The sequence below is a fragment of the Mesorhizobium australicum WSM2073 genome, assembly GCF_000230995.2.
Taxonomy (GTDB): domain Bacteria; phylum Pseudomonadota; class Alphaproteobacteria; order Rhizobiales; family Rhizobiaceae; genus Mesorhizobium; species Mesorhizobium australicum.
On the sequence record NC_019973.1, the window covers coordinates 4620039 to 4843839 of the forward strand.

Genomic DNA, 223801 nt, shown 5'->3' on the forward strand with positions numbered 1-223801 from the left:
CGGCGCTGCCGATCGTCGCCAGGCAGTTGCTGATCGGCCCGATCGAGCTGCTCGCGGCCGCGGCGATCATCTTCTTCGCCCTGCCCGAGGTGCACAATCCCGGCTATTTCGTCGTGCTGGGCGTCTTCCTGGTCTCCTTCTCGGTCGCCCAGATTTCGCACGCGCCAGGCGGCCTCGGCGTTTTCGAGGTGGTGTTCCTGGCCGGGCTTTCCGACATGGACCCGGTCGGCGTGGTGGCGGCGCTGCTGGTGTTCCGGCTGTTTTATCTCATCGTCCCGCTGTTTCTGGGCCTGGGCATCGTGCTGTTCTTCGAACGCTCGCAGTTCAGCCGCAAGGAGAGCTGAGGCTTGGAGGTTCGCACGCCACCGGAAAAGCTGGTGTTCGGAACCGGTGATGAAACCTGGCAATTGAACCGCAAAGCAGACTTGACTATTTTCCACTGGCGGCTACAAGGCAGCGCTCAAGCGGCTCAGCCGTTCGGCCCGCGCGGTTTTCACTTTTTACAGTGATAGTCACGCCTGCTGGGGAATAGGTTAACGGTAGACCCACGGACTCTGACTCCGTTAGTCCTGGTTCGAATCCAGGTTCCCCAGCCAACACCTCTTTAATCGTTGTTTTCAGCTGCTTAGCGAACATTAGAAATTGCTAAGTGTTACACCCAAATGGATGTCTCACCCGGGGGCATCAGCCCTTTCCCTTCATTTCGTGGTAATCTCGATAGAGCTTCGCGACATAGTTTTCGCGGTAGCGCAACAGGTAGAGCGCGAAGAGGCAGAACGCAACCACGCTCGCATAAGACAAGATGCCCGTCGAATAGCACCAAAACGTTTCACATTCTCTCCAGCCGCCGAATCTTCCCTTCCACTGGCCGGCCGAGACAAGCAAAATAAGCCGCCAGCTTGCGAAGGCGAGGCACGCCAGCACCACGGCATAAGAAATGATCTTCGTTTTCTTGTTCATTCCCTACGCTGCAACAAGATTATGAATTCTCGGTTTCGTGCAGCGCCTCGGTCCGGTCGAGTATGACGGGAACGGCGAGGCAAGTGAAAAGCCCGCCGTGGCGAGCGGCGGGCTTCTGGTCGGCGTCGAGGATCCGGCCGGTTAGGGTTCCAGCGTCACCACATCGTCGGCCGGATTACCGAAGATCCAGGTTCCCCAGCCAAACTGGATGTCCTACGGATGATTTCGCCCCGGTCGGCTCGCATGAGGCCGCCGCAGCTGCCGATTCTGCAAGTCCACGAGGTGAGATTGTCGTTCGCAGGAAGCTGACGCGTGGGCGCGTGCTGCCATTCTTCGAGGGCCTGCCACGCTGCCTGGTCGGGATCGAAGCCTGCAGCTCATTGCATTGTTGGGCGAGAATTGACTGCACGTGGCCGTGACGTGCGGCTGCTGTCGGCACAGTATGTTGAAGCCCATACTCCATGGTCGTGTAACTTCATCGTGACCCGATCTCCAGGGAGGAACAATCAGAATGAACTCCAAGTTGGGGGCCAGCCAATCAGCTTGAGGCAGACCACGACCAACCAATGGAGCATGTCATGAGATTTCCACGCTGCACGACCACCGCGGCCGCCACTTTGATGTTCGCGGCCTTCCCTGCGCTCGCCCAGACGAACGGAACACCTGCACCAACCCCGGCGACCCAACAGCCCGGAGCTGGGCAACTGCCGGATGTGAGCGGACAGACGGGTGGGCCGACGCATGAAATGATTCGCCAGATGATTGAGCAAGCCGTCCAGGAGAGAATGCAACAGGATCGGAGCTTTAACGAAGGTGACAATCGGCAAGAGGAAGGTGACAACCGTCAAGAGGAAGCTTCCCGTCATCGAGACGGTTGGCAGCGGCACCGCACTGGCGGGCCGGCCGGTGAGCATGGAATGGTCGGAAATCATGGTCCTCGCATGATGCGCGGCACCGGGATGCGACTTGTACTGGCGCTTCTGGACACGGATGGTGACGGATCGCTGTCCGAGAACGAGGTCCAGGAGGCTGTCGGCAGAATCTTCTCTGCAATCGACCAGAACGGTGACGGGAAGATCGACATGGATGAAATCCAGTCCTTCTCGCATGGCTCTGGCGGTCGTGAAGAAATGCCGTGATTGGCTAGTGTCTTAGCTTGAAATCCGGCTAGTCAAAAAGCGGCTCGGAGTTTGGCGAACACCACAGGCGCCATGAGGGGCTTTGGGGAGAGGCAACACGGCCGTGGGCGCGTTCTCCCCCGGAGCCCGCTGCCGGTTCCCAATCGCCCATCCAGCGACCTAAGGTCAAGTTGAGCGGGCATCCGGCCAGATGTCCTCACATAGATCCTTTCAACGCAGTCATCCGTAAAGCAGCCGGATCGGGCGAGGCCCGGGCCAGCCGTCAGGATCGCAGACACAGTCGGGCCAGCCCGTCACCGACAAGCCTTCCATCAAGAACTGCAGTGTTACTTTACCAGCAGCGCGCCGTGTTTCGCCCAAAGTTGCTCACATTGCTTCGCCCTCAAGCATGGCGCTCCCGCAACTTTATGAAAGATTATCGCAGAACGAACGTCGTAGCCCAATACCGACGCGTTTGCCAAAAAGTGAACTGCCTCTCCAAGACGGCGAAGTTCAAGGGCGGCTTCTTTCTTGTTCGCTGCGTCGAATACACCGAGGACCTGCACTTCATCATCACGTGAGCCCAACACGGCGGCCATGGCCTCGTCACTCATCACCCCCACGACTGTTCACGCGGTTGCTGCTGAAGAAACCCACCGCTACCCAGTACGCTGATGCTCGATGCATGCCGGCAACGGTTTCTTCTTTCATCGTCGCTGGCTCTTGCCGAGAGCCAAATAGCGGCGGCCTTTGTCAGACCAATGAGGCACTCACCTGCAAACTCGGCCGGTTCGTCGCTCGTGGTGTCGAATACCGCCCATGTGTCGCACGGTTCCAGAACGGGTAAGAATTTCATATTAGTCTCCGCTAATTTTTCTCCCAACATTAGCGGAACCACTTTGTTCCTGGAGCTTCGATGCCGTGCTCACGCGTACCCGTCTCGACGGATGCCGGCAGCGAAGGGCCTCGCCGGCGAGCGGTCGCGTCCAGGGCCGTGACTCTCAAGCGTGGACAACCAGGAGGCGTAGAACCGTTGACGTCGCTTTGATCGGACTGGCCTCTGGAGATCGATGCGATGCCCTACCAGCAGGACATGCAAGCAGCGCCATCCAGCCGGGTCGTATACAGCTTGGTTAACAACCATCGGCCCTTAGCGATCTTACCATGCGAACGACAATGGGATCGTAGGGGAGCTTTTCGTCACGACTATAGGTGGCCGTAAACAATGCCGCGCGGCCGTCGCATACTTTGACGGCCCGGACATACAGTATCTGACCGTCCTTCAGCCCAGAATAGCTGGCCCATTGCGGCGTCACTCGCTTATAGGTCAACCTCCAGCCGTCGTGCTCATTCACTGCCATGCGATGCTCTATCTCGGTGCGAAAACTCGCCTTGCCGAGTTGCGCCCCCCATACTGCGAGAAACGCTTTGTTTTTGCCCTCGAAGGCTGCCCCTTGGTCGGAGCGCTGGGTAAGTACAAACCCCGGGGGGACATCGAACACGAAGCCGAGATGTTTGATCCCGAAGCCCTGCCATCCCTGAGCACCGAGCAGCGACGTGGGCACCGTGGTGACAAGTAAACTCAGCAGAATATGGGGACCATATCTCATAGCTGTTCCTATTGCTTCGGCGTCCCGCTCCCTGTCCGTGGCACGTCGTCTAGTAGGGTCGGCTCGACCGAGTCGTTCGTTCGGTGATCTGCTGGCAGCTTGCCGTTTGGGGTCATCTGGTTAACGGCGTCCGGCAGATCCCTGGTGATCCTCGCAATGAGCTCCTCGCGCGAGAGGCCAGTCTGCGTTGAAAGTGCCTCCAGCGTCTGCGCGTCGATAGCCTTTTCCACCTCATGAGGCTCGATCGGCTCGTTCGGCCCGGTGCCAACCCAGGAGTCCACCTTCGGGCCAGCACCTGCATTTTTAAAACGGTCGAGAATATCGCCAAGCGCGGTGCCGGCAACGCCCCTGGACACCTGGTCCAGTATCCCCCCTTGCGGATTGTTTGCATCGCGCTCTCCCGCTCCACGGATCATCTCTGCGATCGTGTCGCGGTTTTGATAAGCCAAGACCCCCAGCATAGCGATCGCAAGTCTTCCAGGATTGGCCACTCGTTCCTCCTGTGGTCTCGAGCTTGGAGAAGCTCTCGGCCTGCCAAAAGTTCCGCATTGGCCACCAAACCTTAGGTGGATACCTCCGGACGTGCACATGAGGTGGGCAAACGCGCCAGGAAGTCGATGCCTCACAAACCCGAAGCTAGTATCCTACTTTGTCCGTAAGCACCCGCAATTCAGGCTGAGGCGCGACCCAGAAAGTTCGAAAAGCTTCCAGGAACCCCAGCCAAGCATTTTTCAATGAAAATGGTCACTTAGCGAAAATCGGAACCGGAACACTTTTCTGATGCATAAATCCGGCACATCGCTGTCGCCACGCTTCGCGAACAAATCCTGCAAGGCCGCCTGATGGTCACTGACACCGAGTTCATCGTCGAAAGCATCAGCCAAGGCTGCGTGATGCTTGCCGATGGCGAGTTCTTTATCGACAGGCTGGTGAAGTATGTCGGCAATGGGAGGATCCGCTGGCATGTCGAATTCCGTGGACATCGCATCGAGCTGACGACCGGCCAGCTCAAGAAGCAGCCTACCTTCCGACGGAAGATGCTCGAACAGGCCGGCGTGCTGCCGCCCCAGTGTCCCGGGGCCAACTACAGGCGATGGGTTCTCGATCTGAGGAGGAACGCCATCGAGCTTCCCTGGCGGGAGAGACCGGTCGATGCCGGTTTCTCGGTAGACAGGCTTGTCGGTCATGGGGGCGACCGCTGGACGGTTGAATACCAAGGCAAGGCTATCAAGTTCACGACGACCAAACTGCGCAGGCAAACCAGCTTCCGCAAGAGGATGCTGCTCAAGGCCAAGGTGCTGCCGCCCCGGATGGACCCGGTTGCCTATCGGAAGTGGGTGGACTGGCTGATTCAAAACGCCGCCGAGGTCGCCCCGCGGGCCGGCGATGCCGTGATAACCGAGAAAAGTTGGCTTGACGACCTGCCGGAGTTAGGCGGCTGGCAAGACGAAGCGGCGCCCGAAGCAACCGACTAGGACGGCGCGCTGCCGCTCTTCACACTCACCCCAAACCATGGTGTTTGCCACGGCTACGAATTTCGGAACACATTGATCGCGAAGAATCTGGCCAGGGCTTGGCTCGTGGCGAACCAGACTTGAATGAGACCCCATGGATCGCTTCAATCTCGGCGCCTACCGCCGCCCGATCTCCACCCGCTCCACCGAAACCCAGCGCTGGTTCGATATCGGTCTTAACTGGTGCTACGGCTTCAACCATGAGGAAGGCATCAAGTGCTTTGAGAAGGCACTGGAGACCGATCCGGACTGCCCGATGGTTCATTGGGGCATCGCCTATGCAGCCGGGCCTTTCTACAATCTGACCTGGAAAGAGCATGGCGAGGCCGAGGCAAACAGCGCGACGAAGCGTTGCTTCGAGCATGTCCAGCTCGCGCGCGCCAGTGCGGCTGCAGCCAGCGAGGTCGAAAGACAATTGATCGAGGCGTTGGCCTGCCGCTTCCGGAAACCGCACCGGGTGACGCCACAGGAATTCGAGCAATGGGACGACGCCTATGCCGCCGCGATGCGGCGGGTCTATCAAAATTTTCCCGACGATCATGATGTGATGGCGCTTCTCGTCGAGGCGCTGATGATGCGCACGGTGCGGCGCCTGTGGAATCTCAAGACCGGTGAACCGGCGCCGAATTCCGATGTCGTCGAGGCGCTGGAGGTTTGCGAGCGGTCAATCCTGCTGGCAGACGAGGCCGGCACCGCCCAGCATCCGGCGATCGTCCATCTGCACATCCATCTGCTGGAAATGTCCACCATCCCGGAACGCGGCATGCGCTCGGCCGATCTGCTCGGCGAGATGTGCCCCGATGCCGGGCACATGAACCACATGCCGGGGCATATCTATGTGCTGTGCGGCGAGTATGAGAAAGCGAAGCTCGCCAGCGAAAAGGCGGTTCGGGCCAACGACCTTTATATCGCCTACGCCAATGAGCCGACCTATTATCTGCTCGGCTGCTGCCACGATCTGCACCTGATGATGTTCACCTGCATGTTGTCGGGCCAGTACCAGCCAGCGCTGTGGGCCGCCGACAAGGTGCGCAGCCTGGTGACGCGTGACGTGGTCGCCATCCAGGATCGGCCCAAACTCACCCAGACCGTGGAAGGCTACCATGCGATGAAATCGCACGTGCTGGTGCGCTTCGGTCGCTGGCGGGAAATCATCGACGAGCCGGCAACCGAAGAGCCCGGCCTCTATGTGCTGACGGCGGCCATGCAGCATTACGCCAAGGGCGTGGCGCATGCGACGCTGAGGCAATTCACCGACGCCGAGCGCGAGCGTGAACGCTTCCACCAGCATCTCGAAGGCATTCCAGCCGAGCGGCGTTTTCTCAGCAACCCGGCCCGCGCCTCGCTCGCCGTCGGTGCCGCCTTGCTCGACGGCGAGCTTGCCTACCATCAGGGCCTGCACGAGCAGGCCTATGGCCATCTCAGGCACGCGGTCGAGCTGGACGACAATCTGTCCTACACCGAGCCGTGGGCGTGGATGCACCCGCCGCGCCATGCGCTGGCGGCGCTGCTTCTCGACCAGGGCCACGCGCAAGAGGCGGAGCAGGTCTATCGCGACGATCTCGGCCTGAGCGGCAATGTGCAGCGCTGCGCCCGGCACCCGGACAATGTCTGGGCGCTGCACGGGCTGGTGGAATGTTTGGGGCGGCGCGGCGAGAGCCAAGAGCTGCCTGCACTGCAGGCAAAACTCGCCACGGCGCTGGCCAAGGCCGATGTGCCGATCAGCTCATCGTGCCTGTGCCGGACGGGCGTGCAATCGGCACTCAGCTGTTGTCCTTGATGCCCATCGCACCCTTCCCGGGCAGTTCAATCATGGAATGCTGAAGGGCACCGATTCAGCAACCGTTCCATCGATGGCCAAATCAACCCGATAGGTGCCCTCCGGCCATCCCGCCGTTGGTTTGCTGAGTTGTGAATCAGCCTGATTGTTGGCTCCTACGTCGAGGTCGACCTTGTCGATCGTATAGTTCTCCGGCGCGGCGCCGTGGGAATCAACCGAGACCCAGGAGAACGTGATTTTCGAGGTCGGCGCGATATCCACAAGGTCAGCCGAGACGTAGATCGCCGGTGTCTCGACAGGGAAGTTGCTCTGAGGCGTTCCCCCGTCCTTCGTCGCGGAAAGGACGATGTTGGTGAAGCCCGCCGCCTGGGCCGGCATACCGAAACTGAGCGCCGCCAAGGCGGCAATGGCTAGAACTAGAGCTGATTTCAAGACTTATTTCTCCTCGGGCTTGGGTGCTGGCCCAGCAAATCGGGGTCAAAGCGGGTTGAGGACGGATGCCGTCAGCCCAGCCATTTGTCATAGTCGGCCACCAATAGATGCAACGGCGGTGTGTCTTCCTCGATATCGGCGAAACGGCCGATCGGCTCGCGGAAGACGTTGTCCGTGCGATCGTCATTGACGGTCGACACCTCGCCGATCAGGACATCCTTGCCCTCGGCCCAGAAGGCGTGCCAGACGCCGGGCAAGAGCGTGACGCTTTGGCCGGGATCAAGCTTCAGCAGTCCGCCCGCCGGCAGCCTGTGGATAGTTCCGTCGACCGGCACCGAAACCTCGGCCTTGGGGTCGATGCCGCCGTCGCGATCATGCATGAACAGTTCAAGCACCAGCTTGCCGCCGCCGCGGTTGATGATGTCTTCGGCCTTGATGTTGTGGCGGTGCATCGGCGACATCTGCTCCTTGCGCGAAATCATGATCTTCTCGGCATAGAGCATGCCCATGCCCTTCTTCATGTCCTCGTAGCGGCCGTTGCGAACGGTGAACAGGAACAGGCCGAGATCGTCGAACTTGCCCTGGCCATAGTCGGTGATGTCCCAGCCGAGCCGCGAGGTGAAGATGGCCGAAGAATCGACCTGGCGCGCCTTCATCTCTTCCGGCGACCAGTAGGCGAAGGGCGGCATGATATAGCCGAACGAGCGGATGAAAGCGTCGGCTTCGCGGATGATGTCGTTGATGGCGGAGCGTTTCATGATGATGACCCTCGTGTCGATTTTTCCGACAATCGCATAGCCGAACGCCGGTGCGGTGTCGATCCACCTTGCCTGTTCGAGCCCTGTCTGTTCGAGCCTTGCGCGGGCCAGTCATGGCCAACAGATCGCGGCCCGCTGGCCGCGTGACATCGCGTGCTTTGAGGCTCATAACCCTTGCGAATTGCACAGGGATAGCCGATGCCGACCATCCATGACCTCGATACGCCTTCGATCCTGATCGACGTCGCACGCGCCGAAGCCAACATTGCTCGTGCACAGGCTCATGCCGACAAGAACGGACTGAAGCTCAGGCCGCACATCAAGACGCACAAGCTGCCTTATTGGGCGAAGAAGCAAATGGCGGCAGGTGCCGTCGGCATCACGTGCCAGAAGATCGGCGAGGCCGAGGTAATGGCCGACGCCGGGCTGACCGATATCTTTCTTCCCTACAACATCCTGGGGCGCGCCAAGCTCGAGCGGCTGAAGGCGCTGCATGGCCGCGTGACCCTGTCGGTCACGGCCGACAGCATGGACACGCTGGAAGGGCTCGCGGCAGCTTTCACCGATGCCGGCCATCCTCTGTCCGTGCTGGTCGAATGCGACACCGGCATGGGTCGCTGCGGCGTACAGACAGCCAATGAAGCGGTGGCGCTGGCAAGGCTGATCGACAAGGCTGGTGGCCTCACCTTCGGCGGACTGATGACCTATCCGGCCGCCGGCCGCGCGGCTGAAGCCGAAGCCTGGCTCGCCACCGCCAAGCAGGCGCTGGCTGCCTCGGGGCTTGCCTGCGAGCGCATCTCCAGTGGCGGCACGCCTGATATGTGGCGCTCCGTCGACGCATCCGTCGTCACGGAGTATCGCCCGGGAACCTACATCTATCTCGATCGCTACCAGGTCGCCAAAGGCGTCGGCACCTTGGACGATTGCGCGCTGACGGTGCTCGCGACCGTGGTCAGCCATCCGACAGCGACCCGCGCCATTCTCGATAGCGGCAGCAAGGCCCTGTCCAGCGATACGCTAGGGCTAAAGGATTTTGGAGAGTTGATGGGCGTCCCCGGAGCACTGGTGACGGGCCTGAGCGAGGAGCACGGCACGGTCACGCTTTCTGGCGACGGCAGGCTGCGCATTGGCGAACGCGTGCGCGTGGTGCCGGACCACTGCTGCGTCGTCACCAACCTGTTCAACGAGGTCAATCTGATAGACGACGAGAAGGTTCTCGAAACGCTGCCAGTGGCGGCTCGCGGGCTGATGACATGAGGTTTTAGACCGGACGCTCCGCCTGCCGCGCTGCCACCCGCCGCATGGCTATCACCCGGCGGCGGCGGATTTCGGTGCGCATTGCCATCAGGTGCAGCGCGAAGAACAGCACGGTAAAGCCGAAAGCCATCACCAGCAGAGGCCAGAGCAGGCTCGGGTCGATGGTAGGGCCGCCGAGCCGGAACACCGAGGCAGGCTGGTGCAGCGTGTTCCACCAGTCGACCGAGAATTTGATGATCGGGATATTGATGAAGCCAACCAGCGTGATGATGGCAGCGGCCCAGGCGGCGCGGCTGGCATCATCCAGCGCACGGGTCAGCGCGATGATGCCGAGATACATCAGGAACAGCACGAAGACAGAAGTCAGGCGAGCGTCCCACACCCACCAGGTGCCCCACATCGGCTTGCCCCAGATCGAACCGGTGATCAGCGCCAGCGCGGTGAACACCGCTCCAATGGGTGCGGCCGACTTCAGCGCGACATCGGCCAGCGGATGGCGCCAGACCAGCGTGCCAAGCGCGGAGACCGCCATCAGCGTATAGCACATCATGGCGAGCCAGGCGAAAGGCACGTGGATGTACATGATGCGAACGGTGATACCCTGCTGGAAATCCTCGGGCGCGGTGAAGCTCATATAGAGGCCAATCGCGAGGATGAGCGCGGCGAGCGCCGCCAGCCACGGCACAAGCTTGTCGGCAAGCCCGACGAACCGCGTCGGATTGGCAAGATCGGTCAGGCCGCTCAGGCGTGAGGTGGTGTCACTCATGCGACTTTACATAGACCGCCGATGCGTTTGGGGCAATCGAGCGGCGGTGTCGCAGCTCTGGTCTTGCCTCCTCCCGTTCGGGAGAAGGCGGAACCGTTAACGGCTCAGGCGGCCTCGCCCTGCACCGACCGGCTGAGGCGCCGGACTTCCTCGTCGTTGAGCAGGCCGCCGGCGCGCAGCAGGCTGGCGAAGCGGCCGTTGCGCAGCGACAGTTCGGCAAAGCCACCCATCTCGACCACCCTGCCCTTGTCCATGAACACGACCAGATCGGCGTCGCGGACGGTGGTCAGGCGGTGGGCGATGATGAAAGTGGTGCGGTCGCGGCGCAATTCGTCGATCGCTTCCTTGACGCGGTCCTCGGTCTCGACGTCGAGTGCGCTGGTCGCCTCGTCGAGCACCAGGATCGGGGCATCCTTCAGCACGGCACGGGCAATGGCGATGCGCTGGCGCTCGCCGCCCGAGAGCTGGCCGCCACGTTCGCCGACCACCGTGTCGTAGCCATTGCTCTTGGCCAGGATGAAATCCTGCGCCGCGGCCGCGGTGGCGGCGGCATGGATCTCGTCGTTGGTCGCATCGGCGCGGCCGACGCGGATGTTGTCCTCGATCGAGCGGTTCAAAAGCCCGGCGTCCTGGAACACGGTGGCGATCGAATGGCGCAGCGACTTGCGGGTCACCGTGCGGGTATCGATGCCGTCGATCAGGATACGGCCACTGGACGGCGAGAAGACGCGCTGCAGCAAGTTGATGAGCGTGGTCTTGCCCGCACCCGTCGGTCCGACGATGGCGACGGTCTGGCCGGCCTGCACCTCGAAGGACACGTCGCTGACGCCCTGCCCCGAATTGGCGAACTCGAAGCTGACATCCTCGAAACGAACATGGCCGGTGACGTTGGCAAGGTCGCGCAGACCATCCGGCTCGGCGGTATCGGCGGCCGAGTCCTCGAGCTTGTAGAAATCCTCGAGCTTGGCGCGAGCTTCCGAAATCTGGTTCGCGAAAGCCGACATCTGATCGAGCCGTGAGATCAGCAGCGTGGCGAAGCCGGTGAAGGCGATGACGTCACCGATGCGCAGCTGGCCATGAGTGACCAGGTAAGCGCCGATCAGAAGCACCACCATCATCGAGATCGTCGACGACAGCCGATTGAGCGCATTGGCGATAGCCCACCAGTCGAGCACCGGGTTCTGCGCGTCGAGCAGGTTCTTGACGTAGCCACGCAGCGCCTCGGCCTCGTAGCCGAGACGGTTGTAGCTCTGCAGCACGGCGACGTTGCTCACCGAGTCCGTCACATGCGCGAATACCTTGTGATAGTGGCGCTCGACCGCAGCTTGGCCTTCCTTGGTGCGCTTCATCACCAGGCGGCCGATGCCGACATAGAGCACGCCGAGCACGAGCAGAACCATCGACATGCGCACATCCATGCTGAGCGCCGTCGGAACCAGCAGAACGAGCGCGACAGCGGTCGACAAGTGCTGGCGCATGAATTCAAGCCAGAGGCTGAACAGAGTCTCGACGGCGCGCAGCAGCGTGTGGAGGGCATTCGAGGTGCCACGCTGATGATGCCAGGCGAGCGGCATGGTGATGACGCGCTCGAACGACTGACAGAGCACTTCGCTGCGCCGGGCGTGCGCGAACCGGTCGGCGCCGCGCGCTACCAGGACGAAAGCCATGACATTGAAGGCGCCGAGGCCGGCCCACACGGCGAGCGTGGAGAAAACCGAACCGTGCGCGGAAATCGCGTCGATGACCCGGCCGAACATGATCGGCTCAAGGATCGCGATGGCTGCAAGAGCGACGTTGGCCGAACAGATCAGCGCGACGCGCTTCTTGTCGGCAGCCAGATACCCCAGCGCTCTCCAATAGATCTGCAGAAGTGACACTTCAGCTACTCCGCCAACGTTCTATTGTGCCCAATACCAATATTGTGCACCGCACCATTTCCTGACACGTAACGGTTGATGCGTCGCAAAACAATGCCCGTCTATCTCTTCCGTTCCCATTTAGCGAACAAAAGATGACGACGATACGAAATCTGGCGTGATCACCTAACAGTTTGAGATAAAAGGTGAAATGTCAGCCTTGCGGCAAAATCATGGCAGTGGTCGAGCTGTGCCACATTTTTAATCACGGCAGGCCGGCATGACTTCGTCCGGGCGGCTGGCCAACGTCGTCGGCACCCCACGCGCAAGTAAACAATGCACGGCATCGCGCGTCCTGGAGGACGCGCGATCTAATCACTAAATGGTTGATTTCATGCCGGTATCTTGACCACGACCTCGGTCTGGTCACCAGCTTTGGGTGCGAAGGACGTCGATTTTGTCTTCGAACCATTGACTTCGAGCGAGATCGTCTTGGCCTTTTTGTCGCGAATGACCTGGACCTTGATCTCGGCGCCCAGCATCTTGAGTGAAGCCTGGTAGCCATCCCAGTGGCTGGGCAGCTTCGGCCGGAATGTGATCTGCTTGCCGCGCCGTTCGATGCCCAGGATGCCTTCGACCGCCGCCCGATAAAGCCAGCCCGCCGAGCCGGTGTACCAGGTCCAGCCGCCGCGACCTCCCTTGTCATCGCCGGCGTAGATATCGGCCGCCACCACGTAGGGCTCGACGCGGTAGTGCTCGGCCGAGGCCTCGTCGAACGCGTGGTTGACCGGATTCAGCATTGAGAAGCAGCGATAAGCTTCATCGGTCTGCCCCATCTCGGCCAGCGCAATGACGAACCACGTCGCCGCGTGGGTATACTGGCCGCCATTCTCGCGCACGCCAGGTGGATAGCTCTTGATGTAGCCGGGGTCCTTCTGTGTCTTCGAGAAGGGTGGCGTGAACAGTTTGACGATCTTGAGACGGTCGTCGACGAGCAGCTTCGTCGCCTGCTGCATGGCCGTGGTCGACCGCGCCGGGTCGCCCTCGCCCGACAGCACGCTCCAGGACTGGGCGATGGAGTCGATCTTGCACTCCTGCGATGTACGCGAGCCCAAAGGCGTACCGTCATCGAAACTGCCGCGCCGGTACCATTCGCCGTCCCATGCCGTGCTTTCGAGTGCCCGCTTCAGCGCGTCGGCATGCTTTGCCCAGGCCTGTGCGCGCTTGGTGTCGCCCTCGGTCTTGGCGACCGCGGCGAAGTCGCCCAGCGTCTTCAACAGGAACCAACCCAGCCACACGCTCTCGCCCTTGCCGTGTTCGCCGACACGGTTCATGCCGTCGTTCCAGTCGCCGCCAAGGATCAGCGGCAGGCCGGCTGGACTGCTGCGCTTGATGGCAAGGTCGAGCGCACGCGCGCAGTGGTCGTAGAGCGACACTGTCTTCTTCGAGATTTCCGGGGTGAAGAAGGCGTCGTGCTCGCCTTCACCCAGCGCCTGTCCGTCGAGGAAAGGCAGTTGCTCCTTCAGGATGGCGGCGTCGCCGGTCACCATGAGATAGCGGGACGTGGCGTGGGCGAGCCACACCACGTCGTCGGAGATCAAGGTACGCACGCCGGCGCCGGTGCGCGGCAGCCACCAATGCTGCACGTCACCCTCCGGGAATTGCCGCCGCGCGGCGTTGAGGATCTGGTCACGCGCCAGCTTCGGGTCATGCGCCAGCAAGGCGAGCGTGTCCTGCAACTGGTCGCGGAAGCCGAAGGCGCCGCTTGCCTGATAGAAGGCCGAGCGGGCGCGGATGCGGCAGGCAAGGCTCTGATAGGGCAGCCAGTGATTGACCATGGCATCGAGTGCCTTGTCCGGCGTCTCCACCTGGATGGTGTCGAGGAAGGCGCGCCATTCGCGTTCATTGTCGGCCAGGCGCTGGTCGAAATCCTTGCCCCGGTGCGTCTGCACCAACGCGCTCGCCTGCGCCGCGGAATCGGCATCGCCGAGCAGCCAGATGAGCGTGACGTCGGCGCCGGCCGGAATCTCGACGTCGCGAGCGATCGCCGCGCAAGGATCATCTCCGGCCTCGACTCGACCCGACAGGGCCGAACCGCTCAGCACCGCCTGTGGCAGCTCGCTGGACCCGTGCCGGCCGAGGAACTCGGCCCGGTCTGACGTCACCGAGTGGACGCCGGTGTCGGCGGCGAGGAAGGCCACCCGCTCGCTGAAATCGAGCCCGTAGGGATTTTGCGCCAGCAACGCGCCGGTGGCCCCGTCGCGGGACGGCACTATGGTTGCCGCGGTGCGCGACCGATGCCCGCCAAGCACCCATTCGGCGTAAGCATAGACACGCAGCCTAGCCGGCACCGGGCCGGAATTCTGGATGCGCAGCCGCGTGATCTTCACCGGATCGATGGGATCGACGACATGGGTCAGGTCCATCGACAACGGTCCGCGCTTCGAGCGGAAGGTCGAGAAGCCCTGGCCATGCCAAGCCTCGTAGGTCATCGCGGGATCGCGCACCACCGCTGCGAGCGGAGAGAACGCCTTGCCGCTGGCCTGGTCGTAAATATAGACGCCCTCGCCCGGCCGGTTGGACACCGGATCGTTCGACCATGGCGTCAGCTGGTAATCGCGGCTGTTGCGGCTCCAGGTGAAGGCCGCTCCCTCGGCCGAGGTGTGGAAGCCGAACGACGCGTTGGAGACGACGTTGATCCAGGGTTGCGGCGTCGTGCGCCGGCCAGCCAGGCGCACCACATAGTGCCGCCCGTCGCCGTCGAAGCCGCCGAAACCATTCCACAGGCTGAGGCCGGAGCCATCGGCGCTGACGTCGGCCACCGCCTGCGAGGCAAATGCATGCATCTGCGGTGCGAGCGCCGCGATTTCGCGCGAACCCGGCAATCCTGCCGGCTGCAAGCCATCGCGCGCCTGCAGCGCGGCCGCCTCGGCCCGTTCGATCTGGTCGAAGATGGTGCCGTTACGTGTATGCAGCACAACCCGGGCGACGGCGAGCAGCGTCTTGTAGGTGGTTTCCTCCATCAGGTCGCGGCGCACCGCGAAAATGTGCTGGCGGGGTCCGAGTTCCTTGCCGCGCAAGCGGCTGTTTTCGCACAGCGTCTCGACCGCGCGCTGCAGATCCTGGACATAGGACGAAGCCTGCTCGTTGACCACGACGAAGTCGATCATCATGCCGCGGGTGCGCATGTATTCCTGGAAGCGCAACGCCTGGGCTACGATCTCGAGATCGGCAACGTCACCGATCCTGACCAGGAAGATCGGGTAATCGCCCGAAATACTGGTCGGCCACAGGCTCGACTGCTTGCCCAACCCGGAAGCGATGGACTCGGCCGGCAACCGCAGGAACGGGTCGGGATAGACCAGATAGCGCGCCAGCTTCTGCACATTGGCCGCGTCGGTCAGACTGAGGCCCATATGGCGGGTCTGCACCTGGCTACGCGTCCAGGCAAGCATCGCCTGCCGGGCAAAGCTCTCCTGATGGTCGAGCCGGCTTATCGCCTCCTCCAGCTCGGCACGGTTTGCCCCGACGACGGTCCAGAAGGTCAGCGATACTTTCTTGTTGGCGGGTACGCGCACCTGACGACGCAGCGAGGCGATGGGATCGAGCGTGAAGCCGGAATGGCCGCCAAGCCTGGCGCCTGGATCGAAGGCGGCGGCATCGACGATGGTGCGGCCACGGCCGATGAAGGCGCGCCTGTCGGTCTCGGCCTCGGCATCACGCGCCGGTCCCGACGGATCGGTGACGAAATGCACCAGCGTCACATCCGGTTCGCTGGTTTCACGCTTGCGGCGCGTGGCGAAGATCGCGCCGTTGTTGGCGGCGATTTCCGTTTCCACGAACATTTTCGAGAAGGCCGGATGCGCGTTGTCGGAAGCTTCCGAACCCAGGACCAGTTCTGCAAAGGACGTCACCTCGATGTGACGGTCGGATGTGCTCTCATTGTAGAGCGTGATGCGACGGCCTTCGCCATTGCCCTCGGAGATGACGATGCACTCCACTTCGGAGCGCAGCGTGCCGACCAGCTTCACGAAGCTCGCCTTGTCATCGGAAAACAGGGCCTGCGTCTTTTCCTCGGCCGCGCGCCTGGGTTCCGAAGTCGCGGACCACCAGTCGCCAGTGGCGGCATCGCGCAGGAAGATGTAGGAGCCAAGCCGATCCTCGACCGGATCGGGCTGCCAGCGGGTGACGGAAAGATCGCCCCAGCGGCTGTAGCCGGAGCCGGTCGCGGTCACCATCACCGAATAGCGGCCATTCGACATCACATTGGTCGAACGCAACGCCCGCGCGGGATCGAGCACGATGCGGGTGTCGGGGCTCTCGGTCTCCGTCTCGTCCTTGGAGCGCTCGTCGGCCTCGGTGCGGACGGTGGCGGTCGGAATGTCGCGCGGCGCCCTCTCCTGCAGCAGCAATTCGGCCGATTCAATGACCGGATCGCTGTGGAAGCGATCGCGCAGGCGACCTTCGAAGATGGCGTCGGCGACGGCGGCGATCGACATGCCCGAATGATGGGCATAGTAGTTCAGCACGACCGCGTGGTTGGTGCCTTCCGGTACGCGCTGCGGCGTGAAGTCGACCGCATCGTAATAGCCATGACGGCCAAGCGCGCCGATCTCGCGCAGCCGGGTCAGATTCTGCACCGCTTCGCGCGGGTTGAACTGCGCCGCCATGATGGTCGCGTAAGGCGCAATCACCGTGTTCTGGCCAAGGCCACGCTTCAGCCCAAGCCCCGGCACGCCGAAATTGGTGTACTGATAGGTCAGTTCCCGGTCGCGGGCGTTGTAGGCCGCTTCCGAAATGCCCCACGGCACATTCTTCTGCCGGCCATACTGCATCTGGCGCTTGATGATCAGCTTGCTCGTCTGGTTGAGGATCGAGCCTTGCGGCTCCTTCATCACCAGCGGCGGCATCAGATATTCGAACATCGAGCCGGACCACGACATCAGCGCGCCCTGGAAGCCGATCTCGACGATCGGGCGGCCAAGCCTGAACCAATGTTCGGTCGGCAGATCGCCCTTGGCGATGGCGAACAGGCTGGTCAGCCGCGCCTCGGAGGCGAGAAGGTCGTAGCAGCTTTCGTCGAGCTGATGTTCCTCGACCCGGTAGCCGATCGACAAAAGCTTGCGCTCCGGCCGCATCAGGAAGGCGAACTCCATCTCGAAGGCGAAACGACGGGTGCGCTCGCGCAAGGTGAGCAGCTTGGCACGCAGAGCCTCGACGGCGTTCTCGTCGCTGTGGGCGTCGTGGACGTGCGCCTCGCAGGTGGTTTCGAGCCGTGCCGTCCAGTCGACGATGACGTCGCTTTGCGGCGATGCGGCTTCGGTGTGAATGGCGGTGGCGAGCTTGCGGATTTCGCCGGCCAGCACCGCCAGGTTGATGGTGCGGATGGAGGCCATTTCCGGCTGTGCCTTGATCGTCTCAACCGCGCGACGCATGCCGTCGAGGCGATCGACAAGGCGTTGGCGCAACGGGCGCAACTGGCGGCGGTCGTCGGGCAGTTCATCGAGGCTTTCGCTCAGGATGGTCACCGTATCGAGGATGCCTTCGAAATCGCCCTGCAGGTGGACGGAAGGGGCTTCCGCCCATTCGGCGCAGGCAGCCGCCACCGCCACCAGGTGGCCGGCGAGATTGCCGCTGTCGACAGCCGAGATGTAGAGCGGATAAAGCGGCTTCAGCGTCGTGGTATCGTACCAGTTGAAGAGATGGCCACGATGGCGCGGCATGCTCTCGATGGTGGTCATGGTGGCGTCGATGCGGGTGATGGCATCGGACAGGCTGATCCAGCCGAAATCGCGTGCCGAGACGACCGAGAGCAAGTAGACGCCGATATTGGTCGGCGAGGTGCGCGGCGCCACGACTGGCGCGGGGCTCTCCTGGAAATTGTCCGGCGGCAGATTGTGATGCTCTGCCGTCACGAAGCTCTCGAAATAATGCCAGGTACGGCGCGCCACGGTGCGCAGCGTGTGGATGTCGGCTTGCGATATGCGCAGCCGATCCTCGGTTTCAGCGGAGCGGCTGATCCAGCTGGCGATCGCCGGCGAGCCGATCCAGAACAAGGCAAAGAAAAAGGCGACAAAGGCACCGGTGGAATCGGCCAGCACCGGAATGGCGAGGCCGACAAAGCCGATGATCACGGCGCCGTACATCATTCCGTAGTAGGAGCCGACATCGTTGTCGCCGGCCTTGTGCGCCTGCGAGGCGGTGCGCCATTCCAGGAGGTTCTGCCGGCTGACGAACAGCCGGTAGAGCGTGCGCACGATGGCATCGCCCATCATCCAGGCGTTATGTGCCATCAGCACGATCTTCAGCGCCACCATGGCGGTGCCGAAGGCGACGTCGCGCGCCAGCGCCGAGAAATGGCCGCGCGGCGTCTGGTCGCCGCTCTTGGGCAGGATGGCGTTGACGACGTCGAAGGTCGGCGCCATGAACAGGCTCAGGATCAGCAAGGCCTGCCACTGCGCGGCCTGCGTGAAGGGCAGCAAGGTCCAGCCGGCGATCGCCGCCATCACCCAGAAGATCGGCGTCAGCGAGCGGCGCAGATTGTCGACCATCTTCCAGCGCGACAGGGCCGGAACGCCGGAGCGCGGGTTGAAGATGTACCCCAAAAGCTGCCAGTCGCCGCGCGCCCAGCGATGGTGGCGCGAGGCATCGACCGAGTAGCGGGTCGGGTAATCTTCGACCAGTTCGACGTCGGTGACCAGCGCGGCGCGCGCCAGCGCGCCTTCGAGCAGATCGTGGCTGAGAATGGTGTTTTCCTCGATGCGGCCCTGCAAAGCGGCCTCGAAGGCATCGACATGATAGAGACCCTTGCCGGTGAAGGACCCGTCGCTGAAGACGTCCTGATAGAGGTCCGAAACAGCGAAGACATAAGGATCAAGGCCGCGATTGGCCGAGAACACGCGCTGGAAGAACGAAGCTTCGTCGCCGCTGGTGAGCGAAGCGGTGATGCGCGGCTGCAGGATGGTATAGCCGGCGGTGACGACGCGCCTGGTGGCGTCGAAATGCGGACGGTTGAGCGGATGGCAAAGCTTGCCGACAAGGCTCGATACCGCATCGCGGGTGGTGCGGGTATCGGCGTCGAGCGTCATCACATGGACGACTTTTTCCGGCAGCGGCACTTCGAGCGGCAGGAAGGTGGTATCGCTGTCGCCGCGCAGCAAGAGATCGAGTTCGTGCAGTTTGCCGCGCTTGCGCTCCCAACCCATCCAGGACCCTTGAGCGGCATTGTAGAGCCGGCGGCGGTGCAGGATGTAAAAGCGCGGCGCGCCTTCGGAGGGATAGCGCGCATTGAGGCGGGCGATTTCGGCGCGAGCGAAGTCGAGGATCTCGGTATCGGCCGCATCGATCTCGATCTTGCTGTCGGGCCAATCCGAAAGCAGCGCGAAATGGATCTCGTCCGCCAGATTGGCAAGGTAATGCACTTCGATGTTGCGGATGTTTTCCTCGACATCGTCACGGGAGCCGATCAGCGACGGCACGACCACCAGGGTGCGCGCCTCGGGCGGCACGCCGTGCCTGTAGTCATAGCCGATCAGGCGTGTCGGCTTGAGGAAGAGCGAGACCACGGTGTTGAAGAAAGCGAGCGCGCCTTCGCTGGCCGGCACGGCAAACAGGGCCAGCATCAGCACGATGGACGGAACCGACAGGCCGAGATTGGAAAGGGCGTTGCCCGACAGGACGAGCAGCAGGACGGTCAGGGCGAAGACGGGCAGGACGATGCCAAGCCATCCGGTCTTGGCGAAGGTCCGCTTGACGATCTGGCTGATCGTGGGCCGATAACCGATCGTCTTTTCGAGTTCCAGCCGACGCGGGCCAACGAGATAGAAACCGACATCGGTGTGAACGGATGCAGCTTGGGCATCAACCCCCTCACCGCTCTCCGGGACGGTTTCGCTGACAGCATGGCCGGCTAGTTCGATGGCTTTTTCGGCGACACGGTACTCCGACAGGTTCGAGCGGCGTGCCAGTTCCTCGATCGCGGTGCGGTATTGATCGCGCGAGAAGAAGTCGAGCGCGGCGAAATCAGTGCGCTCGCGCAGCACGGTATCGATGCGGCTGACGCCTTCGAACCACACCGTCCAGTCGACGTCGTTGATGAGGCGCAGGCCGCGAACGATGTTGCCGGTGGTCACATTGCCGCTGGACAGCGTCTGGTGCTCGGAAATGATGATTTCCTCGGCATCCGAGCCGGTCTTTTCGAGTTCGCCTTCCAGCCACTCCAGCGCCTTGCCGGCATTCTGCGATCCGTCACGCAGGCGATAGAGCAGCTGAGTGGCGAAGGTGGTGTCCTGTGCATGCGCGCTGAAATTGGCAAGGATCGCCTGCCGGTCCGGATTGTCGTCGGTCGCCAGCACCTTGTCGGCCACGTCGTTGGCGATCTGGCGCATCTGGCGGGTGCGGTTGACCCTGACCGCCAGGCGGCGGAGGTTTTCGATGAGCACGAAGCGCAAAAGGGACGGCAGTGCCCAGAGTTCGCCGATTTTCAGCGGCTCGACCGACTGAAAACCCTGGACGATGGACTTGAACATGGTCGCCGAGACGGAACTGTCGGAATGCGCGACATAGGTCCAGGCCAGCGCCAATGCGCGCGGCACGGTGCCGCCATCGGGCAGTTTCAGCGTTGGCAATTGCCGGTAGAAGCGGCGCGGCAGGTCGCGTTTGACCTGGAAAATGGTTTCCTCGATCAGATAGTTGTTGTCGAGCAGCCATTGCGCGGCCGGCGTGATGGTTTCGCCCCTCCCCTGCGCGGCATTGGTCGACCGGTAGACCTCGAGGATCTTCTTGGCGCTGTCACGGATGCGGGCCTGGAAGTCGAACGGGATCAGGCCGAACAGATCCGTCAGATCGCCCTTGGCAAGGCTCTCGCCGAGCAGCCGGAGCCGTTCCTCCGGCAGGAATACCGATCGTATCGGCTCTTCCGTGACGGCCGGGAAGCTCGCGCTTGTCTTCTCGATCTGGGCTGGGTTCGTCTGAATATTCATTGAAAATTCCGTAAGCGGGCACTCAGCGGCGTCACCGCCACGGCAATGGCCCTAAAACCGGTTCAAATGCAATCGGCTGCATCAACCCCTATGCCGAAAGTTTGTTTCCGCACCACGACGGAGCGTCATCTTTCGACCAACTCAAAGACGAGCGCCCCTCGCTCCCGTCGGGACCGATCGACGGAGAGGATTCGGGCTTTTTCGTGATGCCATCGTCAGTGTACGCTATATTTCGCCGGCATCGCGATCATGTTTGGAAACAGGCGGTAACCGTTGGCGGCAAACCCGTCAGGCGGCCCTGATTATGCGGACCACGAAAAGGGTCGCATCCGGGGCGGGCTCAACCCGCAAGATAGGCACATCCGGCCCGAGCAGCAGGGTGTCGAGCGGCTCGAGGCGGATAGGCGTGGCGCCGGCGAAAATGGCATGGCCTCTGTGGCAAAGGATGAGGGTGGAACAGGCCTCGGTCGAGATTTCCACAGGCGCCGAAACCGGCAGGCGTTCGACTTGATGCAACATGCGGCCGCGGCGGGTCATGACGTTGAGATCGGTAATCGGGCCCGCGATCAGCGCGGCACTCGTGGGCTGGTCGGCTGGAAAGGAAAAAGGCTGGGAAGCCGCTGTCATCCGCTCGGGCGGACGGCCGGCGACATTAAGCACGATCCCCTCGCCTTCCAGAACCGACAGGGTGCGGTCGATGCCGGCAAAGCTGGAGAACGGCCCGCTCGTCTCGACCCGGGCCATCGAGACGCGCCAGTCGAAATCGTCGAGCCCAGCGCCAGCGGGCGAGACGGCGATCTCGGTCGTCGTACCGCCGCCGTTCTTCCACGGCATGACGCGGTAGTCGGCGGCACGAAGAACGCGCATGGCTTAGCCCAAAATGCCAGGCAGGTTGAGCTGGTGCTCCTTGGCGCATTCGATCGCAATGTCATAGCCGGCATCGGCGTGGCGCATGACGCCGGTCGCCGGGTCGTTCCACAACACCCGTTCCAGGCGCCTTGCAGCATCCGGCGTGCCGTCGGCAACGATAACCATGCCGGCATGCTGCGAGAAACCCATGCCGACGCCGCCACCATGATGCAGCGACACCCAGGTGGCGCCCGAAGCTGTGTTGAGCAACGCATTGAGCAGCGGCCAATCGGACACGGCGTCCGAACCGTCCTTCATCGCTTCCGTCTCGCGGTTTGGCGAGGCGACCGAACCGGAATCGAGGTGATCGCGGCCGATGACGACGGGCGCCTTCAGTTCGCCCTTGGCCACCATCTCGTTGAAGGCGAGACCCAGCCGGTGCCGGTCGCCGAGGCCAACCCAGCAGATGCGCGCCGGCAACCCCTGAAAGGAGATCCGCTCGCGGGCCATGTCCAGCCAATTGTGCAGATGGGTGTTGCCGGGAGTGAGCTCGCGGACCTTGGCGTCGGTTTTGTAGATGTCCTCTGGATCACCGGAGAGTGCTGCCCAGCGGAACGGGCCGATTCCGCGGCAAAAGAGGGGACGGATATAGGCCGGCACGAAACCGGGGAAGGCAAAGGCGTTTTCAAACCCTTCATCCTTGGCGACTTGGCGAATATTGTTGCCATAGTCGAGCGTCGGCACGCCGGCGTTCCAGAACGCCACCATCGCCTCGACATGTTCGCGCATGGAGGCGCGAGCCGCCTTCTCGACCGCCCTGGGGTCGCTGACACGCTTTTCGCGCCACTCGGCAATCGTCCAGCCCTTCGGCAGATAGCCGTTGATGGGGTCGTGGGCAGAGGTCTGATCGGTGACCATGTCGGGGCGGATGCCGCGACGGAACATTTCGGGTACGATCTCGGCGGCGTTGCCGAGCAGGCCGACGGACTTCGCCTCGCCGGCCTTGGTCCAGCGCTCGATCATTTCCATGGCTTCGTCGAGCGTCTCGGCTCTCTCGTCGACATAGCGGGTGCGCAGGCGGAAATCGATCGAGTCGGGATTGCATTCGATCGCCAGGCAGCAGGCGCCGGCCATGACGGCGGCCAACGGCTGCGCGCCGCCCATGCCGCCGAGGCCGCCGGTCAATATCCATTTTCCCCTGAGATTGCCGCCATAATGCTGGCGGCCGGCCTCGACGAAGGTCTCGTAGGTGCCCTGCACGATGCCTTGCGTGCCGATGTAGATCCAGGAGCCGGCCGTCATCTGGCCGTACATCATCAGGCCCTTTTTATCGAGCTCGTTGAATTTATCCCAGGTCGCCCAGTGCGGCACCAGATTGGAGTTGGCGATGAGCACGCGTGGCGCGTCCGGGTGGGTGCGAAACACGCCGACCGGCTTGCCCGACTGCACCAGCAGCGTCTCGTCCTCGCCAAGCATCTTCAGCGAAGCAACGATCTGGTCGAAATCGTTCCAGGTCCGCGCCGCCCGGCCGATGCCGCCGTAGACGACCAGTTCGTTGGGGTTTTCGGCAACGTCCGGGTCCAGGTTGTTCATCAGCATGCGCAGCGGCGCTTCGGTGGTCCAATACCTGGCATTGAGCTTGTCGCCGCGCGGGGCGCGCACTTCGCGTATGTTGTGACGGGGATTGTTCATCATTGTCCCTTTCGGACGAGGCGGCGCGTCAGTGCCCGGCCCAGTCAATGGCGGTTTGAAGAATTCGCGTCAGCGTGGCGCGGATCGGAGCGGCGAACGCGGCGTCGTAGGGCACCGGCCAATTGTCCGGCGTGCCCTTCCCCTCGGGCTCGCGCATATAGCCTCGATTGGAGAGTTCCATCTGCAGCGCGTGCACGCCCTGTAGCGGCTGGCCAAAATGGCGCGTTATCCACCCACCCTTGAAGCGTCCGTTGACGACAAAAGTCTCGCCGGTTTCGGCCATGATCTGGTTGACCATCGCCTGCAACGTCGGATCGGCGCTCTTGCCGTCATTCGTGCCGAGATTGAACACCGGCAGCGTGCCTTCGAACAGGCGTGGCAGCACCGAGCGGATCGAATGGCAGTCATAGAGGACAATCTTGCCATGCAAGGTGCGCAACCTGTCGATCTCGGCCTGCAAGGCGGCGTGATAGGGTGCAAAGAACTTCAGCCGGCGCTCGTCGATCTCCGATGGCCCCGGCTCTTCGCCGTCGCGGTAGAGCGGGTCGCCGTCAAAGGTTTCGGTCGGGCACAAGCCGGTGGTTGCCTGGCCGGGATAGAGCGAGGCGCCGGATGGATCGCGGTTGACGTCGATGACGGTGCGCGAGATCGCGGTGTGCACGACAGTGGCGCCGAGACCGGCGGCGAAATCATAGAGATTGTCGATCCACCAGTCGCAATCACGACGGCCGAGCCAAGGCGAGACCAGCCGGTTTTCGAGGCCGGCGAGGTCGATACCGGTGTGCGGGATCGACACCAACAGCGGCGCCGTGCCGCGCGTGACCGTGAGCCAGGGGCTGGCCGTCATCACGCCGCTCCGGCAATCGAGGGCAGTGCCACAGCGCTCGCGGCTTTCACAGCCGCACCACTGCGCACCATGGCGATCGCCTTTTCCATGTCGGGATGGAAATGCCGGTCGTTATCGAGATGCGGCACCTCGGCGCGAACCAGCTTGCGCACGGCTTCCAGTGCTGCGCTCGACGCCAGCGGCTGATGGAAATCACAGCCTTGCGCGGCGGCCAGCAACTCGATGCCGATCACCGCGGTTGCATTCTCGACCATGCCGATCAGGCGGCGTGCGCCATGCGCGGCCATCGAGACGTGGTCTTCCTGGTTGGCCGAGGTCGGGATGGAATCGACGCTGGCCGGATAGGCCTTCTGCTTGTTTTCCGAAACAAGCGCGGCCGCCGTAACCTGCGGGATCATGAAGCCGGAGTTCAGACCGGGCTTGGGCGTCAGGAAAGCGGGCATGCCTGACAGCGCGGGATCGACCAGCATGGCGATGCGGCGTTCCGACAGCGAGCCGATCTCGCAGACGGCCAGCGCGATCATGTCGGCGGCGAAAGCCACCGGCTCGGCGTGGAAATTGCCGCCGGACAGAGCAGTATCGTCTTCTGCGAAGATCAGCGGGTTGTCGGTGACGCCATTGGCCTCGGTTTCGAGCGTATCGGCGGCCTTGCGCAGGACATCGAGTGCGGCGCCCATCACTTGCGGCTGGCAACGCAGGCAATAGGGATCCTGCACACGCTCGTCGCCGACCCGGTGCGACTCGCGGATGGCGCTGCCGGCCATCAAATCGCGCAGTGCGTCCGCGGTCTCGATCTGGCCACGGTGCTTTCTCAACAGATGAATGCGCGGGTCGAACGGCGCGTCGGAACCCTTTGCCGCGTCGGTCGAAAGCGCGCCGGCGACAAGCGCCGACTGGTAGAGCACCTCGGCATCGAACAAAGCGGCCAGTGCATAGGCCGTCGAAAACTGCGTGCCGTTGAGCAGCGCAAGGCCCTCCTTGGCACCCAATGTCACGGGCTCCAGCCCGTGCGAGACGAAGGCAACCTTGGCCGGGAAACGGCCATGCGGAGTAAAGCATTCGCCGACGCCGATCATCACCGCCGTCATATGCGACAGCGGGGCAAGGTCGCCGGAGGCGCCGACGGAACCTTGCGCCGGCACGACCGGGATGACGTCGTTGGCCAGCATCGCTTCAAGCAGCTCGATGGTCTGCGAGCGCACGCCGGAGGCGCCCTGCGCGAGGCTCGCAAGTTTCAGCGCCATCATCAGCCGGGCAACGGCAACGGGCATCGGCTCGCCCACGCCCGCGGCATGCGAAAGCACGATGTTGCGCTGCAGCGTCTCGAGATCGTCGGCGGGGATGCGCACGCTGGCCAGCTTGCCGAAACCAGTGTTGATGCCATAGACCGGCTCACCCTTGGCAACGATGCGCGCGACAGCTTCGGCACTCGCCTTGATTTTCGGACGGCAGGCATCGTCCAGTTTCGGCACGGCGCCACGGTATATGGCGCGCCAGTCGGCCAGCGTCGCATTGCCGGGCTTCAGGGTCAGTTCGGTCATTGTCCTCTCCAGATGCGGGCATGCAGCGGGTTGAAGCCCATGCGGTAGACGAGTTCGGCGGGACGCTCGATGTCCCAGATCGCCAGATCGGCGGATTTGCCTGATACCAGCGTGCCGGTCTCGCCGAGCAGCCCCAGCGCACGCGCGGCTTCGCGGGTGACGCCGGCAAGACATTCGTCGACCGTCATGCCGAACAGGGTGGCCGCCATGTTCATGGTCAGAAGCAGCGAGGTCAGCGGCGAGGTGCCGGGATTGTTGTCGGTGGCAACAGCCATTCTGACGCCATGCTGGCGAAACAGGCCGATCGGTGGCTTCTTGGTCTCGCGGATGAAGTAGTAGGCGCCGGGCAGGATCGTCGCCACGGTCCCCGCCTTGGCCATCGCCACCGCGCCTGCCTCGTCGGTATATTCGAGATGGTCGGCCGACAACGCGCCATAGCGGGCGGCAAGTTCAGCGCCATGCAGATTGGACAGCTGGTCGGCGTGGAGTTTGACGGGCAAGCCAGCCGCCTGGGCGACATCGAAAACGCGTGCCATCTGCTCCGGCGAAAAGGCGATGCCTTCACAGAACCCATCGACGGCATCGGCCAAGCCTTCCTCGACGACGCCGGGAAGGATCATTTTGGCGACGAGATCGATGAAGGCATCCTTGTCGCCCTTGGCTTCGGGCGGCAGCGCGTGGGCTGCGAGACATGTGGTGCGAACCGTCACCGGGCGTTCATTGCCCAGCTGTCGCGCGGCGCGCAGCGATTTCTTCTCGTTTTCGAGATCGAGACCATAGCCCGACTTTACTTCCACTGTGGTTACGCCCTCGGCAATCAGCGCGTCGAGGCGCGGCAGCGTCTGGGCAACCAGGTCGCCCTCACTGGCAGCACGCAGGAATTTGACCGACGAGACGATGCCGCCGCCGGCCCTGGCGACTTCCTCATAGGTGGCGCCGGCCAGCCGCATCTCGAATTCGTTGGCGCGGTTGCCAGCATGGATCAGATGGGTATGGCAGTCGATCAGGCCGGGCGTAATCCAGCGGCCCTCGCAATCGATGATCTCGCCTTGGGCAAAAGCCGAGGGCATCTCGGATTGCGGACCGGCATAGATAATGCGGCCGTCGCGCGCGGCGAGCGCACCATGCTCGACGATACCCAATCCGGCAGAATTTTCAGCCATGGTCGCCAGACGCGCATTGCGCCACAGGCGAAGCCCCTCTGCGTGGTTTTTGCTGCTCTCTACGGCCATCATCTTTTCCGTTTCAATCGGTGGCGATTATGTATATACATATTGAAACGCACTGCAAGTGCCATCATCACATACGAGACCGGAAAGCGGAGAGAAAAGTGACCGATATCTTTGCGGAACAGGCGCTTCTTCCTAACGGCTGGCACGACAATGTGCGGATCACTTTTGCCAATGGGCGCATTACGGCCGTGGAGCCTGAAGCCGCCGCTTTGCCCGGTGATGAACGCCATTCCATTCTGCTGCCAGGCATGCCCAACCTGCACAGCCACGCCTTCCAGCGCGGCATGGCCGGCCTTGCCGAGTTGCGAGGCCCCTCCGCCGACAGTTTCTGGAGCTGGCGCGAGGTGATGTACCGCTTCGCGCTGTCGATGACTCCCGACCAAGTCGAGGCGGTGGCGGCGCAGCTCTATGTCGAAATGCTGGAGGCCGGTTTTTCCCGCGTCGGCGAATTTCATTATCTGCACCATGATCGGGATGGACAACCCTATGCCAACCCAGCCGAGATGGCCGAGCGCATCGCTGCCGCGGCTGGCGAAACGGGTATCGGCCTGACGCTGCTGCCGGTGTTTTACGCCCACTCCTCTTTCGGCGGCGCAGCTCCGAATGAGGGCCAGCGCCGATTCATCAACGATGTGAATCGGTTCGCCCGGCTTGTGGAGAAAAGCCGTGAATCGGTTCGCGCGCTGAATCAAGCTGTCGTCGGCGTCGCGCCGCACAGTCTGCGCGCCGCGACGCCTGAAGAGCTGATCGAAGTCACCGCCATGGCGCCAAACGGACCGATCCACATCCACATCGCCGAACAGGTCAGGGAAGTCGAGGACTGCCTTGCCTGGTCCGGCGCGCGTCCGGTCGAATTTCTGCTTGGGGCTGCCGCTGTCGACCAGCGTTGGTGCCTGATTCACGCCACCCATATGACGGATGCCGAGACCATCGGCATGGCGAAGACCGGCGCCATTGCCGGCCTTTGCCCGATCACGGAGGCCAATCTCGGCGACGGCACCTTTGCCGCGCCATTGTTCAGGGAGCATGGCGGCCGCTTCGGCATCGGCTCCGATTCCAATGTGCTGATCGGCCTGCCCGACGAATTGCGCCAGCTCGAATATTCGCAGCGCCTCGCGCACCGCGCCCGCAATGTGCTTGCGGTAGCCGGCGGCTCAACAGGCCGCGCCCTGTTCGACGCAGCGCTTGACGGCGGTGGCGTCGCCCTTGGTGCCGGCGCCTCGCAAATCGCGACTGGGGCATCCGCCGATCTCGTCTCGCTCGACGTCGGTAATCCCTCGCTGGCTGGCAAGACCGGCGACGCGATCCTCGATGCCTGGATCTTTGCCAATGGCAGCAAGGTCGATTGCGTCTGGGTGCATGGCAAGAAACAGGTCAGCGCTGGCAGACACGCCAAGCGCGGGGCTATCGCCGCACGGTTTCGCAGCGTGATGACTGCGCTTTCCGAGGGTTAACGCAGATGAGCATGGCTGAACGGACGGACATAGACGACAGCGAGACCGTCTCGCTGCATCAGCGCATCCTGTCCGATATCCGCGAAAAGATCCTGTCCGGCACCTGGGCGCCCGGCCACCGTATCCCGTTCGAACATGAGCTGACCGCCGAATACAAATGCTCACGCATGACGGTGAACAAGGCTCTGTCGCAGTTGGCCAAGGCGGGTCTGATTGAACGCCGCCGCCGGTCGGGCAGTTTTGTCCGCCAGCCGCAATCGCAGGCAGCGGTGCTGGAGCTTCACGACATCAGGATCGAGGTCGAGGCGCTCGGCCTGCCCTATCGCTACGAACGGCTGGAACGCCTGAGGCGGCGCAGCAACGTGGAGGACAGGGCGTTGCTCGGATTGTCCGCCGCGGGTTCGGTGCTGGCGGTCGAAGGCCTTCATTTTGCCGGCGAACGGCCATTCGCACTCGAGCAACGTCTGATCAATCTTTCGGCGGTCGCGGAAGCCGGGGACGAAGAGTTTCTGGAAATCGCGGCGGGTCCATGGCTGATCGGCCGCGTGCCGTGGAGCGAGGCCGAACATCGGATACGCGCCGTGGCCGCCGATGAGACTATCGCCGACGTGCTCGATATCGATCCTGGCGCGCCTTGCCTGGTCGTGGAGCGCCGCACCTGGAGCGCGGAGCACCCGGTTACACACGTGCGCTTCATCTATCCGGCGGAAAGCCACACGCTGGTGGCAAGGTTCACGCCGTCGCAGGGGTAAGCCGATCTCCCGCTTGGGGAAGATCGGCACCTACAGCCGCTTTACAGCGCAGCCGTAATAATAATCTCGACCAGATATTCGGGGCCGGCGAGCTTCGCCTCGCCGGTGGCGCGAGCGGGTGTGTGGCCCTGCGGCACCCATTTGTCCCATTCGGAATTCATCTCGGCGAAGGTGCCCATGTCGGCCAGCCAGATGATCGCCTGGACGATCTTGGTCTTGTCGGTGCCGGCCTTGGCCAGCAATTCGTCGATGATCGCGAGGATGTCGCGGGTCTGCGCGGCGACGTTGCCGCCGGGCTCGCCGACCTGGCCGGCCAGATAGACGGTGTTGCCGTGTATGACGATCTGGCTCATGCGCGGGCCAACATCGATGCGACGAATGCTCATTGCGAGGTTCCTTCGTTTGAGGGTTGCGCTTGTTTAGAGTCGGCGTGGGCTTCGGGCAAGGCCGCCGGCGCCAAATCTCCTTGGACCAGCGCGGAAGAAACTCACGGCAAGTTGAGCCGCCGGGTCGCAAATCCACCGGATTGGCCTGTTGACTAATGTAATAACATCACATATCCAACGGCCACTATCGCGGCCAGGCTCGACTTCCCAACGGAACGATATGACCCAGACCTGCCTAACCTTCCGTGACCTGACGCTGGGCTACAACAGCCATCCCGCGATCCATCACCTCGATGGCACGATCCGCAAGGGTTCGCTGACGGCCGTGGTCGGGGCCAATGGCTCCGGAAAATCGACGCTGATGAAGGGTATTGTCGGCGTGCTGAAGCCAATGGCCGGCGAGGTCATCCGCGCGTCGGGCGTGCGGGCAGCTTATCTGCCGCAGCAGTCGGAACTCGATCGCTCCTTTCCCGCCCGCGTCGTCGATCTGGTCTCGCTTGGCCTGTGGCCGAAGCGCGGCATGCTCGGCCGCTATACCAGGGAAGATCGCGAAGCCGTCAGCCAAGCATTGATGGCCGTCGGCCTCGGCGGCTTCGAGAAGCGGCCGATCGACACGCTGTCGGGCGGCCAGCTGCAGCGCACGCTGTTTGCCCGCGTGCTGTTGCAGGATGCCGACCTGATCCTGCTCGACGAGCCCTTCAACGCGGTCGACGCCAAGACGGTCGGTGACCTCATTGCCCTGATCAAGCGCTGGCATGGCGAAGAGCGCACCATCATGGTGGTGGTCCATGATCTGGACCTGGTGCGCCAGAATTTTCCCGAAACACTGCTGCTTGCCCGCCAGCCGGTTGCCTGGGGCGATACCCGGGAGACGCTGAAGCCTGAGAACCTGCTGCGCGCGCGCCGCTTCCACGAAGCCTGGGAAGAGAACGCCCCCTGGTGCGAGCCTGACGAGCACGCTCATGGCCATGATCATGATCATCATGGCCATGATCACGACCATCACCATGGCGCCGGACCGAGGGCCGCCTGATGGACGCGCTCTACAGTCTCTTCATTGCTCCCTTCGCCGATTTCGGCTTCATGCAGCGGGCGCTGTTCGGCTCGCTGATGCTGTCGCTCGGCGCCTGCCCCATCGGCGTCTTCCTGATGCTGCGGCGCATGAGCCTGTCGGGTGACGCCATGGCGCATGCCATCCTGCCAGGGGCGGCCGCCGGCTTCCTGTTCTATGGCCTTGAAATCCTGCCTATGACCATTGGCGGCCTGATCGCCGGCGTCATCGTCGCGCTCGGCGCTGGCGCTGTCTCGCGCTTCACCATCCAGCGCGAGGACGCCTCGATGGCCGCCTTCTATCTGATTTCGCTCGCCATCGGCGTGCTGATGGTGTCGATCCGCGGCTCCAGCGTCGATCTCATGCATGTGCTGTTCGGCACGGTGCTGGCGCTCAACAACGAGGCATTGATGCTGATTGCCGGCATCGTCGCGGTGACGTTGGCCAGCCTGGCCATCTTCTGGCGGGCGCTGGTCGCCGAATGCCTCGACCCGCTGTTCCTGCGTTCGGTCAGCCGCATGGGCAGCCCGGTGCATTTCATCTTCCTCGGCCTCGTCGTGCTCAATCTCGTCGGCGGCTTCCAGGCGCTCGGCACTTTGCTATCCGTCGGATTGATGATGCTGCCGGCGGCAGCCGCGCGATTCTGGACCGCACGCGTCGAGCCGATGTGCGTGCTGGCGGTGCTGATCGGCTTTGCCTCCTGCATTGCCGGATTGCTCTTGTCCTATCATGCGTCGTTGCCCTCCGGCCCGGCCATCATCCTGTCGGCCGGTGTCGTTTATTTCGCCTCGATCCTGTTTGGCACGCGCGGCATCCTGCGCGGTCGCATCATCCATCACCGCCACAGAACGGCCTGATCCGCCTCACCCTCTAAAAGGAACCCCGCTTATGCTGAAAACGATCCGTGCCGGCCTGACATTGAGCGTTATAACATTAACTGCCTTTGGCGCATCATCGGCCTTCGCTGCGCCGCTGAAGGTGGTCGCCAGCTTTACGGTCATTGCCGACTTTGCCAAAAACGTCGGCGGCGACCGCGTCGCGATCACCACGATCGTCGGGCCGGATGGCGACGCCCATGTCTATGAGCCAAGCCCTGCCGACGCGGTCGCCATGGCGAAGGCCGACATCGTGCTGGTCAACGGCCTGCATTTCGAAGGTTTCCTGCAGCGGCTGGTCGATGCCAGCGCCACCAAGGCCTCGATCGTCACGCTGACCAAGGGTGTGACGCCGATCGACTTCAAGCCTGAATTCGCCGAAGCCGACGCGGCCGAAGGCGCCGGCACCGGCAAGACGGTCACCGATCCGCACGCCTTCCAGTCGATCGCCAATGCCAGGATCTATGTGAAGAACATCGCCGAAGCTTTCTGTGCGGCCGACAGCGACGGCTGCGTCAGCTACCAGACCAATGCCGCCGCCTACACCAAGAAGCTCGACGCGCTGGAAGGCGAAGTGAAGGCGGCGATCCAGTCGATCCCCGAGGCAAAGCGCGTCGTCATCACCTCGCATGACGCCTTCGGCTATTTCGAGCACGAATACGGCCTGACTTTCCTCGCCCCGCAAGGTATCTCGACCGATTCCGAGCCGTCGGCCGCCGATGTCGCCAAGTTGGTCGAGCAGGTCAAGCAGGACAAGGCTGCGGCCATCTTCGTCGAGAACATCACCAACACTCGCCTGATCGAGCAGATTGCCAGCGAGACCGGCATCAAGGTCGGCGGCACGCTTTACTCGGACGCGCTGTCGCAGCCCGACGGCCCCGGCTCGACCTATATCGACATGATGCACAACAACATCCGCCAGATCAAAGGCGCCATTCTCGGCAGCTGAGTTTGATCTGCGGCCAGCCGGGCCGTATCGGCCCGGTTGGATTTTCTGGCGCGCGATGTCTATTTGGCAGAGAATTCCTTCGATGCGGATTGCCGCCCCCCTCCCGGAGTGGCAAGACTGCCGTCAAAGAGATCGCGAGGATACGAGCCATGGAATACCGCCAGATCAGTGAAGACTATTCGGTCTCGGGCCAGATCCAGCCCGAGGACGTTGCCGCCATCAAGGAAGCCGGCTTCAAGAGCGTGATCTGCAACCGGCCTGATGATGAGCAGCCGGGACAGCCTTCGGCGGACACGCTCAAGGCCGCGGTCGAGGCCGCTGGCCTCGCCTTTCGCTACATTCCGGTGATCAGCGGCCAGATCACGCGAGAGAATGTCGACGACCAGGCCGAGGCGCTCGATGAGCTCGACGGCCCGGTGTTCGCCTATTGCCGCTCCGGAGCCCGCTGTACCAATCTGTACGGGCTGATCCAGCAGTCGAAGGGTTAAATCGGCAGCGCGCCGGTCTCCTTCAGCGTCTCCAGCACGATCGCCGTCTTCACATGCTGCACGGATTCGTGCGGCAGGAGCACGCCGTTGACGAATTCCGACAGTGATTTGAGGTCTGGCGTTACGACCTTCAGGATGTAATCCATCTCGCCGGTCAGTGCGTGAGCCTCCTGCACCTCGGGCAGCCGTGCCACCAATTCGCCGAAGCGGCGCGCATTGTCGCGATTGTGGGTGGCCAGTGTCACCGAGATGACGTTGACCAGCGAGAAACCGAGCTTGTCGCGGTCGAGCACCGCTCGATAGCCCTTGATGTAGCCGTCCTCCTCCAACCGTTGGCGGCGGCGCGAGCATTGCGAAGCAGAGAGGTTCACCCGCTCGGAGAGATCGTTGTTGGTGAGCCGCGCGTCGCCTTGCAAAAGCGCCATTATCTTGCGGTCGAACTGATCAATGCGCGCGTCATCCACGATTTTTGCCTTCACCATGCACGGTTCGCGCATGACATCACCATTTCAAGCTTTTGAATGCAAGCACCGTGCGTGGGCTCCGCGCTATTATGGTTTCGAACGGCTTTTCAGGCCGAGCAGCTTCCGGAGGATATCATGGGTCCTTTCCCGCACGACGCCCCGCCCGCCACGATCAGCAAAGACAACCCCGCTGGCACCGACGGTTTCGAGTTCGTCGAATTCGCGCATCCGGAGCCGCAGAAGCTGGCCGAGCTGTTCACCCGCATGGGTTATGTCGCGGTAGCCAGGCATCGCACCAAGGACATCACCGTCTGGCGCCAGGGCGACATCAACTATGTCGTCAATGCCGAGCCCGGCTCGCATGCGATGAAATTCGCCGACAAGCACGGCCCCTGTGCTGCCTCGATGGCCTGGCGGATGGTCGATGCCAAGCACGCTTTCGAGCATGCCGTCTCGAAGGGCGCCATGCCTTACGAAGGCGACGACAAGGCGCTCGACGTGCCTGCTATCGTCGGCATCGGCGGCTCGCTGCTCTATTTCATCGACAGCTATGGCAAGAAGGGCTCGGCCTACGACGCTGAATTCGAGTGGCTCGGCGAACGCGACCCCAAGCCGCAAGGCGTCGGCTTCTATTTCCTCGACCACCTGACCCACAACGTCTATCGCGGCCAGATGGACAAATGGTGGGATTTCTACCGCAATTTGTTCGGTTTCAAGCAGATCCATTTCTTCGACATCGACGGCAAGATCACGGGCCTGGTCAGCCGGGCGATCACCTCGCCCTGCGGCAAGATCCGCATTCCGCTCAACGAGTCCAAGGATGAAACCAGCCAGATCGCCGAATATCTGAAGAAGTACAATGGCGAAGGCATCCAGCACATCGCGGTGGGAACCGACGAGATCTACGCCGCCACCGACAAGCTCGCGGAGAACGGGCTGAAATTCATGCCCGGCCCGCCCGAGACCTACTACGACATGTCGTATGACCGCGTGAACGGCCATGACGAGCCGATCGAGCGGATGAAGAAGCATGGCATCCTGATCGACGGCGAAGGTGTGGTCGACGGCGGCATGACCAAGATTCTTTTGCAGATCTTTTCGAAGACCGTGATCGGGCCGATCTTCTTCGAGTTCATCCAGCGCAAGGGCGACGAAGGCTTTGGCGAAGGCAATTTCCGCGCGCTGTTCGAATCGATCGAGCAGGACCAGATCAAGCGCGGTGTGATCAAGGTTCAGGCGGCAGAGTAATTTCTCCGGCTCCGCTTGCGGCTCGACTAATTATGACCTAAATTTTGGTCATAAGAGGTCGAGCCCATGAATGTTTCCATTGCAGAAGCCAAGGCAAAACTGTCGGAACTGATCAGCCGTGCGCAAGCTGGCGAAGAGATCGTGCTTACACGTCACGGCAAGATCGCGGCTCGGCTGGTGCCACCGCTCGGCGAAAATCTCCTGCCCCGTATTGGCGCCTTAAAGGGCAAGATTTGGATAGCGGACGATTTTGACGAACTCGGTCCCGAATGGGACGAATACGTCAAATGACTGCCGGCTCCTTTCTTGCCGATACGCAAATTATCCTTTGGTCTATTAAGGACGACCCTCGACTCAGCGAGGAGCACCGGGCTGTCCTTGCATCGGACGCGACCGTTTACGCCAGCGCGGCAAGCGTTTGGGAAATCGCGATCAAGCGATCGATCGGCAAACTCGACGTTCCGGACGACCTGCCGGCGTTACTCCCGAGAATGCAATTCCAGCCGCTGACCATCACGTTTCAGCATGCGCATGTTGTCGGCCGCCTTCCCCGCCACCATGGCGATCCGTTCGACCGGCTGCTGATCGCCCAAGCGCAGGTCGAGAATCTCACCATCCTGACAGCGGACAAGCAATTTGCTCTCTATGACGTCGCGCTGGCATGACGTTTCATAATCCCAGCCGTTCGACCTCCGCTGTTCTCAACTTAACGTCATAATCGAGCAGGAACTCGTCGAGCTGCGGCGGTGCTACGGAGGTACCCGCGAGCATGGCATGCACCTGGCCCCGATGGTGGATGTCGTGCAGGAAGACGTGCGCCAGGATATCGCCGGTCTTTTCCGGGATCATGCCGTCCTCGCGCCGGTCGGTGACGACGCTGCGATCGAGATCGGCCTTCGACAGGCCATCGCAGAAGGCGATCAGCCGCCGGTCGGCCGCAAGCTGAGCCAGGTAAAGCTCGGGCGCGGCATCGAAAGGCACGAAGTCATCGTAGGCAGCCGCACCGAGGCGGCCGTCTTCGAGAAAATCGAGATAGAGATGATCGACCGCGAGGACATGGTTGAGCGTTGCCTTGATCGACGGGAAAAAGTTGGTGCGCTCGGCCTCGAATTCACCGGGCTTCAGCGCAAGCACGGCGCGATAGAGCCGGTCGTTCGACCAGAGATTGTTCTTCGCCATGCGACGCAGATGATCCAGCAGGTCCATCACTCAAACCTCTCATTGTGCCTACCGCTGGTATTTCTCGACCTTCTGCTCGATGGCGCCGAAGATCGAATGCCCTGATCTGTCCTTCATCTCGATGCGCACGGTGTCGCCGAAGCGCAGGAAAGGTGTCTTGGGCTCGCCTGACACAATGGTCTCGATCATGCGCTGTTCGGCGATGCAGGAATAACCGGCTCCGCCCGCAGAGACCGGCTTGCCCGGGCCGCCGTCGAGTTTGTTGGACACCGTACCCGAGCCGATGATGGTGCCTGACACCAGCGGCCTTGTGCGGGCGGCGTGAGCCATCAGCGCCGGAAAATCGAAGGTCATGTCGACACCGGCATCGGCGCGGCCGAACGGCTTGCCGTTGATGTCGGCAAGCAGCGGCAGATTGACCTTGCCGCCGTCCCAGGCATCGCCCAGCTCATCCGGCGTCACCGCGACCGGAGAGAAGGCGGAGGACGGTTTCGACTGGAAGAAGCCGAATCCCTTGGCCAGTTCCGGCCCGGTCAGCGCGCGCAGCGTGACATCGTTGACCAGCATGACCAGCCGGATCGCGGCGCGCGCTTCCTCGAGGCTGGCGCCCATCGGCACATCGTCGACGATGACGGCGATCTCGGCTTCCATGTCGATGCCGAAGGCCTCGTCCGCTAGACGGATCGGATCGCGCGGGGCAACGAAGGAATCCGAGCCACCCTGGTAGATCAGCGGGTCGGTCCAGAAGCTTGCCGGCATCTCGACGCCGCGCGCCTTCCGCACCAGTTCGACATGGTTCACATAGGCCGAGCCGTCGGCCCATTGATAGGCGCGCGGCAGCGGCGAATGCGCGTCATGCTCGTGAAAACGAGCCGCCGGCAACGCATTGTTCTCCAGCGATTCCGCTATGGTCGCGAGATGCGGCGAGATCCTGCGCCAGTCGTCGAGTGCGGCCTGCAGCGTGCGCGCCAGGAACGAGGCGTCGGTGTATTGCGTCAGGTCGCGCGAAACGACGACGAGTTTTCCGTCGCGTGTTCCGTCCTTCAGCGTGGCAAGCTTCATGCGGTTCCCTCTCCTGATGCGGCCTTGGCGCCGCTTAACTCCACAACAAGGCCGTCGCGAGCGATCGTCAAGTCGCCAGCCCATGTTTTCCTGACAGCGGCTATCCAGTCGACCTCGCCGATCTCGGTATCGTCGGCTGGAATGAGGTGATTGAGCACCAATCTTTTGACGCCGGCATCGCTGGCGATACGGCCTGCCTCCTCGGCAAAGCTGTGACTGGCGAGCAGATGTTCCCTGAGCCGCGCGCCATTGCCGGTTCTGGCAACCAGCCGCTCGATGCCTTCTTCCAGCATGGCTTCATGGACGAGGATAGCAGCGCCATCGGCAAAATCGGCCAGCGGCGGAAAGAAAGCAGTATCGGCCGAGAACACCACGCTGTTTCCCCCATGCTCGAAGCGCAAGGCGAAGCAATCGGTCACAGGCGGATGGTCGACGCGCAGTGCCGTCACCTTCAGTCCGCGCTGCTCGACCACATGCCCTTGGCCGAATTCGTCGACAGAAACCAACTCGCGAATATCGGGGCGGCCCTCGTCGGCGATGCGGATCTCGATGTCGAATTCCATCGCCTGACAAAAGCGCCGCCAGTAGTGGCCAAGCCCAGGCGGCCCGAACACGGTGACCGGCGTCGCCAAGCCAGCCGTCCATGCGGTGTGGATCAGCGGCCCGAGTTCAAGCACATGGTCGGAATGCAGATGCGTGATGAAGATCAGGTCGAGTGCCTTCAGGCTGACACCGGCATCGACCAGACCGCGCGTCACGCCGAGCCCGCAATCGACGACGATGGCTCGCCCGCCGATTTCGAGCAGCGTCGAGCTCGGCCACGGCCCGCCCGGCCGCAGTGCCGGACCGCCTTTCGACCCGAGCAGCACCAGCCGGTCCGGCATTGGCTTGCCGCTCAAGACCAGTCGCCCTCGGGCGTGCCATTGAACCGCTTCTTCAGGTCGGCCCAGCAATCGATGTAATTGTCCTGCCGGGTTTCGAGTTCGGCGCCGTAGCGGGTCAGCATCTGCGGAAAGCGGGTTTCGAACATGAAGGCCATGGTGTTGTCGAGCTTGACCGGTTTCAGGTCCGCGCGCGAGGCTTTTTCGAAGCCAGGCGCATCCGGGCCATGGGCCAGCATCAGATTGTGCAGGCTGATACCGCCGGGGACAAAACCTTCCTCCTTGGCGTCGTACTGGCCATGGATCAGGCCCATGAACTCGCTCATGATGTTGCGATGGTACCAGGGCGGCCGGAACGTATTTTCCGCCACCAGCCAGCGCGGCGGGAAGATGACGAAATCGATGTTGGCGGTGCCTTCCTCGCCGCTCGGCGCCGTCAGCACGGTGAAGATCGACGGATCGGGGTGATCGAACAGCAGCGCACCGACCGGCGAAAAGCTCGCCAGATCATATTTATAGGGCGCGTAGTTGCCATGCCAGGCAACGACGTCGAGCGGCGAATGGCCGATCTCGGTGACGTGAAAATTGCCGCACCATTTCACGATCAGCCGGCACGGCGTCTCCTTCTCCTCGAACCAGGCGCAAGGCGTCTTGAAGTCGCGCGGGTTGGCCAGGCAATTGGCGCCGATCGGGCCGCGGTCAGGCAGCGTCAGCTTGGCGCCGTAATTCTCGCAGACATAGCCGCGCACTTCGGCGTCGACCAGTTCGACCTTGAAGACGAGGCCGCGCGGCAGCACGGCGATTTCACCGGGCCGAAGCTCGATGACGCCCATCTCGGTGATGAAGCGCAAGCTGCCCACCTGCGGCACGATCAGCAGCTCGCCGTCGGCGTTGAAGAAATGATCGTCGGTCATCGAGCGGTTGGCGACATAGACATGGGCAGCCATGCCGGTCTGGCCAAGCACGTCGCCGGCGGTGGTGATGGTGCGCATACCCTTGATGAAGTCGGTCGGCTCTTTCGGCATCGGCACCGGATTCCAGCGGTACTGGCCAAGCGCCAGCTCGTGGTCGCCGACATTGGGGGCGCTCTTCCACAGGGGATAACTCGCCGCCTTGAACCTGCCCGTGTGCTTGACGCTCGGCCGGATGCGATAGAGCCAGGAGCGCTCATTGGTGCCGCGCGGCGCGGTGAAGGGCGAGCCTGAAAGCTGCTCGGCATAGAGGCCGTAGGCCGGCCGCTGCGGCGAGTTGCGTCCCTGCGGCAGTGAGCCGGGCAAGGTTTCGGTTTCGAAGTCGTTGCCGAAACCCGGCATATAGGAAAAGGCCATTGCTTCCTCCCGGATTGACCAAATTGGTTTCATTTGTAACCATCGAAAATGTAACTATCAATCTTCCGTTTTTCCCGGATGCGGACAATGGACATTCTCGAACTCGAAAGCTTTCTGCCCTACCGGCTCTACCGCCTTGCAGATGCGGTCAGCCGCGAATTCTCGAAGGTCTATAAGGACCGCCATGGCCTGACCCGGCCCGAATGGCGCACGTTGTCGGGATTGGGACAGCGCGGCACGATGACCGCGACGGAACTTGGCGAGCAGTCGGCCATGCACAAGACCAAGGTCTCGCGCGCCGTGGCTGAGTTAGAACGGCGGCGCTGGCTGGTACGAACACCTGACGAGAACGACCGCCGCGTCGAGCACTTGACGCTTACCAACGCCGGGCTTGCAGCCTATCGCGAGATGGTGCCGCTGGCGCAGAGTTTCGAGCGGGAACTGCTGGCGAAACTTGGCGTGGACGAACGTGCGGCGATTGTGCGTGGGGTGGCGGCGCTTGAGAGGACGTTGGAAGAGAAGTAGCGCTGAAAAAATGGGGATAGGCTGGGGGGACAGCGCCCCCCTCTGTCCGGCAGGACAGAGGGGGGCGCCTCGCGCAGACGTTTCACCGGATAGCGCTATGCGCGCCGTTACCAGTCCATCACCACCTTGCCGGAACTGCCGCTGCGCATCGCATCGAAGCCGGCCTGGAAATCGTCGATGCCGATGCGGTGCGTGATGAGCGCCGAGACGTCGAGCGGGCCCTGCACCAGGGCGATCATCTTGTACCAGGTCTCGAACATCTCGCGGCCGTAGATGCCCTTCAAGTGCAGCATCTTGAAGATGACCTTGTTCCAGTCGATCTCGAAACCAGTCGGGGCGATGCCGAGGATGGCGATCTTGCCGCCATTGTTCATGGTGTCGATCATGTCGCGGAAGGCAGGTGCGGCGCCCGACATCTCCAACCCGACATCGAAACCTTCAGTCATGCCGAGTGCTGGCATGACGTCGCGCAGCTTCTCCTGCGAAGCGTCGACGACATGCTGGACGCCGAGTTTCTTCGCCAGCGCCAGGCGCACCGGGTTGATGTCGGTGATGACAACCTTGCGTGCGCCGACGCACTGCGCCACCAGCGCGCCCATGATGCCGATCGGTCCGGCGCCGGTGACCAGCACATCCTCGCCGACCAGATCGAAGGACAACGCCGTGTGGACCGCATTGCCCAGGGGATCGAAGATCGCGGCAATCTCGTCCGGCACGTCGTCGGGGATCGGCACCACATTGTGCTGGGGAATGGCCAGGTACTCGCCGAAGGCGCCCGGACGGTTGACGCCGACGCCGAGCGTGTTACGGCATAGATGTCCCCTGCCCGCGCGGCAGTTGCGGCAATGACCGCAGACGATGTGTCCCTCGCCCGACACCCGCTGGCCGACCTTGTATTCGGTGACCGCGGCACCAAAGTCGGCTACCGTGCCGACGAATTCGTGGCCGGTCACCATCGGCACAGGAACCGTCTTTTGCGCCCACTGGTCCCAGTTGTAGATGTGGACATCGGTGCCGCAGATCGCGGTCTTCTTGATCTTGATCAGCACATCGTTGGGGCCGATCTCCGGCACCGGAACCTCTTCCATCCAGATGCCCGGTTCGGCCTTGGCCTTCACCAGTGCCTTCATCATGTTCGACATTCTCTTGTCCCTTGAATCTTTGATCCGGAATCGCTTTTCGCTACCGGCCCTTCAGGAAATCACGCCCAATTCCCTGCCGACCGCTCCGAACGCTTCCACGGCCCGGTCGATGTCGGCGCTGGAGTGCGCCGCCGACATCTGGGTGCGGATGCGGGCCTGGCCCTTCGGCACCACAGGGAATGAGAATCCAATGACGTAGATACCACGCTTCAGCATGCGCGCCGCCATCTCCTGCGCCAATGTGGCATCGTCCAGCATCACCGGGATAATCGGATGGTCGGCCCCGGCCAGCGTGAAGCCAAGCTTGCCCATCTGGGACCTGAACCGCGCCGCATTGGCATATAGGCGCTCGCGCAATCCGTCGCCATTGCGGATCAGCTCGAACACCTTGATCGAGGCGCCGGCGATCGCCGGCATCAGCGTGTTGGAGAAGAGATAAGGCCGCGAGCGCTGGCGCAGCCAGTCGACCACCTGCTTCTTGCCCGAGGTGTAGCCGCCCGAAGCGCCGCCGAGCGCCTTGCCGAGCGTGCCCGTGATGATGTCAACCCTGCCCTCGACACCGCAATGCTCGGGCGAACCGCGCCCGTTTCCGCCGACGAAGCCGACCGCATGGCTGTCATCCACCATGACCATGGCGTCGTATTTTTCGGCCAGGTCGCAGACGCCTGAGAGATTGGCGATGATGCCGTCCATGGAAAACACGCCGTCGGTGGCGATCAGCCGGAAGCGGCAATCCTTGGCTTCCTTCAGGCGTGCCTCGAGATCGGCCATGTCGTTGTTGGCGTAGCGAAAGCGTTTGGCCTTTGACAGCCGGACGCCGTCGATGATCGAGGCGTGATTGAGCGCGTCGGAAATGATTGCGTCTTCCTCGCCAAGCAGCGTCTCGAACAGGCCGCCATTGGCGTCGAAGCAGGAGCCGTAGAGGATGGTGTCCTCCAAGCCGAGGAACGATGAAATCGTCGTCTCGAGCTGCTTGTGTTCTTCCTGCGTCCCGCAGATGAAGCGCACCGAGGCCATGCCGTAGCCGTAGCGGTCGAGCGCCTGCGCGGCCGCGGCGCGCAGCTCCGCGCTGTCGGCAAGGCCGAGATAGTTGTTGGCGCAGAAGTTCAGCACTTTCTCGCCGCCGACCTCGATCTCAGCCGACTGCATCGAGGAAATCACCCGCTCGGACTTGTAGAGCCCGGCGGATTTCAACCCTGCAAGCTCGCTGTCGATATGGGAGAGAAATGCTGCGGTCATGATCGGGCCCCGTTTGACGTCGGCAGACTGTCGTCCCGCCCGCACAAAAAATCCATCGTAAAAGCGACCGGATCAGGTGGCCGGGCAGCATCAGCTGGGACGTTCCGACATTGCCCAGGTGACCACCCGGAAACGCATGGGCCGACGAATGCTCAAATGCGGGGCGGCCGCGAAAGAACCCGATAACCATTTCGTGATCTTTCCGCCTCTCGTCCGCGCCGGGCGGCCGTCGATTTCCAGTCCTGTTAACGTTTGCAGTTCAATGGTGCTCGCATAAATCCGTTGGCGAGAGGACCGCCCCCGAACATGTCTCAGCAGCCGGTGCAAACCGTTTCAGGCAAGCTCATACTGCTGATCAAGGCTGGCTACTGGCTGGCGCTGCTGATCATTGCCGCCATGGTCGCGGCCTCCTTCGTCCTGCTGCAGCAGACGATGGCCACGCAGCAGCACAACAACACCTTGCTCGACATCGTCGGTACGCAGAAGACGCTGTCGCAGCGCATCGTCTTCCTGGCCAACGCAACGGGCGCCGCCTCGCGCGACAAGCAGCCGGCGCTGGTCAGCGCGCTGAAGCAGGCCACGGCGGAGTTCGAGACGAACTACGATCTGCTGCTCAAGCAGACGGGCGCGGATCCGCAATCGCCGGCCAAGCTCGATGCGAAGTCGATCCAGAGCGTGCTTTTCGCCAAGCCCTTCCATCTCGACTATTTCTCGGTTGGCCTGATCGCCAATGGCGACCGGCTGGTCTCTGCACTGGAATCGCAGCTCAATCTTGGCGACAATGGCGGCTACAAGGGCGGCGCCGAACGCGTCAATCTCGATGCCTCGGTCGCCAATGCCACGCTGTCGGGCTATGCCGCGCTCGGCCAGCGCATCAGCGCCGATGCCGACGAGCGCTCCGAAAAGCTGCTCTCCCTCCACCGCACGCTGTTCTACGCCACACTCGGCGTCATCCTGCTGGTGGCGCTGTTCATCTTCAGGCCGATGTCCAACGCGATCCTGCGCAAGACGCGTGAGTTGGTCGACGCGCGCAATTCGATGGCCTTCATCGCGGTGCATGACGGCCTGACCGGCCTGCACAACCGCACCTTCCTCACCGACCATTTCGAGACGCTGATCAAGGGCGCGCATCGCCGGCGCGAGCGCCTGGCCGTAGTCCAGCTCGACCTCGATCGCTTCAAGCAGATCAACGATACGCTGGGCCACGCCGCCGGCGACTATGTCCTGGTCGTGACGGCACAGCGCATGCGCGATTCCTGCCGCGCCTCGGATCTGTGCGCGCGGCTCGGCGGCGACGAATTCGTGATGATCCTCAACGGGGCCGGCAGCACCGAGGACATCAACATGCTGGCACGGCGCATCCTGGTGCACATCAACGAGCCGATCGTGTTCCAGGGCACCACCATTCTCCCGGGCGCCAGCGGCGGCATCGCGGTCTATCCGATCGATGCCGACAACGCGCAGGACCTGCTCGTCCATGCCGATCTGGCGCTCTACTCCGCCAAGAAAATGGGTGGCGGCAACTTCTCGTTCTTTTCCGAGGAACTGCGCCGCGAACTCGACTACCGCAAGCAGCTCGAACATGACATCAAGGTCGCCATTTCCGAAAAGGCGTTCCAGGTCTATTTCCAGCCGCAGGTCTCGCTGACCGACGGCACCATCAGCGGCATCGAAGCGCTCGTGCGCTGGAATCATCCCGAGCGCGGCATGATCTCGCCGGGCGAATTCATCCCGGTGGCCGAGAAATGCGGCTTCATGCCGGAGATCGGCCGCATCGTGATCAGCAAGGCGATCAACGAGGCCGCCGAGTGGAACCGTGCCGGGATTGCCTTCGGCCGGCTTGCGGTCAATGTCTCGGGTACCGAGTTGCGCGAGCATGATTTCGATGCGTTTTTGTTCGATACGCTGGAGAAAGCCGGACTGCCGCCGCAGAAACTGTCGCTGGAAATCGTCGAATCCGTCATTCTGGACGACGAGAAGACCGGCATCGCGGCGAAGCTGCGTCATATCAGGGCGGCCGGCGTGCATCTGGAGCTCGATGATTTCGGCACCGGCTACGCTTCGCTCAGCCACGTCAATCCCAACGAGATCGACAGGCTCAAGATCGACCGTCGCTTCGTGCAAAACATCCATGAGAATGGCGACAACTCCAAGATCGTGCGCGCCATCACTGAACTTGCGCGGGGGCTGGGCATCTCCATCGTCGCCGAGGGTGCCGAAACCGAGGCCGAGCTCGATTCGCTGATGGCGATCGGCTGCGACCAGGTGCAGGGCTATTCCATCGCCTTCCCGATGCCGCATGACAAGGCGCTGGAATGGCTGACCGCCCGCATGCCGAAGAAAGCCAGGCTGACGGTATTGCAGGGAAGCCTGGCGTAACCCGGCCAGCCTTGACAAGCAGCCGCGGAAATGGCGGCCTGTCCTGACCGCGAGGGGATAGCGGCTCCATGACATTCTTTCGGCTTGCCCTGGCAGCCATGTTGATGTCGGCGTTGCCTGCCCATGGCGCGGATCGCACCATCTATCTCACCTTCGACGACGGTCCGCTGAACGGTACAAGCAACATCCTCGACGTCTTGGAGGCAGCGCGGTTCCGGCAACGCTGTTCATGGTCGGTATGCATGCCGAGGCCAGTGCGTCCAACAGGCCGGCATTCCTAGCTCTCTACGTTTTTCCGCAACGCCGCAAGCACCTGCGCAAATTCCGCCAGACGCTCGTCGGACAGTCCTTTGCGAAGCCGCTTGTCGAAGACGAGTGCCGCTTGCCGCAACGTCTCGAACAGCGCTTCTCCCGTCTCCGTCAATTCGACCAGGTGAACCCGGCGGTTAACGGGATCGCGCCGCCGCGTCAGCAGGCCCTGCGCTTCCATCGCGTTGAGATGATGGGTCAGCGTCGCGCCCTGGATGCCGATCATGCCGGCGAGTTCGCGCTGATTGGCAAGCTCGCTCGACTTGACAGACAGCAGCGTGAGCCAGACCGGCAATGTGCCGCCTGCTTCAACCAAGGCAGCGTCGAAGGCCTGGGCGACAAGCTTGGCGGTTCGGCCGAGATTCATGCCGACCGGCGGGCGGTCAAATGGTGTCATGATCTGACAGTAGAGCAAGCAGTGGGAATGTGAAACTTGGCTTCGTGATTGACATCTAACCGTTAGATATCTAATTTTACCTTATTGATGGCATCGCAGCATGGTTGCGGCGCGTAGGCGGTGGGCGAATGAGAGGAATGCGGTCATGCAATATGTTTATATCGCCGTCATCGGCCTGCACGTCATGGCCGGCGTCTTCTGGGCCGGCACGACCATCGCGGTTGGCCGCGATCCGGACATCCGGGCAGAGCGGTTCTTCCGGCCGCAAATGGGCGCGGCCGGTTTGGCTTTCCTGACCGGTTTGCTGCTCTGGTATTTCTTTCATGAGGGTGCTTTTGGCTCGATGGAAAAGATACTGGCGCTCGGCATTTTGACGGCGCTGATCGCCGCCGGCGTGCAAGGCGCGCTTGTGGGCTCCGCCAGCAGGCAGCTTGCCGGCGCCGATGCCGCGACCCAAACGGCGCTGCGCGCGAAAATGACCAGGGGCGAACGCATCGCCGGCGGGCTGCTGGTCATCACCGTGCTTTGCATGGCGACCGCCAAGATGTTTTAGAATCGCACGGCCGGTGAAAGCCGATCATGCGCGGCGCGCAACGGACCAGAGCGGCAGGTGGCTCTCCTTGCAAAGGCCGTTGCGCGCCACCCGATCGTGATCAAATCCTGATCCCGAACCTGATCCCGTCATAGATTGCGGCGTGGATGTTGCGCGAGGCAACCGCGTCGCCGATGCGCAAGAGCACGAAGCCGCCATTCGCGTTGCGCTTGGGAAAAATGTCGCCGCCGTTGACCAGCCGCTCATAGTCGACCGCACCACCGTTCTTCGACAGCGGTTTCAGCGAAAGGTACAGATCGTCGAGCGGCGCCGTGCCGTGCTCGACCACCACCTGGTCGACCCTGCGCTCTCCGCGCCAGCCACCGGCGAAATCCGAAGCGAGTTCCGCGATCAGTTGATTGCCTTCGCGCCGCACCGAGCGCAGGCGGGTATTGATGGTGACGGTGACGCCCTTTTCCTGGAAGGCCCTGACATAGGGTACGTGGTTCATGCCGCCCATTTCGGGGGCGAAGAAGCGTTCCGGCGAAACCAGTTCCAGCTTCGAGCCGCTGTTGGCAATCAGTTCGGCCGCGCCCATGCCCTGATGGCCGCCATTGTCGTCGTAGAGCAGCACATTTTCGGCCGACTTGACGCTGCCGGCCATGATGTCCCAGCTCGAGGTGACGAGATTGTCGCCGGAGGCCAGCGGCGGGTTCTGCGGCAGGCCCCCGGTGGCGATCACCACGACGTCGGGCGCCAGCGCCAGAACATCGTCCTGTTCCGCCCAGGTGTCATAGCGGATCTCGACGCCGAGCCGGTCGAGTTCGGCCAGCCGCCAGTCGATGATGCCGATCAATTCCTTGCGGCGCGGGTTCTGGGTCGCCAGACGCACCTGGCCGCCAGCTTGTGATGATGCCTCGAGGATCGTGACTTGATGACCGCGCTCGGCTGCGACGCGCGCCGCCTCCAGCCCACCAGCGCCGGCGCCGACGACCACCACTTTCCGCTTGGGCCCTTCCGTCTTGACAATGACGTGCGGGATATCCGCCTCGCGGCCGGTCGCCGCATTGTGAACGCACAGCGCCTCGCCGCCTTCATAGATGCGGTCGAGACAATAGGTAGCGCCGACACAGGGACGTATCTCGTGCTCGCGGCCCTCCATCACCTTCTTGATGATGTGCGGATCGGCGATATGGGCGCGTGTCATACCGACCATGTCGAGCTTGCCGGTGGTGATCGCATGGCGTGCGGTGGCGATATCGGAAATGCGCGCCGCGTGGAAGGTCGGGAATTTCGTCGCCGCCCTCACCTCGCCGGCGAAATCGAGATGCGGCGAAGACCGCATGCCGGTCACCGGAATGACCTTGGTGAGCGCCGCGTCGGTCTCGATCGAGCCCCGGATGATGTTGAGGAAATCGAGCTTGCCGGAGCCGGCCAGCCGCCTGGCGATCTCGACGCCCTCCTCCTTCGACAGGCCTTTGTCGAAATCCTCGTCGGCGACCATGCGGATGCCGACGACGAATTTCTCGCCGACCGCCGCCCGCACCGCATCGAGCACCATGTTGGTGAAGCGCAGGCGGTTGTCGAGCGAACCGCCATACTCGTCATCGCGATGATTGGTGGCAGGCGACCAGAAGCCGTCCATCAGATGGCCGTAGGATTCGAACTCGATGCCGTCGAGCCCGGCCGCCTGGCAGCGCTGGGCGGCCGACGCATAGTCGGCGACGATGCGCTCGATGTCCCAGTCCTCGATGGTCTTGGGGAAAGCGCGATGCGCCGGCTCGCGCACCGGCGAAGCCGAGAGCACCGGCAGCCAGTCGGCCTTGTTCCAACCCGTGCGGCGGCCAAGATGGGTGATCTGGATCATCACCTTGCAGTCATGCTCATGGCAGGCATCGGTGAGTTCGGCCAACCACGGCACGATGCGGTCGTCATAGACGTGCAGATTGCCGAAGGCAGCCGGGCTGTCGCGCGAAACGATCGCCGAGCCGGCGGTCATGGTCAGCGCCATGCCGCCCTTGGCCTTTTCGGCATGGTAGAGCCGGTAGCGCTCCTTCGGCATGCCGTCCTCCGAGTAAGCCGGCTCGTGGCTGGTCGACATCACCCGGTTCTTCAGCGTCAAATGCTTGAGCTGGTAGGGTTGGAGAAGCGGGTCGTTGCTGGTCATCGTCTTCCTGCCGTTTTAATTTGTGCTATGAGCGGCAAATCCAAGGGAAACCGCATATGATCGATACCAAAAATCTCACCCAGCTCGGCACGCACGTCGAGACGCCACAGAGCCCCGAAGCCGCGGTCCTGGAAACCGTGCCGTTTTCGCGCGGCGACGGGCCGCCGGCGATCGTGCGCTTTACCTGCCCGGAATTCACCTCGCTCTGCCCGGTGACCGGACAGCCGGATTTCGCCCACATCGTCATCGACTACGCACCCGATGCCGCCCTGGTGGAATCGAAGTCGCTCAAGCTGTTCATGACCTCGTTTCGCAACCATGGCGCCTTCCATGAAGACTGCACGGTGATGATCGGACGCCGCATCGTGGCCGCGACCAAGCCGCTCTGGTTGCGCATAGGCGGCTATTGGTATCCGCGCGGCGGCATTCCGATCGATGTGTTCTGGCAGACCGGCGCTCCGCCCGAAGGCGCCTGGCTGCCGGATACCGGCGTCACCCCCTATCGCGGGCGCGGCTAGTTCGGCCATCATTCGCACTGGTACTGGCTGAGCGCCCATTCGCCAGTCACCGACAAAAGGTCCGCTATCTTCCATTCGCCATCGACCTTCTTGAACTTCCATTCGAGGCGGTGCGGGTTACCGGCGACGACGAAGGCGACGATCACCTTGGCCTGGTCGCCATTGATCGCTTCGAGCGTCTTCAGGCTCTTGTCGATCTCGGCCTTGTCGTAGTCCGCATTGTCGAGCGCCATGTTGGGGTCCAGGCACTCGCCCTGCCCGGATTTGCGCAAGGCATCGCTCTTGTCGAGCACGGCTTTCGCCGGATCGATGAAATGGCCGCGCTGAGCAGGATCGACCTCCAGGCCGACCTGATCGTAGAACGGCCGCACCACCGCTGTCGGCGACCCCGGCTGGATTGGAGCGGCAGGCTCGCTTGGCGGCGATGCGACGGGTGGGGTCGGCGGCTCCGCGGCGCCGCCAGGCGGGGTTGCCGGCGGCGTCACGCTGTCATCGGGCGCGGTCCCGGCCGGAGCTTTTGCCGGCGGCGCGCCCAACAGCCCCTGAGCGGCCGTGCCGTTCAAGTCCGCCGCCAGCAGGCACACGGCCGAGAACAAAAGAAGCGTGCGACCGGCCATCGCATCACTCCGGATCTTGGCCCGCCATGCATTCGAGTTGGCTCAGCGTCCAGTCGCTGGTCTTCGATGCAATGTCCGATATCTTCCACTTGCCGTCGACCTTCTTCAGCGACCAGTGCATTTCGCGCTGCGAATCGTCTCCTTCCGGAAAAAGACTGAAACTCGCCACCACCTGCGCCGTATCGCCCTCCACCGTCTCGGACAGCTTCAGTGTCTTGGAAAGGGCCTTCTGGTCGAAATCCTGCGCGTCGAGGCCGGGGTCGAAGTCGATACAGGCGACCTGGTCCGGATTCTTCTTGGTCGCCTGGTCGTTGAGGTCGAACAGTTTCGTCACCGGCTCGGTGAAGCGATCGCGGTATTGCGCGTCGGCCTCGAACTTGACCTGCGGGACATAGAAGAACTTCACGGCGTCGGACGCCGGGCCGGCCAATGCCGCGGCTGGTGCGGCAATCGACAGGATGGCAGCGAGCAGCAGTTTCATGGATTTCCCCGAATGTTTGACTGCGGAAGCAATCAATACCACGCATCGTGCATATCGGCTTTTTTGCGGCTCATGAAGCCTCCTCCGGGCGGCGCGTCTGCTTGCATAGATCAAATCCAACGATCCTTAGTTTCCGAAAGTGGCGATCGGCGCGTTGAGTTGGGAGCGCTCAGGCTTGACACCGAGCCCTGGGATCTGCGGGACGCGTATATGCCCGTTCTCGATCACGATCGGGTTTGCGGGATCAGTATGCCCTTCGATGTACTCCTGCGCGATCCAGGCTCCCTCAAAACGTCTCGGCTCGACGGTAGCGGCGAGGTGGACGCATGCCGCTGCGATGACGTCTCCGCCCCAGGCATCGTCGCAGCTGTGCGGAAGAGATCGTATCGCACACAGGTCGCGGACCGTGGCCATCTTGGTCAGACCACCAAGACGGGTGACCTTCAATCCGAATCCGTCGGCGATACCTGACGAAACTGCCCGAAGCACGGCATTCAAATCCTCGGTACTCTCATCGAGATAGATCGGATGCGTAACGCGCCCTTTGAGACCAGCGACTTCCTCCATGGTGTTGCAAGGCTGTTCGAACACGAACGGGATTGCCTGGCAAAGCCGATCGATGTGCAGCGCCGCGGCAGCGGTCAGGCCGCGATTGGCGTCGACGGCTATGCGGGCCCTGAAGCCAACCGCCTCCCATACTTTGTGCACAGTGGCGACGTCTTGTTCGAGATCCCGCCCGCCGATCTTGATCTGAAGCCGTGGATATCCGGCGTTGACCTTGTCGGCGGCAATACGCGCGGTCTCGTCCGGAGCACCGACGGTCGTCGAGTAGTATGACGGCACGCGATCGGTGAGCGCACCACCGAGAAGTGTTGAAACAGGGACGCCCAGCCGCTGGCCGGCGAGGTCGAGGAGAGCTATGTCCAAGGCCGCCTTGGCATAGTTGTGACCGTTCAGCCGTTCGTCCATTCGTTTGGCGAGGCGGCGCATGGACGCTGTGTTCTCGCCGATAAGTCCCGGCGCTATTTCAGCAATTGCCGCTCTCGCGCCCAGAGCATGCTGGGGTTGATAAACAGGGCCGATCGGGCAAGTCTCACCCCAGCCTGACAGTCCATCCTCGGTGGTGACTTCAACCAGCGTGCTGTCCAAATTCTGCACGGTGTCGCTGGCCATCCGGTAGGCACCGCCTTTAACAGGCAGAAGCATCTGATAGACTTTGATTGACCTGATACGCATTCAGACATTAGCCTCGTTCATGCCTTGCCTGGTCTGGCGCCTTTCGCCATGGTCAAAGACCAAGCGCCACCTTGCGCCCGTCATGAATGGCAAATGCCGCCTGTCTGGAGGCGGTACAATCGCCGATGGAGGTATGCGCAATTCCGCGCCTTTCGAGCTCGATGGACAGGCTGTCCTGCGCCATGCTGGTGGTGGCGAAGACCAAAGCGTCGGCCTCGACCTGCTGCTCGGTCCCGTCGAGCAGCGAAGCGATCCTGGCCACCCTGCCGTCCCAATGAACGACGGCGCTCTCGGTCACAAACCGCACCTTCAGCTTGGCGAGTGCCCGTCGCAGCGGCGCATCGACGGCCATTCGCTGAAGCTCTTTGCCGACCAGGGCGTCCGGTGTCACAAGCGTTACATTGTGACCATCCTCGGCGAGTTTCCAGGCGGTGCCGCAGCCCTTCCAATTGCCGCCATCGTCCAGCAAGAGAACATTTTTTCCCGGCCTCGCCTCGCGCGCCATCACCGCTTCGGCCGAGAGCACCGGACCGCCGCCCGGAATGCTCTCCCAGTGCGGCAAGGCCCGCTGGAAAGCGCCGTCCGGCGGCATCGAGCCGGTCGCGACGATGACGTGATCGGCGCCTTCGCGCTCGACATCGTCGGCTTCGACATACTGCCCGTAGCGGATGTCGACCTGGAGCTGGCCGAGCTGGCGCTCATACCAGTCGATCAGGTCCAGAATCTGGGCACGGCGCGGCTGCAGTCCGGCAAGACGGAACTGCCCCCCAAGGCGGTCGGATGCCTCGGCCAGCGTGACGCGATGGCCGCGCTCGGCCGCCACGCGCGCCGCTTCGAGACCGGCCGGGCCGCCACCCACGACCAGTACGCGCTTCGGCTGGCCGGCCGGAGCAAAGCGGTCGCCGCCCCACTCCCATTCCCGCCCCGCGGAAGGATTGATGACGCAGCTGATCCAGTAGTCACGGCTGCGCCGGCCCCAGCACATCTGGTTGCAGGACAGGCAGCCGCGAATGTCCTGCGGCCGGCCGGCGGCAGCCTTTGCAGCCAGATGCGGATCGGCGATCTGCCCACGCACGATGGAAACGAGATCGGCACGGCCTTCGCTCAGCACGCTCTCGGCGTTCTCGGGCGTGCGGATATGGCTCTCGGCGGTGATCAACGCGTGACGCACGGTGGATTTGAGCACGGACGCCAGGTCGGCACCGAGCTTCTCCGGGTAAACAAAGGTCGGCATGATCTTGTAGAAATCGAAGTAGGAACCCGTTCCGCAAGTGACATAGTCCATCAAGGCATCGCGGTCGTGGAGGTCGATGATCTCGGCCAGCGCTTCGCGCTTCAGCGCCACTTCGACTTCGGGCTCATCATTGATCGCGAGACCGATGATAAAATCATCGCCGCATTCCCGGCGAATCCTGGTCATCACCTCACGGCTCATGCGGGTGCGGTTTTCGAGGCTGCCGCCCCATCGGTCGTCCCGGCGGTTCGACCAAGGTGTCCAGAACTGGTCCAGCATCGAATGGTACGCCGCCCAGACCTCGACGCCGTCGAAGCCGGCCTGGTGGCAACGGCGCGCAGCCTGGACGAAGCCGTCGATCGTTTCTTCGATCTCGGCTTCGGACACCCGATGCGAGCCGTCGGAATCGTGGTAGCTCGGCAGGCCGGAAGGCGACCAACCGGGGTGAAACGAGTTGTCCGCGTCCGCGTGCTGACCGACATGATAGAGCTGCTGGATGGCGATGGCGCCGTTGCCGCGGATCGCCTCCGTCACCTTGCGGAAATGCGGGATGACGCGGTCATCGGACGGGCTGAAATTGCCACGGGTAAGCACGGCGGCCTGATGCACGGGCATCGGCTCGACCACGATCATGCCGGCCCCGCCGATGGCGCGTTCGGCGTAGTAGCCGACATGGCGTTCGGTCGGCAGCCCGTTCTCGGCCATGTTCGCCGTATGGGCTCCAAACACGATCCTGTTGCGCAATGTTTTGCCACGCAAGGTGGCCGGCTCGAACAAACGTTTGAAGACCCGCCCGGACATGCAAATTCTCTCCCCATCGGCGGCATTGCGCCGGCGCAAGGGAGCGCCGGCGCTGTGTGGCTGAACTTCTGGCGTCAGGCGTCCAGCCAGACGTTCTGGAGATCCATTTCGAAGGTCTGGTGGACGCCGTAGTTCTTCACCTTCTTGTTCGTGTGGCTGTAGAGCTTCTGCCAGAACGGCTGGATGATGACGCCGGAGTCCTGCAGGATCTGCTCGACATCCTTCATCACCTCCTTGCGCTTGGCGACGTCGATCAGCGAGAGCGCCTGCTTGAGCTTGGCGTCGAAATCGGGATTGGAATAGGCCGATTCGTTCCACGCCTCGCCGGTGCGATATCCCAGCGCCAGCACCTGGACACCGAGCGGGCGCATGTACCAGATGGTCATCGAATAGGGGTATTTCGTCCAGTCGTTCCAGAAGGTCGAGCCCGGCAGCACCGTGCGCTTGACCTTGATGCCGGCGTCACGCAGCTGGCCGGCGATCGCGTCGCCGGTGTTCTTCTGCCAGTCGTCCTCGATGGTGATCAGCTCGTGCTCGAAGTCGGCCTGCCCGGCGTCCGCCATCAGCTTCTTGGCGCCGGCGGCGTCGCGCTCCTTCTTGGGCAGGGCATAGTATTCGGGATGGATCGGGCTGACATGGTGGTTCTCGCCGACCGTGCCGCGGCCGTTGTAGCCGAGCTGCAGCACCGCGTTGTTGTCGACCGCCATCTGCAGCGCATTGCGAACGCGCTGATCGTCGTAGGGCTTGTGCGTGATGTTGGTGCGGGCAACCAGCGTGGTGGCGGTCGCGACCTCAGACTTCTGCAGCCCCATCTTGTCGAGAATGTCGATGAAGTCGGCGGGCGACTCGAAGTTGAGGTCGATTTCACCGGAATCGAACGCGTTCACCGTGGCGTTGAAATCGGTGCCGTAGTCGATGAATTCGATACCGTCGAGTGGCGCCTCGCCGCCCCACCATTTGCCGTTCTCGCGGCGCTTGACCACCGCCTTCTGGCCGACGTCGTAAGAGACCAACTCAAACGCTCCCGTGCCGATCGGCTTCTTGATCGGGTCGGCGCCATCGGCGTCGAAATTGCGGTGCACGATGAGCGCCGGATAATCGGTGAAATTGGGAATGAGCGAAATATCGGGCTCGCTGAGCTTCAGCTTGACCGTGTTGTCGTCGACCTTGGTGATGGCGCCGTCCCTGGCCTTGCCGGTCTTGGCATCGATCAGCGCACCGACGCGGGCCGCCATCGAGTTGCCGGCGACGCCCTTCTCGCACCAGCGCGTCACATTGTGCACCACGTCATCGGCGCTGAAGGCATCGCCATTGTTCCAGGCGACGCCCTTGCGCACATGCAGCGTGTATTCGGTGGCGTCGTCGTTGATGTCCCAGCTTTCGAGCAGCACCGGCTCGAAGGTGAATTGCCTGGTGTAGCGCACCAGCGGCTCCAGCCAGCAACGCGAGATATTGGCCAGTTCCACCCAATCGTAAGTGCGCGGATCCTTCTGCGCTTTCACCGCCATCGAGACGTGCAGCGTCCCGCCCTTCTTCGGTTCCTCGGCCACAGCTTGCGTCGGCGCGGCGAGGCCGATCATGCCATAGGCAAATGCCGTCGACGCACCAAGCGCGCTGGCCAGCGCCAGGAACTCGCGCCGGTCCATGCGACCCGCCTTCGCTTCCGCCGCCATCGCTTCGATAGCGGGCGGTACACGATCGCCGTTGCTTCTGAAAATCGTCATGTCATTCTCCCCTTGTTGTTCCCGTGAGGTCTTTGCCTGCTTTTTCAACTAACGCTGTCAGGCAGTTTTTCCTCGCGCCGCGCGATCAAATCCTTGAGACCGTCGGCAATGCCCTCGTCGAGTTTCGGCTCCTCATAGTCGGCAAGCATGTTGCGCGCCTTCTCGCGGCCGCGCGTGTCGTGGTCCTTCGCCCCTTCCGCCTTCCATTGTTCGTAGGAGTTGAAGTCCATGATGCTCGGCATGAAGAAAGCCTTCTCGAAATGCTCGAGCGTGTGCTGGGTGCCGAGGAAATGGCCCTGCGGCCCGACTTCGCGGATCGCTGCCATCGCTTCCTTGAAATCGTCGAAAGGCAGGCCGCCGGCATATTTGTACCAGCCGACAAGCTGTTCGCAGTCGGTGGCGAATTTCGAGTAACCGCAGGTGAGCCCCGCTTCCAGCCATCCGGCCGAATGCCAGATGTAGTTGGCGCCGGCGAGGATGGCTGCATGCATCAGCATGTTCGCCTCATAGCCAGCCTGGGCATCGTTGAGCTTCGAGCCGACATGAAAGCCCGATGTGCGCCACGGCAGTTTGTATTTCCGCGCCAGCGCACCCATCAGATACATCATCTGGGCGGCCTCCGGCGTGCCGCCCATGGGAGCGCCGGTCTTCATGTCGACCGTGACCATGAACTGGCCGTAGATCTGGGGCGAACCGGGACGGATGAGCTGGGTCAGGGCCACGCCCGCGAGCGCCTCGGCATTGACCTGCGCCACCGCGCCGACGGCCGACGCCGCGGTAGAGGCGCCGCAGAGCGCGAACGGCGCCAGGATCAGCGGCTGATTGTGGCTTGCATAGACCCGCATCGCATCGATCATGGTGGCGTCCCAGACCAGCGGCGAATTGCAGTTGGTGATCGCCACCAGCACCGGGTTTTCGCGGACGAACTCCTCGCCGAAGACGATTGCAGCCATCGCCATCGTGTCCTCGGCGCGCTCCTTGGACGTCACGATGCCCATGAACGGCTTGTCGGAATGTTTCAGCGCCGAATGGATGATGTGCAGATGCCGCTTCGGCACGGCGATTTCCATCGGCTCGCAGATGACCGAACTCGAGGAATGCAGCGCCGGCGCCATGTAGGCGAGCTTGTGGAAATTGTTGAGGTCGGCAAGCGTGCCGTAGCGCCTGTTGTTGTCGAGGTCGCGTATGTAGGGCGCGCCATACATCGGCACGAAGATCGAGTTCTTGCCGCCAACGCGGACCGTGCGCTCGGGATTGCGCGCATGGAGCGTGAATTCGGATGGGACTTTCGAGACGAGCTCCATCAGCAGCGCGCGGTCGATACGCACGCGCGTCTCCCTGACATCGGCGCCAGCCGCCTTCCAGAGCTCGATGGCTCCGTCGTCGCGGAATTCGCAGCCCACTTCTTCGAGTATCTTGAGCGACTCCTCGTGGATCAGTTCCACCGCCTCATCGGGAACGATCTCATAGACCGGGATCTGGCGCACCAGGGTCGGGAACGAGGCAATCGGCGCGCTCCTCATCGCCTTGCGCCCGAGACGGCCACCACCACGGCGATGGGTTTGCTCGGTCAATTCAGTGGCCGGTGCGTTCATGGAGCCTCCATCCCTTCGATCCCGGTCAACTTAGCGAGGTGAAATTCGACTGTGACGCTGGAAAATCCTGATCTCTTGTATAAGCTGAGCTTATGCGAAGCCTTCGCCACCTCCTGCCCTCCGCCGGCAGCCTGATCGTCTTCGAGGCGGCCGGCCGGTTGTCGAGTTTCACCGCCGCCGGGCGCGAGCTCGGCATGACGCAGGCCGCAGTTTCCTATGCCGTGCGTGGGTTGGAGGAACAGCTTGGCGCCACGCTGTTCCAGCGCCGCCACCGCCAGGTCAGCCTGACCGAGGCCGGCGAGCGCTTCCATGCCGACGTCTCGCTCGGCCTTTCCCACATCCGCAAGTCGGCGGAGGACCTGCGTCTGCAGGCGACTGGCGGCCATGTGACGCTCGCCGCCTCGACGGCCTTCGGCTCGTTCTGGATGATGCCGCGCCTGCAGCGGTTCCGCGATGAATTGCCGGGCATCGATCTGCGCATCCAGACCGGCGACCGAGATCTCGACATCATCGCCGAAGGCATTCCGCTTGCCGTGCGCGGAGGCGTGCCACGCGACTGGCCGGACTACCACTCGCTAGCGCTCTCCGACGAAGAGATCTTTCCGGTCGCGGGTCCCAGTTATCTGACGAAATTCGGCCGGCCCGAGACCGTCGAGCAACTGGCGACACACCGCCTCATTCATCTGGAAGAGCCCTATCGCGAGGCCCCGAACTGGGACGAATGGTTCCAATCGGCCGGAGCCAGTCTCCGCAATGCGGAGCGTGGCTTGCGCATCAATGACTATGCGATTGTGATCCAGGCGGTCATGGAGGGGCAAGGCATCGCGCTCGGCTGGCGCCACCTTGTCGAGCGGCTGCTGTCGACCGGGCTGCTGGTGCCGGTGACGGACCACATCATGAAGACGGGCACCGCGTTCTACGTCATCTGGCCGAAGAACCGCGAGCTCAGCGACAATGCGCGCAAGGTCAGGGATTGGCTTCTGGCGCAGGCGTAAAGTGGCCTCGCGCGCGCCCACCGAATCCGTGTAAGATCAGAGCATGCCCATCCGCCAGCTTTCCGAAACGATGATCAACCAGATCGCCGCCGGCGAAGTCATCGAGCGTCCGGCGAGCGTGGTCAAGGAACTGGTCGAGAATGCGCTCGATGCCGGGGCCAGCAAGGTAGAAGTCGTCACATCGGGCGGCGGGCTGAACCTGATCCGCGTCACCGATGACGGCTTCGGCATTCCTGAACGGGAACTGGCGCTGGCCATCGCACGCCACTGCACCTCCAAGCTCACCGAGGATATCAACGACATTCGTTCCCTCGGCTTTCGCGGCGAAGCGCTGCCATCGATCGGCTCGGTGTCGCGGCTGTCGATCCGCTCGCGCACGGCCTCTAGCGACAGCGCCGCAGAGATCGGCATCGAGGGCGGCCGCGTCCTGCCAATCAAGCCGGCGGCGGCCAATCGCGGCACCACGGTCGAGGTGCGCGACCTGTTCTTCGCCACGCCGGCACGGCTGAAATTCATGAAGGGCGAACGCGCCGAAAGCTCGGCCATCAGCGACATCGTCAAGCGCATCGCCATCGCCTTCCCCACAGTGCGTTTCACGCTGGCCGGTTCCGACCGCACGACTCTGGAACTGCCGGCTACCGATGACAGCGCGGACGGCAGCTTGCGCCGGGTCGCGCAGGTGATGGGCGCCGACTTTCCCGACAATTCCATTGCCATCGACGCGATGCGCGAAGGCGTGCACCTGACCGGCCATGTGTCGATCCCCTCCTTCACCCGCGCCAACGCATTGCAGCAATATGCCTATGTCAACGGCCGCCCGGTGCGCGACAAGCTGATCGCCGGGGCGATCCGCGGCGCCTTCGCCGACGTCCTGCCGCGCGACCGCCATGCGGTGACGGTACTGTTTCTTTCGCTCGATCCGGCCATCGTCGACGTCAACGTCCATCCGGCCAAAGCCGATGTCCGCTTCCGCGATCCGGGCCTCGTGCGCGGGCTGATCGTCGGCGCGATCCGGCAGGCATTGGCCGATGCCGGCATCCGCTCGGCCACCACCGGCGCCGCCGGCATGATGGCAGCGTTTCGGCCGGGCAGCCCGTCCTATGCGCATCCCGGCCCGGCCAATGGCCATCGCAGCTACGACGCGGCCTATCGCGCTTCAGGCGCCGCCGGCTTCGATCCCGCGCGCTCGCCGCAGCGGCCGCTCGACATGCAATTCGACAGCCCGGGCTTTGAACACACCGGCGCAAGACAGGGCGGATTTGGCGAAAATGAGCAAGCCGCGTTCGATGCCGGCCCGCTTGCCAGCGCCGATGCGCGCGCCGGGCAGAGCGAGGCGGCGGAGACGCTGCTCGGCGCGGTGCTGGGGGCCGCGCGCGCGCAGGTGCATGAGAACTATATCGTCGCCCAGACCAGGGATTCGCTCATCATCGTGGACCAGCACGCGGCCCATGAGCGGCTGGTTTACGAGGCGCTGAAGAACGCGCTGCACGCGCGGCCGGTGCCGTCACAGATGCTGCTTCTGCCCGAGATTATCGACCTGCCGGAGGAGGACGCCGAGCGGCTGGCCGTGCATTCCGAAACGCTCGCCCGCTTCGGCCTCGGCATCGAGCGTTTCGGACCGGGTGCGGTCGCCGTGCGCGAGACGCCGTCGATGCTCGGTGAGACCAACGTCCAGCAATTGGTCCGCGACCTCGCCGACGAGATTGCCGACAACGACACGGTCGAGACGCTCAAGGAACGGCTGGACAAGATCGCCGCCACCATGGCCTGCCATGGCTCGGTGCGCTCCGGGCGGCTGCTCAAGGCCGAGGAGATGAACGCTCTGCTGCGCCAGATGGAAGCGACGCCGGGCTCAGGCACCTGCAATCATGGCCGCCCGACCTATATCGAGCTGAAGCTGGCCGACATCGAGCGGCTGTTCGGACGGCGGTGAAACGGCTGCCCGGCGGCCAGCCCTCATTTCCTCCGCTGATATTTCCTTGTCCGTGAATTGAAGACGTAATCGACCGCGGTTCCGGCGCCACCGCCTCGAAAATTCACGGAAATGACGTCCTTGCCTCGCTCCACCCATTTCTCGACGTTCATATAGATGGTCGTCATCAGCATGCCGGCACTGCACACGTCATCATCGGCGAAGGTAATTTCCTGGACAACCTTGCGGCTGCTCTTTTTGATGACACGCATTTTTTCCATGCAGAGGCCGGCGCTGGTATTCGTGTAAATTCCCGAAAACCTGTCGGTGGCTGTCTGCGCCCAGAAGGAAATCTCGACGGTGCCGTCGATCTTCGCCTCGCCGGTGTCATCCAGGCTCGCTATTTTCTTGAGGGTGACGGGATATCTATCCGTGCCCTTGCTCCAGCTTCCGGTCACTGCGTTTCCATTGAGGTCGAGGGAGAATGGGCAGCTTGTGGTATCGACAGCGGGTCTCGGCCCCTGCACAATTATCCGATAGAATTCCTTGTCGTCTGAAATCTCGCAAAGCACGAACTTGGTGCCGGTGACCGTGCCATACAGCGCAATCGGGCTCTGCTTCGCGTCGTAGAAGTAGCTTCCATCGACCTTTGGCGCGCTGCCTAAGCTATCATATGTCTGTATGGAGAAATGGATGGGAGACGGCCCGAGGAAACCCTCGTAGTTTTCCACGTGGTACCAACCCGCGACGGCTTTCGCGTTAAGCAGCAACAAGCAAACGACCGTTGAGATAAAACGTCTTCCCATCCCGACCTCGCAGCGCCCGCGACGACCATCCGCCAAGACCGAGTGACAGTTGCCTTGCCTTGCGGCAGCCGTCAACTGGCGATGAAATCGGTGGTTCCCGACACGAGTCAGGGAAAGATCGCAAGCTTTTGAATCAGCGTTTCAAATTCACCACGATGACACCGCCGAGCGCCAGCGCGCCGCCGAGGATGCCGAGCAGCGTCGGCACCTCGCCCAGCCAGAAGAAGCCGATCAGGGCCGACATCGGCGAGACCAGATAGAGGAAGTTCGAGGCACGCGCCGCCGGCAGGCGCGACAGCGCGGTTGCCCACGCCGCATAGGCAATCAGGCTCGGCACGATGCCGAGATAAATGACGGCGCCGAGGCCGGCAGTGTTGGCGACAGCGGCCTGTTGCAGAGCGGTGGGCAGGAAGGGCGCCAGGCAGAGCGCGCCGAGCACCATGTTGGACGCCGCGATCGTCAGCGGATGATGACGGGCAAACAGCGGCTTCTGGACGATGGTGTTGACGGCCGAGCAGAGGGCCGAGCCAAGTACCAGCAGCGCGCCGGCATTGAAATGAAGGCCATGCCCGTCGGCGACGGCGATGATGCCGATGCCGGCGAAGGAGATGACCGTGCCGATCCAGGCCAGGCCGGAGAAGCGCTCGCCGAGCAGCGCCATTGCCATGATGGCGGTAAAGATGGGGCTGACATTGATGATGAAGCCCGCCGCTCCGGCCGAGACCGTCAGTTCGCCGAAATTGAGCATCGCCGTGTAGAGCGCGACGAAAATGGCGCCGCCAAAGGCGAAGCGCCAGAGATCGCCAATCCTGGGCAGAGCCGGTCGCTTGACGGCAAGGAAGATCGCCGCCGGCACGGCGGCGATGGCAAAGCGCAGGGCGCCAAGCTCCAGCGGCTGAAAGGCGGCGAGCCCGGCCCGGATCGCCGGGAAGGCGGAGGCCCAGCCGATCACCGTCAGCGCCACGGCAATGGCGGCCGTGGTGTCCATCCGCTGTGTCGAATTCAACGTGCCTGTCGTCATGCTCATCCCAGTGCCTCGGATTCTTCAGGTCTCGGGAGCAGGAAACGCCTTTCCAGGTCAATTGACAAACGACCAAATCGAGGGTCACCTGTGAGCATGGATCACAGCTCGAACAGTATGCTGCCCTTGGAGACGTTGCGCGCTTTCGACGCGGCGGCGCGCACGGGGAGCTTCTCGGCCGCCGCCGAAAAACTCAACCTCACACATGGCGCGGTCAGCCGGCAGGTCGCCAAACTCGAGGACTGGCTTGGCCTGAAGGTTTTCGAGCGCGGCGCGCGCGGCGTGACGCTGACCAACGAAGGCAATCGCCTGCATCTCAGGACCACCGAAGCCTTCGCGCTGATCTCGGTCAATTCCGACCGGTGGGTGGAGCCGCGCGGCACCGCGGTGGTGCGCCTGGCCTCCATTCCTTCGGTGAGCGGCCTGTGGCTGATGCCGCGCATGGCGGCGCTGGAGAACGATCCCACCCGCCTGCGCATCGTGCTCGATGTTGACAACCGCCAGGCCGATCTCGCCGACGAAGGCATCGATCTGTCGGTGCGCTGCGGTCGCGGCCGCATCCCGGGCCGTGTCTCGGTGCAACTGTTCGAAGAATATCTCTTCCCGATCGCCTCGCCGGGCCTCGCACGGGAGATCGGCAGCGGCGATCCAGCCCGGCTGCTCAAATTCCCGCTGATCAACGATTCCGACGCTTCGGGCTGGCGCGCCTGGTTGGCCGCGCAGGACATGGACTACCGGCCGCGCCCGCAAGACCGTCGTTTCGAGGATTACAATCTGGTGCTCGATGCAGCGGCTCATGGCCTCGGCATCGCGCTGGCGCGGCCGCCGCTCACCGAGCACCAGATACAGTCCGGCCGCCTCGTCGCCGTTGACGATCGCACCGTGCTCAATCCCGTTTCCTACTGGCTGGATCGTCCGGTGGGCCGGCCGCGCGCGGCCGCCGCGGATCTCGCCAGGCGCATTGCCGAACAGGCCGGGCTTGCTTCGGCAAGGCTGGAAGCTTTCCTGCAGGATGAGGATTAGGCTCTGACGCATCTCGGAGAATACGTGACGGCCGCTGCTGGAAATCGCGTGATACTCGCTTAACGGAACAGCAAAAGCACGATCGTGGTGGTTGCGGCCGAGACGATGGCCGTCACGATCGATATCGTCCACAGCGACGACGGAACTGGCTCGGATCGGGGAGCATGGCCCGCTGGACGGATGGAGGCGCCGCGCGGTTGCGGCGCGTTGGCATTGGCCGCGACCAGCACCGCGGCCGAAGCGACGGCCGGCGAGAATGTGGATAGGGCCGGCGGCGCCGCGAGTTTGGGGGGGCTGTCGTTGGCCGTTATCCGCGGCGGAGCGAAGCCGCGCGAAGCCTGATCGGTGTCCGTCCCTGCCCCACCCGTCGAGGCCCGTGCCAATGCATGGTGGGTGGCGGCGTCAGGTTCCATGACGGCCCGGTAGGCATCCTCGATCTCGGGGGAGGACAGGCGTTGCGAGGTTTGACCGGCCGGCCGCGGTAGCGAGCCTTGCAGCGCCTGGGCGGCGAACTGCGCCGATTGCACCATCGCGGGCGCCGCCGGCTGGACGAGCGCCTTGACCAGAGCCGCGGTCGCGGGATCGGCCCTGGGCGAAGGCACCGGCCCGGGAATGAGCGCTTCTTTCAGCAAAGACGTCATACTGGCATTGGCGATGTCCATGGCGCTTCCTGACAACCATTGTGCCATACCGCAATATTATATGAGCATTGCGCCAAGCTTGACCTTGCCCACGATTTATGGCGATTGAATCCCGATGAACTCAAGTACCGTTGCATGATGAACCGTTTCGAAGGCCCGGGCGGCAAGGAAGCCCGCATCCGCTATCTCGATGGCGATTTCCAGGTCACCAGCCCGGGCTCGTTCGTGCGCTGCGCGGTGACGGGCGAAAACATCCCGTTGGACGAGCTGAAATACTGGAGCGTCGCCAGGCAGGAACCCTACGTGAACGCCACCGCATCGCTGCGCCGCGAAATCGAGGTGCATCCGGAGTTGCGCAAACGAAGTTAAAAGCGGCTCAGTCTATGATAGAATCTGACCCGCTCTCCTTCATTGTTTTACGCAATTCCGGACTGAAGACCGCCACGCACTTTTTCCTGAAGTAGCTTCATCTCCTCAACTTGCGCTGCCGCCAGGCATCGAGCGTTTCCTCGATGATGCGTTCGGGCACGTGATCAAGCTCGAACACAGTGTCGATTTCCAGCACGTCGAGACGGTCGAGAAAGTCCTGCGGGGCGCCGTGACGGAGCCGGGCGGCGTCCTTGGCGGTGGTGATCAGGCCAAGGCCTTCGGCGCGTGCCGTCGCGGCCAGTTCGGCAAGCTCGTCCTCGGCGTAGAAGTGATGGTCCGGAAAGGGCCTGGACAGGACCACTTCGCCGCCGGCGTCACGCACCGTGTCGAAGAACTTTTCGGGATGACCGATGCCGGCAAAGGCCAGGAACCGCTTTCCGGCAAACCCGGCCGTGCTGCTCGGCTCCGTGTGGGCCTCGAAGATCGGCCGGCCGGCACGCGCGGCTCGGCGGACCACGGCGTCGGCGGCCGTGCCCTCGCCCATCTTCAGCAGCCCGCTGGTGAAAACCAGCTGGTCGACGATCTTGGCCCTGAGTGGACCGCCCGGGATGACGCGGCCATTGCCGATCCCGTAGCGGGCATCGACCACGACCAGCGCATAATCGATGTGGATGCGCGCGCTCTGAAAGCCGTCGTCCATGATCAGGAAATCGCAACCGTGTTTTTCCAGCAGCAGCCGGGCGCCGGCGGCACGGTTCGGCGTCACCGCCACCGGGGCATGTTCGGCCAGCAGCAGCGGTTCGTCGCCGACATGCCTGGCGCTGTCATGGCTGACATCGACGACATGCGGCTCGGCGAAGGAACCGCCGTGGCCGCGCGACAGGAACCCGGGCTTCAGATGCATGCGCTTGGCCTGTTGGGCGAGCGCGATCGCCACCGGCGTCTTGCCGGTGCCGCCGACGGTGAAATTGCCGATACACAGAACCGGCGCCTGGATCTTCTCGCGCCGGGCCCGCCGCATGCCGCGACCGGCAACCAGCGCGTAGACAGCCGACAGCGGCGACAGCGCCAGGACCTTCCAGTCCGGCTCTTCCCACCAGAATGGCGGTGCTTCGGAGGCCATTCTAACGCCCGTTGGCGCCCTTCAGGCGCGCCTTGACCACCAGCGGCTGGATATAGGGTTCGAGCGATTTGAGCGTGCGTGCCAGTGCGCCGCGCATCTCTTCGACAGTCGCGATCCCCGCCGCCATCATCTCGTGGCGCGCCACTTCGTTGGTCAGGAGGAAATTGACGGCGCCGGCCAGCATGTCGCGGTCGCGCACCAGCTTGGCGCCGCCGCTGTCGAGCAGGCGCTGATAGGCCTCGCGAAAATTCTGCACGTTGCGCCCGGCGAGAACGGCGGTGTCGAGCATGGCCGGCTCAAGCGGATTCTGGCCGCCTTCGGAGGTCAGCGAGCGGCCGACGAAAGCGATTTCGGTCAACCGGAGATACAAGCCCATTTCGCCGATCGTATCGCCAAGCAAGATATCGGTATCGGCCCCGATACGGTCGCCCTTGCTGCGCCGCGCGACTTTAAGGCCCATGCCGGAAATCTGCGCGGCAAGGGCTTCGGCCCGATCGGGATGGCGCGGAACGACGATCGTCAAAAGGCCGTGGTGACGCCTGTGCAGCGTCGCGTGAACTTCCGCGGCGACCACTTCCTCGCCATCATGGGTCGAGATCGCCGCCCAGGTCGGCCGATCGCCGATCTGCCGCTGCAATGTGCCAAGCGCTCGCAAGTCGACCGGCGGCGGGTTGGTGTCGACCTTGAGATTGCCCGACACCGTCACCGGCCGGGCGCCGAGCGCCCGAAAACGCTCGCCGTCGACGTCGGACTGGGCAACGACATGGGCCAGATTCTCGAACAGGGCCTCGGCGATGTTGGCCCGCTTCTTCCAAGACATGAAGGAGCGATCGGAGAGCCGGCCATTGACCAGCACCTGCGGCACGTGGCGGGCACCAAGTTCGAGGATGGTCATCGGCCATATCTCGGATTCGGCGATGATCGCCAGATCGGGTTTCCAGTGATCGAGGAAGCGGCTGACCGCCGGCTTCAGATCGAGTGGCACATATTGGTGAATGATGCGGTCGCCGAGCCGCTCGTCGACGACCTGGGCCGAGGTGACCGTACCGGTCGTCAGCACGATGTTGACGCCATAGTCGAGGATGCTTTCGACAAGCGGCACGACGGCCAAGGTCTCGCCGACGCTCGCGGCATGGATCCAGATCACCGGGCCCTCGGGGCGCGGCCGGCCGGCGACGCCGTAGCGCTCGCGGCGGCGATTGCGGTCTTCCTTGCCGCGCGAGGTGCGCCAGGCGACGTAAGGCCCGACCAGCGGATAGGCGGCCGCGCCGGCAAAACGGTATGCCGACAACATGGTGCGGGCCCAGCGGCCGCTCACCGCGGGCCATCCACGAGGCGGTAGGCCTCGGCGGTCGCGGCATTGAGGGCGGTGGTGATTTCCTGGCGCTTGCGTTCCATTTCGGCGTCATCGGCATCCGCCGCCACAAAGATCGGCGTGCCGATGGTCACGGCGGAGCGGCCGAAGGGCAGGTTGATGGTGGTCTTGTCCCAGCTCTTTTCCAGCACCTTGCGGCGGCTGGTGGCGATGGCGACGGGCAGCAGCGGCCGGCCGGAGAGGCGAGCCAGGAGAACGATACCGAGCCCTGCATCGCGCGGGGTACCATGGGGAATGTCTGCGATCATGGCGACGTTCTTGCCTGATGTGAGCGACTTTTTGAGGGCGATGAGCGCCTTGGCCCCGCCCTTGTCGAGATGCCTGGCATTGTCGCGCCCGCCCGAACCGCGCACCGCCTCGATGCCGAATTTCTCCAGCATCAGGGCGTTGAGCTCGGCATCGGCGCTACGCGACACCATGGCAACCAGCGGCTTGCGCTTGGGGTAATAGGCCGGCGTCAAAAGATGCTGGCCATGCCACAGAGCAATGATCCCCGGCTCGAACTCGGCATAGGCGCCGCCCGAAAAGCGCGCCGATCCGGCGACCAGGGGGCTGGTCGCGCGAACCAGCCGCACGAACTGCGCGAGCAGGCTGGCAATGGCGTTCTTGACGAATCGCGACTGCGCGAGCGGTTCGCGAATCCTGCGCCAGAAGGCCTTGGTCGTACGGCTGCGGCCCCTGCCCGTGGGCGCGGCCTCGCCGGCTGGCTCTTTCGCCAGATCATGCTCCATCGAAGTCAACCGGCGGCCTTGCTATCGGGATCCAGCAGACGGTGCAGATGAACGACGAAATAACGCATATGGGCATTGTCCACGCTGGCCTGCGCCTTGGCCTTCCACGCCGTGTGCGCGGATTGATAGTCCGGATAGACGCCGACGATGTCGAGCGCATCGAGATCGCGGAACTCGGTGCCGCCAAGTTTCTTCAGTTCGCCGCCGAACACCAGATGCAAAAGCTGTTTCTTTCCGTCTTCCGCGGCCATGTCGGTCCTTCACATATCGTGAGTTTGTGACAGGTCTAGACCAAAGCCGCCGACTTTGGAACCTTCGAAAAACGCTTTCAGCCATCCAGCCCGGCTATGACGTCGACCAGCACGGCCAGCAGTTCGCCGCTGCCGGCCGCGAGCGCACCGTGGCGGGTCACCTCGCCGGCATAGGACGGCGCGTGGCCATGCGGGTCGAGCAGTTGGCCACCTGCCTCGCGCAGGATGAGGTCTGCGGCGGCGATGTCCCAGTCATGCGCGTTCGGCTTGACGAAGGTGCCGTCGAGCGTGCCACTGGCGATCATCGCCAGGCGGTAGGCAAGCGAAGGGCTGTAGGGCGCCCGTTGCAGCCGCTCCTGCCAGCCGGCCGGCATCAGGTCGATCAACTGCTTCAGGCCGGAAATCTCGGGCTTGTCGCCTGGCTTGCGCACCGCAATGCGCTTGCCGTTGCGGAATGCGCCCTGGCCTGGCAGCGCGGAATAGGTCTCGTCCATCGCCGGGCATTCGAGCACGCCGGCGAGCGTGCGGCCATTCTCGACGACGGCGACGCTGACGCACCAGGCGCGCTGGCCTTCAAGGAAGCCGCGCGTACCGTCGATCGGGTCGACAACGAAGGTGCGGCGCGCCGAAAGCCGCGCCGGGTCGTCGGCCGTCTCTTCCGACAGCCAGCCATAATCCGGCCGTGCCGCAAGCAACGTCTGGCGCAGATACGCATCGGCGGCATGATCGGCTTCGCTGACCGGCGAGGTGCCGCCCTTCATCCAGACCTGCGGATTATTGCCGAAGTAGCGCATGGCGATGAGACCCGCCTCGCGGGCGGCGTCGCGCAGCAGCGGCAGGTCCAGATCGGCACCGGCGGTGGTCAGCTCATGCTCCGGCAAGGGTCATGCCTTCGATCAGGAGCGTCGGGGCGGCGGTGCCGAAATTGCGATCAAGGTCATTCGCGGGCATCATGTTGAGGAACATCGTCTTCAGGTTCGAGGCGATGGTGACTTCGGCGACCGGATAGGCAAGCGCCCCATTTTCGATCCAGAAGCCCGAAGCGCCGCGGCTGTATTCGCCGGTGAGCATGTCTACGCCCTGGCCAAACACTTCGGTGACGTAGAAGCCGCTCTTGAGCGAGCCGATCAGGTCTTCCGGCGACCTTTCGCCTGGCTCGATGGCAAGATTGGTGGAAGACGGTGAGACGGAGGAGCCGCCGCGCGTGCCGCGCCCGTTGGTGACGAGGCCGAGCTCCCGGGCCGCCGATGTCGACAGGAACCAGTGATTGAGGACGCCCTTTTCGATCATCAGGAGTTTCTCGCCCTCGACGCCTTCGCCATCGAACGGGCGCGAGGCCTGGCCACGGCGCCGCAGCGGCTCGTCGGTGACGGTGATGGCGGACGCGGCCACCTGCTTGCCCATCATGTCGCGCAGGAACGAGGTTTTTCGCGCGACGGAAGCGCCGTTGATGGCCCCGGCGATATGGCCGGCAATGCCGCGCGCGACGCGCGGGTCGAACACCACGTCGACCGACCCGGTCGCCGCCTTGCGCGCGCCAAGGCGACGCACGGCCCGTTCGCCGGCCCGGCGGCCGATATCCTCGGCCGCGTCGAGATCGGCAAAATGCTGGCGCGAGGAGAATTCGTAGTCGCGTTCCATGCCGGTGCCCTCGCCGGCGATCACGCTGGCCGAGCGCGAAAAGCGCGAGGCGACATACTGGCCGAGAAAACCGTGCGAGGTGGCCAGAACCAGCCCGCCCAGCCCGGCGCTGGCATTGCTGCCGGCCGAATTGGTTACGCCGTTGACGGCGAGAGCCGCCGCCTCGGCCGCAAGGGCCGCCTCCTTCAACTGGTCCGCCGACACTTCGGTTGCATCGAACAGGTCCAGATCGCGCGTCTGTCTGGCGAGCAGCGCGGGGTCGGCAAGACCCTGGTAGGGATCCTCGGGGGACACTTTGGCCATGGCGACGGCGCGCTCGGCAAGGGCCTTCGGGTCGGACGCTGCGGTGGCCGATACACTGGCCACACGCTGGCCGACGAACACCCGCAGCGAAACGTCGTCGCCCTCGGACGCCTCTGTGTTTTCGACCTTGCCAAGCCGCACCGAAACAGCGGTCGAGCGGCCACGCACCGCGACGGCGTCCGCGGCATCGGCGCCAGCGCGTTTGGCGGCCTCGACCAGGGCCGCGACACGGTCCGTCAATTTCGCGGCGTCGAGCTTGTCGGTCATGCACTTGATCCTGTTTTCTTCAGCCTGTCCGGAAGGCAGGTGCTGCCGCACCATCTATTGTTCCACTGCCGCTTGTGCAATGGCCGAAGGGCAATCAGGATGTTGCGACCAAATCGCCATCGAAGCGCCCGCAAAGAGCGGACGTCGCGGTTTTTGCCTAACTGGAGCCTTCGCCATGACGCCTTTCCATCTTGCCTTTCCAGTCCGTGATCTCGATGAAACCCGAACTTTCTATGGCGAGGTGCTGGGCTGTGCGATCGGCCGCTCGTCGGCGACCTGGGTCGATTTCGACCTCTACGGCCACCAGATGTCGGCGCATTTGCGGCCGCAGGCCGCGCGAGCTGCAAGCGACGGCAAGGTCGACGGCATTTTGGTGCCGATCCCGCATTTCGGCGCTGTGCTCTTGATGGACGACTGGCAGCGCCTGGCGACGCGGCTGGAAGCGCGCGACGACATAGACTGGCTGGAGCGGCCAATGGTCCGCTTCAAGGGCGAGCCCGGCGAACAAGCGACATTGTTTATCCGGGATCCCTCGGGCAATGCCTTGGAATTCAAGGGCTTTCGCTCGCTGGAGCAGGTATTCGCGCATTGAGATCAAAGGGGCGGCAGCCCGTCTTCAAGATGCCGGGACCGGAGTCCAGATCACGTCCTCGATCTTCTGCGCGCCGGTCGCCAGCATCACCAGCCGATCGAAGCCGAGCGCGATGCCGCTGGCCTGCGGCATGACGGCCAACGCGGCGAGGAAGTCCTCGTCCAGCGGGTAGCGCTCACCATAAACGCGCTCTTTCTCGTCCATCTCGATGACGAAGCGCCGGCGTTGCTCGGCCGCGTCGGTCAGTTCGCCAAAGCCGTTGGCGAGCTCGACGCCGCAGCAATAGAGCTCGAAGCGTTCGGCGACGCGCGGATCCCTCGGGCTCGGCCGCGCCAGTGCCGCCTCGGCGACCGGGTACTCGCAAAGAATGGTCGCGCGGCCGAGGCCGAGATTGGGTTCGATCTTTTCCACCATCACGCGGCTGAACAAATCGGCCCAGCTGTCGTCAGGCGCGGTGCGCAGACCGGCCTGGATCAGAGCGGCATGCAGCGCGTCCCGGGCCGTGCCGCCATCGGGCGCGACCGTGGCCAGCAGATCGATCCCGGCGTGGCGGCTGAAGGCGTCCGCCACGGTCAGCCGCTCCGGTTCGGAAAACGGATCGCAGTCGCGGCCCCTGAAAGAGAAGTGCGTGGCCCCTGCCCGTGTCGCGGCCAGCGCCAGCAGATCGGCGCAGTCGCGCATCAGGCTTTCATAGGTCTCGCCCACCCGATACCATTCGAGCATGGTGAATTCGGGATGATGCAAGGGACCGCGCTCGCGGTTGCGGTAGACGGCCCCCAGGCTGAAAATGCGCTGCTCCCCCGCCGCAAGCAGTTTCTTGCAGGCGAATTCCGGCGAGGTGTGGAGATAAAGCGGCGAGCGGGCGCCATCCGGCCCGACCGCTTCGGTGGCGAAGGCCGCCAGATGCGCCTCGTTGCCGGGCGAGACCTGCAGCGCCGCCGTCTCCACCTCAATGAAGTCGTTGCGGGCGAACCAGTCGCGCAAGGCAGCCGTCATCCCGTTGCGCAGCATCAAGCGCGGACGGCGGTCGGCATGGACATGCGGCGTCCACCAGGGCGACGCGGCGGTCATCAGCGCGCTTCGGTTCGCCGAGGGGGCTGGCGGTTCGCGCCAAGATGCGCTAGGCCCCCATCCAGCGCCGCGCAAGCCGGCAAACGCCAGTCAACTCTCGCAGGATTTAAAACCGTGGTGAAAGTCATCGCCAGTTCGCTCCGCAAAGGCAATGTCGTCGACAAGGACGGCAAGCTTTATGTGATCCTCTTCGCCGAAAACATCCACCCCGGCAAGGGCACGCCCGTGACGCAGCTCGATATGCGCCGCATCGGCGACGGGGTGAAGGTGTCGGAGCGCTACCGCACCACCGAACAGGTGGAGCGCGCCTATGTCGAGGAGCGCGAGCACACCTTCCTTTACGCCGATGGCGAAGGCTATCACTTCATGAACCCGGAAACCTACGACCAGGTGGCGGTGTCTGAAGCCGTGGTCGGCGACGCGGCGCCCTATCTGAAGGAGGGCATGCCGGTGCAGGTGTCACAGTTCAACGGCATCGCGATCGCCCTGGTGCTGCCGCAGCGTGCCACCTTCGAAGTGGTCGAGACCGAGCCGACGACCAAGGGCCAGACGGCATCGTCTTCCTACAAGCCGGCCGTGCTTTCCAATGGCGTGCGCACCACCGTGCCGCCGCACATCGCGCCTGGCACCCGCGTCGTGGTGATGACTGCGGACGGATCCTATGTGGAGCGGGCGAAGGACTGAGCGAAGCGGAGGCATTGTTGCCGCCTCGGCATTGATGCCCCGCCGACACGGCACAAAGTAGCCTCGCAGTCTCGCTGACCGCGATCACGACCTGGCTGGTGTTCTTGTCCTTTTTGCTTCGACCTTGGCGGAACGCCGTTCAATTGCGACCTCCACCTCCCGCTTCAGCCGATCCTTGATTTCAACCGTCTCGCTCATCAGGGCCTCGATCTTCAGGAAATCGAGGACGCGGTATTTCGATACCGCTGGGCGGACCAGTATGTCAGGCTGGCACTGTTTCAGCTTGTTGGCGATGATCGACTGCATCATCAATTGCGTGGCGCCGAACATCAGGTCGACGGAGGTCGGCTGCTTGCGGTCGGCCTCTTCCGGCGCGCCGACCACGTCGACGCCGATGATGATATCGGCATCCTTCTCGATCAGGTCGAAGGGCACAGGGTTGTAGATGCCGCCGTCGATCAGCAGCCTGCCGTCGCGCGTCACCGGACGGAAGACGGCAGGAATGGCGGCAGAGGCAGCAAGGGCGGAATGCAGGTCGCCATCGTCGAACACGGCGAGCTTGTGGCCGAAATAGTCGGTTGCCGTCACCTTCAGCGGGATTTTCAATCCGGCGAAGGTTTCGGGAATAGCCTCGGGCAGAAACGCCTTCAGGATGCGCTCGACATTGAACTGGCTGACGCGGATGCCATTTTGCATAGCTTCCGCGATCGTGCCCGGCCGCGCCCGCCACATACGGCTCGCCACCTCGGCGCGGCGGCCGAGGATCGAGCGAGCATAGTCGTGGATATCCTTGCCGGTCATGCCCGAGGCCATGCCGGCGCCCATTATGGCGCCGATCGACGAGCCGGCTATCGCCACCGGCTTGATGCCGAGCTCGTCCAGCGCCTCGATGACATGGATATGCGCCAGACCGCGCGCGCCGCCACCGCCGAACGCTATGCCGAAAGTGGGGCTCATCCCTTGCCGGCTCCCGCCAGCGGCGGCCCGACCACCATGATGGTCGGCTCCGCCGTCAGCAGCTTCTTCGCCGCCGCCTTGACCTGATCGATCGTCACCGCGTTGATATAGCCTGCCCGGCGCTGCATGTAGTCGATGCCGAGATCGTCGATCTGCAGCTCGACAAGCGTGGCGGCGATGGAACTCGACGAATCCAGATTGCTGATCGCATAGGCGCCGATCAGATATTTCTTGGTCGCCGCCAGTTCGGCCTCAGTCGGGCCATCCTCGGCCAGGCGCTTGGCGACGTCGCGCACGATAGCGAGCGTCTCGGCCGCGCGATCGGAGCGCGTCCCAGTGGTGACGATCAGCGCATTGGCATGGTCCTGGTTGACCAGGGAGGAATTGACGCTGTAGGCGAGCCCGCGCTTTTCGCGGACCTCCTGGAACAGGCGCGAGGTGAAAGTTCCACCGCCGAGGATCTCATTCATCAGCACCGCCGGGAAGAAATCCGTCGCCTTGCGCTTCACGCCCGGCCAGGCGAGCTGCAGCGATGTCTGCGGCAGGTCGTAATTGACCTCGATATGCTGCGCCAGCTTGGGCTCGATATCGGCTACAGGAGCGAGCGCCTGGTCCCGCGGCAAGTCGCCGAACACCATGTCGAGCTTCTTCTTCAGGGTCTCGGGGTCGATGGCCCCGACCACGGCGACATGCAAGCCGCCGCGCGCGAACACCGCCTTGTGCAGGGCCTCGAGATCGGCCTGCGTGACGGCGGCGATGCTCTGCCTGGTGCCCTGGTCGGAACGCGAATAAGGGTGGTCGCCATAGACGGCGCGCGCCCACCGGTTCTGCGCCACCGTGTCGGGATCGTTCTCGTTGGCGATGATGCCGGACAGGACCTGCGCGCGGATGCGGTCGATCGGCGCCTGGTCGAAGCGCGGCTCATTGACCGCCAGACGCAACAGGTCGAAGGCTTCGTCGCGCTGTTCGGCCAGCATGCGCATGGAACCGTAGATGCCATCGCGGGTCTCGTCGAAGCTCATTTCCGCCCCGGCATCGTCGAGCTTGATCTGGAAGGCTTCCGAGTCGAGCGGGCCGGCACCCTCGTCGAACAGGCCGGTCATCAGGTTGGCGAGACCTTCCTTCCCCACCGGATCTTGCGTCGAGCCGCCGCCGAAGACGAAGCGGACGGCGACCACCGGCACGGAATAGTCCTCGACCAGCCAGGCCGTGACGTCTTTCGAGGAGGTAACGGACTGGATCTCCATGGCGCGGGCGGCAAGTGCCGGCAGAACCAGGAAGAGGACGGAGAGGAAGAAGGTTGCGAGGGCGTGGAGGGCCTTCCCTTCTCGCACGAGGGGAGAAGGGGGAGCCTGGCGGGGCGACGTCAACGCGCCGCTAAACTGGTTCGTCATCATCAATTCCCCGCCTGTTGCTGCGGCAAGAGATAGCCGGTCGTCGAGCGGGCCAATACCAGATAGCGCGCGGCAACGGCCTTGACCTCGTCGGTGGTGACCTTGCGGATGCGGTCCGGCCATTGCTGCACATCCTGGACGTTGCCGCCGGTGGCAAGCGTCGAGCCATAGATGTTGGCCATGGAATCCTGCTTGTCGCGAGCAAAGATCATCGACCTGACATAGCGGTCCTTGGCTTTTTCGAGCTCGTCCGGGGTGACGCCGTCGCTGGCGATGCGCGCCACTTCCGCATCGACCGCGGCTTCGACGTCGGCCAGCTTGGCGTCACCGCGCGGCGCGCCGTAGACGGTGAAATTGGTGTCGTCGAGCATGGTGCCCTGGAAGTACGCACCGGCGCCGGAAGCAATGCCCTGCTTGACGACAAGGGCCTGGTAAAGCCGGCTGCGGTTGCCGCCGCCGAGGATCTCGGCCAGCAGATCGAGCGCTTCGGCCTCGCCGGGCTTCGCAGTGTGATAGGAGGGCACGACCCATTGTGTCGAGAAACTCGGCACGCTGACGCGAGCGTCGGAGAGCGTGACCGTGCGCCTGGTGTTCTGCTCCGGCTCGACCGGACGGACGCGCGGCGGCAGGTCCGGCCCGCGGGCCACCTTGCCATAGGTCTTTTCGGCCAGCGCCTTCACCGTGTCCGGTTCGACATCGCCGGTCACGATCAGCACGACGTTGTTGGGCCGGTAGTATTTGTTGTAGAACGCCACCGCGTCGGTGCGGTTCAGCTGCTCCATCTCCTGCATCCAGCCGATGACCGGGATGCGATAGGGCTGGTTCTGCCATAGCGTGGCATCGACCTCTTCGTCGAGCACGGCCTGCGGATTGTTGTCGATGCGCGAGCGGCGCTCCTCCAGGATGACATCGCGCTCGGTCTTGATGACGTCATCGGTGAGGATGAGGTTGCGCATGCGGTCGGCTTCGAAGCTCATCATCAGCTCGAGCGCCGACGGTGCCACCGTCTCGTGGAAAGCGGTGTAGTCGTAGGAGGTGAAGGCGTTGTTGGAGCCGCCAATGTCGGAGACGGCGCGGTCGAACTCGCCGGCCGCGTGGTGGGCCGTGGCCTTGAACATCAGATGCTCGAAGAAATGGGCGATGCCGGATTTGCCCGGCGGCTCGTCGGCGCTGCCGATCTTGTACCAGACCATGTGGGTGACGATCGGCGCGCGGTGATCGGGAATGACGACCACTTCCATGCCGTTGTCGAGCAGGAAGTCCGTGACCTTGAACTCGGCCGGCACTGTGCTTGGCAATACGGGGCCGTCCGCCAGGACGGGGGCGGTCATGAACAATGCCAGCGACGTCGCCAGCAGCGTGGCCCGAAGCCATTCAGTCCTTGATGTCATCGATGGCTCCGGTTTCATGCAGCGACGATAGGCAAGGCGCTGGCGACAAGCAAAGTGAATTGTTGGTCATGTTGCCGGCAAAGGCGGCGGCAAAGAGGCCACGGCTGAAAGCAGGCCTCTCAGGCAGCTTCGATGAAGCGGATCACGGTCTCGCCATAGTTGCGCTCATCAAGCACGGAAAAGCCCGGGCCTGGCTCGAAGGGAACCACCGCCGTCTCCTCGACCACACAGAGTGCGCCTGGCCGCAGCCAGCCGCCGGCCTGGGCCGACCGCAGGGCTAGCTCGCCAAGGCCCTTGCCATAGGGCGGATCGGCAAAGACCAGGCCGAACGGCGCCAGCGTGCCCGCCTCGCCAAGGCCGGTTGCGTCGCGGCGGAAGATCTTGGTGCGTCCGGTCAGGCCGAAGGCTTCGACATTGTCGCGGATCAGACCACGGCCCTCGGCCGATTCCTCGATGAAGACGCCATAGGATGCCCCGCGCGACAGGGCTTCCAGGCCAAGCGCGCCGGTGCCAGCGAACAGGTCGAGCACGCGCGCGCCGTCCAGTTGCCCGGCAAAGCGATGCGCCAGAACGTTGAAGACGGCCTCGCGGGTGCGATCGGTCGTCGGGCGGATGGCGCTGCTGCGGGGCGTCGCCAGCGGACGCCCGCGAAACTCACCGCCGACGATTCTCATCTTGTCCGGGGGCCCTTGGGGCCGCCGCGCGGCCGCTCGCCGCCACCGGCGCCTCCTGGACGCTCGCCACGCGGCTTGCCGAACGGTTTCGCGCCACCTGGCTTGCCGGCGGGCTTGCCATAAGACGGCTTGAACGAGGCCTTGCGTGCCTTGTTCTCGGCCGCCTTGGCCGCATCGGCCTCCGCCCTGCCCTTGCCGATCGGCCGGGCTCCCGGCGCCATCCAGACATTGGCCTTGCGCTGGCCGGGCGGCTCGATCGGCCGTTGCTCGCGCTCGGGTTTCTTGCCGCCGCCGCGAGGCTTGTCACCGAATCCACCGCGCGGCTTGTCGCCAAAACTTCCACGCGGCTTATCGCCAAAGCCACCGCGCTCCGGTCGCGGACCGCGATCGCCGAAGCTCTTTTCTTGTCTCTCACCCCTGTCGGGGCTCGTCGACAGTTTGCCGAGCGCCTCGTCGCGGCTGCCTTCCCGGCGTTTGCGGTTCTTGATCAGCCCACCCTCGCCGATCGGCCGGCGCTCGCCGTCTCGCGTAAACTTCGGCCGTTCGGGCTCGACTTCTCGGACTTCGGTACGCCGCACCGGCTGATTGGAAAACGGTTTTGTTATCTCGGCGTCGAAATTGGCGCCGGATTCCTCGACCAGGCGCTCGCCGAGCTGGTCGCGCAGCACCCGGCCCTTGATCTCCAGAACATGGCCCTCGGCGAGATCCTCGAGCTGGAACGGACCGTAGGAGATGCGGATCAGCCGCGTGACGTCGAGGCCGAGCGCGCCGAGGATGTTCTTGACTTCACGATTCTTGCCCTCGCGCAGACCGATCGTCAGCCAGGCGTTGGAGCCCTGCTCGCGATCCAAGCTGGCTTCGATGGCGCCGTAGAAGACGCCGTCGACGGCAATGCCTTCGCGCAGGCCGGCGAGCGCGCTTTCCTCGACCTTGCCATGAACGCGCACGCGGTAGCGGCGCAACCAGCCAGTGGCCGGCAGTTCGAGTACGCGCGACAGGCCGCCATCATTGGTCAGCAGCAGCAGGCCTTCGGTGTTGATATCGAGGCGGCCGATGGTCATCAGCCGCGGCAGTTCGGCGGGCAGCACGTCGAAGACAGTCTTGCGCCCTTCCGGATCGCGGTTGGTGGTGACGACGCCGGCCGGCTTGTGGAACAGGAACAGGCGCGTGCGTTCGATCGGCGGGATTTCCATGCCATCGAGATGGATGATGTCATTGGGCATGACGTTGAACGCCGGCGAGGCCAGCACCTTGCCATTGACCTTGACGCGGCCGGCGGCGATCAACTCCTCGGCGTCGCGGCGCGAGGCGAGCCCGGCGCGTGCCAGCCGCTTGGCGATGCGCTCGCCGGCTTCTTCCGTTGCTTCGGCAGGCCGCGAGCGCGGCTTGAAGCCGCCGCCAGACGCGCCTTGCGACCGATCACCGAAATCACGCTTGGGTCTGTCGCCGCCAAAGTCACGCTTTGGACGGTCAGCGAAATCCCGCTTCGGACGATCTCCGAAATCACGCTTGGGACGGTCGAAGCGCTTTTCACCGCCCTCCGCCGATGCAGAAACCGGACGGTCGCCACGCGGCGCGTAGGGCTTGCGTGGTCCCTCCCGCTTTTCATAAGGCTTGCGTTCGCCTTCGGCTGCCATCGGGCGGTCGCCGCGCGGCGCGTAGGGCTTGCGCGTGCCTTCGCGCTTTTCATAAGGCTTGCCTTCGGGGCGCGGTCCCTTGCTGAATGGCCTGTCGCCGCCCTTGAAGTCCCGCTTCGGCCGGTCGCCGTCGGCGGCCATCGGCCGATCGCCACGTGGCGCATAAGGTTTTTTCGCAGCAAAGGACGGCTTCCCGCCCTTGCCGGCACCGCGGCCAGGTGCACCTGCCGATTTCGGGCCACTCCTGCCCGGGCCGGCTTTGCGCGGAGATTTCTTGTCGTTGTCGTCCATGTGGCCTTTGTCCGTTTGCGCTGCTACAGCGTGGCGCATCCGTTCGGCGCGCAACGAACGCTGTAGCACTTTTGATTTGGCGCATGATCATTTCCGAAAATCGAGTCCGATTTTTCGGGTTGATGCGCTCCATAACAGGATCACCGCCGGGTGGCGAGGATATAATGGGAAGACAAACCCCTTGAAGAGGCCGGATTTCATGGCCCTGGCGCTAAAAGAGGCCGAAGCGGCAGCCTTGCGTGGCGAAGTGCCGGTCGGCGCGGTCATCGCCAATGGCGGCGCGGTTATTGCCAGTGCCGGCAACCGCACGCGCGAGCTTGCGGACCCGACGGCCCATGCCGAGATGCTGGTGATCCGTGAAGCCTGCGGCAAACTCTCGAGCGAGCGGCTCACCGGCCACGATCTCTATGTCACGCTGGAGCCCTGCGCCATGTGCGCCGGGGCAATCTCCTTCGCCAGGCTGCGCCGTCTCTATTTTGGCGCGGCCGACGAAAAGGGCGGCGCCGTCGTCAACGGCGTGCGCTTCTTCGCCTCTCCGACCTGCCACCACACGCCCGACATCTATCCGGGCATGGCCGAGACCGAAGCAGGCCTGCTGCTGAAGGATTTTTTCAGGGGACGTCGAGACTGAGCCAAGGCCGCCGCAAGACCTGCGCGACTTGTTCTTACTGCAACCAGTCGAACCAGCCGCCCTTCTTGCCCTCGGCCTTTGCCTTGAGAGCGCGTTCTTTCTTGTACTCGTCTTCGCCGAGTTCGTTCTGCGGCGCGGCATCGGAGGCGACACGGTAGGCCAATGGCGGCTCGCTGAGGTATTTACGCGTGTTCGGATCGCCCTGCTTGCTCTCGGCAAGGCGGCGCTGGATCTCGGCGGCGCGGCCCTTGTCGGAATCGGCGGGTTTCCACGCCGGCGGGTGGCTGGATCCTGATTCCTCCATCGCCCTTTTCACCGAAGCCGGATCCGTCTGCACGTCATCGACGATCTCCGACTGGTAGGCCGGATCATTCTGGTGTGCGGTGGCGTCGGCGCGCAGGCGCGCGCGGCGCTGCTCGGGCGATTCGGGCCAACCGGCGTTTGCCGTCTGGATGCTTTCCTGCGGGGCAGGCAGCGCTTCCTTCTGGCCAGGTGCCGGCTTCACCAGGGTGGGACGCGGCTTGTAGTCGATCGGGTCCTTGCGCTTCGGCGCGAAGGAAACGGCGCCTGTAAGATCGCCGGCCAGTTGCTCGGCGGCGGTCTTGTCGGTGCCGTAGGTCGGAGAGCCCATGCAGCCGGACAAAGCGAGGCCCGATGCGACAAGCGGCGCCAGCAGCGCAAGGCGCGCGTTATATCTTTCGGTCATGCCAAAAAGTCCCACTCTAGACAACCTCTCGATCGCACCGGCCTTGTGTCCGGTCCCCATCGTGCAAGCACTTGCGACGGAAATCCGGCGACAATTTGTCTTCCGGAGTTTCGCGTGTTTACCTCAACCACTCGTTAAGGGCAACGCACGGGCGGGTTTGCACCCGCGCGGCGTGGCATTTGTGCACTTCTTTGGGCGACAGGCACTAGAGCCTTCCCAGCGCTTTCAGTTCGTGCAGCACCGCGGCATCCCGTGCCGAAACATCCGGAAACTCGGAATCCTGCCCGACATCGGCGGTGTAGCGCCAGGAACGCGCGCATTTGACCAAGCCGCGATCCTCCGCTTTCTCGACGACCACGGCAACGCCCTTGACATCATCGAGGGCGAAGGCGGTTCGCGGCGCCTCGCCATGGGCAATGACGAGATCGCTGGTGATGGCCATTTCAGCCATGTCGACGTCCGATATCGCCGCCTCGAGCGCCGCATCGTTGATCGTGACCACGGGGACAGCCTCCAGCGAGGAGCCGATCACCTTCTGGGCACGCGCAATCTCGAGCGCGCCGGTGACGACGCGGCGCACCTGCCTGACCTTGCGCCATTTCTCCGCCAGCGCCTCGTTCCTCCAACCCGCCGGGATTTGCAGGAACTGGTCGAGATGCACCGACATCGCATCGGGATGACGCTCGAGCCACGCCTCCTCCATGGTGAAGGGCAGCATCGGCGCCAGCCATTTCACCAGGCAATCGAAGAGATGGCGCACCACCTGGACCGAGGCCTTGCGCTTCACGCTCCATGGGCCGTCGCAGTAGAGCGCGTCCTTGCGGATATCGAAATAGAAGGCCGACAGCTCGACCACCATGAAATCGAGCAGTGCGCGCGTGATGCGCTTGAACTCGAAGGCGTCGTAGCCCTGGCGTACCACCTCGTCGAGTTCGGCCAGCCGGTGCAGCATCAGCCGCTCAAGCTCCGGCATCGTCTCCAGGGGAACGACCTCACCATCGTCATGGGCGAGCGTGCCCAGCATCCAGCGTATGGTGTTGCGCAGCTTGCGATAGGCGTCGATGTTGGTCTGCAGCACGTTCTTGCCGAGGCGCTGGTCTTCCCAATAGTCGGTCGTCACCACCCAGAGCCGCAGGATATCGGCGCCGGACTGCTTGATCACATCCTGCGGCACGACCGTGTTGCCGAGCGATTTCGACATCTTGCGCCCATCCTCGTCCATGGTGAAGCCATGGGTGACGACGGTGTCGTAAGGCGCCCTGCCCCTGGTGCCGCAACTTTCGAGCAGCGAGGAGTGGAACCAGCCGCGATGCTGGTCGGAGCCTTCGAGATAGACGTCGGCCGGCCACTTCAGGTCGGGCCGGTCTTCCAAGGTGAAGACATGTGTCGAGCCCGAATCGAACCAGACGTCGAGAATGTCCATCACCTGCTTCCATTTGGAGGCATCGTGATTGCCGAGGAAGCGCTCCTTGGCGCCGGGCGCGAACCAGGCGTCGGCGCCTTCCGCCTCGAAGGCGTCCATGATGCGGCGGTTGACGGCCTCATCCTTCAGCACATTGCCATCCTCGTCGGCGAAGACGGCGATCGGCACGCCCCAGGCGCGCTGGCGCGACAGCACCCAGTCCGGGCGCTCCTCGATCATGGCGCGAATGCGGTTCTGGCCGGCGGCCGGGACAAAGCGCGTCTCGTCGATGGCCTTCAGCGCGCGGCCCCGCAGCGTGGTGCCGTCGCCGAGGTCCTTGTCCATGTAGACGAACCATTGCGGCGTGTTGCGGAAGATGACCGGCTTCTTCGAACGCCATGAATGCGGGTAGCTGTGCTTCAGCCGGCCGCGCGCGAACAGCGCATTGCGCTTGATCAGCTCGTCGATGACCGCCTGGTTGGCGTTGCCCTTCTTGCCATTGTCGTCGATGACGCGCGCGGGTCCGCCTTCGCGGTCAGGGCCGAGGCCCGGCGCGTCCTTGGTGAAGAAGCCGGCATCGTCGACGGTGAACGGGATTTCGGTGTCGATGCCACGTTGGCGCAGCGCGGGCGCGGCGTCCATCCAGGCATCAAAGTCCTCCCGGCCATGGCCGGGAGCGGTGTGCACGAAGCCGGTGCCGGCATCGTCGGTGACATGGTCGCCGGCAATCATCGCAACCGGGAATTCATAGCCGCCACCGAGGCCCTTGAAGGGATGCGAAAGCACAAGATTTCCAAGCTGTTCGGCGCTGATGCCGTGAAGACGCTTCAAGATGACCTTGGCCTTGGCCTGGCTTTCCTCTGCCAGCGCATCGGCAAAGATCAGCTTCTCGCCTGGCTGCGGGCCAAACGCATTCTCGGCCGCCGTCACCTCGTAGAGGCCGTAGGCGACACGCGGCGAATAGCTGACGGCGCGATTGCCCGGGATGGTCCACGGCGTCGTCGTCCAGATAACGACATGAGCATCCAGCAGGTCAAGCGACCGACCGCTCAGGTCCGGATCGAGCTCCGCCGGCTGCCCGTCCACCACACTGGCGACGACGAGATTGGCCACCGGAAACTTCGCCCAGATCGTGTCTGACTCGTAGTCCTGGTACTCGATCTCGGCCTCGGCGAGCGCAGTCCGCTCGACGACGCTCCACATCACCGGCTTCGAACCACGGTAGAGCTGGCCGGACATGGCGAACTTCAACAATTCACCGGCGATGCGCGACTCGGCGTGGAAGGCCATGGTCGTATAAGGGTTCTTGAAGTCGCCGATGACACCGAGACGCTGGAACTCTCCACCCTGCACCGAGATCCAGTGCGCGGCGAATTCACGGCATTCCTGGCGGAATTCGTTGACCGGCACCTCGTCCTTGTTCTTGCCCTTGGCGCGGTATTGTTCCTCGATCTTCCATTCGATCGGCAGGCCGTGACAGTCCCAGCCGGGCACATAGTTCGAGTCATAGCCGCGCATCTGGAATGAGCGGGTGATAACGTCCTTGAGGATCTTGTTCAGCGCGTGGCCGATATGGATGTTCCCGTTGGCGTAGGGCGGGCCGTCATGCAGCACGTATTTTGTACGCCCCGCCGCGCTCTCGCGCAGCTTGCGGTAGAGGTCCATGTCCTGCCAGCGCTTGACCAGCACCGGCTCCTTCTCGGGCAGGCCGGCGCGCATCGGAAACTCCGTCTGCGGCAGATAAAGGGTCTTCGAATAGTCGATCGTCGATTGGGTTTCGTCGGTCATTGGTCTGCCATGTGCATGCCGGGCCACGTGGCTTGCGGCGTGAAACTCTATTTTACACGCATGCCGTTCCCAAAAACGGGGCCCACTCGGGGCGACATGCTTTGATGATCTGGAAAAGCGCGAGAGGCCGCGCGCAATATTCCCGGCGGCTCCTACAGCCTTCAGGCTGCTGGGAACACCGGGCTGGTAATTCGTATCGTCGGCGCGTGAAGGCGCAAAAAGCTCGTCATTGCTGGGCTTTTAGCGGAGAAGAGCGCAGGAATAAAGCGTCTCGTTCGATTCGCTTACATCTTGAAGTCGAAGCGGTAGGTGGTCGACACGCCGACCATGAACTGGTTGCGGTCGCCACGTTCCCTGACCAGGCTGGAATCGGCGGCCGGACCCTCCAGGCGCGAATATTCGCCAAACAGGCTGGCAGTCATCGGATCGGTCACCTTCCAGGTCACCGCGCCACCGAGGCCGACGGATTTCAGGCCGCCGCCGGGATTGTACTGGCTCAGGCCCGAGGCCACGGCTTCCTGCGCGTTGACACCGTAATAGGCATCGAAATAGTTCGCCGAGGCGAACGACACGCGCGGGCCACCCGAGATCCTGACGGTTGGCGTCAGGTCGTAGAAAGCATCAGCGGCGATGTCGGCGACAAAGCCGTTATGGGCTCGGATGCCATGCCGCAATTCCGCGCGCGCGCGCATCCAGTCCGTCGGATAGAATTCGAAGAAGCCGCCGACCTCGCCGCCCCAGCGGACCGGGTCGAGCCCCCTGAGCTCGTCGGCATCGCCGTCGTCGCGCGAGAACAGGAACTTGCCGGTCAGGCCTGCACGGACGCCGCCGTCGTCGACAAGCGCCAGCGAAATATTGTCGTTGCGTGAGGTGAAGCGAGCCGCAGGGCCGGCCTTGCCCAGCGAAATGATGGGCTGGGCGCTCAGCATGTATTTCTTGCCGCCTTCGAAATTGGGCGCCACCAGGCCGGTCGCGCCGACCGTCAGATACCAGTCGCCGGACAGCCAGCCGAAAGCGCCATCACCGGCTTCGGCCGCGCCTGACATGGCGAGCACGACAGTAGCCACGGCTACAGAAATCTTCCCGACCTGACTCATGGTCACTCCACTAACACGATACAACTGCCCTGCGGCGACAGCTTTGACGAGGCTTTGGTAAAATTTGATTTAAGGGCGAGACATCCAGCGCGCATTGCCTGCACCATCGCGCCCGCCATCGGCTGGACGCGGGTCGGCGCCGAGGGTAACCTCCCTGCATGCTGGCGGTCCTCTATGGAGGTGGCGACATGACCTTGCACGGCGATACTCTGAAGAACGCGATCGGCCGGACGCGTGACAAATGGGGATGGTTCGTCGGTCTGGGCGTGGTGCTGCTGATCCTCGGCGGTGTAGCCTTCGGCAATCTGTTCATCGCCACGGTGGCTTCCGTCTACGTTGTCGGATGGCTGATGCTGGTGGCCGGCATCATCGAGATCATGCATGCTTTCGGGGTCAAGACCTGGGGCCGCTTCTTCTACTGGCTGCTCAGCGGACTGCTTTATGCGGTCGCAGGGTTCTTCGCTTTCGACAATCCGCTGCTCGCCTCGGCGGTGCTGACCTTCCTGCTGGCCATCGCGCTCGTAGCTTCCGGCGCGCTGCGGGCCTGGGTCGGCTACAGCCACCGTCCGGAGCGCGGCTGGGGCTGGATTGTCGCGGCGGGCGTCATCAGCGTGCTCGCGGGCCTGATCATCGCCATGGGCTGGCCGGTCAACAGCCTGTGGGTGCTCGGACTGTTCCTGGCGATCGACCTGATCTTCCAGGGCTGGACCTTCATCGCCGTCGGTCTTGCGTTGAAGAAATAGGAACTCGTTCCCCCTTTCGGGATCATGCTTCAGAACGCCACCGCGGCGTCCAGGCCGGAGAGTGGCTTGACGCCGCCAAGCAGCGCGCGGGCCTCGACTTCATCGCGCTTCATCTGCACGACCAGTGCGTCGAGCCCGTCGAACTTGATCTCGCTGCGCAGGAAGCCGAAGAACGACACCTCGCAAGTCTCGCCATAGAGATCGCCGGAAAAGTCGAAGACGAAGGTTTCCAGGAGCGGCGCGCCATTGTCGTCGACGGTCGGGCGGCGGCCAAAGCTGGCGACGCCGTCGTGCAGCGTACCGTCCGCGCGACGGAAGCGGACGGCGTAGATCCCTTCTTTGAGCGTGGCTTCCGCCGGAAGCCTCATATTGGCTGTGGGAAAGCCGAGCGTTCGCCCGAGCTGCTGGCCGCCGACAACCTCGCTTTCCACCGTAAAGCGATAGCCAAGCAGACCGGCGGCCTCGGCCACCTCGCCCTTGCAAAGCAAGGCACGGATGCGGCTCGACGAAACCACCTCGGCGCCTTCGTCGCGAAAGGCGTCGACGAGGGTGACTCCGAAGCCATGGCGCTCGCCGGCAGCCATCAGATAAGCCGGCCCGCCCTGGCGGTCCTTGCCGAAATGGAAATCGAAACCGGTCACGGCGTGGGTAATGCCCAGCGCCCTCTCCAGCACATCGGTGACGAAGGCTTCCGCCGACAGCGAGGCGAAGTCGCGCGTGAACGGCTGTTCGACGAGCGCGGCAAAGCCCAGCAGCGACAGGAGGTGCGCCTTCATCGGCGGCGGCGTCAGCACGAAAAGCGGCAGATCAGGCCTGAAAACCGTTCGCGGGTGCGGTTCAAAGGTCAGCACCAGGGCCGGTACGCCACGCCGCACGGCCTCCGCCAATGCCCGTTCGAGCACGGATTGATGGCCGCGGTGGACGCCATCGAAATTGCCGATCGCGACCACGCCCCCTCGCAGATCGGCGGGCAGCGGCGCGGTTGTCGTAAGATGCTGGAACGCGACCATTGCCACCTACTGCAGTCTTGCGATCACGGCCACCGGACGATAGCCGTGCCGCTCCAGGAAGAGCCCGAGCTTTGCCGGATCCGGCCGGGATGGATCGCCATAGTCGCGGGCATGAATGCCGCCAGAGACATAGAGGACGTCGAAACCATTGTCGGCAGCGCCCTTGACGTCGGTCATCATGCCGTCGCCGATTGCCAGTATTCGCGAACGCTCAACCGACCGGCCGAGGATCTCGGCCACCTCCTTCATCGCGGCCTCGTAAATCGGCGCGTAGGGTTTTCCGGCGATCAGCGTGCGACCGCCGAGCTGCGCGTAGTCGCGCGCGAGCGCGCCGGCGCACCAGATGATCCGTTCGCCGCGTTCCACCATGATATCGGGATTGGCGCAGATGAACGGCAGGTTCCTGGCGCGCAACCGGCGCAGCAGTTCCGTATAGTCATCGGGTTTTTCGACCTCGTCGTCGAACAGCCCGGTGCACACGACGCCGGTGGCCTCGAACTCCTCGACGAGTTCGACATCGAGGCCGTCATAAAGGGTCAGATCGCGGTCGGCGCCGATGTGGAAGACCTTGCGCGGGCCTTCCGCGATCAGATCACGGGTCACGTCGCCCGAGGTCACCACACGGTCATAGGCTGATGGCGGGACGCCGATCACGCTCATCTGCGCCACGACATCGGCGCTGCGGCGCGGCGAATTGGTGATCAGAACGACAGGAGTGCCGTCCGCCCTTGCCGCCGCCAGCGCAGCCGCGGCAGCCGGAAAATGCCACTCGCCATTGTGCACGACCCCCCAGACATCGCAAAGAATTGCCGAATAGGCTTTCGAGACGTCTTCGAGCGAGCCGACGATTTCAGGCGAATCCGCCATGCCGTTTCCTTCAGTATCGTTGCGGTTACAGCGGCCGACGGTTCCCCGCGGCCGGTTCGAATTATCCGAACCGGCCCATGCTGTCACCAGCTTTCGCCTTGATCGGCGCGAATTGCGGCGCAAGCCGCGGCCTTGATTGGTTAGCGGTTGGTGAAGCGCCGACCAAGCAATAGAGCGGTTTCCCAAACCCGTCCTTCAGCGTTTTGTGGAAAGTTGGCGCCGGCCGAGAATCCGTCGGCGGGGGCCGCTGCAAGCATGTTTGAAATCTGGCGTCAGTTCCGCCGCGACAGGCGCGGCAACTATGCTCTCATGACGGCTGTGGCGATGGTGCCGCTGATGGGCGGCCTGGCGATCGCGGTCGATTTCACGGAAATGAACCGTGAAAAGCAGATGGTGATGAACGCGCTCGACGCCGCCAACTTCGCCACGGCCCGCCGGCTGACGGAAGGCGCCACCGACGATCAGCTGAGAGCCTACGCGCTCGACTTTTTCAACGCCAATTTGAACGACATCGATCCCGCCAGCGCGACGCTCAACGTCACCTTGCCGAGCAACACCAGTGGCGGCGGCCTGCTGACCATGACCGCCCAACTTAATTACAAACCCTATTTCTACCCCGCCTTCGCCCAGTTCGTCGGCAAATCGGCGACCGATGCCAACCAGAGGCTCAGCTTCAACGTCACCTCGCAAGTCCGGCTGAAGAACACGCTGGAGGTTGCCTTGGTGCTCGACAATTCCGGATCGATGGTCACGCCCGGCACCGGCTCAGGACAAATGCGCATCGATCTGCTCAAAACAGCGGCCAAGCAACTGGTCGACACGCTTGCCCAGCAGGCCGCGATGATCAAGCAGGTCGACAGGCCGGTGCAATTCGGCCTCGTGCCCTTTGCCGCCTCCGTCAATGTCGGCCCCGGCAACGGCAACGCCTCGTGGATGGACACCGAGGGTCTGTCGCCGGTATCGAACGAGAATTTCGACTGGTCGACGCTGAACGGGGCCAACAAATACGCCCAGCAGACCAACGGCATCTGGTACAAGCGCGGCACCGGCTGGGGAACAGAGGAAGGCCAGATGCTGACCCGGTTTTCGCTTTATCGCGACATGAAGGTCGTCACCAACCACGAGCGTATCGTCAATAGCAAGCGCGTGGTCTGCGACGCATACAATTCGAACAACACCTGCAAAAGCAGCCACAACGAATATGACTATGTCGATTCCTACGGTCCGTTCGCCAGTTGGCAAGGCTGCGTCGAGGCACGGCCCTACCCTTACAATATCAACGACGCCACGCCGTCCGGTGGCTCGGCCAACACCGGCATCGGCGTCGGCGATCCGGCAACGATGTTCGTGCCGATGTTCGCGCCCGACGAACCCGGCAATCACTGGAAACTCACCCAGGACCCCGACGAGGCCGCACCGGTAACTTATGGAGCCATCAACAGCTGGTGGAACGACGATCCATCGAGCAGCAGCGGCCAATCGCGGCTGCGCAACATGGCCAAATATTTCCAGCCGCGGCCGATCGATGCGCCGGCGCTGCCTGCCGGCAACGGGCCGAATTACAGCTGCACCACCAACCCGATCACGCCGCTGACCGATGTCAGCGTCGCCGACGGGCTCACCTCGATCAAGTCGGCGATCGACCTGATGCAGCCGAATGGCGGCACCAATGTTCCCGAGGGCATGGCCTGGGGCTGGCGGGTGGTCTCGAGCGGAGAGCCGTTCACGCAAGGGCGCCCGGAAACCGAAAGAGGCAACGACAAGGTGGTGATCGTGCTGACCGACGGCGCCAACACCTATTATACGCCATCCTCGCTGGGCTATTCCGACCCCGCCAATTCGAAATCGACCTACGCCTCCTTCGGCTACCTCAACCCCGGCTACAACGGCACCTCGGTCGGACGCCTGTTCATGGGCACATCGAGCGCCATCGGTCAGTTCGACTATTCGAACGGCAACTACACCAATGCCCTCAACGAGCAGATAGCCACGCTCTGCAACAACGCCAAGGCAGCCAACATCATGGTAATGACGGTGGCGCTCGACCTGTCGACGACCAGGGCCAGCGACAAGCTGGCGATCGATGCGCTGAAATCCTGCTCGTCGAATTCACGCTTCCGCAAGGATGCGACCGATCCGAGCAAACCGGCGAAGCTGTTCTGGAATGCGACCGGCGCCAGCCTGGCAAACGATTTCAAGGAAATCGGCAACGAGCTGTCGAACCTGCGCGTGGTCGGCTAACCCGAGTTCGTTCCACTGGCGCAACGCCCGGCGCCGTCAAGCCCTTGCGGGCGCCTGCCGTGGCAGGCACAGATTGGCCGTTCGCATGGTCTCTCATCCATCGCGGCAGGCTGGGGAACGAACAATGCCCGATACCGCCAACCATCTCGCCTTCGCGCTGGTCTGCCTCGGCATGGTGCTGACGCCGGGTCCGAACATGATCTATCTGATCTCGCGCTCACTGTCGCAAGGGCCCAAGGCCGGACTGATCTCGCTTGGCGGCGTTGCTGTCGGATTCCTGTTCTACGTGCTGTCGGCCGCGTTCGGCATCACGGCGCTGCTGATCGCGGTGCCCTATGCCTATGATGTGCTGCGCTTTGCCGGCGTACTCTACCTCTTGTGGCTGGCCTGGCAGGCCGTAAAACCGGGCGGACGCTCGCCATTCCAGGTGCGCGACCTGCCGAAGGACCGGCCGCGCAAGCTGTTCGCCATGGGATTGATGACCAATCTGCTCAATCCCAAGGTGGCCGTTCTCTATCTGTCGCTGCTGCCGCAGTTCATCAGCCCCGGCAAGGGCCATGTCCTGTCGCAGCTTCTGGTGCTGGGCGCGACGCAGATATCGATCAGCCTCAGCGTCAACGCCGTCATCGCGCTGACGGCCGGCTCGATCGCCACCTTCCTCGCCGGACGCCCGCTGTGGCTGGTCATCCAGCGCTGGATGATGGGAACCGTGCTGACGGCGCTGGCGCTGAAGATGGCGACTGACGCGCAGCGCTGAAGCGTCACATCGGCCGGCGCGGCGGCCGGATCTGGGCCGGCTCGACCACCTTGCGGTAGAGATGCCAGGTCGCGTGGCCGAGGATCGGCATGACGACGGCGAGACCGGCAAACAGCGGGATCGAGCCGATCACCAGCAGCACCGCGACGATGAGGCCCCATAGCGCCATCTGCAGCGGATTTGCCATGACCGCGCGCGCCGAGGTCTCTATCGCCGAAACGGCGCCGACATCCCGATCGAGCAGAAGCGGAAAAGCAACGACCGTGGTCGCCAGCACAACCACCGCGAAGACCAGGCCGGCCGCGTTGCCGAGAAGGATCAGCCTCCAGCCCTTGCTGGTCGTCAGCACATCGCGCAGGAAGGCCCCGACCGAAGCCGGCGGCTCGCCGCCGAAAAGGCTGGTGTAGATCGACTGCGCCGTGAACAGCCACAACAGGAACAGCGCGAACAGCATGATTCCGATAACCGCTATCGAGGGCAGCGCCGATGAATGGCGAACATCGAGCGCATGCCGCCAGTTGGTGTTCATGCCGAGCTCGCGCCGGCGGCTGATCTCATAGAGTCCGATCGCGGCGAACGGCCCGACCAGGGCAAAGCCCGACATCAAGGGATAGACGAGCTGGATGGCATTGGAGCCGGACGTCCACTGCGTCAGGATCAGGCCGGCGACCGGATAGATCAGGCACAGGAACACGTAATGCGAGGGCTTGGCCCAGAAGTCCTCGGCGCCAAGCCTGAGCGCGTCCCAGAGGTCCGCCGTGGAAATGCGGCGGACCGCTGGTTGCACATGCATCCCGTACGCGTCCGCCATGACATGAAAGCCGGCCATAACCTTCCTCCGTTTTTCTCGGGGGGCGGTCACCGCCTAGGGTGGCTGCCCGTAGCTGCCACTTGAAGAACGCTCGCATGATAGCCGATCTTCCCGGGATTGTCGCCGCGTCTCATAAGGTTTGCTGAGCGGTCATCGTCTGGCGAACCACTGAGTTCATTTTAGAATCCATGCATTTTAGCTATTGCTTAAATTACTCGTAGAGACCCACAGCGTATCACCTGAGCTTTACAAACGTTGGCGAGGGGCGATGTTCACGTTGAAGGGCTTCTGGTCTTGCGAACGCGGCAATTTCGCCATGGCGACCGCCGTAGCCTTGCTGCCGATAATGGCTGTCGTCGCCGGCACCCTCGACCTGACGGGCACGAGCGATGACGCCGCGCAACTGCAGAACTCGCTGGACGCGGCTGGCCTTGCCGTCGGCACCAAATACCTGCCCAGCATGAGCGCGAACGATGTCCAGGGGCTTGGGCTGACATTCTTCGCAGCCAATTTGAGCATTGCCGACCAGCAGGAGTATTCAGACAGCGTTTCCGCCTTTTCGGCCACCGCCAGCGGCGATCCGAGCGCCTATTACATCTCGCTGTCGTCCGGCATCAACCGTCCGAGCTTCATCAATGGCGCTGGCCCCTGGCCAGCTCACCGGTCGGCGACGGTCAAGATGCACCCGGGCGCCCAGGCCTGCGTGCTGGCGCTCGATCCGCATGCGTCGGCGGCGGTGAGCCTGCAAGGCTCGACCGATGTCGCCATGAGCAACTGCGTGATCGCGGCAAACTCGGACGCCTCCGATGCCGTCAGCAGGGGCGGTTCCGCGCAGGTCTCGGCGGGCTGCGTATCGGCCGTCGGTGGCACTTCCGGGCTTTCTCCGCCCGCTGCCAACCTCACCTGCGGCACGCCGCTCGAACATCAATATGCGTCCTTCGATCCCCTGGCCGACATCGTCCCTCCCCCCTACACACTTTGCCTGCCGGTGCCGAACGGCAAAACCTACACGCTGTCGCCCGGCACCTATTGCGACAAGACATTGTCAGGAAACATCACGTTCAACCCGGGCGTCTACATCTTGCGCGGCGTCACCCTGAAGCCGGGCGGGAATGGCAGCCTGAGCGGCCAGGGCGTAACCATATTCCTCACGGAAGGGGCACAGATCATCATAAATGCCAATGAAAAGGTGAACCTTTCCCCGCCCACCAGCGGACCTTACGCCGGCATCACCATCTTCCAGAGCCGCGGGAACGTTTCGGCCTTGACCCTGAATGGCGGCGCAAATTCCGTGATCAGCGGATTCGTCTATGCGCCTGACGCGGCCGTTTCGTTTGCCGGCAATTCGGACATGAGTGGTCAGGGGGACTGCCTGAGGCTTGTTGGCTTGACCGTGCAGATGACAGGCAACTCTTCCATCAAGACCGACTGCACGGCGGTGTTCGGAAATCGAGAGATGTACTCCAGCCGCCTCATCACGCTTGTGAACTAGGGGCCGCTTCGATCGAGATTTTTCACCGCCTGCCCGGCAAAAGCCATGATCGGGACCGAGTCAGGCACGCATGACCACTTCGAAAATAGATTGCGACCAGATCGCGAACTTGAACAGGCGCAGCGGGCTCAAGGCGGCTGGGCTCAAGGCGGCTGGCCTGGCGGCCTTGCTTGGGCTTGCCGCCTGCAGCACCGTCTCGCTGCCGACAGGGCAAGGCGCCGGGGTTTCCTCCTCGGCAACCGGCACGCTGGCAAGCCTGCGCGCCACGGCCGGGCGCGGCCCGCTGACCCCGGACGCGCAGTTGGAGCAAGCAGCATTGCAGCAGGCCGGCTACATGGCGCAGCGTGAAAACATGAGCCACACCACCGGCTGGGGCAAGGATTTCGCCTCGCGCATGAGGGACAATGGCGTACACGGTGCCGCGGCCGAGAACATCGCGGCCGGCCGCTTCGACGAACAGAAGCTGTTCGATATCTGGATGCACTCGCAGGGACACCGGCGCAACATACTCGATCCGGACTTCAGCCGCTTCGGACTTGCCTATGTCCGTGACGGCCGCGACCCCAACCTGCGCTACTGGTCGCTGGTGCTCGGCAGGTAGCAAAGACATCGCCGGCAGCGGACATCCGCTGACGAGCAGCCGCTACATCAATCCATATGAGCGGCAGGCGCGCCGCCGGCCGGCGCTGTTTTCGGCTTGCGCAGCAGGAAAACGAACGGGATGGCGGCCAGCGTCATGATCATCAGGATTTTGAAGTCGTTGACGTAGGAGATCATCATCGCCTGCAGATTGACCATGCGGTCGACCTGCGACAGTGCCGTCGGGTCGCCGCCGGCGGCCGCCGGCGAGACCGCCCAGAGATTGGGATTGAAGGGGTTGATGAAGGTTGAAAGCTCGGCGTGGTTGATCTGCGTGTTGCGCACCAGCAGCACGGTCACGACCGACACGCCGATCGACGAGCCAAGATTTCGCACCAGGCTGAACAGCGAGGTTGCATCGGTGCGGTAGCGGGCGTCGAGCGTGGCGAAGGCAACCGTCGACAGCGGCACGAACACCATGCCCATGCCGAGGCCCTGGATCACGCCGGAGCTGAGGATCAGCCAGTTGTCCATTTGCGGGGTGAAGCTTGCCATGGTGTAGAGCGACTGCGCGGTCAGGAGGAAACCGATGACGACGAGAATCCTGGCATCGACCTTGCCCATGATGCGCCCGACGACGAGCATCGAAATCATGGTGCCGACACCGCGCGGCCCGATGACGATGCCGATGGTGACCGTCGGATAGCCGAAGATAGTCGACAGCATCGGCGGCAGCAGCGACATCGAGGCCAGGATCAGCACGCCCATGACGAAGATGAACGCCAGCCCGGTGACGAAATTGCGATCGAGGAAAATCTTCGGATCGATAAACGGATGTTCCGATGTCATCGTGTGGATGATGAACACCCAGAAGCCGGTGAGCGAAAGACCGAGCTCGATCCAGATCTCGACCGAGGAAAACCAGTCAACCTCGCCACCGCGATCGAGCATCAGCTGCAGGGCGCCGACGCCGAGCGATATCATGGCAAAGCCGAAGAAATCAAAGCTGCGCACCCGCCGAGCGACCGCCGGCAGATAGGCCGCCATGCCAAGAAAGGCGACGATGCCGACCGGCAGGTTGATGAAGAACACCCAGCGCCAGTTGAAATTCTCGGTCAGCCAGCCGCCGAGCGTGGGGCCGAGGATCGGTCCCAGCATGATGCCGGCGCCCCATATGGCCATCGCCTGACCATGGCGCTCCTTGGGGTTGATGTCGAGCAGGAAGGTCTGCGACAGCGGCACGATCGCGGCGCCGAACACACCTTGCATCAGCCGGAAAAGCACGATGGTTTCCAGGCTCCACGCCAGGCCGCACAACATCGAGAAGATGGTGAAGCCGACCACCGCCGTCAGGAACAGTTCCTTGCGGCCGAAACGGTCGGCGAGCCAGCCGGTGACAGGCGTCATGATGGCGGCGGCGACGATGTAGGAGGTCAGCACCCAGTTGATGTTGTCGGGCGAGGCGCCGAGATCGCCGGTCATGGTCGGCAGCGCGACGTTGGCGATGGTGGTGTCGAGCGCCTGCATGATCGTCGCCAGCATGAGCGCGACCGTGATCAGGCCACGATGCGGCACTTCTTTGAATGGCTCGGACGTGCTCATGGCGCAGAACTTCCAGAAGGTAACAGAAACGTGTACAACGGGTTTCCGGGCGGCAAAGCCTTCCGTTGAGAGACCTTCGTCGCGGTGGGACGCGATTATCGATGTGGGGGTTACATCGACTGAAAGTCTCTGATGAGCGGATGCCTGCCGCCCGGAAACCTGAGGACCGACAGGTCCGTGTCGAAGATTTCAAATTTTGGACGGCTGCCACGCGGCTCGGCCCAAACGCTGATCCTTCCCACCCTCCCGTCAGACCAATCCTTCAACTCGCTTTCACCCGCCTGGTCTCCGCGGGCTTCTGCCGACTACTTCGCGGGCTCGCCGGCCGTAGCGTGACCGAAAATCGACGGCCAGCCACGCGCGACGCCCGTATCGACCGTAACAGAGGCGCTCATGCCGGTGCGCAGCGCCATCTTGGCGTCGGGGTCGGTCAGTTCCAGGCGCACCGGGATGCGTTGGGTGACCTTGACCCAGTTGCCGGTGGCGTTCTGGGCGGGCAGCAGCGAGAAGTCCGCGCCGGTGCCGGCACCGATAGCCCTGACCGTCGCCTCGAAGGTCCTGCCCGGGTAGGTATCGACCACGATCTCCGCCTTCTGGCCCGGCTTCATGTTGGTCAGTTGGGTTTCCTTGAAATTGGCGTCGACCCAGGTGTCGCCGGTCTCGACCAGCGCAAACAATGGTGTGCCAGAGCCGACATATTGGCCGACCTTGAAGGACGCGGCTTGATAGACGACACCATCGGCAGGCGCCTTCACGGTGGTCTGCTCCAGATCATAGGCAGCCTTGTCGCGCGCCGCGAGCGCCGACATCACCGTCGGATGCTTGTCGGTTTCGATGTCGGGGTTGCCGCCGAGTGCCGCCTTGGCGCTGATGATGCCTTGCTCGGCAACAGCCAGTTGCTGCCTGGCTTTGTCGAGATCGTTCTTGGCCTGATCCAGCGACGACTTGGCGTTGATGCCCTTCTGGGCAAGATCGGCGGCGCGATCGAATTGCGACTGCGCATAGTCGACCTCGCTGGCAGCGGACTTCTGCTGCGACAGCGCCTGGCTATAGGCCGCGCGCAACTGCTCGACATTGAGGCGCGCGGTAGCAACCGCGGCGTCCGCCTGGGCGAGCGCGATCCGGTAGGGCTCGGGGTCGATGGCGAACAGGAGATCGCCCTGCTTGACCGTCTGGTTGTCCGTTATGGCGACCTGGACGATACGACCGGCCGTATCAGAGGCGATCGACACCTTGGCCTGCTGCAGATTGGCATTTTCCGTTTCCTGGTAGCGCCCGCCGGTCACCCAGACATAGCCGCCGCCGATGATCAATGCCGCCGGCAAGGCGAACATCAAGAAGAAGCGGCCGAAGCGGCGCTTCTTCTTCGGCGCCGGCGCGGGTTGCACGGGAGGAGCGACCGCGACCGGGGCTGATGCCGGCTGGACCGGCGCTTCCATCTCCACCTTGGGAGCGTTTTCTTCTACCTTGGCTACCGCGTTCATGCTGCCGCACCTTCCGCACTCTTGATCTTTTCAAGCGACGAAGCTTCGCTGTCCGTCAGATTTTGCACGATTACATCCAGCGCCCGGATCAGGATGCGCCGGTCTTCCGGCGAAACGCCGCTGAGCGATTCCTCATAGACCTCGCCAGCAAGGCTCTTGACGTCCGCATAGGCCGCATTCGCCTTCTCGGTCGGGAAGATCATGCGCACGCGCCGGTCGGTCGCGTCGGAGCGGCGTTCGATCCAGCCGCCCTCCTCCATCCGATCGACCAGGCGTGAAACGCTGATCGGCTCGATTTCGAGCAGTTCGGCGAGCCGCGCCTGTGCAACGCCCGCCTCCTTGGCAACGCGGACCAGAAGCCGCCATTGCGCCGAAGACAGGCCGAGCCCGCTGGCGCGCGCCTCGAAGCGCTTGCGCATCAGGCGTTGCACGTCGTGGATCAAAAATCCCAATCTATCGATGCCATCTGAAACCATGAGCGATACATATAATAAGCGTGCTTACTATTCAAGATGCCACTTCGCTATGAAAGCCGGCAAATGCGGATGGCGGAAACAGGCGTGTGGTCAATCGCTGTCGCGCGCGACCAGTTCCAGCGGCCAGACCTCCCTGATGGTCTGCGGCCCCGTGGGCCCGGCGAAAGCCGGCAGCGAGGCGAGCAGGATTTCGCCGAGCCGCCGTCCCATCGGCTCCAATGCCGGGCGGAAAGCGGTCAGCGCCGGGGAGAAATAGCGGCAGAGCGGCGTATCGACGATGACCATCACCGCGATGCCCTGACCGGGCATGATCCCCATCTCGGCAAGCGCCTTGCAGCCGCCGAGCGCCATCGCGTCATTGTTGAAGATGATCGCTGTCGGCGGATCCTTCGAGCGCATGACTTGCGGCGTCACCGCGTAGCCGCCGGCTTCGTTGATGAAGCCGTCGGCGATCAGCTCGGGATCGATGTGGATGCCGTGCCGCCGCAGCGCCTTGCGATAGCCGTCAAGAAACAGATAGCCGAAAGTGAGGTCGAGTGACGGCCGGATGGCGGCGATGCGGCGGTGGCCGCGTGCAACCAGGCGGTCGACTGCGTCGGCGCCCGCCTTCTCGAAATCGAGGTCGAGCGAGGGATAGGTCTCGTCACCGGACTGGCTTCGGCCAAGCGTCGCAAAGGGAAAGCCGGCCCTGCTGAGATAGTCGATGCGATCGTCCTCACGCCGGGTCCAGGCCAGCAGCACGGCATCGGCGCGGCGTGTCTCGACGACCCGTCGCAGGCGCTCCTGCTGATAGTCGGCGGGCGCGCCCATGACGATGATCAGGTCGAGCCCGTGCTCGGCCAGTGCCGCTTGCAACCCGCTCAGGAACGGAATGAAAAACGGCTCGCCATATTGCTGATCACCCGGGTGGGGCTGCAGCATGAACGCGACGGCATGCGTGGTGCCCCGGCGCAGGTTCCTGCCCGACTGGTTGGGTGAATAGTTGAGTAGGCGCGCCGCATCGAGCACGCGCTGCCGCGTCTCGGCATTGACATCGGCGCGCCCATTGAGCGCCCGCGACACCGTGCCGATCGAAATATTCAAATGACGCGCAAGATCGTGAATGCTGGATGCCAAGACCAATCCCCTTCCGTTCCCGCTAACATTAGCGGACCTTGCGGCCAAGGCCACTCAGACGAACGGCCCACAAATCCGGTTGACATTCTACGCCTTCGGGTGTGTCATCGTAAACGTTTACGGAAGAACCGTGAATGCCAACCGGGAGGGGTTGGCGGAGGAGCGCCGGATGCTGCATGTCGTCCTGGTCGGGTGCGGAGCCATGAGCAAAACATGGCTCGAGGCCGCCCGTCAGTCCCCTGAAATCAGGATTGCCGGTCTCGTCGACCTCGACGCCGACAGGGCACGCCAGCGAGCCCGCGAATATGACCTTGCCGGGGCCGCGATCGGCACCGATCTCGACGTCATATTGGATCAAACCAAAGCCGATGCGGTGTTCGACGTGGTCGTTCCGGCCGCCCGCGGCGAGGTGGCCAATTTGGCCTTTGCCCATCACTGTCACCTGCTGACGGAAAAGCCCCTCGCCGACAGTCCGGCCAACGCCCGCGCCATCGTCGACGCCGCGCGGCGCGCCGGCCGCGTCCACGCCGTCGTTCAGAACCGCCGCTATGTCGCCAATGTCCGGCGCATCCGCCGCTTTCTGGATTCAGGCGCCATCGGCGCGCCGACCAGCATCCACGCGGATTTTTTCGTGGCGCCGCACTTTGGCGGTTTTCGCGAAGAGATGCGCCACGTGCTGTTGCTCGACATGGCGATCCACACCTTCGATGCCGCTCGCTACATGGTCAACGGCGAACCTGCCGATGTCTATTGCCAGGAATGGGAGCCGGCCAATTCCTGGTATCGGCAAGGGTCGTCGGCAAGCGCCACTTTCGGGCTCGGCCGAAACAGGATGTTCACCTATCGTGGCAGCTGGTGCGCCGACGGCTTTCGCACCAGTTGGGAGGGCAGCTGGCGTATCGTCGGTGAGCGCGGCAGCCTGATCTGGGACGGCCATGACGAGGTGAAGGCGGAAGTCGTGCTGCCGGAGCGCGAAGGCCTGATCGACAAGGTCGGGCCGGTGACAGTGCCTCCCCTCGATCCGTCCGACCGTATCGGCGGGCATCTCGGCGTCATTGCCGACTTCGTGCAAGCCGTGGAAACCGGCACCGAGCCGGAGACACGGGGCTCGGACAACATCAAGAGCCTGGCCATGGTCTTCGCGGCGATCCAGAGCGCCGAGACCGGTCGTCGCGTGAACATCGCATCGCAGGAAGGATGACCATGCCGAACCCGCTTCTCGACATCAGGATCGGCACCATGGTGCGGGCCAATCTCGAAGACCCGGCCGCCTATATCAGGCAAATCCTGCCGCTCGGCTTCGAGAGCATCCAGCCCTTTTTCTGGCAGACGCTCGGCGGCAAGGATCTGCCGCGGCTCGCCGGAGAGATTGAAGAGGCGATCGGCGATGCCGACGTCACCGTCAGTTCGATCGGCGTGTTCGGCAATCCGCTCGAGAGCGGCGACACCGACCGCGGCGTGCTCGAGGCCTGGAAAACGGTGATCGACAACGCCCATCTGTTCGGCACCAGGCTGGTCAGCGGTTTTACCGGCCGCATCCGCGGGAAACCGCTGACCGACAGCCTGCCGCGCTATCGCGAAGTCTGGGGCGAACTGGCCAGACGCGCCGCCGACAAGGGCGTGCGCATCGCCTTCGAGAATTGCGCGATGGACGGCAATTGGGCCGGCGGAGACTGGAACATCGCCCACAATCCGGATGCCTGGGAGCTGATGTTCAACGAATTGCCCAACGACAATCTCGGTCTCGAATGGGAGCCCTGCCACCAACTCGTCTACCTGATCGATCCGATCCCGCAGATCCGCAAATGGGCGCATCGCATCTTTCATGTCCACGGCAAGGACGCCACGGTGCGCTGGGACGTCATCCGCGAGAACGGCGTGTTCGGCCGCCTGCCCTTCGTGCAGATGCGCACGCCCGGCTTCGGCGACAGCGACTGGTCCCGGGTGATCAGTGAACTGAGGCTGGCCGGGTACAAGGGCGCCATCGACATCGAAGGCTGGCACGACCCGGTCTATCGCGGCGACCTCGAGATCACGGGGCAGGCACGCGCCCTGGAGTATCTCAAACTATGCCGGGGAGGTGCGAGCTACCTGCCAAATCCGGCGTGAGGATCGGTCGGCGGGAGGAGCCGGCCGCAAGTGGCATTGCCAAAGCAATCGTTCAAAGGCCCCTCGGCTGACGAGGAAAACAATGGGAGGAACGTGCATGAGCATCGCGATCAGGACGACACTTCTGCGCACGGCCGTCGTGGCGGCGGCCACGGCGCTTACCGCCACAATCTTGACCTTGCCGGCGCAGGCGCTCGACGCCCAATGGTGCAAGGACGTCCACATCCGCTTCTTCGTCGGCGGCGCCGAGGGCGACGCCTTCGGCACCATCGTCTACAATGGCGCCAAGCAGGCGGCGGCAGATCTCGGACCCAAGGTCGACTACATCTTCTCCCAGTGGGACGCGGAGAAGATGGTGCAGCAATTGCGCGAAGCGGTCGCGGTCAAGCCCCAGGGCATCGCCATGATGGGCCATCCAGGCGACGCCGCGATCATGCCGCTCGCCGACGAGGCCCATAAGGAGGGCATCAAGATGATGTACCAGAACGTCCCGGTGCCGAAGGTGACGGCGGCGTTCGGTGGCGGCTATATCGGCGCGCAGCAGGAACAGCAGGGCCGCGCACTTGGCGCCGAAGCGTTCAAGCTCGGTAAGCTGAAGGCCGGCGACAAGGCGATCATGATCGGCCCGTTCGAGAACGAGAGCCGCGGCGCACGCGAGCGCGGCACGGTGGCGGCCTTGAAGGAGGCGGGCGTCGAAGTCATCCAGCTGTCGTCGCCGCCGAGCGGCGAATGGGCTTCCGACCCCAATCTGGCGATACCGGTGCTTACGGCAGCGCTGCTCAACAATCCCGATGTCAAGGCCGTCGGCTATCCCGGCGGACAGATGCTCGGCAATGTCGCCACCTACATGCAGGCAGCTGGCAGAAAGCCTGGCGACATCTTCAACTTCGGCTTCGACACCAGCCCGCAGATCGTCGAGGGCTTCAAGGGCGGCTGGGTACAATTGACGGCCGACCAGCAGCCATTCCTGCAGGGCTATCTGCCGATCCTCAGCCTGTGCCAGCAGGTGGTGCTGGGTCTGGCGCCGATGAACGTCGACACCGGCGCCGGTTTCGTCACGCCCGAAAATTACGAGATCGTCGCAGAACTCGCCAAGCAGGCGCTGCGCTGACCTCCCAAGCCGCCGGCCGGGATCAGGCCCCGGCCGGCGGGGCCGCTGGCGAGAAGGCTGGCGCCAGACAATCAAGCGAGGATGCTATGGCCGAACGTCTCATAGAGCTGCGCGATATCGCTAAGTCCTACGGCCATGTCTACGCACTTGGCGGGGTCAATCTCAGCGTCGATCGCGGCGAGGTGGTCGGCCTCATCGGCGACAACGGCGCCGGCAAGTCGACGCTGATCAAGATCCTCTCCGGTGTGGTCAAGCCGACCAGCGGCGAGATCCTCATCCGCGGCAAGCCGGTGACCGGATGGAATGCGGCACGTTCGCGCGAGGCCGGCATCGAAACGGTGTTCCAGGACCGGGCGTTGGCCGTGCAGCAGACGATCGTCCGCAACATCTTCATGGGCCGCGAACTCACCGGCCCTTTCGGCTGGCTGAAGGTCGGCAAGGAAATCGAGGAGGCGAGCCGGCTGATGCGCGAGATCGGCTTCACCTCGAAAGTGTTCACGCCGCATTCGATCGTCGGCCAGCTTTCGGGCGGTGAACGCCAGGGCGTGGCGATCGCGCGCGCCATCTACAAGCAGGCCGAACTGATCGTCCTCGACGAGCCGACGACGGCGCTGTCTCTGACCGAGACCGCCAAGGTCTTCCATTTCGTGCGCCAGGTGCGGGCGAGCGGCCGCTCGATCCTGTTCATCGGCCATAACATCCATCATGTCTTCGACATCGCCGATCGCTTCGTGGTGCTGGATCGCGGCAAGGTCGCGCTCACCGCCGATCGCAGCGAGGTCAAGTCGGCCGAAGACCTCATCAACTTCATGGAAGACGTCGCGCATCCGGGCGGGTTGGCCGGGCTGCACGACACCGGCGACGCGGAGCAGAGAGCACGATGAGCAAGACCATGGAGCCCGATCTGCACGAGCCGTCGGCCGGCATTTCCCGCCAAGGCAGTTCCCAGAACGAGTGGAAGCACCCGTCCGATCACTGGATGCGCGGCTTCATCCTTGACAACCGCGCGTCGCTTGGCACGCTCGGCGTGTTCGTCGTCATGATGGCGGTCTTCATGATCGCCAACCCGACGGTCTTCACAACCTGGTATCTCTACAGCGCCGTGCTCACCACGCTTCCCGTGGCGCTGTTCGTGGTCGTGCCGCTGGTCTTCGTCGTCACCTGCGGCGAGATCGACCTGTCGTTTCCCGCGACGATGGGTTTTGCCTCCTGGGTCTTCGCGCTGGTGGTGCAGGCGGGCTATGATCCGTTCCTCGGCATTGCGGCGGCGCTGGTCACCGGCACGCTGCTCGGCTTCCTCGTCGGGTCGCTGGTGGTCTATGGCGGGCTGTCGTCGCTGATCGCCACGCTCGGCATGAATTTCCTGCTGCGCGGCCTGATCCAGATCATCAATGAGGGCAGATCGACTTCGCTGACCAGCCTTGCCGACAGCTGGGCCTACAGGATCTTCTCCAGCCAGGTCCTGGGCGTTCCGGTGCAGATCTTCTGGGCCATCGCCTTCGTCGTCCTTTCGGCGATGCTCTACAACCGCCACCGCTTCGGCGCGCAGGTGAAGGTGGTCGGTGACAATCCCGACAGTGCCCAGCAGATGGGCATCGATGTCAAGCGCGTGCGGGTGAAAGTGTTCGTCTTCGTCGGCATCGGGGCCGCGATCGCCGGCACGTTCTCGGTAATGATCAACTTCACCTGGTGGCCAACCGCCGGCGACGGTTATCTCTTGCCGGTGCTGGCCTCGGTGTTCGTCGGCGGCACGCCGACCTGGGGTGGCATCGGCACCGTGGCCGGCGGCGCGATCGGCGCCGTCACGGTGTCGTTTATCCAAACTGGCGTCGTGGCGGCTGGGCTCAGCGGCTTCTACGTCCAGTTCTTCAACGGGCTGATCATCATCCTTTCGCTGCTTGGCCACAAATGGAATCAGGCGCGCTACCGCTGAACCAGTCGGCCGTTCAACGGCGATTTGCCGGTCATCCGAGCCAACGATAGACGACGGGCCGGGCGGACGACACCGCGCGGGCCCGATCGCCTATTTGCGCGATGCGCAATTTCGATCAAGCTGGCCGGGCAACGAGGCGTCAGAGTGAGGACGCCACATGCGAGGAACACATGAACCCGACCGAGAAGGCGCTATGGTTTGTCGAAAGCCACCTGCCGGAGGCTGTTACGCTCGACGACGTGGCCCAAAGCAGCGGCGTGTCGCGCTTTCATGTGACGCGCGCCTTCGGCGCCGCCACCGGCCGCTCCGTCATGGGTTACATGCGCTCGCGCCGGCTGACCGAGGCGGCGCGCAGGCTGGCCGGCGGGGCGCCCGACATCCTGTGCGTCGCGCTCGACGCCGGCTACAACTCGCATGAGGCATTCACCCGGGCCTTCCGCGACCAGTTCGGCACCACGCCGGAACTGGTGCGCGCGCAAGGTTCGACTGAGACCCTCGACCTCGTGGAGCCCATCCTGATGGACAATTCGCTTTTGACCACACTTGAACCACCGCGCTTCGAGACCAGCCGGCCATTCCTCATCGCCGGACTGGGCGAGCGCTACAGTTGTGAGTCCAGCGCCGGCATTCCAATGCAATGGCAGCGCTTCGCTCCCCATATCGGCCACATCCCCGGGCAAGTGGCCGGCGTTTTCTACGGCGTCTGCCTCAATGGCGACGATGCCGGCAATTTCGATTATGTCGTCGGCGTCGAGGTGCGCGACTTCGCCGATCTGCCGAAGGAGTTCCAACGGGTGCGGGTGCCGGCGCAGAGATACGCCGTTTTCACGCATCGCGAACACATCTCGACCATCCGGCGAACGATCAATACGATCTGGAACAGCTGGCTGCCGGCATCCGGCCACGAGGTTGCCGATGCGCCGGAATTCGAGCGCTACGGGCCTGAATTCGATGCCCACACCGGCAAGGGCGGGCTGGAGATCTGGGTGCCCGTCAAGGCATGACGCGCTGCTACAGCTCCAGTTCCCAGTTCTGGCCGACCAGATCCTTGCCGAAGGAATGGTGAGGCTCTTCCTCGATCAGCCTGAAACCGGCCGCCTGGTAGATGTGCCGGGCGGCGGTCAGAATATCGTTGGTCCATAGGGTCAGCGTCCTGTACCCCCTGGCGCGGGCAAAGCCGATGCATTCCTCGACCAGGCGCTTGCCGATGCCGAGGCCCCGCGCCGAAGGTTCGACATAGAGCAGCCTGAGCTTGGCCACCTGATCCGACTTGCGCACGACGAAGACCGAGCCGACGACCTCGCCTTCGCGCTCGGCGATCCAGCCGCGCTCCCATTTCGGCTCGTAGGATTTTACGAACGCCGCGAGGATTTCGGCGACCAGCGCCTCATAGGTTTCGTCCCAGCCATAATCCTGCGCGTAGAGCATGCCTTGCCGGCGGATGATCCAGCCGATGTCGCCGACCTGCAGCGGCCGCAGCAGATAAGGGATTTTGGGCTCGGCATCGTCATCCAGCAGACGCTGCACCGTGCGCATGGACTTGACCAGACGCTCCTGTTCCGACGCAGGCAGACGATCGAGCAGCGCCGCGACCTGATCGTGCGAACCCTTGTTCAGCGGCGCGAAGGCGTTCCTGCCCGCCGGCGTCAGCGCGATCGACGATTGCCGAGCGTCCGAAGCCAGCGTGGCCCTGGAGATGAGGTGAAGGCGCTCGAACTTCTTCAGCAAACGGCTGACATAGCCGGCGTCGAGACCGAGATCGCGCCCGAGATCGGTCGCGGTCAGTCCGTCACGATGCGCCAGTTCGTAGAGCACGCGTGCCTCGGTCAGCGAGAAGGCGCTCTTCAGCAGCCCTTCATCGAGCAGTCCGATCTGGCGGGTGTAGAAGCGGTTGAACGCCCGCACCGCATCGATCAGGCCCTTGTTGGGCGCAGCCTTGTCTGGCTGATGGTGGATTGTCATGCGAGTCATCTCCTGCTGGCACAGGATCGATCATTTACTTGACGGAGTCAACTATTAGGGAAGGCGCCCGAGATGCTTACATCATCGGCAACACCGGCCAGCGGTCGACGATCCTGCCACCGGAAAGCACCGCGATCGGTCCGAAGTGCTGCAGCACGGCCTCGCTCTGCGTGGGCCGCAGGAACGCATAGTCACCGGGCCTGACGACGGCCTGGGCGGGCAGACCCATGAATTGCTGGTTGGAAGACAGGCCAAGCAGGCCGTTTCTCGTCATGCGTTCGGGAAACACCGGTTCGGCCATCCACTTGCCGCCATAGAGATAGCAGCCCTTGCGCGGAAACCGGCCCAGCGCCTGCAGCAGGCGCGAGACCGCCGGCGGGCCAGGTAGCATCGGCTCGACCACTTTCAGGATTGGCGTCGCGATGAAGGCCGCCGGCTGGAAGCCATCAAGGCCGGGCGTGTCGAAATCGACGGGCAGCACGAAGGCCGAGCCCATCGAAACTTCATTGGCAATGCCGCCATGATGAAGCAGCGCGGTCTTGCTGCCGCCAATGTTCAGGATATGGCGCTGGTCGGCGCCGAGGCGCGCGACGAAAGCGGCGGCCTGTTCGGAGGCTTGCGCCAACGCCTTGGCCGGTCCACCGAACAGGCCGGGTATGTGCGGCGCATGCGCCTCATAGGCCATGACGCCTTCGCAGCGCAGCCCTTTGTGGGTGGGCAGCGCATTCAGCGCCCGCGACAGGGCCGCCGGTTCGGCAAAGCCGCCGCGGTGCAGTCCGACATCGATTTCGAAAGCGATGCGCAATTCGGCGCCGAGTTCGTCGGCGAGCCCGCCATATTCCGCCAGCCTCTCCTGGGTGTCGATCAGCCAGCAGACGCGCGACCAGACTGCATCGCCCCTAGAAAGCGCCGCCCTTGCCGCACCAACCGGCATCGGTTTGCCATACAGCAGATCCGCATCCGGAAACGCCCTCAGCACCGCCTCGGTGATCGGCGGATGGAAGGTCATGAGGCGGTGGGTTCCAAGCGCCTTGCCGATATGGGAGAGCAGCGGCAGGCAAGCGAGCGACTTGTCGACCAAACGGACGGCAAGACTGGGGTCAAGCCGCTTCTTCACCAGGGCAATGTTGCCATCCAGCCGATCGAGGTCGAGCAGCAGGCAGGGTTGGAAAATGTCCGCCTCTCTCAGCGCATCCGAAAGCGTGGCGAAATACGCCTTCATGGCTGGATGCCGAAAGAACTGGGTTCGATGCCGAACAGGTCGGCCATATAGGGTGAGACGAAGCGGTTTTGCGGATCGATGTCGCGGCGCACCGCCATCGCATCGTCCCAGCGCGGATAGAGCTTTTTCAGGTCGGCCGCTTTCAGGCTGTGCATCTTGCCCCAGTGCGGCCTGCCGCCATATCCGCGGAAGATCGGCTCGGCCGCGCGCATGAACGGCAACGGATCGTTCGCTGCGTCATGGTGGATGGCGATGGAACAGGTGAGCCTTTTGTGGAAAGGCGAGAGCCAGAATTCGTCCGATGCCACCGACCGCACTTCCATCGGAAAATAAACTTCCGGAAAATGCTTCTCGGTCAGTTCGATGATCTCGGCCAGCGCCTTCGGCCCCTCCTCGAACGGAAGGTGATATTCCATCTCGTTGAACCTGGTCTGCCGGTCGCTGACATAGACGTTGAGCCAGTCCTGCACGTAATCCTCGGCCGGCACCTTGGCGACCGCGCCCAGGATCAGCCTGCGGCGCAGCGACGGCAGCCAGGCAAGCCCGGTGCGCAGGCGGCGCAGCGTGCGCAGCGAGCCCTCGTCATCGTCGGTCGGGCGCGGGGTGGTCGCCTCGGTGCTGAAGTCGCTGGCGATGAACTGCGCGTAGCCTGAAAATGGGATGTAGTAGAATTCGGCCGACCGGTGCTCGCTCATCATCGTTTCGAAATCGCGCAGCATGTCGGCTATCGGCAGCACCCATTTGCGGCGCCGCAGCCGGTAGGTCGCGATGTTGTTCAACGTCACTTCGCTGAGCACACCGAAGGCGCCAAGCGCAACGCCGATCGCATGGATCGTTTCCTGATCCCCTTCCCGCTTGAAGTCGCGGACCTTGCCAAGCCCGTCGACGATCTGCACCGTTTCCAGCTGTGTGTGATACGCGCCCAGCGTAGGCCCTGAGCCATGGGTGGCCGTGCCCAGCGCGCCGCCAATCGCCTGGCGGTCGATGTCGCCCATATTGGGCAGGCCCTGGCCGATGCCTTGCAGCATGTGCATGAGCGGACCAAGCCGCGTCCCTGCCCGCACACGCGCCTGATGTTTTTTCGCGTCATGCGCGACCAGCCCTTCCAGCTTCTCCAGCGACAGGATGGTGCCTTGGGACTTCACCAATGGCGTGAAGGAGTGACCGGCGCCGACGACGCGGACCGGGCCGGGTGCGGTGCGAATGAGATCGCCGAGTTCGCCGGCATCTGCCGGACTGGCAAGCAGCCGCGGCTCGGCGGTGACAAAGCCGGACCAGTTGCTCCAGCTGTTCGACATGGGGCTCACGCAATCGCGCGGCGACGCCGCGCCGCCAGGACAAACAGGCCGAGCAACGCCACGCTGGCGACAGCACTTGCGGCGGCGAACTCGGGAACCGGGCGAAACTCCTTGCCGTCGATGAGCAGCGACGCCGCGACCGGTCCGATCGCCAGGCCGAAAAGCTGGGCGGCCGGCACCAGCAGCACGGCGGTGCGGGTCTCGTCGGCGGTGATCGCCAGCCGGATCTGGTAGGGCACGATGAACAGCAGGATAAAACCCATGATCAGGGCGACGACCCAGAACATCGTGAGGCCGGGCCCGCTGGCAAGCACGAGCGAGGCGACAAGCGCGGCGAGGCCGATCGCCGCGATGGCAAGGCGATAGTCGATGCGCGCCTCGAACACGGTCGCCGTCATCGCGCCCAGCACCTGCGCCGCGAGGCTGGCCGAGACGATCAGCCCGACGGTGCGGCCGTCGATGCCGAATTGGGCGCCAAGCGGCTCCAGAAAGGCCCATACGGCGCCGAAGAACATGAAGTAGCAGAAGACCGACAACAGCGCGGTGATCGAGGGAACCGTCAGCACATTGGCGAGGTTTTCGTCCTTCGGCAGATCGGCATAATCGGCAGGGACAGCAAAGGCGACCACCAGCGACGCGACGCAGACGACGGCAAGAACGAGGAAGCCGCCAGCCGACCCGGCGGCTGGAATGACATAGAGCGCCAGCACCAGGGCAAGTGCGCATTGCGCCAGGGTCTGCATGGTGACGAAATAGCCGCCGATGCGTTCGGCGCGCCGCGAACGGGCAATCAGTTCGGTGGCGACCGCGACAAGGCCGCCTTCGGCAAGGCCGGCCAGCGCGCGGGCCGCCATCAGCGTGTGGGCGCCGGCGGCATAGGCGGTCCACACATTGGCCAGCGCCAAGAGCAGCAGGAGGACGGCACTTTTCCAGCGCATGTTGTGGGCGGAAAGCAGCATCGCGACGATCGCCGAACCAATCGCGATGGCGATCATCTCGGCGGTGGCGACCAACGCCAGTTCGTCGCCGCTGACATGGCCCTCGGTATAGAGGGCGCCGAGCAGGACGGGCTGCAGACCGAGAATGAGCAGGCCGACCGACCCGATCCACAGGGCCGAGGCGAGCTGCCCGCCGCTGGGATTGCCGACCAGCCAGTCGCCTTCGCCCTGAAGATCAGCGCTTGTCGAAGCCATAGGCGCCTCCCAACGTCCTTGCCGCACGGCAAAAAAGCTGACAGTCTGTCAGCATTCCAGAAACTGATACTTGATCATATTTCTTGTCAACCGGAATTTGGGAACTCGTGCGAAAGATCGGTGCATGACGCAAGCCAGTCGAACGATCACCGAGCCCAGGCGCAGGCCCAAGCAGGAGCGCAGCCGCGAGCGCATCGACGCCATCCTGTCGACCACCATGCGGCTGATCGGCGAGAAAGGCATCGACGCCGTCACCATGAAGGAGGTCGGCATGCTGGCGGGCGGGCCGATCGCCACCGTCTACCACTACTTCCCCAACAAGTCGGCGATCCTGGCGATGCTCTATGAGCGGTTCTCGGAGGTCAGCCGTGCCAGGTTGGCGGCGATCGTCGCCGATGTCCGCGAAGCCAAGGACGTCATCGCCGCGTCCGATCGGCTGCTTGACGACTACCTCAGCCGGGTCGCCGGCGATCCGGCCATCCAGGATCTGCAGAACGCCATCCAGGCCGACAAGGCGCTGAAGAATCTCGACATCGCCGAAACCCGGCATCAAGCCAAGATGTTCTGCGACCACGTCATCGCCTTGCTCGAGCCGGAAAAGCACGAGCAGTTCGAACGCATGGTTCTGCTGATCTTCCAGCTCGCCGGCGGCGTTGTGCGCCTGGCGCTTGCGCAAGGCGAAGTGGAAAGCCGCCGGACCATCGAGGATTACCGATCGATCATCCACACCCAGTTGCGGCTGTTTCTTTAGCGACCGGCAACCGGGGGCCTATCTCGCCCGGCGGATGAGGCCTTCGAAACCATCGGCCAGGTCGGAAGCGCCGGCCGCGAACATCTTCACCAGGTTCTGCGGGCGGCCGGGCGTCTTGTTGGCATCGAGGAGAACAGCCCTGCCCTCATGCATGACGAAATCGAATTTCCCATAGTCGAAGCCGAGTTCACGCCGCCGTTCGCGCAGTTCGTCGGGAACAGCGGCGGGCTCGCGCCGGATCGTTTCCGATGCCTTGACCAGGCTGTTTGGCGAGACGTAGCGGGTGCAGCGCTCGCGCTCTCCGCAAAACACCCAGAAGCGCACCGCAAAGCCGTCAGGTTCTTTTTCCGGGATGAACTTTTCCACGACCAGATCATCACGATCGAGGACGCCATCGGGAACGTCGTCCCGGGATTGGTAGACCTCGTAGGACGGCATGGCTGGCACGTGCGCAAAGGGAGCCGGTTGGCCGGCACGCCTCGACCGCCGATTGAGCCGTGTCTCCGGAATGCCCTGGTTGTTGAGATTGCTTTTGACGATGACCGGGCCCAGCCAGCCGTCGCCCTCGGCCAGAAGCGCTCCGCTTACCCGCCGTTTCGATATGTCGGCGGCCCCGACATTGAGGCATAAGGGAAAACGCCGCGCATGTTCGAGATAATCCGCCGGCGTCATTGTCGCATCGACGTGCAGAACCGCGACATCGGCGCTGAATTGTCCGGAGAGGCCAGGCTGAATCCGGACCGAATGGCCCCGCCTCTTCAGGTCCTCGAGAATATCGAAAAGCATGTAACGGCTATTCCGGCGCAGCAGAAGGCCGCGGCGACCCAGGAACCGGTCATGCTCATGCGTTATGACAATGATGCGCGCCACCAGCTAACCCCTTGGCTTCCATCCCCACTTCCATTAAGCGGCTCTAATCAATCAATGCCAGACTTTCCTGGGCTCCAACGGGTCTGCATGACGAATCATTGGGACAGTTATCATCGGCACTGGAAGCTCCTGGACGCCCCGCTCCGGCCGACGCCGGAAACCGTCGGCATAGTCGAGCGCGAACTCGATCTCGGAAATGCCGATGTCCTTCTGCTTGGGGTGACACCTGAATTGGCGGTTCTAGGCAGATCGATGTTGGCGATCGATCAATCGGCTGCCATGATTTCCGGCGTATGGGCCGGCGACAACACCTCGCGAAGGGCGATGGCCGGCAACTGGCTTGACCTCCCGGTCGAGCGGGAATGTTTCGACGCGGTCATCGGCGACGGCTGCCTGTCGGCGGTCGATACCAAGGCCGCGCGCGGTTCGCTGTTCGGTGAAATCGCAAGGGTGCTAAAGCCTGGCCGGCGTGCGGCGATCCGCGTGTTCGCTCGGCCGGAAACCGCGGATGACCTGCGCGGCATCGAAGCTCTGGTCCTGGCCGGCGGAATCGAGAATTTCCACGCGCTCAAATGGCGGATCGCCATGGCGTGCACGACTGGCGACTGCGACAGCAGCGTCGATGTTCAAGCGATCCGCGCGGCATTCGACAAGCTGTTTCCGGATCGGGAGGCCCTTGCCGCGCGCACCGGATGGAGCATGGCATCCATCAACACGATCGACGTCTATGCGGGCTCCGAAACGAGGTACAGCTTCGCGACGCTGGCCATGCTGGAGGATGAGGCGCGAGATTGGTTCGACCAGGTGCGCGTCGTGCCAAGCGGCAGCTATCCCCTGGCGGAACGTTGCCCGCTCCTGGTGCTCGGTTCGGCCAAGCTTCGATAAGTTCATCGCCATCGTACGAAGAGGCGCTCCGCGCGCCTTGACTCTGGCAGGTCGGCGGCCTATTTCAGCGCCACGTTAGCACTCGCCCTTGGTGAGTGCTAACTATGTGTCCGGCGCCGCCGGACGGAGGAACTGTTTCTCACCGTTCTCATCGAGGAAGAAAAAATGGCAAAGTCGAAGTTCCGCCCGCTTCATGACCGCGTGGTCGTTCGCCGGGTCGAATCCGAATCCAAGACCGCCGGCGGGATCATCATCCCGGATACGGCGAAGGAAAAGCCGCAGGAAGGCGAGATCATCGCCGTCGGCTCCGGCGCTCGTGACGAAGCTGGCAAGCTGGTCCCGCTGGACGTCAAGGCCGGCGACCGCATCCTGTTCGGCAAGTGGTCGGGCACCGAAGTCAAGCTCAATGGTGAAGACCTTCTGATCATGAAGGAATCCGACATCATGGGCATCATCGGCTGATTATCGGCCTCACCCTCAACTTGAATTTTTCGGGCTCTATCCGAGCCCCTGCCAGGAGCTAAAACATGGCTGCCAAAGACGTAAAATTCTCTCGCGATGCCCGTGAGCGCATGCTGCGCGGCGTCAACATCCTCGCCGACGCGGTGAAGGTCACGCTCGGTCCCAAGGGCCGCAACGTCGTCATCGACAAGTCGTTCGGCGCCCCGCGCATCACCAAGGACGGCGTCACCGTCGCCAAGGAAATCGAGCTTGAAGATAAGTTCGAGAACATGGGCGCGCAGATGGTCCGCGAAGTTGCTTCGAAGACCAACGACATCGCCGGCGACGGCACCACGACCGCGACCGTTTTGGCGCAGTCGATCGTCCAGGAAGGCCACAAGTCGGTTGCGGCCGGCATGAACCCGATGGACCTGAAGCGCGGCATCGATCTGGCCGTCACCGAAGTGGTCGCTGCTCTCGGCAAGGCCGCCAAGAAGATCAAGACCTCCGAGGAAGTTGCCCAGGTCGGCACGATCTCGGCCAATGGCGACGAGTCGGTCGGCAAGATGATCGCGGAAGCGATGCAGAAGGTCGGCAACGAAGGCGTCATCACGGTTGAGGAAGCCAAGACCGCCGAGACCGAACTCGAAGTCGTCGAAGGCATGCAGTTCGACCGCGGCTATCTCTCGCCCTATTTCGTGACCAACGCCGACAAGATGGTTGCCGAGCTGGAGGACGTCTACATCCTCCTGCACGAGAAGAAGCTCTCCAACCTGCAGGCGATGCTGCCGGTCCTCGAAGCCGTCGTGCAGACCTCGAAGCCGTTGCTCATCATCTCGGAAGACGTCGAAGGCGAGGCGCTCGCCACGCTGGTCGTCAACAAGCTGCGTGGTGGCCTGAAGATCGCCGCCGTCAAGGCGCCGGGCTTCGGTGATCGCCGCAAGGCCATGCTGGAAGACATCGCCATCCTGACCGGTGGCCAGGTCATTTCGGAAGACCTCGGCATCAAGCTCGAGAATGTCGGCCTCAACATGCTCGGCCGCGCCAAGAAGGTGTCGATCTCCAAGGAGAACACCACGATCGTCGACGGCGCCGGTAAGAAAGCCGAGATCCAGGGCCGCGTCGCACAGATCAAGCAGCAGATCGAGGAGACCACCTCGGACTACGACAAGGAGAAGCTGCAGGAACGTCTGGCGAAGCTCGCCGGCGGCGTTGCGGTGATCCGCGTCGGCGGTGCGACGGAAGTCGAAGTCAAGGAAAAGAAGGACCGCGTCGATGACGCCCTCAACGCGACCCGCGCGGCCGTGGAAGAAGGCATCGTTGCTGGCGGTGGCGTTGCCCTGCTGCGCGCTTCGGCCAACATCAAGGTGACAGGCGTCAACGCCGACCAGGCCGCCGGCATCAACATCGTTCGTCGTGCGCTGCAGGCTCCGGCCCGCCAGATCGCGGCCAACGCTGGTGCGGAAGCCTCGATCGTTGCCGGCAAGATCCTTGAGAACAAGGGCGCGACCTTCGGCTACAACGCCCAGACCGGCGAATATGGCGACATGATCGTCATGGGTATCGTCGATCCGGTCAAGGTCGTGCGCACGGCCCTCCAGGACGCGGCCTCGGTCGCCGGCCTGCTCGTCACCACCGAAGCCATGATCGCCGAAGCTCCGAAGAAGGATTCGGCTGGCGGCGGCATGCCTGGCGGCATGGGCGGCGGCGGCATGGGCGGCATGGGCGGCATGGACTTCTAAGAAGTCCATAAAGCACGCCCATGAATCCAAGTTGCTCAAGCCCGCAAGCGGGCTTGAGTGGCGGCATGGACTTCTAAGAAGTCCATAAAGCACGCCCATGAATCCAAGTTGCTCAAGCCCGCAAGCGGGCTTGAGTGGCGGCATGGACTTCTAATCCACGCTTCCATCTGCATTCAGCTACCGAAGGGCGGCCCTCGAGGTCGCCCTTTTCTTTTCCTCTTGAGGCTGGTGCTCCACCGCAGTCAGTTGGGACTAGCGGTCAGACAGCGGTAGTCTCCGCCCGCTGTGCCACCTTGCCGGCGAGCACGGCCTGCTCGATAAGGATGGCCACCTCATCGGCCACTGCGTTGAGCGATGAGCGGTCGCGGGTGGCGCGGGCAATCACCATCAAGCCCTCCAGCGAAGACTCGGCCAGCAACGCCAGCGCCTGCGCGCGACGCTCGGGCACTCCTGCCCTGACGAAAGCCTCACGCAGCAAGCCGATCCACTGTTCGAAGGCCGAGCTGCACAGTTCGACAAGGTCGGGCACATCGCCTGGCGAGTCCAGCACGACCGGCGCGACCGGGCAGCCGAGTGAGAACTCATTGTCTTCCAGCATGCGTCCCACCGACTGATAGATGTGATGGACGGCGACGGCAGGGTCGCGTTCGGCGGCCAAAGCCTCGCCCAGACGCTCGGTTACCTCGGCGACGCTGGCGCGCGTCACCTCGACCACCAGTTGGTCCTTGCCGCCTGGGAAGTGGAAATAGAGCGAGCCGCGGGGTGCGCCGCTGGCGCTCAAAATGTCGTTGAGCGACGTGCCGTGATAGCCGCGCCGCCGCAATAGCAGTGCCGTCGCCTCGATCATCCGCGTGCGTGTGTCCGTCGCCATGTCAACCTCTGTCAGGAGTGCGCACTATAAGGCTTGCCCGAAATATGACAATCGGTCTACATAATATGTAAATCGGTCTACATATTTCGGAGGCAGAGATGGATAAGTATCGGCGGAAAGGGCAAAACGGCGGCCTGGCTCGTGATGCATGAGGAAGCGGTCGCGGAGCCTTCATTTCATCAAGCAGAGGAGAGACAGCAATGACAATTCGCGAAGCATCGGCCGAATGGCACGGCCCGCTCAAGGAAGGTTCCGGACGGCTCAGGCTGGGCAGCGGCGTGTTCGAGGGCGCCTACTCGTTCCCGTCCCGCTTCGAAAACGGCCCCGGCACCAATCCGGAGGAACTGATCGCGGCCGCCCATGCCGGCTGCTTCTCGATGGCGCTCACCGCCGTCCTCGGCAGTGAAGGTCATGTCGCAAGCGACATCCACACGACCGCCAAGGTGCATCTGGGCGCCACCGCGGCCGGGCCGACGATTACCCGCATTGAATTGGAGACGGAGGCGAACGTCCCCAGGCTCCCCGCCGCCGACTTCGAGCGGCTGGCGCAGTCGGCCAAGGCGGGATGCCTCGTCTCGCGGGCGCTGGCCGGCGTCGCCATGATCACGCTGAAAGCGAACCTCATAGGTCACTGAACGGAAGGAGAAATCGCTTGACCCAGGAATTGATCATCGACATCAACACGGCCAACCGCTCCGGCGAAACGGCTGAAATCATGCGGCGCTACAACGATGTGTTCCAGCGTCACGATCCCTCGGCTCTCGACGATCTGGTGGCGCAGGACTGCGTGATCGAGAACACCACGCCGGCGCCGGACGGCGCGCGCCGCGCCGGCAAGGCGGCCTGCGTCGAGCTGTGGTCGGCGATCGCTACGGCACCCGGGACGCGCTTCGACCTCGAAGAGACTTTCGTGGCCGGCGACCGCGCCACGATCCGCTGGCGCTATTGGATGGCCGACGGCAATTCGCTGCGCGGCGTCAACCTGATGCGCGTCGCGGACGGGCGGATCGTCGAGGCGATGGGTTATGTCAAGGGCTAGACTAAGCGCCTCGATCACCTATCCGCCAGCGCCAGCTTGGCGCCGAGCATGACGAAGGCGCCGGCAAAAGTCCGGCGCATCCAGGTCAGCACCATTGGCCGCGACACGACATGGCTGCGGATCGACGCCGCGAAGATGCCGTAGCCGACAAAAACCACGAAGGTCAAAAACATGAAGACCGAGCTGAGCTCCAGCATCTTCGACAGTGCGTTGGGTTCGGTGGTGCTGACGAATTGCGGCAGGAAGGCGAAGAAGAAGATCGACAGTTTCGGATTGAGCACGTTGACGAGGATGCCGGTGGCGATCACCTTGCCGGCCGAGCGCGGCGCGACATTGTCCTCGACGCTCAGGCCGCCTTTTTCCTTCAGTGTGTTCCAAGCCATGTAGAGCAGATAGGCGACGCCCAGATATTTCAGCGTCTCGAAGGCGACAGCACTGGTGTGCAGCAGCGCCGCCAGGCCGGTGATCGCGGCCGCCATATGCGGGATGATGCCGAGCGTGCAGCCAAAGGCGGCAATGATCGAGGCCCGCGCACCACGCGAAAGTCCGGCGCTTAGCGTATAGAGTACGCCGGTGCCCGGCGAAGCCACGACGATCAGCGACGTCAACAGAAATTCGATGCTCACGATGATTTCCTCCGGCGCCCTACCCTGACGCAGCCTAGCCAGCAAGCGGGGTGCGCACAAGCGACAGTCATTACAGCATGTCGCGGCGATAGGATTCGCCGACCCGCTGTAAGCTTCTGATTTTATGCTTGTCGTCGTCCCGGAACCGAGGACGCTTCCGGGCGACATGCATTCGCCGCCAGCAAAGCCGCCGCTAAGAGGTGGAAAATCCGAGCGCCCGGCGCGCCATCAGGCACTCGTCGTCGCCAGGCATGCAGGCGCGGCAGACATCCGGGCGCAGGTCATAGATGGTGCAGGCGGTCGACTTGCCGACCTCGCCAGACAGGGCCGAACAGCGCACGCCGTCACAGCGCATGCCCGACAGGTCTGCCGCCACGTATTTTTCCGGGATGCGGTCGAGCTGCGCATCGTCCTCTGTCGAAAAGCGCGGCCACTCGGCTGAATAGGAACAGCACGCGCCGCAGCTCTGGCAATCGAACATAGGAGCGATGCCTGGTTGTGCCGACGGCAGGCTGGTCGTGGCTGCCTGGGCAAACGGCCCCGGCGCGGCGAGATTGCGATCGGCGTCCCGCGGCAAGGCGCTACTTCTTCTTGCCGGTCTTGCCCTTCGGTGCGTCCGCTGGCGACTTGAACAGATCGGTCGCTGCCTGGTCGGCGGCGGCGGCCTTCGGCGCGGCAACCGGCTTGGCCGGCTTTGCGGCGGGAGCCGGCGCTGCCGGCTGATCCTTGGCGGAGAATTTTATGGCCATTTCAATCCTCGTCGGCGAAACGCGATGATGGTGCGCGCGGATTGCGCAAGCGGCCGATCAACGCGGAAACCGCCGTGATGTTCATTTCCTCGGGCGACCAGTTCCTGGCTTCCGCGATGTGGTGCGCGGCCAGCTCACGATGCGTGCTGCCGCTATACGCGGCATCCTGATAGGTGACACGCTCATGGGTCTTGGCGTCTTCGCGGACATACTCGATGAGGTAGTTCGGGCACTCGGCCCGGCCGCGCACGCCGACGCGCACCTGGGCATCGCCATGGGCGCGCTTGCAGCGTTCGAGCTTTTCCAGCACGCGCCGGACATATTCGACCGGCCTGTCCAGGGTCTCGACCATGTCGGCGATGGTCGCATCGGCCGCGATTGGCGTTTGCGGTACGCGCTTGGTGGCCATCAGCGTTTTCCGGCTCGTTTCGGCAGCGCCGCGAGTGCCGCGGCCGCCGCCATCTCGTCGGCCTCTTTCTCCAGCCGCAGCTCGCGCAGGCGCGCGGTCTTGGCTTCCCGCGCTTCGCTGACGGCATCGCGCTCGGAAATGATGCGGTTAAGCGACATCGACTGGGTTTGCGTCTTGCTGAACAGCGACACGGCCGGATCGACGGCTGTCTTCGAATGGGCGGTCAAAATCTTTCTCCTGTCAGGAGCCTGGTGCCGATAGGACGAGACCGGTCTTCGGTCGGGACCATGCACAAAGCGATGCGGCAGCGGATTCAAGATGCTGGAGCGTCCCTTAGCACGTTCAGCCCAATGCGCAGCGCATTTTCGGCGGCAACAAGCGTAAAATGAAAAAGGCCAGGCACCGCCTGACCTTCCCTGGGAGCGCCGCGCATCCAACTGGATGCACAAGGCAGCTCCTGATGGGCAGCAGAAGCCGTGGAAACTCAAGTTCCCGTAGCCATGCGCCCGAATTCGCCGTTCACCGGTGCCAGTACATCCGTGGTCACCGGGACGGCTGAATTCTTTCTTCAGGCCGCCTTCAACTGGTCGGCGGACATCTTGCCCGACTTGTTGTCGCGGACCATCTCGTAGCCGAGCTTCTGGCCCTCGACGATGTCGCGCATACCGGCGCGTTCCACGGCCGAGATGTGGACAAAAACGTCGGCGGAGCCGTCGTCAGGCTGAATAAAACCAAAACCCTTGGTGGCGTTGAACCACTTAACTGTGCCGGTGCTCATGACGAACCCTTTCCATGGCAAATATTCGTTCGCCGTCATGCGGATGCACAACGCCGTTTGTCTCGATTTTTGATGTGGGAAGTTCGTCAAAGGCGCGCTCGGAAGCGCGGATAACAAAAGTCAGTCAAACAAATATCGACGACTTTCTTCTACGCGTGTTTCAGACGCCTGTCAAATGTTGCGCCATCGATCCGAGAATTCGACGCCTGAAAGGACGTCATCTGGCCAACGTCCATGCTGAACAAGCGCCCGCACCTGAGCGTTGCCGGCGGCCGCTCAGCGTTCCTGGTCGGTCGGTCTGATGACGATCTCGTTGACGTTGACGCGCGCCGGCTGGCCGACGGCATAGAGGATGGCGGCGGCGACATCCTCGGCGGTCAGCGCTTCCATCGTGGCGAGGCGCTGGTCCAGCCCCGCCTTCGAGGCAGCGTTGGTGATATGGTCGCCAAGCTCTGTGCGCACCAGGCCGGGCTCGATCACGGTGACGCGAACCTTGTCGGCATAGACTTCGCGCCGCAGTGATTCCGAAAAACCGACAACACCAAATTTGGTCGCCGCGTAACCGCTGGCGCCGGGATTGGCGACGCGGCCGGCGACCGACGAGACATTGACGATATGGCCCTTGGCAGCCTTGAGATGCGGCAGCGCCGCCTTGGTGACGCCCATCAGCGCCAGCAGGTTGAGTTCCACCATATGACGCCAGTCGTCGAGCGTTGCCTCCGCTGCCGGCGAGAGCAGCATCACGCCGGCATTGTTGACAAGGATGTCTAGCCGACCCCATTCGGCCACCACCTTCCCGACCATGGCCGCGACATCGTCATTGCTGGTGACGTCGGCCTCGATGCGCAAAGCCGTTCCGCCGATTTTCTCGATGCGGGCGGCCAGAGCTTCGAGCCTATCGACCCGACGGGCGGCGACCGCCACCCTTGCCCCGGCAGCAGCCAGTGCCGCAGCCGTCGCCTCGCCAATGCCCGAGGAAGCGCCGGTGACGAGAGCAACCTTGCCGGCAAGCATGGAAGAAACGGTCATTGCAACATCTCCAAAGCGCGCCGCGCCAATGCTCCTAGATAGGCCATCCCGATAAACGGGGAAGGCCACTTCGCAGATGGGTCCTATTCATCCGGCCCCGGCTCCGGCCACGGCTCCTTCGCCGCTTCCGCATACCATTGGCGCATCGCCGGCAGCGCGAGGATGGCGTCGACATAGGCCCTGGTGTCGGGCGCCAGATCCCCACCATAGGTGTCGAAGCGGGTGACGACAGGCGCATACATGGCGTCGGCCGCGGTGAAATGGCCGAACAGAAACGGGCCGCCCTTGCCGTGTTTCTCACGGCACTCGCGCCACAGCGCCTCGATGCGGGCGCGTTGCGCCTCGCCCTCGGCGTCGAGTGGCTTGTGGCCCTTTGGCCGCCGCAAATTCATCGGCCAGCCATAGCGGACTTCGCGAAAACCGGAATGCATCTCGGTCGCCGCCGAACGCGCCAGCGCCCGGGCGCCGATATCGGCCGGCCAGAGCTTTTTCTCCGGAAAGAGATCGGCGAGGTATTCAAGGATGGAAAGGGTTTCCCAGACCATTCCGCCAGTGTGGTTCAAGGGCTTGTGAACCAAGACAGGGACTTGACCTGTCGGCGACACGTTCGCCAGGTTGGCGGCGGTTTCCGGGGTGCGCAGCCGCACCAAGACCTCTTCGAACGGTATCTCCAGGTGCCGCATCGCCACCCAGGGCCTGAGCGACCAGGACGAGAAGCACTTGTTGCCGATATAGAGCGTGAATTCCGACATTTGTCCCCCTTGGCGGTTTGCTCCTTGCGGAGTGCGCTGGCCGGCACCCTAGCCTGCCGGCGCGGCGCCCGAAAGACACCCTGTTTCGCCGACATAAGCAGCGGCTCTCGGAACCGAAACCGTGCCGGCTCGTTTGCCAAGGCGAACCAAACCCGGGAGATGCGAAAATGGTGAACAAGGATCAGGTCGCCGGTGCGGCCAAGCAGGTAAAAGGCTCGGTCAAGCAAGCCGCCGGCAAAGTGACCGGCGATAGGCAGACGCAGGCGGAAGGCATGGCCGACAAGGCCACCGGCAAGGTGCAGAAGGCCTATGGCGACGCGAAGGACAAGGTCAAGAAATCGCTTGACCGCTGAGGAAAGGGCCGCGTCGAGCGGCCCTTTTCACGTCTTCAGCGATTTGCTGAAAGCGTTGGTGAAAACCACGGCGCCATGATCGTCGCCGGCTTCGCCCAGCACGACGTCCAGGCTGTCGCTGGTGACACGTGCCAAGGCGAAGCCGCCCATATAGGCGGCTTTCGGCTTGAAGAGATCGAGGCCGTCGCGTTGATAGATCATCGGCACCTCGTGCTGGTGACCGTGGAAGACGGCAACGACGTTGTAACCCTTCAGGGCGGCCAGCAAGGCGTGGCGGTCCTCTGTGGCTGATAGCCGAGCGCTTGCAGGAGCACATTGCCCACACCCGTGGTGAAAGCGAGATCGTTCCAGCCGGGCTCGGCCATGCGGACCACACGGCATTGCTCGGCGTCGGCCGCCTGGGCAGCCTGCGAGGCCAACGCCAGCGCGGCCAGACAGCTTGCAAGGATACGCACCATTTCCGTTCTCCTTATTGTGTTGACCCATCGGTCTTTTTATTGTCCCATGGGTCAATGATTGATCTCGCGGGGCGAAAATGTCAACATGGATTCGTGAGGCATGGAACAATCTCGTGAAACTGAAACGCCTTGGCGACATACGCCGAAAGGAATTGCGCCAGGCGGCCTTCGCGGTTCTGGAGCGCGAAGGCATTGCGGGGGCGACGCTGGAAAAAGTCGCCGCCCATGCAGGCGCCTCCAAAGGCATCGTGCTGCACTATTTCCGCAACAAGCAGGAATTGTTCGAGCACGCCATGCGCGAGGCCAACGCAGTCCTATGCAACGCGGTGGTCGCAAGGCTTCGCCGGGCGCGGACTTCGATGGAACGCCTGGACGCGGTGATCGAGGGCAATTTCGAGGAGCATCTCTTCCTGCCGCCTCTATGCCATGCCTGGCTTTCGCTCTGCGCCGAGGTGCCGCGCGATGAAAAGCTGGCGCGCATCCAGAAGGTGATCCATGGGCGCATGCGCTCGAACCTGTTGTCCGGCCTGCGCGGCCTCGCCTCACCCAACGAGGCCGACGACATCGCGCTTGGCGTCACGGCCTTGATAGACGGACTCTGGCTTCGGCTCGGCCTGCAGCCGGGCAGCGTCTCGCGCGAACAGGCGATCCGGCAGGTCAAGGGCTATGTCGCCGCGCGGCTGGCTACTCAGGAGCGCTCCACCGCCAGCGCGTGAAACCGACCCGCACGTCGTCCGGTTTTCGCGCTGCGACGGGTCTCAGGCCAGCCGGCCGTCGGGCGCTTGCGCCGGACGCCGGCCGAAGTTCATACCCTGGGATAGCCTGATGACTTGACCCCGTCACGGACATGCGGTGCGATCCCTCTGTTTGATGGCAAACGCATGGTGAGGTGCGTGATGAGGCTTCACGGCAAGCGGACGTTGATCACCGGCGGATCGGATGGCATCGGCCTGGCGATCGCCGAGGCATTCCTGCACGAGGGTGCCGATGTCCTGATCGTGGGCCGCGACGCGGGCAAACTCGACACCGCTCGCCAGAAGCTGACGGCCCTCGGCTCGATAGGCATGGTGGCGACATTGTCGGCCGACCTCGCCACCAGCCCCGGCCTCGCAGCGGTCGTCGAGCAGGCGAAAGAATCCGGCCGGCCACTCGACGTTCTCGTCAACAATGCCGGTGTCGCCTATCTCGTGCCGTTCGAGAGTGTCAGCGAGGCACAGTTCCAGCACTCTTTCGCGCTCAATGTGACGGCGGCGTTCTTCCTCACCCAGGGGCTGCTGCCGCATCTCGGTGCAGGTGCATCCGTCATCAACATCTCCTCTTATTTCGCCAACAAGATGATCCCGAAACGGCCATCAAGCCTCTACTCCCTGTCCAAAGGCGCGTTGAACTCGCTGACCAAATCGCTGGCCTTCGAACTCGGTCCGCGCGGCATCCGCGTCAACGCAATCGCACCCGGTACGGTGGATACCGCAATGCGGCGCAAGACCGTCGACAATCTGCCGGCCGAGGCACAGGCGGAACTGAAAGCCTATGTCGAGCGCAGCTATCCTCTCGGCCGCATCGGCCGGCCTGACGACCTCGCCGGGATGGCGGTCTATCTCGCCAGCGACGAGGCTGGCTGGACCAGTGGCGGCATCTTTGCCGTCGACGGCGGCTACACGGCGGGGTGAACTGCCTGGCCGCTATGGCGCGGCAACTTCACCAGCGGCGCTTTCCACAAATCCAAGAGCGCCCACAACGTCCAGGATCTGAAGGCGAATCCAGCGATGAGGGGGCTCGTCGTCTCGGCGTGCGTGCCAGTACATCCTGATTTCAGGAACGGCGATGGGAAGTGGCGGCTCGAAGATGGCGAGAGGCAGGGTCTTGGCTGCCCAAACCGCGAACTGCCTGGGAACCGCGGAAAGGTAGTTTCCGTTTGCGACGGCCAACGCGACAGCCTGAAAGTGAGGCAGTGCCAAGCTCACACGGCGGCTTCGCCCGATTTTGCGGAGCGCCTCGTCGGTGGAGCCCGACATCGAGCCGTCAATAGAGCGAAGAACGTGCGGCAGTTCGCAAAAAAGCTCAAGCGGAATAGGCTCGCCCCCTGCGATCCCCGCCAGTCTGATCGCAGCATTGTTTTGCGCCGCAATGATTGCGAATGGCGAATGGAACAGCGGTACGCTGGAGACCCAATCCAAGACCTCCAGCGGACGTTCGAGAGCCACATCGATTTCATCGTCCTGGAGCAGACGCGAAACATCGCCTCGCGCGCTATCGAGAAACCGTAACGACGCATGCGGCGCGATAGCCGCGACGCGCACCGCCAGTGTCGGCATCAGTAGCATGGAAAAGAAGTCCGCCCCCATGAGCGTGAAGGTTCGCTCAAGTTCCGCCGGATTGAACGAATGCGCCGAATGAAAGGCGCGTTCGATCTCGCGCAGTGCGGCGCGCACCGGCTCCGTCAGGCTTTCGGCGCGCGGGGTCGGCACCATGTCGTTGCCGCGCCGCACGAACAACTGGTCGTTGAGGACATGACGCAGGCGATTGAGCGCGGCGCTCACGGCGGGCTGGCTCAGCCCGATCTGCTCGCCGGCGCGCGTCACGCTTCGTTCGCGCAAAAGCGCGTCGAGCACCCTGACCAGATTGAGGTCGAGCGCATTTAAATTCATGGCATCAATCCGCCCCATACGATCATTGGATTTCCATCGGCGGCATGCACCTGATCAGATCCTTCCGACCGCGACCCGTCCGAAGGCAACAAAGGAGGAAGAACCATGACAATGACCGTCGGGACCATTACAGGCAAGGAACTCTTCTGGTTCAACAACACACTGGTTGCCATTCGGATATCGTCGGCGGAGGGCGAGGACGGCATCTGTGTCGTCGAGCACCGCATGCCCCATGGCGATTCTCCGCCGCTGCATGTGCATCGGCACGAAGACGAGGTGTTTCATATCCTAGAAGGACAGCTGCGCGTTCGGATCGACGGACAGGAGCGGGTCGCTGGTATCGGCGAGACCCTCATTGCGCCGAAAGGCCTGCCGCACACATACAGGGTCGAATCTCCAGAAGGTGCGCGCGCTCTGACCGTCACGCGCGGCCGCGGGTTCGAGACGATGCTGCGTCAGGCGAGCCGCCCCGCCGGACAGCCGGAATTGCCGCCGCTGTCCGAGCCGACGCCCGAGATGATCGAGGCTCTGGTGCGGATCTGCGCGGAAAATGGCATCGATATTGTCGGTTCGCCCTTGAGTTGAGAACGCGAAGCCGCCGATCTCTGCTCCGAGGGTTCCAGTGGGGAGATCGGAAGCATCTTCAACCGATTTGCATCCGCAGCCGCGTTATTCTCCGCTTGAAGCCATTTGTGCAACGCGATACGCCGTTGCCCAAATCGACAGACCGGAGCCTTGCCGTGAGCACGCCAAAGACGAGAACCGAAACCGACACGTTCGGCCCCATCGAGGTCGCCGCCGACCGTTATTGGGGCGCCCAGGCGCAGCGTTCCCTCGGCAATTTCAAGATCGGTTGGGAGAAGCAGCCGGTTTCGATCGTGCGCGCGCTGGGCATCGTCAAGCGGGCGGCGGCGGAAGCCAACATGGAGCTCAAGCGGCTCGATCCGGCCATCGGCAAGGCGATCATCGAGGCCTCGCAAGAGGTCATCGACGGCAAGCTCAACGACCACTTTCCGCTGGTGGTCTGGCAGACCGGCTCGGGCACGCAGTCCAACATGAACGCCAACGAGGTGATCTCGAACCGCGCGATCGAGATGCTGGGCGGCGTCATGGGCTCGAAGAAGCCGGTGCACCCCAACGATCACGTCAATATGAGCCAGTCCTCCAACGACACCTATCCGACGGCCATGCACATCGCCTGCGCCGAGCGGATCGAGCATGACCTGATCCCCGCTCTGCACCACCTGCACAAGGCGCTCGCCGCCAAGAGCCGGGACTTCAACCACATCATCAAGATCGGCCGCACCCACACGCAGGATGCCACGCCGCTGACGCTGGGCCAGGAATTCTCCGGCTATGCCGCGCAGGTCGCCTCCTCGATCAAGCGCATCGAGCAGACGCTGCCCGGCCTGCAGGAACTGGCGCAGGGCGGCACCGCCGTCGGCACCGGCCTCAATGCGCCGGTCGGTTTCGCCGAGCGGGTGGCCGATCGCATCGCCGCCATTACCGGCATTGCCTTCGTCACCGCGCCGAACAAGTTCGAGGCGCTCGCCGCCCATGATTCCATGGTGTTCTCGCACGGTGCCATCAATGCCGCGGCCGCGGCACTGTTCAAGATCGCCAACGACATCCGTTTCCTTGGCTCCGGCCCGCGCTCGGGCCTCGGCGAATTGTCGCTGCCGGAAAACGAACCCGGCTCCTCGATCATGCCGGGCAAGGTCAACCCTACCCAGTGCGAGGCGATGACGCAGGTCTGCGTGCAGGTGTTCGGCAACAATGCGGCGCTTACCTTCGCCGGCAGCCAAGGCCATTTCGAGCTCAACGTCTACAATCCGCTGATGGCGTACAATTTCCTGCAGTCGGTGCAGTTGCTCGCCGACGCCTCGGTCTCCTTCACCGACAATTGCGTCGTCGGCATCGAGGCGCGAGAGGACAACATCAAGGCGGCTCTCGACCGTTCGCTGATGCTGGTGACCGCGCTTGCGCCCACCATCGGCTACGACAACGCCGCCAAGATCGCCAAGACCGCGCACAAGAAAGGCACGACGTTGCGCGAGGAAGCGTTGGCAACCGGACTGGTCAGCGAGGCCGACTATGACCGCCTGGTGCGGCCGCAGGACATGACACATCCGGGGTGAAGGCATTTTTCGGCGGGAGAATATCCTCACGCCAGCGCGTCGACCGACATGAATTTCCGCTTTTCACCGGTTCACAGAAACGTATTCCTGTGAACAATGTGTCGCCGGATAGGCAGCTTTGGTGAACAGTCGACATGCTCTATCTGACGGGGCATCAACCCCATTCGGAGAGCCACCATGTCCACAAACACCTCCTTCGCCGGCAGCGGCACCGCGTCCAACAGCTCTGTCACCATCCTTGTCGGCCGTATCCTGCTCGCGGTCATTTTCCTGCTTTCGGGATTCGGCAAGCTCACGGCCATTTCCGGCACTGCCGCCTATTTCGGCGGCCTCGGCCTGCCGGCGCCGACGGCGACGGCCGTCATCGTCGGACTGATCGAGCTGCTTGGCGGCCTTGCCGTCCTCGTCGGCTTCCAGACCAGGGTCGCCGCCTGGGTGCTCGCGATTTTCACGATCGCCACCGGGCTGGTTGCCCACACCGGCTGGGCCGACCAGATGCAGATGATCCAGTTCCTCAAGAACGTCGCCATCACCGGCGGTTTCCTGCTGCTGGCCTCCTCGGGTCCCGGCGCCTATTCGATCGACGCCAAGCGCGGCTGAGGTTTTTTCCTCCCAAGGATCTGAAACGAGCGGCGCGGAATTTTTCCGCGCCGCTTTTTCGTTATGTGATCACAGGCCTACAGCACGTCGCGGCAAATAGGATTCGCCCGAGCTGCTGAAAGCTTCTGGTTTTATGCATGTCGTTGTCCCGGACCAAGGACACTCCCGGGCGACATGCATTAGACTGCAATGGTCGCCGGCGACCGTGCCGGCAAGGGAGTGAGCCATGGGTCGCAGTGCATTGCTTCTGGTTTCGCGGCTGCTGTTTGCCGTGCTGTTCGTGCCGTCCGGCTTCCAGGCGCTCGCCAACATTGCCGGCACCACCAGCTATTTCGCCGGCCTCGGCCTGCCGCTGCCGGCGCTCGCCGCCTGGGGCACCGGCCTTTTCGAGCTGATCGCGGGACTGCTGATCCTCGTTGGTTTGCAGACGCGGATCGTGGCACTGCTGCTGGCCGGCTTCTGCATCGCGGCCGGCTATATCGGCCACTATGGCCAAGGCGCCGAGGATGCGGCGCTCGCCTTCCTGCACCAGCAGATGCTGATGAAGGATATCGCGGTATCGGGTGGTTTCCTGGCGCTTGCCATGGCCGGCCCCGGCGCATGGTCGGCCGATGGGCGCGGCTTCGGCATAGGCGCCGACGCGACTTGACTACTTCGCCGACACGCTCTGCCCGCCCTCGACCGCCAGCACCAGGCGGCGGTTGGTGATGCGCGCCAGTTGCGCCAGCCGGCCGGCCGGGCGCTCGCCGTATAGGTCGGAGAGCGAGGCCGGCAGCACCAGCGCCAGCGCGCCGTTGGGGCGGCTTTCCCATTTCAGCCTCGGCATGATGCCAGGCATCGCGGCCGTCAGCAGATAGACGACGCGCATCATCGCTGCCAGTACGCGGGCGCGCTCCAGCAGGCGCGGCGGCGCCAACGCCCTGATTTCGGGCGCCACCAATTCATTGAAGACGCCATCGTGACGGTAGGCGTTGGTCAGCGCCAGGTAGGCGCGGCCGGGATGATCGACACCGATGAACGAGGCATGCGCAATGATGTTGAGCGACTGCTTGCCGCGATATTCCGGATGAGCGCGCCAGCCGATATCGGCGAGCAGGCAGGCGGCATGGCGATAGCGCGCTTCGTCTTCCGTCTCGTCGATGCCGAAAGCCTTGAAGGCCTTGCCGGTCCATTCGACCAGGTCGTGCGCGTGATGGACCGAACGCGAGCGCAGAAGCGCGAGTTCCTCGGCGGCCGAGATCAGCGGATCGGCCTTCTGCTCGGCCGCGTCGAGCAGCGAATAGAGGAAACCCTCACGCACGCCTTGCGCCGAAACGACGATCCTGGACGGCTGCATCGCCGTCATGATCTCCTGCAGCACGAGAGCGCCATAGGGCAGCAGCGAGCGGCGGTTCTTGGAGACGCCCTCGATACCCCTCACCTTTTCGACTTCGCCCCTGGCCACCTGCTTGAGGAAGTTCTGAGCGCTTTCGGCCGATATTTCGTAGTGGTGCATGACGCCGAGCGGGTAGTTGTTCATCTCCATATGCAGCCTGGCGAGGTTTCGCCAGGTGCCGCCAACAGCGTAGAAAGTCCTGCCTTGTCCGCCCTTCAAGAGCTTGGCCCGGGCCAGTTCCTGGCGCGCGATCTTCTGCGCCTGGACGAGCGAGTTCTTCGCCATGTCCTGCAGGCGCAGGCCGCCGAGCGGCAGCGTGATGCCATCGCCGATCGCCTCGCCATCAATGTCTATAAGCTCCAGGCTGCCGCCGCCAAGGTCGCCGGCAATCCCGTTGGCCGGGTGGAAACCGGAGATGACGCCGAGCGCTGAATAATGCGCTTCCTGGCGGCCGGAGAGCACACGGATTTCGGTCTTGAGCACATCCTCGGCACGATGGATGAAATCGGGACCGTTGATCGCCTCGCGGGCGGCGGCGGTTGCCAGCACGTACATGTGTTCGGCGCCTGCCTGGTCGGAGAGCGCGCGGAAACGGCGAAACTCCTCCATCGAGCGCGCCACCCCCTCGGGGTCCAGCTTCCCCGTCGACACGATGCCGCGGCCGAGGCCGGCCAGCATCTTTTCGTTGAACAGCATGGTCGGCGAGCGCGCCAGCCCCTCATAGACGACGAGACGGATCGAATTGGAGCCGATGTCGATGATGGACAGCGGTCGGCGGTCCTGCAGCCGGCCCTGGGAATTGGACAGCATCAGGTGGCGGCGTTCTTCTTGCGGCGCTTGAACTGCGCGATTCGCTTGGGCGCATGCGATTTCAGCGCGTCACCCCGTCCCGACAGGCTCGGATTGGTCATGAAATATTCCTGCGCGTTGAACGGTTCCTCACCCTCCTCCAGCACCACGCGCCGGGAGGTTCCATCTGCCAATACGTCGAAACTTTGCTGATTGTCCATGATGTTGCCCAGCATGATCTGACCCAGAATCTGTTCATGCACAGTTGGATTGGTGATCGGCACCATGGTCTCGACGCGGCGGTCGAGATTGCGCGGCATGAGGTCGGCCGAGGAGATGTAGACGATCGCCTCGTCCGACGGAAGGCCATGACCGTTGCCGAAGCAATAGATGCGGCTGTGCTCCAGGAAACGGCCGACGATCGACTTGACCCTGATGTTCTCCGACAGGCCCGGCACCTGCGGCCGCAGGCAGCAGATGCCGCGCACGACGAGATCGATCTCCACTCCGGCGCGGCTGGCATCGTAGAGCGCGTCGATGATGATGGGATCGACGAGCGCGTTCATCTTCATCCAGATACGCGCCGGCCGTCCCTCCAACGCATGGGTCACCTCGTCCGAAATGTGCTGGAGGATGCGGTTCCTCAGCGTGAACGGCGAGATCGCCAGCCGCATCTCCGCGGTCGGCTCGGCATAGCCGGTGATGAAATTGAACAATTGGGCGACGTCGCGGGCGATCGTCGGATCGGTGGTGAAGAAGGACAGGTCGGTGTAGATGCGCGCGGTGACCGGGTGGTAGTTGCCGGTGCCGAGATGGACGTAATTGCGCAGCTTGCCGTCCTCGCGCCGCACCACCAGCGACATCTTGGCGTGGGTCTTGAGTTCCAGGAACCCGAACACGACCTGCACGCCGGCGCGTTCGAGATCGCGCGCCCAGCGAATGTTGGCCTCCTCATCGAAACGCGCCTTGAGCTCGACCAGCGCCGTCACCGACTTGCCGGCTTCGGCCGCGTCGACCAGAGCACGCACGATCGGGCTGTCGTTGGAGGTGCGATAGAGCGTCTGCTTGATCGCCACGACTTCGGGATCGGCCATCGCCTGGCGCAGGAACTGCACCACCACGTCGAACGACTCATAGGGGTGATGGACGACGATGTCCTTCTCGCGAATGGCGGCGAAACAGTCGCCGCCATGCTCGCGGATGCGCTCGGGAAAGCGTGGGTTGTAGGGGATGAATTTCAGGTCATCGCGGGGAACGGAGACGATCTCGGAGATCTGGCTGAGCGCCAGCGGCCCGGTCAGCACGCTGATGCGGCTCGACGAGACGCCAAGCTCGCCGGCGACGAAATCGCGCAATTCCCCAGGCATCAGCTTGTCGAATTCGATGCGGATGACGGAGCCGCGGCGGCGGCGCTTCAGCGCCGTTTCGAACAGGCGCACGAGATCTTCCGATTCCTCTTCGACCTCGATGTCGCTGTCACGAATGATGCGGAACGTGCCGGAACCCTTGACCTCGTAGCCAGGGAAGAGCTTGCCGATATAGAGGCCGACCGCCTCCTCCAGCGGAATGAAGCGGACATGGTGCTTGCGGTCCGGCAGGCGGATGAAGCGCTTCAGCGCCACCGGCAGGCGCAAGAGCGCGCTCATCTCCTCGCCATTCTTGCGATGGCGAAGCTGCAGCGCCATCGAGAAGCCGAGATTGGGAATGAACGGGAACGGATGCGCCGGGTCGATCGACAGCGGGGTCAGCACGGGAAACACCTGCTCCTGGAAATGGTCTTCCAGCCAGACCTTCTCGTCCTTTGTCAGCGCGTCGCGGGTGATGCTTTCGATGCCTTCCTTGTTGAGCAGCACGGTAAGGGCCGACAGGCTCTTCTGCTGGTCCTCCTGCAGCCGCTCGACCTCACGCAGCAATTGTTCGAGCTGCTGTTCGGGAGTGCGTCCGTCCGGGCTCTTCAGCACGATCCCCTCGCGCACCTGGCCGGCAAGACCGGCGACGCGCACCATGAAGAACTCGTCGAGATTGGCGGCCGAGATCGACAGGAAGCGGACGCGCTCCAGCAGCGGGTGATGGGTGTTCAGCGATTCCTCGAGAACGCGGCGATTGAACTGCAGCCAGGAGAATTCGCGGTTGACGAAGCGGTCCGGATTGCCTTCCGGGCTCGCTGCCGCGACATTGTTGAATTCGCTCTGTACCGGCTTCAGTTCGTTCATGATTTCTGCTCTTCCGCGCGCCTCAGCCGGTTAACCGGCTTAACTTATCCTGTGGCAGGCTTTTGCGACAGTTCTCTGACAGGCTTTTGCGACAGTTTGATTTCATCGAACTTGCAAACAGACTTGATATGATCCAGATGCAGAGAGACTGCGCTAAGGAGACGATGATGGCAGGCGGTTCCATTCCCCATTTCCAGAACGATGCGGGCCATCCGGCGATCGACATCGGAGTCAAGGAATTCATGTGCACGGGCGCCAACCCGCCTTTCGACCATCCGCATGTTTTTCTCGACATGGGCGACGACAATGAGAAAGTCTGCCCTTACTGCTCGACCCTCTACCGTTATTCGCCGAAGCTGAAGGCGACCGAAACGCTGCCGGCGGGCTGCCTCTACATCGACCAGGCCGCCTGACCTTCCGATCATGAGCGAGACGCGGTCCCGGCAGGTCATGATCGCCGGGGCTGGCATCGCCGGGCTGACAGCGGCGATTGCCTTTGCCGAACGCGGCTATTCCGTGAGGGTGTTCGAACAGGCGCAGCGTCTCGAAGCGGCGGGCGCCGGCATCCAGCTCTCTCCTAACGCGACCCGCATCCTTCGCCAGCTTGGCGTGCTCGACACGCTTCTTGCCAATGCCGTCCAGCCGGAAGCCGTGGTGCTGAAGGACGCCGCGAGCCTGCGCCAACTGGCACGCGTGCCGCTTGGCGGAGCCGGCGAGGAACGCTGGGGGGCGCCCTATCTCGTGGCGCACCGGGCGGATCTGCAAGATGCCCTAATGGCGCGCGTTGCGCAAATGCCCGACATCCATCTCACCACCGGCGCGCAGGTCAGCAGCGTGACCTCCGGTTCACTCGTTATCACCAGGACAGACGGGGTCGGCCGCAAGGTTATCGATACCGAAGGATCTCTGCTGGTCGGCGCCGATGGCGTCTGGTCAGCGGTGCGGAGGTTTGCCAGTCCAGGCAGCGGAGCCGGCTTGGCGAACAGCCATTTCTCCGGCGAACTGGCCTGGCGGGCGACGGTGAGCGCAGACAACGAGGCGGGGCGAGCCTTCGCCGCAATCGGCGCTACCGACTGCGTCACCACCTTCCTGCACCTCGGATTCCACATGGTCGCCTACCCCGTCAGCAGGGGTAGCGCCTTCAACCTTGCCGCCTTCACCCGGGGCGAGCGCATCGCCGAGGGGTGGTCACGCCACGCCGATCCCGCCATCCTTTCAGGCGCCATGCGCCGCTCCGCGCCGGCGCTGGCGCGGTTGGTGGAACTCGCTGGCCCGTGGACCGCCTTCCCCATCCACACGGTCGAGCAGCGACGCTGGACTATGTCACAAGGCGTCGCGCTGATCGGCGACGCCGCGCACGCGATGACGCCGTTCGCGGCGCAAGGTGCTGCCATGGCGATCGAGGATGCCGCGACGCTGGCCAGCCTGGTCGCCGACATCCCCGGCGACCTGACGCAAAGCCTCGCCATCTGGGAGGAGCTGCGGCGGTCGCGCATCGCCAAGGTCATCCGTCGCGGCGCGCTCAATCGGCTTGCCTGGCATGCCCGTGGCCCGGTGGCGTTGGCCCGCAATCTGTTTCTGGCGGCGCGACCGGGAGAGAAGCTCGCAGCCGATCTGGACTGGCTTTACGGGTGGGAGCAGCAGCGGATCATCCGCCGCTGAAAGGAGCCAGCGGCAAAGCTAATTGTACAGCCGCATCGACAGCCCAAGCGAAACCGGCAGCGGGTTCCACCAGCCGGTGCGCAGGCCGGCGGTGCGCAGTGCCGCCGCCGTCCAGGTGTTGCAGCCGATCAGCGCGTTGAAAGGGCCATTGGCCTCATAAAAGCGATCGAAATTGGAGTAGGCGGCATTATCGATGACGATCGGACCGTTCGGCCCCTCCTGAAAGCTCGCTTCGATGAAATCGAGCAATGCGGCAAAACGGTCTTCGCCCACGTCGAAGCCGGCGACATCGGGGTGCGGCTCGGGAATGTTGCCGGCGACGGCGACATGCATCACCGACGCATCGAGCGTCAAAGCCTTGAACGCGGGCAGCGCCTTCAATTGCGACCATGTCGGCGTTTCCAGGTAGAAGGCGCGCCCACCCCAGCCGAAGACGAGGTAGCGCACTTCGGGCGCGTCCGAAGGCAGGCCGGCATCGGCAAGAAAACGAAAGCGCCGGCGCACCTCGTCGTCCACGGGAATGGCGATGTCGGTGTGGATCGGATTTTTCAGCACCAATATGTGCCGGATGCCCTCGCCCGCCGCGGCTGCCGGCCAGAGCGGCCGCGGCACCAGCGTGCCGAGCGACACGGCGAGCACCAGTGCTGCAACCAGAATGGCCAGGAAACGCAGGAGTTTTCTCATCGGTGCGGCTTCGCGATTCCATTCGCGGCTCTATGGAGAAGATCATTATCCGATCGGCCAGAAACTAAAAAGCCCGGCCGTGCGCGACCGGGCTTTCTCGACTTGGCGTCAGTCCGCTCAGTGCAGGATCTGCGACAGGAACAGCTTCGTGCGTTCGTGGCGGGGATGGTCGAAGAACTCGGCCGGCGTGTTCTGCTCGACGATCTGGCCCTGATCCATGAAGATCACCCGGTTGGCGACTTTCCTGGCAAAGCCCATCTCGTGGGTGACGCACAGCATGGTCATGCCTTCCTCGGCCAGCCCCACCATCGTCTCCAGCACTTCCTTGATCATTTCCGGGTCGAGCGCCGAGGTCGGCTCGTCGAACAGCATGATGCGCGGGTTCATGCACAGCGAGCGGGCGATCGCCACGCGCTGCTGCTGGCCGCCGGAAAGCTGGCCCGGATATTTGTTGGCCTGCTCGGGGATCTTCACGCGCTTGAGGAAATGCATGGCGATTTCCTCGGCCTGCTTCTTCGGCGTCTTGCGCACCCAGATCGGCGCCAGCGTGCAATTCTCGAGGATGGTCAGATGCGGGAACAGGTTGAAGTGCTGGAACACCATGCCGACCTCGCGGCGCACCTCGTCGATCTTTTTCAGATCGTTGGTGAGTTCCTTGCCGTCGACGATGATCTTGCCCTTCTGGTGTTCTTCCAGCCGGTTGATGCAGCGGATCATGGTCGACTTGCCCGACCCGGACGGTCCGCAAATGACGATGCGCTCGCCGCGCATCACCTTGAGGTTGATGTCCTTCAGCACATGGAACTCGCCGTACCATTTATGCATGGCGATGATGTCGATGGCGACATCGGTGGTCGAGATATGCATCTTGGCGGCGTTGACCTTGATCTCTTCCGCGCTGACGGCATTTTCGGTGGCCATGGCTGGGGTCCCCTTGTTCTTTTGTTAGCGTTTGTAGCCGGTGTCGAGCCGGCGTTCCGTGTACATTGAATAGCGCGACATGCCGAAGCAGAACAGCCAGAAGACGAAGGCGGCGAACACAAGACCGGATTTCGCGGTCTGCGCCGTGGCCCAGTTGGCGTCGGAGAAGTTCTGCTTGACGATGCCGAGCAGGTCGAACATCGAAATGATGAGGACCAGGCTGGTGTCCTTGAACATGCCGATGAAGGTGTTGACGATGCCGGGTATGACCAGCTTCAGCGCCTGCGGCAACACGATCAAGCTCATCTTCTGCCAGTAGCCGAGGCCGAGCGAATCGGCGCCTTCATACTGGCCCTTGGGGATCGCCTGCAGGCCGCCGCGCACCACTTCGGCCATGTAGGCCGCGGCAAACAGCGACACGCCGATCAGCGCCCTCAGATACTTGTCGAAAGTGACGCCGGCCGGCAGGAACAGCGGCAGCATGACGCTGACGAAAAACAGGACGGTGATCAGCGGTATGCCGCGCACGGCTTCGATGAAGATAATGCACAGCATCTTGATGATCGGCATCTTCGAGCGCCGCCCGAGCGCAAGCACGGTGCCCAGCGGCAGCGATACGGCGATGCCGACGAAGGACAGGCTCAGCGTGATCAGCAGCCCGCCCCAGCGCGAGGTTTCGACATGCGGCAGGCCGAATACGCCGCCGACCAGCAGGAAGAAGGAAACGATCGGCAGCACCAGGAAAAGCAGGATCGCGTTCAACCCCTTGCGCGGCACACGCGGCATCAGCATCGGCACCAGCAGCGCCACGAACAGGATGGCCACCAGGATCGGCCGCCAGCGCTCCTCGACCGGATAGGTGCCGAACATGAACTGGCCGAACTTGGCGTTGACGAAAGCCCAGCAGGCTCCGCTCCAGCCATCGGGCTGAATGCCGCCTTGCGCGACGGTCGCGCAGACCGTGCGGTCCGGTCCGGTCCACTGTGCGTTAATGAACGCCCAGTTGATGACCTGCGGCAGAACCCAGGCAACGATGGCGATGCCGAGGATGGTGAGGATGGTGTCGCCGACCGAGCCGACCAGGTTCTTGCGCATCCAGGCGATGGGGCCGCTGACGCTCGCCGGCGCGGGCTGCGCCAGCGCCATTTCGGTGCGCACCCAGGACAGATCGTGTTCCTGCATGGTCCTACCTCTCCACCAGCGCCATCCTGGCGTTGACCACGTTCATGACGGCCGAGGTCACCAGGCTGAGTATGAGATAGGCGATCATCATGATCAGCACGCCCTCGACCGCTTGTCCGGTCTGGTTCAGAACCGTGCCGGCCGTTGCCGTCAGGTCGGGATAACCGATGGCGATCGCCAGCGAGGAGTTCTTGGTCAGGTTGAGATACTGGCTGGTCAGCGGCGGGATGACGATGCGCATCGCCTGCGGCACCACGACCAGCCGCAGGATCGAACCGGATCGCAGCCCAAGTGCGGCCGCCGCCTCGGTCTGGCCCTTGCTGACGCCCCTGATGCCGGCGCGCACGATTTCAGCGATGAAGGCCGCCGTGTAGCAGGACAGCGCCAGATAGAGCGAAAGGAACTCCGGTTTGACCTGGAAGCCGCCGGTCAGGTTGAAGGTCGATTGTTTGGGCAAGTCAAAGCTCAGGGGAAAGCCGCTCAGCACGTAAGCCAGCAGCGGCAGGCCGATGATCAGCGCGGCGGAGGTCCAGAACACCGGAAATTGCTGGCCCGTCGCCATCTGCCGCTGACGCGCCCTGCGGGCGACGAACCATGACATTGCGATGCCCACGACAAGGGCGACCAGGATCAGCCAGGAGCCGTCGCCCCAGACCGGGCGCGGAAAATAGAAGCCGCGCTGGTTGAGGAACGAGCCGAAGGGCAGATGATAGGAATCGCGCGGCGCCGGCAGCACGGCGAGCACGCCGGAATACCAGAAGAAGATGACCAGCAGCGGTGGGATGTTGCGGAAGATCTCGACGTAAACCGTGCAGATCTTCTGGATCAGCCAGTTCTGCGACAGGCGGCCGATGCCGATGACGAAGCCGATGATGGTGGCGGTGATGATGCCGGCGACGGCAACGATGATGGTGTTGATCAGGCCGACGACGATGGCGCGGCCATAGGTCGAGTCCGACGTATAGGCGATCGGCGTGTCCGAGATATCGAAGCCGGCGCGCCCCTTGAGGAAGCCGAAGCCGGAGGCGATGTGCAGGCGCTGCAGATTGTCGATGACGTTCTGCACGATCCACCAGACGGACCCGAACAGAACGATGACGACCAGCGTCTGAAAGAAGAGACTGCGAATTCTCGGGTCATTGACGAAGGAGCCGCGGCTCGGCTCCTCGCGTAGGATTTCCTGCGATGCCATGTCACGTCCCCTGTGAAAGAGAAACCGGAAGGCAGGAGCCTGCCTTCCGGATCACATTTCGATCAGCGGATCGGCGGCGCGTATTGCAGGCCGCCCTTGGTCCATAGCGCATTGATGCCACGCGCAATCTTGAGCGGGCTGCCGGAGCCGACATTGCGGTCGAACATTTCGCCGTAGTTGCCGGTGGCCTTGACGATGTTGACGACCCAGTCGTTGGAGACGCCGAGGTCGGTGCCGATCTTGGTGTCTGCTTCCTGGCCGAGCACACGCTTGATCTCCGGGCTGGCGGAGTTTTTCATCTCGTCGACATTGGCCTTGGTGATGCCGAGCTCCTCGGCGTCGAGCAGAGCGAAATAGGTCCACTTGACGATGTGGTACCACTGGTCGTCGCCCTGGCGAACGGCAGGTCCGAGCGGCTCTTTCGAGATGATCTCGGGCAGCACGACGTGATCGGCCGGCGAGCCGAGCGTCAAGCGAATGCCGTAAAGGCCCGACTGGTCGGTTGTGTAGACGTCGCAACGGCCGGCATCATAAGCGGCATTGACCTCTTCGAGCTTCTCGAAGACGACGGGATTGTACTCCATCTTGTTCGCCTTGAAGTAGTCGGCGAGGTTGAGCTCGGTGGTCGTGCCGCTCTGCACGCAGACGGCGGCGCCCGAAAGCTGCAGCGCCGAATTGACGCCCGGCAGCTTCTTGGCGTTGATCATGAAGCCCTGGCCGTCATAGTAGGTCGTGCCGATGAAATTCAGGCCGAGCGCGGTATCGCGGTTGATCGTCCAGGTGGTGTTGCGCGAGAGGATGTCGACCTCGCCGGACTGCAGCGCGGTAAACCGTTCCTTGGCGCTGAGCGGCGTGAACTTGACCTTGGTGCCATCACCGAAGACGGCGGCGGCAACCGCGCGACAGAAATCGGCGTCGATGCCTTGCCAGTCGCCCTTGTCGTCCGGCGCGGAGAAGCCGGCCAGACCGGTCGAGACGCCGCACTGGATGAAGCCCTTCGCCTTGACGGTGTCAAGCGTGCCGGCCGACGCGGCCGACGCCATCAGTCCGAGCGTGGCGGCGCCAAGAATGCCGATAGCAATGTGTTTCATAACCCACAGACCCTTTTCTGTTTTTTCAGGCAAACCCTGATCTTTTTTCCCTTGTGAACGCAGCTCCCATCCCGGCCCATTCCCGAAACCCCGCATCGCAAACCGACGCGCCGCCTCCCATTCACGAACAGCATCGAAGGCGATAATTCCCGTGAGGTCAAGGAAAATGACCGAATCCGACCGGGTTTGAAAATCGATTGCCTGAAATGCCTGAATTGCAGACAAACGTGCACGCGATCTCGTCAGAAGCGCGACTTGAATCGGCAAAGCTCATTTGACGCAGATGTGAGCCGGCGCTGTAAAATCCGTTCCGGGCAATAGCTCGGCGTTACTGCCCCCGGGCACGAAATGCATTGACGTTACGGAACACCTTCGGCCAACGATTACCCATGATTGGCGGTCGATATTGCTTGTGGACAAAATCGGCGCGCGGTCTCAAAGCGCGGAAAGGCCCAGCCTGAGGCCGACCGCGACCATCAATGCACCGGAGATGCGCGGGATCAATTGCCCGGCCGGGACCACCTTCTCCAGGAGAACAAGGATGGCGATGCCGGCGATCCACAGCACGTTCATGACACCACCGACGAACAGCAGGGCCATCAGTGCCCAGCAGCAGCCGAGACAATAGGCGCCATGATCCATGCCAAGCCGAAATGCGCCGAGCGCGGTGGTGCGGAACCCGCCATGGCTGGCCAGGAACGCGATCGGCGCCTGGCATTGGCGCAGGCAGACGCCCTTGATCGGTGTCCATTGGTATAGGCCGGCGGCGATCAGAACGACACCGCCGAGCACCGCGCTGTGCGCCGCCATCGCGGGATCAAGCAAGGCGAAACGAGTGAGCAGCCATTGCGCACCCGTCGCCACGATGCTGAAGACGACCCAGACGACGAGATAGCCGGTAAAAAACCATGCCGTCGAAGCGATAGGCCGGCTGTCCGCCAGCGCCTTGCGGCCAACGCCGGCATAGAGCAGCAACATCGGCGCGACCGACGGCGTCATCATGCCGACCATCATCACGGCCCACATCGTGAAGGTGAAGACGAAATCGGCCGATGCCCAGGCCCGGAAACCCGGCACCACGGCGGCGCCCATATCCATGCCGCCCATATTCATGCTCGCCATGTCCATCCCGGCCACGTCGCCTGCCTCGCCGCCCGACACCGGGCTACCCATGTCGGCGGCTAGCCAAAGAACATAGGCCCAGGCGAACACGGCAATGACGGCAAGCGCGGCCGTCACGACCGCGCGGTCGCGCCGCAGCACCGCCTCGAGAGCCGTGTCGCCCATTGGATCAGATCAATGCACGATGCCGCTCTGCGTGAGATGCAGGTTGGCGAAATGACTATGCGTGTCCGCCACCTCGAACTTGATCGGGCTTGTCGTCTTGGTCCAGCCGCGCCCGACCTCGGCGATGGCGTATTCGAAGCCGTGCGGCAGGTCGATGCGCGCCCGGTGCTCGGCGCCGGTGACCGGGTTCTTGATCGGCTCACCACGGCCGTCGGTTACGCCCTTGACGTGCAGCCGGCCGGTTCGCCCATCGACGTCGACCTCGAAATCGATCGCGGCGAAAATCGGATCGTGGAACTTCTCCAGGGTGGTCGAAAAGACCTGGAATATTGTCGCGCCTGGCACGGTGTCCTGACCGCCCAGTATGCGGAGCAGGGCTTCGCGTTGGGCTTCGCTGGCCCTCTCGTCGATAACCACCGCGGCCTCGCCCCTGCCCTGGTGTATCGCGCCGGGCCAGCTGAAGATGCCGACGAAGCGCAGCCCGTCGAGCTTGGTGTCGCCGTGGTGGCCGGTCTCGATCTCCATGCCGGCGACGGCTTGGCAGAATCCGTATGTCGGCATGGCATTGAACTGGCACGGGCAGCCATAGGCACAATTGCAGTTGATGAATTCGCGCGCCTTCATCGTCCATTTGACGTCAGGCATGACATTCCTCCCCTTTCCGCTCGCTGAGCGGGATACCCGGATGGGGATCAGGAGATAACCGGCAAGAACCATCCGGCAGCATCTGATTGAAGCATCCGGCGATTAACATTAGAAATTTATCATATACCTTTCACAGCCGGCTACAATAGGTTCACCAGCTGACGACCAAGCTTCCGACAGGGCACCGCCGCGCGTGGTTGGTCCGATTCCGGATCAGATCGCGGGCTGTCTTCCGGACCAGGAATTGGCATATTCAAAGTCCATTCCTGGCGAACGGTGGGCTGTTGCACGGTCCACGACGCCGCATTATGGCTAGCGCCTTGTTAAACAAGGCGACCAAGAATGGCGAAAGACGGCAGCGAGCAGGGTTCCGGCACGATGGGCATCAACACGCGGCTCGCCCATTCGGGCAACAACCCGCATGACTATTTCGGCTTCGTCAACCCGCCGGTCGTGCATGCCTCGACCGTGCTGTTCCCAAATGCCGCCGCGATGGCCGCACGCAGCCAGAAGTACACTTACGGCACGCGCGGCACACCGACGACGGACGCTCTTGCGCATGCCATTGACGCGCTGGAAGGCTCAGCCGGCACGATCGCGGTGCCGTCGGGCCTGGCGGCGGTGACCGTGCCGCTGCTCGCCTTCGTATCGGCGGGCGACCATCTGCTGATCGTCGATTCCGTCTATCATCCCACGAGAAACTTCGCCGACACGATGCTGAAGCGGCTCGGCGTCGAGGTCCAATATTATGCTCCCAATATCGGCGCCGGCATCGCGGCGTTGATCAAGCCGAACACCAGAGTGGTGTTCACCGAATCGCCGGCCTCCAACACGTTCGAGGTGCAGGACATCCCGGCGATCGCCAAGGCGGCGCACGCGGCCGGCGTCATCGTGATGATGGACAACACATGGGCGACGCCGCTCTATTTCCGGCCGCTCGACCATGGCGTCGACATCTCGATCCATGCGGCGACGAAATATCCGGCGGGCCATTCCGACGTGCTGCTCGGCACGGTCTCGGCCAATGAGGCCTGCTGGACGCAACTCTACGAGAGCTTTTGCACGCTTGGCTGCTGTGCTGGACCCGACGACGTCTACCAGGTGCTGCGCGGCCTGCGCACGATGGGTGTGCGGCTCGACCGTCACCAGCGCAGCGCACTCGCCATCGCCTCGTGGCTCGAAGGCGAAAAGGGCGTGGCGCGCGTGCTCCACCCTGCCCTTCCCAGCCATCCCGACCACGATCTCTGGAAGCGCGACTTCCGCGGTTCGAGCGGCATCTTTTCCATCGTGCTGGCCGGTGGTGGCCAGCAGGAGCAGCACGCTTTCCTCGACGCACTGCGGATCTTCGGTCTCGGCTACTCCTGGGGAGGCTATGAGAGCCTCGCGGTGCCGGTCTGGCTTGGCGACCGCGTCGTTGCGAAAGGCCCTTACGAAGGTCCGCTGATACGACTGCAGATCGGCCTCGAGGATATCGACGACTTGAAAGCCGACATCCGGCGCGGGCTTGCGGCAGCGGCGCGCGCGGGCTGACCTCAAACAGAGTCAGCAAAGGGCCGCAAGCCCTTGACGCTGATGACAAAGCGCGAGGCGCTGCCAGCACTCCGGCGAAGATCGGTGCGCAATATTATTCTCCTACGTCATGACTTTACGGATTTGTTTGACTTTCAAATCGGCGAATTCGGCTGCATTGCGTGCCGCACGCATCCTCGACAGATTCAGTCCTCGCAAAGTTTTCCAATGGCCTTTCGTCTTTTTGTCCCCATCCTCGCCGGCGCCACGCTGCGCGAACGCATCCTGGCGTGTATCGGCGCCACGATCGGCATCGCGCTGACGGGCGTGATCAGCGGGCTGGCGATGGGCGGCGGCCCGCATGTGGCCCTGCTGGTCGCGCCGATGGGCGCATCCGCCGTGCTTCTGTTCGCCGTACCGGCCAGCCCGTTGGCGCAACCCTGGTCGATCATCGGCGGAAATTCCATATCGGCGCTGGTCGGCGTGACCGTGGCGCATTTCATCCATGATCCGGTGATGGCCTCAGGGCTCGCGGTGGCGCTCGCCATCGCCGCGATGTCGTTCACGCGCTGTCTTCATCCGCCAGGCGGCGCCGCCGCGCTGACGGCGGTGCTCGGCGGCCCGGCCGTCATCAGCGCGGGCTTCCTGTTCCCGTTCGTGCCGGTGGCCTTGAATTCGACCATACTGGTGGCGCTTGGCTTCCTTTTCCACAAGCTGGCGCGGCGCAATTACCCGCATGTCGCGGCACCAGCCGCCAACAGCCACGGCACCGCCGATCCGCCGGCTCAGCAGCGCGTCGGTTTCCGGCCCGAGGATATCGACGCGGCGCTGACCACACTTGACGAGACCTTCGACATCGACCGCGACGACCTCGAACGGTTGCTGAGACAAGTCGAACTGCAGGCCATGGTGCGCTCGCACCGCACGCTGCTGTGCGAGGACATCATGTCGCGCGACGTGGTTTCGGTGTCCGAGCAAGCCACCGCCGACGAGGCGCGCCAGCAACTGATCGATCACAATATCCGTACCTTGCCGGTGGTCGACGCGGATGCCCGGCTGGTTGGCGCCGTTGGCCTGCGCGAGCTGACGAAAGCTACCGACACGGTGAAGAGCGTCATGGCAAAAGCCGGCACCGCCTCGCCCGAGACACCGGCGATGAGCCTGCTCCCAGTGCTGACCGACGGCCGCAGCCATGCCGTGGTCATCGTCGACGGCGAGCGGCATATTCTCGGCCTGATCACGCAGACCGACCTCTTGGCGGTGGCCGCACGCATGCAGCGGGCAGACAAGGGATTGGCGGCAGCCTAGAATAGGGAACCCGGATCCCTCTGGCCCGGGAACCTTTTGCCGGCAGGCGCATCCAATGTGCAGCATTTGCACGAGGAGATCCGGTCGCGATGAGCAAGCAGCCAATGCCCGCCACGGTGCCCGCGGTTGCCGAAAGCCTTTCCGGCGACATGCAGCTCGTCCACCGCGCGCTGACCCGTGACCCGGATGCATTTCGCGCCATCATGAAGGTATACAACCAGCGGCTCTACCGCATCGCGCGCGGCATTCTGCGCAACGACGCCGAAGCCGAGGACGTCGTCCAGGAGGCCTATGTCAGCGCCTTCGCCAGCCTGGCGGCGTTTCGCGGCCAATCCACGCTCGCCACCTGGCTGTCGCGCATCGTCATCAACGAAGCGCTCGGCCGCCTGCGCAAGAGACGTCGCACGGTGGAGATGCCTGCCGATCCGGAAGCGCGGATAATCAGGTTTCCCCTCAAATCCAACGACGATCCGGAGCGGACGATGGCGCAGCGGCAGATTCTCGCACTTGTCGAACGGGCGACCGACAGCCTGCCCGACATCTACCGCATGGTCTTCGTCGCCCGCGTCATCGAGGGCCTGAGCATGGAGGAAACCGCCGATTTGCTTGGCGTGCGGCCAGAGACCGTCAAGACGAGGCTGCACCGGGCGCGCGCCCTGTTGCGCAAGGCGCTGGACGATGAAATCGGCCCTGTGCTGCTCGATGCCTTCCCCTTCGCGGGTCGGCGCTGCGAGCGACTGACCCAGGCGGTGATGGGACGGCTGGGTTTCGAATGATGCCGTCCTGATTTTCCGGGAACGTTTCTCCCCGCCCCGCATCCAATGAGCGTCAACTGCAAATTCGAGCCCGGCGCCTCCGCGCGGCCGGGCCAAGGAGGATGCCATGTTCACCCGATATACCGTCGCCCTTGCCGCCCTGCTTCTCGTCGGCGCTGCCCCGGTCTCGCAAGCCGCCGACAAGCCGACCGACCCGCAGATCGCCCATATCGCCTATACAGCAGGCGTCCTCGACATCGAGGCGGCCAAGCAGGCGATCAAGAAGTCAAAGAGCAAGGAGGTCGTCGATTTCGCCAAGGACATGGAGCGCGACCACGAAGCGGTGAACAAGCAGGCGCTCGATCTCGTCAAGAAGCTCAAGGTGAAGCCCGAGGACAACGCTACCAGCCAGGCGCTGACGAAGGCGGCGAAGGAGGAACGTGCCAAGCTCGCCAAGCTGAAAGGGGCGGCCTTCGACAAGGCTTATATCGAAAACGAGGTCGCCTATCACAAGCAGGTCAATGGCGCGCTCGAAACCCTGCTCATTCCCTCGGCCAGCAATGCCGAGCTGAAGAGCCTGCTCGAGACCGGCCTCAAGATCTTCCAGGGCCATGAGCAGCATGCCGAACACGTCGCCGGCATGCTGAAATGAAAGCGGGCGCCTTGGGTCTTCTGGCGCGGCTGGTCGTGCTGGCGTTGGCATCCACAGCGCCGGCAGCGGCGGCAACCATCCAGGTCACCGTCGACAAGCTCGTCTTTTCGCCGGCCAGCGTCGATGCCAAGGTCGGCGACACGATCGAGTGGGTGAACAAGGACGTGATCGCCCACACGGCTACCGTGAAGGGCGGCTGGGAGGTGATAATTCCGCCGAAGAAGTCGGCAAGCATGACGCTGAAGACGGCGCAAACGGTCGACTATTTCTGCCGCTTCCACCCCAACATGAAGGGACGCTTGCTGGTGGCGCCGTGATCCAGGGCCGAGGAGGCCCGCCTTGCCTCCTCGGGCCGCGCGACATGCGTCCAGGATCCGCCGTGTCCAGGCCTGTGCCTGCTGATCCAGGCATCTAGCGCCTCGCGCAAATCGGCTGTCGGGGCCATACGGGCGAACTGCTCGGCCTCGACCAGCAAGCCTTCGGCGATGCTCAGATTGAGCCCTCGCGTCACCGCCGTGAGGATGCCCGCGGCTGCCAGTCCGGAGTGCCGAAGGATACGCCTGGCCAGATTGAACGCAGCCGGCATCAGATCGTCATGCGGAACCACCTGATTGACGAGGCCAAGGTCAAGAGCCCGCTGTGGCGGGAACCAGTCGCCGGTCAAAAGCAGTTCGAGCGCGCGCTTGCGCCCGGCGAGCCTGGGCAGGCGCTGCGTTCCGCCGAAAGTCGGCGGCATTGCCAGAGTGATCTCCGGCTTGGCGAACAGCGCGCGGTCGCTGGCAATTGCAAGCGGCACGGCTTCCGTGATTTCGCAGCCGCCGCCGAAGGCGAGGCCGTTGACGGCTGCGATGACAGGCTTGCGAAAGGCTTCCAGCCTTGCCGTCAGCCGCTGTCCCCGCATGACGAAGTCTCGCAGCGCCGTCTCGGCGCCCAGCGCCACGCTGGCCGAGAACTCCTCTATGTCGGCGCCCGCCGAGAAGGCCCGCTCGCCGGCGCCCGTCAGAATGACCGCGCGGATGCGGTCGTCGACTTCAATGTCATCGAGTGTCGCGAGCAGGCGATCGATCAGCGCATAGTTCAACGCGTTCAGCTTTTCCGGGCGGTTGAGGGAAAGGACGGCAACGCCTTCCCTGTTTTCGTTCAGGACAAGATCGGTCATCTGGCTTCCTCCAGCATGGTGATGAGATGGAAGGTTACGCCATTCGCGCCTTGTGTATATTCACTAGTCGGTATACTTAAACCCATGCCCGAAGCACAAAGTCCTACCCGCAAGCGCATTGTCGACGCAGCAACCAGGTTGTTTTACGCGGAGGGGATCGGCCGTGTCAGCGTCGATGCCGTCGCCGAGGAAGCGGGTCTCACGAAGCGGACGCTCTACTACCACTTCAAGAGCAAGGACGACCTCATCGCAGCCTATCTCGACGGCCGCGATCAGCCCAATCTGAAACGGATGGCCGGCTGGTTCGAGGCTGAACAAGGTGGTGTGGACAGCAAGGTCCAAGCCATCTTCGCCAACCTGGCCCGGGCCACGCGCCATCCGAAATGGAAGGGATGCGGCTTCCTGCGCACCGCCGCGGAGCTTGCCTCCATGCCAGGGCACCCGGCGGTCAAGGTCGGGGCGCGGCACAAAAGCAATTTCGAGACATGGCTGGCGGCAGAACTGTCCGGCCACCATATCGAGGGGCCGCGGGCGCTGGCGCGCGAGATCGTGCTGCTGATCGACGGCTGCTTTTCGATCATGCTCATCCATCGCAACCCCGACTACGTCGAAGCAGCCGGACGAGCCGCGGCCACGCTTGTCAGGGCGCGAATGTCGGGCAGCCAGGCCTAGGGGCTACCCCCCGAACGCCAGCCATCCCGTACCGGCCAAGAGCGTAATCAACGTCAGCGGCAGGCCGACCTTGAAGAAGGCGCCGAAAGACAACGGCGTGCCTGCGGCCTTGGACTGCTCGGCGACGATCAGATTGGCGACCGAGCCGAGCAACGTGAAGTTACCGGCGAGCGTCGAGCTCATGGCCACGACCAGCCAGGCGCGCTCGGGGTTTTCCAGGCCGGGTATGAAAGGCCTGAGCGCCAGCACGGCCGGAACATTGCTCATGACGTTGGACAACACCGCGGTGAAACCCGAAAGCCTCCAGACATCGTCGAGCCCGATGTTCTTGGCCGAGGCGATCATCTCAGGTGTCAGCAGCGTCTTTTCCGCGCCGGCAACCACCACGAACAGTCCCGCGAACATGAACAGCAGCGGTCCGTCGATCTCGCGGTAGATGCGCGATGGCTTGATGGCGCGGGTCAGCAGCAGAATGGCGCCGCCAATGAGCGCCGCCTTGGCTACGGGAACACCAGCGAAGAAGGCGATCGCCAGTCCGATGCAGACGACCACCGCCTTCAGCACCTGGCCGCGATGCATGCGGCCACGCGAGATGTGTGGCGTCAGTTCGCCGTTGCGGGTAAATTCGGCACGGTAGACGATGCGCACGATGACGATGACCGCGACAAGGCCGAACAAGGCGACCGGCGCGAGTGCCGCCGAAAAGGCCGGATAGGAAATGCCCGACAGCGCGCCGATGACCATGTTCTGCGGATTGCCCGTGATGGTGGCGACGCTGCCGCAGTTCGAAGCGGTGGCGGTGGCGATCAGATAGGGGATCGGATTGCGGTTGATGATGCGGGTAACATGGACGACGATTGGCGCCATGACCAGGCAGATGGCATCGTTGACCAGGAAGGCCGACAGCACGCCGGTGAGGAGCGTCACCATCACCAGCAGCATGAATGGTGCATGCGCGTGCTCGATGGCGATGGCGCCAAGACCGCGAAAGGCACCCGACACCTTCAGATGAGCCACGACGATCATCATGCCGAGCAGAAGGGTGATGGTGTCGAAATTTATGGCCCGGTAGGCATCCTCCATGCTGAGCGCGCCGATGGCGATCATGGCCGCGCCGCCAAGCAGCGCGATGCCTGCCCGGTCGAGCCGCAAGCCAGGTATCCGGCCGATTGCGACGCCGGCATAGGTCAAGATCAGGATCAGCAGTGCCGCGGCGCCCGTCAATGTCATCGGTAGAAGCCCTGCTCGATCTGTCTGCGCGCCGATGCCGGCCGCCCCGCGATTCACGTGATGCCAGCTTTAGCGCGATGTCGGGATCGATGCCAAACGGGGTACGTGGATTGCTGGCCGAGGGTGTCTGGAAAGCCGGACGGCGTGGCGCCGCTAACGCCGATAGAAGTCCAACCGCTGTTGCACCGCCCGCGGCGAAAACAGCTGCTCGACGGTTCGCCGCGCCTTCTGACCCACGGCCAACCGCAGTGCCGGGTCGGCTTTAAGCTCGGCCAGGATCCGTGCTCCCTGTTGCGTCGTTTCGAACAGGAAACCGTTTTCGCCATGCCTGATATGATCGGCGTAGCCGCCATGCGAATGGCAAACGACCGGCAGGCCGCAGGCCATCGCCTCGAACACCACACGGCCGAACGTCTCCACATGCGAGCCGGTGCGATAATAGAAGACGTCGAGCGTCGGCAAAAACTGTTCGGCGGCAAATTCACCCTGCGGCAGGAGCTCGAGTTGCGAATGCGGCGCAAGCCTGTCCTTGAGCGGCATGCCGCCCTGAATCCGCACCGCGTCGCCGTCGGCCAGCAATGCCTTATAGAGCGCCACATCGTCGGCATGATGCTTGTCCGCCATATCGCGGCTCAGTCGCCCTACCGTGAACGGACCGTTTGGCCTTGCCTGCCGTGGCGAGAAGCGCTCGATGTCGATGGGTGACGGATGCACGACGCCCTCGACCCGCAGCATGCGTTTCTGAAAGTCGGAGATCAGCACCAGTTCGGCACCGGGCCAACCCAGCAGGCGCGGCCTGTGGGTCGTCAGGGCGATGATCTTGGGATGAAAGGTGTTGAAGACATAGATCAGCCGACGCGGTCGCGGGATCAGATAAGGCCACATCTTGTTGCGCCAATGCGCGCCAAGAAAGACATAGGTGCCGCCAGCCGGCACATTGCGTGTTGCAGGCGAGACGCGGCGTATCGGAAATTCCTGCATCAGGTCCTCGGATACGCGCGACGAGGTTGCCCAGAGGCGCACCTGCGAGTCGGCGCTCAACAGCCGATACAACTCCAGGGTTTCGCGCTCACTGCCGCCAAACGGGTTCTGAAAGCCGTTGAATAAGTGGATCATGATCGCGGTGCTTACCGGGCCCAGGGCCTTTGGCCATTCAATTCCCTGCATCCCCGGGCCGTGCCGTACCCGCGAACCGCACGATCGAGGGACTCAAGAAGCAGGATTGTTTCTGGCGATGTTCCATACATCACTTGCGCGGAGGAAGCACACAGACAGGGATGCGTCAAGGAAGCGGTCGGTGCCAGCCGACTGTAAGGCTGCCCTCAGTGGACGGTGGCGGCGCTGAGCGGAGACACTAGAGCGGCTTCCGCCGGATCGAAGCTGACCTGATCGCGTCCATTCGACTTGGCGGCATAAAGCCGTCTGTCGGCGGCGGAGAATATTGCCTCGTAGGTGGTCGGCCCGCTGAAGCTGGTGCCGCCGATGCTGACGGAAAGCGGACAGGACCGGCCATCGGGCGAAAAGTCCATTTCGCGTATCCGTCGGCGGATGCCTTCGGCAACCAGCCAGGATTGCGAGGGGTCGACGCCGGGAAGGAACACGCCGAACTCCTCGCCGCCGATCCGGCCGACGATATCGGTGCCGCGCAGCTGGCCCTTGATCGCCTGCGCGATCAGTTTAAGCGCCTGGTCGCCGCAATCATGGCCGAGGCGGTCGTTGATCGACTTGAAGTGGTCGGCATCGATGATCAGCAGCGCGCCGGTACGGGTCTCTTCCTGCTTGCGGGTCTGTTCGAGATAGGCCTCGACCAGCATCGAGAAGGCGCCGCGGTTCAGCACCGCCGTCAGGCTGTCCGTCGCGGCAATGACGCTGAGGTCGCGCTGGGCTATCGCCAGCTGGCGGATCTTCCACGTCAGGAAAAACAGAAACGAGCCGCCGAGCACCAAGGGCAGCAGAAGGTCGGTCAGCTTAGCGCGCCAGACAGACTCGGGCGAAAGATACGGGAAATTGAACGAATCGACGAAAAACGCCACGGCAATGAAGAATGCCGTGCCGGCGGCGGTGACGGCCATCACCCTGCCCCAGCTGGTGGGCGACAGGTCCAGCTTCATCCCTTTTCACTCCGTTAGCCGTCCCTACTATGACGTGCCAACGCAAACAAAATGATAAGACTTTCCTTTCAATTCGAGATCAGGTGACGACGAGACGAGATCAGGGGCCGGGCGCTGGAGCACGATCGCCCAACAGGCGGCCGTGCCCCAATGGAGGACGCGATTTGCTCACCGGATTTCGGACAAGGGAAATTCCGAAGTCAGCGGCTGGGCGCCGGCCCAACCGCTTCGGCGACGAAGGATGCCGCGATCAGGTCGTCGGCATCCAGTTGCAAGGAACCGTCGCCAGATCCCATGATGGCGGCCACCTTGTGAAAGGTTTTCATTTCATGGCCGGAAATTTCGGCGTCTTGCATTCGGGCCCTGAGATCGGCGATACGCCGCCCCAAGGCAGGGGACGTTCCAATTTCACGTTTCGACATAGCCTTGTTTCTCCTCCCCCAACCCGCGCTTGTTTTGCCCACCCGTTCGCTTGCCCGCATAGTGCCTTTTATGAGGCTCCACGAATACAAGGCCCCGAACGCGTAGTCTTGGCCAAGGTTCCAACAGGGCCGGATCACGAAATAATTCCAGAGCCCTGTGCGGGCCGAACTCTGTTCCGGCTTCCGGCAAGCGGCGTGGCAGCACTGGCAGGCAGGGGTAGGATCGCGCGACCGCGTGAGGTAATGCAACATAAGCCATTGTGCCCTTCCCGAGAGATGGGTGACAGTTCATTCCGGATAGATGGGTTACACTTTCGGCCCTTTGCAAGGAGAGCAAGGTGCCTTGGAAGGAGTGTAACGTCATGGACGAGCGGCTGAAGTTCGTCGCGCGGCTGCTGGACGGCGAGAAGATGGCCGTGCTTTGCCGTGAGTTCGATATCTCGCGCAAGACCGGCTACAAGATCCTCACGCGCTACAATGATAGCGGCTTGGAGGGGCTGACGGATCGATCGCGCCGGCCCTATCGCCATGCCAATCAGCTTCCGTTTCAAATCGAGAAGCTGATTGTGCGTCTGAAGCAAGACAAGCCGACTTGGGGTGCGCCGAAGATACGCGAGCGGCTGGCCCGGCTATATCCGGATGTGCACCGGCCCGCGATTTCGACCGTGCACGCCGTGCTCGACCGGCACGGGATGGTCGAGCACCGCAAGCGAAGGCGCAACAGGGCGACGGGAACACCGCTTTCCAACGGCTGTCGGCCCAACGATCTTTGGTGTGCCGACTACAAGGGCGAGTTCATGCTCGCCGATCGGCGCTATTGCTATCCGCTGACGATCACCGACTTCGCCAGCCGTTATCTCATCGCCTGCGAGGCGCTGTCGACCACGAAGGAAGCCTATGCCTTCACCGTGTTCGAAAGGGTTTTCAAGGAGTTCGGCCTGCCCAGCGCGATCAGGACCGACAATGGTGTTCCCTTCGCCAGCCCCAATGCGCTGTTCAACCTCAGCAAACTGTCGGTCTGGTGGCTGCGCCTGGGCATCGACATCGAGCGCATCAAACCGGGCTGCCCGCAGCAGAACGGGCGCCATGAACGCATGCACCTGACCCTGAAGAAGGAAACCACCAAACCGGCAGGCGCCAACTTTCTGCAGCAGCAGGCCAGGTTCGATGACTTCATCGACGAGTTCAACTCAGAACGCCCCCACCAGGCCCTCGGCATGGACTGTCCGGCAGAGCGTTACGCACCCTCAACGCGACCCTATGCCGGCCTGCCAGATCTCGATTATCCGTTTCACGACAAGGCTGTCATCGTCACTACCTGCGGCCGCATCTGCTATAACAGAAAGAAGATCAACCTCAGCCTCGTTTTCGCCGGCCAGAGCGTCGGCATCAAACAGGTCGAGGACCATATCTGGCTGGCTAGCTTCATGGACTATGATTTGGGATATTTCGACGATGAGACATGCAGGCTCGAACCACTCCAAAACCCCTTCGGGCCAAAAGTGTTACCCATGTCTCCGGTATAAACCGTAACCTATGTGTCCGGAACGGACCTTGAAATTATTGGCGATCCCGACAGGATTCGAACCTGTGACCATCGGCTTAGAAGGCCGGTGCTCTATCCAGCTGAGCTACGGGACCGTCGGCCGGCCAACGGCCGGCTGGATGCTTGGGCCTGCCGCCTTTCAGTGCGTCCAGGGCGTCCTGCGGTCATAGCGGAAATTCTCCGCATAAGAAATCTGGCGGCGCTTGGTCTCTTTCGGTTCCTCGACACGGAAGGCAAGCCCTTCCTTTTCCGCGTAGGCCACCGCTTCTTCGCGGGTGTCGAAGGTGAGCCGGATCTGGCTTCTCATGTCACCCGACGTGGTGTAGCCCATCAAGGGATCGATCTTCTTGCGCATCTCGGGGTCGAATTCCAGCACCCAATGGCCGGTCTTGGCCTTGCCGGACTGCATCGCGGTTTTGGCTGGGCTGAAAATGCGCGCGGACATGGCCACCTCTTTGTTGGCAAGGCGGCATCGCCGCCTCTTCGCCCGTCATTACTGCGCATTGGCAGCGGCGGCAAGGTTTTTGCACTTGCCATGTACCACCGAAATGAATAGGCAACAGACCGTTCGGAGTGTAGCGCAGGCTGGTAGCGCATCTGGTTTGGGACCAGAGGGTCGGGAGTTCGAATCTCTCCACTCCGACCATTTCTCATTTAAAATGCGACACCGATGGCACCGAAGGGGTTTTGGCCCTTATCGGCGTGTCATTATTTCATGCTCGCTTCCATCGGCATTGCTGGCTTAAGCTGCGGCAAACGGGGGTTGGCGGTGCTTGGGATCGATACTTGGGTGTCGCTGTTCGGGCCGGCCTATTTCGCCTATGCGGGCGTGACGGTTCCGTTCATGGTGGCATGGGCGATCGCCTGTGCCGCCTTGACGACGTGGAACAATCGCGAGAGCCGCAGGCACGGCAGGCTCGCACCTGGCATCGTCGCCTCCCGTTCGTGGGCAGCCAGCATCGGGATTTTTGTGCTGGTCGCGGCCTGCTATATTGCCGCGCACTCGGCCGTCTATCTGTTGGTCCGGCATTTCGTCAGAATGTGGCTGTGATTGGCCGCAAGCTCACCGGCCGGCAGTGTTACGTTGAGAGCACACCCTCTATATCGGTTTTCGAAAAATCGGCTCCGACATACAATAGCCGGCAAGCGTGCTCCTTCGCCACCTCGTAGGAGAAACAATCGCCGAAATTGAGCGCGGCCGGATGGCTGCCCTTGCCCCATCGCGCATAGGCTTCGGCGATACGCCGGGCCGAGGCCGGCGTTACCACCACCACCTCGAAACCAAGCCCGTCAATCAGGCTGGACAGCTCGGCGGCGACGCCACGATGGGCCGCGACGATCAGCGCCTCGGCAACGGTGCCGGCGGAGATCAGGAGGTCGTTCTCGGCTGCGAGCGCGGCCATGCAGGCGTCGGCCTGAAGTTCATTCAGGACGATCGCCATAAGCGCCGACGTATCGACCGCGATCATTCTGGCATGCCGTCATCGCCATAAAGGAAGTCCTGGCTGCGGGCAGCGGATGGTCCGGCCTTCATCTTGGCCGCCCCTGCCGCACGCGCCGCTTCCATGAGCGTCCGGCGACCTTCCTTGCCGGGCATTGCCTTGATGGGAACCAGCCGCACGGCCGCATGGCCGTGACGGGTCAGAATGACCTCGTCGCCCGCCTCAGCGCGGCGCACCAGCTCGGTCAGCTGTCCCTTGGCGTCGGTAACGGATACCTGCATCGAATACTCCGCATGGACCATTCTCCGGTCCAAATCTTTCAATCGAGAAATAGACCATCGAGTGGTCTATTTCAAGAGTTTCGACAATGCGGGGGTGGTCCGTGTCGTTGGGGTGGATGTCCGCTGCGGCGGCACCCGCTCGATGCATTTTGAACGCAAGCTCGCCGGGCGAGAACCCCAACCGCCTCAGTCCCGGCGAGCCTACAACCTGATTTGGAACGCAATCAGGACCGGGGTTAGCCGGCAAGCTCACGCAGCAAGATAAGTGCCAGTCTTGTTTCTCAAAATGGGACTCAGTCGAGACGAGGACAGGTGGAAGCCTGAAGTCATCAAATCTCGAACTCGCCCTGCCCTTCGTCCATGGCATTGATGGTTTCGGCGGCCAGCGTCCTTGTAATCGGCATCTTGCGCTCCAGGGCGCTACGATCCAGGCGCTCCACCACACGCATCGCGGTTGCCAGAGAACGCTCGATGCGCCGCACCAAATACTGCACGACATGCGGCTCGACCTCGACCTGGCGGTCGGCGAACAGCTTGGTGATGACACCGGCGAGCAGGAGATCATCGGGCTCATGGATCTCGACGGTCGCCGCAGCCTTGAGCCGCGATGCAAGATCGGGCAGCGATACACCCCAGGCCGAGGGAAAGCGGCGTGCGGTCAAAAGCAGCGTCGAGCCGGCGCCACGCACCGCATTGATGAGATGGAACAGGCCCAGTTCGTCGACCGCGCGTGCGTCGACATCATCGATCAGGGCCGGGCGGGCACCAAGATTTGCGATGCTGTCGCCAATGCGCCTGGCGTCGACAGTCACCGCCTTGGCGCGCGCACCCCAGATCGAGGCCAGATGCGTCTTGCCGGAGCCGGCTGGGCCCGCCAGCACGACCACCGGTGCTGGCCAATCCGGCCAGCGGTCGACCAGTGCGGCCGCCTGGTTGTTGGTACCGGAGACGACCAGCTCATCACGCGAGTAACCGGTGCCATGGCCGAGATCGAGCGGCAACTGGCGTGGCGGGTCGGTTCGCTGCGCGGTCACTTCAGCGACGCGGTTGCGAGCGGTGGCCGCCGCCGCGATCGGCTGGCAATGCCGGCGCGGGTTCTGTCGCATGGCCTTTGTAGAGCGGCGATTCGAGATAACGGGCGATGGCAAATCGCACCAGCACCGCAACCGCCGCCGAAGCCGGCACGGCAATCAAAAGGCCGACGAAGCCGAACAGAGCGCCGAAGGCGAACAGCGCGAACATCAGCCATACAGGATGCAGGCCGACGCTTTTGCCGACCAGCCTGGGCTGCAGGATGTTGCCTTCGATGAACTGGCCGATGAAGAAGACCACCGCAACCGCGACGATCATCGTCCAGTCCGGCCAGAACTGAACGAAGGCGACGCCGACGGCCAGCACCAGCCCGGTCAATGAGCCGACATAGGGGATGAAGGAGATCAGCCCGGCGAACAGGCCGATGAGGATGGCGAAGTTCAGCCCGGTCAGCGTAAGGCCGGTGGCGTACATGGCGCCCAGCACCAGGCAGAGCGTACCCTGGCCGCGCACGAAGCCAGCGGTGGCGGTGTTGACGTCGCGCGCGATGGCGCGGACCGTGGCGACGTTGTCGCGCGGCACCCAGCTGTCGATGACCGCTACCATGCGGTCCCAGTCGAGCAGCATGTAGAAGGCCACTACCGGCGTCACCACGAACAGGCTGACCACCGAGACCAGCGCCACGCCCGAACTCCAGATCGAAGTGAAAACCGTCGTGAGCAGGCCGAAACCGGAGGTCAGCAGCGAGTTCAGCCCATCGCGCAAGCCATTGGCGTTGACGCCGAATTTCTGTTCCAGCCACTTCGGATCAAAGGAGGTGATCAGGCTCTGCAGCCGGGTCAGGTACTCCGGCAGCTTGCCGGCGAAATCGGCCATCTGTGTCGCCAGCACCGGAATGAGGATGACGAAGGCCAGCACCAGCACGATCAGGAAGGTGATGAGGATGACCACCGTCGCCATGAAGCGGCTGAGGCCGAGCCGCTGCAGACGGTCGGCGACCGGATCGAGGAAATAGGCAAGCACCATGCCGGCGACGAAGGGCAGCAGGATGTCGCTGAACACATAAAGGAAGAGCGCCAGGATCGCGGCCCCCGCCAGCCAGAAGAATATCTGGCGGCGGAACGTGGACGAGGCCTCGGCCTCTGCCGCCGTCTCGCCTTCCGGCACGACGACAACCATCTGGCCGTCGTCGGTCTTGCCCAGCGCCGCCGCCTTGCGGGCGGCCGGCTTGCGGGCAGGCTTGCCGTCGATGGGCTTGTCAGCCTGATTTACCGCCTTCGCCATAGCCGCTCATATGCCTCAGCCAAGCCACGAGATAGGCCGCGGCCGAAGCCACGGTCAAGACCCCGGACAGCAATATGAGGCCTGGCCGCAGAGGGTCGAGGTGCACGGCAAAGGCGAGTTCGCCCAGCACAACCGCCGCCAGCACGATCTGGACGGCGGTATTCGCCTTGGAGACCAGGAACGGTTTGATCTCGACCGGATGGGCCATCGCCGTGGACAACAGGACCGCGCAGACGATCAAGGCGTCACGCGACACCATGGTGACGACCAGCCACAGCGGCAACTGCCCGATGATGCCCATGACGACGAACACCGAAACCAGCAGCAGCTTGTCGGCGATCGGATCGAGATAGGCGCCGAACCTGGACTGCTGGTTGAAGCGGCGGGCGATGAAGCCGTCGACGCCGTCGGAAATGCCGGCAACGACGAAGCCGGCAAAGGCCCAGTCCCAACGCGCCTGCAGCATGGCCAACACCACGGCAGGCACCAGGACAACGCGCAGCATGGTGATCAGGTTGGGGATGGTCAACGCATTGTCCCGCCGTATTATGCGTTGAGATAGATGAGGGAGATGGAGGGCCGAGGCAAGGGAGAGCCGGCTGGGCCAGCCGCAAGCACTGAGTGCGATGCCCCCCGGCTATCCACGCTTTTGTCGGCCAAACGAAGCCCGGTTCGGCCGTTATCCTTGCGGACCGAAACCGTTCATGCGAAGAGCCCGCAAACGAGCAGGAACATTGCGATGAGCAAGCGCGAAACCGGCCAGCATAAAACGGGCCAGAACAAAACGGCCAAGCGCGGAAACGGGCTCACCTATGCGCAGGCGGGCGTCGATATCGATGCCGGCAACCTCATGGTCGAGAAGATCAAGCCGCTGGTGCGCGCGACGCGCAGGCCGGGCGCCGATGGCGAGATCGGCGGCTTCGGCGGCCTGTTCGATCTGAAAGCGGCCGGTTTCACCGATCCGGTGCTGGTAGCAGCCAATGACGGCGTCGGCACCAAGCTCAAGATCGCCATCGAGGCGGGAAAACACGACACGATCGGCATCGACCTTGTCGCCATGTGCGTCAACGACATCGTCGTGCAGGGCGCCGAACCGCTGTTCTTCCTCGACTATTTCGCCACCGGCAAACTCGATCCCGATCAGGGTGCCGCGATTGTCGGCGGCATCGCACAGGGCTGCCGTCAGGCCGGCTGCGCGCTGATCGGCGGCGAGACGGCGGAAATGCCGGGCATGTATCACGGCAAGGACTATGACCTTGCTGGCTTTGCCGTGGGCGCGGCCGAACGCGGCCAGCTCCTGCCCACCGACGACATCGTCGAGGGCGACGTGCTGCTCGGGCTGGCCTCTTCTGGCCTGCATTCGAATGGTTTCTCGCTGGTGCGCCGCATCGTCGCCGCCAGCGGTCTGGCGTGGAACGATCCAGCACCGTTCAACGACGAGGCGAAGCTTGCCGAGGCACTGCTCGAACCCACCCGCATCTACGTCAAGTCGATCCTCAAGGCGATCCGCAACACGCATGGCATCAAGGCGCTGGCGCACATCACCGGCGGCGGTTTTCCGGAAAACATTCCGCGCGTGCTGCCCAAGGACTTTTCCGCCGAACTTGACCTCAATGCCATCGACGTGCCGCCGGTGTTTTCCTGGCTGGCCAAGACAGGCGGCGTGGCGCCGGAGGAGATGATGCGAACTTTCAATTGCGGCATCGGCATGATTTTGGCTGTCGCTTCCGGTCAGGCGGCGCAGGTCGCGGCCGTGCTGCAGGAAGCCGGCGAGACGGTGACGCCGATCGGCCGCATCGTGCCGCGTCGCGACGCCGGCGTCATCTATCGGGGTTCGATCGGCCTATGAGCACGCAGAGAAAACGCACCGTTGTCCTGATTTCGGGGCGCGGCTCCAACATGACCGCGCTGATCGCGGCGGCCAGCGATCCGGCCTTCCCGGCCGAGATTGCCGGCGTCATTTCCGACAAGGCGGACGCCGCCGGCCTCGGCATCGCCAGGGCACGCGGCATCGCCACCCAGGTGATTTCCCGCGCCGACCATGGCAGCAAGCAGGCGCATGACGCGGCGATCGACGCGGCACTTGCGGCCTTCAACGCCGACATCGTGGCGCTGGCCGGCTATATGCGCATCCTGACCCCCGGCTTTGTCCAGAAATGGCAGGGCCGCATGATCAACATCCACCCTGCCCTGCTGCCGGCCTTCAAGGGGCTCGACACCCATGCGCGCGCGTTGGCCGCCGGCATCCGCATCCATGGCTGCACGGTGCATTTCGTCACGTCCGAGATGGATGATGGCCCGATCATCGCGCAAGCGGCCGTGCCGGTGATGGTCGGCGACAATGCCGATACGCTGGCCGCGCGCGTGCTCAAGGCAGAGCACCGGCTCTACCCGCTGGCGCTTGGACTGGTCGCCGAAGGCAAGGCACGCATGGAGGCCGGGCATACGGTTCTTGCCCACTTCGCCGACGATGCCGACAACGGCACCTCGGTGGTGATGGCGCCCGATCCGCTGCGCGAGGAAGCCGACCTCGAGCACCTGGCGCGGATCACGCCCTGAGCGAGAGCGCAGCGATGAAACAGCTGCTCCTGCTGCGTCACGCCAAATCGAGTTGGGACGACCCTGACCTCGACGATTTCGACCGACCGCTGGCGGAACGTGGGTTGAAGGCGGCCCGGCTGATCGGCCGCGAGCTTGGAGCGCGCAACTGGCTGCCGGATCAGGCGCTGGTGTCGCCGGCGCTGCGCACCCGCGATACCTGGCGGCTGGTGGCGGCGGAACTGCCAGTGCATCCCCGGGTCGCGTTTGCCGAGGCGCTCTACGATGCCGCAGCGGCGGATATTCTGGGTCAGCTACGCAAAGCGGACCCTTCGACCAGCTGCCTGCTGGTTCTCGGCCACAATCCGGGCCTTGAGGAGCTGGCAAAACAGCTTGCCGGACCGGGATCGGAGGCGAAGGCGCGCAAGAGGCTCGAGGAAAAGTTTCCGACAGCAGCCCTCGCGCGCTTCGTCCTTGAAGACGATTGGTCCGGGGTGTCGGCCGCCAGGCTGACACATTGCCTGCGGCCGAAGGATCTGAGCTAGAAGTCTAATGTCCGCGGGTGCGGCAGATCAGACCCGCCGCAGCCGCGACATCAGTTACCCCAGATGCCCTGGCCAGGCTCGGGCCAGTCGGTGGCTGGCTTCATCTTGGTGTCGGCGGTCTTGTGTTTGATCATATCCGTGTCGTTGACGGCGCCCGTGGCGGCGTGATCCACGCCGGCGACCGGGGCGACCGGCTGGTTGGCATTGTCGGAGCCATAGTGGTCGCTGCCGGCGAATGCACCCCCGGCTGCGACAAGGATAGCGGCGGTAGCGAGAGCAAGTCTGTTCATTTCAATCTCCTGTTCATCCGTTGGGCGGCGTCTTGGGAGGACGGTTCCGCTGAGGAGAAGACCAGAAGCAGCCTGGTTTTATTCCTGGACGTGAGATGTTTCTGCCGACTGGTAAGATCGGCGGCCTTCGGTCTGAACCTCAAAACAAGAGCGGCGGGCCAGGCCCACCGCTCTTTGTCGTCAAGCCAGGCGAGGCCGGCGTGGATCAGTTGCCCCAGTTGCCCTGGCCGGGATCAGGCTGATTGGAATCGGGCGTCAGCTTGAAACCGCGGTGTTCGACCGGCTTGCGGATCGAAGCCGTATAGCTGTGGTCGATTTTACCCGCGGGCGCGGTGACCGCCGGCTGATTGACATTGTCAGAGCCATAATTGTCGCTGCCGGCGAAGGCGCCGCCCGTGGCAACGAGAATGGCGGCGGCGGTAAGTGCGATCCTGTTCATTTCTTTACTCCGATAGGTCTGGTCTGTCCGTCAAGTGGCGTGCCTTTGGGAGGAATTTCGCGTCGCTCGGACCAGCTGAAAGTGGGTTTTTCGTTCGTCGGCTTCCAATCACGAAGATGTTCCTTCACGGCCCGATTTCGGACATCGAGGCTGGGGCACGGATTCGGCAGAAGTGTTTTTTATCAACGTTATCAGTCTCTTGTTGCGCAACTCACGGAGTATCACGCTTTGTTTCGCCGAGGGGGCGTTCGCCGGGCGTTCACGGAGCGTCAACATTAATTGAACCGATTGGTTCGATCCGTGATCGGCGCGCTGGCCGGCACTTGTTCGACGGCTATCCGGCACGACTGAACCCGACTGGCTCGCCTGATTCCATTTGTCACAAAACAAGAGCGGCGGGCCAGGCCCACCGCTCTTTGTAGTCACGCGATGCTAGAAGGGATTAGCGGCCCCAGATGCCCTGGCCCGACTGAGCCGGAACGTTGGCATTGGCATCGGCCTGCGCCTTGTCCGCCTTCAGGATCGAACCGGTGTGGAAGGTGTCGACGTTGGAGGTCGACTGGCTGGCAACCGGCTGGTTGGCGTTGTCGGAACCGTAGTTGTCGCTGCCGGCAAAAGCGGTGCCAGTGGCAACGAGGATGGCAGCGGCGGTGAGTGCGATCTTGGTCATTTCAAGTACTCCTGAATTCAAAGTTGGATGGATTGGCAGTCGCGATTAGCGGCCGAAGAGGTTGCGGTCAGCGCCCTGCGGAGCCTGGACCGACGCGGCCGTCGACTTCGAGGTCGAAGCAGTGACCGAATGGTCGACAGTGGCGGCAGGCTGGTTGGCGTTGGCCGAGCCATAATTGTCGCTGCCGGCAAAAGCAGTGCCCGTGGCAACGAGGATGGCGGCGGCGGTAAGAGCGATCTTGGTCATTTTATTTACTCCAGAATTTCTTTGTTCTGTCCGTCTAGTGGCGTGCCCCTTGGGAGGATTTCGCGTCGCTCGGACCACCTCCAAATGGGGAAGGCCTTTTGGAATTACCAGTCGCGTCGGTTTTGCAGTATTTCATCATATTATGGACAATGCATATTGCATTGCAGCATTTTCAGCCTGAATTCTCAAACATTTTCAGTAGATTAGCGTTTCTCCCGCAGACGCAAACACCAACCGACTCACGCCTATTGTTCACTGTTTACGATACAATCCGTCAACCAGAACCGAACCGTTCGGTTCGATTTATGTTTCAAACGAGGCATCTAGCCCGCGAAAAACCATCGCCGGCCGCAGCCAAACCGCATTTGCCTTGCGTTGCGATCGATACTATCGATCATCCGGGTCCGATTGCCGAATGGATCGTCGATCGAGCCTTGGTGGCCGTTGAGACCGAAGTGGATGCTGGAACGGCAATAGACATGCGATTGCTGCTTGTGGAGGACAATCGCGAACTGGCGGACTGGCTAGGCAAGACCTTGCGCCAGGCGAATTATGTCGTCGACATCGTCCATGACGGCGAGGATGTCGAGCACGCGCTTGCCGCCGGCGACCACGCGCTTGTCATTCTCGACCTTGCGTTGCCCCGCATGGGCGGACTGGAAGTGCTGCGCATGCTGCGAGCCCGCGGCAACCGGGTGCCGGTGATCGTACTGACTGCCAATGCCAGCCTCGATGGCCGGGTCAAAGGCCTCAACGAAGGCGCCGACGACTATCTGGCGAAGCCCTTCCAGGTAGAGGAACTCGAAGCGCGCATCCGCGTGCAACTGCGCCGCGCCAATGACCGGACGGCACCGGTCGTTGCCTGCGGCGACCTCATCTTCGACACCAACACCAGGCTGTTTTCGCTCGGCGGTGAAACACTGGCCCTGACACCGCGCGAACATGCAGTGCTTGAACAATTGATGATCAAGGCGGGACGTACGGTAAGCAAGGCCGCCCTGTCGGCGGCGGTCTACGATTTCGAGACCGACGCCGATCCAAGCGCCATCGAGATCTATGTGCACCGTGTGCGCAAGAAGCTCGAGGGGTCGCGGGTCCAGATCACCACTTTGCGTGGCCTCGGCTATCTCTTGCGCCATGAGGACCTGGCGCCATGATGATTTGGCGCTATGAAGACTAACAGCCTGCGCCTGCAATTGCTGGCCTGGGTCGTGCTCCCCCTGGCCGGGCTTGCGACCATCAATCTGTGGACCAGCCAGCGCAACGCTCTGGCGACCGCCGATCTGGTCACCGACCGCATGCTGGTCGGCTCGGCCCGCGCCATCGCCGAGCAGGTCGCCATGGCCGATGGCGTACTCGATGCCACCATCCCGCCGGCGGCGATCGAGATGTTCGATACCGGCGATCGCGACAGCGTCTACTATCGCGTCGAGACCGCCGGAGGACGGTTGCTGACCGGTTACCCCGATTTGCCGCAAGCGCCGCGGCATGCGAGCGTCGAGGCGAGCTATCGCGACCATATGTTGCGGCTCTTGACGCTCAGCCACGCGGTGATCGGCGCCGGCGGCGATTCCCCCATAACGGTCACCGTGGGCATAACGCTCTCCGGGCATGATGCGATGGTGAAGCGGCTGTGGTTCAGCGCCTTCGTCCAGCAACTGGCGCTGGTGGCGATCGCCGGCGTGTTCGTGCTGCTTGGCCTGCGCCGCGGCCTGGCGCCATTGATGAGCCTGCGCGACGCGGTGCGTTCGCCAAGCCGAAGCGACCTCGATCCGGTTGACGCGCCGGGCGCGCAGAGCGAAATCCGGCCTCTGATAGAGGCGCTCAACGCCTACATGGAACGGGTGCGCGCGCAGATGGGAGCGCAGCGCCGTTTCATCGCCAATGCCGCACATCAATTGCGCACGCCGCTGGCGCTGCTATCGACGCAGGCAAGCTATGCGCTACGCGAAACCGCCATCGATGCGCGCCAGGAAGCGCTGGTGGCGCTGCAGGCCAGCTCCGGCAAGCTGGCGCGGCTGGCCGAACAATTGCTCACCCTGTCGCGTGCCGAGCCTGGCAGCCGGCGGCCACGCGCCGATCGCATCGACCTGACAGAAGCCGCCCGCCATGTACTGGAAACGCAGGCGCCCGCGGCGATCGCCCGCAAGATCGATCTCGGGCTGGAGGAAACAGGGCCGGTTGCAGTCATTGGCGACGGCACCATGCTGCGCGAGATGATCGTCAATCTTGTCGACAACGCGCTGCGTTACTCGACGGCAGGCGCCAGCGTGACGGTGAAGCTGGCCGCCATCGATAGCGAAGCCGTGTTGACGGTAGCCGATGACGGACCCGGCATCCCGGCCGAAGAGCGGGATCACGTGTTCGAGCGCTTTTATCGCATCGCCGGTTCGACCGAGGAAGGCAGCGGCCTGGGCCTCGCCATCGTGCGCGAGGTTGTCGAGAATGCCGGCGGCCGCGTCACCCTCGGGGATGGCGCGGCCGGCGGTCTGGTGGTCGAGGTCAGGTTGCCCCTGGCCTGAACCGACCCGCACCAAGCGCGGGCTCGTACTGTCCTCGGAACAAAATCAGGTGCCCTGCTCGTTGAACGGCGCCGGCCGCCACTTGACGACATAGTTCTCGAAGCGGGTGATGATGAATTCCACCACCAGCGCCATAACCGCCAGGATGATCATGGCGGCGAAGACGCCATTGGCGTTGAAGGCGCCCTGCGCGGTCGAGATCAGCAGGCCCATGCCTTGCTTGGCGCCGAGGAATTCGCCGACCACGGCGCCGACCAAGGCAAAGCCGAAGCTGACATGCAGGCTGGCCAGGATCCAGCTCATCGCCGACGGGATAATGACGGTGCGGGTGATCTGGAACGGCGAGGCACCGAGGATCTGGGCGTTGGCGATCATCGCCCTGTCGGCCTCGCGAACCCCCTGGAAGGCGTTGGCGAAAACGACGAAGAACACCATCACCACGGCGAGCGCCACTTTCGAGGCCATGCCGAGGCCGAGCGCGATGATGAAGACTGAGCCGAGCACGACGCGCGGCACGGAATTGGCGATCTTGATGTAGATCGAAAAGACATCGGCCAGCAGCCGGTTGCGGCCGAGAATGATGCCGGCGGCGATGCCGCCCAGTGCGCCGATGGCGAAGCCGAGGAAGGTTTCCTCCAGCGTCACATAGATCTGCAGCCAGAGCGGTCCCTGCGAGGTGCCCTCGGTGATCCAGGACCAGATCTGTTCCCAGATGCCCGAGGGGCTGGCGAAGAAGAACGGGTCGATGATGTTATAGTCGGCGCCGAGTTCCCACAGGCCAAGGAACGCAACGAGGATAGCCAGGCGCAGGCCGATGACCAAAGCATGGCGGCGGCGCAGCCGGGCCCTCGCCCGGGCCTCGGCAACGGCAATGGAGGCATCGCGGACGGCGGCATGGGAAGCGGTGGGAGAGATAGCGGTCATGTTGGTGTCTCCTCTCAATGCCCGCTCTGCAAGGTGCGGCTCTGGCCGAGCTGCACTTCTTCGCGCAGGTCGTTCCAGATCACCTTGGCGATCTCGACGAATTTCGGGTCGTAACGGATGTCGGCCATGACACGCGGACGCGGCAGGTCGATGCGGTAGACGCTCTTGACCGTTCCCGGCCCGGCGGTGAGCACATAGACCTTGTCGGCCAGCGCCACCGCCTCCTCCAGATCGTGGGTGACGAAGACGACGGAGGATTTCTGTTCCGACCACAGGCCGAGCAATTCGTCTTGCATGGCCGTGCGCGTCTGCATGTCGAGCGCACTGAACGGCTCGTCCATAAGCAGAATCTTCGGCTGGTTGATGAAGGTCTGGGCAAGGGCGACGCGCTTGCGCATGCCGCCCGAAAGCTGGTGCGGATAATGTTTTTCGAAGCGGCCGAGGCCGACGCGGGCGATCCAGTCGCGGGCCCGATCATAGGCCTGCGCCTTGGGGATCCCGCGATAAAGCGGACCGGCGGCGACATTGTCGATGACGCTTCGCCAGGGAAAAAGCGCATCGGCCTGGAAGACGAAACCGATGTCGCGGCTGATATCGGTGACCGGTTTGCCCATGACGCGGACATGACCTGTGGTCGGCCGCAGCAGGCCGGTGACGAGGTTGAGCGTCGTCGACTTGCCGCAGCCGGTCGGCCCGACGACGCAGGCGAATTCGCCACGCGCCACCGTCATGGTGAAGTCGCGGATCGCCGTCATCATATGGCCGTCGGGCGTGACGAAGCGTAGCGTCACATCATCGATGGCGATCGCGGCATCGGCCGGCGGCGCGGCCTGAGACAACTTCTCAGCCGCCATCGTTTGCACTTGCATGGCATACTCCTGTGGCGATGATGCGAGAATGCCTGCGGCCAAAACTTGTGGTCGCCATCTCTCGACATCGGTAGGCGCGCCGCTGCCAAATCGATTCAGGCCAGCGGCGCAACTTGTTGTTCCTCAAGAGCGAACCGGGTAACCCGCCTCGCCTGCCTGCCTACTTGGCGGCGTCGACGAATTCCGTCGTGAAGGTTTTCGACAGGTCGATCTGCTTGCCCTGCAGGCTCTTGGAGAAGGTCGACAGAACTTTCAGCACCGTCTCGGGGCCATCGGCCGGCATGCGTCCGTCGGGCGTGAACATCGCCTTGCCGCCGGCGAGCCCCTGGATATAGAGATCCTTGTTGCCGGCGTAATAGTCCTTCGGCATCTTGTCGGCGATCTCCTCGGCCGAATGGCCGGCGATGAACTTCATCGTCTTGACGAAGGCATTGGCGAGCTTCTGTGCTTCGTCCTTGTGGCCTTCGACCCAGGAAGACTGGACGTAGAAGGATGCCGCAGGATAGTCGCCGCCCAGCGCTTCCTTGGTCTTTTCGGGCGTGCGCATGTCGACCAGGACACTGGCCTCGCCGGTCTTGAGCAATTTCGCGATGGTCGGCTCCGTGGTCATGCCGGCCTGAATTTGGTCCTGCTTGACGGCGGCGATGAAGGTGTTGCCGGCGCCGACCGGCAGCAGCGTGTAATCACCCGGCTTCAGGCCGCTGCGGACGGCAAGATATTGGGTCAGGAAATCGGTCGACGACCCAAGCCCGGTGACGCCCAGCGTGGCGCCCTTGAAGTCGGCCGGCGACTTGATCTCCGGGTGCTTGGCGGAGACCAGTTCGACCTCGCCAGGGGCCTGGCTGAACTGGACGATCGACTCGATGTATTTGCCCTTTGACTGTAGGTCGACAGTGTGGTCATAAAAGCCGACAACGCCCTGCACGGCGCCGGCCAGCAATTCATTCTCGGCCTCGACGCCGGCTCGCGAGTTGATCAGTTCGACGTCGAGCCCCTCATCCTTGAAGTAGCCGAGCTGCTGGGTGAGCACGGCCGGCAGGTAAATCTGCTTTTCCATGCCGCCGACAATGATGGTGATCTTGTCCGCGGCGCACGCCGCGGTCGCGCCCGTGCCGACAATGGCGAGCGTCAGCGCCGCCGAACGCAAGATGCACTTCGAGATCAAACCGGTCATGTAACTTCCTCCACCTGGGCGGCGCGCCATCCAGGCTGCGCCGCATTCCTCCTGCCGGCCACTCCCGCACCGGTCACGCGGCGAACGCCGCAATGAATCAATTGCATGCCCAAGCTTTCAGCTGGCTTTCAGCCACTTTAGCAACCGGGAAATGAAAACAGCCAGGATTTGCTGGTTACGCTGCGCCAAAACCCAATACGTCGCGCATGTCGTATTCGCCGGGAGCGCGGCCCGCCACCCACAATGCCGCGGCGATGGCGCCGCGTGCAAACATGATGCGGTCACCAGCCGAATGCGCCAAGGTGACGGTCTCGCCTTCCGTGCAGAAGCTGACGCTGTGCTCACCAATGATGGCGCCACCCCGCGCCACCGCGAAGCCTATCTCGCCCGCCGGCCGCGCGCCGGTGACGCCATCGCGGACGCGCCTCGCAACCGTCTCCAGCCCGATTTCGCGTCCGCCGGCAACAGCCTGCCCCAGCATCAGCGCCGTGCCCGAAGGCGCGTCGATCTTGTGGCGATGATGCGCCTCGAAAATCTCCGCATCCCAGTCATCGGGGTCGAGCGCCCGCGCTGCCTGTTCGACCAATCCGACCAGCATGTTGAGCCCGAGCGAGAAGCTGCCGGAGCGCACGATGGCAATGGTTTTCGCGGCATGGGCGATGGTGGCCATCTCGGCGGGCTCGAAGCCTGTCGAGCCAATCACCAGGGCTGGCCCGCCCCTTCCGGCACACAATCTGGCCAGTTCCGCGGAGGCGGCCGGCGTGGTGAAGTCGACGACCACGTCAGCCATGGCAATTGCTTCGTCGCCGCTCACCAGCCCATCGCCGACACTGCCCGGACGGTGAAAGCAGCCGGCGAGCGCCAGACGCGCATCGGCCCGCACCGCATCCGCCATCTGGCGACCCATGCGGCCGAGAGCGCCTGATATGGCGATCCTGATCGGCGGCTGCGGCATCGGCTTCCTGCTATTTCCACATGCCGCGCATGCGCGCGCCGATGTCGACGCGCACCTCCGGCCGAGGCGCCCTGCCTTGCGCCGCTTGCGCGGCTGGCCACGAAAGCTGCTGGAACGCGGCGAGGATGGAGGCCGGAATGAAACGGGTGCGCGAGGCGTAGACATGGCGGTCGCCGCGTGCCGCCTGGCCATGCGGAAAGAAGCGCTGGGGCATGACGAGGTTGAGATTGTCCTTGGCCCGTGTCATCGCCACGTAGAGCAGCCGTCGCTCCTCCTCGATATCTTCCTTGGTGCCGACACCGAGATCGGCCGGAATGCAGCCATCGACCGTGTTCAGCACGAAGACGTTCTTCCACTCCTGGCCCTTGGCCGAGTGGATGGTCGACAGGATCAAATAGTCCTCGTCGCGGTGCGGAGGGCCGGCCTGGTCGCTGGTTGCGTCCGGCGGATCGAGCGTCAGCTCGGTCAGGAAGCGTTCGCGCGAAGCATAGCCCGAGCCGATTTGCTCGAGTTGCAGCAGGTCGGCGCGGCGCGTGATCGCATCCTCGTGGATGCGCTCCAGATGCGGTTCGTACCACAGCCTGACCTGTTCGAGATCGGCCGGCCATTTGGCGCCGGCGCGCAAGCCGGAATAGAGCGAGACGAAGCCGGGCCAGTCGTCGGCGGCGCGCTGCGGCGGACGCCAGCCGGCCAGGCCCATCGCCTCGTCCAGCGCCGATGTCATGGCCTCGACGACCTGCGCGGCCGCGGAAGGGCCAATGCCGGGAAGAAGCTGCAGCACGCGAAAGCCGGCGACACGATCGCGCGGATTTTCGGCAAAGCGCAGTACCGCCAGCACGTCCTTGACATGCGCGGCATCGAGGAATTTCAGGCCACCGAACTTGACGAAAGGGATGTTGCGCCGCGTCAGCTCGATCTCCAGCGGCCCGCTGTGGTGCGAGGCGCGAAACAGCACCGCCTGCGACTTCAGCGCGGTACCGGCCTCGCGCTCGGCAAGGATGGTGTCGCAGACGAAGTTCGCTTGCTCGACCTCGTCGCGCACGGTTACAAGTCTCGGTTTGTCGGCGGATTTGCGTTCCGACCACAGGTTCTTGGTGAAGCGCTCCGAGGCTTCGCCGATAACCGCGTTGGCGGCCGCCAGAATGGTCTCGGTCGAGCGATAATTGCGCTCCAGCATCACCACATCGGCGGTCCGCGCGAACTGTCTAGGGAAGTCGAGGATGTTGCGCACTTCGGCGGCCCGGAACGAATAGATCGACTGCGCGTCGTCACCGACGACCGTCAGCCCGGCGCCGTCGGGCTTGAGTGCCATCAGGATCGAGGCCTGCAGCCGGTTGGTGTCCTGGTATTCGTCGACCAGCACATGGTCGAACCGTCCGCCCAGATGCGTGGCGATTTCAGGCTCGGCGGTCATCTGCGCCCAGTAGAGCAGCAAATCGTCGTAATCGAGCACATTCTGCGCCTGCTTGGCCTCCACGTAACCGGCAAACAATTGCTTGAGCTGCTCGGCCCAGCCGGCGCACCAGGGGAAGGCGGACCCCAGGACCTCACCCAGCGGCGCCTGCGCGTTGACGGCGCGCGAATAGATGGCAAGGCAGGTGCCTTTGGTCGGAAAGCGCGCTTCCGTCCTGGAGAAACCGAGTTCGTGGCGCACGAGATTCATCAGATCGGCGGAATCCTCGCGATCATGGATGGTGAAGGCCGGATCGAGGCCGATCTCCAGCGCATAGTCCCGCAGCAGCCGCGCGCCGATACCATGAAAAGTGCCGGCCCAGGTCAGTGCGTCCGTGATCACTGCGGCGTCGCGGCCGAGCACTTCGCCGGCGATGCGCTCGACACGTCTCGCCATTTCGGATGCGGCGCGCCGCGAAAACGTCATCAGCAGGATGCGGCGCGGGTCGGCTCCCTTGACGATCAAGTGGGCGACGCGGTGCGCCAGCGTGTTGGTCTTGCCGGAGCCGGCGCCGGCGATAACCAGCAGCGGGCCTGCAATCTTGCCGTCGCCATGTTCGACGGCCTGGCGTTGGGCGTCGTTCAGCCGGGCGAGATAAGCCGGCTGGCCGGTCTGTTCCAAAAACGTCGAATCATGGGCGGCGAGGTTCATCGCCCATCAAGCATCGTTTCCGCTTTGTTCGCAACAGAGAAGCAGCTCCGCCAATACAGCGGGAGCAATCAGCGTTTCGGGTCAACGCCCATCGACGCCGACTGCCGGCGTAGCGCCTCGCGGTCGTTTGCGGGCGCTGGCAGCAAGAGCGGATCGACACTGTCGGGAACCTCGTCGATCATCTTGCGGGCGAGACGGTAAGTGACAAAGGCCAGCGTGCCAACCAGAAGCAAACGGATCATGCGGCGGTCCTCCTTCGCTGGGTCAACCTGAGGCAGGGGATTTTGTTCCCTCGGCGCAATCGTGCAACCAAACCGACACCGCCTCGTTCTGCGGGTGGAGGAAGTAGCCATGAAAAAGCTGGGACTGATCCTCGCGCTGGTGACTTTGGCTTTCTCGGCCTGCGACAACAAATTGCCGCCGACAAAGGCGACTGGGGCCGATCAAGATCTCGCCATTCCTGTCGTGAACAATGGCATTGCCAGCCAGTGAATGGAGCATTGCGCAAAAACGATTGCGGGATCTTCACCGCATTGCCGCGATGCATTCCTCGAGACGCTCGAGGCGGAACTTGGCATTGCGCAGCTCGTGGCCTGCGTCCTGGCGCAGCTGTCGTGTCTGCGCCGAGGCGGCGGTCAAGTCTCGTTCGAGTTGAGCGATGCGGGCGCGCACCCGCCGCGCTTCGTCCTGACGCACCGCCTTTATCCAGCTCCGCCCGCGCATCTATGAACCCGCAGCATCCAAAAGCGTGCCACAGCCATAACAGTAAAACCCTAACTTCCGCCGAGCGCGAGCGTTCTAACTTTAACGAAATCTAATTTAGCATGCAGGAGAGAAGGCCGGCGCCGCTTGGGAGGTAATCTGATAGCGCCGGCCAGGCGGATATCAAGTCCGCCGCGTGAGCGAGGCTAGCTGAGTCTTGCCGTAGCGTCATGCCAGATCAAGGATTTCGGCCTTTCCCCGGCGTTTTCCCCCGCTAAATGCCGCGAAAATCCCCCCGGGGGTTCAGGTCCCAAGCCGCTGCCTGGCGATGGCGGCATGGAAACTGGCGCCGAACAACAGCCCGTCGTCGTTGAAGTCGTAACTGGAATTGTGAAGCGGTGCCGAGGCCTCGCCGTTGCCGAGGAAGACGAAGCAGCCCGGCACGTGGTCGAGGAAGCGGGCGAAATCCTCCGACGCCGTCATCGGCTCGCGGGCGACCGCGATATTGCCGCGTTCGAAAACAGTCCCGGCGGCGGCAAAGGCCGCGTCGACCAGTTCGGCATCGTTGCGCAAAGGCACGAATTCCCTGGTGTAGTTGACCTCGGCGGCAACGTTGTAAGCGGTAGCGATGCCTTCGGCGATGATGCGCATCTGGCATTCGATCTTGGCGCTCACCTCGGGGCGGAAGCTGCGCGCGTCGCCAAGGATGCGGGCGATGCCCGGCAGTGCGTTGCGGGTGCCATCGGTGATCAGTTCGGTCACCGAAACCACGGAGATGTCGGCCGGGCTCAGCCGGCGCGAGACGATGGTCTGCAGGTTGGTAACCAGCGCACAGGCGGCGACCAGCGTTTCCTGACCCGAATGCGGCCGCGCAGCGTGACCGCCCAATCCCCTGAGCACGATCTCGAAGACGTCTTCGGCCGACATGACCGGGCCGGCGCGGGTCTCGAAATGTCCAACCGGCAAGCCCGGCATGTTGTGCAGGCCAAAGATCTCGTCGAAGGGAAAGCGCTGCATCAGGCCATCGTCGAGCATCGCCAACGCGCCTTTGCCCCATTCCTCCGCCGGCTGGAAGATGAAGCGCACGGTGCCGTCGAAACCGCCCTCCCCGGCCATGAGCTTGGCCGCACCGAGCAGCATCGCCGTGTGGCCGTCATGGCCGCAGGCATGCATGATTCCGGGATTGCCGGAGCGGTATGGCGCGGTTGATTGCTCTGATATGCGCAGAGCGTCCATGTCGGCTCGCAGCGCGATCGCGCGGTTGCCGCTGCCGCGCTTCAAAGTCCCGACGACGCCGGTGCCGCCGACACCCTCGGCGACATCGTCCAGGCCGAATTCGCGCAGCTTGGCGGCAACGAAGGCCGCGGTGCGCTCCTCCTCGAAGCCGAATTCAGGGTGCGCGTGCAGATCATGCCGCCATTCGGTCATCTCCAGCTTCAGCACATCACGATCGATTTCAGCCATCGCCTGATACCTCCTGATCCGCAAGCTGGGCGACGATATCAAGCAGGATGTTGGCGCCGGCGACAAGCTCGGCATCGGCGGTATGTTCGCGCGGATTGTGGCTGATGCCACCGGCGCTCGGCACGAAAATCATCGCCGCGGGCGCGAGGCGCGCCATCATCTGCGCATCGTGGCCGGCGCCTGAGGTCATGCGCTTGGATGCATACCCGCGCTTCTTCGCGGCAGCTTCGATCAATTCGACAATGCTTATATCGAAGATCACCGGCTCGAAGCGGGCCAGCCGCTCGACCGAGATCGCGACGCCACCATCGGCGGCCAGGTTCTCAAGAAACGCGGCGAGTGCGGCTTCCTCGGCTTGCAGGCGATGCTCGAAAGGGTCGCGCAGGTCGACGGTGAAGACGGCGCGCGAGGGAATGACATTGATGGCGTTTGGCTCGAAACGCATCGTTCCGACCGTTGCAACGGTCGGCGTGTTCGAGGCTTTGGCGCGGTCGTGCAGGAACGTGACGACACGCGCGGCCGCATGCCCGGCGTCATTGCGCATCGACATCGGCGTGGTGCCGGCGTGGTTGGCGACGCCGTCTATGGTGATGCGCTGCCAGGAGATGCCTTGCAGGTTTTCCACAGCACCGATCGGCACGCCTTCGCGTTCCAGAACCGGGCCCTGCTCGATATGCAATTCGAGATAGACGTGCGGCTTGAGGAAGCCTGGCTCCTCGTCGCCGGCATAGCCGATGCGGGCCAGTTCCTCTCCCAGCACGCTTCCGTCGGTGCCGACGGCCGCCAGCGCCTCGTCGATACCGACGCCGCCGGCATGGACCAGTGAACCCATCATGTCGGGGGAATAGCGAACCCCTTCCTCGTTGGTGAAGGCGGCGACCGCGAGCGGTCGCGACGGGACAAGAGCCGACGCCTTCAACGTCTCGATCACCTCCAGCCCGGCGAGCACGCCGTAGCAGCCGTCATAGATGCCGGCATCGATGACGGTGTCGATATGCGAGCCGACGAGGATCGGCGCATGGCCGGCATTCGCCGGCGCCTGCCAGACGCCGAAGATATTTCCCATGCGATCGATGGCGATTTCGAGACCGGCCTCGCGCAGCCAGCCGACGAAGCGGTCGCGACCCAGCCTGTCGGCGTCGGAGGCGGCCAGCCGCACCAATCTGCCCTCGCCATCACGACCGATGCCGCCGAGTTCGCGGATGCGGCCAAGCAGCCTTTGTGCGTCGATCGAGGTCATCGCATCGATCAAGGTCATGGCGTCGCTCCAGAAAGCACCTTGCCGGCAAGCACATCCGCCGGACTCGTGCCGACGAGTTCGGCATAGCGGCGGGGATCTGTCGCGCCTTCGGTGTTGACGACCAGCACGCGCGAAGTGGCGTCGAGGCCAAGCTCGGCCTTATGATCGGCCATCGCCCGGATCAGCCCGGCAAGGCCGACCCCGCCGCTTTCACCGGCGACGATGGCCGGATCGTTGCCGGCCGGGCGTGCCAGCCGCCGCATCACGGCGATGGCTTCGTCCTCGTCGACGGTCATGAAGGCATCGGCGACGCGTGCCAGCACGCGCCAGGCGACCGGCGAGGCCTCGTAGCATTCGAGCATCGCCATGACTGTCGCCTCGCCATGCGCGATCTTGACCGGGTGCCCGGCCTTGGCGGCGCCGAAAACGCAGGCGGCACGGGCGGGTTCCACCACCGTGAAAACCGGCCTGGCTTCGCCAAGCACGATGGCGAGATGGCCGCCGACCGCCGCCGCGATGCCGCCGACGCCGGCCTGCACGAAGACATGGGTCGGCGGTTCGGAGACCTGGCCCAGCGCCTCGCGCACGATCGCGGTGTAGCCCTGCATGACGAGGCCCGGAATGCGTTCGTAGCCCGGCCATGAGGTATCGGAAACCACCGTCCAGCCCTTCTCCGCGGCGACGCGCGCCGCCTGCCTGACCGAATCGTCGTAGTTGCCGTCGACGCGGATCATCTCCGCCCCATAGCGGGCGATGGCCGCGACGCGCCCGTCGCTGACGCCGGCATGGACAAAGATCGCTGCCTTTGCGCCGACAAGCTCGGCGCCTTGCGCGACGGAGCGGCCATGATTGCCGTCGGTAGCGCAAGCAACCGTCATGGTCGCAGCGACCGACCGGACTTCGGGCCGATCGAGATCGCCGACATCGACGGAGCGGCCGAGCCGCTTGCTTGCCTCCTCCAGGACCAGGCGGAAGACCGCATAGGCGCCGCCCAGCGCCTTGAAGCTGCCTAGGCCGAGGCGAAAGCCCTCATCCTTGACATACAAGGTGCCGAGACCGAGTTCGCCAGCCAACGCCGGCAGGGCGTGCAGCGGCGTCGCCAAGTGATTGTCACGGCGGGCAAGGAAACGCTCGACAGTGTCCGCCCCGGCGATGCCGAGGGTTTCGGCATCGGCCTCGTCCAGCGGCTGGCGGTGCAAGGCATGGCGATTGGGCAGGAACATTGCGGTCTCTCCTTGGCGTCCAAGAGAAGATATATTGCAAACCCTGCGCAAAAAGCGCCGCAATTTAGCTCTTGAAATGCAAGTTTGTTTCGTCAGGATAGCAATGTCTCAGTCGCCAGCCTCACTCGACAGCTTCGATCTCGCCATCCTTGCCATCCTGCAGCGGGACAACACGACGCCGCAACGGCTGATCGGCGAGGCGGTGAACCTGTCGGCGCCAGCCGTGCAGCGCCGCATCAAGCGCATGGAGCAGACCGGCGTCATTACCGGCAATGTCGCCATTGTCGAGCCGGCGGCCGTCGGCCAGCCGATCACTATCTTCGTCGAGGTGGAGCTCGAGAGCGAACGCACCGAACTGATCGACGAAGCCAAGCGGCAATTCTCGGCGGAGCCGCAAGTACAGCAATGCTATTATGTCACCGGCGAGGCCGACTTCATCCTCGTCATCGCCGTGGCCGACATGGGCGCCTACGAGGCGCTGACGCGAAAACTGTTCTTCGGCAGCAACAATGTGCGGAAGTTCCGCACCTTCGTCGCCATGGACCGCGTCAAGGTCGGGTTGACGGTGCCCCTGCCTGGATGAGCCGGTGCACCCTTGCCACGTTTCTGACATTCTGGATCGCCAATTGGAGGGGGAGGCGCGCATGGACGAAACCACGAAAGTCGCGATCATCGGTGCCGGGCCGGCGGGCCTGGCGGTTGCCGCATGTCTTCGCCAGGCCGGGCAGGATTTCGTCATGCTTGAGAAGGAGCAGCAGGCCGCGCCAGCCTGGCGGCGTCACTATGACCGTGTGCATCTGCATACGACCAAGCGTTACTCCTCGCTGCCCTTCGTTCCCTTCCCAAGGGATTATCCGCGCTATGTGCCGCGCCACCTCGTGGTCGAGTATCTCGACGCCTATGCAAAAGGCTTCGCCCTGGAGCCCCGCTTCGGCGAAACGGTGCGAGCGGTCGCCAGGGATGGCCGCGGTTGGCGGGTGGAATCGACCTCCGGCGCCTTACGCGCTTCGCATGTGGTGATCGCGTCCGGCTACAATGCCGAACCCTTGCTGCCCAGATTTGCCGGCATCGAGGCCTTCAAGGGCAAGACGCTGCACAGCGCCGACTATCGCAACGCCGCGCCTTTTGCCGGCCAATCGGTGCTGGTCGTCGGCATGGGCAATACCGGCGCGGAGATTGCGCTCGACCTGGTGGAAGGCGGCGCCCGACCGACGATCTCGGTGCGCGGGGGCGTTCACATCGTCCCGCGCGAACTGTTCGGCGTGCCGATCCAGATGGTCGGCATGGCGACGCGGCTCGGGCCGCAGCGCATCAACGACGCGCTGTTCCCCGTCATCCTCGATCTGGTGCTGGGGAGGCTGGAGAAGTTTGGGCTCAGACGGCCGAAGCAGGGATTGCTGCAGCAGATCGCCCTTGCGTCGCGCATTCCGGTGATCGATGTCGGCACCATCGGCAAGATCCGGGAAGGTGCTATCAAGGTGGCGCCCGACATCGCCGAAATCTCGGAACGCGGTGCCCGTTTTGCGGACGGCAAGCACGGCGAATTCGACGCCATCCTCTTCGCCACCGGCTATCGGCCGGGCTATGCCAGGTTCCTCGAACCCGGCGTGGAGCCCGGCCCCAGCGGCGTCAATGCCCGAGCTTCGGATCTCGGCCTTTATCTGGTCGGCTTTCACAACGCGGTCACCGGGCTGTTGCGCGAAATCGGCATCGAGGCCCAGGCGGTCGGCGATGACATCCGCCAACGGCAAAACAGGAAAAAGGTGGCCGAAACCCTGCCGGTGTGATGGGCTCGCGGACGACCTGGCTCCGCTCGGCTCAATCCGCCTTGCGCAGCCAGACCTTGTTGTCGTGAAAGGCAGCGCCGCCATAGGGTGCGGGGGCGTCGGCGCCGGTCAGCACATTGATGCCCTCGCCGCGCTCATGCGCGCTGTTCGGCCAGATACCCTCGGCGATCACGACGCCGCGCTTGATGCCGCCGAACAGTCTGGCGTGCAGCACCACCTCGCCGCGCATGTTGCCGATCTCGACACGGTCGCCCTCGGCCAGCCCTAGAGCCGCCGCGTCCTCGGGATGCAGCAGGAGTTCCGGGCGGACCTCCTTGGCCTTCGACACCGGTGTTTCGGAAAAGGTCGAGTTGAGGAAGTTGCGCGCCGGCGAGGTCGTCAGCCGGAACGGATGGGCTTCGTCAGCCACCTCGATCAGGTCGACATGATCAGGAAATTCGGGCAATCGCGCCACCGGGCCGAACAGGCCCATGCTCTTCGGCGGCCGGTTCGGAGCCGCCTGGCCGGTCCAGTCGGCGCGAAAACGGAATTTCCCATCCGCATGGCCAAAGCCCCGGATGAAATGCGCCGTGTCGAAATCCGGCTGCAGATCAATCCACTTCTGCTCTTCCAAGCTGGCGAAGCTGCCCAACCCGCGCTTGCCAAGGATGATGTCGATATGCTGCTGCTCGGTCAGCCCGAAGCCCGGCCTGTCGGCGACACCAAGGCGCCCGGCCAGCTGCTCGATGACGAAATGGTTGGTGCGCGGCCCTTCCGGCGGTTCGATCAGCTTGGGGCCGAGCGTGATGTGCTGGTTGCCGCCGCCCTTGTAGATGTCGTCATGCTCGACGAACATCGTCGCCGGCAGCACGACGTCGGCCAGCTTGGCCGTGTCGGTCATGAACTGCTCGTGCACGCAGGTGAACAAATCGTCTCGCAAAAATCCCTGCTTCACCAGCCGCTGCTCGGGCGCGACATTCACCGGATTGGTGTTCTGGATCAGCATCGCCGTCACCGGCGGTCCGCCATAGAGCGCGTCACTGGCGCCGGTCAGCACCGGGCCGATGCGGGAATGGTCGAGATAGCGGATCGAGGGATCGCGCATGCGCGTGCCCTCGAGCACCTCCTGGTTGAGCTTGAAGATGCCGGAATTGGAATGGAAGGCGCCGCCGCCCTCATACTGCCAGGCGCCGGTGACGGCGGCGATGCATGACGCGGCATGCATGTTGACGGCGCCGTTGCGCTGGCGGGCAAAGCCGTAGCCGAGGCGAAAATAGGTCTTTTTCGTCGTGCCGACGAGGCGCGCGAAGGTCTCGATCTCGGCGACCGTCAAACCGGTAATATCAGCCGCCCATTCCGGCGTGCGGGTAACGAGATGCGCCTCCAGGCCCTTCGGATCGTCCGTATATTTCTGCAGATAGGCGCGGTCGGCCAGGCCCTCGCGAAACAGGACATGCATGACGGCACAAGCGAGCGCGCCGTCGGTGCCGGGCTTCAGGACCAGACCGATGTCGGCCTGCTTCATCGTCGCATTCTCATAGACGTCGATGACCACGATCTTCGCGCCGCGTTCCTTGCGCGCCTTGACGGCGTGGGTCATCACATTGACCTGCGTGACCACGGCGTTGGTGCCCCAGATCACCACGCAGTCGGATTTCGCCATCTCGCGCGGGTCCGGTCCGCGCAGCGCGCCTGCCCCCATCATCCAGCCGGTCCAGGCGAGATTGGTGCAGATCGAGCCGAAGAAGCCCGAGTATTTTTTCGCGTGGCGCAACCTCTCGATGCCGTCGCGCTGCACCAGCCCCATCGTGCCGGCATAGTAATAGGGCCAGACCGTCTCGGAGCCGTACTTCGCTTCGGCCGCGTCGAATTTCTCGGCGACGAGGTCGAGAGCGGCCTCCCAGCTAGATTCCTGCCAGACGCCCTCGCCCTTGGCGCCCTTGCGCACCAACGGCTTCAGCAGACGATCGGGGTGATGGACGCGGTCGGCATAGCGGGCGACCTTGGCGCAGACGACGCCCGATGTGTAGCTGTTGGCCTTGGCGCCATGGACCCGGCCGATGCGGTTGCCGTCGAGCAATTCGACCTCGAGAGCACAGGTCGACGGGCAATCATGCGGACAGGCCGAATGGCCGATGCGGAGGTTGGCGTGCTGGTTCATGGCCCCTGTTTAGCGGGTTTCGGGAGTGGCGTGTAGGGCCAGATAATCAGCCAATCTCCCCCTCGTCGGGAGACTACGCACCCTACTCCGCCGTGCCTTCCTCATATTCGGCCGACATGGTCAGCCATTTTTCCTCGTGGCCTGCCAGCGTCTGCGCAAGCTGCGAGCGCTCCTTGGCGAGCCGCGTCGCGGTTGAGGGATCCTTTTCATAGACCGCCGGATTGGACAGCTCGTCCTCGATGCCGTCGATGCGTTTGCGGATGCGATCCATCAGCGCCTCGGTGGCGCGGATTTCCTTGGCCAGCGGTTCGAAGGCGGCGCGGCGTGCGGCCGCGTCGCGGCGACGGTCGGCTTTTGACGCCTTGTCCGCTTCGCGCTTGCCACGGCGGTCGCTGGAAACGCCGGTGACCAGCGTCTTGTAATCCTCCAGGTCGCCGTCATAGGGATTGACCGCACCGTCCTTGACCAGCCACAGCCGGTCGGCGGTCGCTTCCAGCAGATGGCGGTCGTGCGAAATCAGGATAACGGCGCCGGGAAATTCGTTCAGCGCATGGATCAGCGATTCGCGGCTGTCGATGTCGAGATGGTTGGTCGGTTCGTCGAGGATGAACAGGTTCGGGCCCTCGAAGGCAGACAGGCCCATCAGAAGGCGCGCCTTCTCGCCACCGGACAGGTCCTTGGCGGGCGTATTCATTTTCTCGGTCGTGAGGCCGAACTGGGCAACGCGGCCGCGCACTTTCGATTCCGGCGCCTCCGGCATCAGCCGGCGGACGTGCTCATAGGCATTCTCCTCAGGACGCAGATCGTCGAGCTGGTGCTGGGCGAAGATCGCCACCTTCAAACCCGGCGCCACCGTCATGGTGCCGGTTTCCTGCTTCAGGCGACCCGACAGAAGTTTGGCGAAGGTCGACTTGCCGTTGCCATTGGCACCGAGCAGCGCGATGCGGTCGTCGGCATCGATACGCAGCGTCATCTTCTTCAGGATCGGCTGACCCTCGGTGTAGCCGACATTGACGTTGTTCAGCGCCACGATCGGCGAGGCCACGGTCTTCACAGGCTCGGGGAAAGAGAACGGCCGTACCGTGTCGTTGACGATGGCCGAGATCGGCTTCATCTTTTCCAACGCCTTGATGCGCGACTGTGCCTGCCTTGCCTTGGAGGCCTTTGCGCGAAAACGCTCGACGAAGGATTCCATGTGCTTGCGGGCGGCCTCCTGCTTAACCCGGCCCTTTTCCTGCAATTCCTTCTGCTCGGTATACTGGCGCTCGAACTGGTCGTAGCCGCCGCGCCAGAACGTCAGCCTCTTCTGGTCGAGATGAACGATCGAATTGACGGCACGGTTGAGCAGATCTCGGTCGTGCGAAATCAGAAGCACCGTGTGCGGATACTTTGAAACATAGTTCTCAAGCCACAACGTCCCTTCAAGGTCGAGATAGTTGGTCGGCTCGTCGAGCAACAGAAGGTCGGGCTCCGAAAACAGCACGGCGGCCAACGCAACGCGCATGCGCCAGCCGCCGGAGAAGGACGAGGCCGGACGGCGCTGCGCGGCGTCGTCGAAGCCTAGGCCGGCCAGGATGGTGGCCGCGCGAGACTCGGCCGAATGGGCGTCGATATCGGCCAGCCGCATGTGGATGTCGGCGATGCGGTGCGGATCGGTGGCGGTCTTTTCCTCTTCGAGGAGCGCGGAACGTTCGAGGTCGGCCTTGAGCACGATCTCGATCAGCGGGTCCTCGGTGCCGGGCGCTTCCTGCGCCACCTGACCGATCCGCGTATTCTTCGGCAGGCTGATCGAACCGGTCTCGGAGGGGAAATCGCCTGTTATGGCCTTGAACAGCGTCGTCTTGCCGGTCCCGTTGCGGCCGACAAGACCGGCCTTGGTGCCGGCCGGCAGGGTGAGCGAGGCGTGGTCGAGAAGCAGGCGCCCCGCCATGCGGAGCGAGAGGTCGTTGATGATAAGCATGGCCGCGCTTTTGCACTGGACACCAACGCTTCGCAAGACCTTGCGGGCCAGTTGGCCGCACAAGGCCTGGAAACGGCGCCCACAACCGCGCCGTCAGAGCCGCGACAGCGCCCGCCGTGCAGTCGGCAAGGCCTCAGGCAGCCGCCTTGCCGCGCTTTGTCGTCTTGGCCACGACTGCCGGCGCAGCGGCCGGCTTGCGGCCAAGTCCCGTCGACTTCGCCAACGCCGACCGGGTCGCGGAGTAATTCGGCGCGACCATCGGGTAGTCCGGCGGCAAGCCCCATTTGGCGCGATAGTCGTCAGGGCTCAAGCCGTAGTCCGTCCTGAGATGTCGCTTGAGCGACTTGAACTTCTTTCCGTCCTCCAGGCAGATGATGTAGTCGGGAAACACCGACCTTTTCGGATTCACGGCCGGAACAAGGCTCGGGCTTTCCACGACAGCCGCACCAGCCAGCTTTCGGACCGAGGCGCTGACGCTGGCAATCAAGTCAGGCAGGCCCGAAGCCGGGAGCGGATTGTTGCCTACATAAGCCGAGACAATATCGGCGGTTAGCTCGATAACGATCTTATCCTCGATATTTGACAATTCTTTCACCCTATTTGCGACAAAGTCGTCTACCCCAGTGAAGACTTTTGTCGATGTATCTCTTTAACCGTGCCCCCAACGGACCCGCCAAGTCCCAAAACGAATCAAGACTTGGCGCCAACTACTTTTATGGGAAATCGACCTCGTGCAAATTAGAAAATCTAATACTTGGATACGGCAGACTTGGTTGAACGGCTGTCAGCCAATATCTCAAGAATACGCTTCCAGCGGGCACAACGCCCGAAATCCTTCTGCTCGATCGCCTTTTCGGCCTTCATCGCGGCGTAAAGTGGTGCCTCGGCGCCAAATTCCTTGATCAGCCAATGCGCTTCCTGCCTGGCGAGACGTTCATTGTCGTCAAACATAATTTTCCGCCTCCGAACGTTCCAGTCCGACCGCGATGCAACTGCCTATGACAAGGACGGCTCCGGCAATGGCTGTCGTCGTCAACCGTTCGCCGGACAAGGTCAGCAGCAGTGTCGAAGCGATCGGCGTGAGATAGGCAATGACAGCCACCTTCCCGCTGCCTCCCAGTTTCAGGGCCCGCGACCAGAAGTAGTAACCAAGCCCCATGGGGCCGGCACCGAGATAGAGCCCGAGGGCCAGATCCACCCCGGTGGGCCAGGCGAAGCCTTCGCGAGCGGACCATATAAGGGTCAAAGCGACGCCAACCAGCGACGATGGCAGCAACAGGCGGTCCGGCGAAGTGGCGAGCCGTCCCACCATCACCGAATAGAAAGCCATGCACAGCGCGGACCCGAATGCGCACAGATAGCCGGCGAGATCACCCTGAAACCAGGTGCGGTCGCGGCCTCCCGAAATCACCAGCGCGACGCCGACGAACCCAAGGGCCGCTGCAAGGCCCAGCAAAGCCGGACGCCGGGGATTTTCGAAGGCGATCACTGCCGCGGCAACCATCAAGGGCCAGGTGTAGGCCACGAGATTGGCTTCGATCACCGGCATCGAGGCGAAGGCGATATATTGCAGCACCATGGTGCCGACCAGACCGATGAAGCCGACCGCGAGCGGCGCCAGCGCGGTGCTCGCCGCGATTGCCGTGGCTTTCTCCCGGCTCATCAACCGGATGGCCGCGAAGACCAGCGCGGCCCCTACAAATTGCAGGAACTGCACCTGCGACACCGGGTGACTGGCCAGCAGGGATTTGCCGACCAGCGCATTTGTCGACCACAACGCCACCGCGCCGGTGGCGAAGACCAGCGCGGACATCGAGCCTGATCCATGCCGAAAGAAGCGCCATGGGGCTCTATCCCTGCGTTCGACCATGATCCTGTCCGAAAACCGGCTCCCTTTTTTCCGGATCATGGATCGTTACCATGATTCCCTGGCCCCACCCGGAACCGGTGCTTCGGCCGGAGCCGGCGTCGGATGTTCCGCCTCGAACCGGCGATAGGCCGGCAGCTGATTGGTCCACACGTCCTCGGCCAGTTCATTGACCCATTCGCGGTCGTGATCATTGTCGGCGGCAAGGTAAAACATCCTGTTGTCGTCGACATAGGGCTTGGCCACGGAGCGCTGGTTGAGCACCAGGGTGACGCGTTCGCCGAACTGGATCGGCGCCGTGCGGTGCAGGACGCCGAGGAACTGCCCGAGCGTCGCATATCTCATCTTGTGATCGATGCGCATGATACGGTTGCGCGGAATCTCGCGGCCGGATTCGAGAATGGCGCGGCCGGTCTCGGAATCATCGCAATAGATTTCGAGATGGCCGCCGACCAGCGGATCGCTGATCGACAGCGGAATGAGTTCGGTGACCGGAACGCCGTCGCAATGCCATTCGACGGCGCCATCCCTGGGATTCATGAAGGTAACGGTCGAACCGACGATCGACAGCGGATAGGGTTCCAGCTTCGTGCCCATCATGTCGGACAGGCGCTCCAGGCGCAACTTGTCGTTCAGCAACTCCTTGATTTCAGGTATGAAACGGTCGGCGCCGGTGATGAAGGTCAGATCGAGATGCTTGTGCACGGCATGGCTGGCCTTGAGCTTCAGGGCGGCCTCCTCGATCGCGGCAAGCAGTACCGGATCATAGCCATGCAGATACTGCGCAACGCCGAAGCTCGACACCTTCCAGGCGGTTTCGTGGCCGATAATGGCCTCGCGGCTCATCGCATAGCGCAATTCGGGTATCGTATGTGCGTTCATTGTACTTCTCCAAGTGGGGGCAAACACTTGGCTAACAGTCGATTAAATTAGCTCCCCCTGTAAAATTAGGAATGCTAGTGCTACCGTAAGCCAAGCTTAAGGTCGAAACCGTGCGTCTGCTCAGTCAGGTCAACCTCAATTCGCTGAAAATCGTGGAGAGTGCTGCGAGGCACGGCAATTTCACGCGTGCCGGAGAAGAACAGTTCATCACCGCATCGGCGGTCAGCCAGCGCGTCAAGAGCCTGGAGGACCAGCTGCGTTTCAAGATTTTCCAACGCGGCGGCAATGCGGTATCGCTGACACCGGAGGGCGAGACCTATGTCTCGCGCGTTCGCGAGGCGCTGGAGCGTATCGTCGCCGCCAGCATGGAAGCGACCGGGCAATCACAGGAACATGTGCTGAAAATATCCGTGCTGCCGACATTTGCCGCGCGCTGGCTGTTTCCGCGCCTGCCGCTGTTCCAGCAGCAACATCCCGATATCGTGATGCGGGTTTCGACCTCGTACGCGACGCATGAGTTCACGACTTCCGAATTCGATCTGGAAATCCGCTATGGCGACGGCCATTTCAACGGACTGCCGTCCGACCTGCTGTTTCGGGAAGACCTGACCCCGGTGTGCAACCGCAAATTGTTCCATGAGGTTCTCGGCGACAAGCCGGTATCAAAGGTGACGCCGGACGACCTCAAGCACTTCACGCTGCTGCATTCCGACACCTGCACCCAGAACTGGCAATCCTGGCTTGGTTTCGCCGGGGCCAGTTTTGTGCTCAGCGAGACCAAAAGCATCTATTTCGACTCTTGCATGATGTCCTACGAGGCGGCCAATGCCGGAATGGGTTTTGCCGTCGCCAACCGTGCCTATATGGCCAGCGACATCCGCGCCGAGAGGTTGGTCGCTCCCTTTGCCGTCCACCATCCGAACACGGCCGGCTGGTATTTCGTCTCGCCCCACAAGAGCCTTGCCGCGCGCAAGGTGCTGCGGTTCAAGCAATGGGTGATGGCGGAAGCGGCTCTGACACAGAGCCAATTGGATGGCGAAGTCACCGGCTTGGCTTCGGCGGCTGTGTGAAAATGCGGCGATAGTCCGCGCCAACCGTTCGCCGTCGAATTTAGAACGAAACCATCTGGATCAGGCGAAAGCCCTGCCCTCTTCGGTGCGCTGGAAATGCGCCAGATCGAGCGGCACTGACGGGCGACCCAGGACCGTCAGGATCATATGCGCCTGGCCGCGGTGATGGGTCTGGTGGTTGAAGACATGAGCCAGCGCGGGCGCCAGACGTTGCGAGACGGTGCGCATGTCCGATACGGTCATATAGGTGAAACGACCCGACAGCGCCTTGTCGCTCAAGCCGCCGAGCCAGTCGATAATCCGCCGGTCCTCGGCCTCGCGCGCTGTCCTCAGGACAGGCAAGGCCCGGTACAATATAGCGTCCAATGTCGTCGGCGCGGCGCCTTCGCCGGTGAAGCGCTTCATCCAGATGCGATCGGCGGCGAGCAGGTGGTTGAGCGTGCCCATCAGCGAGCCGAAGAAGGCGCCGACGTCGCGATTGAATTCCTCGTCGTTGAGATCGTCGGCGGCATCGTAGATGCGGCCATTGGCCCATTGATTGTATGCCGCAAACATCATGAAGTGCTGTTTCATTTTTTCCCGCCGGTCCGTTTCGGGTGTCGGGAGCGATACCTAGACTGCAAAGGAACCCGCGCCAATGACCATTCTGCTTTACGAACTCGTCGGGCGTGACGAGGGCCGCCCGTTCAGTCCACATTGCTGGAAGGCAACAATGGCGCTGGCCCACAAGGGGCTCGAAATGTCGACCGCGCCGACGCGTTTTCTCGAAGTGCCCGCCGTTGAGGGCGGCGTTTCGAAAACCGTTCCGGTGATCCGCGACGGCGACAAAGTCGTCACCGATTCCTTTGCCATCGCGCTCTATCTCGAGGAGGCCTATCCGGATCGGCCTAGCCTGTTTGGCGGCGAAGGCGGCAAGGCGATGGCGCGCTTCATCGAGCGCTGGTCGCAATCGACGGTCCACCCTTACGTCACCACGGCGGCGCTCGTCGACCTTCATGCCATGCAAGACGAACAGAATGGCTCGTATTTCCGCCAGAGCCGGGAGCAGCGCTTCGGCAAGCGCCTGGAGGACGTCGTCGCCGCACGCGACGCCGGCCTGGCAACTTTCCGGGCGGCGCTGGAGCCGCTGCGCTCCATGTTGAGCTACCAGCCATTCATCGGCGGCGCCTCGCCGCTGTTTGCAGACTATATCGTCTTCGGCGCACTGCAATGGGCGCGCATCGCATCGCCGTACAAGTTGCTCGAAGACAGCGACGTGGTGGCGCAGTGGTTCACCCGCTGCCTCGACCTGCATGGCGGGCTTGGACGAAAGGTTGCGGCGGCGGCGTGACGCCGCAAAGGCCTTCTATCCGCAAGGCAGATCGAGCCCGTCAGCCTGTTGCGAAAATCAGGGGCCGAACAGCTGACCTTACTTCGCCGCCTTACTTCGCCGCCTTCTTTGGCTTGCTGGCTTTCGGCTTGCCGGCTTTGGCGACGAGCTTTTCTTGCTTGGGCGCGGCTTTTGCCTTGCTGGCGCCAGGTGCCTTCTTGGCCGGCTTCTTGCCCACCGTCGGCTTCCCCGCATCCTCCCGGTCGACGTCGGCCGCCGCCTGATGCCAATGGCGTTCGTGCTGACCGGCCGGGTGCCCTTCTTCCTGCCAGATCTGATGTGCACGGTTGCGAATGCGCTCCTGACGATCGTCTGTCATGGTCATGTTGTCTCCATTCGGGCCGACTTCAGCGCGGCGCCGACCGGGCGACTATAGCAAGCAAACCGTTGCTGTGCAGCCGTCTGATGCCGACGGCCGACGGGATCAGTCACGGAAGCACCGACCATTCCGGCCCTGAGCTGTCGCTCCGGGCGTTCGCTTGGCGGACCACGCCTCACCCCTCTCCTCAGCCCTCTTGGCAATCAGCCGGGCGGCTTGTATAGAGCCCGCCACTCTCAATTCGAATTCAGACAAGGACGACCCATGGCGCTCGAACGCACTTTTTCCATGATCAAGCCGGACGCGACGCGGCGCAATCTCACCGGCGCCATCACCAGGATGCTGGAAGAGGCCGGCCTGCGCGTTATCGCCTCGCGCCGGGTGTGGATGAGCCGCCGCGAGGCGGAGGGCTTCTACGCCGTCCACAAGGAGCGCCCATTCTTCGGCGAACTGGTGGACTCCATGTCCTCGGGCCCGACCATCGTGCAGGTGCTGGAAGGTGAGAACGCCATCGCCAGGAACCGCGAAGTGATGGGCGCCACCAACCCGGCCAACGCTGCCGAAGATACCATCCGCAAGGTGCATGCGCTCTCGATCGGTGAGAATTCGGTGCACGGCTCGGATGCGCCGGAAACGGCCGCGCAGGAGATCAAGTACTGGTTCTCGGATACCGAAATCGTCGGCTGAGTCGACACTGCACGTTCCATGCGAGAAGGCCGGTGTTTCGCCGGCCTTTTTCTTTGCTGGCGGTCAAACTCTCGCGCACGAATCGCAGCACATCGGCATGCAGCCGATCCATATGGGTGTACATGAGGCCATGCGGCGCGCCCTCGTAAACGAGGAAACGGCAGTCCGGAATGAGCCTGGCGGACGGAATGCCCGTCAGCTCGATGGGCGCCGAGCGGTCGCGGTTGCCATGGACGAGCAAGGTCGGCACGGTATTATTCGGATGGCGGCCGCTTCCAGCGCTGGGCTGCCTGGGCATCGGTTTCCTTGGCCTCGACCCAGCCGCCCTCGGAGCCGTCGGTGCGATGTTCCTTCTTCCAGAAGGGTGCACGCGACTTGAGATAGTCCATGAGGAAGTCCGCCGCCTCGAACGCCGCCTGGCGGTGCGCCGAAGCGGCTACCACCAGCACGATGTTCTCTCCCGGCGCGATCTTGCCATGGCGATGGATGACGGAGAGGCCTTGCAGCGGCCAGCGCTCGCTGGCTTCGGTTGCGATGCGGCCGATCTCGGCTTCAGCCATGCCCGGATAGTGCTCGAGTTCGAGTGCCGAGAGCGCGCCCTGCTCGTCGCGGCACAGGCCTGAGAAGGTGACCACCGCGCCAATGTCGACGCGGCCTTGCGTCAGTGCGGCGATCTCGGCGGCGACGTCGAAATCCTGGCGCTGAATGCGCACGGTCGCTGCCAGGACGCCCGGCATGACTGTCAGCCCCCGGTCATCGGCGGGAACAGCGCGATTTCGCGCGCGCCCGTTATCTTCTCGCGGTGGTCGACATGTTCCTGGTCGATGGCAACGCGGATCACGTCGGGATACTGCAACGCGTGTTCGTAGCCTTCGCCGCGCGACCGCAGCCAGCGCAAGAGGTCGGCGACCGTCTCTATGCCGGCCGGCAGTTCGACATCTTCTTCCGGCATGCCGATCCGTTCGCGAACCCAGGCAAAGTAGATGAGACGGGTCGTCATCTCACTCGTCCATGATGTGCTTGAGGCCGGCGCGGAAATAGTCGTAGCCGGTGTAGAGCGTCACGAGGGCCGCGATCCACAGCAGCACGAGACCGGTCTGCGTTGTCAGCGGGAAGACCTTGTCGCCGGCCGGCCCCGCCAGCAGGAAAGCGATGGCGACCATCTGAATGGTGGTCTTCCACTTAGCGAGCTGCGTCACCGGCACCGAGACCTTGAGTGCCGCCAGATATTCGCGCAGGCCAGAAACCAGGATTTCGCGGCACAGGATGATGATGGCCGCCCACAGCGACCAGCCGGCGATGCCGGCATGGCGGTCGGTGTCGGCAGCAAGCAGCAAGAGGCACGTGGCGACCAGCAGCTTGTCGGCGATCGGATCGAGCATCTTGCCGATGTTGGAGGTCTGCTGCCAGGCACGCGCAAAATAGCCATCGAAATAATCGGTAACGGACGCCAGCAGGAAAATGACCAGCGCCGACCAGCGAGCGAAGTCGCTCGATTTCAGATGGCCTTCGAGAAAAAAACACAACACGACCAGCGGCACCGCGACGATACGGGCGTAGGTCAGCATATTAGGCAGGTTGAACGCGCGCTGGGCCATGTCTGGTGGACTCTTTCTGCCTGCGTACTCAAATCAGAAGCTGTTGTAGGGGGTCAACAGGCCAGATTCGACTGGCCAGCTGAAAGTGGCGAATTTTTTCAACTTTCGTGGAAATGATTGTAGACCAATTTGGCGACCTGCTCGGAAATGCCATCGACTTTTCTCAGATCCTCGATCGCGGCGCGGCTGACCGCCTTGGCGGTTCCGAATGCCAGCAGCAGGGCGCGCTTGCGGCCGGGGCCGATGCCGGCGATTTCATCGAGCGGGCTCTTGACCATCTCCTTCTTGCGGCGGGCCCGGTGCGAGCCGATGGCGAAGCGGTGGACCTCGTCGCGCAGCCGCTGGACGAAATAGAGCACGGGGTCGCGAACCGGCAATGAAAACGAGTCCCTGCCCCTGACGAAGAAACGCTCGCGGCCGGCATCGCGGTCCTGCCCCTTGGCGATGCCGATGGCGACGACCCGGTCCTCGATGCCGAGATCCGACAGGATCTTGCGCACCGCCGTCATCTGGCCCTGGCCGCCATCGATCAGGATGACGTCCGGCCATGCCGGGAAGCTGCCGGAAATGTCGTCCTCGATATCATCGCCCGCCTCGGCCGCCATCGCCTCGCCCGCTGCCGCATCCTCAGCCACGGCGACATCGCCATGCTCCTTGAGCAGCCGCGAAAAACGCCGCTCCATCACTTCGCGCATCATGCCGAAATCGTCGCCCGGCGTGATCTCGGTCGAGCGGATGTTGAATTTTCTGTACTGGTTTTTCACAAAGCCTTCCGGCCCCGCGACGACCATCGCGCCGACCGCGTTGGTGCCCATGATGTGCGAATTGTCGTAAACCTCGATGCGCACCGGCGGCTTGGCGAGGCCAAAGGTCTCGGCGAAACCGGCAAGCAACCGCGCTTGCGTCGAGGTTTCGGCCAGCCGACGGCCGAGTGCCTCACGCGCATTCTGCAGGGCGTTGTCGGTCAGGTCCTTCTTCTCGCCGCGCTGCGGCACGGAAATCGCCACCTTGCGGCCGGCGCGGGTCGAGAGCGCCTCGGCCAGCAGTTCCTGGTCCTCGACGGTCTGCGACAAGAGAATGGCACGCGGTGTCGGCTTGTCGTCATAGAACTGCGCCAGGAACGAGCCCAGCACTTCCGATCCCTCCAGCGCCGGATCGGCCTTCGGGAAATAGGCACGGTTGCCCCAGTTCTGGCCGGTGCGGAAGAAAAACACCTGGATGCAGACCTGGCCGCCTTCCTGGTGGATGGCGAACACATCGGCCTCGTCGACGGTCGCCGGGTTGATGCCCTGATGGCTTTGCACGTGCGACAGGGCCGCCAGTCGGTCGCGATAGATGGCGGCGCGCTCGAAATCGAGGTCTTGCGAAGCCTGCTGCATGGCGGCCGAAATCTCGGTCTTCACCTTCTGGCTGCGGCCGGACAAAAAGTCCTTCGCTTCGGCGACCAACTCGGCATAACCCTCATGCGAAATTTCGCCGGTGCACGGACCCGCGCAGCGCTTGATCTGGTAGAGCAGGCATGGCCGCGTGCGGTTCTCGTAGAAAGAATTGGTGCAGCTTCTGAGCAGGAAGGCGCGCTGCAGGGAATTGATGGTGCGGCCGACGGCACCGGCCGAGGCAAAGGGGCCGAAATAGTCGCCCTTTCGCGACCGCGCGCCGCGATGCTTGTAAATGCCGGGCGAGACATGGTCGCCGGTCAAAAGGATATACGGGAACGACTTGTCGTCCCGCATCAGCACATTGAATCGCGGCCGCAAACGCTTGATGAGATTGGCTTCGAGAAGAAGCGCCTCGATCTCGGTGCGGGTGACGACGAATTCCATCGTCGACGTCTCGCGCACCATGCGGCCGATGCGGTTGGTGTGGAATCTGCCTTGCGCGTAGTTGGTGACACGCTTCTTCAGGCTGCGCGCCTTGCCGACGTAGAGCACGTCGCCGGCGGCGTTCATCATCCGGTAGACGCCGGGCGCATTGGGCAGCCGCTTGACCAGCGTCTGGATCACCTCGGCGCCGACCATGCCTTCGGCGTCGCCCGCATGCGGCGTCCAGTCGATGGCCGTGAAGGCGACATCCGGGCCAACCGGTTCGACGATCTCCTCCAGCGCCTCGTCCTCGAGGTCGATTTCGGGAGGAAGATCATCGGCGCCGCCGCGCGCCTTGTTCTTGTGATCCAAAGGACTCATTCCGCCATGCCTGTCACATCGGGCGTCTGCCATGCAAGATGCTGGCCGCCGTCGAGCGCGATCATCTGACCGGTGACCGAGCGCGCCTCCCAGAGATAGCGGATGGTGGCGCCGAATTCCGGCAATTCCGGGCCGCGCCTCAGAATGAGGCCAGCGACCTGCGCGTCAAAATCCGAATCGTCCTGGCGCACATTCTTCAGCGTCGGGCCTGGCCCGATCGCATTGACGCGGATGCGCGGCCCGAGCGCCTGGGCCAACATCTGCGTCTGCGTCCACAATGCCGATTTCGATAGCGCATAGGAAAAATAGCGCGGCGTCGGCCGCCAGACGCGCTGGTCGATGATGTTGACGATCAGCCCCTCCTGCCCTTCCGGCAAGGAACGGGCGAAGTTCTGCGCCAACAGCGCCGGGGTTTTCAGGTGAATGGCAAAATGGCGGTCCCAGGCGCGCCAGTCGAAATCCTCGACGGAATCATCGACGAAGAGCGAAGCATTGTTGACCAGCAGCGAGATTGGACCCAGCGCGGCCTCCGCCTGGCCGACGAGGTCGCCGACGGCATCCATGTCGGTCAGGTCGGCCACAACCACGGCGGCGCGCCCGCCCGACCGGTTGATCCCCGTGGCCAGCGCATCCGCCGCATCGTGAGAGCGATTGGAATGGATGGCGACCGCAAAGCCATGGCTGGCAAGGTCCTCGACAATCGCCTTGCCGATCCGTTTCGCCCCACCGGTCACCAGCGCCACGGCAGTGGCTTTGCTCATATGTGTCAATCCTCAATTTCGGCCCGAAAACGCGACGCCGACGAAATATGGCCCGGCATGCGTTAAACGGCGTTCGCACCTGGGGCAACATTGTGGCGAAGTGCCCAGTTCGACGTGCCGGGCCCTCTTGGACTCGCAACCGCCGGACCGCAATATAGGTCGCTGGAGTCCTTGCACCAAGCCGCGTGCAGCGCAGCACGAACTTGCTGCTGACATTTCGCTGTTGCGAAGATGCAACGTCAAGGTTCTGCCTCATTCGCGCCGGGGAATGACCCAAGTTCAGGTTCGGTTCAGCCGCATTTTGACACGACATTTGGAACCGACGAACGCCAGATCCGTTTCACCCCCCGGACGGGTCGATGGCGATCGTGAGAAACAAGCCTGTGTCCTGTGGCTTAAGGAGTAAAGAACAATGCAAGCCAATCTCAAATTCGCACGGCCGCTGGCTGTTGCGCTCGGGCTCTTCGCCCTCGGTGGTACCGCTTATGCCGCGGACGTCGTTTCGGAAGAGCCGCCGGCACCCGCTCCGGTTGCCGAACTTCCGGTCGCCTCGTGGGCCGGTCCCTACGCCGGTATCAACCTTGGCTACGGCTTCGGCGGCAAGACCAAGGAAAAGGATTTCGGCGTTTCGACCGACACCAAGGGTTTTGTCGGCAGTGTCTTCGGCGGCTATCAGTGGCAGCAGGAGAACTTCGTGTACGGCGGTGAAGCCGAACTCGGCTACAACGGCGTCAAGGGTGACGACAACGGCATCCACTCCAAGGGCGGCTTCGAAGGCTCGCTGCGTGCCCGTCTCGGCTACGCCGTGACCCCGGAAATCCTGCTCTATGGCACCGGCGGTCTCGCCGGCAAAAGCCAGAAGGTGGAAGACTCGGTCCTTCTCGCCAGCGACCGCGCCACCATGCTCGGCTGGACGGCAGGCGTCGGCACCGACATCAAGCTGACCGACAATGTCTTCGGCCGCGTCGAGTATCGCTACACCGACTTCGGCAGCAAGAGCTTCGACGGTATCGGCAAGGTCAAGGCGACGGACAACCGCGTCACCTTCGGCCTCGGTATGAAGTTCTAAGTCGTCGTTCAAGCCACGACACGAAAAGCCGGGCCTCGCGCCCGGCTTTTTTGTGCCGATCGCTCAGGCCGGAACCGCGGACTTCAGCTCCGGGAATTTTTCGTCGAAACGCGCCGCCCAGCGGGTCAACCGGCCGCGCCCCTTCTCCCACCGTCCGCCAAAGCGGAGCGAGAGATAGCCGAGGCAGGCACGCAATGCCAACTGACCTGCCGTGATCTTCTTCGGCAGCTTTGGCGGATTGGCGTTGAGCAGATCGAGTGCCGCCGTGATCTTCGCCCACTGCCGATCGAGCCAGGGCTGATAGACCATCTCTTCAGGCCGGGTGCGGCGTTCGTAGACCATCGACAGCGCGCAATCGCAGATACCGTCGGCCAGCGCCTCCAGCACTTCCGCTTCCAGACGCTTGTCGGGATTGCGTGGAAACAAGACGTTCTTCGAAATCCGGTTGAGGTGCTGGGTGATGGCGCGGCTGTCGTGAACCGAACGGCCATCGTCGAGCACCAGCACCGGGATCTTGCCGAGCGGATTGGCGCCGATCAGTTCGGCCGGCCTGTCCTCGGTCTTGACCGGCACCTCATGGAGGGCGATTCCGGCATAGGCCGCTGCCATCCTTACCTTGGAGCTGTAGGGAGAGGCGGACGCGTAGAGCAGCTTCGGCATGATCGGTTTCCTGTTTGCAAACATCCAGTGTTGACCGCAGGACTGTCGCGATCAATTGCCAGAGTGCAAAAAAACAGCGGCCAGAAACCGGCTGCGGTTTCCGCCTTGGCATCACGACAAGCCTGATGCCGGTACTCTGGAAAGTATCAGCAGGCCACGACAAAAAGTCGCCCGATTCGAACGTGCGCCTACACTTCTCTGGCACCCACGCTTCGCAGGCGCTAAGCGTCACGCCGATACATTCGCCAACCACCGCGAGGAGCAAAAAAGTTGGGCGAGCGAGGCAGCCAACCGGCGCCTCGCTTTGCTTGCCCCTCGGCCCCTTCCCGACGCTCAGCCCAGAGGGCTGAACCCGTTGCCGAACATGCTCCGATCCAGAGCGTCCTTGCCGGATCCCGAAGGACACGCGACGCCCCAACGATCCGTCTACTTCTTGGCCGGAGCCTTCGCCTTCGCAGGCGCTGCCTTTGCCTTCGGCGCTGGGGCTTTCTTCACCGCCGGCTTGGTCGCGGCGGCGGCTGCTTTGGCAGCTGGCTTGGCCGCCGGCTTCTTGGCCGGTGCCGCTTTTGCTGCCGGCCTCGCCGCGGCTTTCGCGGGAGCCGCCTTCTTGGCAGCGGGTTTGGCTGTGGGTTTGGCCGTCGCCTTGGCAGCAGGCTTCTTGGCCGGCGCCGCTTTCGCCGCCGCTTTCGCGGGCGCCGCCTTCTTCACTGCCGGCTTCACGACAGTCTTGGCCGCCGCCGGTTTCTTGGCCGGCGCCTTCGCTGCCGGCTTTGCCGCCGCCTTGGCAGGCGCTGCTTTCTTCACTGCTGTTGCGGCCTTCGCCGCGACTGCTTTTGCGGGTGCTTTCTTTGCCGGTGCCTTGGATGCCGGCGCTTTAGATGACTGCTTAGCCATGTCATGCCCCTTCACGTTATGCCGATGGCCGTGAATGACCCCGGCGCGCAATGCATATCTGACTCGCGTCTCGCTAGCCAGCGAAGCAATGGTATGATTTTCTCAACTTAAATTTTAGTTGCGATCCACACACAATCACACTCATCATCGCAAAAATCCGCTGCTGATCTTCTGACGTCGCCAGCAAATCGATACCGGCATTCCCGATGCGATCTCGCCATCAAGATCCGAAGATTAGCGAGCGGCTTCACGCGTGATCCTTGGCCGTGAACATCATAACCCGCCGCGTCATCGAAGCGATCATCTTTTGCAGGCGCGCGGTTCGCGCGGATCACGAGCGCGATGCGACGGTCGATCTGAAGATCACCTTGTCAAGCATGGCTTGAGCATCGGCTTTCCGACTGACAGAATACTCTGTAGAACAGAGTATTCTGTATGAGATGCGATTGCGCCGTCGGTTTCGGCCATACAGAAGCAAATGGCACCGCAAAATCGCCAAGCCATATGGCGACAACCCAAGGCTTTGCCGCATTGGAGCCTGTTGATGAGCGCCGATGACATTATCCACCAGAGTACACGGCTCAGGATCATGGCCGTCCTGAACATGCTGGAAAGGCGCGAGACCCTGGAGTTCGTCCAGTTGAAAGCCATGATCGAAGTCACCGACGGCAATCTCGGAGCACATCTCGATACGCTGGCCAGAGCTGGCTATGTCGATATTGAAAAGCTTTTCGTCGGACGCCGGCCGCAGACACGGATCAGGGTCACGACGGCCGGGCGGCAGGCCTTTCGCGGTCACATTGCCTTTCTTCGCAAGATCATCGATCAGGCAGAGGCAACGCGTCGCAGAAAATAGCAAAGCGACGAGCCTTGGTTCACCGCCTCACGATACGGCGAGCCGCCCGTCGACAGTTCGACGGCGGCGGAATTGCCGCGTGTTTCGACAAGGAGCGCGTTGTCATCACGGCTGATAGCCGAGACAGATGGCGCCGAGCGCGACGCCGGCGCAGGCGCCGACCCGCCGGGGCGTCAGCGTCTCGCCTGCGCCCCCTTCAGGCCGCAGGCGCGAAAAAGATCGGAAGGAGAACGAGGTGCGTTCAGCGCAGGACGCGGCAACGGCCGTTATAGACCATCCAGCGATCGAAGCCCGAGACGCAGAACTCGACATTGTCGCCGATCGAGGCAAAGCCCTGGCCTTCCTCGATCAGATAGAAGATCGATCGGTCCCGGCCATCCGACAGGCTGACGGTTGCCCGGCAATAGTGACGACCGATCGGCCATTCCTCGCTCGCCTGCTGATAACGGTGCTGGCGAATGTCGCGAAAATCGGTAATGGCGACGTCGGGCAGATGGGGCACGTGATGCACCTGGTAGGAGAACCGATGCGTGATCTTGCTCAGCACCCATGTCTCGCCACAGATGCTGCCATCGTCCTCAGTATAGACGCCGAGGTCGGCCGCCTGGACCGCCCGGGTGACACCGAGAGGCGCGGCAAGGGGCGTGCAGAGCGAAATCAGGGCAGCAAGTGCGGATTTGGCGAAGCGAGTCATGGCAGCCTCTCAAGGTCGATTGCGCGCACTGTGCGGATTCGCTCGGCGGCGGTCAAGCGGTTGCCGAAACAATGGTTTCCAGAAACCGGCGCCGGGCAGTTGCTGTAAGCAGCAACCCGCAGGAAACGGCTAAGTTCCCCACGGACTGATCGTGCGGTCGTAAGGAACGCGGCGATCGAAACGGGCTATTCCGGCGGCGGGACCTGCTCGCCGGCCAGCCATTCCAGCGACCAGTGGGCCGGCTTGCCCACGGCGAGCAATTTGTGCAGTGCCGGCAGTATGGTTCGCAGCTCGCCTTCCAGCGTGAAGGGCGGATTGACCACCACCATGCCGGTGCCATCGAGGCTGGGATCGGAAGAGGCCGGCCTGATCTCGAATTCTATGTCGAGGATTTTCGAGATGCCGGATTGCTTCAGCGCTTTCCTGAAGGCGATCACCGCCTTGCGGTCCTTGATTGGATACCACAGCGCGTAGATGCCGCTGGGCCAGCGCCTGTGCGCCTTCACCAGCCCGTCGACGAGGCGGCCGAACTCACCCTCTTCCTCGAAGGGGGGATCGATGAGCACCAGGCCGCGCTTTTCCTTCGGCGGCAGGTGCGCTCCGAGGGCAAGCCAGCCGTCCAGTTCCATCACCTTTGTCTGAAAATCGCCGGCGAACTCCGTCTTCAGCCTGACGGCGTCTTTCGGATGCAGCTCGATCGCCGACAACCGGTCCTGCTTGCGCAGGAGATTGCGCGCGAGCAGCGGCGAGCCCGGATATTTCTTTACGCCGCCCTCGGGATTGAGCGAGCGCACCGCCGCCAGATAAGGCGCCAGCAGCGCTGCCGCCTTCGCATCGAACGAGGCATCTATCAGCCTGCCGATGCCGCCCTGCCACTCGCCTGTCTTGTGCGCTTCGAGTGACGACAGATCGTAGCGGCCAATGCCGGCATGGGTGTCGATGACGCGAAACGCCTTGTCCTTCTGCTTCAGGTAGTCGAGCAGGCGCGTCAGCACGACATGCTTGACGACATCGGCAAAATTGCCGGCGTGGTAGGCGTGGCGATAGTTCATGTGGGACCCCTGCCCCAACGTGGCGGCGGCTGCGAATTCGGATTTTCCGGTCGCCCGCCAGCCGAACGCAAGGACAGCAAGAAACCGATCAGGCCGACCGCCATCAGCGAGAAGCCTATCGGCCGCGCGCGGCCGTCGATTTCCCCGACACCGGAGCGCAACACAAGGTCGACCGCTCGCATCGGTATGTCCTCGGCATCGCCCGGGCCGACCGTGAAGACGTAAGCGCCAGGGCTGACGGTGGCGATCAGGCCAGCCTCGTCGCGAAAGATCTTGTCGGGCAGTTGCGGGCTGGCCTGGCGCGGATTGTCCACATGGTTGAACTGCAGCGTCGAGGCAAGCACCGTGTGGCCATTGGTGGCCGCGGTCAGCGTCAACACAGTGCGCTGCTGCGAAACGATGCGTTCGGCCCTCGCGGTCAGGTCCACCATCACCCGCACCGGCGCATCGCGATCCCTAAGCGATACGGTCAACGGCTTGAATCGGCCCTGCTCGTAGACCCGCCAGGTGCCGATTTCGCGGCCGGAAAAATTGGCCGTCGCCCAAGGGTAGATGAGACCGATGCCGGTGCCGGCCAACAGGATCAGGACGAAGAGAAAGCGCATTCAGGCGGTCACCTTGCAATCAAACCTTACCGGACATTCGGCTTATATCGGCGCCGTCGCGCAGGCGTTCCATTTCGTCCAGCAGCATGTCGAGGCCGAGTTCGAAGGTCTTGTCGAATTCGGCGGCGCCAAAAAAGCGCCCGGCCTCCACGACGTTTGGATAGTCCCTGGCCAGTTGCTCGTCGCTGACGGTGTTCACCGCGGACGGGCCTCTGGAATAGCCCGCGTTCTCATCCAGCACCGCGCCCATCAGATAATAGCCCACGGCGCGGAAGAGCCGCGCACTGAGTTCCGCGTCGAAGCCGCCATCCTTGAACAAGCCGATAATGCCGTTCAACCAGGCAAGGCAAGTCGGCGAATTCATCCGGTAGGTAACAATGAAAGTGGAATAGGCGGGATGCTCGCGGCCGATGCGGCGGAAATCGTCGACGGCAACACGCATTCTTTCCCGCCAGGGAAGGCTGGTGTCAGGCACTTCAAGGGCGCCGATCAGCCGGTCGATCAGCGCCTCGTGCAGATGCGCCACCGAGGGGAAGTGATGATAGATGCTCATGGCCTCGCAGCCGAGCGCGGCGGCGAGCTTGCGCATCGAAAAGCCGGAAAGGCCCTCCCTCTCGATCACCTCGAAAGCCGCGTCCTCGATCATTTCGCGCGACAGACGCCCGCGCGCTCTCTGTTTCGTGATTGGCTGATCCATAGCGCCGCTTGACAACTTACAGTGTAAGGTTCATTTTCGCCGTCACCTTACATCGTAAGGCTAACAAAGACCAGAGGAGAAAACCATGTCGTATCATCGCATCGTCAAATCCGTGCAGTCTTCATCCCAGCATGTGTTCCTGTCCGCCGCAGCGGCCTGTGTCCTGTCGCTTGGCTCCGCGCCTGCCCATGCCGACGACTATGATGCAACCCTCAAGGACATACAGTCGACCATGGGCGGCGTCCCAAGCTTTGTAAAACAGTTTCCCAAAACCGGTCTGCCCGGTGCCTGGGCCGAGGTCAAGGCCATCGAGCTCAGCGACAAGACGGCGTTGCCGCCCAAGGTCAAGTCGCTGATCTCCTTGGCCGTGGCGGCGCAGATTCCTTGCACCTACTGCATCTGGTCGGACACGCAGGACGCCAAGCGCGCCGGCGCTACCGACGAGGAGATCGAGGAAGCCGTGGCGATGGCGGCGCTGACGCGCCACTGGAGCACTATATTCAACGGCATGCAGGTCGATTTCGACACATTCAAGAAGGAAATGGGCGGGCAGTAAGCCCGCCGGCAAGAAGGAAATGGGCGGGCAGTAAGCCCGCCGGCAAGAAGGAAATGGGCGGGCAGTAAGCCCGCCGGCAAGAAGGAAATGGGCGGGCAGTAAGCCCGCCGGGCGGGCAGTCCCGCCGGGAGTAACATAGCCAAGCTGGAGCATCGCGCCGCGTCAGGAGCGGTCTGCCACACGATAACAGGCGTCCCTGTTTTGTGGTTGCCTGAACGAGATGGCCCGCTGAGAAACGGACCATCTCGACCATTTTTGCGGCCCGCGCGCCAGTGCGGCGGTCAACCTGGATGCGTGGTCGCGCCATGGACAGCAGCTAGCCTATGCCCTCAAATGCCATTGCCGAGATGGCCGGCATTCCACTATGACTTCGATGCGCCTGCAGGCGAGAAGGGGATGTCGACTCATACCTTGGCGGATGAGGAACCTCGAATGCACAGAGGACACGGGCGGCCCGACAGAGAGAAATCGGCGTTAAAAGTCATTCCTGCGGGCCGATTCTGCCTTCTAACTTTGACTCTTGGTCTGCTCTGCGCCGCTGCCAGTTGCGACGTGGATTTCGTCCGCAGAGAGATACTGGCAAAGTATTCACGGCCAAGCGTTTATGTCTGCAGTCCCAGCGGATTTGGGCAGCAATCTCATTGCAACCTGAAGATTTGACGCCTTCTGAATCGCTCTTCATTTCAGACAGTGCCCAGGGGCTACCCACCCCAATGATCTCACAAGGACACTCCGCCCTGTTCCTCGACATCAGGCTTTTGATGGCTCCCGAGAAGAGATCGCGGCAGCCTGTGAAATTTGCTTGGATCGAGCCAATATGCTGATTCAAAATGAAGAACCCCGGCCGTGGCCATCCGCGCCCGCGCCGGGAACGCGTCGGCCATGATTAACCAATGGCAAACACAATGGTTAAGGAATCTCTAATTTAGTTGACTTGAATTTCCACAGGTATATTTTCAGGGCGTTGGGATGTGCAATTTGGGCGAGCAATCGGCGATGATGGCATGGGGCGCGTGATCGCGATCTTGGGGCGCATGGACTGCTGAACGGCAGATACAAGCCGGGCGGCAGCGGCCTCGTAACTCAGCTAGTGACAAGCGCACATCAGTGATGGCGATCCGCGGATGCGGAGATTGCCGCGTTTAAGGACGTGGCCGGGCAGTGCTTTGCCCTGCCCGGCGGTAGCGTGTGCGGTGCGTGGAGGAAAGCATGAGTAAGGTCATCAAGGTTCTGAAACTTGGTTCCAGAAACGATCAAAGGGGCAACGGCAACGGCCATAACCGAGGCCGTGCGCTGGTCGCTGGAGGCGCGGGCTTCCTGGGATCGCATTTGTGCGAACGACTTTTGCAGGACGGATACGACGTCGTCGCACTGGACAATTTCCATACCGGCAAAAGATACAATCTCAATACGCTGCTGCGCGATCCGAGATTCAGCTGCATGGAGCACGACATCGTCGATGCATTGCCTTTGGACCTTCGGTTCGACGAGATCTACAATCTAGCCTGCCCTGCTTCTCCGCCACATTATCAGGCAGATCCGATCCATACCTTCAAGACCAGTGTGCTTGGCGCGCTGAACCTGTTGGAACTCGCGCGTCGGAACAATGCCAAGATATTCCAGGCCTCGACTTCCGAGGTCTACGGCGATCCGTTCGTGCACCCGCAGCCCGAAAGCTATTTCGGCAATGTGAACACGCACGGACCGCGCTCCTGCTATGATGAAGGCAAGCGTTCAGCCGAAACCCTTTTTTTCGACTATTCGAGGACGTATGGCCTCGATATTCGCGTAGCCCGTATCTTCAACACCTACGGTCGTCGTATGCAACCCGATGACGGGCGCGTCGTCTCGAACTTCATCGTCCAGGCGTTGCGTGGCGAAGACCTGACCGTCTATGGCAGCGGCCTGCAGACCCGCTCCTTCTGCTACGCCGACGACCTGATCGAGGGTTTCATGCGGCTGATGAATGCGCCGAGTGCGCCTGCCCATCCGGTCAACCTCGGCAATCCCGGCGAATTCACCATCATGGAACTCGCGACACTGGTTGTCAGCTATACCAACTCCAGATCGAAAATCGTGCATCGGCCATTGCCGATCGACGATCCCAGACAACGCAAGCCGGATATTTCCTTCGCCAGGAGCAATCTTGGCTGGGAGCCGAAGATCAGTCTGGCCCAAGGGCTCGCGCATACCGTCGACTATTTCGACGCCCTGCTCTACGGGAGCCGGATTACCAAAGGGGCCGCGGCTTCATGAGCCAGCCGCCAGTCCTGGTGACAGGGGGAGCCGGCTTTATCGGCAGCCATACGTGCAAGCTGCTTGCCGAGGCCGGTTATCTGCCGGTGGCATTCGACAACATGTCCCGCGGCAATCGGAAATCCGTCGCCTGGGGTCCGCTTGTCATCGGCGACATCCGCGACCGGGATGCATTGCAGGCGGCGATCGAAGCCTATCGGCCCGCATCCATCATACACTTCGCGGCGCTTGCTTATGTTGGAGAGTCCGTCGGTCAGCCGGCCGAATACTATTCCACCAATGTCACGGGCACCATCGCCGTACTCGACGCCGCACGCGCGCATTCGATCGAGAACATCATCTTTTCCAGCAGTTGCGCAACCTACGGCGTTCCGGAAGCACTGCCTATTCGTGAGACCTCTTCGCAAAATCCGATCAGCCCGTACGGGCGCACCAAGCTGATAGGCGAACAGATCATCAGCGACTATGCCAACGCATACGGAATGAAGTTCGCCATCCTGCGCTACTTCAATGCCTGCGGGGCCGATCCCGACGGGGAGCTCGGCGAGTGGCATTCGCCGGAAACGCATCTGGTTCCCAGGGTGCTGATGGCGGCGTCAGGCATCATCGACGAGGTCGAGGTCTTCGGCACGGATTATGAGACATCGGACGGGACTTGCGTGCGCGACTACATCCACGTCAGCGATCTGGCCCGCGCCCATTTGAAAGCTCTCCAACATTTGGAGGGCGGTGGACAAAGCCTGGCGGTCAACCTCGGCACCGGGCGAGGCGTGTCCATCAAGGAGATTGTCCAGGCGGTCAGCCGGATGACGTCAAGACCTGTTCCGGCCGTCTTCAGGGCCCGGCGCCCGGGAGATCCGGCCGAACTCTATGCCGACCCGAGCAAGGCGCGCGCGCATCTTGGCTTTGTGCCGCAGCTTTCCGACATCGACACGATCGTCAGGACCGCCGCCCCATTCTTCGGGCTGCGGACGAAACCGGTGATACTGCCACCAAGCGACGGCGCGGTAGCGGTCGCTGCTCGATAGATCAGAGATAGCGCGGGTGGCAGCTTGCGCGTTGGCCAAATCCGCTGGGGCTGCAGATGTAAGGCGAGCCTCCTAACAACGCACCTTCATCGACAGGACTGAAAGCGACCTTCACGGGTCCCGTTGTGCGGATCGCGACCGGCGGTGGCGGAGCAAAAGCGTAAGTTCTTTCAGTGGTGCGGATAGTCCTTGTCATCAGCACCTCAGGCTCGATCCTGAGCGAACGCACGATGTATCCAGCCTGGACCGGTCGGACTGAAGGCTTGCTCCGGAGCGGATGCGCGACCGGTGCAATGAGGACGGAACCGGTTCTGGTCGTATCCATCCCCTGACATCCTGCAACCAGAGAGGTCATCGCCACCACAACAATAGAGAGAGCTTTCTTGCTTAGGCGAGAAGCGCCCATTACGGAATTGTTCCCCATGTGTCCCTTGCCTTTGAGTATAAGCTGGGGCGCGTTGCGACACCTGCGCCGCTTCACGCCGTTTCAGTGACCACTCGCACATCACACACAAATATTAGACATCACTAATTATTAAATTTCATGAAAACCATATGGTGTTGGAGCCATCGTCTCGTCGTCTGTCAGAGAGAAGTGATTGCGCCAATCGGCGGTCGGTGCGCCGACAATTCCAGCCGGACTGCTCAGCGTTTTATAAGCGATTCGCAAGCTTCTTCACAGGCCTGGCAAAAGCGGCCTGCCTGAATCCGCCCCTCCGGACACGCCGTCACCGATGTGGTATCGGGAGCGGCCAACGGAGCCAGGAACGGCGCCTGCCGCGGCGAATAGGATTCGCCCGACCTGCTGTAAGCTTCTGATTTCGTGCATGTCGTTGTCCCGGAACCGAGGACACTTCCGAGCCATATGCATCAGTTCTTGGAGTCGATCAACTTGCGGGCCTCTTCGAACCGCGCGGCCTTGGTATCACCAGATTCGAATTTTCGGTATTCGTCGGAAGGACCTTCGGGAGTTCGTTTGAAACTGTACCATTCTCCGTCCGGATCCTTGCGTTGCTCGATCGTTCCATCCTTGATTCGGTGGCTGTAGCAGGTGCGGCGCTGTTTGCCCTTGTAGCTGTTGGACCGCCAAGCGACATCCATGCACATCTTGCCGTCTTTGGTCACCAGCCACCTGCCCTCTGCGACAGACGCTGAATCCTGCCCCGACGTCCAGGCCTCAAGGCGCCGATTGCCCTTCGCGAAATAGGCCGCTCCATTTTCCCATATCCATGTGCGATCGGCATACAGAAGCTGCAGCTCATAGGCAGTTGGAACAGTGGCGGCAATTGGAGCAATAGCGCTATCCGCTTTTGCAGGTGCGCTGTCCTTGGCGGCAGCCGCGTGGGACGTTCCCGGGAGGGCCACCTGGCCGCAGAGGGCCAGGACAAACAGGAGCAGCGTGAAACGTGCGGACCGACGACGTTCCCTGCGCCGCAGACGATCTACGCCATGCGGCGGCGACCTGGTCGGAGCTATCGGTACAATCAGCGTTGGCATGTCTGTGCGGCCCAGGGCAGCGCTATCGGCGCGACAGCCTTTGCGAATTATTTAACAGCCGCGGGAGCTGCGATGTCAACTTTCGCGGCGCCCGCTGTCGCCAAAATTAAGGATTGCGTCGTATACTCCCTCGCCTTTGACAATCGCGCGCAAAAGCAACATCCGCAGACGTCAGAGAGGACGCGGTTCCAAATGGGCGACGATCCGGAATTGAATCAGGCCGAGGTTCAGCAATACCTGCAGCAGCCGATCGCTCGGGACCCGGCTGCTCGCAATTACCTGAACCTCGACACGGCGATCTTGCTGGGGATCCTGTTCATCGCGGTCGTGTTCAGGTTCCACAACATAACCTTGCCGCTGGTCGACGCTTTCAGCTGGCGCGAGACAAGCACGGCAATGATGGCCGACAATTTTCAACAGCGCAGCTGGAACATCTTCTTCCCGGAGGTGAGTTGGACCGGACCCGGCCCGAGTTATCAGGGCCGCGAGTTCCAGATCGTCAGCTATCTGACCGCCCTGCTCTACCAACTCTTCGGCTGGCACGACTGGTTTGGCCGCGTGGTTGCGGCCTTCTTCGGTCTGGTGACGGTGTTTTCGCTGCACAGGTTGACGGCGCTATGCTGGGGCCAAACGCATGCCCATGCGGCGGCGCTCGCCTACGCGCTGATGCCGGCGGCGATCATGATCGACAGCTCGTTCCTGCCCGATCCGTCGATGCTGGCACTGGTAACAACAGGCGTTTGGCTGTTCGCCAAATACTGGGCTGGCGGCAGCCGATGGCTTTTGCCGCTCGCCGCCGTCAGCTTCACGCTCGGTGCGCTGGCAAAGCCGCCGGGCGTGGCGGCGGGCGCCGTCATCTTCTACCTGATGGTGCGCTGGATTCTGCAGAAGAAACGACGGCAGGCGACCGAGGTCTTCCTGTGGGGATTTTTGAGCCTGGCCATCATCGGCGCCTATTTCAGCTGGGCCATCTATCTCGGCCGCAGCTATCCACCCTATCACGTCGCAGGCAGCGGCTACATCTGGAACTCCGGATTGTGGACGTTCGTCAATGATGGCTTCTACTTCAAATCCGTGTGGAACACCTCTGTCTGGTGGTTCTACGGCTATCCGTTCATGGCGCTGATCGCGGTCGGTTTCTGGATACCGCCCGGCCCCGCCGAAGACCCGACGCAGCGCACCCTTTCGGCCATTCCCTATATTTGGCTGGGTGCGGCCATGATCGTCTACCTGGCGGCGGCGCGCGAAATCACCAGCAACCCCTGGAATTACCACATTTTCCATGTGCCGTTCGCGATGTTCTGCGGCCGCGGCGCGCTTCTTCTGGCAACGTTTGCATCGGGAACCGTTCTGTCGCCGGTCGTGCTGCGTTCGATCTGTATCGTTGTCGTGACCCTCGTGTGGTCGACCTTTCCTCTCGTGAGGACAATGAAGGCGCCGGTCGCGATGAACGGCAAGCTGCTCGGCGAGGAGTTGGCGCGGTTGGCGCAACCGGGCGACCTCGTCGTGGCCATCGCGCCGGAGGTCGGCGATCCCGTCGCCGTCTACTACAGCAGGGCACGCGGCTGGGTGTTCCCGCCTGGCGGAGGCGATGTCGAATGGTCGAAATTCGTCGCGGACGACGCCACCGCGATCGCTCAGCTCGAGGAGTTGCGCGGTCAAGGCGCGGATCTGTTCGGCACGGCCAAGAACGCTGCCGACAATCAGGACCAGTTGTTCATCGAGCATCATGGGGGGGTCGTCGACTATCTGGACAAGACCGCAACCAAGCTTGTGGATTCGGATGCTTTGCTGGTCTATAGGATCACCCGTCCATGAGAGCTGCGACAGCTGTGGGCCTTGACAGGATATGGCCCGACGGCTCAGCGGCCACGCATCCGCCCCGCGGAAGGCCGGCAAGGCGGTGGGCCAGGCGAACCGCCCCAGGATGACGCCTTGGACGTTCAGTCGCCACGATGCCGCCGCTGGAACTGGGCGGTGAAAACCGGCGGAGAATTGGTTGAAAAGAGCAATCTCGATAATGGTGACGCTGGCCCTGCTGGCTTGGCTGGCAAGCGACTCGCGCTGGCGGATGGTCGGCGATGCCTTCGACCGCATCACGCCAGCTACGTTCGCGGTGGCGACGATCGCCTTTTTCGTCACCTATGTCTTGCGTGCGCTACGCGTCTGCGACGAGTTCCGCGACGAGGTGAATGGCCGTTTCGGAGCCTGCCTGCGCGTCATTCTGATCCACAATGCGATGATCAACGTCGTACCCTTCCGGGGCGGCGAGACGGCCTTTCCCTTGCTCCTGCGCCAGGTCTTCGGCGTGCCGATCATGCGCGCCAGCGCCTCGCTGCTGTGGTTCAGGCTGCAGGACGCTTTCGTCGTCGGCGTGCTGGCGCTGGCGGTGTGGCCGGGCCTGCATGCGGCGATAAGGATCGCTGGAATCGCCGCCTTGATCGCTGCCGCCTGGTACCTGCCGCGCTGGGCGCGCGCGCCGCATGACTGGGCCGGGCGCGGCAGGATCGTGGCGAAGCTCGGCCTGCTGCGCGACACCTTCACCGAGGCGACCGGGCGCTCGCGTTACGGCTGGTGGTGGACGATCGCCAACTGGTCGCTGAAGCTCGCCGTGCAGGGATGGCTGCTGGCCCTGATACTGGGAACATCCTTCACGACGGCGTTTCCAGGCGTCGTCGGGGCCGAAGGCGCCGCAATATTGCCGGTGCAAGGCGTCGCCGGCTTCGGCACTTATGAAGCGGGAGCGGCGGCGGCACTGCTCACATCCGGAATTGCGATGAAGAGCGGTCTGCAGGCGGCCCTGGCGCTGCACCTGTTCATCTTCTGCTCGGCTATCGCCACCGGCGCTATAGCCTGGCTGTTTCCCTCGAAATCGACGCTGCCAGGGACTCCGGCCGTCGGACCTGCAAGGAAGCCATCCCAATGAACATATTGCCCATCCCCGCTTCGGGGCTGCCTGAGGGCGCGATGATGCCGGACCATACGCTGTCCATCGTCGTGCCCATGTACAACGAGGCCGAAAACGTCGAGCCGCTGCTGACGCGGATTCACCAGGCGATGGAGCGCTACGAGCAGCCGTGGGAGGTCGTGCTGGTCGATGACGGCAGCACCGACGCGACGGTGAGCGAGATCAGGCGCCTGGCTGCGCATTATGGCCCGCATGTGCATGCGGTCGAACTCGTGCGCAATTACAAGCAGACCGCCGCGATGCAGGCCGGCATCGACGCGGCGCGCGGCGATGTCATCGCCACGATCGACGGCGACCTGCAAAATGATCCCTTCGACATCCCGCGCATGGTCTACCGCCTGCTGAGCGAGGATCTCGACTTGGTGGTCGGCTGGCGCAAGGACCGCCAGGAGGGGCTTTTGATGCGCAGGCTCCCTTCGCGTATCGCCAATGCGCTGATCGCGCGCGTCACCGGCGTGCGCCTCAAGGACTATGGCTGCAGCCTCAAGGTCTATCGCGGCAGCGTCATCCGCAGCGTCAAGCTCTATGGTGAGATGCACCGTTTCATCCCGGCATGGCTGGCTACCGTGACGACCCCCAGACGCATCGCGCAGGAGGTCGTGACGCATCATGCCCGCATCCACGGCCAGTCCAAATACGGCATTTCGCGCACCTTCAGGGTCGTGCTCGATCTGGTGTTCATGTATTTCTTCATGCGCTATCGCACACGGCCCGGACATTTCTTCGGTGGCATCGGCATCACGCTTGGCGCGCTAGGTTCGCTGATACTTGCCTATCTGCTTTGCCTGAAGCTGTTTTTCGCGCAAGACATCGGAACACGGCCGATGCTGTTCACTGGCTTCTTTCTGCTGATCGCCGGAGTGCAGATGGTGACGTCGGGCGTGCTGGCGGAAATGCTGGCCCGCGTCTATCACGAGGCAAACGGATCATCGGCCTATGTCGCGCGGCCACGGCCGGCGCCCGACGACGATGACGGCTGGCTCCGCCCGAGCCGGCCTTCATGAGGAGATCGGAACGCCAGGGATATTCATGGCCACGAGCCCGTGGCGGTCGAAGGGCAAGAGATAAGGCGCAACCCTGCGCCCACCTCTCGCCCTCGACTCGCGCCCCCAGCGAAGACCTCGGCGGCAGCCCTCGGTCAGGCACCGCCACTTACACATGTCGCGGCGAATAGGATTCGCCCGACCTGCTTTAAGCTTCTGATCTGCATGTCGTTGTCCCGGAACCGAGCACACTTCCGGGCGACATGCATTTAGGTCCAATGCTCTAGTAACGCGAACGGCAGCTGGCGCGCTGGCCGAAACCGCTCGGGCCGCAAATCCAGGGCGAATGCCCCAGGAACTGACCGCCATTGCCCGGGCTGTAGGAAACCTTCACCGGTGCCGGCCTATCAATCCGTTGCGGCCGCACGAAGGCCGCGTAGGCCTCCTCCCTGGTACGCGTCACGACGCTCATCTGTGTAAGCGGTTTGCGGTAGAGAAGCTTTGTCTTGACGTGATGGACCTTCCCAGCGTGATGGGCCATTTTGCCGAACCCGTAGTCGATGGTTCGCCCGTTGATCGAGCCGGTCTTGGTTGTATCCATGGTCTGGCAGCCGGACACCATCGAGACGAGCACAAAAGCAGCAACAGCACAGGTATATTTTCTGCCGTTGTTGGCCAAATGTTCCATAACCCTGTTCATCTGCATCTCTCTACCCTTAAACATAATTCGGTTATGTGCGGGTGATATACTTTATAGTCGGCTTCTTTCCGCACTTTTTAAGTGATCATCGCCACTCAATCTGCATACGTATATTAGAACGAACTTATTAAAATTCGTGCAAACAGCATAATGAACACAGTCTTTCGGTGTTCGTTCGAATATGATGAAAATTCGATTGATTGGATCGGAGCCTGGCAGGGCGCGTGGGGTGCTTCGGCAAACGAAGCCTCCGCACCGGTGGCAACGACGGCGATCGGCGCTCAGGCTGGCAGAGTCGAAGGGCTGTTGCAGGTGTTAGGGGACGCTCAGCGCTGCGTTTCCCAACCTGGATCGAAGTAGAAATTGCGGGCGCCGATTTCGCCCATGCCGGCGCCCGAAACTGGGAAAGCCATCTTGACGAGATGAACGGCGCCGGCACCCTGCTGCAGTCCGTAAATGCCCTCCAGGCCGCGGCCGTAAAAACCCGCGAGCGGAGCCGTTAAAGCCACGCCGGCGAGCGAAGCCTGCAAGACAAATTTGCCGATACTTGGCCGAAGGGAAATCTTGTTCTCGGTGACGTGCTTGGCAATGATCACGATGGTCAGCAGGCTATATAAAGCTGCATTGAACGCGGCGAACCAGTAAAAACCCGTGGCGCTCTGCGGATTTTGTACAAGGAGCACGGGCAACGACGCACCGACGGCAAGCGCCACATAGGGGATGACGACACGAACCGGCAGGAGATCCTTCGGGCCGCGGCCCTTCGGTGTGACGCGAAAATCGACAAACGATTTGGTCAGATAGTCGCGGACGGCCGACAGCGTGCCCGCCAGCACCCACGGCCAGCGCGCGAAGAAATGAAACAGCATGCCTTCCCAGCTGAGTGCCTTGGCCGTTACCGGTCGTGAGAGCGCGAACGCCTTCAACATCATCACCAAGACGATCGGCGTAACCGAACTCGGCGCGTAGTGGAGAATGAAATCCAGATACGTCACATTGGCGAAGTTCCGGCCAGAAAACAGCGCGTAGATCGGCATGAGATACGTGGAGAGCGCGAGCAGTGCGAACAGCGGGTACCAAAGCTGGCAGAAAACGAACTGCAACCTCAATCGCAACCTCAGCTTGGAGAGATACATGGGCGAGTATTCGAGCAGGATGGTGGTCAGGCTCCTCGACCACTGGAATTCCTGAGTGACGAGGTCGGCGAAAGTCTGTGGGCCATCACCGTGCGCAATGGCGTCGATTGCATGCACGCCGCGCCAGCCCCCCGCGTTGATCAGCATGGAGGTCGAGTGGTCTTCGGCCAGTTCTGGGCCAAGCCCGCCCGCCTGCTTCAATGCGGCGGTGCGCACTGCATAGTGCGAGCCTATGCACAGTGGCGCTCCGACGCTCGTGTAGCCCGACTGCAGCAGGCCGTGCAGCATTCCCTCCACGAACAGTCGGCCGCGGGCCGACCAACTCTCGGCGGCATTGTTGTCGCAAATGCTCGGCGCCGAGACGTAGCCGACAGCGGGATCGGCGAAGGCCGCCAGCATCTCGCGCAGATAGGTCAGCGTCGGCACGTGATCGGCGTCCATCTGGGCGACGAAGTCGTAGCGTTCATAGCCGTAGTGATCATAGAAGAACGCGAGATTGCCTTCCTTGCAACGGGTTCGGCGCGGCCAGGTCTTGCGATGATAGTCTTCCCGGCCTCGCCGCGTCGAAATCTGGATGTTTCGCGCCTCGCACCATGCGATCGTCTCCTCGGAAGGGTCCTCGTCGGCAAGCCAGGTGTCGTGAGGATAATCCTGCGCAAGCATCGCCTCGAGCGTGCGCGCAACCACGAAAAACGGTTCGGATGGCGCTTTCGTCACCACCATCGCCACCCTCGAACTCGCGGCGACCGTGTAAAATTTGGACGGCCTTTTCGACACAAGCACGAATAACAGGAAATACATCGGCATCAGCGTCAGCCAGGCCAGCACCGTCGTCGCGAAGGCGTATGGCCCGATGTACTCGACATGCTCGGGCCTTAGCCACCAGATCCAGAAAAAACCGAGCGTGACGAACCAGAATGCCAGCGCCAGCCTCAGGATCCATTGCTGAGCGGCAGACAGGACGGGAACCAGAAAAGGGCCCTTCTGCGCCGCCTTGGCCAGAGCCGCCCGAGACCGGCGTTTCGGCCTGTTCTTACCGCTGATGGTCGCTACGTCCGCGGAAACACTCATAAACGTACCGCCGCCACTCTAAGCGTCAGCCGAAGACGGCCGACAACCTTCAACCCCGGCGCCAGAATCCATCGCAAATTTATTAGAGTCAACTAAATTAAGAGCTTCTTAACTATGCTTCTTGGGAACTGGTTAACCTAGCGCCTTTGAAGCGCCGGGCCGATCCGGCGGTCGCGTGCGCCCGACCAGCGCTGGACAGGCAAGCCGGACGTTTTGCGTTGAGGAATTCACCGAGAGGGGGATGGTCCCCATGTCTGGATGAGGACAAGCAGCGTTAACCACGTTGCGAGCGCCAAGGTTAAGCAACCGTTAATTGTGCTTGACTCTTGGCCCCGACCGGCTCTTAAATTAGCTAGGGATGATATATCGGGATGTTGACGCGAATTTGTGAGTATCGCGGCGAACTTTCTCTCTGAAGCTCTTCAGTATCGGAGCCTTGAGGGATAATTTTGGGTGGGTCCGTGCAAAGTTCGCACACTCGCCAATGGTCGCTCCGAAATCCCGCAGATTACGCCAATAGAGCCGATGGGTGTTGGATGGGCGTGTCGATCAGGCATCGACGCGCCGGGCGAAGCCTTGGCTTTCGTAGGAAGTCGGGCCTTGGGAGGCAAACAATGAAACGCTCCGCAGCAAATGCGCTTGTAGTCACGCTGGTTTTGGGCGGAAGCGCCGCGTTCCCCACGGCGGGAGGCGCCGGCTCCGTCCCCGTGACGGACCCCGTTCAGACGAGCAGCGCCGCGTCGGCATTCGGGTCGTACGATCCGTATGGCGATTTCACCAATGACAAGACCGCCAGCATCGAGGAACTGTTCCTGCCTTGGGAAGACGTCGATTTATCGACGCTGCCTCTGGCCGATGCTTATGCCCAGCAGCGCGGGCGCTCGCTGTTGATCACGATCGAGCCGTGGACCTGGTCGAAGGACTGGCGCATCACCCCGCCCGAGCTGCGAGACGGCATATTGGGCGGCAGATATGATGCCAATATGCAGGCGATCTGCGGCTTGGTGGGACAGATGAAAAGCCCGGTGACCATTCGCTGGGCGCAAGAAATGGAAGACAAGAACGGTCGCTTCACCTGGGCCAACTGGGCACCGAAGGACTGGATTTCCGCCTACAAGCGCGAAGTCGATATCTGCCGCAAGGCCGCCCCCACGGCCAAATATATGTGGTCGCCCAAAGGCGATGAAGGCTTGGAAAAATACTACCCTGGTGACGACTATGTCGACGTGATCGGCCTGTCGGTGTTCGGCCTGCAGAAAAAGGACAACGACGAGGCCGGTCACGACCGTACGTTCGCCGAGTTGCTGAAGCCAGGCTATGATCGCGTTGCGGGGTTCAACAAGCCGATCGTGGTGGCGGAACTCGGCTATGTCGGCAAGCAGGACTATGTTTCGAAGTGGCAGGACGATTCTCGCAAGTCCTATGCGGAGTTCCCGGCGCTGACTTCAGTTGTCTACTTCAACCAGAAGGAAGTGTGGCCGTGGCTGGGGGGCTATGGTCTGCCCGACTGGAGGGTGACCCAGCACGTCCTGCCGTAGACGCGTCGTCCCGATGCGTCCCGACACGATCGGGATGGATCTCCATCTTTCTGTTTGTTTGCCATCCATGCCGAACCAGCGTTTCGGCATGATGGTGAGGCGTGGCGTGAATCAGTCCGTGGAGTAGTTCCGTGAAACGAGTGCTGGGTAATTGTCTTGGAGCGGCATTCGCCTGCTCCGTTCTTGTTCTTGCCTTACAGGTCCCCGCGACAGCCAAGACAGCGGCCAAAATCGCCGAGCAGGCGCAAAAGGGCGCCGTGGTGCCCGACGAAGGCGTCTACCAGATCTATCAGAACCGTTCGTGGATGTGGGGCAATCACGGGGCCGCGTTCTTTGCCGTCAGGCAGCGGCAATTTAACGCCTGGTCGACGGAAAAGGGCCAGCCGGGCTATGGCGACGGGATATGGTTCATCCCCGGCGGCGGCAAGTTGTGCTACCGCGCGCAATGGCACGGCTCCTGGGGCGTGAAGGGCTCAATGACCTGCTTCGAGCATCGCCAGACCGGCAAGGCGATCTACAAGCGCAAGTCGCCTGATGGCGAGTGGTACGTTTTCAGGAGTTCGCATCGGAACCGGTCGGACGAGTCCGCGAAATTGAAATACGGCGACTACGTCACCAGGAAACAGACACGGATCAAGGCAAGGCTTTAGAACCGTCCTCCGCGAAAGCCGCCGGGCTGGAGTTGTTCATCGTTCCAGGCGAACGTCGAACTGCTCTTCGTTCTAGCGCAATTCGCCAGGCAAGGCGCTGCGCGCTTTTCCCGGGATAGGTCCACACTTTCCGTGGAATTGCTCTACGCCTTGCGCTCCCAGCGGCGGTCCGCGGCTTGCTGCCAGTAGGTCACGGCGTGGCCGGCGTCCTTCATCGTCTTCCAATGCGCCCGGGCCATCTCGACCTGGGCCGCGTCATGGCCGTCGAACAGGAACACCGCACGCTCATAGCCGCCGAGGTCGGGCGGAGCCGCGCCGTCTACGAGGAACCTGATCTTGGCTTGGTTGGGATTGCCCTCGCCGGTGGTCAACAGGATTGGCTGTTCACCGGGATAAGCTTCGCGATCGGTCGCGTGCGCCAGGAAAGAATCGTCGCGGAAAGTCCACAGATGCTGGTCGAGCGCGTCGCGCCGCTCCTCGGTGCCGGTCTGCACCACGGCGCGCCAGCCGCGATCGATGCTGCGCTCGAGCAGGCCCGGCAGCGCATCCTCCAGCGTCGATTCGGTCAGATGGTAGAACAGCACATCGGCCATGGACGAACGTCAGCTCTCGTAGTGATCACGCACCAGCCGGTCCAGCAGCCGAACGCCGAAACCCGAACCCCAGGACTGGTTGATCTCGTTCAACGGCGAGCCCATCGCGGTCCCGGCAATATCGAGATGCGCCCAGGGCGTGTCCTTGACGAAGCGCTGCAGGAACTGCGCGGCAATGATCGCGCCGCCGTAGCGGCCGCCGATGTTCTTCATGTCGGCGTTCTTGGAATCGATCAGCTTGTCGTATTCGGCGCCGAGCGGCATGCGCCACAGCCGTTCCTGCGTTGACTGTCCGGCCGCGGTCAGCCTTTGCGCCAGTTCGTCGTCGTTGGAGAACAGGCCGGCATAATGCAGGCCGAGCGCAACCATGATGGCGCCGGTCAGCGTTGCCAGGTTGACCATGAATTTCGGCTGGAAGCGGTCGTTGCAGTACCACAGCGCGTCGGCCAGAACGAGGCGCCCCTCCGCGTCGGTGTTGAGCACCTCGATGGTCTGTCCGGACATGGAGGTGACGATGTCGCCGGGGCGCTGGGCATGACCGTCGACCGCGTTTTCGACAAGACCGATGATGCCGACGACATTGGCCTTGGCTTTGCGCGCGGCAAGCGCATGCATCAACCCGGTCACGGCGGCGGCCCCGCCCATGTCGCCCTTCATGTCCTCCATGCCCGAGGCCGGCTTGATCGAATTGCCGCCGGTGTCGAATGTGACACCCTTGCCGACGAAGGCGACGGGCCTGTCCTTCGGCTTGCCGCCGTTCCACTGCATGACCGCCATGCGGGCGCCCCGGGGCGAGCCTTGCGCGACGCCGAGCAGCGAACCCATGCCGAGCTTCTTCATCTCCTTCTCGGTCAGGATCTCGACGTTGACGCCGAGTGCCTCGAGTTCCTTGGCGCGGGCGGCGAACTCGACAGGTCCCAGCACGTTTGCCGGTTCGTTGACGAGATCGCGCGCCAGAAGCACACCGTCGATCACCGCCTCGGCATCGGCGAAAGCTTTCTTGGCGCCTGCGGGGTCGGCGGTATGGATGGTCACCTTGACCGGCTTTTTCGGATCGGGCTTACCGTTCCCTTGGCCACCCCCCTGGCCGCCTCCTTGGCCGTCGTCCTTATCCTTCCTGGTCTTGTACTTGTCGAAGGAATAGCTGCGCAAAAGAATGCCCGCCGCGAGGTTCGCGGCATCCTTGCCATCGGGCGAAGCGCCGGCCAGGTCGAGCACCACGGCCACGTCGGTTGCCTTGCGCAGCGATGCCGCAATGGTGCCGCCGAGCTTCAGCCAGGCATATTCGTCGAGCCCCGCGACCTTGCCGGCGCCGATCGCGACCAACCTGTCGAGCGACGTCGTTTCCGGCGCCAGGATTTCGACGATGCCGGCGAGCTTGCCGGTAAACTCGGCGATCGGGAAAGCCCGATCCAGCGTCTTGCCCGGATCGTAAGCCCTGGCCGCATCGCTCAGGCCGCCACTATCCGCCGACAGCACGAAGACCGTGCCCTTCCTGCTCGCCGCCGCCTGGGGCGCGGCGAATTTCGCAAAGGCGATCGACGGTCTCGGGTTCATCATGTCCTGCTTTCGGGGATTGGGCGACTTTGCGCGAAGCGGTGTGAAGTGATCCGCGACATTTGGTCGTTTTCCGGCATTTGGCAAGACTTTGCCAAAATGGCTGCCCATATGAGACGTGGAATCGAAGGCGATTCGTCGCGGCACGGCCCCGCTTCATGCCGCAACCTGTTGTTAACCATCGATGTTCGTCCTTTCTTATCCATTGCCGCCGACACTCCGATCCGCTGCGGCACGCGACGTGGGACGGGAACCAGATCGCCTGCCTGATGCAGCCCAACGGAGCCAGTTGTGCGGGCGTCGCCGGACAGCTACCCTTAGCGTGGTGGCATGATGCCGTTCGAGAAAATCGAGTAAAGCCTTCATGAAGGTCATTGAACGCTACATCATGCGGCGCACTTTCGTTGTCTTCATCGCAGCGCTGGTCTGGACGCTGGCCATCGTGTGGACGACGCAGGTGCTGGCCAAGATCAATCTGGTCACGGACAGCGGCCAGTCGGCCTTGACCTTCTTCGAGGTCGCGTCTCTCATTCTCCCTTCTATCGTTCCGATCGTCGTGCCTTTCGCGCTCGTGGTGGCGGTCGCGCAGACACTCAGCGTGATGAATTCGGATTCGGAACTCGCGGTGGTCAATGCATCGGGTGCCTCGCGCTGGACCATCGTGCGGCCGATCATGCTGCTGGCGCTGGCCGCCAGCGTCTTTTCATTCGCCGTGGACAACGGCATCGACCCCTATGCACGACAGAAGAACCGCGCCCTGGTGGCGGAGTCGCGCGCCGACCTTTTGTCGCTGATCATTCAGGAAGGCACCTTCCGCAAGATCGAGGAAGGACTGTTCCTGCAGATTGGCGAGCGGCTTCCCGACAACCGGCTGGGTGGCATCTTCGTCGCCGATTCCCGTGAGGAAGGCGTCAATCTCGTCTATTATGCCAAGACCGGCAGCATCATCGAGCGGGGCGGCGAAAAGGTGCTGATGATGAACGACGGCGTCATCCATCGCAAGACGCTGACAGGCGACCTCAGTGTCATCCGGTTCACGTCCTATGCCTTCGACATGTCGGCCTTCATGTCGGCGGCCAACCAGGTGACGCTCCTGCCAAAAGACCAGACCACCCAGTACCTGCTCAATCCAAGCCCCAACGACAAGAACTACCAGCAAAGTCCGCAGGAGTACCGGGCGGAGATCGACCAGCGGTTTTCGGAATGGACATACTCCATGGTTTTCGCACTGATCGCGCTCGCGGTCGCGGGAGACGCGCGTTCGCATCGCGAGGCGCGCGTCAATCCGCTGATCACCGCCATCGCGATATCGCTGTTCGTACGCTGGCTGGGATTCTTCGCCGCAAGCAAGGCCGACGAGGTCCCGCAATATTCCTATGTGGTCTATGGCATACCGATCGCGGCTTCCGCGGTGGCGATCTGGTTCATTGTGTCGAACCGGACCATGGAACTGCCGGTTGCCTGGGCGGACTGGATGACAAACCTGGCCAGCCGCATCGGTGACGGGTGGAATGCCCTCAAGTCTCGTTTGTCCAGGCGCGACACCTCGGGCCAGGGAGTCGGCTGATGGGCTGGACGCTGGGCCGTTACTTCTTCTTCCGTTACGTGGCGATCACGATCTGGTTCTTCATCGGCCTTCTGGCGCTGGTGTTCCTGATCGATTTCACGGAATTGTCGGGCCGCACCACTGGCCTGCCGGGCTTCACCTATGGGACGGCGATGGCCATTTCAGGCCTTCGAATGCCCATGATCATGCTGCAGACGGTGCCGTTTGTCGGCTTGTTCTCGGCGATGGCGACGCTGGTTTCGCTCAACCGGCGTTACGAACTCGTTATCGCGCGGTCCGCGGGCGTCTCCGCCTGGCAGTTCCTTTTGCCGTGCTGCATCGGCGCATTGCTGTTCGGCGTCGTGTCGGTCGGGATCATCAACCCGCTTGCCGCCCACGCTTTCTCCTTGTCCGAACAGATCGAGACCGAGCTGCGCTCCGGCAAGTCCAATACCGTTTCAGCCGATGCCGCGCCCTGGATTCGCCAGAAAACCAGTTCCGGCGACACGATCATCGGCGCGCGGGCCATCCTCGACCAGGGCCTCGAGATGGCCGACGCCGTGTTTTTCATCCTCGACCAGCAAGGCAACATCGTCGAGCGCAAGGACGCCGCACGGGCCTACCTGCGCGACGGCTATTGGGAATTGCAGGATGTAAAGACGTTCAGGAACGGCACCATCCAGCCCGTCGCGAGCGATCGTGTGCCGACCAATCTGAAGCCGGAATTCGTGCAGGAGCGGCTGGCGCGCCCGGAGACAATTCCCTTCTATGACCTGCCCGGAAAAATCGAGGTTGCCCGTTCCTTCGGCCTCAAGGCAAATGCCTTTGCCATGCAGTTTGATTCGCTGGTGGCGTTGCCGTTCCTGCTCGTCGCCATGACGCTGATTGCGGCAACAGTTTCAATGCGATTTGCGAGGATGGGACAATCGGCAACGATGATTCTGGGTGGCGTCGTTGCCGGGTTTCTGCTTTATGTCGTTTCGGTGCTGGTGAAGGCGTTCGGCGTGGCGGGGTTCGTGCCGACTGCCATAGCCGCCTGGGTGCCGGTCGTGGTAGCTATGTTCTTCGGGGTGACTTTCCTGCTATACAAGGAAGACGGCTAGTGAGGGAGGCGTTTTTGCCCAGCGACAGGCAGGCCCATTTGGCGCGCCTTTATGCGGCGAGCGCCTTGGCGTGCCTGCTTGCCTGCGGCGTCCCGGTGCCGGCCTTCGCGCAGGAGGTCGGCAACTTGGCGACCACCGTTCCATCCGGTTCGCAGATGCTGCTGGCCGCCGACACGCTGGAATACAACAACGACAACCAGACCGTGACCGCCGTCGGCGGCGTGCAGATCGACTACGGCGGCAACCGCCTCGTCGCCCAGAAGGTCGTCTACAACCGCAACACCAAGCGGATGGTTGCCAGTGGCAATGTCGAAATCGTCAACAGCGACGGCACGAAGATCAATTCACAACACATCGACATCACCGACGATTTCGCCGACGGTTTCGTCAACGCGCTGCGCGTTGAAACGGTCGACAAGGCCTATTTCGCCGCCGAAAGCGCCGAACGCATGGGCGGCGTGCTGACCACCTTCCACAATGGTGTCTACACCGCCTGCGAACCGTGCGAGGACAAGCCCGACAAGGCGCCGACATGGCGCGTCAAAGCCAGGAAGATCATCTGGAACGGTGAGAAGAAGACGGTTCGCTTCGAGAACGCGAATTTCGAGTTCTTCGGCTTTCCGCTGGCTTACCTGCCGGCGTTCGAGATCGCCGATCCCACCGTGAAGCGCAAGAGCGGCTTCCTGATCCCCAGCATCGGCTACAACAGCCATCTGGGGTATAGCGTCAAGGTTCCCTATTATTTCGCCCTTTCGCCGACATATGATCTGACGGTGACCGGAAGCGGTTACACCAAGCAGGGCTTCCTCGGCGAAGCCGAATGGCGCCAGCGCTTCAACAACGGCGAATACACATTTAAGGTCGCCGGGATCCAGCAGCAGGATCCGGACGCTTTTCTCGATGCCGCCGGTTTTCCGCCCTCCGGGAACAATGTGAATTCAGGCGCGGCCGGCGATCCGAACAAGTTCCGCGGCATGATGGGCACGCAGGGGCAGTTCGCCATCAACGAACGCTGGAATTTCGGCTGGGACGTGTTGCTGCAGACCGACAAGAACTTCTCGAATACCTACAACATCGCCAAGTACAATTCATACGTCCACCAGTCGTCGGTCTATTTGACCGGTCTGAACGACCGCAACTATTTCGACGTGCGCGCCATGCATTTCGAAGTTCAGGAAAACACGCCGAACGACAATGCCGCCGCGAGAAGTGGCCAGCAGCCCTGGGTGCTGCCCTCGCTTGATTATGCCTATATCCCCGACACATCGGTCGGCGGCGGCCAGTTGTCGCTCAACGTCAACACGCGCGTCATCCGCCGCGAAGATCTCGACGAGGCTTTCAACACGCCATACGACTCTTCTACGCTTGCTCAGCGCGTGCGCGGCATCGAAGGCGAGTCCGGCCGCCTCACCGCCGAGGCCGAGTGGAAACGGAGCTTCGTCACTGATGACGGGCTGGTATTGACACCGCTGCTGGCATTCCAGGGCGACGTTGATTACGTCCGCGCTTCATCAGCTTCGCTTGCGGCCATTCAGGAGATGGCCGCCAACCCTGTGATAAATACCAGCGAAGACATGCGCTCGTCCTTTGCCCGCTACATGGCGACCGCCGGGCTCGAGATGAGCTGGCCCCTGTTGTTCTCGCTGGCCAGCGGGTCGAGCCACGTTGTCGAGCCGATGGCACAGGTGTTCCTGCGTCCGAACGAACAGTATGTCGGCGGCCTTTCCATTCCCAATGAAGACGCGCAGAGCATGGTTTTCGATGCGACCACGCTGTTCGAGCGCGACAAGTTCTCCGGTTATGACCGTATCGAGGGCGGCTCGCGTGCCAATGTCGGGCTGCGCTATTCCGGCTCCTACATCAATGGCTGGGGGACCAATGCCATCTTCGGCCAATCCTATCAAATTGGCGGCGAGAACTCCTTCGCGGCCCCCGACCTGGTCAATGTCGGCGCAAATTCAGGCCTTGAGACCACCAAGTCCGACTATGTCGGCCTGTTTGGCATAACCAGCCCCAATGGATTCGCGGCCTCGGTCAGCGGCCGGTTCGACGAACAGAGCTTCGAGATCCGCCGCGCCGAGCTGAAAGCTGCCTATTCCGGCCTGCCGGTGTCGTTGAGCGCCAAGTATGCCTTCATCCAGGCCCAGCCGCTCTACGGTTTCACCACCGACCGTCACGAGGTCACGCTGGGTGCATCCACGCATCTTGCCGAGAACTGGCGCGTGTTCGGGACAGGAACCTACGATTTGCAAGAGGGCCTGCTGGTCAAGGACGGGGTGGGCTTCGCCTACAACGATTCCTGCTTCACCTATCTGATGACGTACGCGCAGTCGCGTGACCTGAACACCAGGGAAGTGACGCAAAGCATCGGATTCAACCTCTCGTTCCGCACCCTCGGCGACTTCGGCTCGTCGAGCAACGGAGTCGACACCATCCAATAGGCGGCGACATCGTTTCGCCGCATAGGGCTGGCACGGATTCGCGCATCCGGAACGGGCGGAGCCGGGAATAGAATTGGGATGCCAAGGATGAGGAAATACCTCTTTTCAGCAGGGTTCGCGTTGCTTGTGGCGGCGACATCCGTGTCAATGACCGTCATGACGCCGCCGGCTTTCGCCAGCGAGATCAAATACGTCGTCAACGACATACCGATCACCACCGGTGATATCGCCCATCGTGCCGCCTTCCTGAAGCTGCAGCGCAAAAAGGGTGATGCTGGCCAGGAAATGATCGACCAGACGCTGCGGCTCGCCGAGGCCAGGCGGCTTGGTATCCGCATCAGCGATGCACAGGTCGAGGCCGCCTATCAGCGCTTTGCCGCCAACAACAAGATGCAGCGCGGCCAGCTCGACGGCGTCATGGAAAAATCCGGCGTCGGCAAGGACCATTTCAAGGAGTTCATCCGCGCCCAGATGGCCTGGAACCAGGCCTTGAGCGCGCGCTACCGTTCCGGCGAAGGCGGCAGCGTGACCGAACAGGACGCGGTGCGACGCATGCTCGACAAGGGCGGCGCCAAGCCGAGCGCCATGGAATACATGCTGCAGCAGGTCATCTTCGTCGTGCCGGCGGCCGAACGCAGCGCGACGCTGGCCAAGCGCAAGCGCGAGGCCGACGCCATGCGCGCTCGCTTCAACGGCTGCAACACGACGCGCGAGTTCGCCAAGGGCCTGATCGACGTCACGGTTCGTGATCTCGGCCGGGTTCTGGCGCCGCAACTGCCGCCAGACTGGGCCGAGCAGATCAAAGCGACCAAGGTCGGCGGCGCCACCGTTACGCGCGAGACCGAACGCGGCGTCGAGTTCATCGGCATCTGCTCGTCGCGCGAAGTGTCCGACGACAAGACCGCCCAGATGGTGTTCCAGAGCGAAGGCTCCAACGACAAGGCCGCCGACGATCTCAGCAAGAAATATGTCGACGAACTGAAGGCCAAAGCCCGCATCGTCAAGCGCTGACGTGGGTAGCGCGATGACCGCGCTGGCGTTGAGTGTCGGCGACCCATCGGGTATCGGCCCTGAAATAGCCATCGCCGCCTTCCTTGCGCGTGACGCCGTCGGCTTGCCGCCGTTCTATCTGCTGGCCGACCCGGCTGTGGTCGCCGCGCGCGCACACCGCCTTGGCATTTTGCTGCCCGTCCAGGAGGTGACGCCGGTGCAGGCGATCGAGGTCTTTGGCCACGCCTTGCCGATCGTTCCGCTGACGGCGCGCTTCATCGACAGCCCCGGCCGGCCGGACCCGGCCAATGCGGCCGGCACCATCGAAGCGATCGACCGTGCGGTCGCCGCCTGCCTTGCCGGTGAGGCCGCCGCCGTCGTGACCTGCCCGATTGCCAAGAAGCCTCTCTATGATGCGGGCTTCCTTTTTCCCGGCCACACCGAATATCTGGCGCATCTCGCGGCTCGGCACAGCGGCGTCGAGGCGATGCCGGTGATGATGCTGGCAGGCCCCGACCTGCGCACCGTTCCCGTCACCATCCACATCGCCCTGGCCGAGGTGCCGAAGGTCCTGAGCACCGAATTGATCGTCGCGACCGCGCGCATCGCCGCGGCCGACCTTGCCAGCCGCTTCGGCATCGCCAGGCCGCGGCTCGCCATTGCCGGCCTCAATCCGCATGCCGGCGAAGGCGGCTCGATGGGCACGGAAGACGAGCACATCGTGCGCCCGGCGGTCGACATCCTGCGCGCCGAAGGCATCGACGCTTTCGGCCCCCTGCCCGCCGACACGCTGTTCCATGCCCGGGCGCGGGCAGGTTACGACGCGGCACTTTGCATGTATCACGATCAGGCCTTGATCCCGGCCAAGGCGCTGGCCTTCGACGAGGCGGTCAACGTCACGCTGGGCCTGCCCTTCATCCGCACCTCGCCCGACCATGGCACCGCCTTCGACATCGCCGGCAAGGGCATTGCGCGGCCCGACAGCCTGATCGCGGCGCTGAAGCTCGCCAGAAAACTCGCCGACACCGACGCAAGGGCCGCGGCCGCATGAGCATCGATGGGCTGCCGCCGCTGCGCGAAGTCATCGAGCGTCATGGACTGCAGGCGAAAAAGGCGCTTGGGCAGAACTTCCTGCTCGACCTCAATTTGACAGGCAAGATCGCGCGCAGCGCCGGCGACCTGACAAATGCCACGGTGATCGAGGTCGGGCCCGGGCCCGGAGGGCTGACGAGGGCGCTGCTTTCCAACGGCGCCCGCCGGGTCGTTGCCATAGAGCGCGACGAACGCTGCCTGGCAGCGCTTGCCGAAGTCTCGGCTCATTACCCCGGCCGGCTGGAGGTGATTTCGGGCGACGCGCTGAAGACCGACTTCGCCGCCCTCGCCGCAGAGGCGGCTGGAGATAGCGGGCAGGTGCGGATCGTGGCCAATCTGCCCTACAATATCGGCACGGAACTGCTGGTCAGATGGCTGACGGTCACGGACTGGCCGCCCTTCTACGCCTCCATGACATTGATGTTCCAGCGTGAGGTCGCCCAGCGCATCGTCGCAGCGCCCGACAGCGACGCCTATGGCCGGCTGGGTGTGCTCGCCGGCTGGCGCACGCAGGCCAGGATCGCCTTCGACGTGCCGCCTCAGGCCTTCACGCCACCGCCCAAGGTCACCTCTTCGGTGGTGCATCTCGAGCCCCGCGCGACACCCCTGCCCGCCGATGTGAAGAAACTCGCTCGGGTCACGGAAGCCGCCTTCGGCCAACGCCGAAAGATGCTGCGGCAAAGCGTGAAAAGCCTCGGCGGCGAGGCCTTGCTCGAACGAGTGGGGATCGACCCGACACGACGCGCCGAAACGCTTAGCGTCGAGGAGTTCGTGCGGCTGACCAATGCAGTGTAGCTCTCTTCTCGCCGCTCACGCAGGGAGAAGGAAAAAAGCGGTCAATCCGTCTTCTCGTCCAGCAAGCCCGACACGAAATCGAAAAGACCTGGCCGGCGGTCGCGGCGCAGCCGCTCTGCCACGACGATGCCGCGCACTTCGGCGAAAGCACGGTCTAGATCGTCGTTGACGATGACGAAGTCATATTCCTTCCAGTGCTCGATCTCGTTGCGGGCGTTCTTCAGCCGCGTCTCGATCACCGCTTCCTGATCCTCGGCGCGGCGCTTCAGCCGCGCCTTCAATTCCTTCATCGACGGAGGCAGGATGAAGATCGAGACGATGTCGGCGCGCATCTTCTCCTTGAGCTGCTGGGCGCCCTGCCAGTCGATGTCGAACAGCATGTCGCGTCCCTGCGCCAGCGCCAGTTCGGCAGGTTCACGCGGCGTCGCATAGCAATTGCCATGCACCTCGGCCCATTCGAGCAGCGCGTCGGAATCACGCAGCCGCTCGAATTCGCGCATCGTGCGGAAATGGTAGTGAACGCCCTCGATTTCCGAGCCGCGGCGAGGCCTTGTGGTGACCGAGACCGACAGTTCGAGGCTGGAATCGCTCTCAAGAAGATTGCGCGCGATCGTCGACTTGCCGGCACCCGATGGTGACGACAGGACGAGCATCAACCCCCGGCGGCGGATGCGGGACCCCAAATCCCTGGCAACCATCGGTTCCTTGGCAACCATCGGCTACTCCAGATTCTGGACCTGTTCGCGAAACTGGTCGACGACCGCCTTCAGTTCCAGTCCGATCGCGGTGACGGCGGCGGCATTCGACTTCGAACACAGCGTATTCGATTCGCGGTTAAATTCCTGTGCCAGAAAATCGAGCTTGCGGCCAACGGCGCCGCCGCCCTCGAGCAAGGCCCGGCCAGACGCGACATGCGTTTTCAGCCGGTCGATCTCCTCGCGAATATCGGCCTTGGTGGCAAGAAACGCCGCCTCCATGTGCAATCGGCTTGCATCCAGATTGGCGGATGCATCCATCAACAGCCTGACCTGCTCGGCGATGCGTTCGCGGATCGCCGCCGTATCGCGCGACGGATCCGCTTCCGCGCGCAGGGTCAGTGTCTCGATAACGTCGATATGACCGGACAAAAGCAGGGCCAATGCGGCACCTTCGCCTTGCCGGGCCTGTTCCAGGCCGTTCAGCGCCACGTCGAGCGCGGCCATGATGGCGGTGTCGAGCGCGGCCCGCGCCTCGTCGGTTTCGATGGTTTCGGGAACGTCGAGCACACCACGCAGCGACAGCAAACCGTCAGCCGTTGCGGGCGCGACGCCGAACTGTTCCTGCAATCGCTTGGCCAGGCCGGCGAGATCTTTCAAAAACACCTCGTTGACGACTGGTTGCGCCTGCGCGCCGGCGGCACGGCCGATGGTCAACGTCGCCTGGAAGTTGCCGCGCGCGAAACGCTTCTGCAGCGTTTGCCGAAGCACAGGCTCCAACCGCTCGAACCCTTGAGGCAGCCGCAACCGTACCTCGACGCTCTTGCCGTTGACGGATTTGACTTCCCAGGCAATGGAGGTGCCGTCATGCTCGGCGACGGCGCGCGCAAAACCGGTCATGCTCTGCAAATTCATGTCGCCTGCACATCCCTGGCGCCTCACCCCGAAACCGGTTTTCCGGAGGGACGAGTGCGGCTTAACTTAAAATGACCATTCCGCGAATACGTCGAAATTGGACGCCTGGCGTTCCTTCAAATGTCAGGCCGCCGCCTTCCAGGCAACGCTTTTCTTCGCCTTACTGGGCCGCGCCCGCATCACCGCCAGCATCGCCATCGATGCCGCTGTCAATGGCAGGCTTCTCGTCAGCTGGCTTGTCGTCAGCAGGCTTGTCGGCACTGCCGCTGGCACCGGCGGCAGCAGCGGCCTTGGCTGCCTCATCGGCCTGCTTCTTCTGCAGCGCGCGATAGCGGGCGACGTTTTCATTATGCTCGTTCAGCGTCGAGGCAAAGACGTGACCGCCCGTGCCGTCGGCGACGAAATAGAGATCGTCGGTCTTCGACGGGTTGGCCACGGCCTCGAGGGCCGCGCGGCCTGGATTGGCGATGGGCGTCGGCGGCAAGCCGCTGATCACATAGGTGTTGTAAGGCGTCTGCTTCTGGATGTCGGACTGATAGATCGGGCGATCCGCCGGCTTGCCCTTGCCGCCAAACAGACCGTAGATGATGGTCGGATCGGACTGCAGGCGCATGCCCTTGGCCAACCGATTCAGGAAGACGGCGGCCACGCGCGAGCGTTCGTCGCCCTTGCCGGTTTCCTTCTCGACGATCGAGGCCAGGGTGACAAAGTCCTCGACGCTGGCCAGGGGCAGATCCGGCGAGCGCCGCTGCCACACCTCATCGACCAGTTTCTTCTGATCGGCGAGCAGCTTGTCGACCATCTGCTGACGCGTTGCGCCACGCGTGAAGCGCAGCGTGTCGGTGGCAAGGCTGCCTTCAGGGGGTGTCTTCGCCGGCATATCGCCGCTCAAAGCCGGTTCGTCGGCGATGCGCTGCAAGGCCTGCTCGACCGTCAGCCCCTCGGGAATAGTCAGCGAATACATCACCGACTTGCCGCTCTTCAGCAGTTCCATGATGTCGCGCATGGATGCCCTGGGCTTGATCTCGTACTCACCGGCCTTGAGCGCGGAATCGTTGCCGAAGGCACGCACCCCGAGGCGGAATACGCGGGCGTCGCTGATCAATCCGCGGCGCTCGAGCTGGTCGGCAATGTCCTGGACGCCGGTGCTGGGCTTGACGAGGAAAGTGTCGCCATTGGCGGATGGGCCGGGTTCGGTAAACTCCTGCTTGCCGAAATAGAGGGCCACGCCCGCCGCCAGAACGATCAGCATCACCGCCGAGATGACGAAGTTCATGAACACGACGACCTGGCTGCGCGAAGCACGCGAACGTTTCGGCGGCGGTGTTCCGGCTTCCGGCCGCAAGGCTTCGCTGGCCGTCTTCGGCACGATCGGCCCGGTGTTCGCCGGCCTTTGCCCGAATTCTCCGTTGCCCGACGGATTAGTGTTCATGTCGCCCTACCGTTCGATCTCTCAACGAATCCCCTGCGGCAGAGTAGGGGCGAATATGGCAAAATTGACGGCACGCCAAAGCATTGCACGGTAACCGGACCGTCAGCCATTATACCGCTGGAAGACGAGCGAGGCGTTGGTGCCACCGAAGCCGAAGGAATTGGACAGTGCCACGTCGATCTGGCGGACGCGTGGCTTGTTCGGCACCAGGTCGATCGCCGTTTCGCGTTCTGGATTGTCGAGGTTGATGGTCGCCGGTGCGATATTGTCGCGGATGGCGAGAATCGAAAAGATCGCTTCGGCCGCGCCTGCCGCTCCCAGCAAATGGCCGATCGACGACTTGGTCGACGACATCGAAATCTTCGACGCCGCATCGCCGACCAGCCGCTCGACGGCGCCGAGTTCGATCGTATCGGCCATGGTCGAGGTGCCGTGCGCATTGATGTAGTCGACATCGGCCGGCGTAAGCTTTGCCCGGTTCAACGCCGCCGTCATGCAACGGAAAGCGCCATCGCCATCTTCAGCCGGTGCGGTGATGTGATAGGCATCGCCGGTCAGGCCGTAGCCGGTCACCTCGGCATAGATCTTGGCGCCGCGCGCCTTGGCATGCTCAAGCTCCTCCAGCACGAGGACGCCGGCGCCCTCGCCCATGACGAAGCCGTCACGGTCGCGGTCATAGGGCCGCGAGGCCGTTTGCGGGGTATCGTTGCGCTCGGTCGACAGCGCCCGGCATGCGGCGAAGCCGGCGAGCGACAGCCGGGTCACCGGCGATTCGGCGCCGCCAGCCAGCATGATGTCGGCATCGCCGAAGATGATCAGCCGGGCGGCGTCGCCAATGGCGTGCGCGCCGGTCGAGCAAGCGGTGACGACAGCGTGGTTGGGGCCTTTCAACCCGTGCCGGATCGAAACCTGGCCCGACACGAGATTGATGATGTTTCCGGGAATGAAGAACGGGCTGATGCGTCGCGGGCCGCGTTCCTTGAGGATGATCGCGTTCTCGGCGATGCCCTCAAGACCGCCGATACCGGAGCCGATCAGCACACCGGTGGCGCAACGCTCCTCCTCGGTTGAAGGCTGCCAGCCGGAATCCTTCAGCGCTTCATCGGCGGCCGCGATCCCGTACAGGATGAAGTCGCCGATCTTGCGGAGTTCCTTCGGCTCAAGAATGGCTTCGGGATTGAGCGTGCCGTTGGAGCCGTCGCCGCGCGGAATGACGTGGGCGATCTTGCAGGCAAGATCGTCCACCTCGAACTCGGTGACGCGCTTGGCAGCGCTGCGGCCGGTCAGCAGTTCCTTCCAGCCGTGCTCGAAGCCCATACCGAACGGCGAAACCAGGCCAAGGCCCGTGACGACGACACGCCTCATCGCAGGTCCTCCCCGGTGACGACTGCGAAAAGCGTCAGGCCGAAGCCTTGTCGATGTACTTCACCGCATCGCCGACCGTCAGGATGGTCTCGGCCGCGTCATCGGGGATCTCGACGCCGAATTCTTCTTCAAACGCCATGACGAGTTCAACCGTGTCGAGGCTGTCAGCGCCCAGATCATCGATGAAGCTCGCCTGCTCCGTCACTTTGTCGGCATCGACGCCAAGGTGCTCGATGACGATCTTCTTGACGCGCTCTGCGGTGTCACTCATTTGGGGCATCCTCGTCTATTGTTTGTCTGTCTTCGTTAGCGGGCGGAATGCCGCTAATCAAGCTGAAAGATGGTCCTGCCGGAAACGCAACGGCCACGGACCGGTTTTTGCCCGAACCGCCGGGTTGCGGGCCGCATTACACGAAAAATAGCCGAGGTCCAAGCCGAAATGGTGGGTTTTCACAGCCCGTCGGCGTTGCTGTCGGACCTCGCTCAGATCATCGCCATACCGCCATTCACATGAATGGTCTGCCCGGTTATGTAGGCGGCCTCGTTCGAAGCCAGATAAGCAACGGCGGACGCCACTTCGGCACTGGTGCCCATGCGCTTGGTGGGGATCGCCGCCATGATCGCCTCTTTCTGCTTGTCATTGAGCTTGTCGGTCATCGCCGATTCGATGAAGCCCGGCGCGACGCAGTTGACGGTGATGTTGCGGGTGGCGATCTCCTGCGCCAGCGATTTGGACAAGCCGATCATGCCGGCCTTGGAGGCGCAGTAATTCGCCTGGCCGGGATTGCCGGTCACCCCGACCACCGAAGTGATGTTGATGATGCGGCCATGGCGGCGGCGCATCATCGGGTGAGTGAGTTCACGGGTCAGCCGGAAAACGGCGGTGAGATTGACCTCCAGCACCGTATCCCAGTCGGCGTCCGACATGCGCACGAACAGGCCGTCCTTGGTGATGCCGGCATTGTTGACCAGGATGTCGACGCCCTCGAGATCGGCCTCCGCCTTCTGGCCGAGTGCCTTGACCTCGTCACGGTTCGACAGGTTGGCCGGGAACAGCTTGACCCGGTCGCCCAATTCGGAGGCCAGCGTCTCCAGTTTCTCAACGCGCGTGCCGTGCAGGCCGACGGTCGCGCCTTGCGCATGCAACACCCTGGCGATCGCCTCGCCGATGCCCCCCGATGCGCCGGTGACAAGCGCCTTGCGGCCGGTCAGTTCGAACATCTCTTGTCCTCTTCTCAAATCGTACGGACGGTTATCGATAAACATCACCC

General features: G+C 63.0%; 224 protein-coding genes, 3 tRNA genes and 3 pseudogenes (2 of these 230 only partly in view). 91 read left to right on the top strand and 139 right to left on the bottom strand.

The features are described from left to right. The 3 genes from MESAU_RS22325 to MESAU_RS22330 form a co-directional block, all read left to right on the top strand. Positions 1 to 344: the 3' end of a lysylphosphatidylglycerol synthase domain-containing protein gene (locus MESAU_RS22325; protein WP_015318292.1), read on the top strand. The gene continues 589 nt to the left of window position 1, outside the view; the window shows 344 of its 933 coding nt (coding positions 590-933); the start codon falls outside the window, past its left edge; its stop codon occupies positions 342 to 344. Between the two features lie 3 nt (positions 345 to 347). Then, on the top strand, positions 348 to 509 hold the full coding sequence (locus tag MESAU_RS31305) for a hypothetical protein (protein ID WP_157163664.1): 162 nt from the start codon (positions 348 to 350) through the stop codon (positions 507 to 509). A gap of 13 nt (positions 510 to 522) precedes the next feature. Beyond that, positions 523 to 596: transfer RNA gene (locus MESAU_RS22330), tRNA-Gln, on the top strand. A gap of 88 nt (positions 597 to 684) precedes the next feature. Here the strand turns inward: MESAU_RS22330 and MESAU_RS22335 are convergent. Beyond that, positions 685 to 960, bottom strand: coding sequence for a hypothetical protein (locus MESAU_RS22335; protein WP_015318293.1), 276 nt, complete (start codon positions 958 to 960; stop codon positions 685 to 687). A 578-nt stretch (positions 961 to 1538) separates the two neighbouring features. On the opposite strand from MESAU_RS22335, the gene MESAU_RS22340 reads away from it, so the two are divergent. Further along, complete coding sequence (locus MESAU_RS22340; RefSeq protein ID WP_015318294.1) at positions 1539 to 2099, top strand: EF-hand domain-containing protein; 561 nt, start codon at positions 1539 to 1541, stop codon at positions 2097 to 2099. Positions 2100 to 2425: 326 nt separating this feature from the next. Here the strand turns inward: MESAU_RS22340 and MESAU_RS22345 are convergent, their stop codons facing one another. The 4 genes from MESAU_RS22345 to MESAU_RS22355 all read right to left on the bottom strand — a co-directional run bounded on the left by MESAU_RS22345 (position 2426) and on the right by MESAU_RS22355 (position 4179). Then, positions 2426 to 2692, bottom strand: a complete 267-nt coding sequence (locus MESAU_RS22345) for a hypothetical protein (protein WP_041163471.1) — start codon at positions 2690 to 2692, stop codon at positions 2426 to 2428. Beyond that, positions 2692 to 2934 (bottom strand): hypothetical protein, encoded by a 243-nt coding sequence (locus tag MESAU_RS31310; protein WP_141906837.1) that lies wholly within the window; start codon positions 2932 to 2934, stop codon positions 2692 to 2694. The genes MESAU_RS22345 and MESAU_RS31310 overlap by 1 nt, the downstream gene beginning before the upstream one ends. Before the next feature lie 277 nt (positions 2935 to 3211). Further along, positions 3212 to 3688 carry a hypothetical protein gene (locus tag MESAU_RS22350; protein ID WP_015318295.1) on the bottom strand — a complete coding sequence of 159 codons (477 nt, stop codon included), beginning with the start codon at positions 3686 to 3688 and terminating at the stop codon, positions 3212 to 3214. A gap of 8 nt (positions 3689 to 3696) precedes the next feature. Beyond that, entirely contained in the window at positions 3697 to 4179 is a 483-nt protein-coding gene (locus tag MESAU_RS22355) for a YidB family protein (protein ID WP_015318296.1), read from the bottom strand. Between the two features lie 351 nt (positions 4180 to 4530). Here MESAU_RS22355 and MESAU_RS22360 point away from each other — a divergent pair, with 351 nt between their 5' ends. Together MESAU_RS22360 and MESAU_RS22365 are read left to right on the top strand one after the other, a co-directional pair. Further along, on the top strand, positions 4531 to 5163 hold the full coding sequence (locus tag MESAU_RS22360) for a hypothetical protein (RefSeq protein ID WP_015318297.1): 633 nt from the start codon (positions 4531 to 4533) through the stop codon (positions 5161 to 5163). Between the two features lie 133 nt (positions 5164 to 5296). Next, positions 5297 to 6982, top strand: coding sequence for a tetratricopeptide repeat protein (locus MESAU_RS22365; RefSeq protein WP_015318298.1), 1686 nt, complete (start codon positions 5297 to 5299; stop codon positions 6980 to 6982). Between the two features lie 30 nt (positions 6983 to 7012). On the opposite strand, the gene MESAU_RS22370 is transcribed toward MESAU_RS22365, so the two are convergent. Both MESAU_RS22370 and MESAU_RS22375 read right to left on the bottom strand, forming a co-directional pair. Further along, positions 7013 to 7414 (bottom strand): hypothetical protein, encoded by a 402-nt coding sequence (locus MESAU_RS22370; RefSeq protein WP_015318299.1) that lies wholly within the window; start codon positions 7412 to 7414, stop codon positions 7013 to 7015. 71 nt (positions 7415 to 7485) lie between these two features. Then, positions 7486 to 8172, bottom strand: a complete 687-nt coding sequence (locus tag MESAU_RS22375) for a D-lyxose/D-mannose family sugar isomerase (RefSeq protein ID WP_015318300.1) — start codon at positions 8170 to 8172, stop codon at positions 7486 to 7488. A gap of 198 nt (positions 8173 to 8370) precedes the next feature. On the opposite strand from MESAU_RS22375, the gene MESAU_RS22380 reads away from it, so the two are divergent. Continuing rightward, complete coding sequence (locus MESAU_RS22380; protein WP_015318301.1) at positions 8371 to 9429, top strand: D-TA family PLP-dependent enzyme; 1059 nt, start codon at positions 8371 to 8373, stop codon at positions 9427 to 9429. Positions 9430 to 9433: 4 nt separating this feature from the next. On the opposite strand, the gene MESAU_RS22385 is transcribed toward MESAU_RS22380, so the two are convergent. From MESAU_RS22385 to hutI, 8 genes are all read right to left on the bottom strand, one after another. Then, positions 9434 to 10195 (bottom strand): heme ABC transporter permease, encoded by a 762-nt coding sequence (locus MESAU_RS22385; RefSeq protein WP_015318302.1) that lies wholly within the window; start codon positions 10193 to 10195, stop codon positions 9434 to 9436. A gap of 104 nt (positions 10196 to 10299) precedes the next feature. Next, on the bottom strand, positions 10300 to 12072 hold the full coding sequence (locus tag MESAU_RS22390) for a glucan ABC transporter ATP-binding protein/ permease (RefSeq protein ID WP_015318303.1): 1773 nt from the start codon (positions 12070 to 12072) through the stop codon (positions 10300 to 10302). 371 nt (positions 12073 to 12443) lie between these two features. Continuing rightward, positions 12444 to 21032 carry a glycoside hydrolase family 94 protein gene (locus MESAU_RS22395; protein ID WP_015318304.1) on the bottom strand — a complete coding sequence of 2863 codons (8589 nt, stop codon included), beginning with the start codon at positions 21030 to 21032 and terminating at the stop codon, positions 12444 to 12446. A gap of 288 nt (positions 21033 to 21320) precedes the next feature. Continuing rightward, the gene (locus MESAU_RS22400; protein ID WP_015318305.1) at positions 21321 to 21899 is read right to left on the bottom strand and encodes a HutD/Ves family protein; all 579 of its coding nucleotides are present in this window, start codon (positions 21897 to 21899) and stop codon (positions 21321 to 21323) included. Positions 21900 to 21902: 3 nt separating this feature from the next. Next, on the bottom strand, positions 21903 to 23573 hold the full coding sequence (gene hutU / locus MESAU_RS22405; protein ID WP_015318306.1) for a urocanate hydratase: 1671 nt from the start codon (positions 23571 to 23573) through the stop codon (positions 21903 to 21905). A 28-nt stretch (positions 23574 to 23601) separates the two neighbouring features. Continuing rightward, positions 23602 to 24420 (bottom strand): N-formylglutamate deformylase, encoded by an 819-nt coding sequence (hutG, locus tag MESAU_RS22410; protein ID WP_015318307.1) that lies wholly within the window; start codon positions 24418 to 24420, stop codon positions 23602 to 23604. Beyond that, the gene (hutH, locus tag MESAU_RS22415; RefSeq protein WP_015318308.1) at positions 24420 to 25961 is read right to left on the bottom strand and encodes a histidine ammonia-lyase; all 1542 of its coding nucleotides are present in this window, start codon (positions 25959 to 25961) and stop codon (positions 24420 to 24422) included. Before hutH ends, hutG begins: the two co-directional genes overlap by 1 nt. Beyond that, positions 25958 to 27193 (bottom strand): imidazolonepropionase, encoded by a 1236-nt coding sequence (hutI, locus tag MESAU_RS22420; protein ID WP_015318309.1) that lies wholly within the window; start codon positions 27191 to 27193, stop codon positions 25958 to 25960. Before hutI ends, hutH begins: the two co-directional genes overlap by 4 nt. Before the next feature lie 98 nt (positions 27194 to 27291). On the opposite strand from hutI, the gene MESAU_RS22425 reads away from it, so the two are divergent. Then, positions 27292 to 28647 carry a formimidoylglutamate deiminase gene (locus MESAU_RS22425; protein WP_015318310.1) on the top strand — a complete coding sequence of 452 codons (1356 nt, stop codon included), beginning with the start codon at positions 27292 to 27294 and terminating at the stop codon, positions 28645 to 28647. 5 nt (positions 28648 to 28652) lie between these two features. Further along, positions 28653 to 29399 (top strand): histidine utilization transcriptional repressor HutC, encoded by a 747-nt coding sequence (hutC, locus tag MESAU_RS22430; protein WP_015318311.1) that lies wholly within the window; start codon positions 28653 to 28655, stop codon positions 29397 to 29399. Positions 29400 to 29440: 41 nt separating this feature from the next. On the opposite strand, the gene MESAU_RS22435 is transcribed toward hutC, so the two are convergent. Beyond that, positions 29441 to 29785 (bottom strand): RidA family protein, encoded by a 345-nt coding sequence (locus MESAU_RS22435; protein WP_015318312.1) that lies wholly within the window; start codon positions 29783 to 29785, stop codon positions 29441 to 29443. A gap of 220 nt (positions 29786 to 30005) precedes the next feature. Between MESAU_RS22435 and aztA the strand changes: the two genes are divergently transcribed. From aztA to MESAU_RS22455, 4 genes are all read left to right on the top strand, one after another. After that, positions 30006 to 30818, top strand: a complete 813-nt coding sequence (gene aztA / locus MESAU_RS22440) for a zinc ABC transporter ATP-binding protein AztA (RefSeq protein ID WP_015318313.1) — start codon at positions 30006 to 30008, stop codon at positions 30816 to 30818. Further along, positions 30818 to 31693: a zinc ABC transporter permease AztB gene (gene aztB, locus MESAU_RS22445; protein WP_015318314.1), complete on the top strand. Its 876-nt coding sequence runs from the start codon at positions 30818 to 30820 to the stop codon at positions 31691 to 31693. The genes aztA and aztB overlap by 1 nt, the downstream gene beginning before the upstream one ends. A 31-nt stretch (positions 31694 to 31724) precedes the next feature. After that, a complete protein-coding gene (gene aztC / locus MESAU_RS22450) occupies positions 31725 to 32660 on the top strand; it encodes a zinc ABC transporter substrate-binding protein AztC (protein ID WP_015318315.1) in 936 nt (311 codons plus the stop codon). A gap of 149 nt (positions 32661 to 32809) precedes the next feature. Further along, positions 32810 to 33148, top strand: a complete 339-nt coding sequence (locus MESAU_RS22455) for a protein tyrosine phosphatase family protein (RefSeq protein ID WP_015318316.1) — start codon at positions 32810 to 32812, stop codon at positions 33146 to 33148. On the opposite strand, the gene MESAU_RS22460 is transcribed toward MESAU_RS22455, so the two are convergent. Further along, positions 33145 to 33612, bottom strand: coding sequence for an Lrp/AsnC family transcriptional regulator (locus MESAU_RS22460; protein ID WP_041163864.1), 468 nt, complete (start codon positions 33610 to 33612; stop codon positions 33145 to 33147). The two genes, MESAU_RS22455 and MESAU_RS22460, sit on opposite strands and share 4 nt — an antisense overlap. A gap of 135 nt (positions 33613 to 33747) precedes the next feature. On the opposite strand from MESAU_RS22460, the gene hppD reads away from it, so the two are divergent. The 3 genes from hppD (at position 33748) to MESAU_RS22475 (ending at position 35525) form a co-directional block, all read left to right on the top strand. Then, positions 33748 to 34860 (top strand): 4-hydroxyphenylpyruvate dioxygenase, encoded by a 1113-nt coding sequence (gene hppD / locus MESAU_RS22465; protein WP_015318318.1) that lies wholly within the window; start codon positions 33748 to 33750, stop codon positions 34858 to 34860. Positions 34861 to 34926: 66 nt separating this feature from the next. Beyond that, complete coding sequence (locus MESAU_RS22470; RefSeq protein ID WP_015318319.1) at positions 34927 to 35151, top strand: type II toxin-antitoxin system Phd/YefM family antitoxin; 225 nt, start codon at positions 34927 to 34929, stop codon at positions 35149 to 35151. After that, positions 35148 to 35525: a type II toxin-antitoxin system VapC family toxin gene (locus MESAU_RS22475; RefSeq protein WP_015318320.1), complete on the top strand. Its 378-nt coding sequence runs from the start codon at positions 35148 to 35150 to the stop codon at positions 35523 to 35525. The genes MESAU_RS22470 and MESAU_RS22475 overlap by 4 nt, the downstream gene beginning before the upstream one ends. 4 nt (positions 35526 to 35529) lie before the next feature. Here the strand turns inward: MESAU_RS22475 and MESAU_RS22480 are convergent, their stop codons facing one another. Genes MESAU_RS22480 through hmgA form a run of 4 tightly spaced genes read right to left on the bottom strand, consistent with a single transcriptional unit; the run spans position 35530 to position 39310 of the window. Continuing rightward, entirely contained in the window at positions 35530 to 36066 is a 537-nt protein-coding gene (locus tag MESAU_RS22480; RefSeq protein WP_015318321.1) for a DinB family protein, read from the bottom strand. 21 nt (positions 36067 to 36087) lie between these two features. Further along, positions 36088 to 37101, bottom strand: a complete 1014-nt coding sequence (locus MESAU_RS22485) for a fumarylacetoacetate hydrolase family protein (protein WP_015318322.1) — start codon at positions 37099 to 37101, stop codon at positions 36088 to 36090. Beyond that, entirely contained in the window at positions 37098 to 37985 is an 888-nt protein-coding gene (locus MESAU_RS22490) for an MBL fold metallo-hydrolase (protein ID WP_015318323.1), read from the bottom strand. The genes MESAU_RS22485 and MESAU_RS22490 overlap by 4 nt, the downstream gene beginning before the upstream one ends. An 11-nt stretch (positions 37986 to 37996) precedes the next feature. Then, positions 37997 to 39310 carry a homogentisate 1,2-dioxygenase gene (gene hmgA / locus MESAU_RS22495; protein WP_015318324.1) on the bottom strand — a complete coding sequence of 438 codons (1314 nt, stop codon included), beginning with the start codon at positions 39308 to 39310 and terminating at the stop codon, positions 37997 to 37999. An 87-nt stretch (positions 39311 to 39397) separates the two neighbouring features. Here hmgA and MESAU_RS22500 point away from each other — a divergent pair, with 87 nt between their 5' ends. Next, entirely contained in the window at positions 39398 to 39835 is a 438-nt protein-coding gene (locus MESAU_RS22500) for a MarR family winged helix-turn-helix transcriptional regulator (protein WP_015318325.1), read from the top strand. A 107-nt stretch (positions 39836 to 39942) separates the two neighbouring features. Here the strand turns inward: MESAU_RS22500 and tdh are convergent, their stop codons facing one another. Both tdh and MESAU_RS22510 read right to left on the bottom strand, forming a co-directional pair. After that, the gene (gene tdh / locus MESAU_RS22505) at positions 39943 to 40977 is read right to left on the bottom strand and encodes an L-threonine 3-dehydrogenase (RefSeq protein WP_015318326.1); all 1035 of its coding nucleotides are present in this window, start codon (positions 40975 to 40977) and stop codon (positions 39943 to 39945) included. A 51-nt stretch (positions 40978 to 41028) separates the two neighbouring features. Next, entirely contained in the window at positions 41029 to 42216 is a 1188-nt protein-coding gene (locus MESAU_RS22510) for a glycine C-acetyltransferase (RefSeq protein ID WP_015318327.1), read from the bottom strand. A 306-nt stretch (positions 42217 to 42522) separates the two neighbouring features. On the opposite strand from MESAU_RS22510, the gene MESAU_RS22515 reads away from it, so the two are divergent. Both MESAU_RS22515 and MESAU_RS22520 read left to right on the top strand, forming a co-directional pair. Next, positions 42523 to 44595 (top strand): putative bifunctional diguanylate cyclase/phosphodiesterase, encoded by a 2073-nt coding sequence (locus MESAU_RS22515; RefSeq protein ID WP_015318328.1) that lies wholly within the window; start codon positions 42523 to 42525, stop codon positions 44593 to 44595. A gap of 104 nt (positions 44596 to 44699) precedes the next feature. Beyond that, positions 44700 to 44876: a polysaccharide deacetylase family protein gene (locus MESAU_RS22520; protein ID WP_224583106.1), complete on the top strand. Its 177-nt coding sequence runs from the start codon at positions 44700 to 44702 to the stop codon at positions 44874 to 44876. Here MESAU_RS22520 and MESAU_RS22525 read toward each other — a convergent pair. After that, positions 44873 to 45301, bottom strand: coding sequence for a MarR family winged helix-turn-helix transcriptional regulator (locus tag MESAU_RS22525; protein WP_015318329.1), 429 nt, complete (start codon positions 45299 to 45301; stop codon positions 44873 to 44875). The two genes, MESAU_RS22520 and MESAU_RS22525, sit on opposite strands and share 4 nt — an antisense overlap. A gap of 145 nt (positions 45302 to 45446) precedes the next feature. On the opposite strand from MESAU_RS22525, the gene MESAU_RS22530 reads away from it, so the two are divergent. Continuing rightward, positions 45447 to 45854, top strand: coding sequence for a hypothetical protein (locus MESAU_RS22530; RefSeq protein WP_015318330.1), 408 nt, complete (start codon positions 45447 to 45449; stop codon positions 45852 to 45854). A gap of 100 nt (positions 45855 to 45954) precedes the next feature. On the opposite strand, the gene MESAU_RS22535 is transcribed toward MESAU_RS22530, so the two are convergent. Further along, positions 45955 to 48000 carry an oxidoreductase gene (locus tag MESAU_RS22535; RefSeq protein WP_015318331.1) on the bottom strand — a complete coding sequence of 682 codons (2046 nt, stop codon included), beginning with the start codon at positions 47998 to 48000 and terminating at the stop codon, positions 45955 to 45957. 56 nt (positions 48001 to 48056) lie between these two features. Here MESAU_RS22535 and queF point away from each other — a divergent pair, with 56 nt between their 5' ends. Then, the gene (gene queF / locus MESAU_RS22540; protein ID WP_015318332.1) at positions 48057 to 48518 is read left to right on the top strand and encodes a preQ(1) synthase; all 462 of its coding nucleotides are present in this window, start codon (positions 48057 to 48059) and stop codon (positions 48516 to 48518) included. A gap of 8 nt (positions 48519 to 48526) precedes the next feature. Here queF and MESAU_RS22545 read toward each other — a convergent pair whose 3' ends face one another. From MESAU_RS22545 to MESAU_RS22570, 6 genes are all read right to left on the bottom strand, one after another. After that, complete coding sequence (locus tag MESAU_RS22545; protein ID WP_015318333.1) at positions 48527 to 49135, bottom strand: YqhG/Tai3 family protein; 609 nt, start codon at positions 49133 to 49135, stop codon at positions 48527 to 48529. A 4-nt stretch (positions 49136 to 49139) separates the two neighbouring features. Continuing rightward, positions 49140 to 49616: a DUF3828 domain-containing protein gene (locus MESAU_RS22550; protein WP_015318334.1), complete on the bottom strand. Its 477-nt coding sequence runs from the start codon at positions 49614 to 49616 to the stop codon at positions 49140 to 49142. Between the two features lie 126 nt (positions 49617 to 49742). After that, positions 49743 to 50852 carry a mandelate racemase/muconate lactonizing enzyme family protein gene (locus tag MESAU_RS22555; RefSeq protein ID WP_015318335.1) on the bottom strand — a complete coding sequence of 370 codons (1110 nt, stop codon included), beginning with the start codon at positions 50850 to 50852 and terminating at the stop codon, positions 49743 to 49745. Between the two features lie 52 nt (positions 50853 to 50904). Continuing rightward, positions 50905 to 52887 (bottom strand): oxidoreductase, encoded by a 1983-nt coding sequence (locus MESAU_RS22560; RefSeq protein WP_015318336.1) that lies wholly within the window; start codon positions 52885 to 52887, stop codon positions 50905 to 50907. A gap of 74 nt (positions 52888 to 52961) precedes the next feature. After that, on the bottom strand, positions 52962 to 54611 hold the full coding sequence (locus tag MESAU_RS22565) for an ABC transporter substrate-binding protein (RefSeq protein ID WP_015318337.1): 1650 nt from the start codon (positions 54609 to 54611) through the stop codon (positions 52962 to 52964). A 44-nt stretch (positions 54612 to 54655) separates the two neighbouring features. Continuing rightward, positions 54656 to 56206, bottom strand: a complete 1551-nt coding sequence (locus MESAU_RS22570; RefSeq protein WP_015318338.1) for a trimethylamine methyltransferase family protein — start codon at positions 56204 to 56206, stop codon at positions 54656 to 54658. A gap of 92 nt (positions 56207 to 56298) precedes the next feature. Here MESAU_RS22570 and MESAU_RS22575 point away from each other — a divergent pair, with 92 nt between their 5' ends. Beyond that, on the top strand, positions 56299 to 57201 hold the full coding sequence (locus MESAU_RS22575) for a LysR substrate-binding domain-containing protein (RefSeq protein WP_015318339.1): 903 nt from the start codon (positions 56299 to 56301) through the stop codon (positions 57199 to 57201). A 43-nt stretch (positions 57202 to 57244) separates the two neighbouring features. Then, positions 57245 to 59134, top strand: a complete 1890-nt coding sequence (mutL, locus tag MESAU_RS22580; RefSeq protein WP_015318340.1) for a DNA mismatch repair endonuclease MutL — start codon at positions 57245 to 57247, stop codon at positions 59132 to 59134. 23 nt (positions 59135 to 59157) lie between these two features. Here mutL and MESAU_RS22585 read toward each other — a convergent pair whose 3' ends face one another. Next, positions 59158 to 59919 (bottom strand): hypothetical protein, encoded by a 762-nt coding sequence (locus MESAU_RS22585; protein ID WP_015318341.1) that lies wholly within the window; start codon positions 59917 to 59919, stop codon positions 59158 to 59160. 133 nt (positions 59920 to 60052) lie between these two features. Further along, a complete protein-coding gene (locus MESAU_RS22590; RefSeq protein WP_015318342.1) occupies positions 60053 to 60946 on the bottom strand; it encodes a DMT family transporter in 894 nt (297 codons plus the stop codon). 90 nt (positions 60947 to 61036) lie between these two features. On the opposite strand from MESAU_RS22590, the gene MESAU_RS22595 reads away from it, so the two are divergent. Then, positions 61037 to 61963, top strand: coding sequence for a LysR substrate-binding domain-containing protein (locus MESAU_RS22595; protein WP_083883064.1), 927 nt, complete (start codon positions 61037 to 61039; stop codon positions 61961 to 61963). A gap of 59 nt (positions 61964 to 62022) precedes the next feature. Here MESAU_RS22595 and MESAU_RS22600 read toward each other — a convergent pair whose 3' ends face one another. Further along, on the bottom strand, positions 62023 to 62625 hold the full coding sequence (locus MESAU_RS22600) for a hypothetical protein (RefSeq protein WP_015318344.1): 603 nt from the start codon (positions 62623 to 62625) through the stop codon (positions 62023 to 62025). A 114-nt stretch (positions 62626 to 62739) separates the two neighbouring features. Between MESAU_RS22600 and MESAU_RS22605 the strand changes: the two genes are divergently transcribed. Beyond that, positions 62740 to 62973 (top strand): DUF2093 domain-containing protein, encoded by a 234-nt coding sequence (locus MESAU_RS22605; protein WP_010915490.1) that lies wholly within the window; start codon positions 62740 to 62742, stop codon positions 62971 to 62973. 97 nt (positions 62974 to 63070) lie between these two features. On the opposite strand, the gene lpxK is transcribed toward MESAU_RS22605, so the two are convergent. The 6 genes from lpxK to MESAU_RS22635 all read right to left on the bottom strand — a co-directional run bounded on the left by lpxK (position 63071) and on the right by MESAU_RS22635 (position 68664). Further along, positions 63071 to 64096: a tetraacyldisaccharide 4'-kinase gene (lpxK, locus tag MESAU_RS22610; RefSeq protein WP_015318345.1), complete on the bottom strand. Its 1026-nt coding sequence runs from the start codon at positions 64094 to 64096 to the stop codon at positions 63071 to 63073. 1 nt (position 64097) lies between these two features. Further along, positions 64098 to 65414, bottom strand: coding sequence for a lipid IV(A) 3-deoxy-D-manno-octulosonic acid transferase (waaA, locus tag MESAU_RS22615; protein WP_015318346.1), 1317 nt, complete (start codon positions 65412 to 65414; stop codon positions 64098 to 64100). Then, positions 65411 to 66202 (bottom strand): lysophospholipid acyltransferase family protein, encoded by a 792-nt coding sequence (locus MESAU_RS22620; RefSeq protein ID WP_015318347.1) that lies wholly within the window; start codon positions 66200 to 66202, stop codon positions 65411 to 65413. Before MESAU_RS22620 ends, waaA begins: the two co-directional genes overlap by 4 nt. 5 nt (positions 66203 to 66207) lie before the next feature. After that, complete coding sequence (locus MESAU_RS22625) at positions 66208 to 66453, bottom strand: DUF4170 domain-containing protein (protein ID WP_015318348.1); 246 nt, start codon at positions 66451 to 66453, stop codon at positions 66208 to 66210. Between the two features lie 77 nt (positions 66454 to 66530). Continuing rightward, on the bottom strand, positions 66531 to 67334 hold the full coding sequence (locus tag MESAU_RS22630) for a 3'(2'),5'-bisphosphate nucleotidase CysQ (protein ID WP_015318349.1): 804 nt from the start codon (positions 67332 to 67334) through the stop codon (positions 66531 to 66533). Beyond that, positions 67321 to 68664: a TldD/PmbA family protein gene (locus MESAU_RS22635; protein WP_015318350.1), complete on the bottom strand. Its 1344-nt coding sequence runs from the start codon at positions 68662 to 68664 to the stop codon at positions 67321 to 67323. The genes MESAU_RS22630 and MESAU_RS22635 overlap by 14 nt, the downstream gene beginning before the upstream one ends. Before the next feature lie 175 nt (positions 68665 to 68839). Here MESAU_RS22635 and MESAU_RS22640 point away from each other — a divergent pair, with 175 nt between their 5' ends. Next, positions 68840 to 69256, top strand: a complete 417-nt coding sequence (locus MESAU_RS22640) for a VOC family protein (protein WP_015318351.1) — start codon at positions 68840 to 68842, stop codon at positions 69254 to 69256. A 24-nt stretch (positions 69257 to 69280) separates the two neighbouring features. On the opposite strand, the gene epmA is transcribed toward MESAU_RS22640, so the two are convergent. After that, positions 69281 to 70327, bottom strand: a complete 1047-nt coding sequence (gene epmA / locus MESAU_RS22645) for an EF-P lysine aminoacylase EpmA (protein ID WP_015318352.1) — start codon at positions 70325 to 70327, stop codon at positions 69281 to 69283. A 114-nt stretch (positions 70328 to 70441) separates the two neighbouring features. Here epmA and efp point away from each other — a divergent pair, with 114 nt between their 5' ends. Further along, entirely contained in the window at positions 70442 to 71011 is a 570-nt protein-coding gene (gene efp / locus MESAU_RS22650) for an elongation factor P (protein WP_015318353.1), read from the top strand. 84 nt (positions 71012 to 71095) lie between these two features. Here the strand turns inward: efp and MESAU_RS22655 are convergent, their stop codons facing one another. The 5 genes from MESAU_RS22655 to MESAU_RS22675 all read right to left on the bottom strand — a co-directional run bounded on the left by MESAU_RS22655 (position 71096) and on the right by MESAU_RS22675 (position 77355). Continuing rightward, entirely contained in the window at positions 71096 to 71968 is an 873-nt protein-coding gene (locus MESAU_RS22655; protein ID WP_015318354.1) for a patatin-like phospholipase family protein, read from the bottom strand. Continuing rightward, entirely contained in the window at positions 71965 to 73362 is a 1398-nt protein-coding gene (locus MESAU_RS22660; protein ID WP_015318355.1) for a M16 family metallopeptidase, read from the bottom strand. The genes MESAU_RS22655 and MESAU_RS22660 overlap by 4 nt, the downstream gene beginning before the upstream one ends. Before the next feature lie 2 nt (positions 73363 to 73364). Next, entirely contained in the window at positions 73365 to 74753 is a 1389-nt protein-coding gene (locus MESAU_RS22665) for a M16 family metallopeptidase (RefSeq protein ID WP_015318356.1), read from the bottom strand. 119 nt (positions 74754 to 74872) lie between these two features. Beyond that, positions 74873 to 75427 carry a 16S rRNA (guanine(966)-N(2))-methyltransferase RsmD gene (rsmD, locus tag MESAU_RS22670; protein WP_015318357.1) on the bottom strand — a complete coding sequence of 185 codons (555 nt, stop codon included), beginning with the start codon at positions 75425 to 75427 and terminating at the stop codon, positions 74873 to 74875. Then, a complete protein-coding gene (locus MESAU_RS22675; protein WP_015318358.1) occupies positions 75424 to 77355 on the bottom strand; it encodes a pseudouridine synthase in 1932 nt (643 codons plus the stop codon). The genes rsmD and MESAU_RS22675 overlap by 4 nt, the downstream gene beginning before the upstream one ends. Before the next feature lie 181 nt (positions 77356 to 77536). Between MESAU_RS22675 and MESAU_RS22680 the strand changes: the two genes are divergently transcribed. Then, entirely contained in the window at positions 77537 to 77986 is a 450-nt protein-coding gene (locus MESAU_RS22680) for a nucleoside deaminase (protein WP_041163474.1), read from the top strand. 34 nt (positions 77987 to 78020) lie between these two features. On the opposite strand, the gene MESAU_RS22685 is transcribed toward MESAU_RS22680, so the two are convergent. From MESAU_RS22685 to MESAU_RS22695, 3 genes are all read right to left on the bottom strand, one after another. Beyond that, the gene (locus MESAU_RS22685; RefSeq protein WP_015318360.1) at positions 78021 to 78692 is read right to left on the bottom strand and encodes a metal ABC transporter substrate-binding protein; all 672 of its coding nucleotides are present in this window, start codon (positions 78690 to 78692) and stop codon (positions 78021 to 78023) included. 205 nt (positions 78693 to 78897) lie between these two features. Next, positions 78898 to 81882: an isoleucine--tRNA ligase gene (ileS, locus tag MESAU_RS22690; protein WP_015318361.1), complete on the bottom strand. Its 2985-nt coding sequence runs from the start codon at positions 81880 to 81882 to the stop codon at positions 78898 to 78900. Positions 81883 to 82166: 284 nt separating this feature from the next. Continuing rightward, positions 82167 to 82979 (bottom strand): MipA/OmpV family protein, encoded by an 813-nt coding sequence (locus tag MESAU_RS22695; protein ID WP_015318362.1) that lies wholly within the window; start codon positions 82977 to 82979, stop codon positions 82167 to 82169. 188 nt (positions 82980 to 83167) lie between these two features. On the opposite strand from MESAU_RS22695, the gene MESAU_RS22700 reads away from it, so the two are divergent. Continuing rightward, on the top strand, positions 83168 to 83722 hold the full coding sequence (locus tag MESAU_RS22700; protein WP_015318363.1) for an HdeD family acid-resistance protein: 555 nt from the start codon (positions 83168 to 83170) through the stop codon (positions 83720 to 83722). Between the two features lie 29 nt (positions 83723 to 83751). On the opposite strand, the gene MESAU_RS22705 is transcribed toward MESAU_RS22700, so the two are convergent. Then, the gene (locus MESAU_RS22705) at positions 83752 to 84732 is read right to left on the bottom strand and encodes a bifunctional riboflavin kinase/FAD synthetase (RefSeq protein WP_015318364.1); all 981 of its coding nucleotides are present in this window, start codon (positions 84730 to 84732) and stop codon (positions 83752 to 83754) included. Positions 84733 to 84738: 6 nt separating this feature from the next. Next, positions 84739 to 85599, bottom strand: coding sequence for a TIGR01459 family HAD-type hydrolase (locus tag MESAU_RS22710; RefSeq protein WP_015318365.1), 861 nt, complete (start codon positions 85597 to 85599; stop codon positions 84739 to 84741). Between the two features lie 255 nt (positions 85600 to 85854). Between MESAU_RS22710 and MESAU_RS22715 the strand changes: the two genes are divergently transcribed. After that, the gene (locus tag MESAU_RS22715) at positions 85855 to 87840 is read left to right on the top strand and encodes a TadE/TadG family type IV pilus assembly protein (protein WP_015318366.1); all 1986 of its coding nucleotides are present in this window, start codon (positions 85855 to 85857) and stop codon (positions 87838 to 87840) included. Between the two features lie 124 nt (positions 87841 to 87964). Next, the gene (locus tag MESAU_RS22720; RefSeq protein WP_015318367.1) at positions 87965 to 88597 is read left to right on the top strand and encodes a LysE family translocator; all 633 of its coding nucleotides are present in this window, start codon (positions 87965 to 87967) and stop codon (positions 88595 to 88597) included. A gap of 4 nt (positions 88598 to 88601) precedes the next feature. Here MESAU_RS22720 and MESAU_RS22725 read toward each other — a convergent pair whose 3' ends face one another. Further along, positions 88602 to 89426 (bottom strand): DUF2189 domain-containing protein, encoded by an 825-nt coding sequence (locus tag MESAU_RS22725; protein WP_015318368.1) that lies wholly within the window; start codon positions 89424 to 89426, stop codon positions 88602 to 88604. A 250-nt stretch (positions 89427 to 89676) separates the two neighbouring features. Here MESAU_RS22725 and MESAU_RS22730 point away from each other — a divergent pair, with 250 nt between their 5' ends. Together MESAU_RS22730 and MESAU_RS22735 are read left to right on the top strand one after the other, a co-directional pair. Continuing rightward, positions 89677 to 90900, top strand: coding sequence for a TadE/TadG family type IV pilus assembly protein (locus MESAU_RS22730; RefSeq protein WP_015318369.1), 1224 nt, complete (start codon positions 89677 to 89679; stop codon positions 90898 to 90900). 70 nt (positions 90901 to 90970) lie between these two features. Beyond that, positions 90971 to 91501 (top strand): CAP domain-containing protein, encoded by a 531-nt coding sequence (locus tag MESAU_RS22735; RefSeq protein ID WP_015318370.1) that lies wholly within the window; start codon positions 90971 to 90973, stop codon positions 91499 to 91501. Positions 91502 to 91548: 47 nt separating this feature from the next. Here the strand turns inward: MESAU_RS22735 and MESAU_RS22740 are convergent, their stop codons facing one another. From MESAU_RS22740 to MESAU_RS22755, 4 genes are all read right to left on the bottom strand, one after another. Continuing rightward, on the bottom strand, positions 91549 to 93081 hold the full coding sequence (locus MESAU_RS22740) for a DHA2 family efflux MFS transporter permease subunit (RefSeq protein WP_015318371.1): 1533 nt from the start codon (positions 93079 to 93081) through the stop codon (positions 91549 to 91551). Positions 93082 to 93386: 305 nt separating this feature from the next. Beyond that, positions 93387 to 94565 carry an HlyD family secretion protein gene (locus MESAU_RS22745; protein WP_015318372.1) on the bottom strand — a complete coding sequence of 393 codons (1179 nt, stop codon included), beginning with the start codon at positions 94563 to 94565 and terminating at the stop codon, positions 93387 to 93389. Beyond that, entirely contained in the window at positions 94562 to 95041 is a 480-nt protein-coding gene (locus tag MESAU_RS22750) for a MarR family winged helix-turn-helix transcriptional regulator (RefSeq protein WP_015318373.1), read from the bottom strand. The genes MESAU_RS22745 and MESAU_RS22750 overlap by 4 nt, the downstream gene beginning before the upstream one ends. A gap of 90 nt (positions 95042 to 95131) precedes the next feature. Next, complete coding sequence (locus MESAU_RS22755) at positions 95132 to 96157, bottom strand: LacI family DNA-binding transcriptional regulator (RefSeq protein ID WP_015318374.1); 1026 nt, start codon at positions 96155 to 96157, stop codon at positions 95132 to 95134. A 169-nt stretch (positions 96158 to 96326) separates the two neighbouring features. Between MESAU_RS22755 and MESAU_RS22760 the strand changes: the two genes are divergently transcribed. The 6 genes from MESAU_RS22760 to MESAU_RS22785 all read left to right on the top strand — a co-directional run bounded on the left by MESAU_RS22760 (position 96327) and on the right by MESAU_RS22785 (position 102314). Next, the gene (locus MESAU_RS22760) at positions 96327 to 97358 is read left to right on the top strand and encodes a Gfo/Idh/MocA family protein (RefSeq protein WP_015318375.1); all 1032 of its coding nucleotides are present in this window, start codon (positions 96327 to 96329) and stop codon (positions 97356 to 97358) included. A 2-nt stretch (positions 97359 to 97360) separates the two neighbouring features. Then, on the top strand, positions 97361 to 98266 hold the full coding sequence (locus MESAU_RS22765) for a sugar phosphate isomerase/epimerase family protein (protein ID WP_015318376.1): 906 nt from the start codon (positions 97361 to 97363) through the stop codon (positions 98264 to 98266). Positions 98267 to 98363: 97 nt separating this feature from the next. Next, complete coding sequence (locus MESAU_RS22770; RefSeq protein ID WP_015318377.1) at positions 98364 to 99377, top strand: substrate-binding domain-containing protein; 1014 nt, start codon at positions 98364 to 98366, stop codon at positions 99375 to 99377. 86 nt (positions 99378 to 99463) lie between these two features. Further along, positions 99464 to 100261: an ATP-binding cassette domain-containing protein gene (locus tag MESAU_RS22775; RefSeq protein ID WP_015318378.1), complete on the top strand. Its 798-nt coding sequence runs from the start codon at positions 99464 to 99466 to the stop codon at positions 100259 to 100261. Further along, complete coding sequence (locus tag MESAU_RS22780; protein WP_015318379.1) at positions 100258 to 101310, top strand: ABC transporter permease; 1053 nt, start codon at positions 100258 to 100260, stop codon at positions 101308 to 101310. Before MESAU_RS22775 ends, MESAU_RS22780 begins: the two co-directional genes overlap by 4 nt. 170 nt (positions 101311 to 101480) lie before the next feature. Next, positions 101481 to 102314 (top strand): AraC family transcriptional regulator, encoded by an 834-nt coding sequence (locus MESAU_RS22785; RefSeq protein WP_015318380.1) that lies wholly within the window; start codon positions 101481 to 101483, stop codon positions 102312 to 102314. A 7-nt stretch (positions 102315 to 102321) separates the two neighbouring features. Here the strand turns inward: MESAU_RS22785 and MESAU_RS22790 are convergent, their stop codons facing one another. The 4 genes from MESAU_RS22790 to MESAU_RS22805 all read right to left on the bottom strand — a co-directional run bounded on the left by MESAU_RS22790 (position 102322) and on the right by MESAU_RS22805 (position 106985). After that, positions 102322 to 103272, bottom strand: a complete 951-nt coding sequence (locus MESAU_RS22790) for a bifunctional helix-turn-helix transcriptional regulator/GNAT family N-acetyltransferase (RefSeq protein ID WP_015318381.1) — start codon at positions 103270 to 103272, stop codon at positions 102322 to 102324. Between the two features lie 76 nt (positions 103273 to 103348). After that, complete coding sequence (locus tag MESAU_RS22795) at positions 103349 to 104494, bottom strand: alanine racemase (RefSeq protein WP_015318382.1); 1146 nt, start codon at positions 104492 to 104494, stop codon at positions 103349 to 103351. After that, positions 104491 to 105792 carry a D-arabinono-1,4-lactone oxidase gene (locus MESAU_RS22800; protein ID WP_015318383.1) on the bottom strand — a complete coding sequence of 434 codons (1302 nt, stop codon included), beginning with the start codon at positions 105790 to 105792 and terminating at the stop codon, positions 104491 to 104493. Before MESAU_RS22800 ends, MESAU_RS22795 begins: the two co-directional genes overlap by 4 nt. 5 nt (positions 105793 to 105797) lie before the next feature. Then, positions 105798 to 106985, bottom strand: coding sequence for an MFS transporter (locus MESAU_RS22805; RefSeq protein ID WP_015318384.1), 1188 nt, complete (start codon positions 106983 to 106985; stop codon positions 105798 to 105800). A gap of 124 nt (positions 106986 to 107109) precedes the next feature. Between MESAU_RS22805 and MESAU_RS22810 the strand changes: the two genes are divergently transcribed. Beyond that, positions 107110 to 107736 carry a TetR/AcrR family transcriptional regulator gene (locus tag MESAU_RS22810; protein WP_015318385.1) on the top strand — a complete coding sequence of 209 codons (627 nt, stop codon included), beginning with the start codon at positions 107110 to 107112 and terminating at the stop codon, positions 107734 to 107736. An 18-nt stretch (positions 107737 to 107754) separates the two neighbouring features. Here MESAU_RS22810 and MESAU_RS22815 read toward each other — a convergent pair whose 3' ends face one another. Then, entirely contained in the window at positions 107755 to 108408 is a 654-nt protein-coding gene (locus MESAU_RS22815) for an ATP-grasp domain-containing protein (protein WP_224622092.1), read from the bottom strand. Here MESAU_RS22815 and MESAU_RS22820 point away from each other — a divergent pair. The 3 genes from MESAU_RS22820 (at position 108382) to groL (ending at position 111674) form a co-directional block, all read left to right on the top strand. After that, complete coding sequence (locus tag MESAU_RS22820; protein ID WP_224682395.1) at positions 108382 to 109491, top strand: class I SAM-dependent methyltransferase; 1110 nt, start codon at positions 108382 to 108384, stop codon at positions 109489 to 109491. The two genes, MESAU_RS22815 and MESAU_RS22820, sit on opposite strands and share 27 nt — an antisense overlap. 165 nt (positions 109492 to 109656) lie before the next feature. Beyond that, the gene (gene groES, locus MESAU_RS22825) at positions 109657 to 109953 is read left to right on the top strand and encodes a co-chaperone GroES (RefSeq protein WP_006203049.1); all 297 of its coding nucleotides are present in this window, start codon (positions 109657 to 109659) and stop codon (positions 109951 to 109953) included. Between the two features lie 65 nt (positions 109954 to 110018). Further along, entirely contained in the window at positions 110019 to 111674 is a 1656-nt protein-coding gene (groL, locus tag MESAU_RS22830; protein ID WP_015318388.1) for a chaperonin GroEL, read from the top strand. 259 nt (positions 111675 to 111933) lie between these two features. Here groL and MESAU_RS22835 read toward each other — a convergent pair whose 3' ends face one another. Next, complete coding sequence (locus MESAU_RS22835) at positions 111934 to 112545, bottom strand: TetR/AcrR family transcriptional regulator (RefSeq protein ID WP_015318389.1); 612 nt, start codon at positions 112543 to 112545, stop codon at positions 111934 to 111936. A gap of 200 nt (positions 112546 to 112745) precedes the next feature. On the opposite strand from MESAU_RS22835, the gene MESAU_RS22840 reads away from it, so the two are divergent. Continuing rightward, positions 112746 to 113180, top strand: coding sequence for an OsmC family protein (locus tag MESAU_RS22840; RefSeq protein WP_015318390.1), 435 nt, complete (start codon positions 112746 to 112748; stop codon positions 113178 to 113180). Positions 113181 to 113197: 17 nt separating this feature from the next. Then, complete coding sequence (locus MESAU_RS22845) at positions 113198 to 113584, top strand: nuclear transport factor 2 family protein (protein ID WP_015318391.1); 387 nt, start codon at positions 113198 to 113200, stop codon at positions 113582 to 113584. Positions 113585 to 113598: 14 nt separating this feature from the next. Here the strand turns inward: MESAU_RS22845 and MESAU_RS22850 are convergent, their stop codons facing one another. The 8 genes from MESAU_RS22850 to MESAU_RS22880 form a co-directional block, all read right to left on the bottom strand. Next, positions 113599 to 114210, bottom strand: coding sequence for a LysE family translocator (locus MESAU_RS22850; protein WP_015318392.1), 612 nt, complete (start codon positions 114208 to 114210; stop codon positions 113599 to 113601). Positions 114211 to 114403: 193 nt separating this feature from the next. Beyond that, positions 114404 to 114691, bottom strand: coding sequence for a YkgJ family cysteine cluster protein (locus MESAU_RS22855; RefSeq protein WP_015318393.1), 288 nt, complete (start codon positions 114689 to 114691; stop codon positions 114404 to 114406). Positions 114692 to 114791: 100 nt separating this feature from the next. After that, positions 114792 to 114959 (bottom strand): hypothetical protein, encoded by a 168-nt coding sequence (locus MESAU_RS30425; RefSeq protein ID WP_015318394.1) that lies wholly within the window; start codon positions 114957 to 114959, stop codon positions 114792 to 114794. 1 nt (position 114960) lies between these two features. Then, positions 114961 to 115368 carry a hypothetical protein gene (locus tag MESAU_RS22860; protein WP_015318395.1) on the bottom strand — a complete coding sequence of 136 codons (408 nt, stop codon included), beginning with the start codon at positions 115366 to 115368 and terminating at the stop codon, positions 114961 to 114963. Next, positions 115368 to 115595 (bottom strand): hypothetical protein, encoded by a 228-nt coding sequence (locus MESAU_RS22865; protein ID WP_015318396.1) that lies wholly within the window; start codon positions 115593 to 115595, stop codon positions 115368 to 115370. Before MESAU_RS22865 ends, MESAU_RS22860 begins: the two co-directional genes overlap by 1 nt. 341 nt (positions 115596 to 115936) lie before the next feature. Continuing rightward, on the bottom strand, positions 115937 to 116146 hold the full coding sequence (locus MESAU_RS22870; RefSeq protein ID WP_010915421.1) for a cold-shock protein: 210 nt from the start codon (positions 116144 to 116146) through the stop codon (positions 115937 to 115939). Positions 116147 to 116422: 276 nt separating this feature from the next. Beyond that, positions 116423 to 117175: an SDR family NAD(P)-dependent oxidoreductase gene (locus MESAU_RS22875; protein WP_015318397.1), complete on the bottom strand. Its 753-nt coding sequence runs from the start codon at positions 117173 to 117175 to the stop codon at positions 116423 to 116425. Between the two features lie 83 nt (positions 117176 to 117258). Beyond that, a complete protein-coding gene (locus MESAU_RS22880; RefSeq protein ID WP_015318398.1) occupies positions 117259 to 117927 on the bottom strand; it encodes a glutathione S-transferase family protein in 669 nt (222 codons plus the stop codon). A 167-nt stretch (positions 117928 to 118094) separates the two neighbouring features. On the opposite strand from MESAU_RS22880, the gene MESAU_RS22885 reads away from it, so the two are divergent. Next, on the top strand, positions 118095 to 118280 hold the full coding sequence (locus MESAU_RS22885) for a CsbD family protein (protein WP_015318399.1): 186 nt from the start codon (positions 118095 to 118097) through the stop codon (positions 118278 to 118280). 27 nt (positions 118281 to 118307) lie between these two features. On the opposite strand, the pseudogene MESAU_RS22890 reads toward MESAU_RS22885, so the two are convergent. After that, positions 118308 to 118559: pseudogene (locus MESAU_RS22890) on the bottom strand (metallophosphoesterase); the annotation flags it as partial. Positions 118560 to 118561: 2 nt separating this feature from the next. Further along, positions 118562 to 118738: pseudogene (locus MESAU_RS22895) on the bottom strand (glycine/betaine ABC transporter substrate-binding protein); the annotation flags it as partial. A gap of 77 nt (positions 118739 to 118815) precedes the next feature. Between MESAU_RS22895 and betI the strand changes: the two are divergent. Continuing rightward, on the top strand, positions 118816 to 119454 hold the full coding sequence (betI, locus tag MESAU_RS22900) for a choline-binding transcriptional repressor BetI (protein ID WP_015318400.1): 639 nt from the start codon (positions 118816 to 118818) through the stop codon (positions 119452 to 119454). 180 nt (positions 119455 to 119634) lie between these two features. Continuing rightward, positions 119635 to 120408 (top strand): SDR family NAD(P)-dependent oxidoreductase, encoded by a 774-nt coding sequence (locus tag MESAU_RS22905; protein WP_015318401.1) that lies wholly within the window; start codon positions 119635 to 119637, stop codon positions 120406 to 120408. Between the two features lie 12 nt (positions 120409 to 120420). On the opposite strand, the gene MESAU_RS22910 is transcribed toward MESAU_RS22905, so the two are convergent. Beyond that, positions 120421 to 121386 carry a LysR family transcriptional regulator gene (locus tag MESAU_RS22910; RefSeq protein WP_015318402.1) on the bottom strand — a complete coding sequence of 322 codons (966 nt, stop codon included), beginning with the start codon at positions 121384 to 121386 and terminating at the stop codon, positions 120421 to 120423. Positions 121387 to 121491: 105 nt separating this feature from the next. On the opposite strand from MESAU_RS22910, the gene MESAU_RS22915 reads away from it, so the two are divergent. The 4 genes from MESAU_RS22915 to MESAU_RS22930 all read left to right on the top strand — a co-directional run bounded on the left by MESAU_RS22915 (position 121492) and on the right by MESAU_RS22930 (position 124773). Further along, entirely contained in the window at positions 121492 to 121971 is a 480-nt protein-coding gene (locus tag MESAU_RS22915; protein WP_015318403.1) for a cupin domain-containing protein, read from the top strand. Between the two features lie 155 nt (positions 121972 to 122126). Next, complete coding sequence (gene fumC, locus MESAU_RS22920) at positions 122127 to 123524, top strand: class II fumarate hydratase (protein ID WP_015318404.1); 1398 nt, start codon at positions 122127 to 122129, stop codon at positions 123522 to 123524. A gap of 177 nt (positions 123525 to 123701) precedes the next feature. Beyond that, positions 123702 to 124124: a DoxX family protein gene (locus MESAU_RS22925; protein WP_015318405.1), complete on the top strand. Its 423-nt coding sequence runs from the start codon at positions 123702 to 123704 to the stop codon at positions 124122 to 124124. Positions 124125 to 124350: 226 nt separating this feature from the next. Beyond that, on the top strand, positions 124351 to 124773 hold the full coding sequence (locus MESAU_RS22930) for a DoxX family protein (RefSeq protein ID WP_015318406.1): 423 nt from the start codon (positions 124351 to 124353) through the stop codon (positions 124771 to 124773). Here the strand turns inward: MESAU_RS22930 and ppx are convergent, their stop codons facing one another. Then, positions 124774 to 126309, bottom strand: a complete 1536-nt coding sequence (gene ppx / locus MESAU_RS22935) for an exopolyphosphatase (protein WP_015318407.1) — start codon at positions 126307 to 126309, stop codon at positions 124774 to 124776. Further along, positions 126309 to 128501, bottom strand: a complete 2193-nt coding sequence (locus MESAU_RS22940; RefSeq protein WP_015318408.1) for an RNA degradosome polyphosphate kinase — start codon at positions 128499 to 128501, stop codon at positions 126309 to 126311. The genes ppx and MESAU_RS22940 overlap by 1 nt, the downstream gene beginning before the upstream one ends. Positions 128502 to 128668: 167 nt before the next feature. Between MESAU_RS22940 and MESAU_RS22945 the strand changes: the two genes are divergently transcribed. Both MESAU_RS22945 and MESAU_RS22950 read left to right on the top strand, forming a co-directional pair. After that, entirely contained in the window at positions 128669 to 128914 is a 246-nt protein-coding gene (locus MESAU_RS22945) for a zinc-finger domain-containing protein (protein WP_015318409.1), read from the top strand. Between the two features lie 10 nt (positions 128915 to 128924). After that, positions 128925 to 130163 (top strand): FAD-dependent monooxygenase, encoded by a 1239-nt coding sequence (locus tag MESAU_RS22950; protein ID WP_015318410.1) that lies wholly within the window; start codon positions 128925 to 128927, stop codon positions 130161 to 130163. Positions 130164 to 130181: 18 nt separating this feature from the next. On the opposite strand, the gene MESAU_RS22955 is transcribed toward MESAU_RS22950, so the two are convergent. From MESAU_RS22955 to MESAU_RS22985, 7 genes are all read right to left on the bottom strand, one after another. Beyond that, a complete protein-coding gene (locus MESAU_RS22955; RefSeq protein WP_015318411.1) occupies positions 130182 to 130847 on the bottom strand; it encodes a TIGR02117 family protein in 666 nt (221 codons plus the stop codon). 117 nt (positions 130848 to 130964) lie between these two features. Beyond that, the gene (locus MESAU_RS22960; protein WP_031240865.1) at positions 130965 to 131714 is read right to left on the bottom strand and encodes an amino acid ABC transporter ATP-binding protein; all 750 of its coding nucleotides are present in this window, start codon (positions 131712 to 131714) and stop codon (positions 130965 to 130967) included. Between the two features lie 78 nt (positions 131715 to 131792). Further along, entirely contained in the window at positions 131793 to 132950 is a 1158-nt protein-coding gene (locus MESAU_RS22965; protein ID WP_015318412.1) for an amino acid ABC transporter permease, read from the bottom strand. 4 nt (positions 132951 to 132954) lie between these two features. Further along, positions 132955 to 134142 carry an amino acid ABC transporter permease gene (locus MESAU_RS22970; protein WP_015318413.1) on the bottom strand — a complete coding sequence of 396 codons (1188 nt, stop codon included), beginning with the start codon at positions 134140 to 134142 and terminating at the stop codon, positions 132955 to 132957. 62 nt (positions 134143 to 134204) lie between these two features. Beyond that, positions 134205 to 135233, bottom strand: a complete 1029-nt coding sequence (locus MESAU_RS22975) for an amino acid ABC transporter substrate-binding protein (RefSeq protein WP_015318414.1) — start codon at positions 135231 to 135233, stop codon at positions 134205 to 134207. Between the two features lie 435 nt (positions 135234 to 135668). Next, a complete protein-coding gene (locus MESAU_RS22980; protein ID WP_015318415.1) occupies positions 135669 to 136520 on the bottom strand; it encodes a DUF2182 domain-containing protein in 852 nt (283 codons plus the stop codon). Between the two features lie 9 nt (positions 136521 to 136529). Further along, a complete protein-coding gene (locus tag MESAU_RS22985; protein WP_015318416.1) occupies positions 136530 to 137165 on the bottom strand; it encodes a DUF1326 domain-containing protein in 636 nt (211 codons plus the stop codon). Positions 137166 to 137507: 342 nt separating this feature from the next. Here MESAU_RS22985 and MESAU_RS22990 point away from each other — a divergent pair, with 342 nt between their 5' ends. The 5 genes from MESAU_RS22990 to MESAU_RS23010 all read left to right on the top strand — a co-directional run bounded on the left by MESAU_RS22990 (position 137508) and on the right by MESAU_RS23010 (position 141706). Further along, positions 137508 to 138695 (top strand): cystathionine beta-lyase, encoded by a 1188-nt coding sequence (locus MESAU_RS22990; protein ID WP_015318417.1) that lies wholly within the window; start codon positions 137508 to 137510, stop codon positions 138693 to 138695. Positions 138696 to 138902: 207 nt separating this feature from the next. Then, the gene (locus MESAU_RS22995; RefSeq protein WP_015318418.1) at positions 138903 to 139982 is read left to right on the top strand and encodes an HPP family protein; all 1080 of its coding nucleotides are present in this window, start codon (positions 138903 to 138905) and stop codon (positions 139980 to 139982) included. An 89-nt stretch (positions 139983 to 140071) separates the two neighbouring features. Beyond that, the gene (locus MESAU_RS23000) at positions 140072 to 140758 is read left to right on the top strand and encodes an RNA polymerase sigma factor (protein ID WP_015318419.1); all 687 of its coding nucleotides are present in this window, start codon (positions 140072 to 140074) and stop codon (positions 140756 to 140758) included. 106 nt (positions 140759 to 140864) lie between these two features. Then, entirely contained in the window at positions 140865 to 141389 is a 525-nt protein-coding gene (locus MESAU_RS23005) for a DUF4142 domain-containing protein (RefSeq protein WP_015318420.1), read from the top strand. Beyond that, complete coding sequence (locus MESAU_RS23010) at positions 141386 to 141706, top strand: cupredoxin domain-containing protein (protein ID WP_015318421.1); 321 nt, start codon at positions 141386 to 141388, stop codon at positions 141704 to 141706. Before MESAU_RS23005 ends, MESAU_RS23010 begins: the two co-directional genes overlap by 4 nt. Here the strand turns inward: MESAU_RS23010 and MESAU_RS23015 are convergent. Further along, positions 141652 to 142548 carry a crotonase/enoyl-CoA hydratase family protein gene (locus MESAU_RS23015; RefSeq protein ID WP_015318422.1) on the bottom strand — a complete coding sequence of 299 codons (897 nt, stop codon included), beginning with the start codon at positions 142546 to 142548 and terminating at the stop codon, positions 141652 to 141654. The two genes, MESAU_RS23010 and MESAU_RS23015, sit on opposite strands and share 55 nt — an antisense overlap. Before the next feature lie 84 nt (positions 142549 to 142632). Here MESAU_RS23015 and MESAU_RS23020 point away from each other — a divergent pair, with 84 nt between their 5' ends. Further along, positions 142633 to 143220 (top strand): TetR/AcrR family transcriptional regulator, encoded by a 588-nt coding sequence (locus tag MESAU_RS23020; RefSeq protein ID WP_015318423.1) that lies wholly within the window; start codon positions 142633 to 142635, stop codon positions 143218 to 143220. A 3-nt stretch (positions 143221 to 143223) separates the two neighbouring features. Here MESAU_RS23020 and MESAU_RS23025 read toward each other — a convergent pair whose 3' ends face one another. The 4 genes from MESAU_RS23025 to MESAU_RS23040 form a co-directional block, all read right to left on the bottom strand. Continuing rightward, positions 143224 to 144450: an anion transporter gene (locus tag MESAU_RS23025; protein ID WP_015318424.1), complete on the bottom strand. Its 1227-nt coding sequence runs from the start codon at positions 144448 to 144450 to the stop codon at positions 143224 to 143226. Between the two features lie 153 nt (positions 144451 to 144603). Further along, on the bottom strand, positions 144604 to 145566 hold the full coding sequence (locus tag MESAU_RS23030) for a glycosyltransferase family 4 protein (protein ID WP_041163868.1): 963 nt from the start codon (positions 145564 to 145566) through the stop codon (positions 144604 to 144606). A gap of 206 nt (positions 145567 to 145772) precedes the next feature. Continuing rightward, positions 145773 to 146561, bottom strand: coding sequence for a GGDEF domain-containing protein (locus MESAU_RS23035; RefSeq protein WP_015318426.1), 789 nt, complete (start codon positions 146559 to 146561; stop codon positions 145773 to 145775). Between the two features lie 200 nt (positions 146562 to 146761). Further along, positions 146762 to 146983: a hypothetical protein gene (locus MESAU_RS23040; protein WP_015318427.1), complete on the bottom strand. Its 222-nt coding sequence runs from the start codon at positions 146981 to 146983 to the stop codon at positions 146762 to 146764. Between the two features lie 338 nt (positions 146984 to 147321). Between MESAU_RS23040 and MESAU_RS23045 the strand changes: the two genes are divergently transcribed. Further along, on the top strand, positions 147322 to 148509 hold the full coding sequence (locus tag MESAU_RS23045) for an IS481 family transposase (RefSeq protein WP_041163264.1): 1188 nt from the start codon (positions 147322 to 147324) through the stop codon (positions 148507 to 148509). A 38-nt stretch (positions 148510 to 148547) separates the two neighbouring features. Here MESAU_RS23045 and MESAU_RS23050 read toward each other — a convergent pair. Continuing rightward, a tRNA-Arg gene (locus MESAU_RS23050) sits at positions 148548 to 148624 on the bottom strand. 44 nt (positions 148625 to 148668) lie between these two features. Next, positions 148669 to 148974 carry an ETC complex I subunit gene (locus MESAU_RS23055; protein WP_015318428.1) on the bottom strand — a complete coding sequence of 102 codons (306 nt, stop codon included), beginning with the start codon at positions 148972 to 148974 and terminating at the stop codon, positions 148669 to 148671. A 124-nt stretch (positions 148975 to 149098) separates the two neighbouring features. Here MESAU_RS23055 and MESAU_RS23060 point away from each other — a divergent pair. Beyond that, positions 149099 to 149175 (top strand) — tRNA-Pro (locus MESAU_RS23060). Positions 149176 to 149199: 24 nt separating this feature from the next. Further along, positions 149200 to 149580 (top strand): hypothetical protein, encoded by a 381-nt coding sequence (locus MESAU_RS23065; RefSeq protein ID WP_224682403.1) that lies wholly within the window; start codon positions 149200 to 149202, stop codon positions 149578 to 149580. Positions 149581 to 149608: 28 nt separating this feature from the next. On the opposite strand, the gene MESAU_RS23070 is transcribed toward MESAU_RS23065, so the two are convergent. From MESAU_RS23070 to MESAU_RS23090, 5 genes are all read right to left on the bottom strand, one after another. Then, positions 149609 to 149998: a type II toxin-antitoxin system VapC family toxin gene (locus MESAU_RS23070; RefSeq protein WP_015318430.1), complete on the bottom strand. Its 390-nt coding sequence runs from the start codon at positions 149996 to 149998 to the stop codon at positions 149609 to 149611. Then, complete coding sequence (locus tag MESAU_RS23075; protein WP_015318431.1) at positions 149995 to 150252, bottom strand: type II toxin-antitoxin system Phd/YefM family antitoxin; 258 nt, start codon at positions 150250 to 150252, stop codon at positions 149995 to 149997. Before MESAU_RS23075 ends, MESAU_RS23070 begins: the two co-directional genes overlap by 4 nt. A gap of 329 nt (positions 150253 to 150581) precedes the next feature. Further along, positions 150582 to 151286, bottom strand: a complete 705-nt coding sequence (gene hdaA / locus MESAU_RS23080) for a DnaA regulatory inactivator HdaA (RefSeq protein WP_015318432.1) — start codon at positions 151284 to 151286, stop codon at positions 150582 to 150584. A gap of 1 nt (position 151287) precedes the next feature. Further along, positions 151288 to 152568, bottom strand: a complete 1281-nt coding sequence (locus MESAU_RS23085) for an AI-2E family transporter (protein ID WP_015318433.1) — start codon at positions 152566 to 152568, stop codon at positions 151288 to 151290. Further along, the gene (locus MESAU_RS23090) at positions 152543 to 153097 is read right to left on the bottom strand and encodes a CDP-alcohol phosphatidyltransferase family protein (protein WP_015318434.1); all 555 of its coding nucleotides are present in this window, start codon (positions 153095 to 153097) and stop codon (positions 152543 to 152545) included. Before MESAU_RS23090 ends, MESAU_RS23085 begins: the two co-directional genes overlap by 26 nt. A gap of 210 nt (positions 153098 to 153307) precedes the next feature. Here MESAU_RS23090 and purM point away from each other — a divergent pair, with 210 nt between their 5' ends. From purM to MESAU_RS23105, 3 genes are read left to right on the top strand one after another with little or no spacing between them, the layout of a single operon-like run. After that, positions 153308 to 154417, top strand: coding sequence for a phosphoribosylformylglycinamidine cyclo-ligase (purM, locus tag MESAU_RS23095; protein ID WP_015318435.1), 1110 nt, complete (start codon positions 153308 to 153310; stop codon positions 154415 to 154417). Continuing rightward, positions 154414 to 155127, top strand: a complete 714-nt coding sequence (gene purN, locus MESAU_RS23100; protein ID WP_015318436.1) for a phosphoribosylglycinamide formyltransferase — start codon at positions 154414 to 154416, stop codon at positions 155125 to 155127. Before purM ends, purN begins: the two co-directional genes overlap by 4 nt. Positions 155128 to 155141: 14 nt before the next feature. After that, positions 155142 to 155651 carry a SixA phosphatase family protein gene (locus MESAU_RS23105; protein ID WP_015318437.1) on the top strand — a complete coding sequence of 170 codons (510 nt, stop codon included), beginning with the start codon at positions 155142 to 155144 and terminating at the stop codon, positions 155649 to 155651. Between the two features lie 50 nt (positions 155652 to 155701). On the opposite strand, the gene MESAU_RS23110 is transcribed toward MESAU_RS23105, so the two are convergent. From MESAU_RS23110 to MESAU_RS23125, 4 genes are all read right to left on the bottom strand, one after another. Continuing rightward, positions 155702 to 155941 (bottom strand): DUF680 domain-containing protein, encoded by a 240-nt coding sequence (locus tag MESAU_RS23110; RefSeq protein ID WP_015318438.1) that lies wholly within the window; start codon positions 155939 to 155941, stop codon positions 155702 to 155704. Between the two features lie 205 nt (positions 155942 to 156146). Then, positions 156147 to 156380, bottom strand: a complete 234-nt coding sequence (locus MESAU_RS23115) for a DUF680 domain-containing protein (protein WP_015318439.1) — start codon at positions 156378 to 156380, stop codon at positions 156147 to 156149. A gap of 442 nt (positions 156381 to 156822) precedes the next feature. Beyond that, positions 156823 to 157050, bottom strand: coding sequence for a DUF680 domain-containing protein (locus tag MESAU_RS23120; protein ID WP_015318440.1), 228 nt, complete (start codon positions 157048 to 157050; stop codon positions 156823 to 156825). A 45-nt stretch (positions 157051 to 157095) separates the two neighbouring features. Then, positions 157096 to 157296 (bottom strand): DUF680 domain-containing protein, encoded by a 201-nt coding sequence (locus MESAU_RS23125; RefSeq protein WP_015318441.1) that lies wholly within the window; start codon positions 157294 to 157296, stop codon positions 157096 to 157098. A gap of 479 nt (positions 157297 to 157775) precedes the next feature. Here MESAU_RS23125 and MESAU_RS23130 point away from each other — a divergent pair, with 479 nt between their 5' ends. Together MESAU_RS23130 and MESAU_RS23135 are read left to right on the top strand one after the other, a co-directional pair. Next, a complete protein-coding gene (locus MESAU_RS23130) occupies positions 157776 to 158453 on the top strand; it encodes a response regulator (RefSeq protein ID WP_015318442.1) in 678 nt (225 codons plus the stop codon). Positions 158454 to 158465: 12 nt separating this feature from the next. After that, positions 158466 to 159818, top strand: a complete 1353-nt coding sequence (locus MESAU_RS23135) for a sensor histidine kinase (protein ID WP_015318443.1) — start codon at positions 158466 to 158468, stop codon at positions 159816 to 159818. A 45-nt stretch (positions 159819 to 159863) separates the two neighbouring features. Here the strand turns inward: MESAU_RS23135 and MESAU_RS23140 are convergent, their stop codons facing one another. The 6 genes from MESAU_RS23140 to MESAU_RS31545 all read right to left on the bottom strand — a co-directional run bounded on the left by MESAU_RS23140 (position 159864) and on the right by MESAU_RS31545 (position 166086). Beyond that, positions 159864 to 160742: an ABC transporter permease gene (locus MESAU_RS23140; protein WP_015318444.1), complete on the bottom strand. Its 879-nt coding sequence runs from the start codon at positions 160740 to 160742 to the stop codon at positions 159864 to 159866. Positions 160743 to 160756: 14 nt separating this feature from the next. After that, positions 160757 to 161611, bottom strand: a complete 855-nt coding sequence (locus MESAU_RS23145; RefSeq protein WP_015318445.1) for an ABC transporter ATP-binding protein — start codon at positions 161609 to 161611, stop codon at positions 160757 to 160759. A 160-nt stretch (positions 161612 to 161771) separates the two neighbouring features. Further along, positions 161772 to 162785: an ABC transporter substrate-binding protein gene (locus tag MESAU_RS23150; protein ID WP_015318446.1), complete on the bottom strand. Its 1014-nt coding sequence runs from the start codon at positions 162783 to 162785 to the stop codon at positions 161772 to 161774. Between the two features lie 175 nt (positions 162786 to 162960). Then, entirely contained in the window at positions 162961 to 163740 is a 780-nt protein-coding gene (gene dapB / locus MESAU_RS23155) for a 4-hydroxy-tetrahydrodipicolinate reductase (protein ID WP_015318447.1), read from the bottom strand. A 10-nt stretch (positions 163741 to 163750) separates the two neighbouring features. After that, the gene (locus tag MESAU_RS23160; protein WP_015318448.1) at positions 163751 to 165844 is read right to left on the bottom strand and encodes an ATP-dependent helicase; all 2094 of its coding nucleotides are present in this window, start codon (positions 165842 to 165844) and stop codon (positions 163751 to 163753) included. Between the two features lie 68 nt (positions 165845 to 165912). Continuing rightward, the gene (locus MESAU_RS31545) at positions 165913 to 166086 is read right to left on the bottom strand and encodes a hypothetical protein (RefSeq protein ID WP_015318449.1); all 174 of its coding nucleotides are present in this window, start codon (positions 166084 to 166086) and stop codon (positions 165913 to 165915) included. A 109-nt stretch (positions 166087 to 166195) separates the two neighbouring features. On the opposite strand from MESAU_RS31545, the gene MESAU_RS31550 reads away from it, so the two are divergent. Next, a complete protein-coding gene (locus MESAU_RS31550) occupies positions 166196 to 166336 on the top strand; it encodes a hypothetical protein (protein ID WP_015318450.1) in 141 nt (46 codons plus the stop codon). A 33-nt stretch (positions 166337 to 166369) separates the two neighbouring features. Here the strand turns inward: MESAU_RS31550 and MESAU_RS23165 are convergent, their stop codons facing one another. The 4 genes from MESAU_RS23165 to MESAU_RS23180 form a co-directional block, all read right to left on the bottom strand. Then, positions 166370 to 166540: a hypothetical protein gene (locus MESAU_RS23165; protein ID WP_224525574.1), complete on the bottom strand. Its 171-nt coding sequence runs from the start codon at positions 166538 to 166540 to the stop codon at positions 166370 to 166372. 309 nt (positions 166541 to 166849) lie between these two features. Further along, the gene (locus MESAU_RS23170) at positions 166850 to 168010 is read right to left on the bottom strand and encodes a M20 aminoacylase family protein (RefSeq protein ID WP_015318452.1); all 1161 of its coding nucleotides are present in this window, start codon (positions 168008 to 168010) and stop codon (positions 166850 to 166852) included. Then, on the bottom strand, positions 168003 to 169250 hold the full coding sequence (locus tag MESAU_RS23175; RefSeq protein WP_041163871.1) for a Zn-dependent hydrolase: 1248 nt from the start codon (positions 169248 to 169250) through the stop codon (positions 168003 to 168005). Before MESAU_RS23175 ends, MESAU_RS23170 begins: the two co-directional genes overlap by 8 nt. Positions 169251 to 169264: 14 nt before the next feature. Next, positions 169265 to 170473 carry a diaminopropionate ammonia-lyase gene (locus tag MESAU_RS23180; RefSeq protein WP_015318454.1) on the bottom strand — a complete coding sequence of 403 codons (1209 nt, stop codon included), beginning with the start codon at positions 170471 to 170473 and terminating at the stop codon, positions 169265 to 169267. A gap of 103 nt (positions 170474 to 170576) precedes the next feature. Here MESAU_RS23180 and MESAU_RS23185 point away from each other — a divergent pair, with 103 nt between their 5' ends. Further along, positions 170577 to 171056 (top strand): Lrp/AsnC family transcriptional regulator, encoded by a 480-nt coding sequence (locus MESAU_RS23185; protein ID WP_015318455.1) that lies wholly within the window; start codon positions 170577 to 170579, stop codon positions 171054 to 171056. A 61-nt stretch (positions 171057 to 171117) separates the two neighbouring features. After that, positions 171118 to 172260: a flavin-containing monooxygenase gene (locus MESAU_RS23190; protein ID WP_015318456.1), complete on the top strand. Its 1143-nt coding sequence runs from the start codon at positions 171118 to 171120 to the stop codon at positions 172258 to 172260. Positions 172261 to 172291: 31 nt separating this feature from the next. On the opposite strand, the gene MESAU_RS23195 is transcribed toward MESAU_RS23190, so the two are convergent. The 6 genes from MESAU_RS23195 to MESAU_RS31555 form a co-directional block, all read right to left on the bottom strand. Then, positions 172292 to 174400, bottom strand: a complete 2109-nt coding sequence (locus MESAU_RS23195) for a molybdopterin-containing oxidoreductase family protein (RefSeq protein ID WP_015318457.1) — start codon at positions 174398 to 174400, stop codon at positions 172292 to 172294. Between the two features lie 82 nt (positions 174401 to 174482). After that, the gene (locus MESAU_RS23200; RefSeq protein ID WP_015318458.1) at positions 174483 to 176360 is read right to left on the bottom strand and encodes an ABC-F family ATP-binding cassette domain-containing protein; all 1878 of its coding nucleotides are present in this window, start codon (positions 176358 to 176360) and stop codon (positions 174483 to 174485) included. Positions 176361 to 176493: 133 nt separating this feature from the next. Beyond that, on the bottom strand, positions 176494 to 176946 hold the full coding sequence (locus MESAU_RS23205) for a Ros/MucR family transcriptional regulator (protein WP_015318459.1): 453 nt from the start codon (positions 176944 to 176946) through the stop codon (positions 176494 to 176496). Positions 176947 to 177107: 161 nt separating this feature from the next. Continuing rightward, the gene (locus tag MESAU_RS23210) at positions 177108 to 177311 is read right to left on the bottom strand and encodes a hypothetical protein (RefSeq protein WP_015318460.1); all 204 of its coding nucleotides are present in this window, start codon (positions 177309 to 177311) and stop codon (positions 177108 to 177110) included. Continuing rightward, the gene (locus MESAU_RS23215; RefSeq protein WP_041163872.1) at positions 177304 to 178230 is read right to left on the bottom strand and encodes a DMT family transporter; all 927 of its coding nucleotides are present in this window, start codon (positions 178228 to 178230) and stop codon (positions 177304 to 177306) included. The genes MESAU_RS23210 and MESAU_RS23215 overlap by 8 nt, the downstream gene beginning before the upstream one ends. A gap of 45 nt (positions 178231 to 178275) precedes the next feature. Continuing rightward, complete coding sequence (locus tag MESAU_RS31555) at positions 178276 to 179109, bottom strand: hypothetical protein (protein WP_015318462.1); 834 nt, start codon at positions 179107 to 179109, stop codon at positions 178276 to 178278. A gap of 110 nt (positions 179110 to 179219) precedes the next feature. Between MESAU_RS31555 and MESAU_RS23225 the strand changes: the two genes are divergently transcribed. Continuing rightward, entirely contained in the window at positions 179220 to 180179 is a 960-nt protein-coding gene (locus MESAU_RS23225) for a LysR substrate-binding domain-containing protein (protein ID WP_015318463.1), read from the top strand. 60 nt (positions 180180 to 180239) lie between these two features. Here the strand turns inward: MESAU_RS23225 and MESAU_RS23230 are convergent, their stop codons facing one another. Beyond that, positions 180240 to 180752, bottom strand: coding sequence for a DinB family protein (locus MESAU_RS23230; protein ID WP_015318464.1), 513 nt, complete (start codon positions 180750 to 180752; stop codon positions 180240 to 180242). 64 nt (positions 180753 to 180816) lie between these two features. Here MESAU_RS23230 and MESAU_RS23235 point away from each other — a divergent pair, with 64 nt between their 5' ends. Further along, positions 180817 to 181509: a glutathione S-transferase family protein gene (locus MESAU_RS23235; RefSeq protein WP_015318465.1), complete on the top strand. Its 693-nt coding sequence runs from the start codon at positions 180817 to 180819 to the stop codon at positions 181507 to 181509. 91 nt (positions 181510 to 181600) lie between these two features. On the opposite strand, the gene MESAU_RS23240 is transcribed toward MESAU_RS23235, so the two are convergent. Next, entirely contained in the window at positions 181601 to 181873 is a 273-nt protein-coding gene (locus MESAU_RS23240; protein ID WP_015318466.1) for a DUF2934 domain-containing protein, read from the bottom strand. Positions 181874 to 182131: 258 nt separating this feature from the next. Here MESAU_RS23240 and ndk point away from each other — a divergent pair, with 258 nt between their 5' ends. After that, a complete protein-coding gene (ndk, locus tag MESAU_RS23245) occupies positions 182132 to 182554 on the top strand; it encodes a nucleoside-diphosphate kinase (RefSeq protein ID WP_015318467.1) in 423 nt (140 codons plus the stop codon). Between the two features lie 254 nt (positions 182555 to 182808). Here the strand turns inward: ndk and MESAU_RS23250 are convergent, their stop codons facing one another. From MESAU_RS23250 to MESAU_RS23270, 5 genes are all read right to left on the bottom strand, one after another. Continuing rightward, positions 182809 to 183291 carry a molybdenum cofactor biosynthesis protein MoaE gene (locus MESAU_RS23250; protein ID WP_015318468.1) on the bottom strand — a complete coding sequence of 161 codons (483 nt, stop codon included), beginning with the start codon at positions 183289 to 183291 and terminating at the stop codon, positions 182809 to 182811. 5 nt (positions 183292 to 183296) lie between these two features. Then, positions 183297 to 183554 (bottom strand): molybdopterin converting factor subunit 1, encoded by a 258-nt coding sequence (gene moaD / locus MESAU_RS23255; RefSeq protein ID WP_015318469.1) that lies wholly within the window; start codon positions 183552 to 183554, stop codon positions 183297 to 183299. Position 183555: 1 nt separating this feature from the next. Beyond that, positions 183556 to 184152, bottom strand: a complete 597-nt coding sequence (pgsA, locus tag MESAU_RS23260) for a CDP-diacylglycerol--glycerol-3-phosphate 3-phosphatidyltransferase (RefSeq protein WP_015318470.1) — start codon at positions 184150 to 184152, stop codon at positions 183556 to 183558. Between the two features lie 98 nt (positions 184153 to 184250). Beyond that, positions 184251 to 186335 carry an excinuclease ABC subunit UvrC gene (uvrC, locus tag MESAU_RS23265; RefSeq protein ID WP_015318471.1) on the bottom strand — a complete coding sequence of 695 codons (2085 nt, stop codon included), beginning with the start codon at positions 186333 to 186335 and terminating at the stop codon, positions 184251 to 184253. Continuing rightward, on the bottom strand, positions 186332 to 187096 hold the full coding sequence (locus MESAU_RS23270; protein ID WP_015318472.1) for an SDR family oxidoreductase: 765 nt from the start codon (positions 187094 to 187096) through the stop codon (positions 186332 to 186334). The genes uvrC and MESAU_RS23270 overlap by 4 nt, the downstream gene beginning before the upstream one ends. A gap of 412 nt (positions 187097 to 187508) precedes the next feature. On the opposite strand from MESAU_RS23270, the gene MESAU_RS23275 reads away from it, so the two are divergent. Continuing rightward, on the top strand, positions 187509 to 188165 hold the full coding sequence (locus MESAU_RS23275) for an outer membrane protein (RefSeq protein WP_015318473.1): 657 nt from the start codon (positions 187509 to 187511) through the stop codon (positions 188163 to 188165). 63 nt (positions 188166 to 188228) lie between these two features. Here the strand turns inward: MESAU_RS23275 and MESAU_RS23280 are convergent, their stop codons facing one another. Then, positions 188229 to 188825 (bottom strand): glutathione S-transferase family protein, encoded by a 597-nt coding sequence (locus tag MESAU_RS23280; protein WP_015318474.1) that lies wholly within the window; start codon positions 188823 to 188825, stop codon positions 188229 to 188231. Between the two features lie 426 nt (positions 188826 to 189251). Beyond that, the gene (locus tag MESAU_RS23285) at positions 189252 to 189629 is read right to left on the bottom strand and encodes a hypothetical protein (RefSeq protein ID WP_181171221.1); all 378 of its coding nucleotides are present in this window, start codon (positions 189627 to 189629) and stop codon (positions 189252 to 189254) included. A gap of 634 nt (positions 189630 to 190263) precedes the next feature. On the opposite strand from MESAU_RS23285, the gene MESAU_RS23290 reads away from it, so the two are divergent. Beyond that, complete coding sequence (locus MESAU_RS23290) at positions 190264 to 190575, top strand: transcriptional regulator (RefSeq protein WP_015318476.1); 312 nt, start codon at positions 190264 to 190266, stop codon at positions 190573 to 190575. Positions 190576 to 190816: 241 nt separating this feature from the next. Here MESAU_RS23290 and MESAU_RS23295 read toward each other — a convergent pair whose 3' ends face one another. The 4 genes from MESAU_RS23295 to MESAU_RS23310 form a co-directional block, all read right to left on the bottom strand. Beyond that, positions 190817 to 191269, bottom strand: a complete 453-nt coding sequence (locus MESAU_RS23295; protein WP_015318477.1) for a hypothetical protein — start codon at positions 191267 to 191269, stop codon at positions 190817 to 190819. Between the two features lie 185 nt (positions 191270 to 191454). After that, on the bottom strand, positions 191455 to 192321 hold the full coding sequence (locus MESAU_RS23300) for a 23S rRNA (adenine(2030)-N(6))-methyltransferase RlmJ (RefSeq protein WP_015318478.1): 867 nt from the start codon (positions 192319 to 192321) through the stop codon (positions 191455 to 191457). Then, entirely contained in the window at positions 192318 to 192926 is a 609-nt protein-coding gene (locus tag MESAU_RS23305; RefSeq protein WP_015318479.1) for a hypothetical protein, read from the bottom strand. The genes MESAU_RS23300 and MESAU_RS23305 overlap by 4 nt, the downstream gene beginning before the upstream one ends. A 19-nt stretch (positions 192927 to 192945) precedes the next feature. Next, the gene (locus tag MESAU_RS23310; protein WP_015318480.1) at positions 192946 to 193623 is read right to left on the bottom strand and encodes a TetR/AcrR family transcriptional regulator; all 678 of its coding nucleotides are present in this window, start codon (positions 193621 to 193623) and stop codon (positions 192946 to 192948) included. 85 nt (positions 193624 to 193708) lie between these two features. Here MESAU_RS23310 and MESAU_RS23315 point away from each other — a divergent pair, with 85 nt between their 5' ends. The 3 genes from MESAU_RS23315 (at position 193709) to galE (ending at position 197463) form a co-directional block, all read left to right on the top strand. Next, positions 193709 to 194179 carry a carboxymuconolactone decarboxylase family protein gene (locus MESAU_RS23315; protein ID WP_015318481.1) on the top strand — a complete coding sequence of 157 codons (471 nt, stop codon included), beginning with the start codon at positions 193709 to 193711 and terminating at the stop codon, positions 194177 to 194179. 1209 nt (positions 194180 to 195388) lie between these two features. Next, the gene (locus MESAU_RS23320; RefSeq protein WP_015318482.1) at positions 195389 to 196435 is read left to right on the top strand and encodes a UDP-glucuronic acid decarboxylase family protein; all 1047 of its coding nucleotides are present in this window, start codon (positions 195389 to 195391) and stop codon (positions 196433 to 196435) included. After that, positions 196432 to 197463: a UDP-glucose 4-epimerase GalE gene (galE, locus tag MESAU_RS23325; protein ID WP_015318483.1), complete on the top strand. Its 1032-nt coding sequence runs from the start codon at positions 196432 to 196434 to the stop codon at positions 197461 to 197463. The genes MESAU_RS23320 and galE overlap by 4 nt, the downstream gene beginning before the upstream one ends. Before the next feature lie 870 nt (positions 197464 to 198333). Here the strand turns inward: galE and MESAU_RS23330 are convergent. After that, complete coding sequence (locus MESAU_RS23330) at positions 198334 to 198960, bottom strand: DUF995 domain-containing protein (RefSeq protein ID WP_167331129.1); 627 nt, start codon at positions 198958 to 198960, stop codon at positions 198334 to 198336. A 192-nt stretch (positions 198961 to 199152) separates the two neighbouring features. On the opposite strand from MESAU_RS23330, the gene MESAU_RS23335 reads away from it, so the two are divergent. The 3 genes from MESAU_RS23335 (at position 199153) to MESAU_RS23345 (ending at position 202932) form a co-directional block, all read left to right on the top strand. After that, the gene (locus MESAU_RS23335) at positions 199153 to 200778 is read left to right on the top strand and encodes an ArnT family glycosyltransferase (protein ID WP_041163479.1); all 1626 of its coding nucleotides are present in this window, start codon (positions 199153 to 199155) and stop codon (positions 200776 to 200778) included. Positions 200779 to 200959: 181 nt separating this feature from the next. Next, positions 200960 to 201886 carry a lysylphosphatidylglycerol synthase domain-containing protein gene (locus tag MESAU_RS23340; RefSeq protein WP_041163480.1) on the top strand — a complete coding sequence of 309 codons (927 nt, stop codon included), beginning with the start codon at positions 200960 to 200962 and terminating at the stop codon, positions 201884 to 201886. Then, positions 201883 to 202932 carry a glycosyltransferase family 2 protein gene (locus MESAU_RS23345; RefSeq protein WP_015318488.1) on the top strand — a complete coding sequence of 350 codons (1050 nt, stop codon included), beginning with the start codon at positions 201883 to 201885 and terminating at the stop codon, positions 202930 to 202932. Before MESAU_RS23340 ends, MESAU_RS23345 begins: the two co-directional genes overlap by 4 nt. A 262-nt stretch (positions 202933 to 203194) precedes the next feature. Here the strand turns inward: MESAU_RS23345 and MESAU_RS23350 are convergent, their stop codons facing one another. After that, positions 203195 to 203617, bottom strand: a complete 423-nt coding sequence (locus tag MESAU_RS23350; protein ID WP_015318489.1) for a hypothetical protein — start codon at positions 203615 to 203617, stop codon at positions 203195 to 203197. A 320-nt stretch (positions 203618 to 203937) separates the two neighbouring features. Beyond that, a complete protein-coding gene (locus tag MESAU_RS23355; protein ID WP_015318490.1) occupies positions 203938 to 205818 on the bottom strand; it encodes a glycosyltransferase family 2 protein in 1881 nt (626 codons plus the stop codon). A gap of 614 nt (positions 205819 to 206432) precedes the next feature. Here MESAU_RS23355 and MESAU_RS23360 point away from each other — a divergent pair. Next, positions 206433 to 207356, top strand: coding sequence for a glycoside hydrolase family 26 protein (locus tag MESAU_RS23360; protein ID WP_015318491.1), 924 nt, complete (start codon positions 206433 to 206435; stop codon positions 207354 to 207356). 131 nt (positions 207357 to 207487) lie between these two features. Continuing rightward, positions 207488 to 208006 carry a DUF995 domain-containing protein gene (locus MESAU_RS23365; RefSeq protein WP_015318492.1) on the top strand — a complete coding sequence of 173 codons (519 nt, stop codon included), beginning with the start codon at positions 207488 to 207490 and terminating at the stop codon, positions 208004 to 208006. Positions 208007 to 208149: 143 nt separating this feature from the next. Here MESAU_RS23365 and MESAU_RS23370 read toward each other — a convergent pair whose 3' ends face one another. Both MESAU_RS23370 and MESAU_RS23375 read right to left on the bottom strand, forming a co-directional pair. Then, a complete protein-coding gene (locus MESAU_RS23370; RefSeq protein ID WP_015318493.1) occupies positions 208150 to 208599 on the bottom strand; it encodes a DNA polymerase III subunit chi in 450 nt (149 codons plus the stop codon). Between the two features lie 9 nt (positions 208600 to 208608). Continuing rightward, positions 208609 to 210156 carry a leucyl aminopeptidase gene (locus MESAU_RS23375; RefSeq protein WP_015318494.1) on the bottom strand — a complete coding sequence of 516 codons (1548 nt, stop codon included), beginning with the start codon at positions 210154 to 210156 and terminating at the stop codon, positions 208609 to 208611. Positions 210157 to 210520: 364 nt separating this feature from the next. On the opposite strand from MESAU_RS23375, the gene lptF reads away from it, so the two are divergent. From lptF to rsmA, 6 genes are all read left to right on the top strand, one after another. Further along, a complete protein-coding gene (gene lptF, locus MESAU_RS23380) occupies positions 210521 to 211723 on the top strand; it encodes an LPS export ABC transporter permease LptF (protein ID WP_015318495.1) in 1203 nt (400 codons plus the stop codon). Then, entirely contained in the window at positions 211720 to 212805 is a 1086-nt protein-coding gene (lptG, locus tag MESAU_RS23385) for an LPS export ABC transporter permease LptG (RefSeq protein ID WP_023795292.1), read from the top strand. The genes lptF and lptG overlap by 4 nt, the downstream gene beginning before the upstream one ends. Then, positions 212805 to 215246, top strand: coding sequence for an LPS-assembly protein LptD (locus MESAU_RS23390; protein WP_041163481.1), 2442 nt, complete (start codon positions 212805 to 212807; stop codon positions 215244 to 215246). Before lptG ends, MESAU_RS23390 begins: the two co-directional genes overlap by 1 nt. 78 nt (positions 215247 to 215324) lie before the next feature. Next, complete coding sequence (locus MESAU_RS23395) at positions 215325 to 216257, top strand: peptidylprolyl isomerase (protein ID WP_041163482.1); 933 nt, start codon at positions 215325 to 215327, stop codon at positions 216255 to 216257. A 13-nt stretch (positions 216258 to 216270) separates the two neighbouring features. Continuing rightward, the gene (gene pdxA / locus MESAU_RS23400) at positions 216271 to 217287 is read left to right on the top strand and encodes a 4-hydroxythreonine-4-phosphate dehydrogenase PdxA (protein WP_015318499.1); all 1017 of its coding nucleotides are present in this window, start codon (positions 216271 to 216273) and stop codon (positions 217285 to 217287) included. After that, positions 217284 to 218123, top strand: coding sequence for a 16S rRNA (adenine(1518)-N(6)/adenine(1519)-N(6))-dimethyltransferase RsmA (gene rsmA, locus MESAU_RS23405; RefSeq protein ID WP_015318500.1), 840 nt, complete (start codon positions 217284 to 217286; stop codon positions 218121 to 218123). The genes pdxA and rsmA overlap by 4 nt, the downstream gene beginning before the upstream one ends. Positions 218124 to 218164: 41 nt before the next feature. Here rsmA and gmk read toward each other — a convergent pair whose 3' ends face one another. From gmk to mltG, 3 genes are all read right to left on the bottom strand, one after another. Beyond that, a complete protein-coding gene (gmk, locus tag MESAU_RS23410; RefSeq protein ID WP_023773399.1) occupies positions 218165 to 218821 on the bottom strand; it encodes a guanylate kinase in 657 nt (218 codons plus the stop codon). 21 nt (positions 218822 to 218842) lie between these two features. After that, positions 218843 to 219733, bottom strand: a complete 891-nt coding sequence (locus tag MESAU_RS23415) for a YicC/YloC family endoribonuclease (protein ID WP_015318502.1) — start codon at positions 219731 to 219733, stop codon at positions 218843 to 218845. Between the two features lie 160 nt (positions 219734 to 219893). After that, entirely contained in the window at positions 219894 to 221009 is a 1116-nt protein-coding gene (gene mltG, locus MESAU_RS23420; RefSeq protein WP_245262890.1) for an endolytic transglycosylase MltG, read from the bottom strand. Between mltG and MESAU_RS31970 the strand changes: the two genes are divergently transcribed. Beyond that, positions 221008 to 221259 (top strand): hypothetical protein, encoded by a 252-nt coding sequence (locus MESAU_RS31970; protein ID WP_224525637.1) that lies wholly within the window; start codon positions 221008 to 221010, stop codon positions 221257 to 221259. The two genes, mltG and MESAU_RS31970, sit on opposite strands and share 2 nt — an antisense overlap. A gap of 8 nt (positions 221260 to 221267) precedes the next feature. Here MESAU_RS31970 and fabF read toward each other — a convergent pair whose 3' ends face one another. The 4 genes and pseudogenes from fabF to MESAU_RS31975 form a co-directional block, all read right to left on the bottom strand. Further along, positions 221268 to 222530, bottom strand: coding sequence for a beta-ketoacyl-ACP synthase II (gene fabF / locus MESAU_RS23425; protein ID WP_015318504.1), 1263 nt, complete (start codon positions 222528 to 222530; stop codon positions 221268 to 221270). A 34-nt stretch (positions 222531 to 222564) separates the two neighbouring features. Then, complete coding sequence (locus MESAU_RS23430) at positions 222565 to 222801, bottom strand: acyl carrier protein (RefSeq protein ID WP_006203723.1); 237 nt, start codon at positions 222799 to 222801, stop codon at positions 222565 to 222567. A gap of 212 nt (positions 222802 to 223013) precedes the next feature. After that, on the bottom strand, positions 223014 to 223751 hold the full coding sequence (gene fabG / locus MESAU_RS23435) for a 3-oxoacyl-[acyl-carrier-protein] reductase (protein WP_015318505.1): 738 nt from the start codon (positions 223749 to 223751) through the stop codon (positions 223014 to 223016). Positions 223752 to 223782: 31 nt separating this feature from the next. Next, positions 223783 to 223801 (bottom strand): annotated as a pseudogene (locus MESAU_RS31975) (type II toxin-antitoxin system RelE family toxin) (its annotated part continues 104 nt past the right edge of the window); the annotation flags it as partial.

Coding starts and splice junctions, on each gene's coding strand:
- MESAU_RS22335 (WP_015318293.1), bottom strand. CDS start 960: ATGAACAAGAAAACGAAGATCATTTCTTATGCCGTGGTGCTGGCGTGC.
- MESAU_RS22340 (WP_015318294.1), top strand. CDS start 1,539: ATGAGATTTCCACGCTGCACGACCACCGCGGCCGCCACTTTGATGTTC.
- MESAU_RS22345 (WP_041163471.1), bottom strand. CDS start 2,692: ATGAGTGACGAGGCCATGGCCGCCGTGTTGGGCTCACGTGATGATGAA.
- MESAU_RS31310 (WP_141906837.1), bottom strand. CDS start 2,934: ATGAAATTCTTACCCGTTCTGGAACCGTGCGACACATGGGCGGTATTC.
- MESAU_RS22350 (WP_015318295.1), bottom strand. CDS start 3,688: ATGAGATATGGTCCCCATATTCTGCTGAGTTTACTTGTCACCACGGTG.
- MESAU_RS22360 (WP_015318297.1), top strand. CDS start 4,531: ATGGTCACTGACACCGAGTTCATCGTCGAAAGCATCAGCCAAGGCTGC.
- MESAU_RS22365 (WP_015318298.1), top strand. CDS start 5,297: ATGGATCGCTTCAATCTCGGCGCCTACCGCCGCCCGATCTCCACCCGC.
- MESAU_RS22375 (WP_015318300.1), bottom strand. CDS start 8,172: ATGAAACGCTCCGCCATCAACGACATCATCCGCGAAGCCGACGCTTTC.
- MESAU_RS22380 (WP_015318301.1), top strand. CDS start 8,371: ATGCCGACCATCCATGACCTCGATACGCCTTCGATCCTGATCGACGTC.
- MESAU_RS22385 (WP_015318302.1), bottom strand. CDS start 10,195: ATGAGTGACACCACCTCACGCCTGAGCGGCCTGACCGATCTTGCCAAT.
- MESAU_RS22395 (WP_015318304.1), bottom strand. CDS start 21,032: ATGAATATTCAGACGAACCCAGCCCAGATCGAGAAGACAAGCGCGAGC.
- MESAU_RS22400 (WP_015318305.1), bottom strand. CDS start 21,899: ATGCGCGTTCTTCGTGCCGCCGACTACCGCGTCATGCCGTGGAAGAAC.
- hutU (WP_015318306.1), bottom strand. CDS start 23,573: ATGAACAATCCCCGTCACAACATACGCGAAGTGCGCGCCCCGCGCGGC.
- hutG (WP_015318307.1), bottom strand. CDS start 24,420: ATGACGGCCAGCCCCTGGCTCACGGTCACGCGCGGCACGGCGCCGCTG.
- hutH (WP_015318308.1), bottom strand. CDS start 25,961: ATGACCGAACTGACCCTGAAGCCCGGCAATGCGACGCTGGCCGACTGG.
- hutI (WP_015318309.1), bottom strand. CDS start 27,193: ATGGCCGTAGAGAGCAGCAAAAACCACGCAGAGGGGCTTCGCCTGTGG.
- hutC (WP_015318311.1), top strand. CDS start 28,653: ATGAGCATGGCTGAACGGACGGACATAGACGACAGCGAGACCGTCTCG.
- MESAU_RS22435 (WP_015318312.1), bottom strand. CDS start 29,785: ATGAGCATTCGTCGCATCGATGTTGGCCCGCGCATGAGCCAGATCGTC.
- aztA (WP_015318313.1), top strand. CDS start 30,006: ATGACCCAGACCTGCCTAACCTTCCGTGACCTGACGCTGGGCTACAAC.
- aztB (WP_015318314.1), top strand. CDS start 30,818: ATGGACGCGCTCTACAGTCTCTTCATTGCTCCCTTCGCCGATTTCGGC.
- aztC (WP_015318315.1), top strand. CDS start 31,725: ATGCTGAAAACGATCCGTGCCGGCCTGACATTGAGCGTTATAACATTA.
- MESAU_RS22455 (WP_015318316.1), top strand. CDS start 32,810: ATGGAATACCGCCAGATCAGTGAAGACTATTCGGTCTCGGGCCAGATC.
- hppD (WP_015318318.1), top strand. CDS start 33,748: ATGGGTCCTTTCCCGCACGACGCCCCGCCCGCCACGATCAGCAAAGAC.
- MESAU_RS22470 (WP_015318319.1), top strand. CDS start 34,927: ATGAATGTTTCCATTGCAGAAGCCAAGGCAAAACTGTCGGAACTGATC.
- MESAU_RS22475 (WP_015318320.1), top strand. CDS start 35,148: ATGACTGCCGGCTCCTTTCTTGCCGATACGCAAATTATCCTTTGGTCT.
- MESAU_RS22480 (WP_015318321.1), bottom strand. CDS start 36,066: ATGGACCTGCTGGATCATCTGCGTCGCATGGCGAAGAACAATCTCTGG.
- MESAU_RS22485 (WP_015318322.1), bottom strand. CDS start 37,101: ATGAAGCTTGCCACGCTGAAGGACGGAACACGCGACGGAAAACTCGTC.
- MESAU_RS22490 (WP_015318323.1), bottom strand. CDS start 37,985: ATGCCGGACCGGCTGGTGCTGCTCGGGTCGAAAGGCGGTCCGGCACTG.
- hmgA (WP_015318324.1), bottom strand. CDS start 39,310: ATGGCCTTTTCCTATATGCCGGGTTTCGGCAACGACTTCGAAACCGAA.
- MESAU_RS22500 (WP_015318325.1), top strand. CDS start 39,398: ATGGACATTCTCGAACTCGAAAGCTTTCTGCCCTACCGGCTCTACCGC.
- tdh (WP_015318326.1), bottom strand. CDS start 40,977: ATGTCGAACATGATGAAGGCACTGGTGAAGGCCAAGGCCGAACCGGGC.
- MESAU_RS22510 (WP_015318327.1), bottom strand. CDS start 42,216: ATGACCGCAGCATTTCTCTCCCATATCGACAGCGAGCTTGCAGGGTTG.
- MESAU_RS22515 (WP_015318328.1), top strand. CDS start 42,523: ATGTCTCAGCAGCCGGTGCAAACCGTTTCAGGCAAGCTCATACTGCTG.
- MESAU_RS22520 (WP_224583106.1), top strand. CDS start 44,700: ATGTCGGCGTTGCCTGCCCATGGCGCGGATCGCACCATCTATCTCACC.
- MESAU_RS22525 (WP_015318329.1), bottom strand. CDS start 45,301: ATGACACCATTTGACCGCCCGCCGGTCGGCATGAATCTCGGCCGAACC.
- MESAU_RS22530 (WP_015318330.1), top strand. CDS start 45,447: ATGCAATATGTTTATATCGCCGTCATCGGCCTGCACGTCATGGCCGGC.
- MESAU_RS22535 (WP_015318331.1), bottom strand. CDS start 48,000: ATGACCAGCAACGACCCGCTTCTCCAACCCTACCAGCTCAAGCATTTG.
- queF (WP_015318332.1), top strand. CDS start 48,057: ATGATCGATACCAAAAATCTCACCCAGCTCGGCACGCACGTCGAGACG.
- MESAU_RS22545 (WP_015318333.1), bottom strand. CDS start 49,135: ATGGCCGGTCGCACGCTTCTTTTGTTCTCGGCCGTGTGCCTGCTGGCG.
- MESAU_RS22550 (WP_015318334.1), bottom strand. CDS start 49,616: ATGAAACTGCTGCTCGCTGCCATCCTGTCGATTGCCGCACCAGCCGCG.
- MESAU_RS22555 (WP_015318335.1), bottom strand. CDS start 50,852: ATGCGTATCAGGTCAATCAAAGTCTATCAGATGCTTCTGCCTGTTAAA.
- MESAU_RS22560 (WP_015318336.1), bottom strand. CDS start 52,887: ATGTCCGGGCGGGTCTTCAAACGTTTGTTCGAGCCGGCCACCTTGCGT.
- MESAU_RS22565 (WP_015318337.1), bottom strand. CDS start 54,611: ATGACGATTTTCAGAAGCAACGGCGATCGTGTACCGCCCGCTATCGAA.
- MESAU_RS22570 (WP_015318338.1), bottom strand. CDS start 56,206: ATGAACGCACCGGCCACTGAATTGACCGAGCAAACCCATCGCCGTGGT.
- MESAU_RS22575 (WP_015318339.1), top strand. CDS start 56,299: ATGCGAAGCCTTCGCCACCTCCTGCCCTCCGCCGGCAGCCTGATCGTC.
- mutL (WP_015318340.1), top strand. CDS start 57,245: ATGCCCATCCGCCAGCTTTCCGAAACGATGATCAACCAGATCGCCGCC.
- MESAU_RS22585 (WP_015318341.1), bottom strand. CDS start 59,919: ATGGGAAGACGTTTTATCTCAACGGTCGTTTGCTTGTTGCTGCTTAAC.
- MESAU_RS22590 (WP_015318342.1), bottom strand. CDS start 60,946: ATGAGCATGACGACAGGCACGTTGAATTCGACACAGCGGATGGACACC.
- MESAU_RS22595 (WP_083883064.1), top strand. CDS start 61,037: ATGGATCACAGCTCGAACAGTATGCTGCCCTTGGAGACGTTGCGCGCT.
- MESAU_RS22600 (WP_015318344.1), bottom strand. CDS start 62,625: ATGGACATCGCCAATGCCAGTATGACGTCTTTGCTGAAAGAAGCGCTC.
- MESAU_RS22605 (WP_010915490.1), top strand. CDS start 62,740: ATGATGAACCGTTTCGAAGGCCCGGGCGGCAAGGAAGCCCGCATCCGC.
- lpxK (WP_015318345.1), bottom strand. CDS start 64,096: ATGGCCTCCGAAGCACCGCCATTCTGGTGGGAAGAGCCGGACTGGAAG.
- MESAU_RS22620 (WP_015318347.1), bottom strand. CDS start 66,202: ATGGAGCATGATCTGGCGAAAGAGCCAGCCGGCGAGGCCGCGCCCACG.
- MESAU_RS22625 (WP_015318348.1), bottom strand. CDS start 66,453: ATGGCCGCGGAAGACGGAAAGAAACAGCTTTTGCATCTGGTGTTCGGC.
- MESAU_RS22635 (WP_015318350.1), bottom strand. CDS start 68,664: ATGACCGACAAGCTCGACGCCGCGAAATTGACGGACCGTGTCGCGGCC.
- MESAU_RS22640 (WP_015318351.1), top strand. CDS start 68,840: ATGACGCCTTTCCATCTTGCCTTTCCAGTCCGTGATCTCGATGAAACC.
- epmA (WP_015318352.1), bottom strand. CDS start 70,327: ATGACCGCCGCGTCGCCCTGGTGGACGCCGCATGTCCATGCCGACCGC.
- MESAU_RS22655 (WP_015318354.1), bottom strand. CDS start 71,968: ATGAGCCCCACTTTCGGCATAGCGTTCGGCGGTGGCGGCGCGCGCGGT.
- MESAU_RS22660 (WP_015318355.1), bottom strand. CDS start 73,362: ATGACGAACCAGTTTAGCGGCGCGTTGACGTCGCCCCGCCAGGCTCCC.
- MESAU_RS22665 (WP_015318356.1), bottom strand. CDS start 74,753: ATGACATCAAGGACTGAATGGCTTCGGGCCACGCTGCTGGCGACGTCG.
- rsmD (WP_015318357.1), bottom strand. CDS start 75,427: ATGAGAATCGTCGGCGGTGAGTTTCGCGGGCGTCCGCTGGCGACGCCC.
- MESAU_RS22675 (WP_015318358.1), bottom strand. CDS start 77,355: ATGGACGACAACGACAAGAAATCTCCGCGCAAAGCCGGCCCGGGCAGG.
- MESAU_RS22685 (WP_015318360.1), bottom strand. CDS start 78,692: ATGACCGAAAGATATAACGCGCGCCTTGCGCTGCTGGCGCCGCTTGTC.
- ileS (WP_015318361.1), bottom strand. CDS start 81,882: ATGACCGACGAAACCCAATCGACGATCGACTATTCGAAGACCCTTTAT.
- MESAU_RS22695 (WP_015318362.1), bottom strand. CDS start 82,979: ATGAGTCAGGTCGGGAAGATTTCTGTAGCCGTGGCTACTGTCGTGCTC.
- MESAU_RS22700 (WP_015318363.1), top strand. CDS start 83,168: ATGACCTTGCACGGCGATACTCTGAAGAACGCGATCGGCCGGACGCGT.
- MESAU_RS22705 (WP_015318364.1), bottom strand. CDS start 84,732: ATGGTCGCGTTCCAGCATCTTACGACAACCGCGCCGCTGCCCGCCGAT.
- MESAU_RS22710 (WP_015318365.1), bottom strand. CDS start 85,599: ATGGCGGATTCGCCTGAAATCGTCGGCTCGCTCGAAGACGTCTCGAAA.
- MESAU_RS22715 (WP_015318366.1), top strand. CDS start 85,855: ATGTTTGAAATCTGGCGTCAGTTCCGCCGCGACAGGCGCGGCAACTAT.
- MESAU_RS22720 (WP_015318367.1), top strand. CDS start 87,965: ATGCCCGATACCGCCAACCATCTCGCCTTCGCGCTGGTCTGCCTCGGC.
- MESAU_RS22725 (WP_015318368.1), bottom strand. CDS start 89,426: ATGGCCGGCTTTCATGTCATGGCGGACGCGTACGGGATGCATGTGCAA.
- MESAU_RS22730 (WP_015318369.1), top strand. CDS start 89,677: ATGTTCACGTTGAAGGGCTTCTGGTCTTGCGAACGCGGCAATTTCGCC.
- MESAU_RS22735 (WP_015318370.1), top strand. CDS start 90,971: ATGACCACTTCGAAAATAGATTGCGACCAGATCGCGAACTTGAACAGG.
- MESAU_RS22740 (WP_015318371.1), bottom strand. CDS start 93,081: ATGAGCACGTCCGAGCCATTCAAAGAAGTGCCGCATCGTGGCCTGATC.
- MESAU_RS22745 (WP_015318372.1), bottom strand. CDS start 94,565: ATGAACGCGGTAGCCAAGGTAGAAGAAAACGCTCCCAAGGTGGAGATG.
- MESAU_RS22750 (WP_015318373.1), bottom strand. CDS start 95,041: ATGGTTTCAGATGGCATCGATAGATTGGGATTTTTGATCCACGACGTG.
- MESAU_RS22760 (WP_015318375.1), top strand. CDS start 96,327: ATGCTGCATGTCGTCCTGGTCGGGTGCGGAGCCATGAGCAAAACATGG.
- MESAU_RS22765 (WP_015318376.1), top strand. CDS start 97,361: ATGCCGAACCCGCTTCTCGACATCAGGATCGGCACCATGGTGCGGGCC.
- MESAU_RS22770 (WP_015318377.1), top strand. CDS start 98,364: ATGAGCATCGCGATCAGGACGACACTTCTGCGCACGGCCGTCGTGGCG.
- MESAU_RS22775 (WP_015318378.1), top strand. CDS start 99,464: ATGGCCGAACGTCTCATAGAGCTGCGCGATATCGCTAAGTCCTACGGC.
- MESAU_RS22780 (WP_015318379.1), top strand. CDS start 100,258: ATGAGCAAGACCATGGAGCCCGATCTGCACGAGCCGTCGGCCGGCATT.
- MESAU_RS22785 (WP_015318380.1), top strand. CDS start 101,481: ATGAACCCGACCGAGAAGGCGCTATGGTTTGTCGAAAGCCACCTGCCG.
- MESAU_RS22790 (WP_015318381.1), bottom strand. CDS start 103,272: ATGACAATCCACCATCAGCCAGACAAGGCTGCGCCCAACAAGGGCCTG.
- MESAU_RS22795 (WP_015318382.1), bottom strand. CDS start 104,494: ATGAAGGCGTATTTCGCCACGCTTTCGGATGCGCTGAGAGAGGCGGAC.
- MESAU_RS22800 (WP_015318383.1), bottom strand. CDS start 105,792: ATGTCGAACAGCTGGAGCAACTGGTCCGGCTTTGTCACCGCCGAGCCG.
- MESAU_RS22805 (WP_015318384.1), bottom strand. CDS start 106,985: ATGGCTTCGACAAGCGCTGATCTTCAGGGCGAAGGCGACTGGCTGGTC.
- MESAU_RS22810 (WP_015318385.1), top strand. CDS start 107,110: ATGACGCAAGCCAGTCGAACGATCACCGAGCCCAGGCGCAGGCCCAAG.
- MESAU_RS22820 (WP_224682395.1), top strand. CDS start 108,382: ATGTTCGAGATAATCCGCCGGCGTCATTGTCGCATCGACGTGCAGAAC.
- MESAU_RS22815 (WP_224622092.1), bottom strand. CDS start 108,408: ATGACGCCGGCGGATTATCTCGAACATGCGCGGCGTTTTCCCTTATGC.
- groES (WP_006203049.1), top strand. CDS start 109,657: ATGGCAAAGTCGAAGTTCCGCCCGCTTCATGACCGCGTGGTCGTTCGC.
- groL (WP_015318388.1), top strand. CDS start 110,019: ATGGCTGCCAAAGACGTAAAATTCTCTCGCGATGCCCGTGAGCGCATG.
- MESAU_RS22835 (WP_015318389.1), bottom strand. CDS start 112,545: ATGGCGACGGACACACGCACGCGGATGATCGAGGCGACGGCACTGCTA.
- MESAU_RS22840 (WP_015318390.1), top strand. CDS start 112,746: ATGACAATTCGCGAAGCATCGGCCGAATGGCACGGCCCGCTCAAGGAA.
- MESAU_RS22855 (WP_015318393.1), bottom strand. CDS start 114,691: ATGTTCGATTGCCAGAGCTGCGGCGCGTGCTGTTCCTATTCAGCCGAG.
- MESAU_RS30425 (WP_015318394.1), bottom strand. CDS start 114,959: ATGGCCATAAAATTCTCCGCCAAGGATCAGCCGGCAGCGCCGGCTCCC.
- MESAU_RS22860 (WP_015318395.1), bottom strand. CDS start 115,368: ATGGCCACCAAGCGCGTACCGCAAACGCCAATCGCGGCCGATGCGACC.
- MESAU_RS22870 (WP_010915421.1), bottom strand. CDS start 116,146: ATGAGCACCGGCACAGTTAAGTGGTTCAACGCCACCAAGGGTTTTGGT.
- MESAU_RS22875 (WP_015318397.1), bottom strand. CDS start 117,175: ATGACCGTTTCTTCCATGCTTGCCGGCAAGGTTGCTCTCGTCACCGGC.
- MESAU_RS22880 (WP_015318398.1), bottom strand. CDS start 117,927: ATGTCGGAATTCACGCTCTATATCGGCAACAAGTGCTTCTCGTCCTGG.
- MESAU_RS22885 (WP_015318399.1), top strand. CDS start 118,095: ATGGTGAACAAGGATCAGGTCGCCGGTGCGGCCAAGCAGGTAAAAGGC.
- betI (WP_015318400.1), top strand. CDS start 118,816: ATGTCAACATGGATTCGTGAGGCATGGAACAATCTCGTGAAACTGAAA.
- MESAU_RS22905 (WP_015318401.1), top strand. CDS start 119,635: ATGAGGCTTCACGGCAAGCGGACGTTGATCACCGGCGGATCGGATGGC.
- MESAU_RS22910 (WP_015318402.1), bottom strand. CDS start 121,386: ATGAATTTAAATGCGCTCGACCTCAATCTGGTCAGGGTGCTCGACGCG.
- MESAU_RS22915 (WP_015318403.1), top strand. CDS start 121,492: ATGACAATGACCGTCGGGACCATTACAGGCAAGGAACTCTTCTGGTTC.
- MESAU_RS22925 (WP_015318405.1), top strand. CDS start 123,702: ATGTCCACAAACACCTCCTTCGCCGGCAGCGGCACCGCGTCCAACAGC.
- MESAU_RS22930 (WP_015318406.1), top strand. CDS start 124,351: ATGGGTCGCAGTGCATTGCTTCTGGTTTCGCGGCTGCTGTTTGCCGTG.
- ppx (WP_015318407.1), bottom strand. CDS start 126,309: ATGCTGTCCAATTCCCAGGGCCGGCTGCAGGACCGCCGACCGCTGTCC.
- MESAU_RS22940 (WP_015318408.1), bottom strand. CDS start 128,501: ATGAACGAACTGAAGCCGGTACAGAGCGAATTCAACAATGTCGCGGCA.
- MESAU_RS22945 (WP_015318409.1), top strand. CDS start 128,669: ATGGCAGGCGGTTCCATTCCCCATTTCCAGAACGATGCGGGCCATCCG.
- MESAU_RS22950 (WP_015318410.1), top strand. CDS start 128,925: ATGAGCGAGACGCGGTCCCGGCAGGTCATGATCGCCGGGGCTGGCATC.
- MESAU_RS22955 (WP_015318411.1), bottom strand. CDS start 130,847: ATGAGAAAACTCCTGCGTTTCCTGGCCATTCTGGTTGCAGCACTGGTG.
- MESAU_RS22960 (WP_031240865.1), bottom strand. CDS start 131,714: ATGCATATCTCGACCACCGATGTCGCCATCGACATCATCGCCATGCAT.
- MESAU_RS22965 (WP_015318412.1), bottom strand. CDS start 132,950: ATGCAGGAACACGATCTGTCCTGGGTGCGCACCGAAATGGCGCTGGCG.
- MESAU_RS22970 (WP_015318413.1), bottom strand. CDS start 134,142: ATGGCATCGCAGGAAATCCTACGCGAGGAGCCGAGCCGCGGCTCCTTC.
- MESAU_RS22975 (WP_015318414.1), bottom strand. CDS start 135,233: ATGAAACACATTGCTATCGGCATTCTTGGCGCCGCCACGCTCGGACTG.
- MESAU_RS22980 (WP_015318415.1), bottom strand. CDS start 136,520: ATGGGCGACACGGCTCTCGAGGCGGTGCTGCGGCGCGACCGCGCGGTC.
- MESAU_RS22985 (WP_015318416.1), bottom strand. CDS start 137,165: ATGCCTGACGTCAAATGGACGATGAAGGCGCGCGAATTCATCAACTGC.
- MESAU_RS22990 (WP_015318417.1), top strand. CDS start 137,508: ATGGCGAAAGACGGCAGCGAGCAGGGTTCCGGCACGATGGGCATCAAC.
- MESAU_RS22995 (WP_015318418.1), top strand. CDS start 138,903: ATGGCCTTTCGTCTTTTTGTCCCCATCCTCGCCGGCGCCACGCTGCGC.
- MESAU_RS23000 (WP_015318419.1), top strand. CDS start 140,072: ATGAGCAAGCAGCCAATGCCCGCCACGGTGCCCGCGGTTGCCGAAAGC.
- MESAU_RS23005 (WP_015318420.1), top strand. CDS start 140,865: ATGTTCACCCGATATACCGTCGCCCTTGCCGCCCTGCTTCTCGTCGGC.
- MESAU_RS23010 (WP_015318421.1), top strand. CDS start 141,386: ATGAAAGCGGGCGCCTTGGGTCTTCTGGCGCGGCTGGTCGTGCTGGCG.
- MESAU_RS23015 (WP_015318422.1), bottom strand. CDS start 142,548: ATGACCGATCTTGTCCTGAACGAAAACAGGGAAGGCGTTGCCGTCCTT.
- MESAU_RS23020 (WP_015318423.1), top strand. CDS start 142,633: ATGCCCGAAGCACAAAGTCCTACCCGCAAGCGCATTGTCGACGCAGCA.
- MESAU_RS23025 (WP_015318424.1), bottom strand. CDS start 144,450: ATGACATTGACGGGCGCCGCGGCACTGCTGATCCTGATCTTGACCTAT.
- MESAU_RS23030 (WP_041163868.1), bottom strand. CDS start 145,566: ATGATCCACTTATTCAACGGCTTTCAGAACCCGTTTGGCGGCAGTGAG.
- MESAU_RS23035 (WP_015318426.1), bottom strand. CDS start 146,561: ATGAAGCTGGACCTGTCGCCCACCAGCTGGGGCAGGGTGATGGCCGTC.
- MESAU_RS23040 (WP_015318427.1), bottom strand. CDS start 146,983: ATGTCGAAACGTGAAATTGGAACGTCCCCTGCCTTGGGGCGGCGTATC.
- MESAU_RS23055 (WP_015318428.1), bottom strand. CDS start 148,974: ATGTCCGCGCGCATTTTCAGCCCAGCCAAAACCGCGATGCAGTCCGGC.
- MESAU_RS23065 (WP_224682403.1), top strand. CDS start 149,200: ATGGCACCGAAGGGGTTTTGGCCCTTATCGGCGTGTCATTATTTCATG.
- MESAU_RS23070 (WP_015318430.1), bottom strand. CDS start 149,998: ATGATCGCGGTCGATACGTCGGCGCTTATGGCGATCGTCCTGAATGAA.
- MESAU_RS23075 (WP_015318431.1), bottom strand. CDS start 150,252: ATGCAGGTATCCGTTACCGACGCCAAGGGACAGCTGACCGAGCTGGTG.
- MESAU_RS23085 (WP_015318433.1), bottom strand. CDS start 152,568: ATGGCGAAGGCGGTAAATCAGGCTGACAAGCCCATCGACGGCAAGCCT.
- purM (WP_015318435.1), top strand. CDS start 153,308: ATGAGCAAGCGCGAAACCGGCCAGCATAAAACGGGCCAGAACAAAACG.
- purN (WP_015318436.1), top strand. CDS start 154,414: ATGAGCACGCAGAGAAAACGCACCGTTGTCCTGATTTCGGGGCGCGGC.
- MESAU_RS23105 (WP_015318437.1), top strand. CDS start 155,142: ATGAAACAGCTGCTCCTGCTGCGTCACGCCAAATCGAGTTGGGACGAC.
- MESAU_RS23110 (WP_015318438.1), bottom strand. CDS start 155,941: ATGAACAGACTTGCTCTCGCTACCGCCGCTATCCTTGTCGCAGCCGGG.
- MESAU_RS23115 (WP_015318439.1), bottom strand. CDS start 156,380: ATGAACAGGATCGCACTTACCGCCGCCGCCATTCTCGTTGCCACGGGC.
- MESAU_RS23120 (WP_015318440.1), bottom strand. CDS start 157,050: ATGACCAAGATCGCACTCACCGCCGCTGCCATCCTCGTTGCCACTGGC.
- MESAU_RS23125 (WP_015318441.1), bottom strand. CDS start 157,296: ATGACCAAGATCGCTCTTACCGCCGCCGCCATCCTCGTTGCCACGGGC.
- MESAU_RS23130 (WP_015318442.1), top strand. CDS start 157,776: ATGCGATTGCTGCTTGTGGAGGACAATCGCGAACTGGCGGACTGGCTA.
- MESAU_RS23135 (WP_015318443.1), top strand. CDS start 158,466: ATGAAGACTAACAGCCTGCGCCTGCAATTGCTGGCCTGGGTCGTGCTC.
- MESAU_RS23140 (WP_015318444.1), bottom strand. CDS start 160,742: ATGACCGCTATCTCTCCCACCGCTTCCCATGCCGCCGTCCGCGATGCC.
- MESAU_RS23145 (WP_015318445.1), bottom strand. CDS start 161,611: ATGCAAGTGCAAACGATGGCGGCTGAGAAGTTGTCTCAGGCCGCGCCG.
- MESAU_RS23150 (WP_015318446.1), bottom strand. CDS start 162,785: ATGACCGGTTTGATCTCGAAGTGCATCTTGCGTTCGGCGGCGCTGACG.
- dapB (WP_015318447.1), bottom strand. CDS start 163,740: ATGCCGCAGCCGCCGATCAGGATCGCCATATCAGGCGCTCTCGGCCGC.
- MESAU_RS23160 (WP_015318448.1), bottom strand. CDS start 165,844: ATGAACCTCGCCGCCCATGATTCGACGTTTTTGGAACAGACCGGCCAG.
- MESAU_RS31545 (WP_015318449.1), bottom strand. CDS start 166,086: ATGATCCGTTTGCTTCTGGTTGGCACGCTGGCCTTTGTCACTTACCGT.
- MESAU_RS31550 (WP_015318450.1), top strand. CDS start 166,196: ATGAAAAAGCTGGGACTGATCCTCGCGCTGGTGACTTTGGCTTTCTCG.
- MESAU_RS23170 (WP_015318452.1), bottom strand. CDS start 168,010: ATGGCTGAAATCGATCGTGATGTGCTGAAGCTGGAGATGACCGAATGG.
- MESAU_RS23175 (WP_041163871.1), bottom strand. CDS start 169,250: ATGACCTCGATCGACGCACAAAGGCTGCTTGGCCGCATCCGCGAACTC.
- MESAU_RS23180 (WP_015318454.1), bottom strand. CDS start 170,473: ATGTTCCTGCCCAATCGCCATGCCTTGCACCGCCAGCCGCTGGACGAG.
- MESAU_RS23185 (WP_015318455.1), top strand. CDS start 170,577: ATGTCTCAGTCGCCAGCCTCACTCGACAGCTTCGATCTCGCCATCCTT.
- MESAU_RS23190 (WP_015318456.1), top strand. CDS start 171,118: ATGGACGAAACCACGAAAGTCGCGATCATCGGTGCCGGGCCGGCGGGC.
- MESAU_RS23195 (WP_015318457.1), bottom strand. CDS start 174,400: ATGAACCAGCACGCCAACCTCCGCATCGGCCATTCGGCCTGTCCGCAT.
- MESAU_RS23200 (WP_015318458.1), bottom strand. CDS start 176,360: ATGCTTATCATCAACGACCTCTCGCTCCGCATGGCGGGGCGCCTGCTT.
- MESAU_RS23210 (WP_015318460.1), bottom strand. CDS start 177,311: ATGTTTGACGACAATGAACGTCTCGCCAGGCAGGAAGCGCATTGGCTG.
- MESAU_RS23215 (WP_041163872.1), bottom strand. CDS start 178,230: ATGGTCGAACGCAGGGATAGAGCCCCATGGCGCTTCTTTCGGCATGGA.
- MESAU_RS31555 (WP_015318462.1), bottom strand. CDS start 179,109: ATGAACGCACATACGATACCCGAATTGCGCTATGCGATGAGCCGCGAG.
- MESAU_RS23230 (WP_015318464.1), bottom strand. CDS start 180,752: ATGAAACAGCACTTCATGATGTTTGCGGCATACAATCAATGGGCCAAT.
- MESAU_RS23235 (WP_015318465.1), top strand. CDS start 180,817: ATGACCATTCTGCTTTACGAACTCGTCGGGCGTGACGAGGGCCGCCCG.
- MESAU_RS23240 (WP_015318466.1), bottom strand. CDS start 181,873: ATGACCATGACAGACGATCGTCAGGAGCGCATTCGCAACCGTGCACAT.
- ndk (WP_015318467.1), top strand. CDS start 182,132: ATGGCGCTCGAACGCACTTTTTCCATGATCAAGCCGGACGCGACGCGG.
- MESAU_RS23250 (WP_015318468.1), bottom strand. CDS start 183,291: ATGCCGGGCGTCCTGGCAGCGACCGTGCGCATTCAGCGCCAGGATTTC.
- moaD (WP_015318469.1), bottom strand. CDS start 183,554: ATGACGACCCGTCTCATCTACTTTGCCTGGGTTCGCGAACGGATCGGC.
- pgsA (WP_015318470.1), bottom strand. CDS start 184,152: ATGGCCCAGCGCGCGTTCAACCTGCCTAATATGCTGACCTACGCCCGT.
- uvrC (WP_015318471.1), bottom strand. CDS start 186,335: ATGAGTCCTTTGGATCACAAGAACAAGGCGCGCGGCGGCGCCGATGAT.
- MESAU_RS23270 (WP_015318472.1), bottom strand. CDS start 187,096: ATGAGCAAAGCCACTGCCGTGGCGCTGGTGACCGGTGGGGCGAAACGG.
- MESAU_RS23275 (WP_015318473.1), top strand. CDS start 187,509: ATGCAAGCCAATCTCAAATTCGCACGGCCGCTGGCTGTTGCGCTCGGG.
- MESAU_RS23280 (WP_015318474.1), bottom strand. CDS start 188,825: ATGCCGAAGCTGCTCTACGCGTCCGCCTCTCCCTACAGCTCCAAGGTA.
- MESAU_RS23290 (WP_015318476.1), top strand. CDS start 190,264: ATGAGCGCCGATGACATTATCCACCAGAGTACACGGCTCAGGATCATG.
- MESAU_RS23295 (WP_015318477.1), bottom strand. CDS start 191,269: ATGACTCGCTTCGCCAAATCCGCACTTGCTGCCCTGATTTCGCTCTGC.
- MESAU_RS23300 (WP_015318478.1), bottom strand. CDS start 192,321: ATGAACTATCGCCACGCCTACCACGCCGGCAATTTTGCCGATGTCGTC.
- MESAU_RS23305 (WP_015318479.1), bottom strand. CDS start 192,926: ATGCGCTTTCTCTTCGTCCTGATCCTGTTGGCCGGCACCGGCATCGGT.
- MESAU_RS23310 (WP_015318480.1), bottom strand. CDS start 193,623: ATGGATCAGCCAATCACGAAACAGAGAGCGCGCGGGCGTCTGTCGCGC.
- MESAU_RS23315 (WP_015318481.1), top strand. CDS start 193,709: ATGTCGTATCATCGCATCGTCAAATCCGTGCAGTCTTCATCCCAGCAT.
- MESAU_RS23320 (WP_015318482.1), top strand. CDS start 195,389: ATGAGTAAGGTCATCAAGGTTCTGAAACTTGGTTCCAGAAACGATCAA.
- galE (WP_015318483.1), top strand. CDS start 196,432: ATGAGCCAGCCGCCAGTCCTGGTGACAGGGGGAGCCGGCTTTATCGGC.
- MESAU_RS23330 (WP_167331129.1), bottom strand. CDS start 198,960: ATGCCAACGCTGATTGTACCGATAGCTCCGACCAGGTCGCCGCCGCAT.
- MESAU_RS23335 (WP_041163479.1), top strand. CDS start 199,153: ATGGGCGACGATCCGGAATTGAATCAGGCCGAGGTTCAGCAATACCTG.
- MESAU_RS23345 (WP_015318488.1), top strand. CDS start 201,883: ATGAACATATTGCCCATCCCCGCTTCGGGGCTGCCTGAGGGCGCGATG.
- MESAU_RS23350 (WP_015318489.1), bottom strand. CDS start 203,617: ATGCAGATGAACAGGGTTATGGAACATTTGGCCAACAACGGCAGAAAA.
- MESAU_RS23355 (WP_015318490.1), bottom strand. CDS start 205,818: ATGAGTGTTTCCGCGGACGTAGCGACCATCAGCGGTAAGAACAGGCCG.
- MESAU_RS23360 (WP_015318491.1), top strand. CDS start 206,433: ATGAAACGCTCCGCAGCAAATGCGCTTGTAGTCACGCTGGTTTTGGGC.
- MESAU_RS23370 (WP_015318493.1), bottom strand. CDS start 208,599: ATGGCCGATGTGCTGTTCTACCATCTGACCGAATCGACGCTGGAGGAT.
- MESAU_RS23375 (WP_015318494.1), bottom strand. CDS start 210,156: ATGAACCCGAGACCGTCGATCGCCTTTGCGAAATTCGCCGCGCCCCAG.
- lptF (WP_015318495.1), top strand. CDS start 210,521: ATGAAGGTCATTGAACGCTACATCATGCGGCGCACTTTCGTTGTCTTC.
- MESAU_RS23395 (WP_041163482.1), top strand. CDS start 215,325: ATGCCAAGGATGAGGAAATACCTCTTTTCAGCAGGGTTCGCGTTGCTT.
- pdxA (WP_015318499.1), top strand. CDS start 216,271: ATGACCGCGCTGGCGTTGAGTGTCGGCGACCCATCGGGTATCGGCCCT.
- rsmA (WP_015318500.1), top strand. CDS start 217,284: ATGAGCATCGATGGGCTGCCGCCGCTGCGCGAAGTCATCGAGCGTCAT.
- gmk (WP_023773399.1), bottom strand. CDS start 218,821: ATGGTTGCCAGGGATTTGGGGTCCCGCATCCGCCGCCGGGGGTTGATG.
- MESAU_RS23415 (WP_015318502.1), bottom strand. CDS start 219,733: ATGAATTTGCAGAGCATGACCGGTTTTGCGCGCGCCGTCGCCGAGCAT.
- MESAU_RS31970 (WP_224525637.1), top strand. CDS start 221,008: ATGAACACGACGACCTGGCTGCGCGAAGCACGCGAACGTTTCGGCGGC.
- mltG (WP_245262890.1), bottom strand. CDS start 221,009: ATGAACTTCGTCATCTCGGCGGTGATGCTGATCGTTCTGGCGGCGGGC.
- fabF (WP_015318504.1), bottom strand. CDS start 222,530: ATGAGGCGTGTCGTCGTCACGGGCCTTGGCCTGGTTTCGCCGTTCGGT.
- MESAU_RS23430 (WP_006203723.1), bottom strand. CDS start 222,801: ATGAGTGACACCGCAGAGCGCGTCAAGAAGATCGTCATCGAGCACCTT.
- fabG (WP_015318505.1), bottom strand. CDS start 223,751: ATGTTCGAACTGACCGGCCGCAAGGCGCTTGTCACCGGCGCATCGGGG.